The 230,686-nt window shown below is 63.3% G+C and carries 203 protein-coding genes and 5 tRNA genes (1 of these 208 running past the window's edge); 87 read left to right on the forward strand and 121 right to left on the reverse strand.

All coding sequences use genetic code 11. The features are described 5' to 3' along the window. The 18 genes from tuf (C8N35_RS09440) to C8N35_RS09525 form a co-directional block, all read right to left on the reverse strand. Positions 1-412, reverse strand: partial view of an elongation factor Tu gene (gene tuf, locus C8N35_RS09440; RefSeq protein ID WP_107989430.1) — the 5' portion only. 779 nt of this gene lie to the left of the window's left edge; only the first 412 of its 1,191 coding nucleotides appear in the window; the start codon lies at positions 410-412; its stop codon lies off the left edge, out of view. Between the two features lie 47 nt (positions 413-459). Then, positions 460-2,535, reverse strand: coding sequence for an elongation factor G (gene fusA, locus C8N35_RS09445; protein WP_107989431.1), 2,076 nt, complete (start codon positions 2,533-2,535; stop codon positions 460-462). Between the two features lie 23 nt (positions 2,536-2,558). Continuing rightward, positions 2,559-3,029: a 30S ribosomal protein S7 gene (gene rpsG, locus C8N35_RS09450; RefSeq protein WP_107989432.1), complete on the reverse strand. Its 471-nt coding sequence runs from the start codon at positions 3,027-3,029 to the stop codon at positions 2,559-2,561. Positions 3,030-3,062: 33 nt separating this feature from the next. Next, positions 3,063-3,434 carry a 30S ribosomal protein S12 gene (rpsL, locus tag C8N35_RS09455; protein ID WP_107989433.1) on the reverse strand — a complete coding sequence of 124 codons (372 nt, stop codon included), beginning with the start codon at positions 3,432-3,434 and terminating at the stop codon, positions 3,063-3,065. A gap of 674 nt (positions 3,435-4,108) precedes the next feature. Continuing rightward, entirely contained in the window at positions 4,109-4,525 is a 417-nt protein-coding gene (locus C8N35_RS09460) for a DoxX family protein (RefSeq protein WP_107989434.1), read from the reverse strand. Between the two features lie 435 nt (positions 4,526-4,960). Beyond that, positions 4,961-5,257, reverse strand: coding sequence for a regulator (locus C8N35_RS09465; protein ID WP_107989435.1), 297 nt, complete (start codon positions 5,255-5,257; stop codon positions 4,961-4,963). Positions 5,258-5,472: 215 nt separating this feature from the next. Beyond that, positions 5,473-9,675 (reverse strand): DNA-directed RNA polymerase subunit beta', encoded by a 4,203-nt coding sequence (gene rpoC, locus C8N35_RS09470; RefSeq protein ID WP_107989436.1) that lies wholly within the window; start codon positions 9,673-9,675, stop codon positions 5,473-5,475. 154 nt (positions 9,676-9,829) lie between these two features. After that, complete coding sequence (gene rpoB / locus C8N35_RS09475) at positions 9,830-13,969, reverse strand: DNA-directed RNA polymerase subunit beta (protein WP_107989437.1); 4,140 nt, start codon at positions 13,967-13,969, stop codon at positions 9,830-9,832. A gap of 457 nt (positions 13,970-14,426) precedes the next feature. After that, on the reverse strand, positions 14,427-14,801 hold the full coding sequence (gene rplL, locus C8N35_RS09480; RefSeq protein ID WP_107989438.1) for a 50S ribosomal protein L7/L12: 375 nt from the start codon (positions 14,799-14,801) through the stop codon (positions 14,427-14,429). A gap of 60 nt (positions 14,802-14,861) precedes the next feature. After that, positions 14,862-15,380 carry a 50S ribosomal protein L10 gene (gene rplJ, locus C8N35_RS09485; RefSeq protein WP_107989439.1) on the reverse strand — a complete coding sequence of 173 codons (519 nt, stop codon included), beginning with the start codon at positions 15,378-15,380 and terminating at the stop codon, positions 14,862-14,864. Between the two features lie 387 nt (positions 15,381-15,767). After that, a complete protein-coding gene (gene rplA, locus C8N35_RS09490; protein ID WP_107989440.1) occupies positions 15,768-16,466 on the reverse strand; it encodes a 50S ribosomal protein L1 in 699 nt (232 codons plus the stop codon). Positions 16,467-16,471: 5 nt separating this feature from the next. Further along, positions 16,472-16,900: a 50S ribosomal protein L11 gene (rplK, locus tag C8N35_RS09495; protein WP_107989441.1), complete on the reverse strand. Its 429-nt coding sequence runs from the start codon at positions 16,898-16,900 to the stop codon at positions 16,472-16,474. A 124-nt stretch (positions 16,901-17,024) separates the two neighbouring features. Then, positions 17,025-17,555: a transcription termination/antitermination protein NusG gene (nusG, locus tag C8N35_RS09500; protein ID WP_107989442.1), complete on the reverse strand. Its 531-nt coding sequence runs from the start codon at positions 17,553-17,555 to the stop codon at positions 17,025-17,027. 42 nt (positions 17,556-17,597) lie between these two features. Beyond that, positions 17,598-17,795, reverse strand: a complete 198-nt coding sequence (gene secE / locus C8N35_RS09505; RefSeq protein ID WP_107989443.1) for a preprotein translocase subunit SecE — start codon at positions 17,793-17,795, stop codon at positions 17,598-17,600. 278 nt (positions 17,796-18,073) lie between these two features. Next, positions 18,074-18,149, reverse strand: a tRNA-Trp gene (locus C8N35_RS09510). 154 nt (positions 18,150-18,303) lie between these two features. Then, a complete protein-coding gene (gene tuf, locus C8N35_RS09515) occupies positions 18,304-19,494 on the reverse strand; it encodes an elongation factor Tu (protein ID WP_107989444.1) in 1,191 nt (396 codons plus the stop codon). A gap of 178 nt (positions 19,495-19,672) precedes the next feature. Beyond that, a tRNA-Gly gene (locus tag C8N35_RS09520) sits at positions 19,673-19,746 on the reverse strand. A gap of 24 nt (positions 19,747-19,770) precedes the next feature. Continuing rightward, positions 19,771-19,855, reverse strand: a tRNA-Tyr gene (locus C8N35_RS09525). 524 nt (positions 19,856-20,379) lie between these two features. On the opposite strand from C8N35_RS09525, the gene C8N35_RS09530 reads away from it, so the two are divergent. Next, positions 20,380-21,207 carry a TrmH family RNA methyltransferase gene (locus C8N35_RS09530; RefSeq protein WP_107989445.1) on the forward strand — a complete coding sequence of 276 codons (828 nt, stop codon included), beginning with the start codon at positions 20,380-20,382 and terminating at the stop codon, positions 21,205-21,207. 22 nt (positions 21,208-21,229) lie between these two features. On the opposite strand, the gene C8N35_RS09535 is transcribed toward C8N35_RS09530, so the two are convergent. After that, the gene (locus C8N35_RS09535; protein WP_210203465.1) at positions 21,230-21,751 is read right to left on the reverse strand and encodes a BA14K family protein; all 522 of its coding nucleotides are present in this window, start codon (positions 21,749-21,751) and stop codon (positions 21,230-21,232) included. Positions 21,752-22,292: 541 nt separating this feature from the next. Here C8N35_RS09535 and C8N35_RS09540 point away from each other — a divergent pair. Both C8N35_RS09540 and C8N35_RS23615 read left to right on the forward strand, forming a co-directional pair. Next, positions 22,293-22,368, forward strand: a tRNA-Thr gene (locus C8N35_RS09540). 176 nt (positions 22,369-22,544) lie between these two features. Further along, positions 22,545-23,012, forward strand: coding sequence for a hypothetical protein (locus tag C8N35_RS23615; RefSeq protein ID WP_146177364.1), 468 nt, complete (start codon positions 22,545-22,547; stop codon positions 23,010-23,012). An 11-nt stretch (positions 23,013-23,023) separates the two neighbouring features. On the opposite strand, the gene C8N35_RS09550 is transcribed toward C8N35_RS23615, so the two are convergent. Then, positions 23,024-23,311, reverse strand: coding sequence for a hypothetical protein (locus C8N35_RS09550; protein ID WP_107989447.1), 288 nt, complete (start codon positions 23,309-23,311; stop codon positions 23,024-23,026). 18 nt (positions 23,312-23,329) lie between these two features. Continuing rightward, positions 23,330-23,683, reverse strand: a complete 354-nt coding sequence (locus C8N35_RS09555; protein WP_107989448.1) for a hypothetical protein — start codon at positions 23,681-23,683, stop codon at positions 23,330-23,332. 20 nt (positions 23,684-23,703) lie between these two features. Here C8N35_RS09555 and C8N35_RS09560 point away from each other — a divergent pair, with 20 nt between their 5' ends. After that, on the forward strand, positions 23,704-23,970 hold the full coding sequence (locus C8N35_RS09560; RefSeq protein ID WP_107989449.1) for a hypothetical protein: 267 nt from the start codon (positions 23,704-23,706) through the stop codon (positions 23,968-23,970). Positions 23,971-24,121: 151 nt separating this feature from the next. Here the strand turns inward: C8N35_RS09560 and C8N35_RS09565 are convergent, their stop codons facing one another. Beyond that, positions 24,122-25,153: a sodium:calcium antiporter gene (locus tag C8N35_RS09565; protein ID WP_107989450.1), complete on the reverse strand. Its 1,032-nt coding sequence runs from the start codon at positions 25,151-25,153 to the stop codon at positions 24,122-24,124. A gap of 172 nt (positions 25,154-25,325) precedes the next feature. On the opposite strand from C8N35_RS09565, the gene C8N35_RS09570 reads away from it, so the two are divergent. After that, positions 25,326-25,787, forward strand: coding sequence for a translation initiation factor 2 (locus C8N35_RS09570; RefSeq protein ID WP_107989451.1), 462 nt, complete (start codon positions 25,326-25,328; stop codon positions 25,785-25,787). Between the two features lie 244 nt (positions 25,788-26,031). Here the strand turns inward: C8N35_RS09570 and hmuQ are convergent, their stop codons facing one another. From hmuQ to C8N35_RS09605, 7 genes are all read right to left on the reverse strand, one after another. Continuing rightward, positions 26,032-26,361, reverse strand: a complete 330-nt coding sequence (gene hmuQ, locus C8N35_RS09575) for a heme-degrading protein HmuQ (protein WP_107989452.1) — start codon at positions 26,359-26,361, stop codon at positions 26,032-26,034. Positions 26,362-26,392: 31 nt separating this feature from the next. Continuing rightward, positions 26,393-27,349: a TonB family protein gene (locus C8N35_RS09580; RefSeq protein ID WP_107989453.1), complete on the reverse strand. Its 957-nt coding sequence runs from the start codon at positions 27,347-27,349 to the stop codon at positions 26,393-26,395. Continuing rightward, positions 27,346-27,828: an ExbD/TolR family protein gene (locus C8N35_RS09585; protein ID WP_107989454.1), complete on the reverse strand. Its 483-nt coding sequence runs from the start codon at positions 27,826-27,828 to the stop codon at positions 27,346-27,348. The genes C8N35_RS09580 and C8N35_RS09585 overlap by 4 nt, the downstream gene beginning before the upstream one ends. A gap of 2 nt (positions 27,829-27,830) precedes the next feature. After that, a complete protein-coding gene (locus C8N35_RS09590; RefSeq protein WP_210203466.1) occupies positions 27,831-28,223 on the reverse strand; it encodes an ExbD/TolR family protein in 393 nt (130 codons plus the stop codon). Further along, positions 28,213-28,929, reverse strand: a complete 717-nt coding sequence (locus C8N35_RS09595; RefSeq protein ID WP_107989455.1) for a MotA/TolQ/ExbB proton channel family protein — start codon at positions 28,927-28,929, stop codon at positions 28,213-28,215. The genes C8N35_RS09590 and C8N35_RS09595 overlap by 11 nt, the downstream gene beginning before the upstream one ends. 77 nt (positions 28,930-29,006) lie before the next feature. After that, positions 29,007-29,450 (reverse strand): hypothetical protein, encoded by a 444-nt coding sequence (locus C8N35_RS09600; RefSeq protein WP_146177365.1) that lies wholly within the window; start codon positions 29,448-29,450, stop codon positions 29,007-29,009. Between the two features lie 202 nt (positions 29,451-29,652). Continuing rightward, a complete protein-coding gene (locus C8N35_RS09605; RefSeq protein WP_170122060.1) occupies positions 29,653-31,662 on the reverse strand; it encodes a TonB-dependent hemoglobin/transferrin/lactoferrin family receptor in 2,010 nt (669 codons plus the stop codon). A gap of 344 nt (positions 31,663-32,006) precedes the next feature. Here C8N35_RS09605 and hemP point away from each other — a divergent pair, with 344 nt between their 5' ends. The 9 genes from hemP (at position 32,007) to C8N35_RS09650 (ending at position 40,451) form a co-directional block, all read left to right on the forward strand. Next, positions 32,007-32,195 (forward strand): hemin uptake protein HemP, encoded by a 189-nt coding sequence (hemP, locus tag C8N35_RS09610; protein WP_107989654.1) that lies wholly within the window; start codon positions 32,007-32,009, stop codon positions 32,193-32,195. Positions 32,196-32,289: 94 nt separating this feature from the next. Then, positions 32,290-33,177, forward strand: coding sequence for a heme/hemin ABC transporter substrate-binding protein (locus tag C8N35_RS09615; protein ID WP_107989458.1), 888 nt, complete (start codon positions 32,290-32,292; stop codon positions 33,175-33,177). A 22-nt stretch (positions 33,178-33,199) separates the two neighbouring features. Further along, positions 33,200-34,294 carry a FecCD family ABC transporter permease gene (locus tag C8N35_RS09620; RefSeq protein WP_107989459.1) on the forward strand — a complete coding sequence of 365 codons (1,095 nt, stop codon included), beginning with the start codon at positions 33,200-33,202 and terminating at the stop codon, positions 34,292-34,294. A gap of 11 nt (positions 34,295-34,305) precedes the next feature. Beyond that, positions 34,306-35,076 (forward strand): heme ABC transporter ATP-binding protein, encoded by a 771-nt coding sequence (locus C8N35_RS09625; RefSeq protein WP_107989460.1) that lies wholly within the window; start codon positions 34,306-34,308, stop codon positions 35,074-35,076. A gap of 129 nt (positions 35,077-35,205) precedes the next feature. After that, positions 35,206-36,192 carry an alpha/beta hydrolase family protein gene (locus C8N35_RS09630; RefSeq protein WP_107989461.1) on the forward strand — a complete coding sequence of 329 codons (987 nt, stop codon included), beginning with the start codon at positions 35,206-35,208 and terminating at the stop codon, positions 36,190-36,192. 411 nt (positions 36,193-36,603) lie between these two features. After that, positions 36,604-37,335, forward strand: a complete 732-nt coding sequence (locus C8N35_RS09635) for a TetR/AcrR family transcriptional regulator (RefSeq protein WP_245926741.1) — start codon at positions 36,604-36,606, stop codon at positions 37,333-37,335. Continuing rightward, positions 37,332-38,306, forward strand: a complete 975-nt coding sequence (locus tag C8N35_RS09640) for an HlyD family secretion protein (RefSeq protein WP_107989463.1) — start codon at positions 37,332-37,334, stop codon at positions 38,304-38,306. Before C8N35_RS09635 ends, C8N35_RS09640 begins: the two co-directional genes overlap by 4 nt. Before the next feature lie 46 nt (positions 38,307-38,352). Next, positions 38,353-39,285, forward strand: coding sequence for an ABC transporter ATP-binding protein (locus C8N35_RS09645; protein ID WP_107989464.1), 933 nt, complete (start codon positions 38,353-38,355; stop codon positions 39,283-39,285). A 74-nt stretch (positions 39,286-39,359) separates the two neighbouring features. Then, a complete protein-coding gene (locus tag C8N35_RS09650) occupies positions 39,360-40,451 on the forward strand; it encodes an ABC transporter permease (RefSeq protein ID WP_245926750.1) in 1,092 nt (363 codons plus the stop codon). Between the two features lie 102 nt (positions 40,452-40,553). On the opposite strand, the gene C8N35_RS09655 is transcribed toward C8N35_RS09650, so the two are convergent. Then, the gene (locus tag C8N35_RS09655) at positions 40,554-41,096 is read right to left on the reverse strand and encodes an Hpt domain-containing protein (protein ID WP_107989655.1); all 543 of its coding nucleotides are present in this window, start codon (positions 41,094-41,096) and stop codon (positions 40,554-40,556) included. 151 nt (positions 41,097-41,247) lie between these two features. Continuing rightward, entirely contained in the window at positions 41,248-42,033 is a 786-nt protein-coding gene (locus C8N35_RS09660; RefSeq protein WP_107989466.1) for an NAD kinase, read from the reverse strand. Positions 42,034-42,252: 219 nt separating this feature from the next. On the opposite strand from C8N35_RS09660, the gene cutA reads away from it, so the two are divergent. Then, positions 42,253-42,579 (forward strand): divalent-cation tolerance protein CutA, encoded by a 327-nt coding sequence (cutA, locus tag C8N35_RS09665; RefSeq protein WP_107989467.1) that lies wholly within the window; start codon positions 42,253-42,255, stop codon positions 42,577-42,579. Between the two features lie 133 nt (positions 42,580-42,712). Here the strand turns inward: cutA and C8N35_RS09670 are convergent, their stop codons facing one another. From C8N35_RS09670 to C8N35_RS09690, 5 genes are all read right to left on the reverse strand, one after another. Next, positions 42,713-43,633, reverse strand: coding sequence for a c-type cytochrome (locus tag C8N35_RS09670; protein ID WP_107989468.1), 921 nt, complete (start codon positions 43,631-43,633; stop codon positions 42,713-42,715). A 105-nt stretch (positions 43,634-43,738) separates the two neighbouring features. After that, positions 43,739-44,188 (reverse strand): c-type cytochrome, encoded by a 450-nt coding sequence (locus C8N35_RS09675; protein WP_107989469.1) that lies wholly within the window; start codon positions 44,186-44,188, stop codon positions 43,739-43,741. A 188-nt stretch (positions 44,189-44,376) separates the two neighbouring features. Continuing rightward, positions 44,377-45,888 (reverse strand): glycerol kinase GlpK, encoded by a 1,512-nt coding sequence (glpK, locus tag C8N35_RS09680; protein ID WP_107989470.1) that lies wholly within the window; start codon positions 45,886-45,888, stop codon positions 44,377-44,379. Positions 45,889-46,005: 117 nt separating this feature from the next. Continuing rightward, complete coding sequence (locus C8N35_RS09685) at positions 46,006-47,157, reverse strand: DUF2336 domain-containing protein (RefSeq protein ID WP_107989471.1); 1,152 nt, start codon at positions 47,155-47,157, stop codon at positions 46,006-46,008. Positions 47,158-47,294: 137 nt separating this feature from the next. Beyond that, positions 47,295-48,752, reverse strand: coding sequence for a hypothetical protein (locus C8N35_RS09690; RefSeq protein ID WP_107989472.1), 1,458 nt, complete (start codon positions 48,750-48,752; stop codon positions 47,295-47,297). A 171-nt stretch (positions 48,753-48,923) separates the two neighbouring features. On the opposite strand from C8N35_RS09690, the gene C8N35_RS09695 reads away from it, so the two are divergent. Beyond that, positions 48,924-49,397, forward strand: coding sequence for a MaoC family dehydratase (locus tag C8N35_RS09695; RefSeq protein WP_107989473.1), 474 nt, complete (start codon positions 48,924-48,926; stop codon positions 49,395-49,397). Positions 49,398-49,400: 3 nt separating this feature from the next. Beyond that, positions 49,401-50,282: an HpcH/HpaI aldolase/citrate lyase family protein gene (locus C8N35_RS09700; RefSeq protein ID WP_107989474.1), complete on the forward strand. Its 882-nt coding sequence runs from the start codon at positions 49,401-49,403 to the stop codon at positions 50,280-50,282. Between the two features lie 205 nt (positions 50,283-50,487). On the opposite strand, the gene C8N35_RS09705 is transcribed toward C8N35_RS09700, so the two are convergent. Together C8N35_RS09705 and C8N35_RS09710 are read right to left on the reverse strand one after the other, a co-directional pair. Next, positions 50,488-51,117 carry a flavin reductase family protein gene (locus tag C8N35_RS09705; RefSeq protein WP_107989475.1) on the reverse strand — a complete coding sequence of 210 codons (630 nt, stop codon included), beginning with the start codon at positions 51,115-51,117 and terminating at the stop codon, positions 50,488-50,490. Beyond that, the gene (locus tag C8N35_RS09710) at positions 51,114-51,707 is read right to left on the reverse strand and encodes a nitroreductase family protein (protein WP_107989476.1); all 594 of its coding nucleotides are present in this window, start codon (positions 51,705-51,707) and stop codon (positions 51,114-51,116) included. Before C8N35_RS09710 ends, C8N35_RS09705 begins: the two co-directional genes overlap by 4 nt. 338 nt (positions 51,708-52,045) lie before the next feature. Between C8N35_RS09710 and C8N35_RS09715 the strand changes: the two genes are divergently transcribed. Continuing rightward, positions 52,046-53,227 carry a hypothetical protein gene (locus C8N35_RS09715; protein ID WP_210203467.1) on the forward strand — a complete coding sequence of 394 codons (1,182 nt, stop codon included), beginning with the start codon at positions 52,046-52,048 and terminating at the stop codon, positions 53,225-53,227. Positions 53,228-53,769: 542 nt separating this feature from the next. Here C8N35_RS09715 and thrS read toward each other — a convergent pair. Then, entirely contained in the window at positions 53,770-55,749 is a 1,980-nt protein-coding gene (thrS, locus tag C8N35_RS09720; RefSeq protein WP_107989477.1) for a threonine--tRNA ligase, read from the reverse strand. A 251-nt stretch (positions 55,750-56,000) separates the two neighbouring features. On the opposite strand from thrS, the gene C8N35_RS09725 reads away from it, so the two are divergent. Next, positions 56,001-57,821 carry a monovalent cation:proton antiporter-2 (CPA2) family protein gene (locus C8N35_RS09725; RefSeq protein ID WP_170122061.1) on the forward strand — a complete coding sequence of 607 codons (1,821 nt, stop codon included), beginning with the start codon at positions 56,001-56,003 and terminating at the stop codon, positions 57,819-57,821. A 107-nt stretch (positions 57,822-57,928) separates the two neighbouring features. Here the strand turns inward: C8N35_RS09725 and C8N35_RS09730 are convergent, their stop codons facing one another. The 3 genes from C8N35_RS09730 to yidD form a co-directional block, all read right to left on the reverse strand. After that, a complete protein-coding gene (locus C8N35_RS09730; RefSeq protein WP_107989479.1) occupies positions 57,929-59,401 on the reverse strand; it encodes a RimK family ATP-grasp domain-containing protein in 1,473 nt (490 codons plus the stop codon). Beyond that, positions 59,401-60,516 carry a GNAT family N-acetyltransferase/peptidase C39 family protein gene (locus C8N35_RS09735; protein ID WP_107989480.1) on the reverse strand — a complete coding sequence of 372 codons (1,116 nt, stop codon included), beginning with the start codon at positions 60,514-60,516 and terminating at the stop codon, positions 59,401-59,403. Before C8N35_RS09735 ends, C8N35_RS09730 begins: the two co-directional genes overlap by 1 nt. Before the next feature lie 190 nt (positions 60,517-60,706). Continuing rightward, entirely contained in the window at positions 60,707-61,012 is a 306-nt protein-coding gene (gene yidD / locus C8N35_RS09740; protein ID WP_107989657.1) for a membrane protein insertion efficiency factor YidD, read from the reverse strand. A 365-nt stretch (positions 61,013-61,377) separates the two neighbouring features. On the opposite strand from yidD, the gene C8N35_RS09745 reads away from it, so the two are divergent. Both C8N35_RS09745 and C8N35_RS09750 read left to right on the forward strand, forming a co-directional pair. Next, on the forward strand, positions 61,378-61,794 hold the full coding sequence (locus tag C8N35_RS09745) for a universal stress protein (protein WP_107989481.1): 417 nt from the start codon (positions 61,378-61,380) through the stop codon (positions 61,792-61,794). 62 nt (positions 61,795-61,856) lie between these two features. After that, positions 61,857-63,506 carry a BCCT family transporter gene (locus C8N35_RS09750; protein WP_107989482.1) on the forward strand — a complete coding sequence of 550 codons (1,650 nt, stop codon included), beginning with the start codon at positions 61,857-61,859 and terminating at the stop codon, positions 63,504-63,506. Between the two features lie 39 nt (positions 63,507-63,545). Here C8N35_RS09750 and C8N35_RS09755 read toward each other — a convergent pair whose 3' ends face one another. Continuing rightward, positions 63,546-64,007, reverse strand: coding sequence for an iron-sulfur cluster assembly scaffold protein (locus C8N35_RS09755; RefSeq protein ID WP_107989483.1), 462 nt, complete (start codon positions 64,005-64,007; stop codon positions 63,546-63,548). A 191-nt stretch (positions 64,008-64,198) separates the two neighbouring features. Between C8N35_RS09755 and folE the strand changes: the two genes are divergently transcribed. Together folE and hisI are read left to right on the forward strand one after the other, a co-directional pair. Continuing rightward, entirely contained in the window at positions 64,199-64,834 is a 636-nt protein-coding gene (gene folE / locus C8N35_RS09760) for a GTP cyclohydrolase I FolE (RefSeq protein ID WP_107989484.1), read from the forward strand. A 52-nt stretch (positions 64,835-64,886) separates the two neighbouring features. Beyond that, the gene (gene hisI, locus C8N35_RS09765) at positions 64,887-65,345 is read left to right on the forward strand and encodes a phosphoribosyl-AMP cyclohydrolase (RefSeq protein ID WP_107989485.1); all 459 of its coding nucleotides are present in this window, start codon (positions 64,887-64,889) and stop codon (positions 65,343-65,345) included. A 149-nt stretch (positions 65,346-65,494) separates the two neighbouring features. On the opposite strand, the gene C8N35_RS09770 is transcribed toward hisI, so the two are convergent. Both C8N35_RS09770 and C8N35_RS09775 read right to left on the reverse strand, forming a co-directional pair. Beyond that, on the reverse strand, positions 65,495-65,926 hold the full coding sequence (locus C8N35_RS09770) for a CBS domain-containing protein (RefSeq protein WP_107989486.1): 432 nt from the start codon (positions 65,924-65,926) through the stop codon (positions 65,495-65,497). 271 nt (positions 65,927-66,197) lie between these two features. After that, positions 66,198-67,067 carry a rhomboid family intramembrane serine protease gene (locus tag C8N35_RS09775; RefSeq protein WP_107989487.1) on the reverse strand — a complete coding sequence of 290 codons (870 nt, stop codon included), beginning with the start codon at positions 67,065-67,067 and terminating at the stop codon, positions 66,198-66,200. 343 nt (positions 67,068-67,410) lie between these two features. Here C8N35_RS09775 and C8N35_RS09780 point away from each other — a divergent pair, with 343 nt between their 5' ends. After that, entirely contained in the window at positions 67,411-68,058 is a 648-nt protein-coding gene (locus C8N35_RS09780; RefSeq protein ID WP_107989488.1) for a PAS domain-containing protein, read from the forward strand. A gap of 306 nt (positions 68,059-68,364) precedes the next feature. Continuing rightward, on the forward strand, positions 68,365-68,961 hold the full coding sequence (locus tag C8N35_RS09785; RefSeq protein WP_107989658.1) for a PilZ domain-containing protein: 597 nt from the start codon (positions 68,365-68,367) through the stop codon (positions 68,959-68,961). Between the two features lie 267 nt (positions 68,962-69,228). Here the strand turns inward: C8N35_RS09785 and C8N35_RS24360 are convergent, their stop codons facing one another. After that, positions 69,229-70,920, reverse strand: coding sequence for a methyl-accepting chemotaxis protein (locus C8N35_RS24360; protein WP_107989489.1), 1,692 nt, complete (start codon positions 70,918-70,920; stop codon positions 69,229-69,231). A 423-nt stretch (positions 70,921-71,343) separates the two neighbouring features. On the opposite strand from C8N35_RS24360, the gene C8N35_RS09795 reads away from it, so the two are divergent. Next, complete coding sequence (locus C8N35_RS09795; protein WP_170122062.1) at positions 71,344-71,961, forward strand: transglutaminase-like cysteine peptidase; 618 nt, start codon at positions 71,344-71,346, stop codon at positions 71,959-71,961. 318 nt (positions 71,962-72,279) lie between these two features. Here C8N35_RS09795 and C8N35_RS09800 read toward each other — a convergent pair whose 3' ends face one another. Next, positions 72,280-72,600 (reverse strand): DUF6949 family protein, encoded by a 321-nt coding sequence (locus C8N35_RS09800; RefSeq protein ID WP_107989490.1) that lies wholly within the window; start codon positions 72,598-72,600, stop codon positions 72,280-72,282. A 130-nt stretch (positions 72,601-72,730) separates the two neighbouring features. Between C8N35_RS09800 and C8N35_RS09805 the strand changes: the two genes are divergently transcribed. Continuing rightward, positions 72,731-73,564 carry a hypothetical protein gene (locus C8N35_RS09805; protein WP_107989491.1) on the forward strand — a complete coding sequence of 278 codons (834 nt, stop codon included), beginning with the start codon at positions 72,731-72,733 and terminating at the stop codon, positions 73,562-73,564. A gap of 175 nt (positions 73,565-73,739) precedes the next feature. On the opposite strand, the gene C8N35_RS09810 is transcribed toward C8N35_RS09805, so the two are convergent. Both C8N35_RS09810 and cysE read right to left on the reverse strand, forming a co-directional pair. After that, entirely contained in the window at positions 73,740-73,949 is a 210-nt protein-coding gene (locus tag C8N35_RS09810) for a DUF3126 family protein (RefSeq protein WP_107989492.1), read from the reverse strand. A 90-nt stretch (positions 73,950-74,039) separates the two neighbouring features. After that, entirely contained in the window at positions 74,040-74,879 is an 840-nt protein-coding gene (gene cysE / locus C8N35_RS09815) for a serine O-acetyltransferase (protein WP_107989493.1), read from the reverse strand. Between the two features lie 383 nt (positions 74,880-75,262). Between cysE and C8N35_RS09820 the strand changes: the two genes are divergently transcribed. Continuing rightward, the gene (locus C8N35_RS09820; protein WP_107989494.1) at positions 75,263-76,102 is read left to right on the forward strand and encodes an enoyl-CoA hydratase; all 840 of its coding nucleotides are present in this window, start codon (positions 75,263-75,265) and stop codon (positions 76,100-76,102) included. A gap of 363 nt (positions 76,103-76,465) precedes the next feature. Here the strand turns inward: C8N35_RS09820 and C8N35_RS09825 are convergent, their stop codons facing one another. Beyond that, positions 76,466-77,374, reverse strand: coding sequence for an alpha/beta fold hydrolase (locus C8N35_RS09825; RefSeq protein WP_245926743.1), 909 nt, complete (start codon positions 77,372-77,374; stop codon positions 76,466-76,468). Beyond that, on the reverse strand, positions 77,371-78,123 hold the full coding sequence (locus C8N35_RS09830; protein WP_107989495.1) for an alpha/beta fold hydrolase: 753 nt from the start codon (positions 78,121-78,123) through the stop codon (positions 77,371-77,373). The genes C8N35_RS09825 and C8N35_RS09830 overlap by 4 nt, the downstream gene beginning before the upstream one ends. Positions 78,124-78,363: 240 nt before the next feature. Here C8N35_RS09830 and C8N35_RS09835 point away from each other — a divergent pair, with 240 nt between their 5' ends. From C8N35_RS09835 to C8N35_RS09865, 7 genes are all read left to right on the forward strand, one after another. Next, the gene (locus C8N35_RS09835; protein ID WP_107989496.1) at positions 78,364-78,615 is read left to right on the forward strand and encodes a zinc-finger domain-containing protein; all 252 of its coding nucleotides are present in this window, start codon (positions 78,364-78,366) and stop codon (positions 78,613-78,615) included. A gap of 12 nt (positions 78,616-78,627) precedes the next feature. After that, positions 78,628-79,875, forward strand: coding sequence for an FAD-dependent monooxygenase (locus C8N35_RS09840; RefSeq protein ID WP_107989497.1), 1,248 nt, complete (start codon positions 78,628-78,630; stop codon positions 79,873-79,875). 124 nt (positions 79,876-79,999) lie between these two features. Further along, the gene (locus tag C8N35_RS09845; protein WP_107989498.1) at positions 80,000-80,758 is read left to right on the forward strand and encodes a competence/damage-inducible protein A; all 759 of its coding nucleotides are present in this window, start codon (positions 80,000-80,002) and stop codon (positions 80,756-80,758) included. Positions 80,759-80,803: 45 nt separating this feature from the next. Further along, positions 80,804-81,310, forward strand: coding sequence for a xanthine phosphoribosyltransferase (gpt, locus tag C8N35_RS09850; RefSeq protein ID WP_107989499.1), 507 nt, complete (start codon positions 80,804-80,806; stop codon positions 81,308-81,310). A gap of 275 nt (positions 81,311-81,585) precedes the next feature. Then, positions 81,586-81,951 carry a hypothetical protein gene (locus C8N35_RS09855; RefSeq protein ID WP_146177366.1) on the forward strand — a complete coding sequence of 122 codons (366 nt, stop codon included), beginning with the start codon at positions 81,586-81,588 and terminating at the stop codon, positions 81,949-81,951. Between the two features lie 215 nt (positions 81,952-82,166). Further along, positions 82,167-82,838, forward strand: a complete 672-nt coding sequence (locus C8N35_RS09860) for a L,D-transpeptidase (protein WP_107989661.1) — start codon at positions 82,167-82,169, stop codon at positions 82,836-82,838. 201 nt (positions 82,839-83,039) lie between these two features. After that, positions 83,040-83,795 carry a DUF4396 domain-containing protein gene (locus tag C8N35_RS09865; protein WP_107989501.1) on the forward strand — a complete coding sequence of 252 codons (756 nt, stop codon included), beginning with the start codon at positions 83,040-83,042 and terminating at the stop codon, positions 83,793-83,795. 38 nt (positions 83,796-83,833) lie between these two features. Here C8N35_RS09865 and sfsA read toward each other — a convergent pair whose 3' ends face one another. From sfsA to C8N35_RS09885, 4 genes are all read right to left on the reverse strand, one after another. After that, positions 83,834-84,532 (reverse strand): DNA/RNA nuclease SfsA, encoded by a 699-nt coding sequence (gene sfsA, locus C8N35_RS09870; protein ID WP_107989502.1) that lies wholly within the window; start codon positions 84,530-84,532, stop codon positions 83,834-83,836. A gap of 163 nt (positions 84,533-84,695) precedes the next feature. Then, entirely contained in the window at positions 84,696-85,487 is a 792-nt protein-coding gene (locus C8N35_RS09875; RefSeq protein ID WP_107989503.1) for an ABC transporter ATP-binding protein, read from the reverse strand. Further along, the gene (locus tag C8N35_RS09880) at positions 85,484-86,365 is read right to left on the reverse strand and encodes an ABC transporter permease (protein ID WP_107989504.1); all 882 of its coding nucleotides are present in this window, start codon (positions 86,363-86,365) and stop codon (positions 85,484-85,486) included. Before C8N35_RS09880 ends, C8N35_RS09875 begins: the two co-directional genes overlap by 4 nt. 105 nt (positions 86,366-86,470) lie before the next feature. After that, complete coding sequence (locus tag C8N35_RS09885) at positions 86,471-87,448, reverse strand: ABC transporter substrate-binding protein (RefSeq protein WP_107989505.1); 978 nt, start codon at positions 87,446-87,448, stop codon at positions 86,471-86,473. A gap of 349 nt (positions 87,449-87,797) precedes the next feature. Between C8N35_RS09885 and C8N35_RS09890 the strand changes: the two genes are divergently transcribed. From C8N35_RS09890 to C8N35_RS09905, 4 genes are all read left to right on the forward strand, one after another. Next, a complete protein-coding gene (locus C8N35_RS09890) occupies positions 87,798-88,304 on the forward strand; it encodes an STM3941 family protein (RefSeq protein WP_107989506.1) in 507 nt (168 codons plus the stop codon). Between the two features lie 663 nt (positions 88,305-88,967). Beyond that, a complete protein-coding gene (locus C8N35_RS09895; RefSeq protein ID WP_107989507.1) occupies positions 88,968-89,321 on the forward strand; it encodes a DUF2513 domain-containing protein in 354 nt (117 codons plus the stop codon). Between the two features lie 30 nt (positions 89,322-89,351). After that, positions 89,352-89,753: a hypothetical protein gene (locus C8N35_RS09900; protein WP_245926744.1), complete on the forward strand. Its 402-nt coding sequence runs from the start codon at positions 89,352-89,354 to the stop codon at positions 89,751-89,753. Positions 89,754-89,773: 20 nt separating this feature from the next. Continuing rightward, entirely contained in the window at positions 89,774-90,220 is a 447-nt protein-coding gene (locus C8N35_RS09905; RefSeq protein WP_107989509.1) for a hypothetical protein, read from the forward strand. Positions 90,221-90,598: 378 nt separating this feature from the next. Here the strand turns inward: C8N35_RS09905 and C8N35_RS09910 are convergent, their stop codons facing one another. Continuing rightward, positions 90,599-90,958: a hypothetical protein gene (locus C8N35_RS09910; protein WP_107989510.1), complete on the reverse strand. Its 360-nt coding sequence runs from the start codon at positions 90,956-90,958 to the stop codon at positions 90,599-90,601. A 130-nt stretch (positions 90,959-91,088) separates the two neighbouring features. Here C8N35_RS09910 and C8N35_RS09915 point away from each other — a divergent pair, with 130 nt between their 5' ends. From C8N35_RS09915 to C8N35_RS09925, 4 genes are read left to right on the forward strand one after another with little or no spacing between them, the layout of a single operon-like run. Continuing rightward, positions 91,089-92,660: a recombinase family protein gene (locus C8N35_RS09915; protein ID WP_281261774.1), complete on the forward strand. Its 1,572-nt coding sequence runs from the start codon at positions 91,089-91,091 to the stop codon at positions 92,658-92,660. Then, positions 92,660-93,058 carry a ParB N-terminal domain-containing protein gene (locus C8N35_RS24425; RefSeq protein WP_342753493.1) on the forward strand — a complete coding sequence of 133 codons (399 nt, stop codon included), beginning with the start codon at positions 92,660-92,662 and terminating at the stop codon, positions 93,056-93,058. Before C8N35_RS09915 ends, C8N35_RS24425 begins: the two co-directional genes overlap by 1 nt. A 17-nt stretch (positions 93,059-93,075) precedes the next feature. Beyond that, on the forward strand, positions 93,076-93,555 hold the full coding sequence (locus C8N35_RS24430) for a plasmid partitioning protein RepB C-terminal domain-containing protein (RefSeq protein WP_342753494.1): 480 nt from the start codon (positions 93,076-93,078) through the stop codon (positions 93,553-93,555). Then, positions 93,552-94,457 carry a plasmid partitioning protein RepB C-terminal domain-containing protein gene (locus C8N35_RS09925; protein WP_107989512.1) on the forward strand — a complete coding sequence of 302 codons (906 nt, stop codon included), beginning with the start codon at positions 93,552-93,554 and terminating at the stop codon, positions 94,455-94,457. Before C8N35_RS24430 ends, C8N35_RS09925 begins: the two co-directional genes overlap by 4 nt. Here the strand turns inward: C8N35_RS09925 and C8N35_RS24500 are convergent. Further along, entirely contained in the window at positions 94,428-94,697 is a 270-nt protein-coding gene (locus tag C8N35_RS24500; protein WP_146177368.1) for a thermonuclease family protein, read from the reverse strand. The two genes, C8N35_RS09925 and C8N35_RS24500, sit on opposite strands and share 30 nt — an antisense overlap. 91 nt (positions 94,698-94,788) lie before the next feature. Then, positions 94,789-95,235: a hypothetical protein gene (locus C8N35_RS09935; protein WP_107989513.1), complete on the reverse strand. Its 447-nt coding sequence runs from the start codon at positions 95,233-95,235 to the stop codon at positions 94,789-94,791. Positions 95,236-95,572: 337 nt separating this feature from the next. On the opposite strand from C8N35_RS09935, the gene C8N35_RS09945 reads away from it, so the two are divergent. The 3 genes from C8N35_RS09945 (at position 95,573) to C8N35_RS09955 (ending at position 98,513) form a co-directional block, all read left to right on the forward strand. After that, entirely contained in the window at positions 95,573-95,884 is a 312-nt protein-coding gene (locus tag C8N35_RS09945) for a helix-turn-helix domain-containing protein (RefSeq protein WP_107989515.1), read from the forward strand. Continuing rightward, positions 95,881-97,110, forward strand: coding sequence for a type II toxin-antitoxin system HipA family toxin (locus C8N35_RS09950; RefSeq protein ID WP_107989516.1), 1,230 nt, complete (start codon positions 95,881-95,883; stop codon positions 97,108-97,110). Before C8N35_RS09945 ends, C8N35_RS09950 begins: the two co-directional genes overlap by 4 nt. Positions 97,111-97,889: 779 nt before the next feature. Next, on the forward strand, positions 97,890-98,513 hold the full coding sequence (locus C8N35_RS09955) for a recombinase family protein (RefSeq protein WP_245926745.1): 624 nt from the start codon (positions 97,890-97,892) through the stop codon (positions 98,511-98,513). A gap of 32 nt (positions 98,514-98,545) precedes the next feature. On the opposite strand, the gene C8N35_RS23625 is transcribed toward C8N35_RS09955, so the two are convergent. Next, a complete protein-coding gene (locus C8N35_RS23625) occupies positions 98,546-99,184 on the reverse strand; it encodes a hypothetical protein (protein ID WP_146177369.1) in 639 nt (212 codons plus the stop codon). Beyond that, on the reverse strand, positions 99,181-101,481 hold the full coding sequence (locus C8N35_RS09960; protein ID WP_146177370.1) for a UbiA family prenyltransferase: 2,301 nt from the start codon (positions 101,479-101,481) through the stop codon (positions 99,181-99,183). Before C8N35_RS09960 ends, C8N35_RS23625 begins: the two co-directional genes overlap by 4 nt. 1,049 nt (positions 101,482-102,530) lie before the next feature. Here C8N35_RS09960 and C8N35_RS09965 point away from each other — a divergent pair. Both C8N35_RS09965 and C8N35_RS09970 read left to right on the forward strand, forming a co-directional pair. Further along, positions 102,531-103,406 carry a phage integrase N-terminal domain-containing protein gene (locus C8N35_RS09965; protein ID WP_107989519.1) on the forward strand — a complete coding sequence of 292 codons (876 nt, stop codon included), beginning with the start codon at positions 102,531-102,533 and terminating at the stop codon, positions 103,404-103,406. Continuing rightward, the gene (locus C8N35_RS09970) at positions 103,403-103,705 is read left to right on the forward strand and encodes a hypothetical protein (RefSeq protein ID WP_107989520.1); all 303 of its coding nucleotides are present in this window, start codon (positions 103,403-103,405) and stop codon (positions 103,703-103,705) included. Before C8N35_RS09965 ends, C8N35_RS09970 begins: the two co-directional genes overlap by 4 nt. Before the next feature lie 93 nt (positions 103,706-103,798). On the opposite strand, the gene eruA is transcribed toward C8N35_RS09970, so the two are convergent. From eruA to C8N35_RS09995, 5 genes are all read right to left on the reverse strand, one after another. Further along, on the reverse strand, positions 103,799-107,851 hold the full coding sequence (gene eruA / locus C8N35_RS09975; RefSeq protein WP_146177371.1) for an NACHT domain-containing antiphage protein EruA: 4,053 nt from the start codon (positions 107,849-107,851) through the stop codon (positions 103,799-103,801). A gap of 85 nt (positions 107,852-107,936) precedes the next feature. Then, entirely contained in the window at positions 107,937-108,347 is a 411-nt protein-coding gene (locus C8N35_RS09980) for a hypothetical protein (protein WP_107989522.1), read from the reverse strand. A 4-nt stretch (positions 108,348-108,351) separates the two neighbouring features. After that, positions 108,352-108,867 (reverse strand): antirestriction protein ArdA, encoded by a 516-nt coding sequence (locus tag C8N35_RS09985; RefSeq protein ID WP_107989523.1) that lies wholly within the window; start codon positions 108,865-108,867, stop codon positions 108,352-108,354. Further along, entirely contained in the window at positions 108,864-109,067 is a 204-nt protein-coding gene (locus C8N35_RS09990; RefSeq protein ID WP_107989524.1) for a hypothetical protein, read from the reverse strand. The genes C8N35_RS09985 and C8N35_RS09990 overlap by 4 nt, the downstream gene beginning before the upstream one ends. A gap of 628 nt (positions 109,068-109,695) precedes the next feature. Next, complete coding sequence (locus C8N35_RS09995; RefSeq protein ID WP_107989525.1) at positions 109,696-111,078, reverse strand: MobA/MobL family protein; 1,383 nt, start codon at positions 111,076-111,078, stop codon at positions 109,696-109,698. 273 nt (positions 111,079-111,351) lie between these two features. Here C8N35_RS09995 and C8N35_RS10000 point away from each other — a divergent pair, with 273 nt between their 5' ends. The 5 genes from C8N35_RS10000 (at position 111,352) to C8N35_RS10020 (ending at position 118,721) form a co-directional block, all read left to right on the forward strand. Continuing rightward, positions 111,352-112,986 carry a type IV secretory system conjugative DNA transfer family protein gene (locus tag C8N35_RS10000; RefSeq protein ID WP_107989526.1) on the forward strand — a complete coding sequence of 545 codons (1,635 nt, stop codon included), beginning with the start codon at positions 111,352-111,354 and terminating at the stop codon, positions 112,984-112,986. Beyond that, positions 112,983-113,933 carry a M48 family metalloprotease gene (locus C8N35_RS10005; protein ID WP_107989527.1) on the forward strand — a complete coding sequence of 317 codons (951 nt, stop codon included), beginning with the start codon at positions 112,983-112,985 and terminating at the stop codon, positions 113,931-113,933. The genes C8N35_RS10000 and C8N35_RS10005 overlap by 4 nt, the downstream gene beginning before the upstream one ends. A gap of 721 nt (positions 113,934-114,654) precedes the next feature. Further along, positions 114,655-115,728, forward strand: coding sequence for a DUF4917 family protein (locus C8N35_RS10010; protein WP_107989528.1), 1,074 nt, complete (start codon positions 114,655-114,657; stop codon positions 115,726-115,728). Between the two features lie 225 nt (positions 115,729-115,953). Continuing rightward, positions 115,954-117,585 carry an ATP-dependent nuclease gene (locus tag C8N35_RS10015; protein WP_107989529.1) on the forward strand — a complete coding sequence of 544 codons (1,632 nt, stop codon included), beginning with the start codon at positions 115,954-115,956 and terminating at the stop codon, positions 117,583-117,585. Next, a complete protein-coding gene (locus C8N35_RS10020) occupies positions 117,582-118,721 on the forward strand; it encodes a UvrD-helicase domain-containing protein (RefSeq protein WP_107989530.1) in 1,140 nt (379 codons plus the stop codon). Before C8N35_RS10015 ends, C8N35_RS10020 begins: the two co-directional genes overlap by 4 nt. A gap of 207 nt (positions 118,722-118,928) precedes the next feature. On the opposite strand, the gene C8N35_RS10025 is transcribed toward C8N35_RS10020, so the two are convergent. From C8N35_RS10025 to C8N35_RS10035, 4 genes are all read right to left on the reverse strand, one after another. After that, positions 118,929-120,116, reverse strand: coding sequence for a tyrosine-type recombinase/integrase (locus tag C8N35_RS10025; RefSeq protein ID WP_107989531.1), 1,188 nt, complete (start codon positions 120,114-120,116; stop codon positions 118,929-118,931). A 114-nt stretch (positions 120,117-120,230) separates the two neighbouring features. Continuing rightward, positions 120,231-120,301, reverse strand: a tRNA-Leu gene (locus tag C8N35_RS23850). A 174-nt stretch (positions 120,302-120,475) separates the two neighbouring features. Beyond that, positions 120,476-120,703, reverse strand: coding sequence for a hypothetical protein (locus tag C8N35_RS10030; protein ID WP_107989532.1), 228 nt, complete (start codon positions 120,701-120,703; stop codon positions 120,476-120,478). 143 nt (positions 120,704-120,846) lie between these two features. Further along, on the reverse strand, positions 120,847-121,755 hold the full coding sequence (locus C8N35_RS10035; RefSeq protein WP_107989533.1) for an FkbM family methyltransferase: 909 nt from the start codon (positions 121,753-121,755) through the stop codon (positions 120,847-120,849). Positions 121,756-122,103: 348 nt separating this feature from the next. Here C8N35_RS10035 and map point away from each other — a divergent pair, with 348 nt between their 5' ends. The 3 genes from map to C8N35_RS10050 all read left to right on the forward strand — a co-directional run bounded on the left by map (position 122,104) and on the right by C8N35_RS10050 (position 126,527). After that, positions 122,104-122,934: a type I methionyl aminopeptidase gene (gene map / locus C8N35_RS10040; protein WP_107989534.1), complete on the forward strand. Its 831-nt coding sequence runs from the start codon at positions 122,104-122,106 to the stop codon at positions 122,932-122,934. A 156-nt stretch (positions 122,935-123,090) separates the two neighbouring features. After that, a complete protein-coding gene (gene radC / locus C8N35_RS10045) occupies positions 123,091-123,807 on the forward strand; it encodes a RadC family protein (RefSeq protein WP_107989535.1) in 717 nt (238 codons plus the stop codon). A gap of 464 nt (positions 123,808-124,271) precedes the next feature. Beyond that, positions 124,272-126,527, forward strand: a complete 2,256-nt coding sequence (locus tag C8N35_RS10050) for a putative bifunctional diguanylate cyclase/phosphodiesterase (RefSeq protein ID WP_170122064.1) — start codon at positions 124,272-124,274, stop codon at positions 126,525-126,527. A 50-nt stretch (positions 126,528-126,577) separates the two neighbouring features. Here the strand turns inward: C8N35_RS10050 and cueR are convergent, their stop codons facing one another. The 5 genes from cueR to ppdK form a co-directional block, all read right to left on the reverse strand. After that, positions 126,578-126,967, reverse strand: coding sequence for a Cu(I)-responsive transcriptional regulator (gene cueR, locus C8N35_RS10055; protein ID WP_107989537.1), 390 nt, complete (start codon positions 126,965-126,967; stop codon positions 126,578-126,580). Between the two features lie 47 nt (positions 126,968-127,014). Next, positions 127,015-127,902, reverse strand: coding sequence for an NAD(P)-dependent oxidoreductase (locus C8N35_RS10060; protein WP_107989538.1), 888 nt, complete (start codon positions 127,900-127,902; stop codon positions 127,015-127,017). Positions 127,903-128,073: 171 nt separating this feature from the next. Then, positions 128,074-130,131, reverse strand: a complete 2,058-nt coding sequence (locus tag C8N35_RS10065; RefSeq protein WP_107989539.1) for a methyl-accepting chemotaxis protein — start codon at positions 130,129-130,131, stop codon at positions 128,074-128,076. A 193-nt stretch (positions 130,132-130,324) separates the two neighbouring features. Next, positions 130,325-131,272: a methylmalonyl Co-A mutase-associated GTPase MeaB gene (meaB, locus tag C8N35_RS10070; protein ID WP_245926746.1), complete on the reverse strand. Its 948-nt coding sequence runs from the start codon at positions 131,270-131,272 to the stop codon at positions 130,325-130,327. A 162-nt stretch (positions 131,273-131,434) separates the two neighbouring features. Next, a complete protein-coding gene (gene ppdK, locus C8N35_RS10075; RefSeq protein WP_107989541.1) occupies positions 131,435-134,107 on the reverse strand; it encodes a pyruvate, phosphate dikinase in 2,673 nt (890 codons plus the stop codon). Between the two features lie 309 nt (positions 134,108-134,416). Between ppdK and C8N35_RS10080 the strand changes: the two genes are divergently transcribed. Together C8N35_RS10080 and C8N35_RS10085 are read left to right on the forward strand one after the other, a co-directional pair. Beyond that, positions 134,417-136,264: a tetratricopeptide repeat protein gene (locus C8N35_RS10080; protein WP_107989542.1), complete on the forward strand. Its 1,848-nt coding sequence runs from the start codon at positions 134,417-134,419 to the stop codon at positions 136,262-136,264. A gap of 72 nt (positions 136,265-136,336) precedes the next feature. After that, positions 136,337-137,245 carry a 4-(cytidine 5'-diphospho)-2-C-methyl-D-erythritol kinase gene (locus C8N35_RS10085; protein WP_107989543.1) on the forward strand — a complete coding sequence of 303 codons (909 nt, stop codon included), beginning with the start codon at positions 136,337-136,339 and terminating at the stop codon, positions 137,243-137,245. 114 nt (positions 137,246-137,359) lie between these two features. On the opposite strand, the gene C8N35_RS10090 is transcribed toward C8N35_RS10085, so the two are convergent. Next, positions 137,360-138,373 (reverse strand): polyprenyl synthetase family protein, encoded by a 1,014-nt coding sequence (locus C8N35_RS10090; RefSeq protein ID WP_428977104.1) that lies wholly within the window; start codon positions 138,371-138,373, stop codon positions 137,360-137,362. A 280-nt stretch (positions 138,374-138,653) separates the two neighbouring features. On the opposite strand from C8N35_RS10090, the gene C8N35_RS10095 reads away from it, so the two are divergent. Both C8N35_RS10095 and C8N35_RS10100 read left to right on the forward strand, forming a co-directional pair. Then, positions 138,654-138,893: a putative signal transducing protein gene (locus C8N35_RS10095; RefSeq protein WP_107989545.1), complete on the forward strand. Its 240-nt coding sequence runs from the start codon at positions 138,654-138,656 to the stop codon at positions 138,891-138,893. Further along, on the forward strand, positions 138,890-139,696 hold the full coding sequence (locus tag C8N35_RS10100) for a tRNA1(Val) (adenine(37)-N6)-methyltransferase (protein ID WP_107989546.1): 807 nt from the start codon (positions 138,890-138,892) through the stop codon (positions 139,694-139,696). Before C8N35_RS10095 ends, C8N35_RS10100 begins: the two co-directional genes overlap by 4 nt. A gap of 36 nt (positions 139,697-139,732) precedes the next feature. Here the strand turns inward: C8N35_RS10100 and C8N35_RS10105 are convergent, their stop codons facing one another. From C8N35_RS10105 to pcaB, 4 genes are all read right to left on the reverse strand, one after another. Next, entirely contained in the window at positions 139,733-140,002 is a 270-nt protein-coding gene (locus C8N35_RS10105; RefSeq protein ID WP_107989547.1) for an usg protein, read from the reverse strand. A 191-nt stretch (positions 140,003-140,193) separates the two neighbouring features. Further along, entirely contained in the window at positions 140,194-140,619 is a 426-nt protein-coding gene (locus C8N35_RS10110) for a c-type cytochrome (protein WP_107989548.1), read from the reverse strand. 48 nt (positions 140,620-140,667) lie between these two features. Continuing rightward, positions 140,668-141,453: a 3-oxoadipate enol-lactonase gene (gene pcaD, locus C8N35_RS10115; RefSeq protein WP_107989549.1), complete on the reverse strand. Its 786-nt coding sequence runs from the start codon at positions 141,451-141,453 to the stop codon at positions 140,668-140,670. A 44-nt stretch (positions 141,454-141,497) separates the two neighbouring features. Next, entirely contained in the window at positions 141,498-142,901 is a 1,404-nt protein-coding gene (pcaB, locus tag C8N35_RS10120) for a 3-carboxy-cis,cis-muconate cycloisomerase (RefSeq protein ID WP_245926747.1), read from the reverse strand. Between the two features lie 386 nt (positions 142,902-143,287). Here pcaB and C8N35_RS10125 point away from each other — a divergent pair, with 386 nt between their 5' ends. After that, complete coding sequence (locus C8N35_RS10125; RefSeq protein ID WP_107989551.1) at positions 143,288-144,229, forward strand: AAA family ATPase; 942 nt, start codon at positions 143,288-143,290, stop codon at positions 144,227-144,229. Positions 144,230-144,479: 250 nt separating this feature from the next. Beyond that, complete coding sequence (locus tag C8N35_RS10130; protein ID WP_107989552.1) at positions 144,480-145,700, forward strand: vWA domain-containing protein; 1,221 nt, start codon at positions 144,480-144,482, stop codon at positions 145,698-145,700. A gap of 253 nt (positions 145,701-145,953) precedes the next feature. Here the strand turns inward: C8N35_RS10130 and C8N35_RS10135 are convergent, their stop codons facing one another. The 6 genes from C8N35_RS10135 to C8N35_RS10160 all read right to left on the reverse strand — a co-directional run bounded on the left by C8N35_RS10135 (position 145,954) and on the right by C8N35_RS10160 (position 151,806). Next, entirely contained in the window at positions 145,954-147,060 is a 1,107-nt protein-coding gene (locus tag C8N35_RS10135) for a branched-chain amino acid ABC transporter substrate-binding protein (RefSeq protein WP_107989553.1), read from the reverse strand. Between the two features lie 184 nt (positions 147,061-147,244). Continuing rightward, positions 147,245-147,607 (reverse strand): DUF6867 family protein, encoded by a 363-nt coding sequence (locus C8N35_RS10140; protein WP_107989554.1) that lies wholly within the window; start codon positions 147,605-147,607, stop codon positions 147,245-147,247. 114 nt (positions 147,608-147,721) lie between these two features. Next, a complete protein-coding gene (locus C8N35_RS10145; RefSeq protein WP_107989555.1) occupies positions 147,722-148,486 on the reverse strand; it encodes an ABC transporter ATP-binding protein in 765 nt (254 codons plus the stop codon). Further along, the gene (locus C8N35_RS10150; RefSeq protein ID WP_107989556.1) at positions 148,483-149,328 is read right to left on the reverse strand and encodes an ABC transporter ATP-binding protein; all 846 of its coding nucleotides are present in this window, start codon (positions 149,326-149,328) and stop codon (positions 148,483-148,485) included. The genes C8N35_RS10145 and C8N35_RS10150 overlap by 4 nt, the downstream gene beginning before the upstream one ends. Beyond that, the gene (gene livM / locus C8N35_RS10155) at positions 149,325-150,866 is read right to left on the reverse strand and encodes a high-affinity branched-chain amino acid ABC transporter permease LivM (RefSeq protein WP_107989557.1); all 1,542 of its coding nucleotides are present in this window, start codon (positions 150,864-150,866) and stop codon (positions 149,325-149,327) included. The genes C8N35_RS10150 and livM overlap by 4 nt, the downstream gene beginning before the upstream one ends. A gap of 4 nt (positions 150,867-150,870) precedes the next feature. Then, on the reverse strand, positions 150,871-151,806 hold the full coding sequence (locus tag C8N35_RS10160; RefSeq protein ID WP_107989558.1) for an ABC transporter permease subunit: 936 nt from the start codon (positions 151,804-151,806) through the stop codon (positions 150,871-150,873). A gap of 384 nt (positions 151,807-152,190) precedes the next feature. Between C8N35_RS10160 and C8N35_RS10165 the strand changes: the two genes are divergently transcribed. From C8N35_RS10165 to C8N35_RS10175, 3 genes are all read left to right on the forward strand, one after another. Continuing rightward, positions 152,191-152,709, forward strand: coding sequence for a flavin reductase (locus C8N35_RS10165; RefSeq protein ID WP_107989559.1), 519 nt, complete (start codon positions 152,191-152,193; stop codon positions 152,707-152,709). A gap of 225 nt (positions 152,710-152,934) precedes the next feature. Then, positions 152,935-153,870: a helix-turn-helix domain-containing protein gene (locus C8N35_RS10170; protein WP_170122065.1), complete on the forward strand. Its 936-nt coding sequence runs from the start codon at positions 152,935-152,937 to the stop codon at positions 153,868-153,870. 22 nt (positions 153,871-153,892) lie between these two features. Further along, the gene (locus tag C8N35_RS10175) at positions 153,893-154,915 is read left to right on the forward strand and encodes a P1 family peptidase (protein WP_107989662.1); all 1,023 of its coding nucleotides are present in this window, start codon (positions 153,893-153,895) and stop codon (positions 154,913-154,915) included. A gap of 346 nt (positions 154,916-155,261) precedes the next feature. Here C8N35_RS10175 and C8N35_RS10180 read toward each other — a convergent pair whose 3' ends face one another. Next, complete coding sequence (locus C8N35_RS10180; RefSeq protein WP_107989561.1) at positions 155,262-158,777, reverse strand: indolepyruvate ferredoxin oxidoreductase family protein; 3,516 nt, start codon at positions 158,775-158,777, stop codon at positions 155,262-155,264. 273 nt (positions 158,778-159,050) lie between these two features. Here C8N35_RS10180 and C8N35_RS10185 point away from each other — a divergent pair, with 273 nt between their 5' ends. After that, positions 159,051-159,530 (forward strand): Lrp/AsnC family transcriptional regulator, encoded by a 480-nt coding sequence (locus tag C8N35_RS10185; RefSeq protein WP_107989562.1) that lies wholly within the window; start codon positions 159,051-159,053, stop codon positions 159,528-159,530. 335 nt (positions 159,531-159,865) lie between these two features. Here the strand turns inward: C8N35_RS10185 and C8N35_RS10190 are convergent, their stop codons facing one another. Next, positions 159,866-161,248: a methyl-accepting chemotaxis protein gene (locus C8N35_RS10190; RefSeq protein ID WP_107989563.1), complete on the reverse strand. Its 1,383-nt coding sequence runs from the start codon at positions 161,246-161,248 to the stop codon at positions 159,866-159,868. A 351-nt stretch (positions 161,249-161,599) separates the two neighbouring features. Here C8N35_RS10190 and purL point away from each other — a divergent pair, with 351 nt between their 5' ends. From purL to C8N35_RS10210, 4 genes are all read left to right on the forward strand, one after another. Beyond that, positions 161,600-163,828 (forward strand): phosphoribosylformylglycinamidine synthase subunit PurL, encoded by a 2,229-nt coding sequence (purL, locus tag C8N35_RS10195; RefSeq protein WP_107989564.1) that lies wholly within the window; start codon positions 161,600-161,602, stop codon positions 163,826-163,828. Between the two features lie 168 nt (positions 163,829-163,996). After that, positions 163,997-164,230, forward strand: coding sequence for a BolA family protein (locus tag C8N35_RS10200; protein ID WP_107989565.1), 234 nt, complete (start codon positions 163,997-163,999; stop codon positions 164,228-164,230). A gap of 139 nt (positions 164,231-164,369) precedes the next feature. Next, positions 164,370-164,708 (forward strand): Grx4 family monothiol glutaredoxin, encoded by a 339-nt coding sequence (grxD, locus tag C8N35_RS10205; protein WP_107989566.1) that lies wholly within the window; start codon positions 164,370-164,372, stop codon positions 164,706-164,708. Between the two features lie 599 nt (positions 164,709-165,307). After that, positions 165,308-165,592 (forward strand): hypothetical protein, encoded by a 285-nt coding sequence (locus C8N35_RS10210; RefSeq protein ID WP_107989567.1) that lies wholly within the window; start codon positions 165,308-165,310, stop codon positions 165,590-165,592. A 112-nt stretch (positions 165,593-165,704) separates the two neighbouring features. Here C8N35_RS10210 and ttcA read toward each other — a convergent pair whose 3' ends face one another. The 10 genes from ttcA to C8N35_RS10260 form a co-directional block, all read right to left on the reverse strand. Beyond that, the gene (gene ttcA / locus C8N35_RS10215) at positions 165,705-166,676 is read right to left on the reverse strand and encodes a tRNA 2-thiocytidine(32) synthetase TtcA (RefSeq protein WP_107989568.1); all 972 of its coding nucleotides are present in this window, start codon (positions 166,674-166,676) and stop codon (positions 165,705-165,707) included. A gap of 124 nt (positions 166,677-166,800) precedes the next feature. Further along, positions 166,801-168,927: a putative bifunctional diguanylate cyclase/phosphodiesterase gene (locus C8N35_RS10220; RefSeq protein ID WP_107989569.1), complete on the reverse strand. Its 2,127-nt coding sequence runs from the start codon at positions 168,925-168,927 to the stop codon at positions 166,801-166,803. After that, the gene (locus C8N35_RS10225; protein ID WP_170122066.1) at positions 168,903-170,156 is read right to left on the reverse strand and encodes an ABC transporter substrate-binding protein; all 1,254 of its coding nucleotides are present in this window, start codon (positions 170,154-170,156) and stop codon (positions 168,903-168,905) included. The genes C8N35_RS10220 and C8N35_RS10225 overlap by 25 nt, the downstream gene beginning before the upstream one ends. 470 nt (positions 170,157-170,626) lie before the next feature. Next, positions 170,627-172,075, reverse strand: coding sequence for a diguanylate cyclase (locus C8N35_RS10230; RefSeq protein WP_107989571.1), 1,449 nt, complete (start codon positions 172,073-172,075; stop codon positions 170,627-170,629). 693 nt (positions 172,076-172,768) lie between these two features. Next, positions 172,769-173,386, reverse strand: a complete 618-nt coding sequence (gene rpsD / locus C8N35_RS10235) for a 30S ribosomal protein S4 (protein ID WP_107989572.1) — start codon at positions 173,384-173,386, stop codon at positions 172,769-172,771. Between the two features lie 377 nt (positions 173,387-173,763). Continuing rightward, positions 173,764-175,284 (reverse strand): DEAD/DEAH box helicase, encoded by a 1,521-nt coding sequence (locus C8N35_RS10240; protein WP_107989573.1) that lies wholly within the window; start codon positions 175,282-175,284, stop codon positions 173,764-173,766. A 308-nt stretch (positions 175,285-175,592) separates the two neighbouring features. After that, positions 175,593-176,363 (reverse strand): glutamate racemase, encoded by a 771-nt coding sequence (gene murI, locus C8N35_RS10245; protein ID WP_107989574.1) that lies wholly within the window; start codon positions 176,361-176,363, stop codon positions 175,593-175,595. A gap of 13 nt (positions 176,364-176,376) precedes the next feature. After that, positions 176,377-177,264 carry an RNA methyltransferase gene (locus C8N35_RS10250; RefSeq protein WP_107989575.1) on the reverse strand — a complete coding sequence of 296 codons (888 nt, stop codon included), beginning with the start codon at positions 177,262-177,264 and terminating at the stop codon, positions 176,377-176,379. Between the two features lie 309 nt (positions 177,265-177,573). Continuing rightward, entirely contained in the window at positions 177,574-178,839 is a 1,266-nt protein-coding gene (fabF, locus tag C8N35_RS10255) for a beta-ketoacyl-ACP synthase II (RefSeq protein WP_107989576.1), read from the reverse strand. A 246-nt stretch (positions 178,840-179,085) separates the two neighbouring features. After that, positions 179,086-179,376 carry a hypothetical protein gene (locus tag C8N35_RS10260; RefSeq protein ID WP_210203470.1) on the reverse strand — a complete coding sequence of 97 codons (291 nt, stop codon included), beginning with the start codon at positions 179,374-179,376 and terminating at the stop codon, positions 179,086-179,088. A gap of 581 nt (positions 179,377-179,957) precedes the next feature. Here C8N35_RS10260 and C8N35_RS10265 point away from each other — a divergent pair. The 3 genes from C8N35_RS10265 to prfH all read left to right on the forward strand — a co-directional run bounded on the left by C8N35_RS10265 (position 179,958) and on the right by prfH (position 184,519). Then, positions 179,958-182,183 carry an NADP-dependent isocitrate dehydrogenase gene (locus tag C8N35_RS10265; RefSeq protein ID WP_107989577.1) on the forward strand — a complete coding sequence of 742 codons (2,226 nt, stop codon included), beginning with the start codon at positions 179,958-179,960 and terminating at the stop codon, positions 182,181-182,183. 495 nt (positions 182,184-182,678) lie between these two features. Beyond that, positions 182,679-183,869, forward strand: a complete 1,191-nt coding sequence (locus C8N35_RS10270) for an RNA ligase RtcB family protein (protein ID WP_107989578.1) — start codon at positions 182,679-182,681, stop codon at positions 183,867-183,869. Then, complete coding sequence (gene prfH / locus C8N35_RS10275; RefSeq protein WP_107989579.1) at positions 183,866-184,519, forward strand: peptide chain release factor H; 654 nt, start codon at positions 183,866-183,868, stop codon at positions 184,517-184,519. The genes C8N35_RS10270 and prfH overlap by 4 nt, the downstream gene beginning before the upstream one ends. A gap of 150 nt (positions 184,520-184,669) precedes the next feature. On the opposite strand, the gene C8N35_RS10280 is transcribed toward prfH, so the two are convergent. From C8N35_RS10280 to C8N35_RS10295, 4 genes are all read right to left on the reverse strand, one after another. Then, the gene (locus C8N35_RS10280) at positions 184,670-185,422 is read right to left on the reverse strand and encodes a DUF6969 family protein (protein ID WP_146177372.1); all 753 of its coding nucleotides are present in this window, start codon (positions 185,420-185,422) and stop codon (positions 184,670-184,672) included. Between the two features lie 127 nt (positions 185,423-185,549). Next, positions 185,550-186,260 carry a protein tyrosine phosphatase family protein gene (locus C8N35_RS23630; protein ID WP_146177373.1) on the reverse strand — a complete coding sequence of 237 codons (711 nt, stop codon included), beginning with the start codon at positions 186,258-186,260 and terminating at the stop codon, positions 185,550-185,552. 18 nt (positions 186,261-186,278) lie between these two features. Next, positions 186,279-186,926 carry a DUF6691 family protein gene (locus C8N35_RS10290; RefSeq protein ID WP_107989581.1) on the reverse strand — a complete coding sequence of 216 codons (648 nt, stop codon included), beginning with the start codon at positions 186,924-186,926 and terminating at the stop codon, positions 186,279-186,281. Beyond that, complete coding sequence (locus C8N35_RS10295) at positions 186,923-187,468, reverse strand: YeeE/YedE thiosulfate transporter family protein (RefSeq protein ID WP_107989582.1); 546 nt, start codon at positions 187,466-187,468, stop codon at positions 186,923-186,925. The genes C8N35_RS10290 and C8N35_RS10295 overlap by 4 nt, the downstream gene beginning before the upstream one ends. A gap of 727 nt (positions 187,469-188,195) precedes the next feature. Between C8N35_RS10295 and C8N35_RS10300 the strand changes: the two genes are divergently transcribed. Continuing rightward, positions 188,196-189,413, forward strand: coding sequence for an NADP-dependent isocitrate dehydrogenase (locus tag C8N35_RS10300; RefSeq protein WP_107989665.1), 1,218 nt, complete (start codon positions 188,196-188,198; stop codon positions 189,411-189,413). 264 nt (positions 189,414-189,677) lie between these two features. On the opposite strand, the gene C8N35_RS10305 is transcribed toward C8N35_RS10300, so the two are convergent. From C8N35_RS10305 to recA, 5 genes are all read right to left on the reverse strand, one after another. Continuing rightward, positions 189,678-189,950, reverse strand: coding sequence for a YMGG-like glycine zipper-containing protein (locus tag C8N35_RS10305; RefSeq protein ID WP_107989583.1), 273 nt, complete (start codon positions 189,948-189,950; stop codon positions 189,678-189,680). Positions 189,951-190,272: 322 nt separating this feature from the next. After that, entirely contained in the window at positions 190,273-191,481 is a 1,209-nt protein-coding gene (locus tag C8N35_RS10310; RefSeq protein WP_107989584.1) for a cyclic nucleotide-gated ion channel, read from the reverse strand. 213 nt (positions 191,482-191,694) lie between these two features. After that, positions 191,695-194,376 (reverse strand): alanine--tRNA ligase, encoded by a 2,682-nt coding sequence (alaS, locus tag C8N35_RS10315; RefSeq protein ID WP_107989585.1) that lies wholly within the window; start codon positions 194,374-194,376, stop codon positions 191,695-191,697. 293 nt (positions 194,377-194,669) lie between these two features. Then, positions 194,670-195,683 (reverse strand): purine-nucleoside phosphorylase, encoded by a 1,014-nt coding sequence (locus tag C8N35_RS10320; RefSeq protein WP_107989586.1) that lies wholly within the window; start codon positions 195,681-195,683, stop codon positions 194,670-194,672. Positions 195,684-196,220: 537 nt separating this feature from the next. After that, positions 196,221-197,309: a recombinase RecA gene (gene recA / locus C8N35_RS10325; protein WP_107989587.1), complete on the reverse strand. Its 1,089-nt coding sequence runs from the start codon at positions 197,307-197,309 to the stop codon at positions 196,221-196,223. A 373-nt stretch (positions 197,310-197,682) separates the two neighbouring features. Between recA and C8N35_RS10330 the strand changes: the two genes are divergently transcribed. Both C8N35_RS10330 and C8N35_RS10335 read left to right on the forward strand, forming a co-directional pair. Next, positions 197,683-198,708: a PfkB family carbohydrate kinase gene (locus C8N35_RS10330; protein ID WP_210203471.1), complete on the forward strand. Its 1,026-nt coding sequence runs from the start codon at positions 197,683-197,685 to the stop codon at positions 198,706-198,708. 37 nt (positions 198,709-198,745) lie between these two features. Next, positions 198,746-199,666 carry a pseudouridine-5'-phosphate glycosidase gene (locus C8N35_RS10335; RefSeq protein WP_107989589.1) on the forward strand — a complete coding sequence of 307 codons (921 nt, stop codon included), beginning with the start codon at positions 198,746-198,748 and terminating at the stop codon, positions 199,664-199,666. Positions 199,667-200,269: 603 nt separating this feature from the next. Here the strand turns inward: C8N35_RS10335 and bcmE are convergent. From bcmE to flgB, 8 genes are all read right to left on the reverse strand, one after another. Next, positions 200,270-201,724 (reverse strand): thiamine pyridinylase, encoded by a 1,455-nt coding sequence (bcmE, locus tag C8N35_RS10340; RefSeq protein ID WP_210203472.1) that lies wholly within the window; start codon positions 201,722-201,724, stop codon positions 200,270-200,272. 468 nt (positions 201,725-202,192) lie between these two features. Further along, positions 202,193-204,748, reverse strand: a complete 2,556-nt coding sequence (gene cckA, locus C8N35_RS10345; protein WP_107989591.1) for a cell cycle histidine kinase CckA — start codon at positions 204,746-204,748, stop codon at positions 202,193-202,195. 217 nt (positions 204,749-204,965) lie between these two features. Then, positions 204,966-206,042 carry a flagellar biosynthesis protein FlhB gene (flhB, locus tag C8N35_RS10350; protein WP_107989592.1) on the reverse strand — a complete coding sequence of 359 codons (1,077 nt, stop codon included), beginning with the start codon at positions 206,040-206,042 and terminating at the stop codon, positions 204,966-204,968. Positions 206,043-206,054: 12 nt separating this feature from the next. After that, positions 206,055-206,819 (reverse strand): flagellar biosynthetic protein FliR, encoded by a 765-nt coding sequence (gene fliR, locus C8N35_RS10355; protein ID WP_107989593.1) that lies wholly within the window; start codon positions 206,817-206,819, stop codon positions 206,055-206,057. Between the two features lie 11 nt (positions 206,820-206,830). Continuing rightward, positions 206,831-207,100, reverse strand: coding sequence for a flagellar biosynthesis protein FliQ (gene fliQ / locus C8N35_RS10360; RefSeq protein WP_107989594.1), 270 nt, complete (start codon positions 207,098-207,100; stop codon positions 206,831-206,833). Between the two features lie 278 nt (positions 207,101-207,378). Continuing rightward, positions 207,379-207,693 carry a flagellar hook-basal body complex protein FliE gene (gene fliE, locus C8N35_RS10365; protein WP_107989595.1) on the reverse strand — a complete coding sequence of 105 codons (315 nt, stop codon included), beginning with the start codon at positions 207,691-207,693 and terminating at the stop codon, positions 207,379-207,381. 80 nt (positions 207,694-207,773) lie between these two features. After that, the gene (gene flgC / locus C8N35_RS10370; protein WP_107989596.1) at positions 207,774-208,184 is read right to left on the reverse strand and encodes a flagellar basal body rod protein FlgC; all 411 of its coding nucleotides are present in this window, start codon (positions 208,182-208,184) and stop codon (positions 207,774-207,776) included. Positions 208,185-208,248: 64 nt separating this feature from the next. Next, the gene (flgB, locus tag C8N35_RS10375) at positions 208,249-208,650 is read right to left on the reverse strand and encodes a flagellar basal body rod protein FlgB (protein WP_107989597.1); all 402 of its coding nucleotides are present in this window, start codon (positions 208,648-208,650) and stop codon (positions 208,249-208,251) included. A gap of 526 nt (positions 208,651-209,176) precedes the next feature. Between flgB and C8N35_RS10380 the strand changes: the two genes are divergently transcribed. Together C8N35_RS10380 and fliP are read left to right on the forward strand one after the other, a co-directional pair. After that, a complete protein-coding gene (locus tag C8N35_RS10380) occupies positions 209,177-211,447 on the forward strand; it encodes a flagellar biosynthetic protein FliO (protein WP_170122067.1) in 2,271 nt (756 codons plus the stop codon). Beyond that, positions 211,444-212,208 carry a flagellar type III secretion system pore protein FliP gene (fliP, locus tag C8N35_RS10385; RefSeq protein ID WP_107989599.1) on the forward strand — a complete coding sequence of 255 codons (765 nt, stop codon included), beginning with the start codon at positions 211,444-211,446 and terminating at the stop codon, positions 212,206-212,208. Before C8N35_RS10380 ends, fliP begins: the two co-directional genes overlap by 4 nt. Positions 212,209-212,550: 342 nt before the next feature. On the opposite strand, the gene C8N35_RS10390 is transcribed toward fliP, so the two are convergent. From C8N35_RS10390 to C8N35_RS10410, 5 genes are all read right to left on the reverse strand, one after another. Further along, positions 212,551-216,609 carry a tetratricopeptide repeat protein gene (locus C8N35_RS10390; protein ID WP_210203473.1) on the reverse strand — a complete coding sequence of 1,353 codons (4,059 nt, stop codon included), beginning with the start codon at positions 216,607-216,609 and terminating at the stop codon, positions 212,551-212,553. 101 nt (positions 216,610-216,710) lie between these two features. Further along, complete coding sequence (locus C8N35_RS10395) at positions 216,711-217,517, reverse strand: MotE family protein (RefSeq protein ID WP_107989600.1); 807 nt, start codon at positions 217,515-217,517, stop codon at positions 216,711-216,713. Then, positions 217,514-218,062 carry a DUF6468 domain-containing protein gene (locus C8N35_RS10400; RefSeq protein ID WP_107989601.1) on the reverse strand — a complete coding sequence of 183 codons (549 nt, stop codon included), beginning with the start codon at positions 218,060-218,062 and terminating at the stop codon, positions 217,514-217,516. Before C8N35_RS10400 ends, C8N35_RS10395 begins: the two co-directional genes overlap by 4 nt. Then, positions 218,059-219,270, reverse strand: coding sequence for a flagellar motor switch protein FliM (gene fliM, locus C8N35_RS10405; protein WP_107989667.1), 1,212 nt, complete (start codon positions 219,268-219,270; stop codon positions 218,059-218,061). Before fliM ends, C8N35_RS10400 begins: the two co-directional genes overlap by 4 nt. A gap of 38 nt (positions 219,271-219,308) precedes the next feature. Continuing rightward, a complete protein-coding gene (locus C8N35_RS10410; protein WP_107989602.1) occupies positions 219,309-219,830 on the reverse strand; it encodes a flagellar basal body-associated FliL family protein in 522 nt (173 codons plus the stop codon). Positions 219,831-220,145: 315 nt separating this feature from the next. Here C8N35_RS10410 and flgF point away from each other — a divergent pair, with 315 nt between their 5' ends. Genes flgF through flgH form a run of 4 tightly spaced genes read left to right on the forward strand, consistent with a single transcriptional unit; the run spans position 220,146 to position 223,490 of the window. Continuing rightward, the gene (flgF, locus tag C8N35_RS10415) at positions 220,146-220,895 is read left to right on the forward strand and encodes a flagellar basal-body rod protein FlgF (protein WP_107989603.1); all 750 of its coding nucleotides are present in this window, start codon (positions 220,146-220,148) and stop codon (positions 220,893-220,895) included. 37 nt (positions 220,896-220,932) lie between these two features. Beyond that, positions 220,933-221,712 carry a flagellar basal-body rod protein FlgG gene (flgG, locus tag C8N35_RS10420; protein WP_107989604.1) on the forward strand — a complete coding sequence of 260 codons (780 nt, stop codon included), beginning with the start codon at positions 220,933-220,935 and terminating at the stop codon, positions 221,710-221,712. 18 nt (positions 221,713-221,730) lie between these two features. Continuing rightward, the gene (gene flgA, locus C8N35_RS10425) at positions 221,731-222,753 is read left to right on the forward strand and encodes a flagellar basal body P-ring formation chaperone FlgA (RefSeq protein ID WP_107989605.1); all 1,023 of its coding nucleotides are present in this window, start codon (positions 221,731-221,733) and stop codon (positions 222,751-222,753) included. Continuing rightward, entirely contained in the window at positions 222,750-223,490 is a 741-nt protein-coding gene (gene flgH / locus C8N35_RS10430) for a flagellar basal body L-ring protein FlgH (RefSeq protein ID WP_107989606.1), read from the forward strand. The genes flgA and flgH overlap by 4 nt, the downstream gene beginning before the upstream one ends. Positions 223,491-223,776: 286 nt before the next feature. On the opposite strand, the gene dksA is transcribed toward flgH, so the two are convergent. Together dksA and C8N35_RS10440 are read right to left on the reverse strand one after the other, a co-directional pair. Next, positions 223,777-224,193: an RNA polymerase-binding protein DksA gene (dksA, locus tag C8N35_RS10435; RefSeq protein WP_107989607.1), complete on the reverse strand. Its 417-nt coding sequence runs from the start codon at positions 224,191-224,193 to the stop codon at positions 223,777-223,779. 247 nt (positions 224,194-224,440) lie between these two features. After that, the gene (locus C8N35_RS10440) at positions 224,441-224,863 is read right to left on the reverse strand and encodes a flagellar assembly protein FliX (RefSeq protein ID WP_107989608.1); all 423 of its coding nucleotides are present in this window, start codon (positions 224,861-224,863) and stop codon (positions 224,441-224,443) included. 299 nt (positions 224,864-225,162) lie between these two features. Between C8N35_RS10440 and C8N35_RS10445 the strand changes: the two genes are divergently transcribed. The 5 genes from C8N35_RS10445 (at position 225,163) to C8N35_RS10465 (ending at position 230,304) form a co-directional block, all read left to right on the forward strand. After that, positions 225,163-226,275 carry a flagellar basal body P-ring protein FlgI gene (locus C8N35_RS10445; RefSeq protein ID WP_107989609.1) on the forward strand — a complete coding sequence of 371 codons (1,113 nt, stop codon included), beginning with the start codon at positions 225,163-225,165 and terminating at the stop codon, positions 226,273-226,275. Further along, the gene (locus tag C8N35_RS10450; RefSeq protein WP_107989610.1) at positions 226,275-226,610 is read left to right on the forward strand and encodes a rod-binding protein; all 336 of its coding nucleotides are present in this window, start codon (positions 226,275-226,277) and stop codon (positions 226,608-226,610) included. Before C8N35_RS10445 ends, C8N35_RS10450 begins: the two co-directional genes overlap by 1 nt. Next, complete coding sequence (locus C8N35_RS10455) at positions 226,607-227,098, forward strand: hypothetical protein (RefSeq protein WP_210203474.1); 492 nt, start codon at positions 226,607-226,609, stop codon at positions 227,096-227,098. Before C8N35_RS10450 ends, C8N35_RS10455 begins: the two co-directional genes overlap by 4 nt. A gap of 443 nt (positions 227,099-227,541) precedes the next feature. Then, on the forward strand, positions 227,542-227,949 hold the full coding sequence (locus tag C8N35_RS10460; protein ID WP_107989611.1) for a flagellar protein FlaG: 408 nt from the start codon (positions 227,542-227,544) through the stop codon (positions 227,947-227,949). An 801-nt stretch (positions 227,950-228,750) separates the two neighbouring features. Continuing rightward, positions 228,751-230,304 (forward strand): flagellin N-terminal helical domain-containing protein, encoded by a 1,554-nt coding sequence (locus C8N35_RS10465; protein WP_107989612.1) that lies wholly within the window; start codon positions 228,751-228,753, stop codon positions 230,302-230,304. The last annotated feature ends 382 nt before the right edge of the window (positions 230,305-230,686 follow it).

Genomic DNA, 230,686 nt, shown 5'->3' on the forward strand with positions numbered 1-230,686 from the left:
CCTTGTTCAGGAACACGACAAGCGCCGGAACGCCGACCTGACGGGCGAGCAGGATGTGCTCGCGGGTCTGCGGCATCGGGCCGTCGGCCGCCGAAACCACCAGGATCGCGCCGTCCATCTGCGCCGCACCGGTGATCATGTTCTTCACGTAGTCGGCGTGGCCCGGGCAATCCACGTGGGCGTAGTGACGGTTCTCCGTCTCGTACTCAACGTGCGCCGTCGAGATCGTGATGCCGCGCGCCTTTTCTTCCGGCGCAGCGTCGATCTCGTCATAGGCCTTCGCAACACCGCCACCCGTTTCCGCAAGCGTCATCGTGATCGCCGCAGTCAGGGTCGTCTTGCCGTGGTCAACGTGGCCAATCGTGCCAATGTTGACGTGCGGCTTGTTGCGCTCGAATTTTTCCTTCGCCATCGGATTTCTCCGCTCTCTCGATAATTGTTGTCAGGTCGGCCGGCTTATCAGGCGTATTTCGCCTGAACTTCCTCGGCGACCGCCTGAGGAACCTGCTCGTAGTGATCGAAAACCATGGAGTACTGCGCCCGTCCCTGCGACATCGAGCGCAGGTTGTTGACGTAGCCGAACATGTTTGCCAGCGGCACATTCGCGCTGACCACGGTGACGACACCCCGGTTCTCGGTGCCGGTGATCTGACCGCGACGTGAGTTCAGATCGCCGATGACGTCGCCCATGTAGTCTTCCGGCGTCACGACCTCGACTTTCATGATCGGCTCCAGCAGCTTCGGAGAAGCCTTCTGGATACCTTCACGGAAGCCTGCGCGACCCGCGATTTCGAACGCCAGGACGGAGGAGTCCACGTCGTGGTAGGCACCGTCGACGAGCGTCACCTTGACGTCCAGGATCGGGAAGCCCGCAAGCGGACCGGACGACATGACGCTGTCGACACCCTTCTGGACGCCGGGGATGTATTCCTTCGGCACCGAACCGCCGACGATCTTGGATTCGAACACGAAGCCCGTACCCTGCTCGCCCGGTTCCAGAACCAGCTTGATGCGGGCGAACTGGCCCGAACCGCCGGACTGCTTCTTGTGGGTGTAGTCGACTTCAGCCGTCTTCGTGATGGTTTCACGATAGGCAACCTGCGGTTGACCGATATTCGCCTCGACCTTGAACTCGCGCTTCATACGGTCGACGATGATGTCGAGATGAAGCTCGCCCATGCCGGCGATGATGGTCTGACCGGACTCTTCGTCGGTCTTGACGCGAAACGAGGGATCCTCGGCTGCCAGACGGTTGAGCGCGAGGCCCATCTTCTCCTGGTCGGCCTTAGTCTTCGGCTCCACCGCGATCTCGATGACCGGCTCGGGGAACTCCATGCGCTCCAGGATCACCGGCTTGAGCGGATCACACAGCGTGTCGCCCGTCGTGGTGTCCTTCAGGCCCGCGACCGCCACGATGTCGCCTGCATAGGCCACATCGATGTCTTCGCGAGAGTTGGAGTGCATCTGCATCATGCGGCCGATGCGTTCGCGTTTGTCCTTCACCGTGTTCTGCAGCGACGATCCCTTGTTGAGGACGCCGGAGTAGATGCGGCAGAAGGTGAGCGACCCGACGAAGGAGTCGTTCATGATCTTGAAGGCGAGCATCGAAAGCGGCTCGTCGTCGGTCGAATGACGAACGACTTCCTCTTCCGTCTTCGGGTCGATGCCGCGGATCGCCGGAACCTCGGTCGGGTTCGGCAAGTAGTCCACGACGCCATCCAGAAGCGGCTGCACGCCCTTGTTCTTGAAGGCCGAACCACAGAACACCGGAACGAACTCGGTGGAGATGGTGCCTTTGCGGATCAGAGCCTTCAGCTCTTCCTCGTTCGGCATCTCGCCTTCCAGGTAGCGCTCCATCGCGCCCTCGTCGACTTCGACGACGGTCTCGATGAGCTGCTCGCGGTACTCTTCCGCCTTCGCCTGCAGGTCGGCAGGGATCGCCTCGATGTCCCAGGCGGCGCCCAGGGTCTCTTCTTTCCAGACCAGACCCTTCATGGTGATCAGGTCGACGCAGCCCGTGAACTCGCTCTCGGCGCCGATCGGCAGCTGAAGAACGAGCGGCTTGGCACCGAGGCGCGTCTTGATCATGTCGACGCAGCGGTAGAAGTCCGCGCCGAGCTTGTCCATCTTGTTGACGAAGATCATCCGCGGGACGTGGTACTTGTCGGCCTGGCGCCAGACGGTCTCCGTCTGCGGCTCCACACCGGCATTCGCGTCCAGCAGCGCGACCGCGCCGTCGAGCACACGAAGCGAGCGCTCCACCTCGATGGTGAAGTCCACGTGGCCCGGCGTGTCGATGATGTTCAGCCGCTTCTCTTTCCAGAAAGCGGTGGTGGCAGCAGAGGTGATCGTGATGCCACGCTCCTGCTCCTGCTCCATCCAGTCCATCGTCGCAGCGCCGTCATGCACTTCGCCGATCTTGTGGCTCTTGCCGGTATAGTAGAGGATCCGCTCCGTGGTCGTGGTCTTGCCGGCATCGATGTGAGCCATGATGCCGAAGTTGCGGTAGTCCTCGATTTTATGCGTGCGCGCCATGGCGTCAGACCCTCGGGGTTTGCTTACCAGCGATAATGCGAGAACGCGCGGTTGGCTTCCGCCATGCGATGCGTGTCTTCACGCTTCTTCACAGCAGTACCGCGGTTGTTGGCAGCGTCGAGCAGCTCCCCGGAGAGCCGGTCGATCATCGTCTTTTCATTGCGAGCCCGCGACGCGGCGATCAGCCAGCGAATGGCCAGTGCCTGACGGCGCTCGTTACGAACTTCGACGGGCACCTGGTAGGTGGCACCGCCGACACGCCGCGAGCGAACCTCGACGGAGGGCATGACGTTCGCGAGAGCGTCATGGAACACCGCGATCGGGTCCTGCTTCGCACGCCCTTCGATGATATCGAAGGCACCGTAGACGATGCTCTCGGCGGCGGACTTCTTACCGTCGAGCATCACGTAGTTCATGAACTTCGTGACGACGACATCCCCGAATTTCGGGTCCGGATTGATCTCTCGCTTTTCAGCGCGATGACGGCGGGACATCTCTTGATCCTCAGCCCTTGTTCACGAAACGGATTACTTGGGACGCTTTGCGCCGTACTTCGAACGGCGTTGCTTGCGATCCTTGACGCCCTGGGTATCAAGCACACCGCGCAGGATATGGTAGCGCACGCCGGGCAAATCCTTGACGCGGCCGCCACGGATCATCACCACGGAGTGTTCCTGCAGGTTGTGACCTTCGCCAGGGATATAGCCGATGACCTCGAAGCCGTTGGTCAGACGCACCTTCGCGACCTTACGCAGAGCCGAGTTCGGCTTCTTCGGCGTGGTCGTGTAGACGCGCGTGCAAACACCGCGCTTCTGCGGGCAGGCCTCCATGGCCGGCACCTTGTTCCGCTTCGGCGGGTCCTTCCGCGGCTTGCGGATCAACTGGTTGATGGTCGGCATATTAGCGCTTCACCTTGTCCATCTGCTGCATGCCCCGTGCATGCGCGGAATCGCACCGTTCCCGCGCACAGCCGGCGCGAAAAGGGCGCTGCGAAAAACAGAGGATCACGGGAAACCCGCGATCATGTGCTCGACGATTTATCGCCAAATTTGAACCCGGCAGCGTTTAAGCCTGTTGTTCAGAGCGTGTCGCTCCGAAATACAAGAAAAGCTTACCGCCTGCCTTGGGAGTGCGCGGAACCTACTCACCCGACCGCCTTCCGTCAAGGCCTAAGCCGAGAATTCTTGCGGGTTGGCGCCGTGACGATGCCGCACGGGGGACGATCCGGGTTTTAAGTGATATCGCGCAACATAACGAAAGCCAACCCCGGTTCCGGCGCAATCTATTTGTGACCGCGCCGCACGCCGACAGGTCGCGCTCCCGCCTCGCGAAGATGTCGCCGGCGCCACGACACGATATTTCTTAGCAAATGGTGAATCACCGGTAGCGAATATCGCTCAAAGGATTCGGGATTCGCCCTCCCCCGTCGCGATGGCTGTGCTTCCACATCCCTCCGCATGGCGCGATCATGCGGCGATGCTTCTTCCGCACTCAAACGGAAAGGGGCCGCGCCTTGGTGGCGCGGCCCCTTTGCCGAGGCCCGCGGACGGGGCCGTCTTGTGCGACGTGGTGGTCAGGCGGGATAGGCCACGCCGGCCCTTGCGCGCAGACCGTCGAGCGACCAGGCCCCGGCGCCGTTCGCGGCCAGAAACAGAAAGCCGCCGGCGATCGACAGGTTCTTCATGAAGTTGATCATCTGCGCCTGATCTCCGGGGTGAAAGTGGAAGAACAGCGCGGTCAGCACCGCGAAGCCGGCCATGAGAAAGGCGATCAACCTGGTCTGGTAACCAAACGCGATGAGAAGGCCTCCGCCAAGTTCCGTAAGGATCACCAGCGGCAGCAGGATCGTTGGCACGCCGTGCGAGGCCATGTAGGCGGCGGTGCCCGAATAGGCCGTGAGCTTGCCCCAGCCCGAGAAGACGAAGATGAAGGCGATCAGCAGACGACCGGCAAGGTCGATCGGGTTCTTGAGCGCGTCGAAGAGTGACATCGGATAGCCCCTTCCATGAGGAGGATGTTGCGAAACCGGAAAGCCGGTTTCCCTTACCCGATACCTAATCCCCTCTCCTCCCGCGCAGAAGACGGCGAACCGACGACATAGTGTTCACTATTTTGTATATAATATCGGATCTTTACATCGATTGTTCATGACCATCGTCTGCATCCTCATGCTCCCCATATACCCGCGCCCGGGAAGCGATCACGATCCAATCACGGCGTGGATCGCCCGAAGACGTCCGGCCACTCCGTTGCCGGCCCCCAAATACCCGGAAGGACCAATGGGGCCCTGCCGGCCGAGGCCGGCATCTCCTTCACGAGGGCACGGCGCTTGCCGTTCGGGTTCCCGGGCCAGCGCCGCGACGGTTCACGTGGCAGCGCGCCCGCGATGACGCTGGAGAGATAGGGACGAGGACGGTGGTGCCGCCTATTCGCGGAAGGTGATCACCGCGACATTGCCTTCCAGCGCGTCCTGGTAGGCTTCCTCGAATGTCGGGTCTTCCGGCTCGCTGTCGAGTGTCCCGATCTGATCGAGCTCGGCCTCCACGTAGCCCTCGCCCGCGAGCGCCTCGAGCGCGCGACGCACGGCGCTGTCATCGTCGGGTGCGGTGAGGAAGATGTTGACGGTGATGGCGTCGTCCGGTCCGCCGTCTTCCACTTCCCACACCCGGCCAACGATGATGAAGACCATCGGCTCTTCACCGTTCACGTTTTTCAAATCCATGTCGTCTCTCCGCAGATCCCTGACGTTGGAAGCCTCGCATTGCGCCCCTGCCGACGTCCATCGAACGGCGGCGGATGTGACGAATGGCGCAGGCTCTCTTGACTTTCAATCCAAATGCCGGAGCCCCAACGCCGAATACCCAAACGCCGGGCCCCAAAAGGAAAGGCCGCCCGGGGGCGGCCTTTCTTCTAGATTTTCTGGCGCGGGCCGGTCTGTCAGACCGAACCCTGCCCGCTCATGTCGCTGAGCATCGGATCCGCCATCTCCACGCCGGAGCGCTTCTTGCGCTCATCCAGGATCAGCTCGTCGCGATGTGTGGCGACCTTGCGGATGCGGGTGATCGCACCGCCGGAGCCGGCCGGAATGAGACGGCCGACGATGACGTTCTCCTTGAGCCCGTCGAGCGTATCCGACTTGCCGTTGACAGCGGCATCGGTCAGCACGCGCGTCGTCTCCTGGAAGGAGGCGGCGGAGATGAACGAACGGGTCTGCAGGCTCGCCTTGGTGATACCCAGCAGAACCGGGTTGCCCGAGGCCGGCTTTTTGCCTTCCTCGATGCACTTGGCGTTCATCTCGTCGAGATCGACGCGATCAACCTGTTCGCCCGTGATCAGGTCCGTCTCGCCGGCATCGGTGATTTCGATCTTCTGCAGCATCTGGCGAACGATCACCTCGATGTGCTTGTCGTTGATGCCCACGCCCTGCAACCGGTAGACTTCCTGGATCTCGTTGACGAGGTAGTTGGCCAGAGCCTCCACGCCCTTGATCGCCAGGATGTCGTGCGGTGCCGGGTTGCCGTCGAGGATGTACTCGCCCTTCTCGATGGTGTCGCCTTCCTGCAGGTGGAAGTGCTTGCCCTTCGGGACCAGGTATTCGATCGGCTCGGCCGACTCGTCGAACGGCTCCACGATGATGCGGCGCTTGTTCTTGTAGTCACGACCGAACTTGATGGTGCCGTCGGCCTCCGCGATGATCGCGTGGTCCTTGGGACGACGCGCTTCGAAGAGTTCCGCCACGCGCGGCAGACCACCGGTGATGTCCTTGGTCTTGGCGCTTTCCAGCGGAATACGGGCCAGCACGTCACCGGCTCCGACCTTGTTGCCGCTATCGACCGAAAGCACGGCATCGGGTGACAGCAGGTAACGGGCCTCGCCGCCGCGCGGCAGCTTCAGGATCTCGCCCTTCGCGTCGCGGACGACGATGGCGGGCTTCAGATCCTGTGTACGCGGCGAGGAACGCCAGTCGATGACGACACGCTTGGTGATACCGGTCGCCTCGTCAGTGGATTCGGTTACCGTGGCACCGTCGATCATGTCTTCCAGACCAACCGTACCGCTGACTTCCGTCAGCATCGGGCGGGTGTAGGGATCCCACTCGGCGATACGCTGACCGCGCTTGACCCCATCGCCCTCGTCGACGTGCAGCTTGGAACCGTAGGTCACGCGGTGCGTGGCACGTTCAATCCCTTCCTGATCCACGACGATGATGGACATGTTACGCGCCATGGCGACGAGGTTGCCGTCGGTATCACGCGCGACATTGCGGTTGCGGATCTTGATCGTGCCGTCGAACGAGGACTCGATGAACGAGCTGTCGACCACCTGCGCCGTGCCGCCGATGTGGAACGTACGCATGGTGAGCTGGGTGCCCGGCTCGCCGATCGACTGGGCCGCGATGACGCCGACGGCCTCGCCGATATTGACCGGCGTACCGCGGGCCAGATCGCGTCCGTAGCACGCCCCGCAGCAACCGATCTGCGTCTCGCAGGTCAGCACCGAGCGAATACGGATCGACTGGACGTTCGCCGCCTCGATCTGGTCGACTTCCTTTTCCTCGATCATCTGGTTGGCCTTGACGATGACTTCGCCGGTGGCCGGGTTGATGATGTCGTCGCAGGTCGTGCGGCCAAGCGCACGCTGGCCCAGTGTCGCGATGACCTGGCCGGCGTCCACGATCGCCTGGATCGTGATGCCCTTGTCGGTGCCGCAGTCCGGCTCAAGGATGATGCAGTCCTGCGCCACGTCGACGAGACGACGGGTCAGGTAACCGGAGTTCGCGGTCTTCAAGGCGGTGTCGGCCAGACCCTTACGGGCACCGTGCGAGGAGTTGAAGTACTCCAGAACCGACAGGCCTTCCTTGAAGTTCGAGATGATCGGGCTTTCGATGATCTCGCCCGACGGCTTGGCCATCAGGCCACGCATGCCGGCAAGCTGCTTCATCTGGGCGGGCGAACCACGCGCACCGGAGTGGGACATCATGTAGACCGAGTTCATCGGCTTCTGACGCCCGGTCTCCTCGTCGAACTCGACCGCCTGGATGCGCTTCATCATCTCGTCGGCGACCTTGTCCGTGCACTTGGCCCAGGCGTCGACGACCTTGTTGTACTTCTCGCCCTGCGTGATCAGACCGTCATTGTACTGCTGCTCGTATTCGGTCACGAGCGCGGCGGTCTCGTCCACCAGCTTCACTTTGGTGTCCGGGATGACCATGTCGTCCTTGCCGAACGAGATGCCCGCCTTGCACGCGTTGGTAAAGCCGAGCTTCATGATCTGATCGCAGAAGATGACCGTCTCCTTCTGACCGCAGGCGCGGTAGACGGTGTCGATCATCTTGGAGATGTCCTTCTTCGTCATCAGCTTGTTGCAGACGTCGAAGGGGACCTCGAAGTGCTTGGGCAGCAGTTCGCCGATGAGCAGGCGCCCGGGGGTCGTCTCGTAGATCTTCGAGACAGGCTTGCCCTCGGCGTCCACGGTCTTGAAGCGGCCACGGATCTTGGTGTGCAGCGTGACCGTCTTGGTCTCCAGCGCGTGGTGCAGCTCACCCAGATTGCCGAAGACCATGCCTTCACCGGGCTCTCCTTCCGTCATCAGCGACAGATAGTAGAGGCCGAGAACGATATCCTGCGACGGCACGATGATCGGCTGACCGTTGGCCGGATGCAGGATGTTGTTGGTCGACATCATCAGGACGCGCGCTTCCAGCCGCGCCTCAAGCGAGAGAGGCACGTGAACGGCCATCTGGTCGCCGTCGAAGTCGGCGTTGAACGCGGCGCAGACGAGCGGATGGAGCTGAAGGGCCTTGCCCTCGATCAGCGTCGGCTCGAACGCCTGGATGCCCAGACGGTGCAGCGTCGGCGCGCGGTTCAGCATGATCGGATGTTCGCGGATCACCTCTTCGAGGATATCCCAGACTTCCGGACGCTCCTTCTCGACGAGCTTCTTCGCCTGCTTGACGGTCGACGAATAGCCCTTGGCGTCAAGCCGCGAGTAGATGAACGGCTTGAACAGCTCAAGCGCCATCTTCTTCGGCAGGCCGCACTGGTGCAGCTTCAGCTCCGGCCCCACGGTGATGACCGAACGGCCCGAGTAGTCGACGCGCTTGCCGAGCAGGTTCTGACGGAACCGGCCCTGCTTGCCCTTGAGCATGTCGGACAGCGACTTCAGCGGACGCTTGTTGGCACCCGTGATGACGCGTCCCCGGCGGCCGTTGTCGAACAGCGCATCCACCGATTCCTGCAGCATCCGCTTTTCGTTGCGGATGATGATATCGGGCGCGCGCAGCTCGATCAGCCGCTTCAGACGATTGTTGCGGTTGATGACGCGGCGATAGAGATCGTTCAGATCCGACGTCGCGAACCGGCCGCCGTCCAGCGGAACCAGCGGGCGCAGGTCCGGCGGAATGACCGGGACGACCGTCAGGATCATCCATTCCGGCCGATTGCCCGATTCCAGGAACGCCTCGATAACCTTCAGCCGCTTGGCGAGCTTCTTCGGCTTCAGCTCGGTCGTCGCTTCCGCGATCTCCACGCGCAGCTTCTCGCTCTCCTTTTCCAGGTCGAGCGACATCAGCATCTCGCGGATGGCTTCCGCGCCGATCATGGCGGTGAAGCTGTCATCGCCGTACTCGTCCTGAGCGGTGATGAACTCTTCCTCGGAGAGCAGCTGGTTCTGCTTGAGCGGCGTCAGGCCCGGCTCCAGAACGACGTAGTTCTCGAAATAGAGAACGCGCTCCAGATCCTTCAGCGTCATGTCGAGCAGAAGGCCGATGCGCGAGGGCAGTGACTTCAGGAACCAGATGTGGGCGACAGGCGCGGCCAGCTCGATGTGGCCCATGCGCTCGCGGCGCACGCGCGACAAGGTGACCTCGACGCCGCACTTCTCGCAGATGACGCCCTTGTACTTCATTCGCTTGTACTTGCCGCACAGGCACTCGTAGTCCTTGATCGGACCAAAGATGCGCGCGCAGAACAGACCGTCGCGTTCCGGCTTGAACGTACGGTAGTTGATCGTCTCCGGCTTCTTGATCTCACCGAAGGACCAGGAATGAATCTTCTCGGGGCTGGCGATCGTGATCCGGATCTGGTCGAACGTCGCCGGCTGAGCCTGCTGATTGAACAGGTTCATGACCTCTTGATTCATAGGGTATCTCCTTCAATGCTCGGGCGGGATGGCGCGCCGCTTCGCGCATCGGCCGTCCCGGCACTCAAACAGGAATCGCTTGCGGTCGGGCCCAGGACAGCGGGCCTGACGTTACGGGCGAAACTGTGACGTTCCGCCCGCTCGACGCCACGGATCATTCCGCAGCGTCCGCCTGTGTTTCATCGTCAGCCCCTGGGAGCTGAAGCTTGCTGTCCTTCAACTCGACATTGAGGCCCAGCGACCGCATTTCCTTGACCAGCACGTTGAAGCTTTCCGGAATACCGGCTTCGAACGTGTCGTCGCCGCGCACGATCGACTCGTAGACCTTGGTACGGCCCGCGACGTCGTCCGACTTGACGGTCAGCATTTCCTGCAAGGTGTAGGCGGCGCCATAGGCTTCGAGCGCCCACACCTCCATTTCGCCGAAACGCTGTCCGCCGAACTGCGCCTTGCCGCCCAGCGGCTGCTGGGTGACCAGCGAGTACGGGCCGATCGAACGGGCGTGGATCTTGTCGTCCACCAGGTGGTGCAGCTTGAGCATGTAGATGTAGCCCACGGTGACCGACCGGTCGAACTGCTCGCCCGTACGTCCGTCGTAGAGGGTGGACTGGCCGGACCCCTTGAGGCCGCCCTTTTCCAGCATGTCCACGATGTCCGCATCGACAGCGCCGTCAAAGACCGGTGTCGCGATGGACACGCCCTTCCTGAGCTGCTCGCCGAGGCGCACGATCGACTCGTCGTCGTACTCCTTCACCGGTTCGCCCTTGATATTGTCGCCGTAGATATCGACGATCGTCGTCTTGAGCGGCTCAAGCTGGCCCGACTTGCGATACTGGTCGTAAAGCTCGCCGATGCGCTTGCCCATGCCCGAACAGGCCCAGCCCAGATGCGTCTCCAGGATCTGGCCGACGTTCATGCGCGAGGGCACGCCCAGCGGGTTCAGCACGATATCGACCTGAGTGCCGTCTTCCAGATACGGCATGTCCTCGAGCGGGTTGATCTTCGACACGACGCCCTTGTTGCCGTGCCGGCCGGCCATCTTGTCGCCCGGCTGGATCTTGCGCTTCACCGCGACGAAGACCTTGACCATCTTCATCACGCCCGGCGGCAGCTCGTCACCGCGCTGCAGCTTCTCGACCTTGTCGATAAAGCGCTGTTCCAGACGCTTGCGGCTTTCGTCGTACTGGCCGCGCAGCGCCTCGATCTCGCCCATCAGCTTCTCGTTGTCGACGGCGAACTGCCACCACTGAGAGCGCGGGTACTCGTTGAGAAGGTCGCCGGTGATCGTGGCATCCTTCCTGAAGCTCTTCGGACCCGCGGACGCTTCCTTGTCGAGAAGCATCTCCGCCAGACGACCGTAGACGTTGCGATCCAGGATCGCCTGCTCGTCGTCGCGGTCCTTGGCCAGACGCTCGATCTCCTCGCGCTCGATCGCCATCGCGCGCTCGTCCTTCTCCACGCCATGGCGGTTGAAGACGCGCACTTCCACGACCGTGCCGGTGACACCGGGGGGCAGACGCAGCGAGGTGTCGCGGACGTCGGAGGCCTTCTCGCCGAAGATGGCGCGCAGAAGCTTCTCTTCCGGCGTCATCGGGCTTTCGCCCTTCGGCGTGATCTTGCCGACCAGGATGTCCGCCGGGTTCACCTCGGCGCCGATATAGACGATGCCGGCTTCGTCGAGGTTCTTCAGCGCCTCTTCCGACACGTTCGGAATATCGCGCGTGATTTCCTCCGGTCCGAGCTTCGTATCGCGCGCCATCACCTCGAATTCCTCAAGGTGGATGGACGTGAACACGTCGTCGCGCACGATGCGCTCCGACAGCAGGATGGAGTCCTCGAAGTTGTAGCCGTTCCAGGGCATGAACGCGACGAGCACGTTGCGGCCCAGGGCCAGATCGCCCAGATCCGTCGACGGACCGTCGGCGATGATGTCGCCCTTGCCGATCACGTCACCGACACGCACCAGCGGACGCTGGTTGATGCAGGTGTTCTGGTTCGAACGCTGGAACTTCATCAGCCGGTAGATGTCGACGCCCGACTTGGAGGGGTCGAGATCTCCCGTCGCCCGGATGACGATACGGGTCGCGTCGACCTGATCGACGACACCCGAACGCCTGGCCGCGATGGCCGCGCCGGAATCGTGCGCCACCACCGATTCCATGCCGGTGCCCACGAACGGGGCCTCGGCACGCACCAGCGGCACCGCCTGACGCATCATGTTCGAGCCCATCAGGGCGCGGTTGGCGTCATCGTTTTCCAGGAACGGAATGAGCGAGGCGGCCACGGAGACGAGCTGCTTGGCCGACACGTCCATGTAGTCCACACGCTCCGCCGGAACGAGCATCACGTCGCCGGCGTGCCGGCACAGGATCAGCTCTTCGGTGAAGCGGCCGTTCTCGTCCGTCGGCACGTCCGACTGGGCGACGTAGTGCTTGGACTCTTCCATCGCCGAAAGATAGTGGACGTCCGGCGTGGCATGGCCGTCCTTCACGCGCCGGTACGGGCTCTCGATAAAGCCGTACTTGTTGACGCGGGCAAAGGTGGCCAGCGAGTTGATGAGGCCGATGTTCGGGCCTTCCGGCGTCTCGATCGGGCAGATACGGCCGTAATGCGTCGGGTGCACGTCGCGCACCTCGAAGCCGGCTCGCTCGCGCGTCAGACCGCCCGGGCCAAGCGCCGAGAGGCGGCGCTTGTGGGTGACTTCCGACAACGGGTTCGTCTGATCCATGAACTGCGAGAGCTGCGAGGAACCGAAGAACTCGCGCACGGCAGCCGCCGCAGGCTTCGCGTTGATCAGGTCCTGCGGCATGACGGTGTCGATCTCGACAGACGACATGCGCTCCTTGATCGCGCGCTCCATACGCAGGAGGCCGATGCGGTACTGGTTCTCCATCAGCTCGCCGACCGAACGCACACGGCGGTTGCCGAGGTTGTCGATGTCGTCGATCTCGCCGCGGCCGTCACGCAGGCCGAGAAGCGTGCGGATGACCTCGATGATGTCGTCCTTGCGCAGGACGCGAACCGTGTCCTCGACATCGAGGTCGAGACGCATGTTCATCTTGACGCGGCCGACGGCCGACAGGTCGTAGCGCTCGCTGTCGAAGAACAGCGAGTGGAACATCGCTTCCGCCGTGTCCAGGGTGGGCGGTTCGCCCGGGCGCATCACCCGGTAGATATCGAACAGCGCGTCCTCGCGGGCTTCGTTCTTGTCCACCGCCAGCGTGTTGCGCATGTAGGCGCCCGTGGTGACGTGATCGATCGCCAGAACAGGGATCTCGTCGTAGCCCTGCTCGATCAGCGCCTCGAGCGTCTTTTCGGAAATCTCGTCGCCCGCCTCGGCGTAGATCTCGCCGGTCTGCGTGTTGACCATGTCCTCGGCCAAATACTGGCCAAAGAGGTCTTCCGCACCGACCTTGATCGACTTGACACCCTTTTCCAACAGCTGCTTGGCATGACGGGCGGTCATCTTCTTGCCCGCCTCGAGGATCACTTCGCCGCTGTCGGCGTCAATGAGATCCTCGGCCGACTTCATGCCGCGCATGTGAACCGGGTTGAAGGGCTTACGCCAGCCATCGCCCGCCTTGGTGTAGGCGAAGGAATCGTAGAAGGTCGACAGGATGTCGGACGGGTCGAGCCCGAGCGCCATCAGCAGCGAGGTAACCGGGATCTTGCGGCGACGATCGATACGCGCATAGACGATATCCTTGGCGTCGAACTCGATGTCGAGCCAGGAACCGCGATAGGGGATCACGCGCGCCGCGAACAGCAGCTTGCCCGAGGAGTGGGTCTTGCCCTTGTCGTGGTCGAAGAACACGCCCGGAGACCGGTGCATCTGGGAGACGATGACGCGCTCGGTGCCGTTGATGATGAAGGTGCCGTTTTCCGTCATGAAGGGCATGTCGCCCATGTAGACGTCCTGCTCCTTGATGTCCTTCACCGACTTGGCATCGGTTTCCTCGTCGACGTCGAACACGATGAGCCGGAGCGTCACCTTGAGCGGCGCGGAGAAGGTCATCCCGCGCTGGCGGCACTCATCCACATCATATTTCGGCTGTTCGAACTCGTACCGGACGAATTCGAGCAGCGACGTGCCGCTGAAATCGGAGATCGGAAAAACGGATTTGAAGACAGCCTCAAGGCCGTCGACCGCGCGGCCGCCCTCGGGTTCATCGACCTGCAGAAACTGATCATACGATGCCTTCTGCACCTCGATCAGGTTCGGCATTTTCGCGACATCGCGAATGTGACCGAAAAACTTACGGACCCGCTTGCGACCGTTGAACGTCTGCGCCATTGTCGCTCCTCGTATCGCCTCAAGCACGCTACGCCCCGCCGGACACGTGCTCTTGCTTTTCATTGTCGACCGCCGCATCTCCGGACGGGGTCCGGGACAGGTGCGGTCCTGGTGACGGCTAGCCGGATCGCCGGCATCTACCGGCTCCGGCACCATGCCCGCGACAAATGCCGCAGGAACGGGCCGCGATCTGGATAACCGTCCCTCGAAAACCCCGTCCCGGCCCCACGAGCCATCGACATCAAGGTCTTCGCTCTCGAAAGTCCCGGACCTCCGCGCCCGCGCCTCACGAAGGCACCGGCCGGCTCCAGGGGAACGTTCGCCCCGGTCACGGGATGAACCCGCCGGGGCATCAAACGCGTCTGGCGGATGCCGTTTTCGCCCGGCACCGCCGGCAGCACCCTGATTTGCGGTCCCGGGCGAACCCGGGACCGCGAAGTTTCAAGCAAGGAAGACCTTACTTCAGCTCGACGCTCGCGCCGGCTTCCTCGAGCTTCTTCTTCAGCTCGGCAGCCTCGTCCTTGGACACGGCTTCCTTGACGGTCTTCGGAGCACCCTCGACCAGGTCCTTGGCTTCCTTCAGGCCAAGACCGGTGATGGCGCGGACTTCCTTGATGACGTTGATCTTCTTGTCGCCGGCTGCGGTCAGCACGACGTCGAACTCCGTCTTCTCTTCCTCGACCGGTGCAGCGGCGGCACCGCCGGCGGCGGCAACCGCGACCGGAGCGGCAGCGGAAACGCCCCACTTCTCTTCGAGCATCTTGGAGAGCTCGGCGGCCTCCATGACAGTCAGGGCGGACAGGTCTTCAACGATCTTTTCGAGATCAGCCATTTTTCTAACCTTCGTATTCGAACCGTATCGGTTTCGGTGTGTTTCAAGCAGTCGCGTGTCTTACGCGGCTTCGTCCTTCTTGGCGTAAGCGCCGATGACGCGGGCAACCTGCCCGGCCGGAGCACTCAGAACCTGCGCGATGCGCGTTGCCGGCGTCTGGACCATGCCGACGATCTTGGCGCGCAGCTCATCGAGCGACGGCATCGTGGCAAGCGCCTTGACCCCATCCGCATCGAGGTTTGTGGAGCCGAGAGCTCCGCCCAGGACAACGAGCTTTTCGTTCCCCTTGACGAAGTCCATCACGGCCTTGGGGGCAGCGACCGGATCGCCCGAATAGGCGATGACGGTCGGACCCTGGAACAGGTCCGCGATGTGTTCGGCGTCCGTGCCTTGAAGGGCAAGCTTGGCAAGACGGTTTTTCGCGACCTTTACAGATCCGCCGGCCTCACGGACCTTCGCACGCAGCGAAGTCATGTCCGCGACCGAGAGACCCGCATAGTGGGCCACGACGACAACACCCGCGTCCGCGAACACGGTGTTGAGCGCCGCTACGGCTTCGCGCTTTTCCGCTCTATCCACTTGCCTTCTCCACTTGGCGAACGACAACGCGTCGTCCGCCGGTTGGCTTTGCCGCTCCAAAGGGTTTCCCCTTCTCGAGCGACGCTCAGGGTTCCTGCCCCCTCACGCACGCTCGCAAGGAGCGCGGCAAGGCCTACGGTTCGAACCGGGCGGCCATTCGGCCGGAATGTCGGTTCTAACCCGTCTATGCAGGCCCGGATGGCTTAGACCGGACCCTTTCGGGCCCGACACCTGCAGTCTCGGACAGGACCGGCCGGCAAGAGGCAGCAAGACCTCCTGACAGCCGCATCCCGCCGGGTCGCCCCGGCGGGAATTCTCTCGCCACCCGCAACGGGTGGATACGATGCCCGGCACCCTTCAGGGGCACCGCGCGATCAGGTTACCCGATCAGGCACCCGTGACCGTCGACGGGTCGAGCTTGATGCCCGGGCCCATGGTCGAGGTCAGCGCGATGCGCTTCAGGTAGTTGCCCTTGGCGCCCGACGGCTTGGCCTTGATCACCGCGTCGGTGAAGGCCTTGATGTTCTCTTTCAGCTTGGCCTCGTCAAACGACACCTTGCCGACGCCAGCGTGAACGATACCGGCCTTCTCGACACGGAACTGGACCGCACCGCCCTTGGCGTCGTTGACGGCCGAGGTCACGTCCGGGGTCACCGTGCCAACCTTCGGGTTCGGCATCAGGCCGCGGGGGCCGAGAACCTTGCCGAGACGGCCGACCAGCGGCATCATGTCGGGCGTCGCGATGCAGCGGTCGAAATCGATCGTCCCGCCCTGTACCTGCTCCACCAGATCCTCCGCACCGACGATGTCAGCGCCGGCCTTCTTGGCTTCTTCCGCCTTGTCGCCGCGCGCAAACACCGCGACGCGCACCGACTTGCCGGTGCCGTTGGGAAGGACGCACACGCCACGGACCATCTGGTCGGCATGGCGCGGGTCGACACCGAGGTTCATCGCGATTTCGACGGTCTCGTCGAACTTCGCCTTGGCCCGGTCCTTGATCAGCGTCACGGCCTCGTCGAGGGCGTAAAGCTTGTTGCGGTCGATACCGTCGCGGCTTGCGGCCGTGCGCTTTCCGATCTTCGCCATGGTCTTTACCCCTGAACCTCGAGGCCCATCGAACGGGCGGAACCCTCGACCATCCGCATGGCGGCGTCGATATCGGTGGCGTTCAGATCCTTCATCTTCGCTTCCGCGATTTCACGGACCTGGTCGCGGGAAACGGATCCTGCGACGCTCTGACCGGGCGTCTTGGAACCCTTCGCGAGCTTCGCGGCCTTCTTCAGGAAGAAGGACACCGGCGGCGTCTTGATCTCGAACGTGAAGGACTTGTCCGTGAAGAACGTGATCACGGTCGGGCACGGCGCGCCCTTTTCCAGGTCCTGCGTCTGAGCGTTGAACGCCTTGCAGAATTCCATGATGTTCAGGCCGCGCTGACCCAGCGCCGGACCGATCGGCGGGGACGGCGTCGCCGAACCCGCAGGCACCTGAAGCTTCAGGGACCCTTGAACTTTCTTCGCCATGTGGCTCTCCTAATCGTGTTGGCCGGACCATCCGGCACCAGAGAGGTGGTGGTAGGGCCGCTTGTGCGAGGCGTTCGCCTTCAAGCCGCCTTCCACCGACGTCCCTGTCGACAGGCTCAAACAGTCAGAGCTTGTCGACCTGGGCGTATTCGAGCTCGACCGGGGTCGCCCGGCCGAAAATGGACACCGCGACCTTGAGCCGCGCGCGCTCCTCGTCGACTTCCTCGACAAGACCGTTGAACGAGGCGAAGGGTCCGTCGGACACCCGCACCTGCTCGCCAACCTCGAACGAGATCGACGGCTTGGGCCGGTCGACACCTTCCTGCACCTGGTGCAGGATGCGGTGCGCCTCGGCCTCGGAAATCGGCATCGGGCGATTGTCGGCGCCGAGGAACCCGGTTACGCGCGGCGTGTTCTTGATGAGATGATACGCGTCGTCCGTCATCTCCATCTTCACCAGCACGTAGCCGGGAAAGAACTTGCGCTCCGCGTCGACCTTGCGGCCGCGACGCACTTCCACGACCTTTTCGGTCGGGACGAGAATTTCCTCAAAAAGATCGCCAAGCCCGTTCGACTCAGCCTTTTCCCGAATCGATTCGGCAACTTTCTTCTCGAAATTCGAATAGGCGTGGACGATGTACCAGCGCTTGGTCATGTGACCCCAGTCCGCATCATTTGATATCTTGAGAGGCTCGGATCAAAAGCCCAAACCGAGAAGGAGCTTCACGCCCTCGGCCATAAGCTGGTCCGTGAGCAGAAAGAAGATCGAGGCGATCGCAACCATGATGAACACCATCACGGTCGTTACCGCGGTCTCGCGCCGCGTAGGCCATGAGACCTTCGCAACCTCCTGACGCGTCTGCTGGAGGAAGGTAAAAGGATTGTTTTTTGCCATTCCGCCTGTGGCCGCCTGTGGCCTGCTTCAGCTCGACACCGCGTCAAGAACTCCGCGAGCGCCCGCCTCAATTCGTGTTTCAGATCGACCGCCCGCCCTTTGGGACATCGGCGCCGCATGGCGCCCGACCGGCAGATCCTGTTTGCGGCCGGCGCGAAGGCGAATCACACCTCCCGACGCGGCCGTATAAACGGCATATAGGCGCGCGGAAAGATCCGCACGCCATTGCCTGCTGCGCATTACTTATAGCCGACGAACCGATTCCACAAGAGCGAAACTGGCAGGGGCGGAGGGACTCGAACCCACGACCTGCGGTTTTGGAGACCGCTGCTCTACCAACTGAGCTACACCCCTACTGGCTTTGAACCCTTAAGGTCGCAGCCCATTATCACGTTTCTTGCGGCCGATCCAGCGACCCCGACATCACCGCCAGAAGCCGGATCGCGTCGGATGTAACCCCGTTTGCCGGGATTGGCAAGCGCGGCCCGAAAGCCGCGCCAACCGGAACTTACTCGATGATCGAGGCAACCACGCCGGCACCGACGGTGCGGCCACCTTCGCGGATAGCGAAGCGCAGACCGTCTTCCATCGCGATCGGCACGATCAGCGTGACGACGACCGTCACGTTGTCGCCCGGCATCACCATCTCGGTGCCTTCCGGAAGTTCCACAACACCCGTCACGTCCGTCGTGCGGAAGTAGAACTGCGGACGATAGTTGGTAAAGAACGGCGTGTGACGGCCACCCTCTTCCTTCGTCAGGATGTAGGCCTCGGCCTTGAACTTCGTGTGCGGGGTAACAGAACCCGGCTTGCAAAGAACCTGACCGCGCTCGACATCCTCACGGCCGATGCCGCGAAGCAGCGCACCGATGTTGTCGCCCGCCTGGCCCTGATCGAGCAGCTTGCGGAACATCTCGACGCCTGTGCAGGTCGTCTTCTTGGTGTCGCGGATACCGACGATCTCGATTTCCTCGCCAACCTTGATGATGCCGCGCTCGACACGACCCGTCACAACCGTACCGCGACCCGAGATCGAGAAAACGTCCTCGATCGGCATCAGGAACGGCTGGTCGATCGGACGCTCCGGCGTCGGGATGTAGGCGTCGACCTCGGCCATCAGCTCGCGAACCTTGTCGCGGCCGATTTCCGGGTTGCGGTTCTCGACCGCCGCAAGAGCGGAGCCCGCAACGATCGGAATGTCGTCGCCGGGGTAGTCGTAGGACGACAGAAGCTCACGAACTTCCATCTCCACGAGCTCCAGCAGCTCCGCGTCGTCGACCTGGTCGACCTTGTTCAGGAACACGACAAGCGCCGGAACGCCGACCTGACGGGCGAGCAGGATGTGCTCGCGGGTCTGCGGCATCGGGCCGTCGGCCGCCGAAACCACCAGGATCGCGCCGTCCATCTGCGCCGCACCGGTGATCATGTTCTTCACGTAGTCGGCGTGGCCCGGGCAATCCACGTGGGCGTAGTGACGGTTCTCCGTCTCGTACTCAACGTGCGCCGTCGAGATCGTGATGCCGCGCGCCTTTTCTTCCGGCGCAGCGTCGATCTCGTCATAGGCCTTCGCAACACCGCCACCCGTTTCCGCAAGCGTCATCGTGATCGCCGCAGTCAGGGTCGTCTTGCCGTGGTCAACGTGGCCAATCGTGCCAATGTTGACGTGCGGCTTGTTGCGCTCGAATTTTTCCTTCGCCATCGACGTCGCTCTCTGCTCGTTTGTTCGCGGCGCAAGCCCGCGGTCTTCAATTCCAGGCACGGCCGGAGGCGGCGACACCGCGCCACCCGGCGATGGATCAGAACACGGGACAGACCTCACCACATGGATCTCTCCATATGGGGTCGCCTGGCGGCTTGTAGAAGGTCTGCTCGAAGGTTGGAGCGGGTGAAGGGAATCGAACCCTCGTCATCAGCTTGGAAGGCTGTTGCTCTACCATTGAGCTACACCCGCGCTCTCGAGCCTAACGAGGTGCGATGGTGGAGGAGGTTGGATTCGAACCAACGTAGGCAAAGCCAACGGATTTACAGTCCGTCCCCTTTAACCACTCGGGCACTCCTCCGTTTTCGCACCCGGTAGCCATAAAGCCTACAGGATCGCCAAACAGAAACACCCCGCCGCCACGAGCTTCCCAAGGACCTAAGTCCGTAGAACCCGGGAGGCGGTGAATCCCGTGGCGCGTGTTATGGCGATGTCGTCCCGGAGTGTCAACGGGCGATTGGACAAGAATGTCGTTTCTATCCACGGCTTATCGCTCCGCCGCGACCCCAGCTGCGGGAAACGCCCGCACACACCGGCCCGCGAACAGCGAAAGCCTGCCGCCGCATGGCTTTTTCGCCCTCACCCGCCACAGCCCGACCGCTGGAAAATGCCCATGTGCGTACCGGAAGGGACGGTTTTCGTTTCTGGGGAAAAGACCCGCGCCGTGCGCGCCGCCGCTTTTTCCGCTCGACATCTCCGTCTCCGCGCGTCCGTCTCCGCGCGCGCCCGCGCCTTGTTTCGCGATCGTGCGGTCGGGCGCGCGCTTGCGCAAATGCGTTGCCAAGTCCCTTGCGCCATGGAGCGCCTCTGGCTAAGGCTTTCGCCATGACAAAGCCCCCCGAGAAACCGCCTGCAAAGCCCGGCGGCAAGCCGCCCGTCGCCCGCAAGTCGAACCGCCGCCCGCGCCCGGGCGCCCCGCGGCGCGGGCGCGATGAACCTTCGGGCGGACCGCTTTTCCTGTACGGGCTGCACACGGTGGAGGCGGCGTTCGCCAACCCAGACCGCAAGCGCCATCGCCTCGTCGCCACGCGCAACGCGCTGGCCCGGCTTCAGGAGCGCGGCGTGAATGTGGATGTTCCGGTCGATCTCGTCGACCCGCGCTCCATCGCCCGCCAGCTTCCCCGCGACGCGGTTCACCAGGGCGTGTTGCTGCAGGCCGATCCCCTGCCCGCCTATGACCTGAAGTCGCTGGGCGATGCGCGCCTTGTGCTGGCGCTCGACCAGGTGACCGATCCGCACAATGTGGGGGCCATTCTGCGTTCCGCCGTGGCGCTGGCCGCCGACGCGGTGGTGACGACGCATCGTCATGCGCCAGAGGAAGGCGCGGTACTGGCGAAATCGGCCTCCGGCGCGCTCGATCTCGTGCGGCATCTCAAGGTCGCGAACATGGCGCGCTTCATGGCGGAGGCCGGCGAGGCCGGGTTCACCCGCGTCGCGCTCGACAGCGACGGCCCGGCGAGGCTTGAAGATACGGACCTCGGCGAAAAGCTGATTCTGGTGCTGGGCGCGGAGGGCAAGGGCGTGCGCCAGGGTGTGCGCGAGGCCTGCGACACGCTTGCCCGTCTCGACATGCCGGGCAAGATCCGCTCGCTCAACGTTTCCAACGCCGCCGTGCTTTCTCTCTATATAGCGCGCGCCAAGCTCGGACTGTGACCCGAGCCGGCGCGCGCGACGCTCAGCGGCAGCGCCGATACTTGCCCGAATAGGCGAGATAGCGCCCGGTGCGGGGATTGAAGCTCTTGTACTTCGACGCGCAGTAGGCATACCAGTCCGGCGTGCCCGGCGCCGGACGGCCGCGATAATAATAACCGCGCGGCGGCACAGCAGGCCGGCCGTAATAGACGGGACCGCGATAATAGGGCCCCGGCCGATAGCCGTAATACCCGTAAGGCACGCCGACACCGCCGCTGCCGAACCAGAACGACAATCCCGGCCGATAGTGCCGCTGCCGCCAATACCTGTCGCGCCCGCGCCAATGCCTGTCGCGCCAGTGACGGTCGCGCCAATGACGGTGACGCCAGTTCCTGTAGTGGACGCTTGTGGGCGCCAGAACGCCGGTCCCGGCCAGCACGGCGGCCTGTGTCGCGGCGGGTGCCGCGGCATGCGTCGGCATGGCGGCGGCCGGCTCCGCGCTGAACCACATCAGCGCCAGCAGACAGGCAAGCGCCCCGAAAACGGCTTTGAACGTAAGAGCCATGGCCTTTTCCTCTGGTGAACCCGGGCGTGCCGAGCAGAGCGAACGCGGCACCGGCGCCGCTGGCGGACACCGCCGCGACAGCCAGAAACGACACATCCCGAAAAACCCGAGCCTGCCCACGAAAAACGGCGAAACCCGGGCATTTCAGCTTCGCGCATTCCAGCACTCCAACGCAAGACAAACGCCCTGCCCGCCCGAGCGTTCCCCCCTCCAATCGGTTCCCATTCCGGCCCCAATTTGGCATTGCCGTATGTTGCGCCGGCATTTGCGTGGCGCCCCCTGAAACGAATAAGCCCGCTTGGCACCGGCGCCCCACAGGTGCTCACGCCCGGCCATCACGCTTCGTCCTCGCACGATCTGGCCCGTGCGGGCGCCGCGCAGGACTTGGCGCCAACCACGACGAGAGGGCGCTCACACCCACGAGGGCGCGCTTGCCTGTGGCAAAGCGGATTTAGCGGGATGCAACGCGGCGCACCTTGTGCTAAGGGAGCGTCGAAATCGAAGAGCCGAAGGCCATTCCCCGCCTTTCGCACGCTCTCGGGCCGGTATAGCTCAGTTGGTAGAGCACCTGATTTGTAATCAGGGGGTCGCGGGTTCGAATCCTGCTGCCGGCACCAATCATTTCAATGACTTAGCCGAAATCCGATGCGAACGAAATGAGAACGTGAGACGGTCTCACGTCTCACGTGAGACATTTTGGTCTCACAATGTTCCAACCGGGTCAAACAACGCGAAATGAACTGAGCGCTGCCAGTCCCTATATTGGCTGAGAACACATCGGCGGAGCAATTTAGTGCGCAACCCAATTAATGCTTTTTTGGTACGGCGACGCGAGCAAAGATGCATAAGCAATGCTCGCGCGCAGATTGAAAAAATAGAGGCACATTATCGCCCCAAACTCGCTGAGCTTCGTCGCCCCCCATGGGACGAATATCACCAGTTGATGGCCGAGTATATGGATGAAATAGACATAAAGCAGGGTAAAATCGATAAAATTAAGACTACCAGAAGAATAATTCTTGCGGAAAAATTTGATATACCGATTCCCAAACAACCAAGTGAAATGGAAGATAATGAATATTGGGAGCATTCAAAATTTTATGGGCATGTTCTCTCATTGGAAGGACACAAAAAGCTGAGACACGAAATAATCCGCGAACGCGAAATTTTTTGGTGGCCTATCCTTGTATGGCTTCCAATCTCTGTAAGCCTCTTTAGCCTCGCATTGTCAATTATATCGCTTTTCTTCACCCGTTCATAATCTGTGATGCTTCACCGCCCTCGCTCGGCCTCGATCCGCTCCACCGCCGCGCGCAGATATTTCAGGTCCGACCGCAGCTCCGTGAGCAACTGCACCTGGCTCACCCGGTCCACCTGCCGCTCACGCTCCGCCGTCTCGAGCGCGGCCAGCCTTCGCGCGTGATCCTCCAGCGTCGAATCGAACTTCTGCCAGCCGAGCGCCAGGCCGACGATCAGTCCGCCGATCGTGATGAGGTTGCCGACCGAGATATCCGGCCAGAACCAACAAGATCCAGCGCCTCTGCTCGTCGGCCATGCCATGCCCCTTGAGACTGCCCGTCAGGCCCTACCGTTGCGCTTTTCCTGGCTGCGCTGCCAGATGGTGACGCCGAGCACAGACGCCCCGAAGCCGAGATAGGTGGACAGGTAGCCTCCGATCTGGCCGACCGCGTTGATCGGGCTTTCCGCAGAAGCGATCGCATAGACGAAAGCGGCGCCCAGAGCCGACCAGACCAGCCCGAACCAGCCCTGGCCCGATGCCGGAAAACGCTCCGCTGAGGCGCGGTGGCGGGTTTCCGGCCGGCTGGCCGCGGTGCTCTGGGGGATGACGGGAGGGCGCCGGCCCTTGCCCGGGGGATGGGGGCCGCGCGCATTGCGCTGACCATTCGTGAAATTTACGCTAGGATAACCCATCCGTCACGGGAGGGTGCGCGATGGACACGGGACCGGCCGACAAGCAGATCGCACTTTCGGATCTGACGCGCACGCAGCTGAACGTGCTGGCGTCCCTGCGCGAGCGGCCACTCTGGCGCGTGCGCAATGGCTGGCGGCATCAGGGCGAGAGCCACCATGTTTCGCTGGCAACGGGAACGAGCCTCCTGCGTTTGCGCCTCGTCGAACAGATCGCCGGCAGCCTGCGGCTCACCCCGCTTGGCCGGCTGCTCGCCGAGGAAGCGCAGCGAAACGGCGAAAGCGCGTGAAAAAGCTGCAACAGGCCGGCGCCCGAAGCAGCTTGCAACGGCAGACAGCGCAACGCCGCGCGAAGGCGGCCCGCACGCATGCGCCGGTCTCGCGCCCTGTCTCTCACGCGCCCTGGCTCTCACACGTCCTGGCCTTCACGCGCCCTGGCCTTCACACGAACAGCAACACCAGCGAGCCGGCATAAAGTGCCAGCACCAGCGCGCTTTCGAAGCCGATACTGGCAACGCCGTATTTCTCGCGCCTCAGCATGCCGAGCAGCAGGGCCCCGGTCATGATGATGGCGATCAGCGCGGTCGTGCGGTCGCGGTCGGTCATGGCGTCATAAATCGAGCCGGAATGCACCATGTCGGCGGCACACAGGAACATCACCTCGAACGCGTTGCCGCCGATGATGTCGCCGAGCGCCAGGCTCACCGCGCCGATGCGCACCGCGGCGATCGCCGTTACCAGTTCCGGCAGGGAATTGGCAACGCCGGCAAGCACGGTTCCCACCACCGATTCCGATAACGCGGTCTTCGCCACGATCACGAGGCTCGCCTCGCCGATAAGGTAGCCCGACAGGGCCGTCATCGTCGCGAAGAATGCAAAGCGCAGCCATAGCGAACGGTCGCTCGCCGCCCCCGGGCGCCTATCCGGCAGGGAAACCGCCTCGCGTGTCTTGTCGGTAATCACCGGCCGCCACATCGGCCGTGTCTCGATCTGCATCAGGAGCCGCAGCCCGAAGGCGTAGGTCACCGGAATGAGGATCGAAACCGGGTGGACGCCCCACAGCGTGACGGAGGGCGTGCTGGAAGCGGAGAGCGCCAAGGCGATGAGGACGACCAGCAACACGCCCTGCGCCAGCCCCGTGACGCTGGCCGCGGCGTGTTCCAGATTGGCCTGACGGTAGACCAGATCGGCGACGGCGATGAAGGCGGTCTGCGCCGTCAGCCCGCCAAGCGCGTTGCCCACCGCCAGCGATGGCGCCCCTTCCGCCGCCGCCGTCACCGATGTGAACGCACCGGGCAGCGACGTCGCCGCCCCCACGAACAGCGCGCCGGCCACCACCTCGCCCATGCCCGTGCGGTCGGCCAATTCGTCCGCGACCGAAGAAAGCCGCACGCCGGCAAGCGTAATGACGCCGGCGGCAACGGCAAAAAGCACGATGGCGAGCGAGAGCGGCATTCCGGAAAGGTCGATCATTCCCTCCTCGATGCGCGGGAGAAACGAAGGGATAAGATGCCGCATCGGGGCGACAGCCCCCAGTTATACGTTGATTTACGCAACGTACTACTCTCATATTCCCGCGCGGCGCCCCGGTTACCCCGGATGCGCCCTGAACGTATTTTGCTCATTTGCCTTGGGGGGCAACAGTTTGATCCGTATTTTCGCAAGCCTGCTTCTGGCGGGCGGGTTGGCCGCGTGCGGCACCGTCACCCGGGGGACCGAGGAACAGGTCTCCTTCCACAGCAGTCCCGATGGCGCCAAGGCGCAAACGACGATCGGCCTCGCCTGCGTCACGCCCTGCACGATGGATATTCCGCGCAAGAAGGCCTTTCAGGTCACCATGACCAAGGAGGGCTACGAGCCGCAGACGGTCGACGTCAAGACCAAGGTCTCGGGCGGCGGCGCGGCCGGTGTGGCTGGAAACGTGCTCCTCGGCGGCGTGATAGGCGTTGGTGTGGACATGGCTACGGGCGCGGCGCTGAACCATGAACCGAACCCGGTCTTCGTCGATTTCGAAGCCCCGCAGAACACGTCCAAGTCGCCGGAGCAGCCGGAAGTGAAGCCCTACCAGCCGAAGGGCCCGCAGCCGCTCCGGACGCCGGTTTCCTGAGGCGCGACCGGGAGAAAAAACCTCCCTCCGACACGTTTCGTCGGGCACCGGGCCATGGCGGCGATCACCTCCCGTTCCATCGTCATCCCCCGGCTTTGTCCGGGGGATCTATCGGCCTCTCCGCGCATGCGGTGGCCAGCAATGGATTGCCCGGACGAAGCCGGGCAATGACGGCGGAGGGCGCAGAGCGGTTTCGCGGGCCTGCAGGCTCATTCCGAAAGCCTCAGCCACACGCCATCCGGCCTCAGCGGACTTCCGTCAACAGAACCTCGAAGCCTTCGAAATGCGGCCCGCCGACATAGATCGGCTTGCGATCGCCCGCCCCCTTGTGCGCGGCGCGGAAGGCTTCCGACTTCGTCCAGTTGATGAAATCGTCGTAGCTCGCCCAAAGCGTGTGCGAGGCGAAGAGGGTGTGGGGTTCCTCGGTTTCTTCCGTCACTTCCGCCCCCTTCAGGAGCTTGAATTCCACGAAGCCGGGAACCTCGCTCAGATGGCGGTCGCGATTTTTCCAAACCGTCTCGAATTCCTCCTCGTGGCCCGATTTCACCCGAAAGCGGTTCATCGCGATATACATGCTGTGGTTTCCTTGTTTCTGTCAGGATCATTCACGGCGCCTGATAGCGGAATGGCACCGTAACCGTTTGCGACTTCTGGGTCATTTCGTCCGGAAAATCCGGGAACGGAGAGACCCGCGTCACGTTCTCCATGGCCGCGCTGTCGAGCTCGGCACTGCCCGAGGAGCGAACCACCCGCAGGCCGCTGACCGCGCCGGAGCGTGCTATGGTGAAGCTCACCCGCACGACACCTTCCGCGCCGCGCGCACGGCGCGGATAATGCTTGGCGCGCTGCAGGCGGGCATTGACGCTGCCAAGATAATTCGACGTCGCCTTGCGGCCCCCATCGCCACGTTCCGCGGTTCTGGCTCCCACCGACTGCCCGCGCGCCTGGTCGCGATCGGAATTGCCGCGCTTGACCGGCTTGCTCCTCTTCACGACACGTTTCTTCGTCACCTCGCGCTTCGGCCGCTCGACCTCCGGCTTCAGCGTGGGAACGGGCGCCGTGACGATATCGGCGACGACGCTTTCCGGCTCCACCGGCTGCGCCATCTCAGGCTCGATCTCGGTGATCTGCTCGTCCGGCAGGATCTCTTCCACCGGCACCTCCGGCCGCTTCGGCACAACCTCGGGGGCCGGCATGACCGGCTCCGCATCGTCGAGAAGGATGGGGCTCACCGTCGCGACCCGCTGCGGTTCTGCAATCTCCGCCTCCTCGACCGGTTTCGCCTCCTCTGTCAGCTCCTCGGTCACTTCCTCGACCGGCACCTCCTCCACCGGCGCCTCCTCGACCGGCTTGATCTCCTCGTCCGGCAGCGGCTCCACCGGTCTGGATACGTTCGTGCCCTCGAACAGGTCCTCCATATCGCCGACACGGGCATGCTCGCCGCCGGGCGAGACGGACCGCTCGATGAGGGGAGCACCACCGAAATCGTAATGCGCGCCGACCGCCAGATGAATGGCAAACGAGGCGGCGAAACAGCCGAGAAGCAGGGGACGCGTCCTCATTCGCCCGCTCCCGCACCGGGTTCGGGCGCAGACGCCGTCGCGGCGCCCTCTTGCGCAGTCGCCTCCGCACCCGCATCACCGGGTGCCTGGCGCGCGACGAGCACGATCCGCTCGCGCCCCGCCTCGCGGGCACTGACGAGGATCCCGTTCAAGGCGGAGGCGGGCAGCGACTTGTCGGCAACAATGCGCAAGGGCTGTGCTCGCTCTTCCTCGCCGCCGGCTGTAAGCGTTGCCACCAGCGCATCGGGCGCGATCGTCTTGCCGCGCAGCGTCATCGTGCCATCGCTCAAGATCACCAGCGCACCGCCCGTGTCGGTCTTCGCGCGTTCCACCGAAACGTCCGGCGGGTTGACGTCATGGGCGTCGTTGGGCTCCACCGATCCGGCGAAAAGAAAGAAGATCAGCATCAGGAAGACGACGTTGATCAGCGCGATGGTGTTGTCGGTCCGCGCCCGTTCCATGGGTTCGTGCATCCGCATCGCTATCTCCCCGCAACGAGAATGCTGGAAAGCTCGGCGGCCTCCACCGCATCCATGGCGCTTACCACGTCCTGCACGTTGGCCTTCTCACCCGACAGGATCGCCACCTTCGCGATGTCGTTTTCCTTCAGCTCCGCCAGACGCGAAGCAAGATCCTCAAGCGTCACCGGCCGGCCGTTGAGATCCATCCGGCCTTCGCCATGGATGCGCAGGAGGGCGGGACGCGGGGCGTTGGTAGCCGTTGTCGCCGTTCCGCCGCCGCCCGACAGGGGCAACGCCTGGTAGTGCGAGAACGTTGACGCCAGCATGAAGAACAACAGCAGCAGGAAGATGACGTCGATCAGCGACGTCAGTCCGATTGGTCGCCGTCTGGTTTTGGAATGACTAATGCGCATGCCTGCGTCCATGGCTGGCGAGATCGACGACACCCACGGGGGCGGCTTCGGTCGGCTTGCCGGTGAAGAATGCGGTGACGAGGTCTTCCATCGCTTGCTGCTCACGCTCGATGCGACCATCGCACCAGCCGACGAAGACAGAGGTCGGGATAGCGACGGCAAGCCCCACGGCGGTGGTCAGCAGCGCCACCCAGATGCCGCCTGCCAGCACAGAGGGATCGACATTCGCACCCGCCCCCTGCATGGACTGGAACGCCTGGATCATGCCCAGCACAGTGCCGAACAGGCCGATCAGCGGCGCGGTCTGGGCAATCATGTCGAGCGGACGCAGGAACGAGCGCAGGTGCGCGAGCTTGTTGAGGCAGACGCGTTCGATGTCCTCGCGCAGCTGGGCCTCGGTGCCCCGGCCGTTGCTGGCACCGCGCACCAGATGGACGAGCACGTCGCCCAGCACCGAACGTTCACCGCCTACATGCTGCATCGCCGTCTCGCGCTCGCCCGAGATCCAGACCCTGAGGACCTTGCGCGCGTTGACGTGACGCCCGGTGCCGGCGGCGTGGAACTGGATGAGCTTGGCGAGCGCCAGAGCGAGCGTGATCACCGACAGCGCTCCCAGAAGCACCACCACCGGGCCCCCGGTGCGCGCGAGCTCAAGGATCGGGGCGAACATGTCCGCCAGGAACGGCGGCAGACCAGACGAATTCATGGCGAACTCCTAATGGCTGAAGCCGGAGGTCCGGCTGCTGGCTTGCGGCAACCCGGGCCGGGGCCTTCGAACCGGTGTTAAAGACTGAGGCCGATGTCGATCCGGCTGCTTGTCTTCAGGTTGGCAAGACAGGAAGCCGGGTCCACCCCCTCTCCCTTGCAGGTGCGCACGTCGTTGACCAGAACGGCGGAAACCTTGTCGCACGCGCGCTTGGCGATGTTGAAACGCAGAACCCGGGTCTTGCCGGCCGGCATCGCACCAAGGCTCAGCGCGGACATGTCGGAGACGCCGCCGGCCGCGTCGAAGACCACGATATCAAGGCCGAAGTCGGACAGCGCCTTGTCGAAGCCGTTGCGTGCGACAAGCGTCGCCTGGCAGGCCGAGCCGACGGTGGAGGCCCCGTTGAGCTCCAGCGTGATCTGGCCATCCGCGGCAATGGCGGGGCCGATCGCGGCAAGCCCCGTCGCCAGAGCGGCGGCGGCGCAAAGGGAAGTAAGGCGGGCTCGGCTGCTGCCGCTCATGGGCTGGCCTTTCGGTTGGCGGAACGTCGCATCGCACTGGTGCATGGACAAGAACTCCTTCGTCGGCCGCGTGCGCCAGGCAGGGGCTTGCATCACCCCGTGTCCCTTCGCCTTTGCGCGGCGCGTGCCGGAACGGTCGAACCGCCCCGGCACTGGTTATCGTCATCGACGGCGCGCGGAAAAGCGCGCCTGCGATCGTCTGTCAGCCGCCCAGACGGGCGCGCAACGTGAACTTTACCGCCAGCCCCGCTCCCGCATCGGAGTCGAGATAGGGCTGGTACTGGTGGTCGAAGAGATTGTCGACGTTCAGACCGAGCTGCAGATCGTCACGCGGCTTGTAGGTGGCGAAAAGATTGACCAGGCCATAGCCCTTGGCCGGCGTGTCCGACCTTTTCTGCGAATCGACCGCATCGACCTGGAAGCCGACAGTCGCATCGACATCGGCGAGCGGGCGGAAGCCGACCGTGGTCAGCAGCCGGTTGGCGGGGATGGTCGTCAGATAGTCGCCCGTATCCACGTCCTCGCCGCGCTGGTGCTGACCGGAAAGACCGAGGAACATCCAGCCCAAGTCGTAGCTGGCTTCCAGTTCCCAGCCCTCGATGAGGGCGTTTGCGATGTTCTGGTACTGGTAGCACATGAAGGTCATGGTGTTGGTGCAGCCGCTCGACTGCAGCGCCGCGTCGATGTAGTCGTCCACGCGGTTGTGGAAATAGGCCGCCTTCAACCTGATCCGGTCGTTTGGCCGGATAAGGCCGTCACGCCGGTAGTTGATACCGATTTCCTTGTTGTGGGCGGTCTCCGGCTTGAGATCCGTATTCGGCAGGAAATCGAGGTAGCCACCGGGATGAGTGCCGGAAATCAGCGTCTCGGTGATCGACGGCGAGCGATAACCCTCCGCATAGGTGCCATAGAGCTGAAGCCCGTCGAGGAAGGTGCGCTCGAAGGGGGAGAAGCCCACGGTGATCTTGGGTGAGACGTGGTCGCCGGAGGATTCCGTGCCCATGCCCTGCAGCGAATAGGCGTCGTAGCGCAGCCCCGCGATCAGCTCCACCACGTTCTGGTAGTCGATGCGATGCTGCACGAAGGCGCCATAGACCTTGCGCTGGCCGTTCGGGGTGTAGAAATCGGCGCTGCCGCCGGAAACGTCCGTGACGTCGACATAGTCGAAGAAGCCATCGAAGCCGACCGTTGTCTCGTGCGCGAAGTTGCCGGTAGCGAAACGCGAGGTATTGTTGACGTCGAGACCGTAGGTGTCGATGCGGAAACTGCGGTCCCCGCCGGCGAGCGAGCCGGTGAGATAGGTCTGGTCGAGTTTGGTGTTCGTCCAGTAGCCGCTCGCGGCGATGTCAAACCAGTCGTTGTCGAGTGCGCGATAGCGGTATTTGGCGCTGATCGTGTTGTCGGAGACCTCGTTGTCGTAATTGGTCGTGGTCGGATCGCCGGAGGAATAGTCGGTGTAGTAGGTGATCGCGCCCAGTTCCAGTGAATGGCCGTTGCCCGGATCGATCTCCGCCTTGACCATGCCCGAGGCTATTTCGTTGGCGGAATTGTAGACCTCGCCGCCATTGCCGTTCTCGTAGCGCCAGTTCTTGCGGTAGACGACGCTGCCCAGCAGACCGAACGCCTCGCCGATGCGCGTGGCTCCCGTCGCCCCCTGCGCCCAGCCATTGTTCGTGGAAAAGCGCGAAAAGCTCTCCGCCGCCCACGTCTCGCCCGGCTTGAGGAAGGTGGAAGCCTTCTTGGTCTCGAAATTGACGACGCCGCCGATCGCACCCGACCCGTAGGCGTTGGCGACCGGACCGCGCGTCACCGTCGCCGTGTCGAGGAATTCCGGCTCGAAGAAGACGGATCCGCCGGCCAGGCTGTGGCCGCTCGCCTGGAAGTTCTGCCGCGCGCCATCGACATTGACCGCGACCCGGCCAAACCCGGATAGGCCGCGAATGTTGATGGCGACGCCGGGGGAATCGGCCACCTGCTCCACCTCGAGACCGGGAACCGAATTCAGCACGTCGCCGAGACTGTCGGCACCCGACAGGTCGACCGTCTCGGCGCTCACCACGCTTTCGGAAGCCAGCGCATTGATCGCCGCCTCTTCGGTTCGCGTGGCGCTCACCGTGATCGTGTCCAGCAGGATCGTTCCTGTTTCCTGCGCCATCACCGCGTGTTCCGTACCCAGACCGGCCAGTGCGGTCGCGGCCATAAACGAGGCCATTCGCCAATTCATCAGACGCATCGTCGCTCTTCTCTGGTTCGCGTAAATCGTGGACCAAAGGGCTTGGCTGGCGACTACGTCCGTCGTGTCCAGTGTTCGCTTGCTACCCCCGGATCAAGACGCCGGCCTCGTGAACCCCCTCCGTTTCCGGCGAATTTCAAAGACTCGACACCTCGGTCATTGCCTTCCTACATAAACATGAGTATTTGAGTCAAGAATACAGTGTTGAGAAACACTTACATTGGAATCCTTCAAATCCGACAGCTGGAGCACAGGAAGGCATGGAACGCCCTGATCGATATGTACCGGTGGGAGATTTCGCATCCAACTACGGAGACGCGGTCATGACACGTCACTCACTGCGCCCCAGCGGCGAAGCCCCGACCAAGCCTGCGCGGAAGATCGCGGAAGAGCCGAGAACCCTCGACAGCGAGACCCTCTTCAAGGGAGAGCGGGAACTTCGGATCATGCACGGCGGCGCCTGTTACCGGCTGACGATCACCCGGCTGAACAAGCTCATCCTGACCAAGTGAACCGTCCCGCCTGATGGCAACCCCGCCTGATGGCAACCCCGCCTGATGGCCCGCCCACCCGATAGCAAGCCCACCTGTTAGCAAGAGTGTGAACATGATCGCCTCTCGCCTGCGCCGCCCGTCCCGAGGCGCCGTTCTCGCCGTCCTCACCCTTGTCGGCCTCTCCCCCACGTCCTTCGCCGCCGATACGTCCGCTGCGGCCGGCGCCCCTTCCCGCATCGTCTCCATCGGCGGCTCGGTGACCGAAATCGTCTATGCGCTCGGCCAGCAGAAACGCCTCGTCGCGGTGGACACGACCAGCATCCACCCGCGCGAGGCGAGCGAACTGCCGAATGTCGGCTACATGCGCCAGCTCGCTGCCGAAGGCGTTCTCGCGCTCGATCCGGACCTGATTCTCGCGATCGAGGGATCCGGCCCGCCGCCGGCCGTTCAGGTCCTGAAGGCGAGTGCGGTGCCCTTCACAGAAGTGCCGGAAAGCCACAGCGCCGAAGGCGTACTGGAAAAGATCACCGTGGTCGGCAAGGCGCTTGGCGTGCCCGCCCGCGCCGACGCGCTGAAGGCGGAGGTTTCCGCCGACTTCGAGGCGACCGCCAAGGCCGTCGCCAAGGCGAAGACGAAACCGGGCGTGCTGTTTCTGCTGTCGGTTGGCAGCGGCCGCATGCTGGCCGCCGGTTCCCATTCCGCAGCAGACGCGGTCATCGACCTGGCCGGCGGTCACAACGTGCTGGCGTCCTTCGACGGCTACAAGCCGGTCAACGCGGAAGCGCTTGTGGCGGCATCACCCGACTACATCGTCGCCATGACGCGGCCGGGCGTCGATCCGAGCGACGACATCCGCGCGCTGCCCGGCATCGAGCTGACGCCGGCGGGCAAGAACGACCGCATTGTCACGGTGGACGGGCAGACCCTGCTCGGCTTCGGCCCCCACACGGCGGCCGCGATACGCGAGCTGGCGCGCCGTATCGGCACGCTCACCGAGTGACGGCTTGCGCAAGGACCGACCGATGGTGATCGCAATCCCCGATGAGAACGCTGGCACGGCATCGGTGGCCGAAAGGCGCGCGTGGCGGCGACGCATGTCGATACCGGTGCTGGTGGCGCTGCTTGCCGCGGCAATCGTGGCCTCGGCAACGATCGGCGCGACGGACGTCTCGTTCAACGGGGCGTTCAAGGCTGTCGGCCAGGCGCTCGGATGGGAAACGGGAGCGACCCTGCGCGATCGCGTCGTCCTGTTCGACATCCGCCTGCCGCGCACGGTGATGGGCATAATGGTCGGTGCCGGGCTCGCGATGGCGGGCGCGATGATGCAGGGGCTCTTCCGCAATCCACTGGCGGATCCGGCGCTGATCGGCATCTCGGCCGGCGCGGCGCTCGCCGCCGTTTCGGTGATCGTGCTCATCGCCGGGGCGGGACTGGCCCTGCCGGCATGGCTGGTGCCGCATCTGCTGCCCGTCTCCGCCTTTTTCGGCAGCCTTGTCGTGACGACGGCGCTCTATTCCGTCGCCACCCGCGCGGGCCGCACGTCAGTCGCCACCATGCTGCTGGCCGGCATCGCGTTCGCCGCGCTCGCCATGGCGCTGACGGGCCTCATCGTCTTCCACTCCGACGACACGCAGCTGCGTGACTTCACCTTCTGGAACATGGGATCGCTCGGCGGGGCGACATGGACGCGGGTTGCCGGCATCGCGCCTTTCGTGCTCATGACCGTCCTCGCCCTCCCCTTCATCGGCAACGGGCTCAACGCGCTGCTGCTGGGCGAGGCGGAAGCCTTTCACATGGGCTATTCCCCCGAACGGCTGAAACGCTGGATCGTGGTGCTTGCGGCTGCCGCCACCGGAGCCGCCGTCGCAGGCGCCGGGGTCATCGGCTTTGTCGGCATCGTCGTCCCGCACATCCTTCGACAGGTGTTGGGCGCCGACAACCGCCTGCTGCTGCCGGCCTCGGCCCTGCTCGGCGCCGCGCTGCTGATCTTCGCCGATATCCTCAGCCGCCTGCTGGTCGCGCCGGCCGAACTTCCCATCGGCATCATCACCGCCGTCATTGGCGCGCCGGTCTTCATCTCGATCCTGCTGCGCCGCCGCTCGGTCATCGACATATAGGAGCGGCGACCATGATCGAAGCACACCACCTCACCCTTCGTCTGGGCCGGGCGACCATCCTGGATAATGTCTCGCTTGCAGCGCCCGCGGGAAAGCTCACGGTGCTGATCGGCCCAAACGGGGCCGGCAAGTCCACCGCACTCAAATGCCTGACCGGCGAGCTGCGCCCCGATGGCGGCACGGTGATGCTTGCCGGGCGCGCGATCGACACGCTTTCCGCGGGCGAACTGGCGCGGCGGCGGGCGGTGCTTCCCCAGTCCTCCGTCCTGTCCTTTCCCTTCACCGTCGCGGAAGTCGTGGAACTCGGGCTCAGGGCCGGCCAGCGCCGCCCATCGGAACGCGCGATCGCGCAGGATGCGCTCGATCTCGTCGGCATGCGGGGCTTTTCCGACCGGCTTTACCAGACACTTTCGGGCGGCGAACAGCAGCGGGTGCATCTGGCCCGCGTGCTGACGCAGGTCTGGGAGCCGGTTGCCGAAGACGGCCCGCGCTATCTCTTCCTCGACGAACCCACATCCAGCCTCGACATCCGCCACCAGATCGACGTGCTGGAGATCGCGACGGGCTTTGCGCGACGCGGCGGCGGCGTTGTCGTGGTGCTCCACGATCTGGAACTCGCCGCCTCCTATGCGGATCGGCTGATCGTGCTGCAGCGCGGGCGGGTGGTGGCCACGGGAGACGACGCGCACGCGATCGTCGCCCCTGACCTGCTCCGCTCCGTCTACGGCCTCGACGACGCGATGATCGCAAAGCGCTGGCCCGCGATGGCGCAGGCCCGATAGCACCACGCGCCCGGGAGCGAGCCGGGAACCGGGGATCCTCCGAGAGAGCCTTGTCGCGGCTCTGACGCATCGTTATGAGATCATCGGAAACCGCATTGATCTCATTTCACGTGTCGAGAGAGACCCGAGATGGCAATCTGGAAATCGCTTTGTGTCTCCGGTCTGCTCCTTTGCGCAGGCACGGCTCATGCCGCCGGTCTGAAGAGCCTCGAGGTTCCGGCCAGAGCCGCAGGACCGGCGATGAAGGTGCTGCAATGGTCGCCCTGCGATCGCCCCCCTGGTGAGGTGAAGCTCGGCCCGTTCGTTCTCGATGCGGTCCGCGACTGTCCCGTGGCGGGCGGGAAGCATCCGCTGATCGTTCTGTCGCACGGGTACGGCGGGACCTATCTCAGCCACCGCGACACGGCGGCAGCCCTTGCCGATGCCGGCTTCATCGTCGCGGCACTCAACCATCCCGACGACAACGCCCTGACCTTCGATCCGGCGCGGGCGAACAGCCTGACCTCCCTCGTCGACCGTCCTGAGGATATCCGCCGCCTCATCGATTTCATGTTGGCCGAGGCGCCGGATGCGGCAATGATCGATCCCGAAGAAATCGGCTTTTTCGGCTTCTCGCGCGGCGGCTACACCGGACTTGTGCTCGCCGGCGCGGAGCCGGATTTCAAGGCGATGCGGACGCATTGCGACGACCCGACCGGCGAAAGCTGCGCTCTTGTCGACCCCGACCTGGCACCCACCGGACCATGGGTTCACGACGGACGGATCAAGGCCTTCGTGATCGCCGATCCGCTGGCCGGCGTCTTCCCCACCGCCCGCACCCTGAGCGGCATATCCGCCCCCGTGCAACTGTGGCGATCGCAAGACGGCGGCGACGGCGTCTCGCCGAAGGAAGTGGATGCCATTGCCGCCAACCTGCCGGCCGGCACCGAGTTCCGCGTCGTTCCGGGTTCCAGCCATTTCGCGTTTCTGGCCGTTTGCCCCGAAGCGATGCGGGCGTCTCTTGCGGAAATCTGCACGGATCCGGCCGGCTTCGATCGCGCAGGTTTCCATGACCGTTTGAATTTGGCGGTCTCCGCCTTCTTTCAAAAGCACCTCCAGCGCCCCGACGCGCGTTGAGCGTCGGGCATCGACCGGGGCGTCCGGGCCGGAATCGCCACGGGCAGGCATCCTCGCTCGGGCAATAGTGCATGCAGCCGGCGCGTCCGTGACCCTCGTGGCCGACGCAGCGCACTTTCCCCTTGGCCGACCCAACGCGCTTTCCCCACAGCCGACGCCGGGCGCCTTCTCCTTGCGCTCATTGCCCACCTGTTCACCTGTCGACCCCCGTCCATCAAAGCACTGACTGACCGGCCAGTCATTTTCATTGCATTGTGGCGAACGCGGCGTTATGGTCCGACTGACCCGTCAGTCAGTTGAATTGTCACCAGCAGACAGCCGATCGCCGGACCGCTCGCTTCTGCCCGACCTGATGGCCCGACTGGCCGGAACGCCAGACAGGCGGATGCATGCATGCCGGAAGGAAATCCGTTGGCCAAAACACCCTCCACGCCCGGCGACGGCGATATCGACAAGGCAGCCGGAAAGCCGACGGCGGCACGCTCCGGGACAGCGCGCCGGCAATCGGACAAGGAGCGCCGCGCGGAGGTCCGCAGGAGCGAAATCCTGCATGCGGCCTTCGACATCTTCGCCGAAAAGGGGTTCGCACAGACCCGGCTGGACGATGTCGCCAGACGCGCCGGCATCGCCAAGGGTACGATCTATCTCTACTTCCCGGACAAGGAGACCCTGTTCGTGGAGCTGCTGCGTGAGGCCGCCCAGCCGGTGCTTGGCGGCATGCAAGCGGCCGCATCCCTGCCCGAGCTGCCGGTGGAAGAGGTGTTGCGCCGTATTCACGCGCTCTTCGTGCGCGAAATCCTCAACACCCGCCGCAAACACCTGTTGCACCTATTGATGCAGGAAGGCCCGCGCTTTCCCGCAATCGCCGAATTCTACTACCGCGATATCGTCAGCAACGGGCTCGACGTCATGGCCAGGCTCGGCCGGCGCGGGTTCGAAACCGGCGAACTGAAAAGCGACGCGCTCGCCCGCTTTCCCCAGCTCGTCATGGCGCCGCTGCTGATGAGCATCACCTGGGACGCGCTCTTCGAAAACCACCAGCACCTCGATGTGAAGGGCATGCTTGCCGCCTTCCGCGACCTCCTCGTCAACCCGGACCGCCCCGACTGCCCACCTTCCCCAAAGAGCGGTGATCGGCCATGAAACGCGTCGTGCTCCTTCTGCTCGTGATCGCGGCCGCCATCGGCGCCGGCACGTGGTGGTTTCTTCTTCGCCCAGGCGATACTCCAGCCGCATGGCAGGGTTGGGTCGAGGCCGACAGCCTGTTCATCGCGCCGGAGACGACCGGTCGTCTCACCGCGCTCTCGGTCAGGCGCGGCGATCGCATCGAGGAAGGAAAGCCGCTCTTCGCCGTGGACAGCGATGTGGCGGACGCACAGGTGAGCGCGGCACAGGCCGAAGTCGCTCAGGCGCAAGCCCAGCTTGAAACGGCACGCGCGCCCCGTCAGCGCCCCGAGGAAATTGACGTTCTGATCGCGCAGAAAAAGGCGGCCGAAGCGGCGCTTGAGGAATCGCGGCTTGACTACGAGCGCGCAAAGACGCTCGTCGCCAAGGGCACGACGGCGACCTCGGTGCTCGATCAGGCGCGCGCCGCCTTCGACCGCGACACGGCCCAACTGGAGCAGATCCACCACCAGATCGCCGTGGCCCGCCTGCCCGCGCGACAGCCGGATCTCAACAAGGCCGAACAGGCGCTGACCCAAGCCAGGGCCAATCTGGAACAGATGCGCCTTCAGGCCGGCAAGCACTCGGTCCTTGCTCCCGCCACGGGAACCGTTCAGGAGGTCTATTACCGCAAGGGCGAGGTGGTGAGCGCCGGCAACCCGGTCGTCGCGCTGCTTCCCCCCTCTGCCCTCAAGATCCGCTTCTTCGTGCCCGAGGCCGTCTTGCCGAGCCTTCAGGTGGGCGACAAGGTCACCCTCACCTGCGACGGCTGCAAACCGACCATCGCGACCATCGACTTCCTGTCAGAGGAGGCCGAGTACACGCCGCCCGTCATCTATTCGCTGGAGGAACGCGCCAAGCTGGTCTTCCGCGTGGAGGCGGTGCCGGAGAAGCCGGACATGCTGCGCGTCGGCCAGCCTGTAAGCGTGGTGCGGGACACGCGATCATGAGAAACGGGAGGGATCGATACACGTTGCAAATCCCGGGGAGCGCATCATGACCGCCGCTCCCGAAATCGCCATCGAGGTGGAAGGCCTGACAAAATCCTTCGGCGACAAGACGGTCGTCAAGGATCTCTCCATGCATGTGGAGCGCGGCCAGATCTATGGCTTTCTGGGTCCCAACGGATCGGGCAAGACCACCACCATCCGCATGCTGTGCGGACTGCTCACCCCCGATGCCGGCCATGGCACGTGCCTGGGCTATGACATTCTGACCGAAAGCGACAAGATCAAGCCGCGCGTCGGCTACATGACACAGCGCTTCTCGCTTTATCAGGACCTCTCCATTCGCGAGAACCTGGAATTCGTGGCCCGTCTCTACGGCCTTGCCAACCCGAAACGGCAGGCGCGCGAGGCCATCGCGCGGCTCGGGCTTTCCGGCCGCGAGGAGCAGCTTGCGGGCGAGCTTTCGGGCGGATGGAAGCAGCGGCTGGCGCTGGGCGCCTGCATCCTCCCCTCTCCCGACCTGCTGCTGCTCGACGAGCCCACCGCCGGTGTCGATCCCAAGGCGCGGCGCGACTTCTGGAACGAGATCCACGGCCTTGCCGCCGACGGGCTGACGGTGCTCGTCTCCACCCACTACATGGACGAGGCCGAGCGCTGTCACGAGATCGCCTATATCGCCTACGGCACGCTGCTGGCGCGCGGCACAGTGGAGGAAGTGATCGCCTCGGCGAACCTTGAGACCTGGACCGTCTCCGGCCCCGACCTGCACGATCTGGCCGACAAGCTGCTGGCGGCGGACGGGATCGACATGGTTGCTCCCTTCGGCTCCTCGCTGCACGTCGCCGGGCGCGACCACGGTGCGCTGGAAGCCGCCATCGCCCCCTGGCGCGGCGATACCCGCTTCACATGGACCTCGTCAGGCGCGACGCTGGAGGACGTGTTCATCGATCTGATGAGCCGCTCGCAGGACAACTTCCAATGACCGGCGACCCCGTGCCCGTGCCACAAACCGCGAGACGCCACATCCGGCTGCCCGGCCTTGCCCGCTTATGGGCCATGTTCATCAAGGAATTCCTGCAGCTTCGCCGCGACCGGGTGACATTCGCGACGATGATCTTCATTCCGCTGATGCAGCTGCTGCTGTTCGGCTTCGCCATCAACACCCAGCCGAAAAACCTGCCGACGGCGGTGCTCTCGCAGGAGAACACCGACGTTTCGCGCGCCATCGTCGCCGCCTTGAAGAACACCTCCTATTTCTCCGTCACCCGGATTGCCGGAACCGAGCAGGAGGTGGATCACTGGTTGCGCGCGGGCACCGTGCAGTTCGTGGTGGAGATCCCCGCGGGCTTCGAGCGGGCCTTGCGCCGGGGCGAGACACCTTCGCTGCTGATCGCCGCCGACGCCACAGATCCGGTCGCTTCCGGCACCGCGCTGGGCTCGCTCTCCGGCGTCGTCTCCCATGCCCTTGCGGGGCTTCACGGCATCCCGAAGGCGCAGACATCCGCGCCCTTCGAAATCCGCCAGCACCGCCGCTACAATCCGGCCAGCGTGACGCGGCTCAACATCGTGCCGGGCATTCTCGGCACCATCCTGACCATGACCATGCTGATCTTCACCGCGCTCTCGGTCACCCGCGAGATCGAGCGCGGCACCATGGAGAACCTTCTCTCCATGCCGATCCGCCCGCTGGAGGTGATGCTCGGCAAGATCGCGCCCTACATCCTCGTCGGCTTCCTGCAGGCGGCGCTGATCTTCATCGCCGGCTACCTGATCTTCGACGTGCCGGTGGAGGGAAGCCTGCTGCTGCTCTCAGGCCTGTCGATGCTGTTCATCACGACGAACCTGTCGATCGGCTACACCTTCTCCACGCTCGCGCAGAACCAGCTTCAAGCGATCCAGATGAGCTTCATGTTCTTCCTGCCCAACATCCTGCTGTCGGGCTTCATGTTCCCCTTCGCAGGCATGCCGGTCTGGGCGCAATGGGTGGGCGAGGCGCTGCCGCTGACCCACTATCTGCGCATCGTGCGCGGCATCATGCTGAAGGGATCGGGGCTCACCGACATCGCCCACCCGGCCATGATGCTGACTGCCCTGACGCTTGTCGCGATGACCATCGCCGTCACCCGCTTCCGCCGGACGCTGGATTAGGGGCCGCTCCCTCGAGGAAAGGACAGCACCTAATGAGGGGGAAATGACGGGGAAAGGGGGCGACTTCGAAACCGAAGGGTATTCGAGAGCGGGCGGTCCGCCTCAGTCGTCTTCCAGGTCCGCGCGCGGCGGAAGGTCCGCCTCGATGCTGGAAATGTAATCGGCGGTAACGTCGGTGAGCTGCTTGACCAGTGCGTTGGCGATCAGGTCCGCCTCATCGCGCGCGTCTTCCGCCACAATGGCGCGGATCGCCTGGATATGCTGTTCGATCAGGCGCTCGGGCACAAGCGCAACGTCCTGCACTGTTTCCAGCAAATGGCACAGACTGTCGGCGATATGCCCCGCAAGCGGGTAGCCGAGCGTGGCGGCCTGGCCCTTGATGTCGTGCGAATGTCGGAAAAGCGTGTCGCGGCGTTCCTCGTCGAGACCGTTCTCTTCGATATCGACCCAGGTCACGCGCAGCGATTCCGTTTCCTGTTCCATCCAGGAATTGAAATTCGTGGAAAGCTTCGCAAGCGCGGCTTCCGCCGCCGCGACAGGGTCGAAATTCGCCTCTTCGCGCCGGCTGAGCTTGCGGACCTTGGAACGCAGATTGACCGGCGGCGTGATGATTTCGAAGTCACCGTCGGCAGCGCGGTCGTTCATATCCAATCCCTCGCGGCACCATGGTCTGCCCAGATCTGCCGTCGCGAACGCGCGATTATTGGCCATCTCCGGCATTCGATCGCGAAGTATGGGCCCGTTTCGTTAACGAAGGGTATTGCCGCGCGCCCCGCCGGCACCTCCGCACCATTCCTCAGTAGCGGAACATTTCCGTCAGGATGCGCTCGTCCCAGCCGTGGTCGGGATCGAACATGATCAGGCTTTCGGCGTCCCAGTCCTCCGCCACCGACACGCTGCGCACGTTGCGGATCTCGATATGGTCGGCCGCCGCGCTCACCGGGCGCTTGTCGGGTTCCAGAACATCGATGCGGACGTTCGAGCGGTTGGGCAGCAAGGCGCCGCGCCAGCGGCGGGGGCGGAACGGGCTGATCGGCGTCAGCGCCAGAAGCGGCGAATTGATGGGAAGCAACGGCCCGTGGGCGGACAGGTTGTAGGCGGTGGAACCGGCGGGCGTGGAAACCAGAATCCCGTCGCAGATCAGCTCCTCCAGCCGCACGCGGGTGTCGACCGTCACCTTGAGCTTCGCAGCCTGATAGGTCTGGCGCAGCATCGAGACCTCGTTGATCGCACGCGCGGTGTAGACCTCGCCGTCGATATCGACCGCCTCCATCAACAGCGGGTGGATGGTGGTCGTCACGGCCTTGCGAATCCGGTCAAGCAGACCTTCTTCGGCGTATTCGTTCATCAGGAAGCCGACTGAACCGCGATTCATTCCGTAGATCGGAACATGCGAGTTCATGAAGCGGTGCATGGTCTGCAGCATCAGCCCATCGCCACCCAGCGCCACGATCACGTCCGCGGCCTTCGCCGGCGTATCGCCGTAAAGGGTGGCGAGATGATCACGCGCAGCCTTCGCCTCCGCCGTGCGGCTGGAAACGAAGGCGAGCTTCTCGATGAATTTGCCCTGCGGGCTGGTCATGGGATGATCCTGTCTGGCCTTTGAAGCCGGCGCGAGTATGCCGCGCCCGCCCCACCTTTAGCCAGAAGGGGACCGACGAAGCAAAGGAATATCTGCCATGCGCCCTGTGGTTAAGTGAGCAATTGATCCTGCTGCCGCGAAAGCCGATGGTCGAAAGGAACGTCATTCCAACGGCTCCTTTTCCCGAAGGAGCCAGCCCCTGTCCTCCGGGAGACTCAAATGGCTGACGATACCCCCGTCCTCGTCTACTCCACCTTCCCCGATACGGCCTCGGCCCGTGCGGCGGCCGGCGTCCTCGTGCGTGAGCGGCTCGCGGCCTGCGTCAACATGATTCCCGGCATGAAGTCGGTCTATGTGTGGAAGGGCAACGTCGAGGAGAACACCGAGATCGTCTTCATCGCCAAGACTATGCAGACCCGCAGCGACGCGGTGATGGCGACGATCAGGAAGTACCACCCCTACGACGAACCGGCGCTCATCGTCCTGCCGACGGCCGGCGGCGCGCAGAGCTTCTGCGACTGGATCGAGGAACAGGTGGCCGGGTAGCGCAGAAGACTGACGCCAATCCTGTCATGCCGGAGCAAGCGGTTTCGGGCCGGGTCGCTTCCGGGATGACGCCGGAGAGATCCAATAATGAAGCGGAACCTCAAACCGGACGGGCGTGCCGTCGCGCCCGCCGCTACTTCCCGCTCTTCTCGCTCGGCAATGGCGGGATCGACTTCAGATACGCCGCGATCGCCGCGCGGTCTTCGCCCGGCAGATGGGCCATGTTCTCTTGCACCGATGTCATCGACCCGCCGAGCGTGTCGTAGTCGGGCGTGAACCCCGTTTCCAGCGCATAGGCGATATCGGCCTTGCTCCACGCGCCGAGCCCGCTGGGATCGGGCGTCAGGTTGGGCACGAAACCGTCGCCCTCCGGTGCCGGGCCGCCAGCAAGCCAGCGGTCCATCCTGAGGCCGCCGATAAAGTCGCGCGGCGTGTGGCATTCCCCGCAATGCCCCGGCCCGGTGACCAGATAGGCACCGCGATTGATCTCGTCGCTGACATCGGGATCGGGCTCGAAGGTCTTGCCGTCGAGATAGAGCAGCTTCCACAGGCCGAGCCCACGGCGGATAGTGTAGGGAAACGACAGATCGTGCGGCCCCACGACATTCGAAACGGCCGGCAGCCCGTCAAGAAAACCCTTCAGGTCGATGAGATCGGTCTCGCGCATGTGCTGGTAGGAAGTGTAGGGAAAAGCCGGATAGTAATGCCGCCCGTCCGGCGAGACGCCCTTCACCATAGCGGTCACGAAATCGGCCTTCGACCAGCCGCCGATGCCGGTGCGGGTATCGGGCGAGATGTTGGGAACGCGGAACGTGCCGAACGGCGTCACCAGTTCCTGTCCGCCGCCGAGCTTCAGCTTTTCCTCGCCCGTCGCCTTGGCCTTGGCATGGCAGGAGCCGCACCCACCGGCCCAGAAGAGACGCGCGCCGTTGGCGAGATCTGCCTCGTGTTCGGGCAGCGTCGAGGGATAGATGCGCTCGGGAATGGTCAGCCAGTAAAAGCCGGCCGCGCCAATAACGGCCAGAACGATCACCAGCCTGATGAACGAGCGCATGGCTTAACTCCCCCTTGACGTCATGTCATTTCGCGTGAAGATGGCGGCGGGCCGGATGCCGTCGCAAGACAGCGATCCGGCCCGCATGTGCGGTTGGCGTCGTCGCTATTCCTTCTTGAGACGGAAATCCTCGTGGCAGTCCTTGCAGGCCCCGCCGAGCTTGCCCAGCGAGCCGCGCAGGGAATCGATCCCCTCGCCGACCACCGGCGTCAGCTCCGCCGAAACCATCTTCAGGGCCTCCGCATCCTCTTCGAATTCGGCCATGTTCTCCCAGATCTTCGGCGATGCCGCCGTATCGCCGCCGGTTTCGCTGCCCTTGGGGAAGAGAGCGGTGAAGCCGTCGATGCTTTCGTTGATCTTGGTCATGGCAGCCTTGGCCGCGTCCGCGTCATAGGGTTTTTCGCCCTTGGCCATCTCGCCCAGAACCTTCATCGAGCCACCGATGGCCTTCATCGTCTCCTGACGTTGCTTGATCGGATCACCCTGGGCGACCGCCGCTGCGGCAAAGGCGACGACCCCAAGACCGGCCAGCAGGAAAGCTGCACGAATTCGCATTGATCTTCTCCCTTACTCAATGATTTTGAACCATCTCTTGCCGCGCAGGCGACGACAAGCGGCATCCCTTCACTTATCGGTGACGGCACGCGGCGAAAATACCCCGCTGTTCGCAAAAGAACATCCGGTCGCCGCATGTCGACTACGTAAACATACGACTATCGGAATATCAATTCCGGCAGGTCTGGTCAGTTTTTCGAAAGGGTGCGCGACACCGCATCGCGCCATCCCGCGACCATGCGTTCGCGCACCGGCGCATCCATTGTCGGCGTGAACCGGCGCTCAAGCGCCCAGCCCTTCGAAAAGGCGGTCGGATCGGGATAGAGCCCTGCCCCGTAACCGGCGAGATAGGCGGCTCCCTGCACCGTCGTTTCCCGCATGCGCGGCCTGTCGACCGGCGCGTCGAGCACGTCCGCGAGGCGCTGCATGGTCCAGTCCGAGGCGACCATGCCGCCGTCGACGCGCAGCACGGGCGCGCCGGCGCCCGCGCCTTCGTGACCGGCCGCCCGCCAGTCGCCGTGCATCGCGTCGATCAGGTCGTTGGTCTGGAAGCAGACCGCCTCAAGCGCGGCGCGCGCCAGTTCCGCCCGCCCCGTGCCCCGCGTCAGGCCGAAGATGGCGCCCCGGCATTCCGCATCCCAGTAGGGCGCGCCGAGGCCGACGAAGGCGGGCACCATGTAGACCTCCTGAGCGGCATCCGCGATCGCCGCCAGATCGCCCGATTGCGCTGCATCCTCCAGAATGTGCAATCCGTCGCGCAGCCACTGCACCGCGGCGCCCGCCACAAAGATCGCGCCTTCCAGCGCATAGGTCGGCTGACCATCGAACTGGTAGGCGATGGTGGTCAGCAACCGGCTTTTCGAGATCACCGGCGCATTGCCGGTGTTGAGCACCGCGAAACAGCCCGTGCCGTAGGTCGACTTGACCATTCCCGGCTCGAAACACGCCTGGCCGACGGTCGCCGCCTGCTGGTCGCCGGCCATGCCGCGGATCGCGATGGGCCCGCCGAGAAGATCGGGATCGGACGTTCCGAAATCGGCCGCGCAATCGCGCACCTCGGGCAGCATGCAGGCAGGCACGCGGAAGAGATCGAGCAGCGCCTCGTCCCAGCGCCCTTCATGAATGTTGTAGAGCGCGGTGCGGCTGGCGTTGGTGGCATCGGTTGCATGCACCGCGCCATCGGTGAGCCGCCACAACAGGAAGCTGTCGACCGTGCCGAAGGCGAGCCTGCCCGCCTCCGCCGCAGATCGCGCTCCGTCCGTGTTGTCGAGAATCCAGGCGATCTTGGACGCGGAGAAATAGGGATCGAGCAACAGGCCGGTGCGCGAACTCACCAGCGTTTCCCTGCCCGCCTCGCGCAACGCCTGGCAGGTCGCGGCGGTGCGGCGGTCCTGCCACACGATCGCCGGAGCCACGGCACGCCCGGTGCGACGATCCCAGACCACGGTCGTCTCGCGCTGGTTGGTGATACCGATCGAGGCGATATCGCCGGCCTCGACACCTGCGGACGTCATCGCCCGGCGGCAGGTGGAAACCACCGTCGCCCACAAGTCCTCCGGCTCATGCTCGACCCAGCCGGGATGCGGATAATGTTGCTCGAACTCCATCTGAGCGACGCCCTTTACCCGCATCGCCTCATCGAACACCATTGCCCGCGTGGACGTGGTTCCCTGGTCGATCGCCAACACATGACCGGTCATTGCGCGTTCCTCCCGCATATCGTGCTTGTCGCGTTGTCGGGCGCGAGAATGCCCGCCCTCCGCGATTTCGACAAGGTGGGCACGTCGCCGCTGCAAAGGTGGGGAGGGATCGGCCGCTCAGGCGGCGGGAAGGCTGGCCTGGCGGACAAACAGACGGGCGGATTCGCGCGCGGACTCGCTTTCCAGCCGCCGCAACAGACGGCGCAGGGTATCGAGGCCGTCGTCGAATCCCTCCTCCGGCGCGTGATCGTCGAGCACGGTCTCGATCATCCGGCGGGTGAAGGAAAAGCCCGACAACGGCTCGCCGGCCGCCGCGATTTCCCGATAACTCAGGACCGCGGTCTCGAACGCGGAATGAAGCTTTGGCGGCAGCCCCGCCCGCTTGAACAGAGCCCTGAGGCTCGACGCCCAGCCATTGATCACGATGGTCTCCACGCGCGGACCCGGCATCTCTCCCAGATCGCTCATCGCGGCAATGAAAAGGCTCATGTTGCCTGTGCAAAGGGCGCGCAGCAGCAGCGTCGGCGTGAGCTGGGCGCTTTCGCGCAGGTGAACCACCAGACCGCAGATATCCGCGCGATCGGCGTCGCGCGCCATGGCCACCGTGATCCGGTCGCGCGCCTCGCCCAGCATCGTGCGGGCCCGTTCCGCCTTGAGCCCGGTTCCCACGGCAGGAACCCGGCAAAGCTGCTCGGCCAGTTGCGCCACCAGCTTCTGCTTCACCGCCAGCGGAACGCCGGCGCGCGTCATCAACACCCGGCGCAGCTCCGCATCGCTGTCGAAACGCTCCACGAGCCGTTCCAGCGCGCCCCGCCTCAGATCCGCGGCCGGGTTTGCGAGCAGTTCCAGACAGGCATCGAGCACGCCCGTCTCGGCCAGAGAGGCGGCCACGGCGGCGGAAACCGACGGCCGCCGTGCGACCGCCATCTGCATGTCTGCATCGCCGAGCGCGGCGAAATCGATCAGCTCCGCATCGAGAAACAGCGGCGAACGCATCAGCACCAGCGAAGCAATGGGAGGAATGTCGTTGGCCAGCGAGAGAATGACGTGACGCGGCGCATCGGCGCTGTCGGCCAGCGTATCGGCGAGCGCGGCGCGCACGCATGGCGAGACGTCGTCGAGCAGCCACGTCATCGCCGCTTCCGCGTCCGCGCGGTCTTCCCTGTCGAGATCGGATGTCAGATAGGCACGCGCCAGCGCCTGCGCCGCATCCGCGCGCGGCGCATCCGGGGCCGTCTCCATCCAACAGAGAAGATTGCGGATAAACATCGATAAGTCCCGGACGGGATGAACCTGGACACCCACTGTGCCAGCCAAGACTTAAGATTGGGTTCACCATGTTGCGCACGGGCGATGCCCCCGCGCGAAAGGCGATCCGGGTGGGTCGCCGTCATCGCGCCTCACCATCATGCGGGAGGGACGAGATCCTCCGGCTCCTTGAAGATCTGGTACTTCAGGAACCCGGTGAGATCGAAGGGCCTGCCGTCGGAGATGGAGCCGGTCTGATTGGAGGCGACCTGCATGGTCCCCTGCGCATCCCTTGAAGCCGTATGCGCCTCGACCGCCTCCTGCAGCTCCTGCGGGCTAGCACGGAAGGCACTCACGAACGTATCGTCGAAGCGGGCGTCGGCGGGCGTCTCCTGCGTGCGAAACAGAGCCTGAAACGGTGTCGAGGCCTGGGACGCGCGCCAGGCGGCGGAAATGCGCGCCGAGGCACTGCCGCTGGTAAACAGGTCTTCGCCTTCGCCGGAGACGGAGGACGTGGCGGCGTCCGCAACGGCGCGCGGAGCGGCAGGCGTATCCGCCACCTCCGCTTCGGCCAGAGCCACGGCGACGGCAGGATCGGGCACGGGCAATTCGGCTTCGGCTGCGGTCTCACGGACCGGTTTGACTGCCGGCGGCATCGGCGCGAAGGCGGTCAGCGTGCCGCCCTGCGCGTTGTCTTCGCCCGCACTCTCCGCAGCGCCCTCCGCCATGGCGAGGGTCTGTCTCTGCGCCTCACCGCCTTGTGCCGCATCCGCTTGCGCAACGGCCGGCGCATCCGTTTCGCTCGTCTTGGCAGACGAGGCCAGCGCCCGGGAAAGCTCCCGCGTCTCATCGGGGCGGTAGTAGCGGCTGGCGATCACCGTCTGCGCATCGAGGCTGCCCGCACCGGGAACGCCGGCGGCGGCCGCGATCGCCTGCGCCTTGGCGACCGGCGTCGGGACCGGCTTGGAGGCGGCGACAACGGTCGCATATTCGATGCGCGAGGGGCTGTCATGCTGGGAAACGAGGTTGTCGAGCACCTCGGACACGGAGCGCGAAGACCCGTTATCGTTGTAGAAGATCGACTTGTTCGCCCGCGCCTGACGCGGGAAGACGCCGTCGGCCGCGCGATCGGGATCGTTCTGCGCCAGCCGTATCAGCTTGGAGGCGCCCCCCGCGCCCAGGAAGTGGGCGGCATAGAGTTCGCCATCGGAGGGCTCGCGGCCGAGCTTGCTTTCCAGATAGGTGGCGTTCTTGCGCGTGAACTCGCCCGCCATCGCGGCAGAGATTTCCGGATCCTTGCGCAGGTCAAGGATCTCGCGCCGGCGCGCCGGATCGCTCACCGTGTAGCTGCCGTCGGAGCGCTGGGTGATATCCTCCGCGTAGGCGCCAAGACCGTGCTTGTCGCCCGAGGTTTTCACCGTCTCCAGCCATGTCGACTCGATGAACTGGAACAGTCCGGTTGCGCTGGAACCACTCGCCTTTGCGCTCGCATCGAAATTCGACTCGCGCGATGCCGTCTTGACCAGATAGCGGAAATCGGTTCCGGTCGTGGAACTGGCCGACTGGAAGGCCAGAGCGATGCGAGACGCAATCGAGGGCGTTGCGGCCACTTCCATGACACCCGCCTCCTAGCGGTCTTTTGGCCTGATTGCCGACAGCCTCTTGGTTAATCCGGGCTTAACCATCGCTCGAAATTCGTTAATACAGCGTTAACCATCGCCTAAAGCAGAATGCTTATCCGATGAAAAAACAGCGGAAAACCGCCCTTGGGAAGGAGACACGGCGCAATGCCAGGACTGCATTTCGAAGAATTCGAGGTTGGCCGGATCATCGATCACGAGCTGAGGCGCACCGTGACCGAGATGGACAACATGCTCTTTTCCAACATGACTTTGAACCCGCAACCGCTGCATATCGACCGGCATTTCTGCGAAACCCAGACGGAATGGGGCCAGCCGCTGGTCAATTCGCTGTTCACGCTGGGTCTGATGATCGGCATTTCGGTCAATGACACGACGATCGGCACCACCATCGCCAATCTCGGCATGAGCGACGTGAAATTCCCGCACCCGCTCTTTCACGGCGACACGGTCAACGTGAAGACGCAAGTGCTCTCCAAGCGCGAGTCGCGCTCGCGACCCGATGCCGGGATCGTCGAGTTCGAGCACAAGGCCTTCAATCAGAAGGGCGATCTGGTCGCCGTCTGCCGACGGCAGGCCTTCATGAAGAAGAAGACCGCCGACCTCAAGATGGAGGCGTGAGCCATGCGTTCCCTTCTGTTCGTTCCCGGCGACGACAAGCCGAAGCTCACCAAGGCGCTGGCCAGCGGCGCCGACGTGATGCTGCTTGATCTGGAAGATTCGGTGGCGCAGGACGCCAAGCAGGCGGCTCGCGAGACGACGCGCTACTTCCTGCGCGATACCATAGCAAAGCACGAGCGCCCGCGCCTTTATGTGCGGATCAACGCGCTCGACACCGGCATGAGCGAAACGGACCTCGACGCCGTCATGGCCGCGGCGCCCGAAGGCATCATCCTGCCGAAATCGACCAGCGGGCGCGACGTGGAGCGGCTCGACGCCATGCTCTCCGTCCACGAGGCCGATCGCGGCATCGCCGACGGGCGCACCCGCATCATCGCGATCGCGACCGAGACGGCTGCCTCGCTCTTCACCCTCGGCACCTATCAGGGCGTGAGCGCGCGGCTTGTCGGCATGGCCTGGGGTGGCGAGGATCTGTCCGCCGACATCGGCTCGTCCGTCAACCGCGCCAACGGCGAGTTCACCGAACCCTATCGCTTCGCCCGCAACCTGTGTCTGTTCGGCGCGGTGGCCGCCCATGTCGCGCCTATCGACACCGTCTACACCAACTTCCGCGATCTCGACGGATTGCGGGCGGAGTGCGAGGAGGCGGTGCGCGACGGCTTTACCGCCAAGCTCGCGATCCACCCCGCCCAGGTGCCGGTGATCAACGAGGTCTTCACACCCAACGCCAACGAGATCGAACGCGCCGCACGCATCGTGGGCGCGTTCGAGACAGCGGGCGATGCCGGCGTCATCGGCCTCGATGGCGAAATGCTCGACCGCCCTCACCTGACACGGGCCAGGAAACTGCTGGAACGGGCACGGCTCGCCGGGGTCCATGCCTGAGAGCATGCGGACGGCGGGCGGATGGGCCGCCTGCAAGGAGTTCGTGCCGCGCTGCCCATACGACACACCCTGCTGCCGTCATCACCCGGCGAAGTCCGGGTGATCCATGCCGGATCCGGGGACTACGGCGACCGACAATGGACTGCCCGGACAAAGCCGGGCAGTGACGGCGGAAGGGGTCGTCGCGTCCTTCGCAATTACGCTCTCACGCGGCGCCGGAAGCCTCCCCGCCGCCTCCCCTGGGTCGTGTCATCTGAAAAACATGGTCGACCACCGAGTAATCGTGGTAGCCGAGCCGGGCGAGAGGCCGCAATTCCGTGACGTCGATCACCCCGTCGCGAATTACCGCATCGTCGATATAGATCGAAACCACCTGGCCCAGCACCATCCAGCGGTCGGCCGGCGTCCCTTCAAGATCCCGCAGCTGGAGGGTCTGCAGGTGCCGGCATTCGAGCGCGACCGGAACCTCGCCAACGCGCGGAACCTTGACGGCGGAAGAGGCCACGGCCGTCAGCCCGGTTTCACCGAACTCCGAAACCCCCGACGCATAGGGCGCGGAGGACTGGTTCATCTGTTCGCGCAGCGCGAAAGTGGCGAGGTTGCAGACGAACTCGCCCGTCGTCTCGATGTTCGCGACGGAATCCTTCCAGCCCGCGGACGAGAACATCACGATGTGCGGGTTGTCGCTGACCGCGTTGAAGAAGCTGTAAGGCGCGAGATTGGCATTGCCCTGCGCATCCAGCGAAGAGATCCAGCCGATCGGCCGGGGCGCCACGATGGCCTTGAAGGGATCGTGGCGAAGTCCGTGCTCATTCTTTATCGCGTCGTAGTTCACGTATCGGTTCCTTCCGCCCCCTCGGGGCTCCAGCGGGTCATGACGGTTTCGACATCCGGGCGCGGCCGGTCGACCGGCTCCTCCTGCGGCGTGCCGATATGGACGAAGCCGACGACCCGTTCGTTTTCCTCAATTGCGAAAAGCGCCTTGGCCTTGTCGTCATAGGCGTACCATTCGGTCAGCCATTGCGCGGCAAAGCCCATCGCATGGGCGCCCAGCACGAGGTTCATGCAGGCGGCGGCCGCCGACATCTGCTGCTCCCATTCCGGGATCTTGAAATGCGGCGCGGCGGTGGAGACGACGGCGATCACCAGCGGCGCGCGGGTGAAACGGGTGCGCTCCTGGTTCTGGCGCGCCTCATCCAGATCTCCGGCTTCGGCAAGCTTCAGCGCCAGCAGTTTTTCCCCCGCCGCCTCGCGCGCATCGCCTTCAAACAGCACGAAGCGCCAGGGCTTCAGCTTGCCGTGGTCGGGCACTCGAACGGCGATGGAAAGAAGCGTGCGGATCTGCTCCTCGTCGGGACCGGGAGCGCCCAGCGCAATCGCCGGAATTGTGCGTCGGGTGGTGAGCAGGGAGAGAGCTTCGGGCATGGTACGTTGCAGCCTTTCCTGGTCGCGTCCCCATCAACGGGAACTGCGTCTTTGTGTCGACCGATCCCCGGTTCCTCGCGCGAAGAACCGTGCCGGCAATAGATTCGGTGATTGAAAACAATATTTTAGGAAAATCATCGCGCGGCCATGTGAGCGCAACAGCCCCGTATCTGTCAATGCTTCGCACGACCGGACCGCATCCGGCGGACTTGAAATCGCCAACCTTTTGCGGCTGAGAGAGGTATCGGCCCGCTGGCCAATCGCGGCGCGACAAGGCATAACCGGGCGAACGAACAAGAAGGGCAGCCCCGGCGCGCCCGAAAACGCGGAAGATGCTGATGGCTTTCCGGCCGACCACGACACATCCCAATCCGGCCATTGCGGCGCGATCGGCGCTGTTCGCGATTTCCATACCGCTAAGGCGTGCCCTCGCGTCGCTCGCAGGCGCCTTTCTTGTGGTCGCGCTCGCCGTCACCACGTCCGCCACCGCCCAGGAGACGGCGCCGGTCCCCCCGCTGCCGATCCCCTCGCCCGAGGACTCGTTCTCGCAAGCCCCCGCGCCCGCCGGAGCGCCTGGAGTGCCCCCTGCGCCGCAGCCGGAAGACGCACCGGAACCCTCTCTCGACTTTCTGCTCAACTCCCCGACGATGACACCGTTGCCGAGGGACGCGTTGCCCTACGCGCCCGCAGCGACACCCCAGACCGGCAAGCCCGGAGATCCGTCTGAAACCACGCTCTACATGATGGCGCGGCTGACCGACAATGGCCCGCTGATCGACAACGGGCTGGTATGGCGCGTCTATTCGCAGACGATCAACGACGAGGGGCATCTCGACCTGATCGCCAAGTCCAAGGGCGGCGACGCGGAGTTCCAGCTCGATCCGGGAACCTACCTCGTCTACACCGCCTACGGTCATGCAGGCGTGACCACCAAGGTCACGGTGGCGCGCGGCCAGACCTCCAAAACGGTGGTTTTCAATGCCGGCGGCATCAAGCTCAACGGGGTCGTTTCCAAGACCGTTCCGCTCGATATCGCCAAGGTCCGCTTCGATATCTACGAGATGGACTTCAACACCCGAGGCGAGCGCAAGCTGGTGGCGCGCAACGTCCTGCCCGGCAAGATCGTGCCGCTCAACGCCGGCACCTATCATGTCGTCAGCCGCTATGGCCGGGTCAACGCGACGGTGCGGGCCGACATCAAGGTCGAGGCCGGCAAGCTGACCGAGGCGACGATCTACCACAACGCGGCGGAAGTAACGCTGAAGCTCGTCAACGAGTTCGGCGGCGAGGCGATCGCCAACACCGCCTGGTCGGTGCTGACCGCCAGCGGCGATTCCGTCGTGGAAGGCAACGGCGCCTTCCCCTCCTATGTGCTGACCGCCGGCAAGTACACGGTCGTCGCCCGCAATCAGGGTCGGCTCTTCTCGCGCGAATTCGAGGTGAAGCCCGGCCGCAACGCCGAGGTGGAAGTCCGCACCAAGGATGGCAACGCCGCCGGCCTCGCGCTCGATACTGACTGAGGGCTCGGCCGCTGCGACGTGATGTTGGGATGCCAACCCTGTGGTGGGATCATCCGGCGTCATCCCGGGCGCGTCGGGCTCCTGGCTTTTGCTTGTGCCTCTCGTTCAAGGACTCTCTTTCAGTCATCACTCGGCGCAGTCCGGGCAATCCACCTCCGGTTGCGGCATGCGCGGAGAACGCTGGATCACCCGGACTTCGCCGGGTGATGACGTTGGAGGGATTGGTGTGAGCGGCGAAAGGTACCACTCGCGCGCCTCGTGTCCGGCGGGCCGCCGAGCCGGCCCCAGAGCCGGGATCGTCCCGCAAGATCCACCTCTTCCCGCCTGTCGACATCACGGCATGAATTGCCGGTCGGAGCCGACAATGACGGATGGGAGAGCAGGAAAAACAACCGGGGACTTCGGTAACACCGGCCCCGTCAGCCGTTGCGGGAAGCGTCACCTCGACCGACAGGCAAACAACGCGTCGCGTCTCCGAAAAACGAAAAAAGCGGGCACCTGGCCCGCTTTCCTCTCGATCTTGTCCGGTTCAGCGGTGAGCGTTACTGCACCCGCTTCAGGTCCGGCGCCATCGCCTCATCGGTGAGCGACGCGATCGCCTCGTCGAGCGTCATCGACGTCTGGTCCTTTGAGCCGAGGCGGCGGATGTTCACCGTCCCCTCCTCCGCCTCGCGCTTGCCGCACACGAGGATGACCGGAACCTTCGCCAGCGAATGCTCGCGGACCTTGTAGTTGATCTTCTCGTTGCGAAGATCCAGCTCCACCTTCAGCCCCGCGCGTTTCAGCCTGGCGTGAACCTCGCTGGCGTAGTCGTCCGCATCCGAGGTGATGGTAGTCACCACCACCTGTTTCGGCGCGATCCAGAGCGGGAAATGCCCGGCGAAGTTCTCGATCAGAATGCCGAGGAAACGCTCCATCGAGCCGCAGATGGCGCGGTGGATCATCACCGGGGTCTTCTTCTCGCCGTCTGAATCGACGTAGAAGGCGCCGAAGCGCTCCGGCAGGTTGAAGTCGACCTGGGTCGTGCCGCACTGCCATTCGCGGCCGATGGCGTCACGCAGGGTGTATTCGAACTTCGGGCCGTAGAAGGCGCCCTCGCCCGGCAGGATGTCGGTCTTGATGCGGCCGCCGGCCTGCGCCTCGATCTGCTTCAGAACCGCGCCCATGACCTCTTCGGCATGATCCCACGCCTCATCGGTCCCGACGCGCTTTTCCGGACGGGTGGAGAGCTTCACGACGATCTCTTCGAAGCCGAAATCCTCGTAGACCGAGAGGATCAGGTCGTTGATCTTCAGGCACTCGGCCGCCAGCTGTTCCTCGGTGCAGAAGACGTGGGCATCGTCCTGGGTGAAGCCGCGCACGCGCATCAGCCCGTGCATGGCGCCCGAGGGCTCGTAGCGGTGCACCATGCCGAATTCGGCGAGGCGCAGCGGCAGGTCGCGGTAGCTCTTCAGCCCATGCTTGAAGATCTGCACATGGCCCGGGCAGTTCATCGGCTTCAGCGCGTAGACGCGGTCGTCCTCGCTCTCGGGATCGGCGCACTGCACGGAGAACATGTTCTCCTTGTACCAGGTCCAGTGGCCCGAGGTCTCCCACAGCGAGGTGTGCAACACCTGCGGCGCATTCACCTCGTCGTAGTCGCCGGCAAGACGACGGCGCATGTAGGAAACGAGGGTCTGGAACAGCGTCCAGCCCTTGGCATGCCAGAAGACGACGCCCGGCCCCTCCTCCTGGAAGTGGAAGAGATCCATCTCGCGGCCCAGCCGCCGGTGGTCGCGCTTTTCCGCTTCCTCCAGCATGGTGATATAGGCCTTGAGATCCTTCTCGTCCGCCCAGGCGGTGCCGTAGATACGCGTCAGCATCGGGTTGTTGCTGTCGCCGCGCCAATAGGCGCCGGCCACCTTCATCAGCTTGAAGGCGTTGCCGATGCGGCCCGTGGAATCCATGTGCGGCCCGCGGCACAGGTCGAACCAGTCGCCCTGGTGGTAGATCTTGACGTCCTGATCTTCCGGGATCGCGTCGACCAGCTCCACCTTGTAGGCCTCGCCCATGTCGGCGAAGACCGTCTTGGCCTTCTGGCGCGACCAGACGTCCTTGGTGAAGGGCGCGTTCTTCTGGATGATCTCGCGCATCTTCTTCTCGATCACCGGCAGGTCTTCCGGCGTGAACGGCCAGTCTTCCTGGGTGTCGGGATGGACGCGCTTGAAATCGTAGTAGAAGCCGTTCTCGATGACGGGGCCGATGGTGACCTGGGTGCCCGGCCACAGCGCCTGTACGGCCTCGGCCATCACGTGGGCGGCATCGTGGCGGATCAGCTCCAGCGCGCGCGGATCGTCCCGCGTCACGATCTCGATCTTCGCATCGTGCTGGATCGGATCGGCGAGATCGCACAGCTCGCCATCGAGCGCGACGGCGACGGCCTTCTTGGAAAGCGACTTGGAAATGCCTTCCGCGACAGCCTTGCCGGTCACGCCGGGCTCGAAATCACGTACGGAATTGTCTGGGAAAGTCAGATGTATCATGTCTGTCTCCTGGCTCACTCCTGCAAACGAGGCAGGTAAGCGGGGTTGTCATATAGGCACGGGGAATAAGTGTTTCGAGCGCGCGCGTAAAGGGGGGAGGGACGCGCTGCACCTGGTTCGCGCAAGAACAGCGCATGACACCCGCCGCCTTTTCTCGACAAAATTCTGCGATGCAAACTTGCGCCGGGCCGGCTACTTTCCATTTCCCGACCCGTTCGCCCGGTCCTGCCCGATCTGGAGATGAGCCCCTCGTGCCCTGGTATCAACCCGACCATGTCGAGATCTTCTTCTGGGAAGCGCTGGCGCTGCTCGTCGTTTCCTGCGTGCTGGTACCGCTGTTCCGGCGCCTGGGGCTCGGCACGGTTCTGGGCTACCTGACAGCCGGCGTCTGCGTCGGCTCCGGCCTGTCGCTGAATTTCGACGTGCCCGCCGAGGAACTCCTGCACTTCGCCGAGTTCGGCGTGGTGCTGTTCCTGTTCGTCATCGGGCTGGAGCTGAAACCCTCCCAGCTGTGGACCATGCGGCGCAAGATCTTCGGGCTGGGGCTCGCGCAGGTTGTGCTCTGCGGCGCGGTGATGACCCTGCCGCCCTATCTCTACGGCCTCGGCTGGAGCGCGAGCATCGTCATCGGCGCCGGCCTTGCGCTTTCCTCCACCGCGCTCGTCATGCAGATGCTGGACGAACATGGCGACCGCGCCGAGCCCTATGGCCGCGTCGCCTTCTACATCCTGCTGTTTCAGGATCTCGCCATCGTGCCGTTGTTGCTGCTCGTCAGGATGCTGTCGCCGCACGGCGAGGAACCGAGCCTGACGGATGCGCTGACGAACGGCGCCATCGCCGCCTGCGCCATTGCGCTTCTCGTCATCGTCGGCCGCTACATGCTGGAGCCGATCTTCCGGCTGCTGTCGCGCACCCGGCTGCCGGAGATCATGACGGCGAGCGCGCTTGCCGTCGTCATCGCCGCCGCCCTCGTCATGGACATGGCCGGCATGTCCTACGCCATGGGCGCCTTCATCGCCGGCGTGCTCTTGTCGGAATCGCCCTTCCGCCATGAAGTCGAAGCGAATATCGAACCGTTCCGCGGGCTTTTCCTCGGGCTGTTCTTCATCGCCGTCGGCATTTCGCTCGACCTGCGGGTGGTGGCCGCGAACTGGCTGCTCATCGCGCTGGCTGTACCGCTGTTCATGACGCTGAAGGGCCTTGCCACGCATCTCGTGCTGCGTGCCGGCGGGCTGCCGCCCCATTGCTCAAGGCTCGCCGCCCTGTCGCTCTGCCAGCACGGCGAATTCGGTTTCGTGCTGTTCTCCACGGCTGCCGGCGCCGGGGTCCTGCCGCACGACATCGCCTCCATTCTGGTCGCGGTGATTTCCTTCTCCATGGCCGCCGCCCCCTTCGCCGACAGGTTGCGCCCGCTCATCGACGGCCGCGCGGTGCCGGAAACCATCGATGAGGATTTTTCCGACGCAGGCGGCAACGTGCTCGTCATCGGCTTCGGCCGTATCGGCCAGGTCGTGACGCAGTCGCTCTTGGCCGCCGGCGCGTCGGTGACGCTGCTCGACAACGATCCCGACCGTATCCGCGAGGCCCGCAGGTTCGGAACGCGCGTCCACTTCGGCGATGGAACGCGCCGCGACGTGCTGCGCGTGGCGGGCGCCGAAGACGCGGATCTCATCGCCATCTGCTCCGACCGGCCGGAACAGACCGTCGGCATGATCGAGATGATCCGCCGCGAATTCCCGAAGCCGAAACTGATCGCGCGAACCTACGACCGCATTCATTCGATCCAGGTCGCCAATCTGGGCCTTGATGCGGAGGTGCGCGAAACGTTCGAATCCGCCGTGCGCCTCGGCGGTCACGCGCTGGAGGCGCTGGGCCTGACAGAGGCACGCATCGAGGAACTCATCGCCGACGTGCGCCACCGCGACCTTGAACGCCTGCGCGAGCAGATCCGTGCCGCCTCGGGCGCATCGGGCCGCAAGGAGGCGATCAGGAAGGTCCGCCCCGAGCCGTTGGCCCGGCTCAGACGGAAGGCGGCGGAAATCAGGGACGGCAAAAAGATGCCATCGGCGTGAGAGCGGCGGGATGGGGCCTCTCCGACATTGAACGGGTGTCCCATCTCGAAGGATGCGCTACACGAAAGACCGGCGCCACGAAGCACCAACACCCGCCTCCCGCGCGCCTACCCCGAATAATGCGCGTCGAGCCGGCGGACGAACCACTGCACCAGCCGGTCCCAGACGAATTCCTTCTCCGCGGCATCTTCCACGCCGTGTTCCAGGTTCGGATTGTCGTTGACCTCGATGACCACGCAGCGCCCATCGGTCTCCTTGATGTCGACGCCGTAGAGCCCCTGCCCGATGAGACGGGCCGCGCGCACCGCGTTGTCGATCACCTCCGGCGGCGCCTCGTTGAGCGCGCAGGGCTTGAAGTCGCCCTCCACCGCCGGCTTGCCCTTTTCGTGGTGGATGATCTGCCAGTGCTTCTTTGCCATCATGTACTGGCACACGAACAGCGGCTCGCCGTCGAGAACCCCGACGCGCCAGTCGAATTCGGTTGGACAGAATTCCTGGGCGAGCACCAGATCGGAATCCTCGAACAGCTCCTTCAGCCTCGCCTCGGCATCCGTCCGGTTCTCCACCTTGAACACGCCGCGCGAGAACGAGCCGTCCGGAATCTTCAGCACGACCGGATAGCCGAGCTTCTCCTCCATCCTGGGCGTATCCTTGAGCGAGCTCATGATCACCGTCTTCGGAGTCGGAATGCCGTGCGCTTCCAGAAGTTCGGCGAGATAGACCTTGTTGGTGCAGCGGATCATCGAGACCGGATCGTCGATGACCGGCATGCCCTCCTGTACCGCGCGCTTGGCGAAGCGGTAGGTGTGGTTGTCGATCGAGGTCGTTTCGCGGATGAACAGGGCGTCGTACTGGGCGAGCTGATGGAAATTGTCCTTGCCGATCTCCACCACTTCCACGCCATGACGTTGGGCGAGCTTGGCCAGATAGCGCAGCGAGGCGGGCGAGGTGGGCGGCAGCACCTCTTTCGGATTCCGCAGCACGGCAAGCGAGTATTTCAGCTGCGCCCGCGTCTTCGGCGCCCGCCACGAGCGCCGCGAATAAACCTCCAGCGCCTCGTGGAAGAAGTCCCGGTCCTCGTCGGAAATGTCGTGGATGGAGACGGTGCGGATGCGGTCGATGGTCGACCACTCGCCGTATTTGATGGTCACCTGGATGAGCGGCGCGCGGAACCAGTCGAACAGCAGCCGGGCAAAGCGCAGGAAACGCGCCTCGCGCACGGCGCCGAAGCAGATGGTGAGGCGCAGGTTGCCCTCAGTCGGCTCCGCCGCCCCGCGCAATTCGCGGTTGAGGCTGTCCTCCAGTTCCGGCAGCGCGATGCGGTAGAGCGTCTTGCGCGAAAGATCGACCATCGTCTCCACGTTCGGGATGACGCGATGGCCGCGCGCCGCCGCCAGCAGCGAGGCGTAATAACCCGCCCCCTGGTAGGCATAGGAGCGCGAGAGATTGACGATGGTGGGGTGCGCGCCCCGAAAGAGCCTGGGGCTCGTGATGTATTCGCGCACCGTCATGACCTTGTGCGGGGTTTCCGCGTTCGAAAAGTCCTTGGCGTGATCGACAAGGATGACCCATGCGGCCATCAGGCAGCCTTTCTGAGGAGAATCTGCGCCCGTACGCCCGCGCGGCCCCAACGGGCCATGCGGTCGAATGCGGCGTCGGGAATAGGCAGGGAGGAGGAATCCGTGGCGCTTTCGAAACCTTCGTATTCGAGCCAGGGATCGTGAATGACGAGATGGCCCGGATCGGCCGCATGGACAATGACCCAATGCGGCTCGCGCCGGCCGAACATCTGGTAGCCGGAGATCAGCACGATCGCGACGGCGCCCGAAGCGATCGCCGCCGCCAACTCCCGCGGGGAGAGCGGTTCGGCGGAAACGGGAATGCCCATCACCTCGGCCTGGTTGCGATAGTCCTGCTGGACGATGGTCATCACGCGCTGCTTCTCCGGATCGCGGACCGAATTGAGAAACAGGAAATCGTCCGTATTAAGACGCACTTCGACATCGATCCCGCGCCGCGCCGCCGCGACAGCCAGACCATAGGGACCGCAGCCGCCGAGGCCGGAAGCGAGGTAAATCGTTGTGGTCTCGCGCCATAGCCGCAGTTCCAGCGCCTCGCCGAGTTCGGTCTCCGCGTTGAAATGCTTCAGCGCCATGGCAAGGCAGGCAGGGCCGCAGGTGAATTCCGTCGACTGGTTGTAATAGGGAACCGAGGAGCGCGTGATGGCAGCGTCGTGCAGCAGCTTTTCAAAGCGCAGCGCCGTTTCCCCGTCCTCGTAATAATCGGGCACGCTGCCGCAACGGCGATAGCCCTGCGCCACATAGAGCCGGCAGGCCGCCTCGTTGTCGCGGCGCACCTCCAGCCGCAGCACGATGCGTCCGTTCGCCAACGTCGCCTCCTCGCAGGCCGACAACAGACGACGTGCGATGCCCCGCCCGCGCATGGCCGGATCGACGGCAAGCGAATAAAGCCGCGTCAGCCCGGTGCCGGACCGGTTCAGCAGGACAGCGGAACCGGCGAGCGCCCCCTCCGCCTCGGCGACCAGAATTTCCGCGCTGTCGACCTTGAGCATATGACGGAAGCTGCGCCGGCTGATGCGGTCGCCCTCAAAACAGCGCTCCTCCAGCGCGACAAGCGCTTCGAGATCGTTCGAACAGGCGGGCCGGATCGTGGCCGGAGACGGCGAATTGAGCATGGGGCTCGAAACGGATTGCAATACCAGCGGGTGCACGCCGAGACGTACGGAGGACCGGCACCCGGCGCAGCAAATCGATCTGCGAACGGCGTGCCGCCTATGATCGCCCCAATATACCGCACTTTGCGCAAGCGTAGAGAATAAAGCGGATCCGCAAGGCCGCTTATGCACCGATGCCGGCGCAGCAGCCTCACGGCAGGTCGATACGCGTCTTCGGATCGATGTGCCGGCCCGTCCAGCGGCCGTAGCGCCAGGGCATGTACCAGTGCGCGTTGTCGGGCACGTCTTCAGGCACGGGATCGTAACCGCTCGCCCCGAAGGGATTGCAGCGCAAAATGCGCGCCAGCCCCATCCAGCCGCCCGACCACAGGCCGAACCGGACGATCGCCTCCTCCGTATAGGACGAACATGTCGGCTGATACCGGCAGGACCGCCCGAAAAGAGCGGAGAACGTGTAGCGGTACAACCGGATCAACAGGATCGCGATGGTCTTCATGAACCCTCCCGCAGGAACCTGCGGCCCATCGATCACGCCTCTCGTGCCCGGTCAAGTGCTGACATGACGCGTCGTCGCACTACCCGAGAAGCACAGGCACGAATTGTGGCGAATACATGTCAAAAACAAGCCAGAACTTCACATTTCAACATCTTCATTACGCAAAGTTATATCAATAAAATTTTGAACATCGCAATATACATAATTTTATATTTGCGATTCACAGCACGCACTCGCCACGTTGAAAAATATATCAAAACCGACTATAAATATTTTTTCGTATCCGTTTGGAACTCTGTTCGCATTCAATGCGTTTTATCGAGCCGGGAGAGGCGTCTACATGTCCGAAACCGGAGGGGGATTGTATGTATAGCAAGATCATGGTTCCGGTTGACCTGGCCCATGCAGATAAACTGGAGAAGGCATTGCGCGTCGCCGCGGATCTGTCGCGCCATTACGAGGCTCCGATCCTGTACGTCGGCATCTCTTCCTCATTGCCGGGCCCCGTCGCCCGGACACCGGAAGACTTTGCGAAAAAGCTCAAGGCTTTCGCGCAGGCGCAGGCCGGCGAGCGCGGGATCGAGGCCGAGGCGCGCACTTACACGAGCCACGACCCGGCCCGCGATCTCGACACCACGCTCGCACGTGCGATCAAGGAAAACGGCGTCGACCTTGTGGTCATGGCCACCCATGCGCCGGGGGCGCCGGAATATCTGTTCGCCTCAAACGCCGGCTACCTCGCGCAACACGCGCCCGTATCGGTGTTCGTGATCCGCGACTGACCTCCCTGACCGCCTGCATCTGAACCGGCCCGAATCGCCGGCAAGAATTGAGAGAGACGCCCATGAGCGACGACCAGTCAGCCCTGATTCCCGACGGGGAAGCCGACGTCATCGATACCGAATACGAGATCGGCCAGGACAACATCCAACCTCAGATCGGGCCCTTCGGCCTCGATATCCACAACCCCGTCTTCCTGATTTCGGGGCTCGCCATCGTCGCCTTCGTGTTGGTGACGCTCGCCTTCCAGAACAGTCTCGGCCCGGCCTTCAGCGACCTCAGGAACTGGCTGACGGGCACGCTGGACTGGTTCTTCCTCTCGGCCGCCAACGTCTTCGTCGTCTTGTGCCTGGTGCTCGTCGTCTCACCTCTGGGCAAGGTGCGCCTTGGCGGCACGGAGGCGGAACCCGAATATTCCTATTCGGGCTGGTTCGCGATGCTGTTCGCAGCCGGCATGGGCATCGGGCTGATGTTCTACGGCGTGTCCGAACCCATCACCCATTACGGCACATCGGTGGCCGCGAACGCCGGATCGCCGGAAAGCTGGGCGCCGCTGGGCGGTGCGCCGGGCAATATCGCCGAGGCCGGGAAACTCGGCATGGCCGCGACGATCTTCCACTGGGGCCTGCACCCCTGGGCAATCTATGCCATCGTCGCGCTGGCGCTGGCGCTGTTTGCCTACAACAAGGGCCTGCCGCTGACCATGCGCTCGGTCTTCTATCCGATTTTCGGCGAGCGCGTGTGGGGCTGGACCGGTCACGTCATCGACATTCTGGCGGTTCTCGCCACCCTGTTCGGCCTGGCCACATCGCTTGGCTTCGGCGCCTCGCAGGCCGCCGCCGGTCTCCACTTCCTGTTCGGCCTGCCCGACAACACCACCATGCAGGTGGTGCTGATTATCATCATCACCGGCATGGCGCTGACCTCAGTGGTCGCGGGGCTTGATGCGGGCGTGAAGCGGCTTTCGGAAATCAACATGGTGCTGGCGGCCCTGCTGCTGCTGTTCGTGCTCTTCACCGGCCCGACCATGGCGCTCCTGCGCGGCTTCTTCGACAACCTGATCGCCTATGCGGAATACCTGCCGGCGCTGTCGAACCCGATCGGACGTGCGGACGACAATTTCCGTCAGGGCTGGACGGCCTTCTACTGGGCCTGGTGGATCTCCTGGTCGCCCTTCGTCGGCATGTTCATCGCCCGGGTTTCGCGCGGGCGCACGGTGCGCGAGTTCATCACATGCGTGTTGCTGATCCCCTCGCTGGTCTCCGTCTTCTGGATGACGGTGTTCGGCGGAACGGCGATCCACGAGGTCGTCAACCAGGGGTATCAGGCGGTCACCGACGCCGACTTGCCGCTGAAGCTCTTCGTGATGCTGGAACAGCTGCCGCTGCACCAGATCTCGTCCTTCATCGGCATCATTCTGGTGATCGTGTTCTTCGTGACCTCGTCCGACTCCGGCTCGCTGGTGATCGACACCATCACGGCAGGCGGCAAGGTGGAAGCCCCGACGCCGCAGCGCGTCTTCTGGGCGAGCTTTGAGGGACTGGTCGCCATCGCGCTGCTGCTCGGCGGCGGACTGACCGCCCTTCAGGCCATGGCGGTCTCCACAGGCTTCCCGTTCACCATCGTACTGCTGCTCGCCTGCTATTCCATCGTTCAGGGTCTGCGAAGCGAACGGCAGGTGGTCAAGGAAGCGGAAGCGCAAGCGGCCGAGTAGGATCGCCGCGCATCGAAAGGCAGGCGGGCGGAGGACGCGTTACGCGTCCGATCCCGCCGCCGCACCGGCGCCGGCCTTCGCCAGCGCCTGATCGACGGCATCGACCGTGGCCTCGAAGGTCAGCATGGTGGAGGCGTGGCGGGCCTTGTAGTCGCGCACCGGCTCCAGCACCGCGCATTCGGCGAACCGGCCTTCCGGCGGCGCGCCGTTTTCCTTCAGCATCGCGCGCATGGCATCGCGAACCTCGTGCAACTCCTGCGCCGTCGCGCCGATCACATGGCTCGCCATGATGGAGGAGGACGCCTGGCCCAACGCACAGGCCTTCACGTCATGGGCGAAGTCGGTAACGACCCCGTTCTCCACCTTCACGTCCACGACCACCGTCGAGCCGCACAGCTTGGAATGGGCCTTGGCGCTGCCGTCGGCATCGTCCAGCCGGCCAAGCCGCGGGATGTTGCCCGCCAGTTCCAGGATCCGGCTGTTATAGATATCGTCAATCATGCTCGCCTCGAAAACGGCCCCCGCCTTCACTTGCGGGCGCGACAGTCTATATAGGGAAACCGAGCGGGCCTGTCGCACGTCGCTTCGACGCAAGGCCCGCCGCTTCGCCTTGTCCGCTCCATCTTCTATATATGGATGCGGCCGGTCCCGGCCAGCGCCGGATGTGACAAACCCAGATGGAGAGGTCCGAAATGGACGCCGTCGTGAAAGCCGCCAACAACAAGGACAAGGACATGGCCGCACAGCGACCGGATATGGACGCGCGTCCAACCCGCGCGCAGGCCGAGGACGCCGTACGCACCCTTCTGGCCTATATCGGCGAGGACGTGACCCGCGAGGGTCTGATCGAGACACCGCAGCGCGTGATCCGTGCCTATGACGAATTCTTCAAGGGCTACGACGAGGCAGCGACCGATTATCTCGGCACGATCTTCGATGAGGTCAACGGCTACGACGACATCGTGCTGCTGCGCGACATTCCCTTCTATTCCCACTGCGAGCACCACATGGTGCCCTTCATCGGTCACGCCCACATCGCCTACTACCCCAAGGGCGGAGTGGTCGGCCTGTCGAAGCTCGCCCGGGTGATCGACGTTTACGCCCGTCGGCTGCAGACACAGGAAAACCTGAGCGCGGAGATCGCCACCGCGATCGAGACAGCGCTCCAGCCCCGCGGTCTGGCCGTGATGATCGAGGCCGAACATCAGTGCATGTCGCTGCGCGGCGTTCAGAAGGCCGGCGTCACCACCGTGACCACCCGTTTCACCGGCGTTTTCCGCGACAACCCGGCGGAACAGGCGCGCTTCATGACGCTGCTGCGCCGCTAGAAAACAGCGCCCGGACCGCCCCGCCCCTCCCCCTTTGGACAGAAACGACCGCATGACCGAAACGCCCTTCGCCCCGCAGACGGACAAGACCGAAACTGAAAAAGGCACCACCCTGCGCCCGAAATTCGGCGCGGACGGGCTGATGCCCGCCATCGTCACCGACGCGGACAGTGGCGAGGTGCTGATGCTCGGCTACATGAACGAGGGCGCGCTGGCGCGCACCATAGAGGAAGGCGAGGCCTGGTACTGGAGCCGTTCGCGCCAGGAATACTGGAAAAAGGGAGCCACCTCGGGCCAGATCCAGCAGGTTGTGGAAATGCGCACCGACTGTGACCAGGACGCGATCCTGCTGAAGGTCAGGGTGGCCGGCAACGGCGCCACCTGCCACGTCGGCTACCGCTCGTGCTTCTACCGCGCGGTGGAACTGGGAAGTCCGGCCTCGGCCGAAACGAAACTCTCGATCACGCAAGACCGCGTTTACGACCCCAAGGAGGTCTATGGCAAGGATTGAGCGGCGCGCGGCAGCGCCGCTTTTCTTTTCTTTTCGTCGCCTACGACTGTCATCCCCGCCCTTGCCGGGATGACAGCGCCGGGATGACAGCCGTTCACGCGGCGAAGGACGCCAATGACGGGCGTTCGTGCGGCGGTTGGACCGCCGCCTTACGCCATGGCGATGTAGGAGCGCATCTCCTCCGCCTCGCGCTCGACCTGCTCGATCCGCCATTTCACGACGTCGCCAATGGAGATCACGCCGATGATCCGGCCCGACCGTGTCACCGGCAGGTGACGGAACCGGCCCTTGGTCATGCGGGCCATGGCCTGGTTGATGGTGTCGTCCTCGATGCAGGTCTCCACCTTGGTGGTCATGACATCGCTGGCCGCACGCTTCAGCGCCGCGTCGCCCTCGCGACCAACAGCTCGCACCACGTCGCGTTCCGACAGGATCCCGGCGATGTCGTCATTCTTGTCCAGCACCATCGCCGCACCGATGCGGTGCTCCAGCAGCAGCTTGCAGACATCCTCGAGTGTCGCATCCGGCCGTATCGAAACGACCGTGTTGCCCTTCTCGTTCAAGATTGCACCGACAGTCATAGCTTCCTCCACTCCTGCTCCGTTGCAGATCAACTCGCAGGAACGGCCGACGACCCGAGGACGCGGACTTTTTGAAAACGCCCACACCCGTTCCTGCCGGTGCGGCCACCTCGGCGCCCGCCGCGGCAGACCGGGCGAAGCCGCTCCCGTATGCTTCACCCACCGGCGGGGCAGTGCTTCAATCCGCCGTTACGTAAGGATTGTCGCAAAAAAGGGCGCCTTCGTGAACAGGGTTGTCACAGATACGCGACAATTGGGGACCGCCGCCTGTTCAGGTGCGACGCGGAACCGGGTCAAACAGGGAGAAAAGTGCCAGTCCGGCAAGGAAACCACCGATATGCGCCTCCCAGGCGATCGTCGGTGAATTGCCGCCAAACGATAGCGACCCCATGCCGAAGATCAGGTTCACCGCGAACCAGACGCCGAGGAAGGCAAGCACCTGCCGGTTGGAGAGAGACTTGGCGAGCGAAGTCGCGGGCTGGCGATAGGCCGACGGGTGTTGACCACGCATCATGCCCAGCGGACCGCCATGGTCGAAGGCGAAGCGGGCAACCGCCGCCATGTGGCCGGAGATCGCAGCCGAGGCACCGACCACCGGCATCGCCTCGCCGAAATGGGTGGCGAGGTGCGCCGCCGCTCCCGCAACAGCGGTGACAGCGGAAAAGGCGAGAAACCGCCACGCGCCGAAACGACGGGCGAGCGCGGAGCCGAAAACCGCCAGCCACAGCGCGTTGAAGGCGAGATGGGTGAACGACCCATGCAGGAAGGCGTAGGTGAGGAAGGTCCAGACCTGCGCCCCTTCTCCGCCGGGAAGGCTCGCCCCGCCCAGCGCCTGGCTCAACACCTCGGGCGAGGCGTAGCGAAGCGGCAGGAACGAGAACTCCAGCAGGAACCTGAAATCCGTATCCGGCGAGAAAACCAGCACCCGCAGCAGGTGGATGCCGGTCAGCACCGCGATCAGCCCCACGACAACGCCCGGCAGATTGAACAGCGGCTCGTTTCCCCGCGGGCGCCGGTAACCCGGCCCCGTCGGATGCCCCGTCCATTGGCCGTACTCGTTTTCGCCGCCCCCGCCCTGATCGGATTGGGAACCGATATCTGGGCCGGTGTCGGGGTCTCTCGGGTCCTGCGGATCCTGCATGGATGGCGGCTCCAGGCTGTGCGGGCCCCAGGGGAGCCGCGACTATCTGTTTTGAAAGCGCTCTTCCTGCCCACATAGGCGCGCTTGTTCGGCGAAACAATCGCGAAAGCACATCGAGGGTTCCACACTGTCCACAGACTGTCCCCGAAAGTTAACCATAATAACAGGTAAACTCGAGGCTTCTGATGTCCAAAACGGTGCTGGCATGTAACCTGCTCTTAACCATTTCGGACCGCCACCGAGTCCCACGATGAACGCTTACCCGGCTCAGACCGGGACAGCCTAGCGGGACACCGGACGAAAAGTGGCGAAATGAAATGGATACCGGGTGAGGCATCGAGCAATGAAACACGCCACGACGCAGGCGCTTTATGACTACTGGAACCAGCTTCGCGGGTCCAAGCCGGCGCCGGAACGCAGCGCGATAGAGCCGGGCGACATCCGCACGGTTCTCGGCGACACGTTCATTCTGGAAGCCGCGGAAGACGAATCGTATCGCTTCCGGCTCGCGGGAACGCGCATGTGCGCCGCCTATTGCCGCGAACTGAAGGGACGCGACTTCCTGCGCTTGTGGGCAGGCAAGGACCGCGAGGCGATGGACACCATGCTGCAGGCCATCACCAGCGATGCGGCCGCCGCCGTGCTCGGGGTTGAAGGCCGCACCGATCGCGGCCAGACGGTCGACATGGAGATCCTGCTTCTGCCGCTGCGCATGCGCGACCAAGGCTACACCCGCATCCTGGGCAGCTGCACGACGATGACGAAGCCGTACTGGATCGGCATTCATCCCGTCGTCAAGCAGACGATCTCCAGTCTGCGCCTGATCTGGCCGGACGAACAGCCGTTCTTCCTGCGCAAGGTGAACGCCGGCAGCGAGGCCCACTCCATCATCACCGCGCCGTCCCAGCGTCTCGCCTATCGTCGTGTCGGTCATCTGACCGTCTACGAAGGCGGCAAGAGCCAACCCGAAGCCCGCCACACGGCGGAGTGAGGCACAGGCGCGACGGGAAGAACGCCAGGCCCGACCCGGCGCGCAATATTGACAATGGCACAACGCCGTAACCCCGTTACAGCCGACGCCCCGGCGCCGGCCCGCGGGCAAGCGCGCCAAATTGCCAATTATTGACGATATTCAGCCACGATCTAACCGGTTGTTAACGTCGCTGCTTCTAGGCTAGCGAACGCGAACGCCCATACGCGCACACGGAGCGGCGGTCGAACAGGAGAGTTTTCCCAGATGGCGCCCGCTCAAGCCACTCTCGCCCAAGAGGCGGCAGGAACGCAGACCAGCAACCGCATGGCGCAGTTCGTTGCCGGCAAGAAGCCGGACAAGCGTCGGTTCCAGCGCGTGACGGTGAGTTTGCTCGGGCGCTTCATGCTGGAAAACAAGCGCGAATATCCCTGTCAGGTGATCAACATGTCGCCGGGCGGCGCTGCTGTCGTCGCGCCAGTGATCGCTCAGGTGGGCGAGCGGATCATCGCCTATATCGACCATATCGGCCGCATCGAGGGCAAGGTCGTGCGCACGTTCGACGGCGGCTTCGCCATGACCGTCAATGCGACCCCGCGCAAGCGCGACAAGCTCGCCAACCAGCTCACCTGGCTCGCCAACCGCCACGAGCTGAACCTGCCGGAAGATCGCCGGCACGACCGCTTCACGCCGGACAATTCCGTTTCGCGCATCGAGCTTGCCGACGGTCGCGACTACACCTGCCGCGTCATCGACGTGTCGCTTTCGGGCGCCGCACTGGCCACCACAGTCAAGCCGGCCATCGGCACGCCGATCATCCTGGGCAAGATGCGCGCGCGCGTCGTGCGCCACACCGAGGAAGGCATCGCGGTGGAATTCGCCGCCGTTCAGGACATCAACATCGTCAAGGACCAGATTTCCTGAACCGGGTTCTGCCCGAAACATAATCGTCCTGAGACCGGGCTCGCGCGCCGTTTCGCGAACACACCCGACAACCGCGACCCGCTCAGCTCACGCGCCAATTGACCGGGCACCCGGTCGGCCGACAATCCTCCCAACGCCCGCCTGGCCAATTCGACTGGCCAACCCGACTGGCCAACACGTCCGACACCGCGCCTCAACGCGTATCGGCCGGCACCCTTGCGCGATGCCGGCCGATATGCGTCTTGGGGAACGTCGTGTGCGGCCGGGTCAGGCCGCGTCGTTCAGGCGGACCCTTTCCAGAAACTGTGAGACCTCCGAACGCAGCTTGCGGGCATTCTCCTCAAGCTGACGGGCAGAGGTATCGACGGCCTGGGCCGTGTGCCGGGTCATCTCGGCGGCGCTGGACACCGACCCGATATTTTCCGTCACCTCTGTCGTACCGCTCGACGCATCGACCGCGCTGGTGGCGATCTCGGACGTCGCCGCCCCCTGCTCCTCGACGGAAGCGGAGATAGAGGCCGATATCTCGTTCATATTGTCGATGACGCCCGACACAGACGAGATCGCCTCCACCGCCATCGTCGTCTCGCTCTGGATCGCGCTGATCTGGCTGGAGATCTCTTCCGTCGCCCTGGAGGTCTGGCTGGCCAGCTCCTTCACCTCCGCCGCCACGACGGCGAATCCCCTGCCCGCTTCGCCGGCTCTGGCCGCCTCGATGGTGGCGTTGAGCGCCAGCAGGTTCGTCTGCTCTGCGATCGCCTGGATGAGCGTCACGACCTCACCGATACGCGTGGCCGCGTCGTTCAACCCGTCCATGCGCTGGCGCGTGCTACCGGCTTCGCGCGCCGCCTGCGAAGCGATGTCGGAGGAGTTCTGCGCCTGCCGGCGGATTTCGCTGATGGAGGCCGACAGTTCTTCTGCCGCCGCAGCCACGGTGCGCACGTTGCCCGCCGCCTGCTCCGAAGCCGTGGCGACACGTTCGCTCTGCTCGGTCGTACGCTGCGCACCGGCTGTCATTTCGTTGGACGCATCGCGCAGCTGGGAAACCGATGCCTCGATGACCTGCATCATCTCCGTGATCTGGCTGTCGAAGGCCGCCGACAGCCGTTGCATCTCCGCGCCGCGCTGGGCAAGACGTTCGCGTTGCTCGTGCTGCTCGGCTTCCAGTTGCTTGCGCGTCTGCTCGTTGTGCACGAAGACCTGCATGGCCTTGGCCATCTTGCCGATTTCATCGGGGCGCTCGGTCCCGCCGATCCGGATATCGCTGTTGCCTCCCGCCAGCGTATCCATGCTCGACGTCAGCGCCGCGATCGGCCGGGTGATGCTGCGCAGCATCGAGAAGGCGACGCCCAGCGCGATCGCCGCACCGGAAATGGCAATGCCCATGATGAGCGCCGCCTGCCGCCAGAAGGCCGCGGTCAGATCGTCGATATAGACGCCCGTGCCGATCGCCCATTGCCATGGCGCGAAAGGCGACGCCCAGCCGAATTTCGGAACCGGGTTTTCTTCGCCCGCCCTGGGCCAGAGGTAGCTGAGCAGACCGCCGCCATTCCTGGCGAGCCCGATCAGGTCCGCGACAACCTTCACGCCATTCTTGTCGACGAGCCCCAGCATGTTCTTGCCGATGAGCTTGGGTGAAGCGTGAATGATGGTGTTGCCATCGTAGTCGAACGCGAAGACGTAATTGTCTCCGTCATAACGCATGCTGGAAATGGCGCGCTTGGCCCGTTCCTGCGCCTCCTCAACCGTCATCTCGCCTTTTTGCGCGAGCCTGTTGTACTCCGCCGCAATGCCGACGGCCGTATTGGTGATGTTCTGAATGCTCCGGTTGCGTTCATTCAGCATCTCCTCGTAGAGCGTGCTGATGCTGAGCGTGGCGATACCGATAGAGAAGGCGAAAATCAGCAAGACCGGGATGATGATTTTCCATGCGAGTGGCAGGCGCGCGATCCGGGGCATGTCGATGGCTCCAATTCCAGATAAATTAAAGAAACACATCAAGATAAATAAAGTGTAGTATTAAGTTACCGCGTATTATACGTAATATAATTCAATGTCATTTCTATCAATTCAGAATTTAAACTACGTATTTCTACACCATCTCCACCGTCAACAGCACCTGACCGGCGTTTCTGCCAGAAACGCCCTTTTTTCCCGCGCCCACACTTGCGTTCCCCGCACGGGTTGGCGTCCGCTTCCGCCCGCCGCACAAATGCCTTTCGCTGTCCTCCGGTCGTTAAAATTTGAATCAATATCGAATAAAATTCGAATACAAGTCACATTTTATTCTCATAAAACTCTCATCTACTTCTAGCTTCAAGCTTAGCGTGACATAAAAACAAGACTGTTAGTGTCAAACCAATCAAACGGGGATGGTTTGACATGAAGTATGGGGAATATATATTTGCGGCCGTTATTGTGGCTGCGTTGAGTGTCGGTTTGACATTGAATGGCAAGGCCGCCGAGGGGGCCGCGCTTTTCATGCCGATCACCGGCGCGACGTCCGCGCCGCTGGGACACATCGAATTCTGCAGACATTGGCGCAACGAATGTGGGGTGACGGCCAAACGGCCTCAGCTCATGCCGCTCAGCCGTGCGCGCTGGGACGAGTTGCTGAAAGTCAACGCCGAGGTCAACCGCAGGATCAAGCCGGTATCCGACGAAGAGCTCTATCACCAGGCCGAGGTCTGGACCTATCCCAAGAACGCCGGTGACTGCGAGGATTACGCGCTTCTGAAGCGGCGGATCCTGATCGGTCTCGGCTGGTCGCCCTCGTCGCTTCTGATCACGGTGGCGCGCGGAACAGACGGTGACGGACATGCGGTGCTGACTGTGCGCACCGATCGCGGAGATCTGGTCCTGGACAACCAGATCGAGGCGGTTCTGCCCTGGTACAACACGCCCTATCGCTACATCAAGCGTCAGTCGGAGACCAATGCGGGGCGGTGGACATCCATCAATGACGATCGCGTCGGCGCGGTCGCGAGTATCCCTCGCTAGAGCACATTCGTGTCGCCCCGGCGCCTGCGGAGCGACGACACGGGCTTTGATTGACGCAAACAAGACGGCGATGCGGTGCCTGGGACGGGCCGCCGGACGCCGGGTACATACGAAACCGGAAGATCACGGAACCGCATAACCAGGTCGCTTCCCCCGTCCCGTCCCCAGACCGGTTATGCGTAGGCCGGCCCGCCTCCCCCAAGGCGGGCCGGCCCCCCTGCGGGAGACCATGCGCTCCCGCCCACTGTTCATCGAGATCCGTTATTGCCCGCCAGCACATTTCAAACGCACGGCCGGCTTGCGCGCCCCCGGCTGAGGTCAGGTCAGCGCGACAAAGATCAGGTTGAGAATCAGTATCCCGGAAAAAAGGCTCCACATGCCTGCGATGGTGGAACTCGCCACCAGCCAGCCAATCGGTCGCCGCTCGATCCGGCGCCCGCGAATCGCCTGGCGCATGATGATGAACGGGCCAGCCAGGATGCACATGACCATGCCCCAGACGAAGGCCAGGCTCGACCGCGCCCCGAAATCGAAATTGGGCGGACGATCGGTCACGAGCTGAAAGAAACTTCCGATCAGGCCGGCCAGCACGAAACCGATACAGACCGCATAGGTCGCGATGAGCGCTTGCGTGAGCACGGCGTTTACCTCTTGTTAACGCTGAACAGCCAAAGTCGACTCGGACAAACTCGACGTTTACGACTCGTTAAGCAAGAGCCATGCCTGCCCAAAAGGCAAAAAACAGGCGAAAAACAGTGGCCAACGCGGCATGAACAGATTGCTCGCGCGTCTCGAAACGGGACTGACGCACCGGATCGGGACGCAATCCATTGCGCCGGTCGGCGGCAGTCGCACGCCTTTGGTCATCCCCGACGAGATTCCCGTCAGCCGCTGGAAGTTGCCCGCACTGACGGTTTTGCTGGCCCTCGCCGGCGCGGCGATGATCGCGGACAGGGTCGCCACCCTGTCGCACGTTCCACCAACGCCCCCGCGCTGGACGGCCGAAACCCGCCCCGTTCACCTTTCCCTCGCCGGCCACCGGCTGCGCGTGCCGGCCAATATGGTCGCCGATGCCGATCAACGTGCCGGCGGCGAACAGGAGCGGCTCGACCTCACCCTGCGCTGGCCGACCCTGTCGGGATACGATGAAAGCTCCGCCGCGCTCTTCTACGAGGGCGACAAGTCGCTGATCCGGATCTGGCTGGAAGAGGGCAGTTCGACGGTGACAAATGCTGGAAATGCGGCGCTTGCCGGAGAAAGCGAGGGGAACGGCGATGCCTTGCGCGCCGAGATCTATCCCGTCGCCGGAGGACTTTTCGCCCGCGCTTTCACCACATCCAGCGCGTTCGCGAGCGAGGAGATCGTCTACGAGGCGACGGCGCTACGCACCGGGTCGCAGACACCCTTTGCCGCGCGCTGCCAGAAATGGAACGTGGCCGAGGCCACCTGCCTGCGCCGGGTGCCCCTCGTTCCCGGCCTGACGCTGACCTACCGTTTCCCGCGCGCCCGGCTGGCGGACTGGGGACGCCTCGATCGCTCCGTCATGCAATTGGCAAAGGGCTTCCTGGTGGCCGGCGACCGCGCGCGCGGCGCGAGCCGCTAGAGCGCTTTCCGGTCAAACGGACCCGTCTGATCGACAAGAAACCGCTCCAGACGCGTCGCGGAGCACCGGAAACAGGCAAAGCCCATCCTGCGGCGGACGCGAGGCAACCTGACGGCCCGGACAGCCCCGGTACCGCCACGCCACAGGGCACGCGGGGAACCCCCGCGAGCGGGCTTCATTCCAGATCGATCTCCAGGATCGCCATCTGGAAATTATAGCTTAGATCCTCGTCCTCATCGTCGCGATAGAGCACGCCGATGAATTCCTCGCCGATATAGACCTCGGCCGAGTCATCCTTTCGCGGCCGTGCTCGCACCTGCAGCGCCGGCACGTTGAACGTCTTCTTCAGATAGGCTTCGAGCTTGCGAATCTCGTCTGGCTTCAAGGTGCCTCTCCTTAAGGGTCTTGCGGCGCCAACATCGCGCCGGCGCGCCTACCCCGGGTCTACATCATGACACAGGCCCCTTGCCAACCCTCAGGACTCGTCTTTTTCAGGCTTTTCACCGAAGAGCTGGTCCATGGAGCGCGCAGGCTCCGCGCAACCAGACGTTCCGACAATGCGCGCCGGCACGCCGGCAACCGTGGTATTGGGCGGGACAGGCGCCAGAACCACCGAGCCGGCAGCGATGCGCGAGCAGTGCCCCAACTCGAAATTGCCGAGGATTTCCGCCCCCGCGCCGATCAACACGCCACGACGCACCTTGGGATGACGATCGCCGTCTGTCTTGCCGGTACCGCCCAGCGTCACGCCCTGCAGGATGGAGACATCATCCTCGATCACCGCGGTGGAGCCGACGACGACACCGGTCGCGTGGTCGATGAAGATGCCGCGCCCCACCGGCACCTGCGGATGGATGTCGACCTGGAACACTTCCGAGGTGCGCGACTGCAGGTAGAGGGCGAAGTCTTGCCGCCCCTGCCGCCACAGCCAGTTGGCCAGACGGTGCGCCTGCAGCGCGTGAAACCCCTTGAAATAGAGCACAGGCTCGATAACACGATCGCAGGCGGGATCGCGGTCGACGACCGCCATGATATCGACCCGGAAGATCTCCCCCAGCACCGGTTCGTCTCCGAGCGCCTGACGATAGGTCTGCCGGATCAGCGCGCCCGACAGCGCCGGGTGGTCGAGCCTGTCGGCCAGACGGTGGACGACGGCATCCTCGAGCGTGGCGTGGTTGAGCACGTTTTCCAGCAGGAAGCCGGAAAGCTCCGGCTCGCGCTCGACGATATCCTGCGCTTCTGCCCGCATGCGGTCCCAGACCGGGTCGTGGCTCGCAAGCTCAGGCGTGGCGGCAAAACGGGTGGACTGGCTCATGCCCTGTTCCTCATACCCAGTCTGGTTGACCAGATGCGGCTTGTCCGACACCTGCTCGTGCGATCGCGAAATTCGGCACCATTACATCCGGCCGCGCTGTCAGGCGGCTTGGCGGCCGATACCATGGCCCGCGAAACGATCCCTTCGCGCCCTCCCCGGCGGGAACGGATCATTTCCCTAACATAGGGCCGGTATCGCGAAAACCAGCCTGCCGGCGAAATAGGAAAATCGTTACCACCCCCTCATGGTGAGATTGTGCTCTGCCACCTGCGCCGTAAATCGTCCGAAGGTACGGGGCGGCACGGTGCTGTTTTGCCTTTTCCCCTGCGTCGCTGCCGCCTTATGAAGACAAGGCGACACGTTGAAGAGTATATGGCGGCGATATGAAGACTTCCCAAACCACGTTTTCCGGTTCCCGGACCGAACCGGACCAGGCCACAGCGGGCCGCATCGCCATCATGGTGGAGCCGCCCATCGGCTGGCTGATCATCGACAACGAACCCCGGCGCAACGCGGTCAATCTCGCCATGTGGCGCGCGCTGCCGCAATCCGTGGCCGATCTTGCCGCCGACGAGCGGGTGCGCGTCATCGTCCTGCGCGGGGCCGGAGAGGCGACCTTCGTCGCCGGCGCCGACATTTCGGAGTTCGCTGAAGTGCGCAAGGACGCGGCGAGCGCCCGCGCTTACGAGGACACCAACTCGGCCGCCTTCGATGCGCTGCGCGCCTGCCCCAAGCCCACCATCGCGATGATCCGCGGCTTCTGCATGGGCGGCGGCATCGGCCTGTCGGTCGCCTGCGACCTGCGCTTTGCGAGCGCCGATGCGCGCTTCGCGATCCCCGCCGCCCGGCTTGGCGTCGGCTATCCCGCAAGCGCCGTGCGCGACGTCGTCAAGCTGATCGGCCCGGCCCGCGCCAAGGACCTGTTCTTCTCCGCGCGCCGCATCGAGGCAGGCGAAGCGATGTCCCTCGGCCTGATCGAGCGATTGAGCGAGCCGGATGATCTGGAGGCGGTGACGCGCGCCTATGTGCGAACGCTCGCCGCCAACGCCCCCCTCTCCCAGCACGCCGCCAAGGCCGCTATCGACGGGGTGACAGGCGATCCTTCACACGCAGACTGGTCGGCCATCGAAGCGCTCACCGACGCCTGTTTCGACAGCGCCGATTTCGCCGAAGGCCGGAGCGCCTTTCTGGAGCGCCGCGACCCGGTGTTCACCGGACGCTAACCACTTCGGCATAGAATTTAGTGGCTGATTATCCGGCGGACATGAACCTGATTCAGAGCTTCAATCGCTTGAATCAGTCTGCGAAGTTCTGACCCTGAAGAAATCGCATCAGCAAATCCGCATAAGCGATTCCCAAGACTCAGGTTTCTCCGACAAGTGCGATCCGCGCTCGTCGCGCAACCGCCGCGAGCGGCCGGAAAGCATGGTAAACTGGACGTTAAGTTCGTGAGCCAACCGATTCCGCGGACTCGCGTTTTTCGCCTCCCGAGAGCACGCTCACGCCATCCTGAATCATTTTGCAGGGGCCTGTCGGCGGCATGAGAGGAACCGCTTAAGCGACTCTCCCGCTGGCACTTTTCGCGATCAGCTCGCGCCGAGCGAGCGGATGAAATCGATCGCGGCATCGGCGAAGATATCGTTGCGATCGCCCGCCACCATGTGGCCCGCACCGGTCACGTCGCAGTAGCGCGCATGCGGAACAAGTTCCATAAAATGGCGCGCGCTCTCCTCCGGGACGAGTTCCGAACTGCCGCCCCGCACCAGCAGGAGGGGAATAGTCAAACCACGTGCCACCTCCTCCATCCGCCTCATGTCCTCGAGCGCGGTGGAGTTGACGCTGAACGCTCCCATCAGGAAACGCGGATCCCAGTGCCAGCGATAGCGGCCGTCCTCGTGCAGCCGAAGATTCTTGCGAAGCCCCTCCGTGGACCGTGGCCGCTTGCGGTTGGGCAGATAGGCGGCGACCGCATCGGCCGCCTCGTCGACGGAACCGAAGCCCTCGTGCATGCGCTCGGCCATGAAGCCGGTGATACGGCCGACGCCTTCGGGGTCCATGCGCGGCACCACATCAACCAGCACCAGAGCCCGCAGCACACCCTGCGCGCGCTCCCCTTGCGCCAGCGTGGAGGCGATGCCGCCGAGCGAGGCACCGATCGCGACAGGCGCGGCGCCGAAGTCGCGCCCGATCGCCTCCGCCACGGCAACGATATCGGCGGCATAGTCGCGGAACCGGTAGTGGCCGCCCTCCACCCAGTCGCTTTCGCCATGGCCGCGCTGGTCGATGACGATGGCACTCATGCCATCGCGCGCCAGCCGCTCCGCCGTTCCCGCCCACGAATAGCGCGTCTGTCCCCCACCATGGACGAGCAGCACCGGCGCGCCTTGCTTGCCGGTATCATAGACGTCGCCCGCGAGCCGGTTGCCTTCCGCTCCTTCCAGATCGAGCGTCCTCTGACGCACATCCCTCACCTGTTCTCCTCCCGCGAAATTCACGCCGTCTCCTCCAGAAAATCGAGCACGCCCTGCTTGTAGACCTTGTCGCCCACCGCCAGCATGTGATCGCGCCGGGGAATATCGAGGACGCGGGCATCGCGCATCAGATCGGCGAGCTTCTGCGCGGAGCCCGAAATCTCGTCGCGCGTGCCCACAGCCACCATCACGGGCACCGAAATGCGGCCCACATCCTGCTCGCTGATCTTCTGGCGCGAGGAGCGCATGCAGGCGGCAAGCGAGCCACGGTCGGAACCGGTCTGATCCGCGAACTTTCGAAACGACCGCCCCACCGGATCAGCCACGTCCTCGATTGACACCGCCTCCAGGGCCTGCGCGATCGGCTCGGGATCCCCCACCCCTGTGACCATGCCATAGCCAAGCCCGCCGAAAATCGCGCGCCGCACCCGCTCGGGATGATTAAGCGCCAGAAAGGCGGTGATGCGAGCCCCCATGGAATAGCCCATCACGTCCGCGACCGGGATTGCCAGATGGTCCAGCAGACGGCGGGCGTCCTCCGCCATGATCGGCGCGCCGTAGGCTTCTGGATCATGGATCTTGGCGCTTTTGCCGTGGCCGCGATTGTCGATCGCAATAACGCGCCGGCCCGCCTGAACGAGCAGACCGACCCAGCCCGTATGGACCCAGTTGACGTCCTTGTTGGAGGCGAAGCCGTGGATGAGCAGGATCGGTTCGCCCTCCCCTTCGTCGAGATAGGCGATGTCGATTTCGTCGGAATTGAATAAGGGCATGATGATCTGACGTTTACGTAAAGGACACAATGTGCGGAACACGACACTAGGGCCTCGAACCCGCCGGGGAAAGAGGGAGAACGCAACGAGAAGAGACGCAAGTGTAAGCCGAGGCAAGCGCCAGGGAACCGGAACGGCAATGCAGCGGCATTGCGTCTTGACGCGAAATACCTCTACCAATCGGACAATCGGCTCGTTATTGTCGCGCCGACAACCAGCAGATGAGATTGGATCGACACCATGGCGGATCAGGTCATTCCCCATTTCCAGAATGACGGCGGTGTAGAAACCATCAGGATCGGCGCACGGGAATTCATGTGCATCGGCGCGACGCCGCCGTTCGATCATCCGCATGTTTTCCTCGACATGGGCGCCGACGCGTCCATCGTCTGTCCCTATTGCTCCACGCACTACGTTCACGACGCCGAACTTGCCCCCGGCGTCTCGGACCCGGCAGGCTGCCTGTGGGCGCCGGCGGAGGCCGCGGAATAGTCGCGGAATGCCATGACAAGCCCCAGCACACGGGGCCCCGGGCCTGACGGTTCTCCCGACGAGGAGAATGACGCGTCCGCGGCCAGCAACCCCACACGGCGCATTGTCGTTGCCGGCGGCGGCATCGGTGGCTTGACAGCCGCGCTGGCGCTCGAGCGTGTCGGCTTTTCGGTCCTGGTTCTGGAACGTTCGGACAAGCTTGGCGAAGTCGGCGCCGGCATCCAGATCTCGCCCAATGCCTGGCGTGTGCTGGACGAACTTGGCGCCATACCCGCGACGGAAGCCGCGATGGTCTACCCGGAAGCGACCCGCATCGGCTCGGCACGCGCCGGCGGCATCGTCGGCCGCGTGCCCTTCGGCGAAACGGCCAGGCATCGCTATGGCGCACCCTACGCGGTGATTCACCGCGGCGATCTGCACGCCGGCCTTGCGGAGACCGCGCGCTCACGTCCCGGCATCGAGATCCATCTCGGCATGGCCGTGGCCGACGCGCAGGAGGACGAGGACGGGATCACCGTCGAGATCCAGGGCAGCGAAGGCGTCTCCAGCTATCGTGCCGAAGCTTTGATCGCGGCCGATGGCGTCTGGTCCACCGTACGCCGCCGCCTGCTGCGGCTGCCGTCCGCCGATTATTCCGGTCGCGTCGCCTTCCGCGCCACCGTGCCCGTGGAAGCGGCGCCGGACCTGGCCAGCTTCACCGGATTATGGATGGGCGAGAAATCCCATCTCGTTCACTATCCCATCAGCGCCGGACGCGAGATCAACCTGGTCGCCATCGTGGAAAGCGACTGGCACGAGGAAACGTGGTCGGCCCCGGCCGAACGCGACGAGGTTCTGGGCTATTTCAAGGACTGGCCGCAGGAGCCCCGGCGGTTACTGGAGCACCCGCACAACTGGCTCAAGTGGGCGCTGTGCGATATCGGCCCCGGCGCGATCTGGGCGGAGGGACGCATCGCGCTGCTTGGCGACGCCGCCCATGCGATGTTGCCTTTCATGGCCCAGGGCGGGGCGATGGCGATCGAGGACGCTTACGTCGTCGCGCGTTGCCTGGCCAACGACCCCGATGTCGACGAGGCGCTGCTGGCTTACGAGCGCGCCCGCAAGGACCGGGTGGAGCGCGTCATGCGCACGGCCCGCGACAATGCCCGTACCTATCACATGAAGGGCATGATGGCCTTCCTGCGCGACACCGGCATTCGCTACCTTAGCGGCACGCGGCTGCTATCGCGCTTCGACTGGATCTACGACTGGCGCCCGTGAACGGTTCCCGCCACGGAGCCTGTGCGACGGCTTTTCCCGCCGCGAGCAACTTTTTGTCCGCGCCTATTTCCCACGGCGGTCAAGTTGTTCTAAGACATCCGGCCTGACGATCAGGAGACGGAAAATGGGCGAGGCCGCGAATTCGGCTGACGACGACATCGTGACGGCGGGTTTCGTCGTCATCGGCGACGAAATCCTGTCCGGGCGTACGAAGGACAAGAACATCGGCTATCTCGCCGATTTCCTGACCGCGCACGGCATTGATCTGGCCGAGGTACGCATCGTACCCGACGAGACCGGCCGCATCGTGGAGGCGGTCAGGGCACTGAGCGCGCGCTACACCCACGTCTTCACATCCGGCGGCATCGGCCCCACCCACGATGACATCACCGCCGATGCGATCGCTGCCGCCTTCGGTGTTGGCATCGACTTTCATCCCGAAGCGGTGGCGCTGCTGTCGGCGCGCTACGGCAATGCCGACCTGACCCAGGCGCGCATGCGCATGGCCCGCATTCCCGACGGCGCGAGCCTGATCCCCAATTCCGTTTCCCAGGCCCCCGGCTTCAAGATCGGCAACGTGCATGTCATGGCGGGCGTGCCCGCCGTCTTCGAGGCGATGCTGGAGGCGCTCGGCCCCACGCTCGCGCATGGCAGGCTGGTCCTTTCGCGCGCAATCGAGGCGCACATGGCCGAAGGCCGCGTCGCCGACGACCTGCGCCGCATCCAGGACGCCCATACGGGTGTCGCGATCGGCTCCTATCCGCAATATGACGGCAAGACCTACTCCACCCAACTGGTGGTCCGTTCACGTGACGAGGCGCTCCTGGAGCGTGTCGTTGGCGAAATCGAGGAAGCGCTCGCGCGCCTTCGCGCCGAAGCCTGATACAAACAACCAAGACAAGACAGATCACAGGAAGGTTCAAGACCGATGGAACAGGGGCAGCCAAAGGCCTTTCCCGTTCACTGGGAGCAGTTTCACCGCGACGCACGCGCACTTGCGTGGCGGCTCGCCAGCCAGGGCGAATGGAAGGCGATCGTGTGCATCACACGTGGCGGCCTCGTGCCGGCTGCGATCGTGGCGCGCGAGCTCGGCATCCGCAATATCGAGACGGTGTGCATCGCCTCCTACCACGACTACAAGGACCAGGGCTCGCTTGAGGTGATCAAGCCGATCGACCCCGAGGTCATCGGGCTCGATGGCGGCGAGGGTGCCGGCGTTCTGGTGATCGACGATCTGGTCGATTCCGGCAACACCGCCGCCGTCGTGCGCAAGATGCTGCCCAAGGCCCATTTCGCCACCGTCTACGCCAAGCCCAAGGGCCGCCCCCAGATCGACACCTTCATCACCGAGGTTTCGCAGGATACGTGGATCTATTTCCCGTGGGACATGGGCTTCACCTTCCAGCCGCCGCTGACCAAGGATACCCAGGGCTAGAGCGCTTTCCGACCAAGCGAAATCGTTTGGTCGATAAGAAACCGCTTCAGATCAGTATCTTGAGCATATTCCGATCAGATTGAGTAAATCTGATCGGAATATGCTCTAGGTGTGGCCCCATAAATTCGATTGGATTGGTTTGGCTGAGCGGGTCGGGAGCGCCGGCGGAACACCCGCGCGCCCGGCTCCGGCCCAGCGCACTCGACATCCCCAGTGACGCAAACGTGATCACGCTCCGTTTTCGTCTTTCGCCGCCCGTTGGTATCACCACCTCCATGAAATCCCGATCCATCCGCCTTGCGCTGCATGTCTTCGCCACCCTGTTGCTGGTGGCCGCCGTTGTCACGGGCACATGGCAGCAAAGCCACGTTCTGCGTCAGCAGACCAACGAATTGCCCTCCGCGCCGCAGGAACGGATCGTCGCGCGCGTCGAAACCACGGCACGCAGCGTTCAGACCGGCCAGACGGGGGGAACGGGAACGGATCGCCCCTGCCCGCGGCTTCTCCACCTGGATGCAACGCTTTCCCCCGCCCCGTCGGGCGCCGCGCGCGCAAATCGCGTGATCGCGCTGGAAATGGCGGCTCTGCTCGCCCCCGAGGAATACACCCTCGGCGTCGCCACGCCCCCGCCGCGCGCCTGACCGCGTTTCCCGGCCAAACACGCAGATCCGCGCATTGCCCCCGTCAGGGATCCCATTCTATTGGCCACTCTGTGAGCCAATTCATGGGGAATAAGCGCCGCGTGCGTGCCGGAATAAAGACTCCGTTAACCATAAACGGTTGAAATCCCAACGGCCCAGGAAACCGGCGCAGTGGCGCACGGCCGGGTCGAATTCAGGAAATTTCCGTCATGTCCATGACCCGACGCAGCTTCATCGTCTCGGCTTCCGCATTCGCGCTCGCCGGCTGCCAGACCACAGGTAACGGCTCGGGGCTCAATCTCGCCGCCAATCCGCCGATCGAAACCAATCCGAAGACGATCTATGCCGCCAAGCCCGATGAGCAGTTTCCGCTTCCCGCGGTCAATCTCAACAAGCTCGACCCGAAGTTCTACCGTCAGGTGGTGAACTACACCTCCCCCGAGCCGGCGGGCACGATCATCGTCGACACGCCCAACCGCTTCCTCTATCTGACGATGAAGGACGACAAGGCCGTGCGCTACGGCGTCGGCATCGGCCGGGCCGGCTTTTCCTGGGGCGGACGCGCCGAGATCGCCTGGAAGCGCCCCTGGCCAACCTGGACGCCGCCCAAGGAGATGATCAAGCGCCAGCCGGAGCTAAAGAAATACGCCGACGGCATGGAACCCGGCCTGCACAATCCGCTAGGCGCGCGCGCTCTCTATATCTACGAAAACGGCAAGGATACGCTCTACCGTCTGCACGGAACGCCCGAGGTCGCGTCCATCGGCAAGGCCGTCTCGTCGGGCTGCGTGCGGCTGATCAACCAGGACATCTGCGATCTCTACGAACGCGTCCCGCCGCACACCCGCATCGTCGTCCTGCAGAAGAAGGGCAGCCTGATCGGGTAAAGGCGAACGTTTCGCCTCGGGGAACCGATTACACGCGGAGCCGTTGGGTAAGGGTCACGATCTTCGAACGGAAGGACCCTGCCCGATGGTTTACGACTGGCTTTCAACCCTGTGTTTTGCCTCCGCCGTTCTCGGCTTCGTTTCCTTCCTGGTCATCGCTCACGACCGTCCCGAAAAGGCTGGATGGGACGGTTGAGCCCAATGACCTTGGACACGTCTATCGTCCCGCTCTGGCTTCACGCCCTGTCCCTGATCTCCCTCGCGCTCGGCCTGGTGTGCTGCGTGATCATCGCCGTGGACGAGGTTCGCGACCCGCAGCACATGTGGATCATGAACCTCGTCTGGCCCGTGGTCGCGCTGTTCGCATCGCTCATGGCGCTGTGGGGCTATTATCGCTACGGAAAGTCGGCCACGCAAAGCCGTATGGCGGCGCACCGGCACGGCGGCCATGACCATCACCAGCATGGTTCCGATACCCCCTTCGCGGTTGCAGTGGGCAAGGGCGCCAGCCATTGCGGCGCCGGCTGCACCATTGGCGACATTATCGCGGAACCGCTCGTCGCCCTGTTTCCCGCCGTCGCCGTCTGGTTCGGCTATCACACCCTGTTTTCGGAAAAGATCTTCGCCGTCTGGGTGCTGGATTTCATCCTCGCCTTCGCCATCGGCATCGCCTTCCAGTATTTCGCGATCAAGCCAATGCGCGGGCTCTCGGTCGGCGAGGGACTGAAGGAGGCAGTGAAGGCCGATGCCCTGTCGCTGACCTCATGGCAGATCGGCATGTACGGCTTCATGGCGATCGCCCATTTCTGGCTTTTCGCGCATGTGCTCGGCGTGACGCTCTCGTCCGGCATGGTCGAGTTCTGGTTCATGATGCAGATCGCCATGCTGTGCGGCTTCGCCACCGCCTATCCGGTCAACTGGTGGCTGATCAGGGCGGGCATCAAGGAAGCGATGTGAGGTGAGGCGAGACGCTGCGATAAGCGCCGCCGTGCCGCCTAACCCAGAACCGGGATCGGCCTTGCCGCGCGGATCTCGTCCTGCGTGATCTCGCACACGATCGCCACCGCTTCCACGCCGCGCGAACGGGCGATATCGAACGCCTCGCCATAGGCCGGGTCGATGTCACGGGCGAGCGCGAAGCGTTCCGCGCCCGGATACTGCACCAGATAGACCATCACCGCGCGATGCCCGGCCGCCACCATGTCGCCGAGTTCGACAAGATGCTTGGCGCCGCGCGCGGTCACCGCGTCGGGGAATTCGGCAAGGCCCGGTTCGCGCATCAGGTTGACGTTCTTGACCTCGACATAGGCCGTTGGCCGTTCCGGGTCTTCCAGCAGGATGTCGACCCGGGAGTTCTTGCCATATTTGACCTCGCGCCGGAGCGTCGCATAGCCGGAAAGCTCCGCGATCGCGCCGACGAGGATCGCCTCTTCCACCAGGGCATTGGGCCTCGCGGTGGAAACCCCCACCAGCACGCCGCCCACCTCCACCAGTTCCCACGAATGGGAGAGCTTGCGCTTGGGATTGTCGGAAACGGACAGCCAGACCCTGCTGCCCGGCATCGCGAGCCCCATCATCGAGCCGGGGTTGGCGCAATGGGCCGTGATCATCGAGCCGTCGGAGAACTCGATGTCGGCGAGGAAGCGCTTGTAGCGTTTGATCAGACGTCCAGGGACGAGAGGAGGGAGTTTCATGAGCTTTCCGATAGCGCGTCGCACCGTCACACGCAACGGCGCGCATAACGCTTGAGCATATTCCGATCAGATTTATTCAATCGGATCGGAATATGCTCAAGGTATTGATCTGGAGCGGTTTCTTGTCGACCAAATGATTCCGCTTGGTCGGAAAGCGCTCTCGTCACAGCAACAGCGCGTCGTCCTCGATTTCCTGTCCACGCACCTTGCGGAACATGTCGACGAGATCGTCGACACCGAGGCCCTTGCGCTCATCGCCCTTCACGTCGAGCACGATCCTGCCTTCATGCAGCATTACCGTGCGCGTACCGGCATCGAGCGCCTGGCGCATCGAATGGGTAACCATCAGCGTGGTGAGCCCCAGTTCCGCCTGAAAGCGGCAGGTGAGTTCCAGAACGAAAGCCGCCATGTGCGGATCGAGCGCGGCGGTATGCTCATCGAGCAGCAAGACCTCGCAGCCCGCAAGCGTTGCCATGACAAGCGAGACCGCCTGCCGCTGGCCGCCGGACAGAAGGCCCATCTGGTCTTCCAGCCGGTTTTCAAGCCCGAGGCCCAGTTCCGCGATGCGCTCCCTGAACAGCGTGCGGCGCGATCTGGAAAGCGCGCTGGCGAGCCCCCGGCTGCGCCCACGCGCCGCCGCCAGCGCCAGGTTCTCCTCGATCGACAGCGTGCCGCACGAGCCCGCCAGCGGGTCCTGGAAGACGCGGGCGACGAGACCGGCGCGCCGTGCCGCCGCCCGGCGGGTGACGTCCGTCTCGCCGATCACGATCGATCCCTCGCTTGCCATCACGTCGCCGGCCACAGCGCCCAGAAGCGTCGACTTGCCAGCCCCGTTGGAGCCGATCAGCGTCACGAATTCTCCCGGTTCGACGGTGAAGTCGACGCCGTTCAGCGCGCGCTTTTCCAAAGGCGTACCGGGATTGAAGGTGACGCCCAGATGCGAGACGCGGATCATGCCGCCCTCCCCTTCTTGCGAAGCCGCGGCAGAATCAGCGCGATCGCCACGAGGACGGCGGTGACGAGATTGAGATCGGAGGCCTTGAGGCCGATCACGTCGGCCGAAAGCGCGAGCTGCACCGCGATGCGATAGACCACCGAGCCGATCACTGCGCCGATCAGCGCGATCGTCACCAGCCGGCTGGGCAGCAGGGTCTCGCCGATGATCACCGCCGCCAGCCCGACGACGATCGTGCCGACACCCGATGTCACGTCCGCGAAACCGTTGGTCTGGGCGAACAGTGCGCCAGCCAGCCCGACAAGCGCGTTGGAAAGCGCCATGCCGACATAGATTTGCAGGTCGGTGCGCACCCCTTGCGCCCGTGCCATGCGCGCATTTGCGCCAGTGGCGCGCATCGCAAGGCCGAACTCGGAGCGCAGGAACCACGCGACCAGCGCCACCGCGATCACCACCAGCACGAAGCAGAAGGCCGGACGCACGTAATAGTCCGGCATGCCCAGCCCGTAGAACGGCGTGAGCACCGTGTCTTCGGTCAGCAGCGCCACGTTCGGTCGGCCCATCACCCTGAGGTCGATCGAGAACAGCGCGGTCATGGTGAGGATCGAGGCCAGCAGGTGCAGGATCTTGAAGCGCACGTTGAGTGTCGCTGTGACGATGCCCGCCACCGCGCCTGCCCCCATCGCGGCCAGCGTCGCCAGCCAGGGGTTCACACCGTGAATGAGCAGGACCGCGGACGTGGCCGCGCCCAGCGGCATCGAGCCGTCGACGGTGAGATCGGGAAAATCGAGCACGCGGAAGGCGAGATAGACCCCAAGCGCGACGAAGGCGTAGACGAGGCCGAGTTCGACGGCCCCCCAGAAGGCGATTTCAGTCACGGTCTTTTCCGCGATTTGAGGTGAAGTGGAGCAATCCTGCCCGAAAAAGAAAACCGCCGCGCCCCAATGGCGCGACGGTTTCCCGGTTTAAGCGGCCAAAGCCGGCTATTCAACCACCTTGGAGGCGCGTTCGATCACCGCATCGGGAATAGTCACGCCCATCTTTTTGGCAGACGCCGGATTGACGACGAGGTTCGTGCCCTTGGCGACCTCGACATCGATATCGCCGGCGGGGGTGCCCTTGAGGATCTGGACGACCTTCGCGCCCGTCTGTTTGCCGACGTCGAAATAGTTGAAGCCGAGCGCTGCCAGCGCGCCGCGCGGAACCGAATCCGTGTCGGCGGCGTAGAGCGGGAGCTTGTTTTCCTGCGCCACCTTCACCGCCGCCTCGAACGCGGAAACGATGGTGTTGTCGGTCGGCACGTAGACCGCATCCGCCTTGCCGACGAGCGCGCGCATGGCCTGCTGCACTTCCGCCGTCTTGGTCGCGGTCGATTCGACGACCTTCAGTCCCGCCTTGCCGGCGACGTCCGTCAGCACCTTCAAGGTGGAGACGGAATTCGCCTCGCCCGGATTGTAGAGGTAGCCGATGGTCTTGATGTCCGGCGTGATCTCCTGCATCAGCGCGATCTGGTCGGCGATGGGAGACGCATCGGAAACGCCGGTGATGTTGCCGCCGGGCTTTTCCATCTGCTTGATGAGCTGCGCGCCGACCGGATCGGTGATCGCGGAAAAGACGATCGGGATCGACTTGGTGGCCGCCGCCACCGCCTGGGCCGAGGGCGTGGAGATCGGGACGATCACATCCGGGCTTTCGCCGACAAACTGGCGCGCGATCTGGGTCGCGGTCGCCGGATTGCCCTGGGCGCTTTCATAAATGAACTTGAGGTTCTCGCCTTCCTTGTAGCCGGCCGCCTCCAGCGCCGCCTTCACGCCGTCGCGGCAGGCATCGAGAGCCGGATGCTCGACGATGGCGGTCACGGCGACAGTGACGGTGTCGGCGGCCAGGGCCGGCTGGCCGGACAGCGCGGCCGGCACGGCAAGGCCGGCGGCAAGGCTGAGCGGCAAAATGAATTTGCGCATGAAATGAACTCCCGTTTAGAGCAACCCGCTTTCCAAGTGCCAGGGCATGGCACGCTCTCACGAACCCGCCATTGTCAGGCGGCGCCCTTCCATCGCTGCGCAGGCGCGTGAGGGTCCTGAGAGACGACGAATTGATCTTTGTGTCAATGTCGCACACCCCGCAGCGGTGTCTGGCGCGTACAACCCTTCCGTGCGCCGATCCGCCGCTATTGCGATGACGCAACAGCATCAGGCATTTGTTCGGAATGCTCGGCGAAACCGCCCGAAGAAAGGCGAATTCGTTTCATTTCCAGTACGCGTGCCGCTAGGGTGTGGCACTGAAACCACACACCTTGAGATCGAACCCGTCATGACCCTCTCCGCCCGATACGACCGCAAGAAACTGACAGTCCTGCTGATCGTCAGTCTCGTCTTCACGGGCGTCAGCTATGCTCTTGCGATGACGAGCGATCCCTTCGTCTTCGGCGTGGCGCAGGTCGCCTTTCTCTTCTTCGTCGGTTTGACGTTTCTCAACCTGATCCGCCTCATGGACGATCGCGAAGTCCTGCGCATCGACGAGGCGGGGGTTTTCGACCGGCGCCTCGCGGACGAGACGATTCCCTGGCGGGTGGTGGAGGACGTGAAGGAAATCCGAATGCTCGGCCTGCGCTTCTTCGCGGTCGTCTCCCGCGAGCCGATCACCTCGTTCATCAAGACACGCTTCAAACGGATGATGGCGTGGCTGAACAGCAAACTCGGCTTCCATCCCGTCGGCATCACCACGCACGGGTTGAACATCAGCTACGCCGATCTGCACGAGGCCTTCGCCGCCTATGCGCCCAAGCCGCAGGAAGAGAGCGAAGAACCGACGAATTAGGTGGGAAAGCGCGGCACGCAAACAGACGGGCCGCATCATCGCGAACGAACGGCACCGGAGACGAAAACGGCCCGCCGTTTCCGGCGGGCCGCGTATCGCGCAAACACCTGCTTGTCTGCTTTGATATGGAAGCTTCGTCGCCGCCTCAGTGCAGGAAACCCAGCACCCAGAGCAGCAGGATGACGGGCAAGGGGATGCCCACCAGCCACAGTATAAGTCCTCGACCCATATTCTCCTCCTGAGGCGGTTCAATGACGCAGGAAGAGAATGCGCGGGACGCCGTTTGGTTCCCCCAGACAGGGAGCGGAGCACAGGGAGCGGCAAGAGGTTCAGGGCAGGCAACGTCGCGAAATCGGGCTGGTGCGGGCGGCGGGACTCGAACCCGCATGACTTACAGCCGAGGGATTTTAAGTCCTTGATTTTATTCAGTAAAATATTGATTTCACATACGTAATTTTCGTTTTTTCTGTGTATGTGCAAGAAACTGTGCAAGAGATAGGCACGAGAACCGGTCAGAATCGCGACCAATCGACTCTCTTCCGTTGCTGCGCGGTGCCCTCCGTCGCATCTTTATCCCGAGATTACAATTTTAGACGAATGAGGATTGGGACGAAGCACTCGGCTGGCATATAATCGATGTAGTTCAACTACGAGCCCTAAGCAATGAAACGCGACGATGACTACATACGGCAAATGCTCTTCGACATTGAATCTTCGGATGAACCCTATTTTCTCGCGCCGGCATACATCAGCATGTCACCGGAAGACGAGAAGAAGCACCAACACGCCGAACTGCTTTGTGATGCAGGCTTTTTGCATCAGGTTGGCGATGGGGTCTATCGCATGACGAACCAAGGTCACGATTATCTCGCTGTCATCCGGAGCAACCAAGTCTGGGAGAAGACCAAAGAGGGTGCCGCCGCAATCGGAGGCGCGTCCCTGGGGATCATTCGCGATCTAGCCGTGGCGTATGTGAAAAAAGAAGCAGCAACGAAGCTGGGCATTGATTTAGGGTAATTAGATAGGCTGAACGCGACGGGAAGGCTTATGCCGTCTGCTAAGACGATGCCAGATACATCTCGTATTTATTCAAAAGTACTTGAAATATTCGCAAGCCCACCCAATCATCACGACATGATCAAATTACACTCCGGCTCTGCATTTTGTATCCAAGAATTATTGGAAGACGAGCGTGTGGAAACTCGTTCAGAACTGGAATGGCTCGAAAAGGATCTGGTGCAGCGCCGCGCCAGACTAGCCTACTGGGCACGGCGGAAACAGGATGCCGAAACCCTCCCCGACGTACCGGAGGACCTGAAACAGGATACGCTCTATTTTTATCGGCGGGCGGTCAGGTATCTCCAGACCGGGGAACGCCTTCGCGCCTTTCTGGTGGCGGAAATTGCCGGCCAACCGGAGCATACGTCAGCCTATCATATGGAACAGTAGTCCCCGCCTTGGGAGGCACAATGGACGACGACGAGCACCTGAAGGCACTGAACGAGAAACGAGCCGTTATCGAAGATGAGATCGGCTCGATCGACCTCGAAATCGAGCACGCTGAGCACGGTGCAATCCACACCACAGAGATCGGACGCCGGGTCGACTACCTCGGCGAACGGTATCGCAAGCTCCAGGAGCTATCGTTTGATCTCGGGAAAGTGACCGCCCGTATCGAGGATCTTCAAGAGCGCATTCAGATCAGGTGTGATTTGTCGCACGAGGCAGAAGCCGTCGACCGCTGGCAGCGCCGCCCGCCCTCCAAGGAAGACAACATCGACTGGGTGACTGCCGCCCTCGAAAACGCCAGAGCCCAACGAAGAGCGGAGCAAGGACCCGCCACACCGACACGCGAGCCCCGCGACGAGCGCGAACGGCAAGACGATGATCGCAAAGAACCGGAGCGGGACCGCTGAACTTCCTCTGACGGCACCGCGGCGTGCCCGCCGCCACCTCTCCATTTGCCCTTCCCAGCCCCTCACAGGCCTCGGCCGGCAGGGTCAAGGCCTTGGCCGCGCAGCGGGGCCGAACGGCCGCCTTGACGCGGACGCAGGGCCTGTCACCAATATGATCAGGCAAATGTTCGTAAGAGACGGTACTGGTTTTCTCCATCTATTGTGTTCTCCATCCTCCTAACTCCCTTTCGACCTCTCAATCTATGATGACAGTCCTGAGCGGCATTTGCGTTATCCGGGTATGCCCGTGGTCATCTCATCCGAATTCAACCGTGAATATGGCGAAGGCTCTTTGGAAGGCGCGGTGAGGCTGGCGTTGTTGGAGGGATAGGCCGACCATCACAGCGGATTGGACACATCGGTTGCGCGAAGCAGGTCTACGAGGATGGGACGTATATGAGCCCATTGAAGACCGACCGAGAAGTGCGGTCGATCTGCCGCCTGGAGAAAACACAGCAACACTTCATCGGAGTGGCGAGCAATGGACACCAGGTGACCGCCGTTAGGCCCATAACTTCCTGCAAACCAATGTTTTACAGTCCTTTCACTTGCACCAGTCCACCGCATAACCGTTTTGACCGCCTGATGCGTTGCGCCGAGTTCGTTCTTCAAGGCAGCCGCGACGGCCTGCCTGAATTCCCTGTCTTTGTCAGGCATTGGCTGTTTGTCGTGTAATTCCTTGCCCTTTTTGGGAAACATGTTTCCGCTCCTCAACAGCTAAACTGATGAACGCGGGGGCGACAGGCGCGACCCTGCCCGCCCCATGTTGGTGAAGTCGAGGTGTCGCCTAGCGTTTCCTCGTAACCGAAGCCGGTGGGGACGGGACGTCGTGGCGGAACAGGAAAAACATCACTCAGGCAACAACACCCCGCCTCAGAACCGCATTCGCGCGGCTGAATACGTCCGAATGTCAACCGATCACCAAGAATACTCAACCCAGAACCAAGCGGATGCGATCCGTCAATACGCCGCGGCTCGCGCGATTGATATCGTCAGAACATACGCAGATGAGGGCAAAAGTGGGCTACGGGTTGATGGCCGCGACGCGTTCAAACGCCTGATCGCCGATGTCGAGAGTGGCCGGGCTGATTTTGAGGCAATACTCGTTTATGACGTCAGCCGTTGGGGACGGTTTCAAGACACCGACGAGAGCGCGTACTACGAATACATATGCAAACGCTCTGGTATCGTCGTCCACTATTGCGCCGAGCAATTTGAAAATGATGGAAGCCCGATTGCTGCCATCATCAAGGGCGTCAAAAGTGCGATGGCGGGGGAATACAGTCGCGAGCTCTCGGTGAAGGTGTTCGCCGGCCAGGGTCGACAGATCGAATTGGGCCATCGCCAGGGCGGTCCTGCTGGTTATGGTTTTCGCCGCGCACTCATTGATCAAAGCGGTTCTTTTAAGGCTGAGCTTGCACGTGGCGAGCACAAAAGTCTGCAAACCGATCGCGTCGTGCTGGTCCACGGGCCAGCCGACGAAGTGGCTATCGTGCAAGAAATCTACCGACGCTTCGTCGAAGACCTTGTCCCGGAGAGACAGATAGCAGACGACCTCAATGCGCGAGGCATCCTCTCGGATCAGGGGCGCGCCTGGACGAAAGGTAGCATTCACCAAATCCTGATCAACGAGAAATACATCGGACATAACGTATGGAACCGAGTTTCATTCAAGCTGAAGAAAAAACGGGTCCACAACAATCCCGATATGTGGATTCGCGCTGACAACGCCTTTCCGCCCATTGTTGATCAACGCATCTTCGTCGCCGCTCGGACCATCATTCGCGAACGTTCATTCCGCCTGTCGGACGAGGAGATGTTGGACGCACTGCGAAAGCTGCGTCAGGACGCCGGCATCCTTTCCGGATTGATTATTGATGAAGCTGAAGGGCTGCCATCAAGCAGCGCCTACAGCTCGCGGTTCGGAAGCCTGCTTCAGGCCTATAAGCTGGTCGGCTACACACCAAAGAGGGACTATGAGTACGTCGAGATAAATCGCCATCTGCGGGCACTTTACCCTCAAGTACGAGCTGACATCGTTGGTGGTCTTAATGCGGTCGGATGCCAACTCCTTTCGTCACCGGAAACTCAGCTCATTTCCGTGAATGACGAACTCACGATCTCATTCATTGTCGCACGCTGCCATCGCACACGCGCCAACTCCTATCGATGGCACCTACGCTTTGACACAGGTCTTCAACCCGACATTACCATTGCGGTCAGGATGGATACGACCAACAGAAGTCCGCTCGATTATTATCTTCTACCGCGTATTGATATAGCCTCAGAGAATTTGAGGCTCGCTGAAGAAAACGGCCTCGCGATTGACGGTTATCGATTTGATTCTCTCGACCTTTTCTACGATTTATTGAGCCCACAACTCGTCACGGAGGCTGCCTGATGCCCTCGTCAGTCAATCAGCATATCGAGATGATCCCCATTGCACAGATCAATGTGCTCAATCCTCGAGCTCGCAATAAGAAAGTTCATCGGGAGATCGTTGCCAACATCGAGGCAATTGGCCTGAAGAGACCCATTACCGTTAGTTCTCGGTCCGATGCGGGAGCACAGCGCTATGATCTTGTCTGCGGAGAAGGCCGGCTTGAAGCCTTCCGTATGCTTGGCGAAACAGAGATACCTGCCATCATTGTCGACGCCTCGGAAGCTGAGTGTTTCGTCATGAGCCTGGTTGAGAACATAGCGCGGCGGCAGCACAGACCTATCGATCTGATGCACGAAATCGGCAGTCTACATAAACGCGGCTATACTGATACGCTATTGCGGAAAAAATCGGCGTGACCACGAGTTGGGTCAACATGATCGTGGTTCTCCTGAGAAACGGCGAGGAGCGGTTGTTATCAGCGGTCGAAACCGGTCTCATCCCCATCAGCTTGGCAATCAACATCGCTAGAGCCGATCACAGCGAAGTCCAGAACCTGCTGATGGATGCATACGCTGCAGGCAAAATAAAAGGTAAAAAGCTCGCTACAGTGCGCCGCATGCTCGACCAACGCATGCATCGCCACAAGGGCATTTCAGACAACGGTCTCGGCAGAACCTCACCGCGTCGAAAGATTACGGCAGCCGATCTGATGCGGCTATATCAAACCGAGGCTGAGAAGCAGCGAATCCTCGTCAAGAAGGCGAACTATGCGCAGGCCAAGCTCCTCTTCATCGTCGAGGCGCTCAAGGAACTGCTTGCCGACGATGGCTTCACGACACTTCTTCGTGCCGAACGGCTGGAAACTATGCCGCGCGCGCTCAAAATGCGAATTGACGGAAACAGCCTTTCATGAGCGACGACAAGAAAAAGGGAGTCGGAGTGCGGCTCGGGTTCGAACGCGATATCGTTTTGTTGAAGCTTGATCAAATAATTCCACTTAAATCGTTGCGTTCTGGCGCAAAAGACAGCAGGAAATATGCTCAGATCCTAAGCTCCGTACGCGCGATCGGCTTGGTAGAACCTCCGGTAGTAACCCACGACACAAAAAATAAAGGCATGTACTTTCTTCTCGACGGCCTTCTACGCGTCGAATCCTTACGAGATATGGGCCTCGATAAAGTAGAATGCCTCATTTCTACTGACGACGAGGCCTATACTTATAACAAACGCATCAACCGCCTCTCTGCTGTGCAAGAGCACCGCATGATTGTACGCGCGATGGATCGGGGCGTGCCTGCCGAGAAAATCGCCGAAGCACTCGAACTAGATGTCAGCACAATCAGGCGCCGGTTTCGTATGCTCGACGGCATCTGCGCAGAGGCTGTCCAGTTGCTCAAGGAAACCAATTGTCCCATGAAGACCTTTGAGCTTATGCGCCAGATGGCACCGATACGCCAAGTTGAGGCCGCCGATCTGATGGTTGGGCAAAATAATTATTCGACCATGTTCGCCCAAGCTCTTCTGGCAGCCACGCCCGAAAGCCAGTTGATAGACCCGCGAAAGAAGAAGCCGACACGTGGTAACCCGGTAACATCTGAGCAGATGGCCCGAATGGAGCGTGAACTGGCGAGTCTGCAAAGCCAGGTTAAGTCGGTCGAAGAAAGCTACGGGATCGACAATCTCCATCTAACCGTTGCGAAGGGCTACATCGCAAAGATGCTTTCGAATCCGCATATTGTTCATTGGCTCAAGCAGAACCGTCATGAATATCTGAGCGAGTTTCAATCAGTCGCCGAGATTGACAGCATTGCATAACGCAATTCCAACGCCAACCGTACGACCGTAGAGGTCCTGGTCCCGGCGATCGCATGCGACCTCTTTCCTAACGACCAAGTCTTCCATCGCCTTGATCGCAGCCTGGCCGCACCGCCGCGTTCCGCCGTTCAGTTTCTTGCAGGTCTGCCCGGCTTCGGGCGCATCGATCCCATTGCAAGCGGTACATCGTGCCAGCGAGCTCCAGCGTATCGCCGTCGACAACGCGCACGGTCCCGGCATAGGCGGGTAGCTGCATTGGCAAAGCTGTCAAAATCAGAATGGACGCAACTCTAAAGGATTTCTGAAAGACCGCCTCCTCTCTTGGCCAAACTCACCTGTCGCGCTCCCGATCCGGTTCCAACCGTTCGAGTTTGGCCGCCCGAATGTGCTGCCTCCCCTCCCGTTCGCGAGCAGCCTCGTAGGCGCGTTCAAGGTCCTTCTCGCGCACGAACAGGCTGTGGTGCTCCCGAACCGCCTCCGGCAGCTCCCGCAAGGATGCCAACGCCTCCTCGCGATTGCCCTGCGCCAGCATACCCCCGCGCATCCAGCCGAAATGCCACGAGCGCCCGAATAGGCCGTCATCTTGTTCAAGAATGCGGATTGTTGCGTCCACACCACGCTCTGCGATCAATTTGCCGTGGGTGCGTATCGCCCGATCGCCATCTTCGAAGGCATCCCGATAAAGCCGGCAAAGGCGTGCAGTCGCAATTTCCCGTTCGGCTCGGGCTACCTCAAGGGCCTTTTCAAGATGGGACGAAGACAAAGTATTTGCCGGCATACGCATTCTCCCCCAGAATAATGCCATGCTCCGCTTACTCGCTAGACTGAAGTCCCTTCTTGGTTTCAAGAGGGTTGGCGAACGTTGCCCAGACTATCTATCCGATGCCGAACTTATCAACCAAGCGACCCAGCAGGCAATGGAGCGCTTCCCCAACGACCGCGTTCACCTGGAAGCCGAAGCCGAGAGCCAGTTATATCTGCGTCGCCTCCTGGGACGCCGCAGCCATGACGCTTAGCCGCGCGAAGCCATCGGCAGGTTGGGCACGGATGTTGCCAATTCAAACAACTAACCCTATAATGTCAGTTATCTTGGAATAAGGTGCTATATTAACATAATGGTATTAGTTGTTACCCCATCCCACGCTCAGCGGCAGCTTGCGGACCACGTTCGCGCGCGCCGGCTTGCGATGGAACTCACACAGGAAGGCCTTGCTTCCCGCTCGGGCGTTCCGCTCTCCACCCTGCGCAAATTCGAGCAGAAGAGCGAGATCTCGCTCGAAGCGTTCTTGAAACTTCTCCTCGTGGTCGGTGGGATGGAAGAGATTGTGAAAGCCCTCGAACCGCAGGATGCACCGTTCCGCACCATTGACGACGTCCTCAAAGCCGAACAAGGCAAACAAGCCCGCAAACGGGGTCGCCGCGGATGAACAGGCACCTCTCTGCCGCGGAAATCCGCATCGGCCTCGACTTCGAAGGTACCACCATTCCCGTCGGCCGGCTGGCAACGCGCGATCGCAAAATCTACTTCGAGTACGACGCGAGCTTCCTCAAGCGGGGACTGGATATCTCCCCTCTGCGATTGCCGCTGAAGCCAGGCCTCTCCACCTTTGAAGCCCCCCTTTTCGACGGGCTGCCGGGGGTGTTCAACGATAGCCTGCCGGACGGCTGGGGGCGACTTCTGTTCGACCGTTTCGCGCGCTCCCAAGGCATCGCCCCGGAAAGCCTCACACCTCTTGACCGGCTGGCCCATGTGGGCCGCACCGGCATGGGCGCGCTGGTCTATGAGCCCGACTACAGTTTGGAGGACGCCGCAGGCGCGCTCAACCTCGACGAACTCGCTCGACAAGCGCAAGAGGTGCTCGCGGGCGAGGCCGAAGGCGTCCTGAAAGAGCTTCTGACCCTCAACGGCTCGTCAGCCGGGGCACGCCCCAAAGCTCTGATCGGTCTCGACTCCGAGCGCCGCACCATCTCCCACGGCATTAGCAACCTGCCGGAAGGCTACGAGCCCTGGCTCGTCAAATTCGGCACGAGCCAGGACGGCAGTGATGCCGGCGCTGTCGAATACGTCTACGCCCTCATGGCCCGGGAAGCCGGCATCGACATACCCGACGTCCATCTGTTCCCGGCCACAACAGGCGCTGGCTACTTCGCCACACGACGATTTGACCGCAACGGCACCAACCGCCTGCATATGCACACCGCCTGCGGCCTGCTGCATGCGGATTTCCGCACGCCCGCGCTCGACTATGAAGACCTGCTCGCCCTCACCGGCCTGCTGACCAAAGATGTGCGCGAGGTCGAGAAGATGTACCGCCTCGCCGTGTTCAACGTGCTCGCCCACAACCGCGACGACCACAGCAAGAATTTCAGCTTCCTGATGGATGCGTCCGGAACGTGGAAGCTCGCCCCCGCCTACGATCTGACATTCTCCAACGGCCCCCGCGGCGAACAGAGCACCATGGTCATGGGCGAAGGCAAAAACCCCACGGTCGACCATCTAACGAAGCTCGGAAAGACCGCCAAGTTGCCTAAAGCCACGATCACCGATGCCCTTGAACGGACCCGTGACGCACTGGCCAACTGGGAGCCGCTGGCCCGGCAATGTGGGGTTTCAGTGACAACGATTGAACTGGTTGGGAAAGCACTGACCTGATCACCCTGGTGCGTATTGCCGAGCGTGCAGCACGAATGCCTTAGGGCGCGGCACTTGTTAAGGCGCACGGTGGCATTCTTGTCGCCAATCTTGACACTCATGCCATGATTCCATCATGGCCGAACGAACCAAAGCCCTCGTTGAAAAAGAGCTCTTGATCTGGGCTCGCACGACCGCGTCTCTCCCTCTGGAGGACGCGGCCAGGGCTGCGTGCCTTTGGAGAACCTTGAAGCCTGGGAGCGCGGCGAGGACAATCCGTCCACGAGCGTAAACACCGGGTCACATAGGAAGTGAGCAGGAAAAGGCCGAACCGTTACCGAACAGCTCGCCATTTTCCATCAACCTGCTGAAAGCGGGCTACAGAGTTCATAAGGGACCCACTCTCCCGGAACGAGCAGACGTACACTCCGCGCCTACCGGACACCGAATTGCATGAGACATTGTCGACCTTGTAGCTACCGATCGCATCGGCAATGTTCTTGGCAGACGGTGCTCTTCCGCAGCCAGCCAATATCAGAAGAGGGATAATGACGACGGCTGCTTTCCAGCCGTAGCGAGAGACACTGAGCATTGTAGGCCCTTCCTATCAGGAACATCGGGCCTCGGTGATAGTCAAAAATCACGAATTTTGACCGCCTCCGCAGCCGGCAGGTTTCAAGCACCAAGCCAGCTTTCGCAGCCAAGAAGTTGTTTTGATTCAAGAACACATAAACAGATTTTGAAGTGTTGCAAAAGTCGTAACTTTTTAATATTTATCTATCGCAATAGAAAGAAGCCAATTGGCGAGCACCTCGACCCAAGAAAATCAATATGCTGGTGTACACTCATCGAGAGTGTTGGGATACGCTCGTGTAAGCACCAGGACCCAGGACTTAACTTATCAACTCAACAAATTGAAAGCTGCCGGTTGCTCTCGGATTTTCCAAGAGAAAGCCAGCGGCAAGAGCCGCGAGAGCCGAACCGAACTCGCTAGACTGCTGAACGGTCTGTGCGAAGGTGACCTTCTGCTGGCAACGGCCACTGACCGGATCGCCCGAGACCCTCTCGACCTGTTAAATGTCCTTCAGACGGTAAGGCAGGCGGGCGCCGCGTTGAAACTCCTCGATGAACCCTTCATCGACACTACATCTGAAATGTCCGATCTCATTGTCTTTCTTGTCGGCTGGGCTGCACGGTGGCAGCGTCGACGCATCTTGGAGAACACCGCTCACGGTCGCGAGCTCGCACGAAAGCGGGGCGTTAAATTCGGCAGGAAGCCGAAGCTTTCAGAAGCTGAAAAGAGGCAGATTCGCAAAGATAGATTGAAGGGCAAACCGACTTCAAAAATCGCCCGTGAGTTTGGCGTTAGCCGAAGCACAATTCAGAGAGTTCTATATATTATAGGCCAACATCACCTTTTATGAAACGAATTTTACTCTTAAAATACACCCTAAATCTACACTTTTTTGCCACTTCGGCGAAGTGATCTTAGCTCCAAAGCGAGCCACAAAAATGCAAAAATACCACTTATGTAGTCCCATCCGATTTCATATACTACCGAACCCACTCCAAAATACATAACAATCGCCCAAAAAACACTCCAAATGAGTGAAGCAAGCGTACAAATTAAGAACCTGCACGGAAAACGTTTTTCACCAAGCGCGAACGCCGTTGCGGAAGCAGTGTGTGGGTGCCAGAAAAGTAAAAAAAGAACAAGCATACGCGCTTTTTCTGCAGTTCTTGCCTTACCACGAAATCCATAGATCTGACCGCTCAAACAGCTAAAGATCAACCCTATTAATTGGCCGACCCAAATCAATAGGAATACATATATGGCCCTTTCCAACTGCCCATGAGTTGAAGCCATAATCCCCAAAATAACAACCGACCCGGGAAAGTATACGTTTAATATAATTATGTTTTCGACGGCAGCGACAATCAAAATAAGGCCCGCGCCATAGCTAAATATCAAACTTGTCAACTTCTCCAACAAAGTGTTTGAATCTTCTAGAATACCGACGGATTGTGCAATCCAAACCGCGAAAACCGCGATAAGTAGCACAATCGGCGGCAACAGAGGCTGGTAACGCTTCATGCCCAGAAGAGAGCTACGACTGATAGAGCCATAGGAATTCGGCTCCAGCCAATCGCCCTAGAGTCACTTTTTCGGAAAAAGATAGCTACCGTCAACAAAGCCAATAGAGACGCGGCCATAACTACTCTACTAATATTACTCTCGACTATAAAAATCCCCGACCCAATCGCAAAGATCATAAGCGCCCAACTAAGAAATCTTGACTCTCTACGCCCTATAATTACCGGGATGGTTCTAAGCGACGCTCGCATGTCTGCTTCTTGATCATTTAAATCAATTAGTATTTCGCGCCCTGTTATAAACACAAGTAAAATTAGAATAAAATCGAACGGGACCTGTGAGTCAGCAAGAGAGTACCCAATGATAAATGGAATACATGTTAGTAGCGCAGTATACAATCCCTTTATGGACGGCTTGGAACGCGCAATCGGCGAGTAACCCAGCAAAGCTAAAATACCAATAATAGACAATACAAATATATGCGAATCGAGAACTGATCCAACAACCAAAATTGCGAAAAATAGTCCAAATGTAATTCTTAACGCTGCAGGCTTCGAGAGAAGTCCACTTACCAACGGCTTATCATATCGGCGCCCAACCAGATCTTTATCTTGATCAAAAATATCGTTAACTGCAAACCCAAACATACATATTAAAGTTGACAACAAAAAGGCCCCAAAAATCTGAACTGGCGAACTACCGCCACCTGAAACGAATGATGCGACCGACAGGGCTCCAGCAAGAGACGATGTCGCCGGCCGTACAAAAGCGCTTACGCCGCGAGATGAGGGGGACAGTGGATTTTTATTCATATTATTTGCGTTGCCTTGGCCGGGCGTCGGACCGGAATCCGATCCTAGGTTCCCCGAGCCGTCGCTATCGTCGTTCATTCCTCTGAGCCACAAACTAAGAGCAAAGACAACTCCCATTTCAATGAGAAAAATTGTCAGAATGGCGTCAGCATTCCAAACCACGCGAATGGGCGCATCCCCATATAGCAGATGCGAAATACCCAAGGCTGAAAAGATAAACACCATCAGGACAATCAATACTACAGGAATCAACATTACGCAATAATTTCTCTGAGAGAACAGCGCGTTACTCTCGTATAATTTCGAAAACTTTGCGTAATTTTCGGCGTAAACGACAAAGAAAACCGTAATTAACAACCCTATTACAGTAGCCAGATTCCCTGTGTTGGGGACATATGAAAAACTTTCCTCTTTTGGATACGATATCCCCTGAACATAAATTATAAACAAAAGAATAGTAGGGACTAGAAAACCGGAAATTAGCATCAAATTTTGTAATCTTGATTCTAATTTATCCTCATAAAACGTCCAAACTAGAGCTAAAGATATGCAAACAACGACGTACACCAAAATAATTTCGCTTTTAAAAGTAAAGAGATAGATAGCCGTCGAATGTAAAAATAAAAGAACTGACCAATTTGCTCCAGAAACGTAATAAGCCTGAAAAGAGTTACTTTCAGGATGATTTTTTACATCGCGGAAAATTTTAGGTTGTTTAATAATTTCAAATACACCAACATTCAAGGTCCAAATCATAGCCAGAAAAAACTCGGGCCTCCCTAGAGATAAGTTCTCACAAAAGTTAAAAAAATATGCTACGAACAGAAGAGATGGCAATAGTAAGTTTATCGCGATAAGTTTAGGTACGATAGTGTAAGAAATTTTTCTTACATAAACAAATATTAAAGTAAAAAGAAATAAATATATAATTAGTATTGATAACTGCGATCCAGAAACCCCAGCCGCGCCCCAGCCAATTAAAAAATAACCGGTGCATATTGAAAGAGCTGGAAAGAAAATTTTCCAAACAAAATGCTGCTCTGGCGTTGATTTTTTCTCCTCTATAGAGGTTTTTGCCCAGATAAAAATTACAGATGCGAGAACTGCTAATGCATAAACCCCAGTGTATAAATCAATCGAGGCATAAAAAACAAATCCGCACGCTATAACAATAGGAATATACAGAAATAAAGAAGAATATCCGACATATTTATTTTCTTTTAGATCTTCTAATCCATCTAAATCCTTCGGATCTAGTATTATTGCTCGCATAAAGAACAAAATTAAAGCTATTCCGAAAAGCATTCCAATGTATAATTTATTTTCGGTAACGACTTCAATTTCTAATTTTGCGTCTTTAAAAATAGCGGCTCTTGAGCAATATCCGCTGAATAAGGCGGTCATCATTACAATGCTGTAGCCGAGTGCCTCCCTTGCAGATAAAATCAATTCTCCCCGAGAAATTTTTTCTCTCTGCTGTTCCAAACCTACTCCCCCCAAAAGATCTAAGTTTCTGAAGATTCATCTTCCTATTTTTAATTTAACTTTTGTGAAATGCAACATATGAAAATTTGCATTTATTGAACAAATTACAACGCTGATTTTGAATTGTGCGTTCTACATACGACCACCATCGTCAACGAGTTACGGGGTCTCTCCTAGAAGAGAGGCTCAAACCCGCCCACTAGGTGGACGGCGGGGGATACGTTCCCTTCCAAATCCATCGAGACCTCACGAAATCGGCTCCAGGCCACCGCCCGCTCTTCTCCCGCTGAGCCGAGCGCAGCCCGCGCCCCTTCCGCCCGTATGGCGTGAGCTTTCCCTTGGCGGTCGGCGCCAAACGGCCTGCCCTACCCGGCGTTCCGCAAGTCTGTGCTCGGGAGACCGCGCAAGCGGCGGCACACGACTTGCGGGTTGGCGGGGCAGGTCACCGTGCCGATATTCCGCCGTGAAGCTCACGAATGCAGGCGTGACACAGCCGTGACGCGCGCAGCACCGGCGGGACGACGTCTGACATACCATGTCCGACGTTGCGGGCGGCAGGCGGGCCGTCACTCGCCGACCCGTCGGGGAGTGACGGACCCGCGCATCCCCACGGAATCCGCCCCCTTTCAGCAAATGTTGCCACACGACGCCTAAATGACGCGGCCCGACAGGGCCACGTCACCCCATCATTTTCTTCAAAACACGCTGGCACTTAAAAGCCAGCACCGTTCACAATCCCCCCAGATCACGCAAACGCCTGATCCATCTCACCCACCGTTTCACCATTGATAGAGGAGAGCAGCCATGCGCGCTCACAACGTACGCGCGCCGCCGCGGCGGCGCCCCCTTCCCCGACACCCCACTGGGTGCCGGATGCCCAACAGGGCACACCATAACGACCGGCTCCCCGCCGGTTCGGGAGGCTCTTGCCGCAGAAAAGGAGACTAACGCATTCCGGCCCCCGGCCGCGAATGACCTTCGCGGGATGACCTGATCTACGGACAGGCATCGGCCATCAACACTCACCCTTTAACGAGGAAACGAGCACGATGGACGACCTGACCATGGACCTGGTGCGGCTGTGCCACCGCAACCGGGACGGCTCATACGGCACCCAAACCAACAGACGGCGCGGCCTGACCGCAATGGCAAAGGAACTGAGCGATTTCGGCTACCGCCTCCCCGCCGCCGCCTCCCTCAAACCCAAACACGTCGACGCCCTGGTCGAGCGCTGGCTCGATGAGGACAAGTCGGACGCCAGCATCCGCAATCGCCTGACCTGGCTGCGCTGGTGGGCCGAGAAGATCAACAAGCCGAACGTAGTTCACCGCGAGAACAGCCACTACGGAGTCGCCGAACACGGCGAAGTCCAGCGCAACCGCGCGAAAACCTTCGATCCCCGCAAATTCCAAAGCCTCGAATGCCCCTATGTGAAAGCCTCGGTCCTGCTCCAGGTCGCCTTCGGCCTCCGGCGCGAGGAGGCGATGAAGTTCCAGCCGCAGAAGGCCATGCGCGGCGACCACATCGCCTTACAGGCGAGTTGGACGAAGGGCGGCCGCGCCCGCACCGTCCCCATCACCACGTCACACCAGCGCGAAGTGCTCTACCGGATCACCACCTTCATCAAGGGCCGCGGCTCACTTATCCCCCCGAGCCTGTCCTACGTCGAGCAGATGAAACGCTACGAGTACCAGACCCACAAGGCGGGCTACCGCAACATTCACGGCTTCCGACACACCTACGCCCAACAGCGCTACCTGACGCTGACCGGTTTCCCCTGCCCGCTTGCCGGCGGCAAGGCCTGGAAGGACATGACGGAGCAAGAGCGCGCCGCCGATCGCGCCGCCCGGCGGCAGGTGTCGGCCGAGCTCGGCCACGCGCGCCTCAAGATCACGGATACCTATCTTGGGAGTGCCTTCCGATGAAACGCGCCGAGAGCCACTATGTCATGGCGATGAGTGCCCGCCGAAGCCTGTCGAAGGTGCTGTTCGAACCGGCTAACGTCGCCAACGCGATTCATGAAGCGGCTTCCCTCGGCTATCGCTACTATCGTATCGTCCAGGGCTACCCGTTTGACTTGTCGGGCACCGACTCCGCAAAGGCACTGGAGCAGTGGCTGGACCAGGAACAGTTTCGCTACATATGGCGGCCGGCCTACCTCGAGCAGGACCCGTTCCGCCCCTCCATCGTCACCGAATACCCCGAGCTGGTGATTATGTGGTGATGCCCGGCTTTTTACTGCTATGGATCCTCGTCGAGCAGGCGCTCACCGCCAGAAGCCGCCTGGCTGGGCGGATTTGGCTTTCGGCTGCGCTCGTTATGCTGTGCTTGCTGACCGGCTGCCTTTGACTTTTGCCGTCCTTTTATCCGCCTTCTTTTGATCGCCGGGCGACGTTGACACGTCCAACACGAAGAGTTTGGTTCGCTCCGAAATCGGCTTTGGCGAACGCTCGGGCAGAGCTTCGAGTACGGCGGTTGCGCTCGCAAGCCGCCCGCGTGCGCGAATGCCGGGAGGGTTGGAACCAGCAACGTTGCCAAACCAGAGCACAAGGTAGATCCCTCGGCCGCTGGCCCGGTAATGACGCGAGTAGTTGCCTTCGAGCTGCTCGCTCGCGGCCGTCCATATCTCGGGATTCCATTGCCCTTTTATTTCAATTGGAAGATCCATTTCCCCGATAGTACAGAGGAGATCGCAGCGGGTATCCGACGGCATTGTCCCTTCTGTATGAACTCTCACTCCGAGTTTGCCGAGATACGGTTCTAGTTGGGTGGCGATAAGGTCGCGGCAGTCGTTCTCAAGATGCGGTCTGTCCTCGTTCCAGAACGGACGTACCGCGTTGAAACTGCCGTTCCGCACCCGGTCCTGCATGGCTTCGAGTTGGTCCATCACGAGCCCTTGAAGGTCTTCGATGTTTTGCGGCGAGCCCCCCAAAAGCACATGGCGGACATCTTCAAAAGTGTGAGTGGCCCAGTCGGCTTCGGCCATGGTACGTGTATGCTCCGCGAGAACGTGACGCGCATGGTCGATATGGTTAGACAATTCCACCCCGGCCACCAGGCGTTCCAGTGCGCTCTGCGCTTCCGGTGTCTGAATATTTCCCAGGCTTGTGATGCAGGAGTCGACGAAACGAGCGCTTTCGTAGGGGGCATTTTCACCCCACCCGGCGCCAGGAAGGTCAACATGAGGAAAGCTGTCCGCATAACTTTCAATCAAAAAAGCCAATTGAGGGACAGATAAAGAATCTGGCAAATTTTCATTCTTTTGTGAGCACACAGATCTAATATCAGAAATCATTTTATAGTTATTCTGAAATTCGCAATCGAAATATTCTTTAAATTTATCAAATCCTGCAAGAAACGCTACAGAACACCACAGTGTCTGATGTTCGGCAGAAGGCCAAACGCCCGCCTGTAACTTTGCCGCAATCATGTCCGACAAGGCGACCCGGTCTGATAGAGCAAGGGCTGCCTGCAGGATCTGTCGCAATGCCTGCACGGACATTTCCCCGCTCCGGGCAAGCCATTCGACAGCGAGTTTGGCCGCCAGTCCTGCATATGATTCCATCCCCATAACATCGGACAGCCCCATGACATGATTCTTCCCTGCGAAAAGAAAGGGCTCGATGGTGTCACGAATGAAAGGCTCCATTTCCTCCACATCGTCGAACAGAAGTTCGATCAGCGTCTTATCAAGGCTGCTAGGCAGCATTTTGTCATTCGCATAGAGCCCCCATTGAGAGGCAGTGAGCGCGGTGAGCAAGGTCTCGCGAGGAAGCGTTTTCAAATCACCGCCTTGCGCTTGCTGCAAAGCGCAACCTACCAATGCGATCTTCGCAAGGTGATAGACCTTATTTTCGGTCGCTTCGAGCGTCGCGATGGCGCGAGGCGTCGGAAGATCCGTTCGACAGCAGGCTGCAATAAGCCCCTGAAGGGCGGCCTCTGCGTTTTCCGGTCCAACCAACCATTCAACTCGGCTGACGGGATCGTCAATTTCGTTAATGTCGATGAAGAGCCCCATGTAAGCGGTGGAAATATCGTTCAGGGCACTAAGATGCCGTCCTTCGCGCATCACGTCCCGAATGGCGGCGAAATTGCGATAACGAACCTTATTCTTCCGCCTTTGCTCCGCCTCCCAGCGTCGCTGTCTCTTTTCTTCCTCACGTTCCCAGCTCGGAGGCGGTCGATTGGTGATTTCGTCAATGAGGGCTTGCAGCTCGGGCCGTGTTCGGGCCTGCCGACGGGCAACCGCTTCAGCCAGGCCAGTAAAACTCTGATTGATGAAAATCCATTCCGAAAATACACCCCACCGCTCAATAAAATCATTTAATTGATATTCCTTCGCGACAAGTGCCTCAAGATGAAAGGCGAGATCGCTTTCCTGAAGCGTCAGACCCGAACTCATATCGCCTAGATAGATATTCATCATCCTGCCGACGTCGGGGAAGGAATCTGCCAGTGCCAGGGATTGAAGCTCGCGCCGAAGACCCGGCCGTTCGTTGAAATACTGAACGCTGAATGCCTGCCAACCCTGAGAGCGGTATTGGTAGCGAGTTACGCGCCGCAACCACTGCCAAAGCTCCCGCGCGCTTGGCTGGCCGCCTTGTTCCAAATAGGCCTTCAGCGTGTCGAGAAGCCGTTCTTCAATCTTCCGAACGTAGGGCGTGCGGTTATAGCGCTCATTCGGCAAAGCCGACGCGTAAACGGCAAGCGCAGCGTTGCGCTGTTCCTGAGACATTTTCGGCAATAGCCGATATGCGATCCCGAGGGAGAGATTCCGTGAGCTGTTTTCGTTCACGTCGTCATACGCATTTGTTATCTCGGCAATTCCTTCGCCGGTGAACCGCGCGCATTCGTCAGTGGCGATCCCCACAGCCATCCGCGCGGAGCCATGATCTCCATCTCGGATAAGCAACTGGGCCAGACCTCGCCAATCCTCGTCCGGACTGGCTACACGTAGTGCAGCGAGCGCGCGATCACGGCTCACGTAAGCCATCTTTGTATTGAGAACGACCGCCCGCAGCTCCTCCCGCATCGAGGCGGCTAAATCCGTTCCCTTGAGGGATTCCAGAATGACCATCGAGAGCTGGTAGGGAACATCGGAATTTCGGATGAGAGTCACGATGTCGTCGCGAAGCTCGGGTCGCGCAAGTCCGCCTCCGACTTGGCCTTCCCAATCCTCACTCCGAAAATGCGGATCTATCGCGGCCAGATTCTGAAGCTCTCCGAAGAGGTGCCGTGCCTGTTCGACGGAATACTGTTCAATATCGCCATAGCGAAAACAGCCATAAGGATCGTGAGGGACGAGACGCGTCGTAACGCCACGATCGAGCGTCGCCAACCAAGCATGCACACCACGGAGCGGCCTCGGTACATGACCGTTCTTGTACAGGAGGGTTTCCAGCCTGCGAATGGACAAGGCTCCTGAGCGCAGGCGCTCGGACAACCATACCGCCGCTAGGTATTCGGCGACGGTCCTGTGATACGGCTCCGCATGGCTCGCCCCCGAAGATTTGAACAGCAGGGAGGAAACGGCGGCGTTAATCTCCTCATAGCCCGTCGTAGCGTCCGCAAGGTCGGCCAGCCTAACAAAGAGCGCGTCCTCGCGGCCGTCGACATTCACGCCGCGTTTGCCTGACAGCAGCAGTTGCGCACAAACGAAACCGGCGATTGAGAGAATCTCGTTGATACTCGGGCGGTTCGCATTCAGCGACCTATGGATCGCGTTCTCCTCGGCCGCAAAGCTTCTACAGGCACTCTGATAAAGTTCGGTCTTCGTGCGAGGCCAACCATTTTTCTTGATCGCGGTCAGCAACAGTTTCAATGCTTGGGGGTTTCGGGCCAGGTCCGTTGCACTTTTGCTTTCGGCGGCTCGGAGGAAAGCCTCCCCGCCCTCGGGGTACGTGGCGAAAGCACCGACCATTGCCACGATTTCGGCATCGTCGAGAGGTTGCAGGCGGCCAACGACCGGCTTCTTGCCGAACCAGTTTTGGACCGTGCGGTCATTTTGGACATCGGCCCAGTCCGCCGCGCGGCAGGTCAGGACGAAGGATGGGATCTGGAGCTGTTCGAGGCGCCGGAGAATGCTGAGCAGGGGGGATTCCAAGCCAATGCCTTGCGTTTCATCAAGGCCATCAATGACAGGAATGCTGTTTTCGAGGCTCGGAGCCGGTGCGCCCGTCGCGAGGCGATCGGCCGTAAAAAATGCGCGGTCCGGCAATTTCGCAAGTGCCAATGCAGCTTCGGACTTTCCAGCGCCAGGTTCTCCAAGCAAGATAAGCGGCGCATCAAGTGACGCGAAAGTCTCTTCGGAAACGATCTCCGGCTTGCCATCTGGTTTCGTTATTTCAATGCGGCGCGAAACGTGGGTCATGTGCCCATGATGCACGCAATGCGGGAAGTCGACAATTATTACGTAATGCCATCAACGGCAAAGTTGTATTTCTGCTGAGCACGCATCACAGCAAGGACATTTGGTGCGAACCCAACTGTTCAAGCACCGCAACGTGGGCATATCCGTTGTAAACATGCGCGAACTTAAGGCTCAAAGCGACATCCATATCCTCGCACTGAGACGGGTTGCCGGAAACGCCTTCAAACCCCTTGCGAATACGCAGGTAATGCGCCAGTTCCCTGTAGCGCGCAAGATCGGTTCGAAGCTTCAGCAAGACCTGTCGCTCGATAGCCTCGCGTTTCCGCGTGCGTTTCGGTTCAAGCAGGCGGTCCACCGCAACGATCTCATCGGCGCGGTAGCCTCGGTAGCCCGAGGCAGTCGCCAGCGCCTTGATGGCGCGCGGCTTCAGGATCGGGTCACCGAGAAGGTAATACCAGGGACGGGAGGCGTGATAGCCATGGAAGGTCGCATCCATGGCCTCACCCTCCAAGGAGGATGAGGCCATACTCGATCTCGGTAATGTCGCCACCGAGCACCATATCCCGGCCAAGCCGCTCGTAGTCGATATAGGCTTCGAGATTGCCGGGGATCTCGTAGCATTCAGCCACGATCTCAGCCGCATAATCCGCAGCAGTTCCGCGATAGAGCCGGTAGTCGTCCCACCGCTCGGCGAGCTCGCCGATCGCGTAGCCCTCGCCGGCCAGATGGCAGGCGATCAGATAGCGATCCTCGTCATCGTCAAGCTCGTCCAGCAGATCAAACCAGTCTGCCAAACTCGCCTGCGAGATGCGCAGTGCCTCGAAGAGTCGGGCGTGATCCCCATCGATGTACTGAAGCTCGAACTCCTCAACCGGATAGCCGAACTCATCGGTGAGGCCCTTGACCTTCGCCTGATAATCCTCAAGGTCCGTGAAATAGAACCCGACGGCGCTGAGATTGTAGGGCTGGGCGAAGTACATCGACTTCGCCCCGTTGCCCTGGAGGATGGTGCTCACGCGCGGTCCTCCTTGTCCTTGATCTTGCGGACTACGGTGCGGCCTTCGATCAGCGGCGAGTAGTTGATGACGAGGTTGAGCCCGTCGTTGTCGCCGTGGCTCCAGCCAATCCCGATCTTGGTCCAGCGGGCTTTGTCTTTCTCGCCCACGACATGGAAGACTTCGTGGGATGGAGCTTTGGGTGCGTTGGTTTTCGCCATTGGTGTATCCTTTCCTTGGTTGAACCGGCCACCCTCTGCGGCCGGTCGCCAACGCTCCGGGCCGGGCTCCACGGGACGGGGGCAAGGGTCTTCTCGGGAGACCGCTTGCGGCGGAAGATCCCTTGCCCACGGCACGGCACGGCCCAGTCTGGCGACAGATCCGGCCAGCGGGAGGCCTGGGCTTCGAACTGGAAAGGAAAACGGCGGAAATGCTCGCACTCGCCGCCCCACGAGATGGATCCAAGAGGGCTAACAAACCCAACGAACAAATATGAGGGTGCCCCTACGGCTGGGACACGTGCCTACGACGACACAGGTTGCCGATCGAAGGGTGTGGTGGGCTTAAACAGGGCAATGAGAACCGCGCCGGCACGCCCTCCGGCAAACGAGAAAATCGTTACCAGCCCCACCGCCCCAAAAGGGCTACCGAGCTCGCGGAAGAGTTGGCCTCTGAGCACGAAAACCGGCCAAGGCACTGACAAAAAGGATCTCGGCAATAGGCCTGAGAAGCGACGCCCCCAAAGTGGGGTCAGGCTCATCAAGAACGGCGCGGGGCTCGACGATTACACCAGAGTGCGGCTCAACTGGTAGCTGGCGTTCGAGCACCCCCGAGGACCTGATGGCGTCTTCAGCGCTCCTGCTCCCGGTCAGGTTCCTCGCGCAGGTACTCGTCGAGCATCCGCTCATAGGCGATATCCAATTCGCGCGGAGAGCGAAGCTCGCCATCGGGACCTGGCACCGGATAGTCCTCTTCACGATCGGCAACATCGGGCCGGATCGCTTCGAGTTTCTGACGAAGCTCGGAGGGAAGACGCCGCAGCTTTTCGGCCCGGTCTCGCTCGCGAACGACACGCAGGCGTTCGTCGAGAATGAGTTCACTTGCAAGACGGTGAAGCTCAGGTGACGCCTCGCGCGCCGCATCCAGAGCGGCCTGTTCTTCGCGGGAGACAGGAAGCCTCTCGGCTCGTTCCAACAGGAAGCTCTCGTAGACGGCAAGCCGCGTGGGTTCATTCGCCGAACGAAGTCGCTCGGCCTTTTGCCTGTGAGCGTTGTCGAGCGCCTGCTCAAACCAAGGCGTCGATGAGGGCTCTTGTAGGGGCGCTCGCGTATCGTGTTCACGATGCGCTTCTCTGTCGCCTTTGGGCTCCGCGAGAGACACGGCTTCCAGCCGGTCGAGTTTCTTGTCCTCCCAGTAGCGATGAAGTTCTTCCCGCTCCTGGGGGCTCATGTCGGGAGACGCCGCCGGTTCCGGCGGCCAGGTCTCCCTTTGGGTCAGCAAGGGATAGTGATGACGGTCCTGGGTATCTGGTCCTGCCATGATTTTCTCCTGTCGAACGCGCCGCGCGTGTTCACGCTTGATGCGGCGCTCTGCGGTATTCGGGCCGCGATGCTGGGTCGGTTCCGCCCCAATGCCCCGGGCCTTGTAACTGCGGTGGTCGACCCGCAGGGTCGACCCGGCCTTTTCCAAGAAGCTGTTGGTCAGGTCCGCCCAACGCTTCCGCACCTGCTTGACGAACGCGCGCTGTTCCAGCGCGGTGAGTTTCGGGCCGAAGCCCTCCAGCTCCAGCACGCGCGTGGTTAGCAGGATATGGACGTGGGGGTTGTTCTCCGTGCCATCCTCATGGATGGCAACGTCGGCGATACAACCGAGCGCCACGAAAGGCGCGACGAAGGCTTCAAGAAGTGCGGGACGCATTGTTGCCGGCACGTCCCGGGTGATGGCCGCTTCGATCGACTTCGCGAGCCGGGCGTCCCGACGCTTGGCCGCGAGATCGACGCGGTTCCACAAGTCGCTCCGGCGCCCCGCCCAAGGAGGCGCCCCCTTGGGCAGAATGATCTTCTCGAAGATCACGTCCTCACGGTTCCCAAAATCAACGAAACGCTGCTGCCGTTCGGACCATAGCCGCTCGCCTGCGTTGTAGGCGGCGGTTGCAATGGCAATCCGCTCTCCGCCCTTCCCATTCTGCCGGGACAGATTATCAACGTGACAATGGACGTTGCCGTCCTGCATCCCTCCCGCCTCCGCAGTCAGCTATCGCACAACCGCCCCGTCACGCACGGCGCGGGGGTGCAGGGGGCCTTAGCCCCTTGCCGCACTTCGGCGTTTGGAGCGCGGGCTTAAGCCCTTGCCGCGCTCTGAACGCCGCAATGTTGCTCGACCTGTAATTACAGGTCGAGCAACATGTAAGTGCGCTGTACACTTAGATACGCGGAGTTGTTGACTCTTTTCAAGTTCTACAAATAATCGTTCGAACTTATTTGATTTCTTTCGCAGGGGCATGCATTGAGCAAAGGACCGTTTGATCTTGAAGGCATTCTCGGGGGACATGGAAAGAGCCTCGCGACCGGCGCCCGCATCGGCACCCAGATCGGCAGGACTCTGACCGGATGGTCTCTCAGACGTCGCCTGGAGCAAGAAGGCTTCGACCCCATCACGATCGGCGCGGCGACTGAAGCGGTCGCCGCCGGCCGCAAACCGGACGCCATCCTCGAACAGGCGCGCCAAGCCTATGCCCTGCGCGACAAACAGGAGGCCATTCGCCGCGACCCGCCGCCTGTCCACGGCTCGGCCCGCTGGGCGACGGCTGAGGAGGTCGAGGCTGCCGGGCTCTTGCGCGCTGTCGGCAAGAGCACCCTGAACCTGGGCACCGCACACGGGCGCCCGGTCAACTGGGACGGCGAGAGCCATCTCCTGACCGTCGCCCCCACGCGCACGGGCAAGAGCGCTATGCAGGTCATCCCGAACCTTCGCACCTATGGCGGCTCGGCGGTCGTTCTCGACCCGAAGGGCGAGATCTACGAGCACACCGCCGCGTGGCGCAAAAAGCTGGGTCCTGTCTACGTCCTGAACCCCTTCGACGTAGAGGGCATGCCGGCTACGAACGCCTTTAACCCTCTCGACGGAGTGACCGACAGCCAATCCGCCTTGGAGTTGGCCGAGATCCTCTACCCACGAACCCTCGATGACCGGCAGCAGTTCTTCGAAAACGAGGCGATTGGATTTCTGGCCGCGGTGGTGGAATTCACGGCTCGGTACGCGCCTCAAGGCTTTCGTAGCCTCGGGACCATCAGGGACACGGTATCGACGCTGGACGGTCAGCTCCATGGCCTTCTGAAGGCGATGAGCGACGACGTTATGCCGGACTCAGTCCGCAATGCCGCACGGAACTTCCAAACCAAGTCCCGTGAAACCGGCCAACCTCGCGTCCTCGACAGCCTGAACACACATCTACGGATCTGGGATACACCGGGACTGCGCCGGGCCACGGCCCGTTCCGAGTTCGACTTCGAGCGGCTGAAGAACGCACCCGCCACCGTCTATCTCGTCCTGCCGTTCGCCAAGATCACGCCGTTTTCGACCTACGTCCGGATCGTGTTCGCTTCGGCGCTCGACGCGATGATCCGTACCGCCCGCAAGCCCGACATTCCGGTCCTGTTCGTGCTCGACGAGTTCCTGTCGCTGGCGCCTGACGACCGCTTCGTTTCGGCACTGCGAACCCATGCCAGTGCCGGCGTCCGTCTCTGGTTCTTCCTTCAAGATCTGCCGACCCTGGAGCAGAAATACCCGACCAACTGGAAATCCTTCCTCCAGGTCGAGACCAAGACGTTTTTCGGCACGGACGATCCCTACACCGCGGATCTGATCTCCCGCTATCTGGGCGATCGCACCGTGACCTACGACGTGCCGAACGTGTCGGGGTCAATGAGCGGCGGCGCCTCTCCGTCTACCGGATACTCGATCTCTGACAACCTGCACTTAGCGGCGCGCCGGCTGATGACGCCTGACGAAGTGATCGCCTTCCTTCGCGGCTCGGCCCGTGGCCGCAAGGCTATCCATTTCCTGCGTGACCTGCCCCATCCGCTTCAGACCGATTTGACCCCCTGGTTCTTAGAGACATTGCCGGAGACCAACCCATGACAGATGCCGCCTACTCTGTGCCTCAGCATCCCATTGCACCGACCGTCCTACTTCTCACCGCTGGCGCGGCCCTCGGCGCGGTTTGGGGGCTATTTCTCGCGTTCGTAGGCAGCACAGTAATGGCGGCGGCCGGCGGGCCACTGGCCTTGCTTATCGCGGCTCCCTTGCTCTTTGCGGTCTACGGCCTCGGGATGATGTATGTGATCATCGGCGTTCCTTTGTGGGGGCTGCTTGGCGGGTTCATGTTCGGAGCACTGGCCTCGGGCAAAGAGGGCTCTGCCGCGCGAGATCTGGGACTAACGTTTTTTCCCGAGAGCCACCCAATCGCCCAAACCACGCAACGGATGGCAAAGCAGCTCGGGCTGCCGCCGGTGGCGTTCATCGGCTGGTACAATGCCGATGATGTCAACGCGTTCGCAATGGGCGTCACACAGGACGACGCGCTCATTGCGGTGAGCCAGGGCGCGGTCGAGCAGCTCTCGAAAGATCAACTGGACGCCGTTCTCGCCCACGAACTCGGCCACGTCGCAAGCAACGACATGGCCCGGATGACCTACGCTCGCGGTGTCCGTGAGGCGCTCACATTCTTCCTACTCTTCCGTGGCCTGAAGAAGCTCGCGCGGTGGATCTTCACGCCGCTCTCGGAACTCGAGCTGCTGCGCTTCTCCCGCGCGCGGGAGTTCACGGCTGATGCGATCTCGGCGCACCTCACGTCGCCTTATGCCATGATTTCGGTGCTAGAAGCCCTCAAGGATGGCAAGGAAGAGCCGCGCAGCGATGATCGGGCGATGATCATGTTCGCCGCCCTCGGCCGCGACAGCTGGCTTTCCACGCATCCGCCGCTGGAGGCGCGGATCGAAGCATTAAGGGCCTCACCGAGTACACCCATCACCAGAAAGCCGGATCTTATGGACCCAACTGAAGCCGCTGAGCCACTTCCAGGTTGAGCGATGACCATCACTTTGCTAGCAGAGAAGACGAAGCGGACGTGGTGGAATCGGTAGACACAAGGGACTTAAGGCAAACTTGAGTGCGCCGGCGGAAATGCCGGACGTAGAACTGCTCAAATTCGGGGAACCCTGTCAGATGGCGATCCCGAGCCAAGCCCGAGCGATCGGGAAGGTGTAGAGACTAGACGGGCAGCACCTAAGGCGTTTGCTAGGGTGAAGGTATAGTCCAGACCACAAACGCCGAAGGGCGGCGGCGAAAGCCGTAGCTGGTAAGAAAATCCCTCGGCCTTCGGCTATGCGGGTTCGAGTCCCGCCGTCCGCACCAGCCTTCATACTACTTTAATTCGGTGTTAGCCTGAAAGCTGAGAGTCGCGGCATTTCCGACGAACGACCGAAATGGAGTCGGGAGCGGACTGTCGGCTCCCGGGCGGCGGATGCGCATAAGCTACTATAAGTGAGACAGTCTCGCTGGCTGCCTCCGACCCCATTTTGGTCGCTCAGTATGGTTTGAAGGTAACCTCCAGCCGGCCGTTCTAAGGGCATCCAGATTTCCAGCCCGAGTAGGGCCGATGCAGGCGGGCAGCGTCAAGCCGAAACCGTCCCTATCCACCAATCGATGCCGACGACTGCACCGCCACAATCGACATCACTAATCTTGCATGCAGCAGCTAGGAGTATAGGATCGGGTTCCTAGGGGCGCCCGGGGGGGAGATCTTACATGGTCGATCTAATTAGTTTTTCTGAGGCGATCAACGATTCCAGGCAATTCTCAAAGCGCCATCTTTTGATCGGAAACGGGTTTAGCATCGCGTGCTGCCCTGATATATTCCATTATGGATCGCTCTTCAGCGCCGCGGATTTTTCCAACAACCCAGATCTGGTAAAAGTCTTTGAAGTTCTCGGAACGCAGGATTTCGAGATCGCCATTAAGAACCTTGAAGCTGGCGCGCTGCTCGCGGGCATATATGCGCCTGGACATACCGATGCAGCCGCCAAGATGCTGGCCGATGCCAACGCTTTGAAGGAAATCCTTCTAACCGCCATCGCTGGAAACCACCCGGACGTTCCCGGCGATATTCCGCACGACAAGTTTTGGGCCTGTCGGAGATTTCTTAGCCTGTTCCTGGGGACGCAAAACGACGGTCAGGTTTTCACCCTGAACTACGATCTGCTGTTGTATTGGACTCTAATGCATGAGGACAATCCGTTCACGCAGGCCATAGACCTTACCACGAACGACGGCTTTGGGAATGACGAAGACGATCCCATGGCCGACTACGTCGTCTGGCAGGGTGAAGTAGCAGCCCACAGCGCCAAGGTCCATTTCCTTCATGGAGCGTTGCATCTCTTCGATGCTGGCACGGAGCTACAGAAGTTCACCTGGGTCAGGACAAACGATCGCCTGATCGACCAAGCACGACGCGCGATCAACGACAACAAATACCCCTTGTTTGTCACCGAGGGGTCGAGTGCGCAAAAAAAGGCGAAGATCCGGCACAACGCCTATCTCTACCAAGGGTTCAAGCAGCTAACTGCGAACGCGCAGCAAGGGCGACACTGCTTTTTTGTCCTCGGGCATTCGTTGGCCGAGAATGACGACCATATCTTGCGGCGGTTCGGAACGGGTAGGTTCAAGAAGCTCTACGTCAGTCTGTTCGGCGATCCCGGTTCACCAAGCAACCAGCAGATCATTGCCAAGGCGAACGCCTTGACGGCCATGCGTCACGACAGATTTCCGCTCGAAGTCGCTTTCTATGATGCGGCGACAGCCAATCCGTGGACTTACCCCTAAGGGTGGACAAGCGTGTCATTGGATCGAAAACCAAGCCAATCTAAACTATGCCTGCACCGGCTTCTGTGATCCCGGGGTCGCGCTTCAATCCCTCTTTGGCGCGCTAGACGCAACGACAGGTTCTGACGTCAGTCCGGTCGCTTTCAATGCACAACAAACGCTCAGTCTCGCTCGCCGATCTTTTTAGAACAAGCTATGGTTGCTTCATAGGATGTGGAGTGAGCGATGTATATCGAGAAGGTCAAAATCAAGAATTTCAAATGCTTTGAAGGTTGGTTCGAGGTCTATTTCAATCAGAGCGTCAACATCATCGTCGGCAACAACGAGGCTGGAAAATCCACGCTTCTCGAAGCTATCCACCTATGCCTGACGGGTATACTGAACGGGAAATACCTACGCAACGATCTATCTTCCTATCTTTTTAACAGGGAGGTCGAGCGAGCCTATCTGGACAGCATCGCCGCGAAAGAACCGCTTGATCCGCCGGAGATCCAGATCGAGCTATTTTTCGGCGGTGATGACGATGCGTTGGAAGACCTGCGCGGGAATGGAAATTCCGAAAAGAACGACAAGGCTCGCGGCCTCCTCTTCTCGATCGAGTTCGACAAGAAATATGACGGTCCTTATACAGAGTTGCTGAAGAGTAATGAGATAAACTCGATACCCTTGGAATTCTATCAAGTTCAATGGTTGGAGTTCTCTCGCCAGCCGGCGATGACTCGCACTATTCCCGTCAAATCGGCCCTCATCGATTCAACCAGCACGCGGGTGCAAAGTGGCTCGGATATGTATATCTCCCGTATCGTCAGGGAGTTTTTGGACGACACGGAACGTGTCGCGATTTCCCAAGCCCATCGCAAACTGAAAGATGCTTTCAAGGCTGACGACAATGTCGGCGCTATCAACGAGAGATTGGCGGAAGCGGCGAAGATCAGTCGGAAAAAGGTCAGCGTTTCGGTCGATATGTCGTCTCATAATGCCTGGGAAAACAGCCTCATGACTTACATCGACGATGTCCCCTTCCACTATATCGGCAAAGGCGAGCAGTGCATTGTCAAGACGCGCCTCGCGTTGAGCAGCAAGAAGAACAGCGAGGCGCCCGTACTGCTGATCGAGGAGCCTGAAAATCACCTGTCGCACTCAAAGCTCAACCAGCTGATCAGCGATATCAGTACCGGCAATACCGGCAAGCAGGTCATCATCACCACGCATAGCAGCTTCGTCGCGAACAAACTCGGACTGGACCATTTAATACTGTTGCGGGAAGCGAAAGTCACTCGGATTAAGGATCTGGATGCGAGCGCCTTCTTCCATAAGCTGCCTGGTTATGACACCCTGCGTCTCGTGCTTTCGCAAAAGTCGATCCTTGTCGAGGGCGATGCGGACGAACTGATCGTCCAGCGGGCCTACATGGATGCCAACGCGGGAAAGTTGCCGATCGACGACGAAATCGATGTTATCTCAGTTGGGCTTTCATTCCTGCGTTTTCTCGAATTGGCGACGGCACTGAAGATCCCCGTCGTAGTTGTGACCGACAATGACGGTGATGTTGCTGCGCTTAAAAAGAAGTATGCCAAATACGAGGATGTCGGTCATATTAAAATTTGCTATGATCCCGTAGTGGATAAGGGTGATCTGGTGATCGGCAGCAAGCCCTTCAACTACAACACCCTCGAGCCGAAGCTGGTCAAATCGAATAATGTAGAGACATTCAACAAGCTGTTCGGCAAAAGCTATGATCTCGATGACCTTCATCGTCACATGAAGAACAACAAGACCGAGTGTGCGCTTGCCGTTTTTTCGGCAGCGACCAAAATCGACTACCCGCAATATATTCTGGACGCGATCGCTAAATGATGGGGCCGAACAAGCTCGTCATAGCTGCGGCAGGCTCAGGCAAGACCACCTATCTCGTTAGGCAGGCGCTTGCTGTCGAGAATAGTCGCGTCCTCATCACCACCTATACTGAATCGAATGAAGAAGAGATCCGGCGCAAATTCTTCGAAATCCACGGATCCGTTCCAGGCAACGTGCATATACAGACCTGGTTCAGTCTGCTGATCGAGCACGGCATCAAACCCTTTCAGGGCAAGCTGTTCGATTGGGATGTCGCTGGCATGATTCTGGTCTCGCAGAGATCAGGTCTTCGCGGTCGCGACCGGCAAGGACGTCCCATGTACTGGGGTGAGGAAGATTTCAGGCGCTGCTACTTCGACCGCCGAGATCGCGTCTATTCAGACAAATTGTCGAGGCTTGTGATACGGTGCAACGAGGCATCGGACGGCGCTGTCATCGAGCGGCTTTCCCATATATATCCCTTTATTCTCGTGGATGAGGTGCAGGATCTGGCGGGCCACGACCTCGACATTTTGACGGCGCTCTTCAAGAGCCCTGCCAACGTCGTCATGGTGGGGGATCCCCGACAGGTCACCTATGTCACCCATCTGGAGGCCCGTCTTAAGAAATACAGGGACGGCGGCATTGCCGACTTTATTCGGGAAAAACTTCCCCGAAAAGTCGCATGCGATATCGATGTGACCAGCCTCGTGACATCGCACCGCAATAGCAACGCTATCTGCGAATTGTCGTCGAAGCTATATCCAAAATTGACTGCTGCGACTGCTTGCAAATGCACCGGTTGCAGGCAACCGGTGCCTGTTTATGCGGGCCTCTTCATCGTCCGACGAAAGGATCTTCCCCGCTATCTCAAGACGAGACGACCGGTACAGCTCCGATGGAGTTCGAACGTCAAGATCGCATCTACCGATCTACCAGCGCTAACATTTGGACGGTCCAAGGGCCTCGGTTTCGACCGCGTCATTATCTATCCCACCAAGGAGATGATGGCCTGGCTGAAGAATACCCAATCGGCCTTGAAGGCAGAAACCCGCGCAAAACTTTATGTCGGTCTCACCCGGGCTAGGCATGAGGTGGCCGTGGTCTACGACCCCGCCGATGGTGAGGTCGTTGCGGGATTTACTATTTTCGAGTAAGGAAATCACCGGAACAAGTTTCGGGACCCTTGTCTATGCTAAAAGCACAATCCGTGAACCGCCCTGATCGTGAATGATGTCTGCTCTCAAGCGATTGAAATTAAGGGCTCAAAAGCCGGAATGAGGGCACGAAGCCGCCATCAATTCGAGAACAACTTTAGACGGCTCAAAATTAATTAATCCATATGTCTGCGCACTTCTTACTATTCAGAGCCGATGCGCATTCCGCTTCGCATGCTCAACAATCTGCCTCTTAGACTTCGCCTTGCGCCGCACGTTTACGGCCGCCGCGCTGATGCTCGTGGAAATGTGCGAGGCATAATATTTCTCGATCATCTCCACACTGGTGCGACAGTTTTTGGCGATCTGGTAAATATCGGCACCCTCCATCAGACGTAGGCAGATGTAGGTGTGTCGCAGGCTGTACGCGGTGCGGCGGTTGCCTTCCCGATCGAACTTTAGCCCTTCTTCGTCCAGGATCGCGTTAAACATGATCACGTGATTGCCCGGAAAGACCGGATCGTCCGGCTTGGGCAGGTTGCGTTTGAGCAACCGCTCGAAGGGATGAACAGCGTTCGCCGTGCTCTTGCAGTAGCCGACGCCGCGTTTGCCCCGGACCTGAATGAGGAGGATAACCTCGTTCGTTTCCTCATCTTCGACAATTTCGACGTCCCGATACTGAAGCCGTTTGGCTTCGTCGGGTCGCAGGCCTGTATTGGCCATAAACAGGACGTAGTCGTGCAGCTGTTCAGCATGCCACTGATACCGCCCATCGCGGTGCCGTTCGGCACGTTTTCGCGTGGCGGTGTAAAGCTGTTTGTATTCATCTGGAGAGAACCAGGCACGGTGCGAGATCTTCTCCGCTGAGCGATACGGCATTGACAGATCCGGCAGATGGGTGAGCCAGCCGTGCCGGATAGCGGTTTTGAGGACCTGCCGAAGCGTGACGGTCTCCTGGTGGAGGGTGTTTTTGGCGGGCCGCTTTCCTTCGGGCGACATATGGTACCGCGCAACGCGGTACTCCTGCACCTTGCCAGCGGTGACCTCCGACAAGCCGAGCTCTCCAAAGAATGGCAGCAGGTAGAGCCGCAATCGGCGCTCATTCCCGGCGACGTAGACCCGGTTCCGTGTCCCGCCTGTTATGACATCGTACTCCTCCAGGTAGCGGGTCGCCGCCTCCTTGAAAGTCCGCTCGTCCTTCAGGCCGCCGCCCTTCTCTTTCGCTTTCATGCGGAAGAACCAGTCCTCCGCGAACTCCTTCGCCAGCGAGAGGCTCTCTTCGCCCGTGCTGACCCTCCAGTTCTTCTGCTTGAGATAGGTAGAGCACTGCCATTTCCGGCTGTTTTCCCGCCGGTAGACGCTCACTTTTCCGCCCAAGATGGTGTGCTTTTCCATGTTCTGACTCTCATCCTCACGTTCCGGCACTTATTCTACCAGACTGTGTAACAGATGTGTAAGTCAGAAACGGCGAAAAATGATCGGCGAAATCTATCTAACTTATTGATATTATGGTGCCCATGACCAGATTCGAACTGGTACTGGAAGGATTTTAAGTCCCTTGCGTCTACCAGTTCCGCCACGCCCGCGAAAAGCGCTGCGACAGCTACCGAGTAGCTTGCCGCGCGGGCGGGTTCAAGTCGCAGTTGGCGAATTTGAGGGGGAATGCCCTGCCCCCTGGCAAGGCACAGACATATTCCGTAAACGCGTCATCGCGCGAGCCCCTTGCCGAGCCACGCATGCAGAAGAGCACCCCCCTAACGGTTCCAGTAGATCGGGTGCATCTCCGGATCATCCTGCGTGCCGATATATCCCGCCGGCTTGCCCTCTCCGGTGCGCGACAGGCCTTCAAGCCCCAGGCGGCTTTTCATTTCCTCCACGAATTCCGGAACGTCGCGCGCGCGCAGCGGCTGCATGTAGTAGCGCAAGGTGTGGGCCAGGAAAAAGCGGGCCAGATCAGGGTCTTTGGGAGTGAAACGCAACATCGTATACGTCCTGGAATCTGAAGCAGTCTTGCGACGAGACATATGGCGGCGACAGGCGAGGTTCAACCGGTAGTAGGAATGGTGCGGCGTCTCGCGTCGCGGCAATTCCGCCGCTCCGGCTCCCGTCCTCCCTCGCCTCCCCCTCAGGCTTTCATCATCTCGGGCTCCGACTCCGGCTCGATCTCCATCACCGGCACTCCGTCCTCGCGTTCCATGAAGACGTTCATCCGCGTTTCCTGAACCACCCGCCAGCCGTGCGCCTTCAGCATCGCGACGCAGTCCTCCTGCCAGCGTTGCGGCGTGTTCTCCATGATGATCACACGCGGCCACAGCGCTTGCGGCGCCTCGTCCAGGAACCGGCCCAGAATGATGTCCTCCGCACCGGTCACGTCGAGCTTCATAGCATCGACGCGGGAAAGCCCGTGAGCGCGCAGAAGCGACAACAGCGAGCGCGAGGGGACGTTGATCTGTATCGTCTCCATCTCGCTTGTCATGATGAAGCGGATGCTCGCCTGTCCCTCGTTGTGCGGATCGAGAAACAGCCGCACCGCACCGTCCCGGTCGGTCACCGCGACCGGGACCGCCTCGATGGGGATGCGCGGATTGAAGGCGATGTTGTGCATCAGACGGTCGTACAGCGCGGGCTGTGGCTCCACCGCCACGATACGGGCCTCGGGCCCGACGAGACCGGCGACGAAAAGCGAATAGATGCCGACATTCGCCCCGATATCGACGAAGACCATGTCGGAGCGAATATGGGCGGCGAGCAGCGCGCGCTCCTCCGCGTCAAAGAACTGCGGCGTGAACAGCACCCGGCGTTCGCACACGTTGGCGAAGGGATGAAGCCGCATCGCCGCGCCAAAGACCGTGACGTCGAGCGGATGGTTCAGAAAGGCGAGCCCGAACCGCCTGAGCAGCAATGCCAGCCGTCGCCCGGCCCAGCCTTCCGGCAAGCGCCTCGTCGCGCCAATGACAAGGCGGCGAAAGGGGCCGGGGCGCAACGTGCCGAAGGCGTCGTTGCGGAAGGCGGTATCACGTGTGCTTGCTGGCATGGCCGAAAACCGGGCTCTTTCTTCGCATGGCTAACTTTTTCCAACACAACCACTGAAATCCGCGCAAAGACGGGATATATGAAAGGGAACGTCGATGACGTATCGATGACGACTGACTGCGCACGGCAACCGTTGATCAAGGTTGAGACGGTCATAATTGCCAGTCTGGTCGATTCGACGCGATCGGAATATGCCAGGGGAAACATCCGCGCAATGCGCAAGGACACGCCCCCGGGCGGTACGGCAAGGGAACGGATCCGAAGCGGGGCGCGCGCACTCAGGCTCGGTCGGTGCCCGGCACGGCCCGCCTCCAGGGACAGACCGCCTTCGGGCGGAACGGGATTTGCAATGGTAAGCTATGTCGAGGCGTCCTCCGCGCCGCTCAAGAACACGGGCCAGATCAGGCTCTACGAAAAGGCCGATTTCGAGGCCATGCACGCCGCCGGACAGGTGACTGCGCGCTGTCTCGACGGGCTGGTCGACCTGATCAGGCCGGGCACGAAGACAAACGAGATCGACGATTTCGTCTTCACCTTCGCCCGGGACAATGGTGTCCTGCCCGCCACGCTCGGCTACCGCGGCTACACCAAGTCGACATGCACGTCGATCAACCATGTGGTGTGTCACGGCATCCCCAACGAGAAGCCGCTGAAGGAAGGCGACATCGTCAATGTCGACGTGACGCTGATTCTCGACGGCTGGTACGGCGATTCCAGCCGCATGTACGCGGTCGGCAACATCAAGCGCGCGGCCGAACGGTTGATCGACGTTACCTACGAGTCGCTCCAGCGCGGCATGGCCGCCGTGAAGCCCGGGGCCACCACCGGCGACATCGGCGCCGCGATTCAGGAATATGTGGAAGGCGAACGCTGTTCCGTCGTGCGCGATTTCTGCGGTCATGGCGTCGGCAGGATCTTCCACGACATGCCGAACATCCTGCATTATGGTCGCCCGGGGGAAGGCCCGGAGCTGAAGCCTGGAATGATCTTCACCATCGAGCCGATGGTCAATCTGGGCCGCCCGCCGGTGAAGGTGCTTTCCGACGGCTGGACGGCGGTCACGCGCGATCGTTCGCTGTCGGCCCAGTTCGAACATTCCATCGGTGTGACCGAGGACGGGTACGAGATCTTCACACTCTCCCCCAAGGGCCTCGACAAGCCGCCGCTGCAGGTGAGTTGACGCGAGGTCCCCTCCTCCCGCTCAATCCCTGTATGCGGAAGGGCACGGAAGCGTGGTCATTCGCTTCCGTGCCCTTCTTGCTTCTGGACGTCTGCGCACGACCGGCTACCATGCGGAAAATGACGCATGGGAAAATGCGGTTGAAGCGGGCGGGCAATGACGGACGAAGCGGACGGATTTTCGGAAATGGATGCCGCGGCACGGCCCCACTATCTTGGCCATCGCCAGCGGCTGAAGGCGCGCTTTCGCGAACGCGGCGCGAGCGCGCTGGAAGACTACGAGCTTCTGGAACTGCTGCTCTTCCGCCCTCTGCCGCGCCAGGACACCAAGCCCATCGCCAAGGCGCTGCTGACCCGCTTCGGCTCGTTTGCCGAAGTCCTCGCCGCCCCGCGCTCCCGACTGAAGGAGGTGAGCGGCATCGGCGATGCGGCGATCGACGATCTGAAGGCGGTGCACGCCGCCGCCCTGCGCTTTGCCCGGGGCCAGATCTCCGAGCGCAAGCTGCTGACCTCTTGGAGTTCGGTCCTCGACTATTGCCGCTCGGCGATGGCCTATTCCGAGCGCGAGGAATTCCGCATCCTGTTTCTCGACAAGAAGAACGGACTGATTGCCGACGAGGTGCAGCAGACCGGAACGGTGGACCATACCCCCGTCTATCCGCGTGAGGTGGTGAAGCGGGCGCTGGAGCTTTCCTCCTCCGCCATCATCCTCGTCCATAACCATCCTTCCGGCGACCCGACGCCCTCACGCGCGGACATCCAGATGACCCGCCAGATCGCCGAGGTCGCCAAGCCGCTGGGGATCGAGCTGCACGATCACATCATCGTCGGCCGCGCCGGTCACGTCAGCTTCCGTGGTCTCCAGCTCATCTGAACACGAGCGACGATAGCGCGCACGCCGCCGGGTTCATTGAAACCGCCACGTCCAGGCATGCGCCTGGTGCCGCGCTCGAAAGCCGATCGCACGCCCGGCCCTTCCCCTTGAAGCTTCGCCGGACCGGCTGTCGTGGCGAGGAGAAATCTCATGGCCACGGACAGTTGCATTGCGGAACCGGCCGCTCGGTCTATCCCCCGTATCAAATTCAAGATTTTTGAAATCACGCAATAGCGAAGTATCTCAACTACTCGTAACGAAACCTGGAAAAATCTCTCATGCTCAGAAATGCTTAATACTTTCAATTATAAATTTCGAACATGGGGAAGACGAACCAGTATCACCGGATTCTTCGCAAAGAAGAAAATCTCGAAAATCGAGATCGCGGACCGCGGGGGCCTGACGAAACGGTGCGAGAATTTCCAGAACAGACAGAAATCAAGCCGCCGCGCGAGCAGCTCAGAATGCACCGCGGGCAGAGCCTTCGCATCACCTGTTCCATCGCCGGATTGATGATCGCCGCCCTGTTGATCGCGCTTGGCGGACTGTACTGGGCCGCCAGCAAGACCGACCAGTCGATGATCCGCTACGAACGCGGGCTGCTGCGCAACGCGCTGGAGGTCGAGCGGGAGCGCGTCGCAAAGGAAATAGAGACGTTCGCCGTCAACGATGCCGCGTATCTCCACGCCCATGCGAACTTCGACCGCTTCTGGGTCGAACACCGCATCTCCCAGCGTCTGGCCACCGCCACGAATGACACCCTCGTGGCGATCATGGCGCCCGATCATAGCCTTCGCTACATCGCCGGCACCGGTACCTATTCGGCTGAAACCATAGTCAGCCCCGGTCTTGCGCACAGCCTTCGGCGGATGATGGACAACGTGCAGGGCGAGTATGAGAGGACCGTCGCATCCGACGGCGCGGGCGGCACCACTTTCGCCCCCGATTATCGCAAGCACATCCAGGCGATCTACGATTCCGCCTTCGAGATCATCGACACGAGGCTCGCCTTCGTCACCGTCATGGCGATCGTGCCCGTCAACGACACGACACGCCTGATCGCTGGTCCGCCCAGTGTGGTCATCAATGCCCGCCGCATCGATATGGCGAGCCTGCACCGGATCGGCAATCTCAATCGGCTTTCCAACCTGACCTTCGAGGGTGCCGCCACGGGCGATACGATGCCCCCCAGCACACTGCCGCTCTACAACGGTTCCAGCCGGCCCATCGGCTGGCTCTCCTGGACACCGAGCCGGCACGGCACCTCCATGCTGGACGAGGCCAGCCCGATGATGGTGCTGGCCATGCTGGTGCTGCTGATCCTCGCGGTCGGCGTGCTGCGACATACCCATGTCTCGACCGTCCGCCTCGCCTTCTCCGAAGCGCTCGCGCGCCACCGCGCGCTGCATGACGATCTCAGCCAGCTCCCCAACCGCCAGCTCTTCTCCCGCCGCTTGTCCGAGGCGCTGGAAACGGTGGGGGTGGAGGGCGAACTGGTCGGGCTGATCTACGTCGATCTCGACTACTTCAAGGAAGTGAACGACACGCTCGGCCACCAGGCGGGCGACGAGTTGATCAAGGCGGTCGCGCGCCGGCTCCAGTCCGCCATCGGCCCGGGTGATCTTGTATCGCGCATCTCGGGCGACGAATTCGCCCTGCTCGTCACTGGACGCACGGACCCTGCCACGATCATCGATGTCTGCCGCACGATCGAGGCGACCATCGCAAAGCCTTTCTCGATCGATGAACAATGGCTTCATTCTTCCTGTTCCATGGGTCTCGTCATCGCGGACAGCGACACCCACGCGCCGGCGGAACTGTTGCGCCGGGCCGATATCGCGCTCTACCGGGCCAAGGCGGAAGGGCGCAGCCGCTACGTCCTGTTTCAGGAGAGCATGGGCGACGAGATCCGCCTGTCCCAGCAGATGGAACGCGAGTTGCGCCAGGCGCTGGAGGAGGACCAGTTCGAGCTTCTCTACCAGCCGCAGGTCAGCGCGGATGGCCGCACCACGCTCGGCGTGGAGGCGTTGATCCGCTGGCGGCACCCGGAAAAGGGCCTCCTGACGCCCTATCATTTCATGTCGATCGTGGAGCGCAGCGACCTGATCTGGCAGGTGGGCGCCTGGGTGATCCGGACCGCCTGCCGCGATGGCCATGCCTGGCCGGACCTGTCGGTCGCCGTCAACGTCTCGCCCGCGCAGATCCGCCACCCCGAGTTCGCCCGCGTCCTGCACCTGATCCTGCAGGAGGAGGCGTTCGACCCGCGTCGTTTCGAGGTGGAGGTGACGGAGAGCGTGGTCATGGACCACATCGAGTCTGCCGCGCGCATCTTCGAGAGCCTTCGCCATATCGGCGTGCGCATCGCGCTCGACGATTTCGGCACGGGCTATTCCTCGCTCAGCTACCTGCGCCGCTTCGCCTTCGACAAATTCAAGATCGACCGCTCCTTCATCACCGCGGTGGAGAGCGAGCCGGAAGCCGCCGCCATCGTCCACACGCTGGTGGCCCTCGCCGATGCGCTCGGCATGAAGGTTACCGCCGAGGGCATCGAGACCGAAGGCCAGCACCGCTTCGTGCAGGCGTCGGGCTGCGACCAGCTCCAGGGCTATCTGTTTTCAAGGCCTGTCACGGCCGAGGAGATCACCGCACGCCTGGACGTGGAACGCAGCCATGCCGATCTGACAGCGAGCGACACCGCGATGGCCCGCTCGTACGGATAAGATCGGCATTGCGATTTCGGCAAGCGGGATCTCGGCAAGCGGGATCGCCTTCACGCGTCGCCGGCGATCTCGTTCAGGATCGGACAATCCGGCCTTTCGTCTCCGTGGCAGGCATGAATCAGGCGGGCGAGCGTGTCGCGCAAGGAGGTCAACTCCTCCAGCTTGGCGTCGATTTCCGTGATCCGTTGCTGAGCCAGAAGCTTGACATCGGAACTCGCACGGCCGCGATCCTCGTAGAGCGACAGCAGCTGGCGACAATCCTCGATGCCGAACCCGAGCGAGCGGGCGCGGCGCAGAAAGCGCAGCTTGTGGACATGTTCGTCACCATAGTCGCGATAACCGTTTGCCTGGCGCTCGGGAGCGATCAGGCCGATTTCCTCGTAATAGCGGATGGTCTTGGCCGGCAGACCGGTCTGCCGGGCGGCGGTGCCGATATTCATCTTTCTCACTGCCTCTTCGCGTGGACGGCCAGGGCATGTTGCTGCAATCAGGTGGAAGCGAGATTGCGCGCCTCAAGTTCCAGATAGAGCGCGCTGTGGTCGAGGTCAGCCCCTCCCAGTTCATGCACCAGTGAGTGATAGCGCTCCCGCATCTGCCGCGACAGCGGCAGATCGACGCCGGCCTCCTGCGCCGCCGCCAGCACGTTGTCGAGATCCTTCAGTTGCAATGTCGACGGCCCGCCCGGCCGCCAGTCACGCGCCACGATCCGCGCTCCGTGCAGATCGAGAATCCGGCTTTCGGCGAACCCGCCGCGGATCGCCTCGCGCACCGCGGCCGGATCGGCGCCTCCCTTCTCCGCCAGATAGAGCGCTTCGCTAACGGCGCCGATGGAGATCGCGACGATCGCCTGATTGCAGAGCTTGGCAAGCTGGCCGGCGCCATGCGGCCCCACGCGGGTCACCTGGCCCATCGCCTCAAGAACCGGCCGCGCCTGTTCGATATCGTCTTCACCCCCGCCGGCCATGATCGCGAGACTTCCCGCCTCCGCCCCCGGCGTCCCGCCGGAAACCGGCGCATCGATCGCTCTCCGCCCCGCATCCGCGAGCCTTGCCGCCAGATCGCGCGCGACCGATGGCTGGATGGAACTCATGTCGATGAAAAGCGCACCCCCCCGCGCCGCCTGGACCGCACCTTGTGTGAAATAGAGATCCGTCACGGCGGCCGCATCACTGACGATGGTGATGACGATAGCGGCATCCGCCACGGCATCCGCCGGGTTCGGTGCCACCCGCGCACCGTCGCCGGCCAGCGCCTCGGCCTTGGCGGGCGTGCGGTTCCACACCGTGACCCGGTGCCCCGCCGCCAGAAGCCTCCGCGCCATCGGCGCGCCCATCAGCCCCGTTCCCAGAAATGCGATATCGGCCATCTGCGCCATGAGCTTTCCTCCGCCAGGTTTGCGCAGGACCTTATCGCGGACAGACGTCTTGTCCAGCAGCGGCACGACCGAAAACACCGCCAGTGGGATTGGACAATCGGGGAAGCTCGCAAGCTCGGCAAGGTGGATCACCCGGACAGAGCCGGGTGATGACGGTGGAGGGATCGCTCCCTATCCGGCGCGCACGCGCTCGAGGAAGCTGTGTGTCCTCTCGCGCAGCTCCCGGGTATGAGTGGCAACCGTGTCGGCGAGGTTGAGAACCTTGAGCGATGCGGTGCTGGATTCGCTGGCCGCCTCTCCAACACCCGCGATATTGCCCGCCACCTGTTCGCTGCCTTGAGCCGCCTGCTGAATATTTGCCGAGATCTCGCGCGTCGCCGCCCCCTGCTCCTCGACCGCGGCAGCGATCGACGTCGCAAGGCTGTTCAAATCGTCGATAAGCGTCGTGACCGTCTCGATCGCCGCGGCCGAGGATTGCGTCTCGCTCTGGATTTCCGCGATCTGGGAACTGATCTCCTCCGTCGCCTTGGAGGTTTGCGTCGCCAGGTCCTTGACCTCGGCGGCGACGATGGCGAAACCCTTGCCGGCTTCGCCCGCGCGCGCCGCCTCGATCGTGGCGTTGAGCGCCAGCAGGTTCGTCTGTTCCGCGATCGCCTGGATCAGCCCGACGATATCGCCGATCTTCTGCACCGAGCCGGAGAGCGCCTGAACCTGACCGACGGATGCCTGAGCCGCCTGAGCCGCCGTCTCCGCCTTGTCGGAAGACACCTGCGCCTGACGTCCGATCTCCTCGACAGAACTGCCCATTTCTTCCGTGGCACTGGCAACCGTCTGCACGTTGCCGGCCATCTGTTCGGATGCCGAGGCGACCGCTGTGGACTGGTTGGAGGTTTCCTCCGCCATGGCCGACATGCTTTGCGAGGCTTCGCGCAGGTCGCGGGTGTTTTCGCTCACCGCGACGATGATCTCGCCGATCACCGACTCGAACTCGTTGGCGAGGCTCAGCATCATTTCCTTCTTGTGCTCCGCGTCGCGTTCGGCCTTCTTCTCCGCTTCGGTTTCCAGCGCCTTCTTTGCGACGGCGTTTTCCCGAAACACCTCGACCGCGCGCGCCATGTGGCCGATCGCATCGTGAAGATCCCGATCCACCACTTCAATTTCGGCATCGCCTTCAGCCAGCCGTTCCATGTCATCGGAGAGCCGGCCAAGCGGCTTCGAAATCGAACGGACGACGAGGAAGCACAGGACGGCGACCACGATCAGAATGAGCGACATCACGCTCAAAAGTGTCGTGAATTTCGCGTTGGCCCGCACCACAACGGCATGGGCGTCGGCGATGACATCGTTGGCAAGCGTATCCTCCACCTGCTTCAGTCCGTCGATGCGCCGGGTCGCGGCTTCGAACCATTGCGGCCCGCTCACTGAAGAAAGGTCACCCTTTCCAAGAGTGGCATAGGCAAGGGCACGCATGTCCTGCACGACCTTGTTCTCTTCGCTTGCCAGAACCTTCTTCAATTCCGCCACGCCGTCACCGGGAGAATAGTTGAAGAAGGAATCGAAATAGGCCTTCTGCTGGTCTGCCAGTCCAACGAAGTTACGGAAGATCTCGGGTGAAAACGCGCCCGCACCAAATCCGTTGGCCCCCATTGCACGTTCGATACCGGCGCGCTCTTTGCCTTGCAGGATCGACGAAAACGCGACCAGATCGCTCACCAGATGTCCGTCATCCGCAATCTCGGAAACGCTCTCGATGGTCGCCAGAAGATTGGCGATGAGCGGCGTGTAGTAACCCGCCATCTTGCCCACCGACAAGCCGAGGCCATCGACCTGGGCGCGCGTCTGGCCAAGCTGCTCCAGCTCCGTCTTCGCGCGGTTGAAGGGCTCCGCGAACCCCGCATAGGCGAGACTGCCTGTGGCCGCCGGGATGGCCTCATTGAAGCTTTTCAACGCGGCGTCGGTATCGGCGCGCCTCTTCTCCAGATCCTGTTTGAACTTGGCCCCCTTCGCGCCGATGAAGCCGGCGGACGTCCCCCGTTCCTTCTGCAGCTCGTGGACGAGCCCGGAAATGAACGGCGTGAGTTTCGCGACGCGCGAGATCACCTCTTCCTGTTCGGCCGCATGGCGCAAGCCGTATAGTTGCTGCACGCCCAAGAAGACAAGACCGAGCATCGGTACAATGCACAAGAGCGCCATACGCAGGGAAATGGGAATTCGTGAAAGCATCGACATAACAGCCCCTTCTACGGCAATCCTCCGAGAACTTGGGGCTTTATTCTTAATAATGCATTGATTCACACATACGTATTGGCAATGATATATACGTTTATTACAATGTCTGTATTATATATATAAATAGCATAGACGAACCGATGCCCACACCTTGCACACGGGCAAGGAAATCACCCCCGAGCGCGAGACGGCATCACGGCTGGTGCCAGCAAGCCTGCAACCTCAGGTCCTGCTGGCGGATCGCGTTGAACGGCCGCGTTGCATCGAGGGTCGCCTCCCCGAGCAATGCAAGTCCCTTGCGCCCCCAACGCTGGCGCAGGGCATCCTCGATCCAGTCATGCGCCTGACGCCTGCGATGAGCCGCCAGGCGCGCCCCGTCCGTCAGCCAGTTGCGATGAGCGTCGATCGCGCGCGCCAGATCGCCAAGCCCGGTTCCCGCCGTCGCCGAAACCAGCACCACAGGTGCTTTCCAGCCGCCCGGGCGAGCGCCGGTCAGTGACAACGCACCCTCCACGTCGGCCAGCGCGCGCCGCGCCTTTTCGCCCATGTCGGCCTTGGTCACGGCGACCACGTCCGGCAGTTCCATCACGCCGGCTTTCATGAATTGCAGACTGTCGCCCGACCCCGGCTGGATGCACAGCACCACGGTATCGGCGACGCTCGCGACGTCCGCCTCCGACTGGCCGATGCCGACCGTCTCCACGATGACGAGATCGGCCACGGCCCGCATCAGCACGGCGGCGGCCACCGCATGGTCGGAAAGCCCGCCCAGCCTGTCGCGCGCGGCCATGGAGCGTACGAAGAGCTTGTCGTCTTCCGGATCTGTCGCGAGCCGCGTGCGGTCGCCCAGAAGCGCGCCGCCGGTTCGTTGCGAGGAAGGATCGACGGCGAGGACGGCGACCGTCCGCCCCTCGGCGCGCGCCTGCGCGATCAGTGCGCGCATCAGCGTCGACTTGCCGACACCCGGCGGGCCGGTCAGGCCAAGCACATGCGCCCTGGCGCTGGCGGTGGCCTCATCGAGCAGTTTTGCGAGCGTATCGCTGCCCTCGGCGGTCTCGATTGCCGCGAGCGCGCGGGCGAGCGCCGGCTTTCCACCGGCCCTCACCGCTTCTATCGTGGCGATCCGCTCAGGCAGCGTCACGCAGTCCCCCCGGGTTCGACCATAGTCAGATGCACGGCTCGGGCGACCCGAGCCGCCGCGTCCCAAGTCCGCCGGCGTCATCCCGGATCCGCGAGGCAGCGTTCGGGCTGCACCGCGTCCGGGGCGACGTTGCCGAATGACGGCTTCCGCAGAAAACGCTCCTCAGCCCTTGTTCTTCGCCTTCAGCGCGGCCTGGGCGGCAGCGAGACGGGCGATCGGCACGCGGTAGGGCGAGCAGGACACGTAATCGAGGCCGACCGTCTCGCAAAAGCCGATGGAGGACGGGTCGCCGCCATGCTCGCCGCAGATGCCCATCTTGATGCCGGGCCGGGTCTTGCGGCCACGCTCGGCACCGATCCGGACCAGCTCGCCGACGCCTTCCTGATCGAGCGAGACGAACGGATCCTGCTCGATGATCGACTGCTGCTGATAGTCGCCCAGGAACGATCCCGCGTCGTCACGCGAGATACCGAAGGTGGTCTGGGTGAGATCGTTGGTGCCGAAGGAGAAGAACTCGGCCGACTGGGCGATGTCGTCCGCCTTGAGCGCCGCGCGCGGCAGCTCGATCATCGTACCGACCTGGTAGACGATCGTCGTGCCGCTTTCCTCCATCACTTCCTGGGCGACCGCGTCGATGCGCGCCTTGACCACATCGAGCTCGGCCTTGATGCCGACCAGCGGCACCATGACCTCAGGCTCGATCGGCGCCCCGGTCGACTTGCCGGCCGCAATCGCCGCCTCGAAGATGGCGCGGGCCTGCATTTCCGCGATTTCCGGGTAGGAAATGAGCAGACGGCAGCCGCGATGGCCGAGCATCGGATTGAATTCCGACAGCGTGTGCGCGCGCCGGCGCAACCGCTCGGCATCCACGCCCATCGCATTGGCGACGTCGGCGATCTCCTCGTCCGTGTGCGGCAGGAACTCGTGCAGCGGCGGATCGAGCAGGCGGATAGTGACCGGCAGCCCGTGCATGATCTCGAACAGCTCGGTGAAGTCCTGACGCTGCATCGGCAGAAGCTTGGCGAGAGCCGTGCGGCGGCCCTCGGAGGTCTCCGCCAGGATCATTTCGCGCATGGCGAGAATGCGGTCCTCATCGAAGAACATGTGCTCGGTACGGCACAGCCCGATGCCCTCGGCGCCGAATTCGCGCGCGGTACGCGCATCGTTCGGCGTCTCGGCGTTGGCACGCACCTCCATCCGCCGCGCCCCGTCGGCCCACTCCATCAGCGTGCCGAAATCGCCGGTCAGTTCCGGCTTCAGCATCGCCACCTCGCCCGCCAGCACCTGGCCGGTGGAGCCGTCGATGGTGATGATGTCACCCTTGTTGAAGGTGCGCCCGGCCACTGTCAGCGTGCCCGCGCGATAGTCGATACGGATCGAGCCGACACCGGAGACGCAGGGCTTGCCCATGCCGCGCGCGACCACCGCCGCGTGGCTCGTCATGCCGCCGCGCGTCGTCAGGATGCCTTGCGCGGCATGCATCCCGTGAATGTCCTCCGGGCTCGTTTCCACGCGCGCCAGAATGACATTGCGTTCGGCCGCCGCCGCTTCCACCGCCTCTTCGGAGGTGAAGACGAGCTGGCCGGACGCCGCACCTGGCGAGGCCGGCAGGCCGGTCGCCACGATATCGCGCTTGGCGGCGGGATCGATGGTCGGGTGGAGCAGCTGGTCGAGCGCGCCCGCCCCCACCCGCATCACCGCCTCTTCCCGCGTGATCAGCCCGTCATTCGCCATGTCCACGGCGATCTTGAGTGCGGCGCGCGCCGTGCGCTTGCCCGAGCGCGTCTGCAGCATCCACAGCTTGCCGCGCTCGATGGTGAATTCCATGTCCTGCATGTCGCGATAGTGGGATTCAAGCGCCTGGCAGATCTTGGAGAACTCGGCGAAGGCTGCCGGCATCACCGTCTCCAGCGACGGCTTGTCGGACCTGGCCTTGAGCCGCGCGGCTTCCGTGATGTTTTGCGGTGTGCGGATACCCGCGACCACATCCTCGCCCTGCGCGTTGACCAGAAACTCGCCATAGAGCGCGCTCTCGCCGGTCCCCGGATCGCGGGTGAACGCAACACCCGTGGCCGATGTATCGCCCATGTTGCCGAAGACCATCGCCTGAACGTTGACGGCGGTGCCCCAGGAGGCGGGAATGTCGTGCAGGCGGCGATAGGTCTTGGCCCGCGCATTCATCCACGAGCCGAACACCGCACCGATCGCGCCCCACAACTGGGCCTTGGGGTCCTGCGGGAACGGATCGTCGAGTTCCTCAGCCACGAGTGCCTTGAAGCGCTCGATGATCGTCTTCCAGTCGTCGGCGGAAAGCTCGGTGTCGAGCGAGTAGCCGTTGTTTTCCTTGAAGATCTCCAGGATCTCTTCGAACGACTGATGCTCGACGCCCAGAACCACGTCGGAATACATCTGGATGAAGCGGCGGTAGCTGTCATAGGCGAAGCGCGCATCGCCCGATTCGGCTTCCAGCGCCTTCACCGTCTCGTCGTTGAGGCCGAGGTTGAGGACCGTGTCCATCATGCCCGGCATGGAGGTGCGCGCGCCCGAGCGCACCGAGACGAGCAGCGGGTTTGCCGGATCGCCGAACGTGCGCCCGGTCAGCTTGCCGATCTCCGCCAGCGCCGCATCGACCTGACCCACCAGTTCGTCCGGATAGGCGTGATCGTTCTCGTAATAGGCGGTGCAAACCTCGGTGGTGATGGTAAAGCCGGGGGGGACGGGAAGCCCGAGATTGGACATCTCGGCCAGGTTCGCCCCCTTGCCACCGAGAAGATTGCGCATGTCGGCGGCGCCTTCCGCCTTGCCGTCACCGAAACTGTAGACCCACTTGGCCATCGTCCGCCCTTCCTGAAACGCCACGATTATCTGCACCCATGCGACGCTGCGGCCCGCATTCGGGCAGGCCCGCACAACGGCCGCACGATCACCGCTGCCGGCACTCCATGCAATGTCGCTCCGCACAAAACAAGGGTTTTCTGAAACCCCACGTCAGGCTGTCAATGCGTCAGGGGCGATTTGGATCCCTGATTCATCGGGGATATACCCTACCCTGCCCTTTCCTTGCGACAAGGCCACAAAAGGGCCATCCTGACACGCCATCGAAGATGGGCGAAAAAGCGCGATTCGCGCGTCGAGCGAGGTATCATGGTAAGTAAGCACCCGATCCGGCCCGCCATCCTGCGGCGCAACACGGCGCGCCGCAACATCTGTGTCAGTGGCGCAACGACGCAATCGGGGTCGTGGACCAGAACGGCGCTGCGGTTTACTCGCATTCTGGCCTTGGCCGGGCTTCCGCTCCTTGCGGTGCCGGGCCTCGCCAGTGCCGAACTGAAGGCGGGCGAAACCAGCACGGATTACCCGCAGACGCTTTCCGGCAACTATCTCGCCGCCCTCGTCGCCCACGGCAATCATGACATTTCCGGCGCTTCCGATTTCTTCGCCCGTGCGCTCGCCAAGGATCCCGACAACCAGTTCCTGCTGGGGCGCAGCTTCACGCTGAAGCTTGCCAATGGCGACACCGAAGAGGCGCTGAAACTCGCTGACCGCGTGGTCGCCGTCGACCGCGACAACCTGCTCGGCCGCCTCACCCTCGGCATCTCCGCGCTGAAGGAACGCTCCTACGCCGGCGCGCGCAAGAACTTCTCCCAGGCCGGCGGCGGGCCGCTGGCGCAACTCTCCGACAAGCTTCTGTCCGCCTGGGCACTGGCGGGCGCCGGCAAGACCGACGAAGCCCTCAAGGTTCTGGATGGACTTGAAGGCCCGGACTGGTTCGACACGTTCCGCACCTATCATGCAGGCCTGATCCTGGACCTTGCCAACCGGCGTGACGAAGCCGCCGCCAAGTTCGCCGCCGCCTACAAGGACGACGACAGCTCGGTGCGCATCGTGGAGGCTCAGGCCCGCGCCCTGGCGCGTGCGGGCAAGAAGGACGAAGCCCTCGCGGTTCTCGACGCGTTCGACAAGTCCGCGGAAGGCAATCCCGTTCTCGCCACCACCCGGACCTTGATCGAGGAGGGCCGCACCCCGCCGCCGCTGGCAACCTCCGCGCAGGCCGGCGCGGCCGAAGTGCTCTACGGTATCGGCGCGGCGCTGGGGCGTGACGGCGGCGACGAGTTCCCCGCCGCCTACCTGCAGCTGGCGCTCTATCTCGATCCCAAGGCGACGCTGGCAATGATACCGCTGGCGCAGCTCTTCCAGCAGATCGGCGATCACGCCCGCGCAATCGCGGCGCTGGAGCGCGTGCCCGAGGATTCACCGCTGCGCAAGGGCGTGGAGATCGATATCGCGCTCAACTACAACGCGCTCGACAAGGTCGACGAGGCGCGCGCTCATCTGATGAAGCTGATCGACGCCGACCCTTCGGATCTCGACGCGGTTGTGGCGCTGGGCAATGTTTTGCGCGGACACAAGCTCTTCGCCGATGCCGCCAAGGTCTACACCCTCGGTATCGACACGCTCGGCAAGGATCCCGGCAAGGCCTACTGGACGCTATTCTACTTCCGAGGCATCACGCTGGAGCGTACCGAGCGCTGGCCCGAGGCGGAGGCCGACTTCCAGAAGGCGCTGGAGCTTTACCCCGATCAACCCATGGTCCTGAACTATCTGGGCTATTCCTGGATCGACAAGGGAATGCACCTCGACAAGGCACTGGACATGATCAAGAAGGCCGTGGAGTTGCGCCCCTCCGACGGCTACATCGTCGACAGCCTCGGCTGGGCTTATTTCAGGCTCGGCCGCTACGACGATGCGGTGAAGGAACTGGAGCGTGCGGTCGAACTGCGCCCGGAAGATTCCACCATCAACGACCATCTGGGCGACGCCTACTGGAAGGTTGGACGCAAGCTGGAAGCGACGTTCCAGTGGAATCATGCCCGCGATCTCGACCCGGACGCGGAGGCACTCGCCACCATCCAGCGCAAGCTGAAGCTCGGGCTCGAAAAGAGCGGCATCGACGACAAGGACGCTCCCAAGCGCACCGCGAACGAGAAGTGACAAGCGCGCCGAAACATGGGAAACGAAGCAATGGCGGCCACCGGCCGCCATTTTCTTTCGTGAGACCGCACCATGCCTGCTGCCATAGATCCCCCCGCTTCCCGCGAGCCGGCGCCCGATAGCGCCGCCCCCATCCGCGAGGAAGGCCGCGCCAAGGTCAATCTCGCCCTTCATGTCACGGGGCGGCGGGCCGACGGCTATCATGAACTGGACACGCTGGTCGTCTTCCCGCCCTTCGGGGATCTGTTGGAAGTCCGCCCCGGCGCCGGGCTGTCGCTGAGCGTGAGCGGACCGTTCGCCGCCGATCTCGGCCCGGCTGACGACAATCTGGTGATGCGGGCGGCGACGGCGTTGCAAGCGGCCTTCCAGGTACAGCACGGCGCGGCACTCTCCCTGGAAAAGCGCCTGCCGGTCGCCTCGGGCATCGGCGGCGGTTCGGCCGATGCCGCAGCCGCCCTGAGGGCGCTTTCCCGGCTGTGGCGGCTCGATGCCCGCGATCCGCGCATTGCGGAAATTGCGGCCCGTCTCGGCGCCGACGTTCCCATGTGCCTCGCCTCACGCCCCTTGCGCGCAAGCGGCATCGGCGACGTTCTGAGCCCTGTCGCCAACCTTCCCGCAGCCGGTCTGGTGCTCGTCAATCCGCGTGTGGCCGTGGCGACGCCGGCCATCTTCAAAACATTGAAAACCCGCGAGAACCCGCCGCTTGGCGATCTTCCTGGTTTTGCCAACACGTCGGCACTGACGGACTGGCTCGCCACGACCCGCAACGACCTTCAGTCCCCCGCTTTGGAGACCTCGCCGGTCATCGCGGATGTGCTGGAGGCGCTGGAAGCGTTGCCTGGCTCGTTGCTCGCCCGCATGTCCGGCTCGGGCGCCTCCTGTTTTGCGCTCTTCGCCGATACGACAATGGCAAAAGCCGCCGCCGGCGCGCTTGCCGCCGCGCGGCCGGACTGGTGGATCTGCCAGACAGAGGTGAGATAACGGCACACCGCTGAACCCGGCATATCCGCCCCCTCTCCCATGGGGAGAGGGCCGGGGTCGAGAGCCGGGGTCAGGGGATGCGATGCCGCGTGGAACCGGAAAAACCGGCCCCGCTCAGTGCACGCGTTCGATGCAGAAGTTCACGACTTCCAGAAGCGCCTGCTTGTGCTCGCCGACAGGCAGCGGCGCCAGCGCATCACGGGCAACCGCGCCGTAGTGGCGGGCCCGTTCAACCGTGTCGGCGATGGCGCCCTGATGGCGCATCATCTCGATCGCCTTTTCCAGATCACCGTCTTCGATCTGGCCTTCTTCCAGGCAACGCTTCCAGAAGGCGCGATCCTCGTCGGAGCCGCGACGATAGCTCAACACCACCGGCAGCGTGATCTTGCCTTCGCGGAAATCGTCGCCGGTGCGCTTGCCGAGTGCTTCGGCGGACCCGCCGTAATCCAGAGCATCATCGACAAGCTGGAATGCGAGCCCGAGATTGACACCGTAGGAACGACAGGCCGCGCGCTGGGCGGCGCTGGCCTCGGCGATGATTGGCCCGACTTCGGCGGCGGCGGAAAACAGCGCGGCGGTCTTGGCACGGATGACGGCGAGATAGTCGTCTTCCGTCGTCTCGGTGTTCTTGGCGGCGCCAAGCTGCATCACCTCGCCCTCGGCGATGACGGCGGCGGCGTCCGACAGCACGGCGAGCGCGTCCATCGAGCCGACCTCGACCATCATCCGGAAGGCCTGGCCGAGCAGGAAATCGCCCACCAGCACACTCGCCTGATTGCCCCAGACCTTGCGCGCGGCGAGCTTGCCGCGGCGCATGTCGCTTTCGTCGACGACGTCGTCATGCAACAGGGTGGCGGTGTGCATGAACTCCACGCAAGCCGCGAGCTGGGTATGCCCGGCGCCTTCGTAGCCGAACATCTGCGCGGTCGCGATGGTCAGCATCGGCCTCAGCCGCTTGCCGCCGGACGAAATCAGGTGGTTGGCGACCTCCGGGATCATCTCCACATCGGAGCCCGCCTTGGACAGGATGATCCGGTTGACATCCTCCATGCCCTGCTGGACGAGCCCGCTCAGCCGGGAAATCCCTGCCGAATCTTCTTTTTCCTCAAATGGCACGACCACGCCCACGCCTGCTCTCCGCTTATCCTGGATTTCCGCGCGGACAATAGGTCCCAAAGCACGCCTCGGCAAGACGCGCCTGAGAAAACGGGCCGTTTGAGCGGGCTGCCCCGATCCGCCAATCGTCATAACTGGCAAGGGTGTGCGAGGGAGAGCACCGATGGCGGTGCCGTATCGTCGCCTTCGATTCGCGCAAGGTTCGTCTGGGTGACGTCGCATTCACGGTGCCACGTCCCATCGCATTCGCTACACAATGCACTAGATTCGTCGCGAAACGGGGATCAGGAACTTGGAAGAGCTGCTCAAGACGAACAATCCCGTCACCATCTCCTATGTCGAGGCGCTGCTCGGCGAGGCGGGTATCCATTTCCTCGTGCTGGATCAGCACATGAGCGTGATGGAAGGCTCGCTTGGCCTGTTGCCGCGGCGAATTCTCGTGGAAACGGAAGCGCTTGAGGAAGCCCGCGATTTGCTGGACGAAGCGGGGCTCGGTGCCGAACTGGCGCCCGCGAAGGGACAGGGCCGGTGAGCGACGAGGAACCGGAAGCCGCGTGCGGCGATGCGGACGGGCCTCTGGAGCGGACATGCGACACCTTTCTGGGCGGATTGGTGGAGCTGTTCCAGCCAAAGGCGCGCCACCACCGTTCCGGGCTCGATGCGGTGTTGCTGGCCGCCAGTCTTGCCTCCGACACGACGGGCCGGGTGGTCGATCTCGGGGCTGGAGCGGGGGCTGCGGGACTGTGCGCCGCCGCGCGGTTGCAGGAGGCGGAAGTTACCCTGGTCGAGCGCGAAGACGCGCTGATCGCGCTTGCCCGCGAAAGTCTGACGCTGCCTGCAAACGCCGCATTTTCCAAGCGCGTTCAAATACTTGCCGCCGACATTACGGCCAAGGGGCGGGCCCGCAAGGCGCAAGGGCTCGTGCCCGGCATGGCGGATCATGTGATCATGAACCCGCCCTTTTACGACACCCGCCACCGCCCCTCCCCGCATGCGGGCAAGGCGGGCGCCCATGTGCTGGCTGCGGACGGGATCGATCCGTGGCTCCGGACAGCCTCCGACCTGCTCGTCTCCGGCGGGTCGATGACGCTGATCTTCCGCGCCGACGGCCTTGACGACGTGCTCGCAGCCACGGCCGGTCGGTTCGGGCAAATCACTGTTTTCCCTGTATTTCCGCGCGCCGGCGACGATGCGACCCGCATCCTCGTGCGCGGCATTCGCGGGTCGCGCGCGCCCATGCGGCTGAGACCGGGACTGGTGCTGCACGGCGATGGATCCGGCTTCGCGCCGCAAGTGGAGGCGATCCTGCGCGAGGGGACGGCGCTGACGCTGTGAGAGGGCAGGAAGGCGGCGCAGCGCCGTCGTTTCACCTCAGTTCAGCAGCATCGACACATCGACATGGCGCCAACGGGCGGGACCGATCACGCCCTTGTGGGCGAAGCGGACGGAATGCAGCGATCCGTCCAACTCCTTGCTCCAGAAGTCCAAAAAGCGACGAAGCTCGGGAAACCGGGGGGCGAGATCCCAAGTCTGCCACAGGAAGGTCTGCAGCAATCCCGGATGGTCCGGCAGGTGGTAGAGGATTTCCGCCGTCGTCAGTCCGTAGCCGCGCATCTGCGCACTCAATTGCGAACATGCCATGTGCTTTCTCCGCCCAAAGCTGGATGGAGACAAGTGTTCGGCCCAAATGGCATGACGACAAGTCGTATTTTATCGAATATCTTTTCAAATCAACGTGTTATCAGCACGCTTGCGAGAGTGCTGCCACGCTTTTGCATTCGATTAGAATTTCTGTCGAATAGCGTTCGAATTTCCTCGTATTTCCCGCAAATTCAAAAACTCTTCAAATAGGCGATGAACGCCGTGCTCTGTTCCGGCTCCCAGGTGATTTCCGGCATGTCGGCATGCCCGGTGACAATGCCCTCCGCCAGCGCCTCCTCCAGTTGCTCGACCGGATAGCGTGCGGAGAGATCGCGGAAGGCCGGCGCCTCGGCAACGGGGCTTTCGTCGCCCGCCCCCACCGCATGGCAGGAGGCGCATTCGGCCTCGGCCAGCGCCCGCCCCTCTTCCACCTGCGCGGCGGCTCCGCCCTCCGTCTCTTCCACCACCTGCGCGGCGGGTTCCCCGCCCGTCTCTTCCACTTGCGCGGCAGGCCCACCTGCCGCCTTTTCCGCCGAATCGGCGACAACCGTCAGCGCCACCGCCCAGGCCAGTGCTGTCAGCGCGCCAACCAGCGCCCCCTTCCAACCGTTGGTCATTCACTCCCTCTCCCCGATGGTTCCCCGCAAGATATTCCCCCTCATTCCTCAATCGGCCAGAAAATTCGCCACCGCCTCGTTGAACAGGTCGCGCTGCTCGATGTTCGACAAATGCGCCGCATCGGGCAGGACGACGAGGCCGGCCCCGGCGATGGCCTCCGCGATCTGGTGGGCATGGTCGGGCGGCGTTGCCGCGTCCTCCGCCCCGGCGATGACCAGCACCGGGTTCCCGATCGCCTTGATGGCCTCGCGCTGGTCCATCGCCGCGATCGCCTCGCAGCAGCCCGCATAGCCTTCCGGACTGGTGGCCAGGATCATCTCCCGGATGCGGGCGACGCGTTCCGGCTCGCGCGTCTGGAAGCCTTCGGTGAACCAGCGGTTGACCACGGCGGCGACGATAGACTGCATGCCGTTGGCCCGCACGGTCGCGGCCCGGTGATGCCACATCTCTTCCGTCGGCATGTGCGCGGCGGTATTGGCGTAGACCATTTTGCCGAACCGGTCGCCCGCGTTGATGCCGAGCCACATGCCGACCATGCCGCCCTTGGAAAGGCCGCAATAATCGACCTTCTCCAGCCCCAGCATATCCATCAGGCAGAGCACGTCGCGGCCCAGCCGCTCGATCGAATACGGCCCCTTCGGCGCGCCCGAGCGGCCATGACCGCGGCTGTCGTAACGCAGGATCCGGCGGGTGGCCGAGAATGCCTCGAGCTGGTCCTCCCACATGCCGAGATCGGTGCCGAGCGAATTGGAAAACAGCAGCACGGGGGCATCGGCGGCGCCCTCGAATTCGTAAGTCAGCTCAATGCCGTCGTCGGTCGTGATCGTTGGCATGGGGTCCTCTCCGTTTTCCAGCCGCTATGCCGCAGGGCTTATAGTCATATGCCTTGAACGGCCTCTCCATGGTCATCCGGCCGCTCATCCTCTCGCGCCTCGCGCCAGGCGCCAAGCGCGCGGTCGATGAAAACGTCCGCAGAGCCGACATAGCCGAGCGGATCGAACACGGCGTCGATCTCTTTCGCGCCAAGATGCGCGGCGACCGCCTCACTCTCCTTCAGGACGTCCCTCAGGTGACGGTTCTCGGCCACGGCCTGTTTCGAGGCGGCTTCGAGGATGTGATGGGCAACGCCGCGTCCCGTCTTCGGCGCCAGCTTCATCATCACGGCTTCCGCGAACACGAGGCCCCTGGTGATCTCCAGGTTCTCGCGCATGCGCTCGGCGCGCACCTCCAGCCCCTCCAGCACCGTGACGAGCGGCTGAACCGCGGCGGCGGTGAGGACGAACAGCTCCGGCACCAGCCCCCACTCCGCCTGCCAGCCGCCGGTGGCGCGCTCGTGCGGCTGGTCCATGGTGGAAGAGAGCGCGGCGGCGCGGGCCTGGGCCTGAAGTGCGGCTCCGCGCGCAGTCGCGGCCCCCACGGGATTGCGCTTGTGCGGCATGGTGGAAGACCCGCCCTTGCCCGGGGCCGCCGGCTCGAACACCTCGCCCACCTCCGTCTGCATCATCAGGACGATATCGCCGGCGACCTTCATCATGATGCCGGCGACCGCGCCCACCGCCTCGCCGATTTCGGCAATGCGCTCGCGGGTGGTGAACCAGGGAACGGCGGGAGCATGGAGCTTCAGCTCCACCGCAAGCTCGTCGCGCACCTGCGCGCCGTGGGGCCCGAGCGAGGCGAGCGTGCCGACCGCCCCGCCAAATTGCAGTGCAAGGGAATGCTCCATCACCCCATCGATGCGCGAAACAAGCCGCTGGACGGATTCCAGCCATGAGGCCGCCTTCAGCCCGAAAACGGTGGGAAGCCCCTGCTGGAGGAAGGTGCGCCCGGCCATCGGCGTGGCGCGGTGCGCATCGGCGAGCATCGCGCAGGCATTGCCGAGGCGCACCAGATCGGCACGCAGCAGCCTCAGCCCTTCGCGCGCCTGCAACATCAGCCCGGTATCGATGACATCCTGGCTGGTGGCGCCCCAATGGACGAAGCCGGCGGCCTCCCCCTTCACCCGCTCCGTCAACGCCTTGACGAGGGGGATGGCGACATTGCCGCCAAGCGGCACCTTCGCGCCGATTTCCGCGGGGTCATAGAGGTGCGCGCGCGCCGCCCGGGCAACCGCCTCGCCCACCGCATGGGGCACAACGCCGAGGCGCGACTGCACGCGGGCAAGTGCGGCCTCGAAATCGAGCATGGCCTGAAGACGCGCCGCATCGTTCCAGATGGCGCGCATGGGCGCGGTGGCGAAAAGCCCGCCCAGCAATTCGGAATCGATCGCGCCAACGCCACCCACGGCAACTTCCTCCCCTTGTCCGTCCCCACCGTTTAAACGGCCATCCCTGATTAGAACAACCGGCGTCGAGAGGAAATCGTCACGCATGGAAAAAGTTGCGATGGCCCCGGCGGAACCCGGATAGGCTTGAGGAACGCCAGATAGCCTTGAGGAACGATTGCACATGACCTTGGGGAGCGTTAGCAAGGATGGAGCGAAACGAAACCGGGAATAGTCCCCTCTCCCTTGGGGAGAGGGTTAGGGTGAGGGGTATCGGGCTCTCGTGGATACGGAGGATTCGCATCCCCTCACCCGGGCCGACGGCCCGACCTTTCCCCATGGGAGAGGCACTCGCGACGCGAACGGGGCTTGGACTTGAAGCGGAACGACAAGAGCGGACGGAACGCATGAACGATGAAACGGCCCTGAAGGGCGCGGCACTGCCGCAATCGATCGACGAGACGCTGGGACTGCTGTCCTCCGCCGGCTACGTGGCCGACCGCGCGCTGGCGACCGTGCTCTATCTGGCGTTGAAGATGAAGCGGCCGCTGTTTCTGGAAGGCGAGGCCGGCGTCGGCAAGACCGAGATCGCCAAGGTGTTGTCGGCAACGCTGGGGCGCGACCTCATCCGTCTGCAATGCTACGAGGGCCTCGACGTTTCCACCGCCGTCTACGAGTGGAACTACGCCGCCCAGATGGTCGAGATCCGCATGGCGGAGGCCGCCGGCGAGACGGACCGTGGCGAGCTTGCCCAGGACATCTTCTCCGAGCGCTTCCTGATCGAGCGGCCCGTGCTGAAGGCCATGCGGCCGCACCTTTCCGGCCCGCCGGTGTTCCTGATCGACGAACTGGACCGCGCGGACGAAGCCTTCGAGGCATTTCTGCTGGAGGTTCTTTCCGACAGCCAGGTGACCATTCCGGAAATCGGCACCATCCGCGCGCCGGAGCCGCCGATCGTCATCATCACGACGAACCGCACCCGCGAGATCCACGACGCGCTGAAGCGGCGCTGCCTCTATCACTGGGTGGACTACCCGGATGCCGAGCGCGAGCTGACCATCGTGCGCACCAAGGTGCCGGGCGTGAACGAGCGGCTGTCGGGCGAGGTCGTCGCCTTCGTGCAGCGGCTGCGCAAGGAATACGAACTGTTCAAGCAGCCCGGCGTGGCGGAGACCATCGACTGGGCGACGGCGCTGACCGAGCTCGACCAGCTGGCGCTCAACCCGGAAATGGTGAGCGACACGCTGGGCACGCTGCTGAAATACCAGGACGACATCGAGCGCATCCAGGGATCGGAAGCGAAGAAGATCGTCGACGAGCTGAAGAAGGAGATCGTGGCGGGGATGTGAGGGGAATTTCGGCGTTTCGGGTGGCCGACGGAAGAACGTTGGCCTCGGCTGTCATCCCGGCCGCGGCGAAGCGGAGAGCCGGGACCCAGTAATCGGGGTGTTTTCGAACATGCCAGGATGGCGGACCACGCCACAGGCCTGTTCCCCGCAGGAACCTCAAACCGCAACGGTTACTGGATCCCCGCCTGCGCGGGGATGACAACCTTTTGGAAGCACGGCCGAAGCGTACACGGAGACCGCGAACCACACGATGACCGACACCCCAGCCACCGAACCCGGCGCGCTCGCCGACAACATCGTGCATTTCGCGCGCGCGCTTCGTGCCGCCGGGCTGCCGGTGGGGCCGGCCGCCGTGATCGACGCCATCCGTGCGGTGGAGGTGGCCGGCATCGCCAGCCGCGACGACTTCTACTGGACCCTGCATTCGATCTTCGTGAAGAAGCGCGACCAGCATGCCGTCTTCGAGGAGGCGTTCCGCATCTTCTGGCGCTCGCGCGGGCTCGTTGAGAAGATGCTGGCCCTGCTCTCCCCCGTCGCCCCGCCCAGAGGCGAGCCGCAAAAGCCCAAGGCCGCCCAGGCCCGCGTCGCCAACGCGCTGCAGCAGGACACGCTGCGCCAGGCGAAGGAGACGAAGCCGGAAATCGAGATCGACGCGAGCTTCACCGTGTCGGGCGCGGAGGTACTGCAGACGAAGGACTTCGCGCAGATGTCGGCGGCCGAGATCGCCGCGGCGAAGACCGCGCTTGCCCGTCTCATCCTGCCGGTCGACACCGTGCGCCAGCGCCGGCTGGTGGCCTCGACAGCCCGCGCCCGCATCGATCCGCGCCGATCGCTGCGCGCCTCCATGCGCGCCGGCGGCGACATGATCGCGCTGAAATACAGGAAGCCCGCCGAAATCCACCCGCCCATCGTGGCGCTGTGCGACATCTCCGGCTCGATGAGCCAGTACACCCGCGTCTTCCTGCATTTCCTGCATGCGTTGACGGAGAACCGGCGCAAGGTACACACGTTCCTGTTCGGCACGAGGCTTTCCAACGTCACCCGCCAGCTTGCCATGAAGGACCCGGACGAGGCGCTGGATGCCTGCACGGGAACGGTCGAGGACTGGTCGGGCGGCACGCGGATCGCGACCGCGCTTCACGAATTCAACCGCAAATGGTCGCGCCGGGTGATGCATGGCGGCGCGATCGTGCTGCTGATCACCGACGGGTTGGAGCGCGACAGCGAGGAGGATCTGGCGGTCGAGATGGACCGGCTGCACCGCTCGTGCCGCAAACTCGTGTGGCTGAACCCGCTCCTGCGCTTCGATCGCTTCGAGGCGAAGGCGCGCGGCATCCGCGCGATGCTGCCGCATGTGGACGAATTCCGCCCCGTTCATTCGCTGGAGGCGGTGGAGGACCTGTGCAACGCGCTCGCCGGCGACGGAAAGGGCGCCGGGAACCCGCGCGACTGGCTGAGGAAGGTGGGGTGAACGGTTCGTAACGCGCGTGCGTCAGGATATGCGGTGCGCGCGAGGGGGGGTACGAGGGGTCGGGCGTGGCCCATCCTTCGAGACGGCCGCTTGCGCGGCCTCCTCAGGATGACGTTGTATCTGTTGTTGGCTTCACTCTCGAAGGACGGGCCCCGCCTGCCATGCCCGCCCCACGAGCGCCCTTCGCCAACGAAAAAGCCTCCGGCGCGCTGGCGCCGGAGGCCTGATCGGAGGAGAAAGCCGAAACGGCCGACTACTTCATGTAGTCGTACTTGCCGTCGTGCCACTCGTAGAAGACATAGCCCGGCAGGGTCACGTCGCCCTTGTCGTTGAACGACATGTTTTCGCCAAGCACCGTGTTGAAGGTGCCGTCGTCGAGCGCCTTGACCACGGCGTCGTAGTCGGTCGAACCGGCCGCCTTGACCGCATCCACGTAGGTCTGGATGGCGGCGTAGGTGTACATCACGTAGCCTTCCGGCTCGATGCCCTTCTTGCGGAACTCGGCCACGATCGGAGCCGCGGCCTCGTTCTTGCGCGGATCGGGCGAGAAGGTCATCAGCGTGCCCTCGCCGGCATCGCCCGTGATCGCCCAGTACTCGTCGGTAACCAGCGCATCGCCGGAAACGAGGAGCGTCTTCATGCCCTGGTCGCGCATCTGGCGGGCCATCAGGCCGGCCTCGGTGTGGTAGCCGCCAACATAGAGAACGTCGATGTTGTTCTGCTTCAGCTTGGAGACGAGCGCGGTGTAGTCCTTTTCACCGGCGGTGTAGGATTCCACCATCGTCGGCTTCTTGCCGGCCTCTTCCATGTACTTCTGCGTTTCGTCGGCAAGACCCTTTCCGTAGGCGGTCTTGTCGTTGATGATGGCGATGTTCTTGTCCTTGAACTTGGTCGCCAGGAACTTGCCCGCAACCGCGCCCTGCTGGTCGTCACGACCGCAGACGCGGAAGATGCCGGGGCCGGGACGCTCGTCGGTGAACTTCGGGTTGGTGGAGGCCGGCGTGATCTGGATGATGCCCTCTTCGGCATAGACCGCGGAGGCCGGGATCGACGAGCCGGAGCAGAAGTGGCCGGCCACGAAGACCACGCCCTTGCCGACGAACTGGTTGGCGACGGCGACCGCCTGCTTCGGATCGCAGGCATCATCGCCCACTTCCAGAACCAGCTTCTCCCCGTTGACACCGCCGGCCGCGTTGATGTCGGCCACCGCCTGCTCGGCGCCCGCCTTCATCTGCTGACCGAAGGCGGCGTATTGACCGGTCATCGGACCGGCCGTTGCGATGACGATATCCGCGAAGGCGGCCGTGGACATGGCCATGCCGAAGGACATCGCGACGCCGGCCAATAGAATCTTCTTCATGCAAAACTCCCTGGTTCAGATTGCCAAGTGAACCTCTCTGGACGGGGATTTTCTCCCCAAGGTGCAGGTTATTTTCCCCTGCAATTCGCGCAAGCGGCGGCCATCCGGCACGACCATCCTGCGCAACCGGAGGAAGCGGCCGATCAGGCCACGCCCCCGGAATACCGTATGACGGAAAGCCCCCTCAGGCCCGCCCGCCCGACGATTTCGACCGTTCCCGCCACGAAAACGGGCTCGATTTCTCGTAAAGCCAGCTGTACTGCGTCGCCATCTGCCCGGTGCGCGTATAGCGCCAGCCCGCAAAACCCAGAACCGCCAGCACCACCAGATCGATCAGCCAGTAGTGCACGCTCAGCAGGCTGCCGTGGAACAGCGCGTAGTGCAGAAACCGCACCGCGAAGGACAACAGCACCAGGAACCAGGCCAGCAGCCATGTCGGCCGCCAGGTCAGCGCCGAGGCGCGTCCCGTGAGCCAGGCCGCGCCACCGCCCAGAAAGACGGTGACGAGCAGGAAATCGCCGAGCGAGACTTCGAAGATGATACCCATTTTTCCCGCCTTCTGGAGCAGATCCGCTTCTTGCAGAACCGGATCTTGGCTCCAACCCCTTGTTTCAACGCAAATCCGGACGGATAACCGGTGACCACTTATCCTGGATTTGCTCTAGTGCGCGCCGCCTTCGAGATAGGCCGCCTTGACGTCGTCGCGCGCGAGAAGTTCGCGCCCCGTGCCCGACATGGTGATGAGACCGTTGACCATGACGTAGCCGCGATGGGCGAGCTTCAGCGCATGATAGGCGTTCTGCTCCACCAGGAACACGGTCAGCCCCTCGTTGGTGTTGAGTTCGTGAATGATCTCGAAGATCTGCTTCACCACCAGCGGCGCCAGCCCCAGCGACGGCTCGTCGAGCAGAAGCAGCTTCGGCCGGCTCATCAGCGCCCGGGCGATCGCCAGCATCTGCTGCTCGCCGCCCGACAGCGTGCCGCCGCGCTGGCCCTTGCGCTTGGCCAGGATCGGAAACAGCTCGAAGACCCGCTTCAGATCTTTGTCGAAATGCGTCATGTCGGTGATGGAGGCCCCCATCTGCAGGTTTTCCATCACCGTCATGCGCGGGAAGATGCGCCGGCCTTCCGGCGACTGGGCGATCGACATCCGCGTGATCTCGTGCGTCGGCATCTGGGTGATGTCGAGGCCGTCATAGGTGATCGTGCCCTCGCGCGCCTGGGGAGAGCCGCAAATCGTCATCATCAGGGTCGACTTGCCCGCCCCGTTGGCGCCGATCAGCGTGACGATCTCGCCGGGATGAACCTCCATGTCGACGCCGCGCAAGGCGACGATCTTGCCGTAATAGGTCTTGACGCCGGACACCCTCAGGAGGGGCTCCCCGGCCGGAGCCGCGGCGGCCGCCGCTGCGCTTCCCTCGCTCATAGGCCCACCTCCTCTTCGACCAGTTCGACTTCCTCGTCGGCGACGCCCAGATAGGCGGCGATCACCTTGGGATCGCTCTTCACCGCGTCGGGCGTTCCGTCCGCGATCTTCTCGCCGTAATCGAGCACGATCACGTGGTCGGAGATTTCCATCACCACCGACATGTCATGCTCGATGAGGACGACGGAGGTGTCGTGCTCCTTGCGGATGTACATCAACAACGCGTTGAGCTCCGCGCTCTCGCGCGGATTGAGGCCGGCGGCCGGCTCGTCCAGACACAGCACCTGCGGCCCCGTGCACATGGCGCGCGCGATCTCCAGCCGGCGCTGATCGCCATAGGGCAGATCGGCGGCCGGGTCGTCCGCCCGCTCGACGAGATCAATCTTGTCGAGCCAGTAGCTTGCGTGTTCCACCGCCCGCCGCTCCGCCCGGCGGAAACGGCCGAGACCGAAAATGCCGGCGAACGACATCGCCGACGCGCTCATCAGCGGATTGTGCTGGGCGACCATCAGGTTTTCCAGAACGGTCATGCCGCCAAAAAGGCGGATGTTCTGGAACGTGCGCGCCACCCGCGCATCGCGCGAGATCTCGAAATCGGGCATCCGCTCCAGAAGATACGAATCGCCCGAGGAATGGCGCACCGTGAGGCGCCCTTCCGTCGGCTTGTAGAAGCCGGTGACACAGTTGAAGACGGTCGTCTTGCCAGCGCCGTTCGGCCCGATCAGCGCGGTGATGTCGCCGCGCCCGATATCGAAGGAGAGGTCGTCGACGGCGACCAGACCGCCAAAGCGCATGGTCAGGTGCTCGACGGTGAGTACGGGGTTTTCCTTCCAGCGGGTCATCCCTGCCCCTCCTGCACCATGTCCGCGGATATGCCCGTTCGTCGCTTGAGCCCGATGGTCGGCTTTCTGGTGGAAATCAGGCCGCGCGGCTTCCACACCATGATGATGACCATCAACAGACCGAAGACAAGCATCCGGTATTCCTGAAGGTCACGGAAGAACTCGAAGCCGCCGATCATCACCACCGCCGCGATGACGACACCGATCTGCGAGCCCAGCCCGCCGAGCACGACGATGGCCAGGATCACCGCGCTTTCGATGAAGGTGAAGCTTTCCGGCGAGATGAAGCCCTGACGGGTGGCGAAGAACGAGCCGGCGAAGCCGCCGAACATCGCGCCCGTGGCAAAGGCGGAGAGCTTGGTGTTGGTGGTGTTGATGCCGAGAGAACGACAGGCGATCTCATCCTCGCGCAGCGCCTCCCAGGCGCGCCCCACCGGCAGCCGGCGCAATCGCATGGTCACGAAATTCGTCACCAGAGCCATCGCCAGAATGACGTAGTAGAGGAAGATGATGCGGTGGATGGACGAGTATTGAAGCCCGAACAGGGCGGCGAAACCATCGTCCCCGCGATCGAACTCGATACCGAACAGCGTCGGCCGCGGAATGCCGGAAATGCCGTCCGGTCCGCCGGTGAAGTCGTACCAGTTGAGCAGGATCACGCGGATGATCTCGCCGAAGGCCAGTGTCACGATGGCCAGATAGTCCCCGCGAAGCCGCAGCACCGGATAGCCGAGGATCATGCCCCAGCAGGCCGCCAGGATGCCGGCAAGCGGCAGGCACATCCAGAAGCCGAGCCCGAAATACTGCGACAGCAGCGCGAAGGAATAGGCGCCCACCGCATAGAAGGCGACGTAGCCCAGATCAAGCAGGCCGGCGAGGCCCACCACGATGTTCAGCCCCCAGCCCAGCATGATGTAGGTGAGCACGAGGATCGCCAGATCGAGATATTGCCGCGACCCGCGCGAGCCGAGCCACTCGATCAGGATGAAGGGAACGGCCACGGCCAGAAGGCCGAGCGCCAGCGGCAGCCACTTGCCCAGCGGCGCGAGCCCCGCCTTGATCGAGGCGGCTGCGCCGGGACCGGTGGGCGCGGCACGTTTCTCGGCAAGCCCCAGAAGTGCTGTCGCGACGATGGCGGCGACGACGGCGAGCGCCAGCAGCAGCAGGATCCACAGCCAGTCGTTGCTTTCGATCGCGCGGGCCGGCGACAGGCCGGCAACGGCCCCCAGGAAGCGGTCCACCAGATAGAAGATGACCAGTGCCGCCAGGATCGACAGCCCCAGCAGAACCGTCCGGAAAGTGACGGTGCGCGGCGTTTCAGGCCGCCACACATACATGTTGAGCAGCATGCGTCCGGCGAAGACGACCACCACCGTGATCGCCACCGCCGCCCAGCGATAGTCGACCGCCAGGCCACCGATGGAAATCTCGGTGCGCATGCCGATCAGCATGAAGGACAATGCAAGCGTGATGAGCGCCGCGATGCCGGAATCCTTGAAGGACGCCTTCAGCCGGCTTTCGGATACGAGATCGGACATGATTTCAGACCTTCTCCACTTCCGGCTTTCCGAGCAGACCCTCAGGCAGGAAGATCAGCACGATCGCAAGGATGGAGAAGGCGGCGACGTCCTTGTACTCGACCGAGAAATAACCGGACCAGAATGTCTCGATCAGACCGATCAGCAGACCGCCGAGCATCGCGCCGGGCAGAGACCCGATACCGCCGAGCACGGCGGCGGTGAACGCCTTAACACCGGCCAGGAAGCCGATGTAGAAATCGATCACGCCGTAGTAGAGCAGGAACATCAGCCCCGCCACGGCGGCGAGTGCCGCGCCCATGACGAAGGTCAGCGAGATGGTGCGGTCGACATTGACGCCGATCAGCGATGCCATCTTGCGGTCCTGCTCGCACGCCCTTTGCGCGCGCCCCAGCGAGGTCTTGTTGATCAGCATGGTGAAGCCGATCATCAGCACCGTGGTGACCACGATGATGAGGATCTGGAGATAGGACAGCTGTACGACGAAGCTGCCGTCGGAACCGTCGCCCCCCATCAGTGTGAACCCGCCGGAAATGAGCGGCTGCACCGGCTTGTTGCGAGCCCCTTGGGAAAGCTGCACGAAGTTCTGCAGCGTGATCGACATGCCGATGGCGGTGATCAGCGGCGCGAGCCGGAACGAACCGCGCAAGGGGCGGTAGGCGAGCCGCTCGACCGTCCAGCCCCAGACCGAGGTCAGCACCATGGCGACCACCAGAATGCCGAGCAGGACAAGGATGAGAAGCGTCAGCGGCATCGCCGCTGTGACGCCGAACGCGACGACCATGATGAGCGCAAGGAACGACCCTACCATGAAGATGTCGCCGTGGGCGAAGTTGATCATGCCGATGATCCCGTAGACCATCGTATAGCCAATGGCGATGAGTCCGTAGATCGAACCGAGCGTCACGCCATTGATCAGCTGTTGCAGGAAATAATCCATCTCAGTCTGCTAGCCCCCGCGGAAAGGTGTAGCCGTCTCAACCAAAGAACGGTGGCGGCTTTTCATAGTTGTCAAATTCTTAGCAAGCCCCAACTCAGCATACAATTGCGTCTGTGATGGAGAATGCTGAAAAGAAGGGCGTTTCCAATTTTTGAACGATCAGGAAAATTATTCCCACAACCGATTGAGCTTACAAGCCCCGAAAATCGTTTTTTTCACTCTAAGGCAGGTCCCTCCCGGACACCAGCGCCTATGCGACACTTGAAAGCCGCTGCGCCCTTGCGGCTTTCGCCGCTCGACGGTAGACGGGAAGTTCGCCGCCCTGTCCACCACCCCGGCCGGACCGGCCACGAAGACGCCGCAGGTCCGGCGGAAAGGAAGACAATGGCAGAGCAGGAAGCCGGAGAGACCGGCGTTTCGGGTGCCGATGGCGCTACATTCCGGCAGGCGATGAGCCGGCTTTCCCAGCAGGTTCATGTCATCACCGGTATCGGTGCGAAGGGGCGCTGCGGCGTGACGGTGACCGCCGTCGCCTCGGTGAGCGACGATCCGCCGACCGTGCTTTTCTGCCTCAACCGCTCAAGCCGCACCTTCCCGCTGTTTGAGGATGCGAAGGTGTTCTGCATCAACACGCTTGCCGGCGAGCATGTTCCGGTGGCCGATGCGTTCGCCGGGCGCGGCAATCTCGACACCGATGCGCGCTTCGCGCTGGCCGACTGGACCACGATGGAGACCGGCGCCCCGGTGCTGAAGGCGGCGCTCGCGAGCTTCGACTGCCGCGTGAGCCAGGTCATCGACATGGCCACGCACCGGATCTTCTTCGGCGTGGTGGAGGCGACGACGAACGGCGCGGACACAGCCCGCGCGCTGACCTACTACAATCGAGGGTATGTGGTGTGCTGAGAAGGCGCCGGTAGCGCCTGGGCGGAAGACAAGAACCGTGACTACCCCGCTTGCTCCCCTCTCCCCCCTTGCGGGGGAGATGTCGGCCAAAGGCCGACAGAGGGGGGTATGCGGCCAGCTCGGAGCAAGCGGCTTCCCCCCCTCTGTCACCCTGCGGGTGACATCTCCCCCTCAAGGGGGGAAAGGGGCGCAAGCCGCGCGCCTCCCGCCATCACCCACGCGATCATGCCCATACCGTTTGCCGGCGATATCGACTACGATCACCCCATGACGCACATTCAGGCGATCCCGCAATTCCACCTCTTCGGCGAGGCGCCGGACGACACCGCCTTCGACTTCATCCATGTCGAGACGCTGGCCGCCCGGTCCGCGCGCCACGGCTGGACCATCTCGCTGCACAATCACCGTCACCTGAACCACATCCTGGTCATCCGCTCCGGCGGCGGCGTGATCCGGGTGGAGGACGAGGAGACGGCGTTTCGCGGGCCGGCGGTGCTGTGCGTGGCGGCCACCGTCGTCCACGGCTTCGCCTTCGAGGAAAACATCGACGGCCACATCGCGACCTTCACCGAGGACGTGGTGTCGGGCGCGCGCGATGCGGCAGGTTCCGTGCGCGACCGGCTGCGCGCGCTGTTTGCCGATCCGGTGCTGCCGCTGGAGCCCGGCGGGGTGGCCGAGGGCATCGCCCGGCACATGGCGGCCTTGGCCGAGGAACTGGATCTCGCCCGCGACGGCCACCAGATCGCCATGCGCGCCCACCTCATGCTGATGATCCTGGAGATCGGCCGGGCGCGAACCTCAAGGACGCGCTATGCCCAGGTGACCCTGCGCGGCATGGATGAAACCGTGTCGGCATTGCGCGATCTGATCGAGGACAATTTTCGCACAACCCGGCGCATCGGCGACTATGCCGACCGGCTCGGCATGACATCGGAACGGCTGAACGAGCACTGCAAGCGGGTGACCGGGGTCACCGTCGGCCACATGATCCGCCAGCGCCTGATCACGGAAGCCAAGCGCCAGCTTCTCTTCACCGACCTCGCGGCCTCCGAGATCGCCTATGACCTGGCCTTCGCCGACCCGTCCCATTTCTCCCGCTTCTTCCGCAATCACACCGGCATGTCGCCGCAAGAATTCCGAAAAGGGAACGAGCAACGATGAGCAGTTTCAAATGATCACGGCCATGCGGCCCGGGCCGCGCAACCTGATCACCGACGTCGAGGGCCTCACCGTCGGCAACGCCTCCGATCCGCGACTGAAATCGGGGGTGAGCGTCGTTCTGCCCGACGAACCCGTCGTCGCCTCCGTCGCCATTCACGGCGGGGCGCCCGGCACCCGCGAGATCGCGCTGCTGGAGCCGGAACAGACGGTGAGCCACGTCGATGCGCTGGTGCTGTCGGGCGGCTCGGCCTTCGGGCTCGATGCGGCCGCGGGCGTGCAGTCGCGGCTGGCGGAGATGGGACGCGGCTATGCGGTGGGGCCGGTGCGGGTGCCGATCGTGCCGGCGGCGATATTGTTCGATCTCCTGAACGGCTCGGCGGTGGAAACGGAACCGGATGCGAGCTGGAACGCCAGCGCGCCCTACCGCGATCTCGGCCGCGCGGCCTGCGAGCTCGCAGCACCCGATTTCGCGATTGGAACGGAGGGCGCCGGCACCGGCGCCACGACGGCGAACCTGAAGGGCGGGCTCGGCTCGGCCTCCGCCGTGCTGGCCAATGGCGCGACGGTGGGCGCGCTCGTCGCCGTCAACGCATTGGGCCGCGTCACCATCGGCGACGGCCCGCATTTCTGGGCCGCGCCGTTTGAGCAGGATGGCGAGTTCGGCGCCCTCGGCATGCCCGCGCCGTTTCCCGCCGATGCCATGGCCGTGCGCACCAAGGCCGACACGCTGAAATCGGGCGCCAACACGACGATCGCGGTTATCGCAACGGACGTCAGCTTGACCAAATCGGAGGCCAAGCGGCTGGCTGTGATGGCGCATGACGGCATGGCGCGTGCCATCTGGCCGGCGCACACGCCGTTCGACGGGGATCTGGTCTTCGCGCTGTCGACGGGAAAGCGGCCGCTGGAAAGCCCGGCGGACCTGCTGGCGCTGGGTGCGGCGGCGGCCGCAACACTCGCCCGCGCCATCGCCCGCGGGGTTTTCGAGGCACAGAAGGCGGAAGGCGACCGCGTGCCGACGTGGACGGAGCGGTTCGGGGGGTAAGGCGCTCGCCGAACAAAACGTGTGTCGCCCCGCTCGCCTGCTCCCCCTCCCCTTCGATGTCATCCCGGCCGCAGCGAAGCGGAGAGCCGGGACCCAGTAATCGGGGGCCGCTGAGCAAGGCGGAATGGCGGACCAAGGGGGTCGCGACGCTCCCGGCAAGAACCTCAAGCCTCAACGGTTACTGGGTCCCCGCTTTCGCGGGGATGACATCGCGTTTGGGGAAAGGCAGTTCTCCCTTCCGCCCCCGGCTTCCGTCGCATGCGCCGCGCGCGCCGGATCCCCCGGACTGCGCCGGGGGATGACGATGGAGGGAGGACGCGAAACGGCAGGCGGGACAGACGCCCCCCTACTCGGCCGCCTCCAGATAGGCCGCCTGCGATCCCTCGCCGCGTGCCATCGGGCCCTTGCCGTCCAGACGCTTCAGCAAAAGCGCACGCTTTTCCGCGGCCTTCGCCATAGTGTCGTCCTTCACCGGGCCGTAGCCGCGGATCTGGTCGGGCACACGGGCAAGCTCCACCAGAAGGCCGTAATTGCCGCTCTCGATGCGCTTCAGGATCAGCTCCACGTCGCCCACGTACTCCTCGCGCAACGCGAACTCCGCCTTGCGTTCAAAAGTGCGGGCGAAGGGATCGAGGAACGTGCCGCGCAGCCGCTTAAGCCCCGCGAGCAGCTCGAACGCCTTGAAGATCCACGGGCCGTAGGCGGTCTTCCTCGCGCGGCCCGTCGCCGGATCGAGACGCGAGAACAGCGGCGGGGCGAGCACCACCTTCAGCTTCTTCGGATCGGCGAAGGTGTTGCGGAGCTTTTCCTCAAACGCCGGCTCGGCGTAAAGCCTTGCGACCTCGTACTCGTCCTTGATCGCCATGACCTTGTAGAGGTTCTCCGCGATGGTGCGCGACAGCCGCATGGCGCCGATGCCGCGCGCGGTATCGGCCGCCACGACCCGCTCCATCAACTGCGTGAAGCGATCCGCGTAGGCCCGATCCTGATAGCGCTCCAGCTCGCCGCCAAGGAAGGCGATGCGCGTCTCAAGATCCATCTCTTCCGGCACGTCTTCCTTCGGCAGGCCCGCAAGGATCGCCTCGGCGTCGTGCGCCAGCACGCGGCCGGCCTGGAAGGCGCGCAGGTTCTGCTTTACCGCCGCCCCGTTCAGCCGGATCGCCGTGTCGATGGCCGCAAACGACAGCGGCAGCGTGCCCGACTGCCAGGCCATGCCGACCAGCATCATGTTGGTGTAGATCGCATCGCCCAGGAGCTTTTCGGCGATGCCGGCGACGTCGCGCGCGGTTACATCGCGCGAGGCTTTCTTGAGGGTCGCCATCATGCGCGCCTCGTCGAAGGAGAGCGTCTGCTTCATGACGAACTCGGCCGTCGGCGCCACGCGCCCGTTGGCGAAGACGCGGGCTTTGCCCGGGTTCATCAGCGTCAGCACTTCCGAACCGCAGGAGACCACCATGTCGGAGGCGAGCAGAACGTCGAGCGTCGCGGTCGGCACGCGCGGGCCCTCCACCGGACGATCCCGGCCGGAGAAGCGCACATGCGAGGTCACCGGGCCGCCCTTCTGGGCAAGGCCGGTCATGTCGAGCGTGGAGGCGTTGATGCCGTCCACATGCGCCGCCATGGCGAGCACGGCGGCCACCGTCGTCACGCCCATGCCGCCGATGCCGGCGATCAGCAGATTGACCGTCTCGTCGAGCCCGGCGGGCTGAACCTCGGGTAGCTTCGCCACCAGCGCATCGAGATCGACGCTGCCGCCGTCGCTCTTTTTCAGCTCCGCGCCCTCGACCCACACGAAGGACGGGCAGAAGCCCTTCACGCAGGAGAAGTCCTTGTTGCAGCTCGACTGGTTGATGCGGCGCTTTTCGCCGAAATCGGTCGCCACCGGCTCCACCGACAGGCAGTTCGACTGCACCGAGCAATCGCCGCAGCCCTCGCACACCCGGTCGTTGATGAAGAGCCGCTTGTCCGGATCCTCGTAAAGACCCTTCTTGCGGCGACGGCGCTTTTCGGCAGCACACGTCTGGTCGTAGATTATCGCGGAAACGCCGGGATACGCCGCCAGATCCTCCTGCACGCCCATCAGCTCGGCGCGGTCGTGCACCGGCACGCCGGCGGCGAGGTCGCCGCGGCCCTCATAAAGCTCGGGCCGTTCGGAAACGACGACGATGCGCCCCACGCCTTCGGCCGCCAGCTGGCGGGTGATGGTGGGAACGTCGAGCGGACCGTCATGCGTCTGCCCGCCGGTCATCGCCACCGCGTCGTTGAAGAGGATCTTGTAGGTCGCCGACACCTTGGCCGCGACCGCCTGACGGATCGCCAGAATGCCGGAATGGAAATAGGTGCCGTCGCCCAGATTGACGAAGACGTGCTTGTCCTTGGCGAACGGCGCCTGGCCGACCCAGGGCACGCCCTCGCCGCCCATGGCGATCTGGCCTTCGGTGGTGCGCTCGTTGATCTCGGTCATCGCATGACAGCCGATGCCCGGCATGACGCGCGCGCCCTCCGGCGCCTTGGTGGAGGTGGAATGCGGGCAGCCGGAACAGAAATAGGGCGAACGCACCGCGCCTTCCGCATTCTCCGCCGCCCATTGCGCCTGGCGCGCCATCGAAGCCGCCACATCGCGCATCTCGTCGGTGACATGGGACTGCGGCAGGAAGGCCAGCAGGCCGACGACGAGATCGGCGGCGGAAAGCTCCAGCACGTCGGGCAGGAAGGGGTCGCCGTCCGGCGTCTTCTTGCCCCAAACCGGCGGGCGACGGTCGGCCGGCCAGTTGTAGAAGAGATCCTTGATCTGCGGCTCGATGAAGGCGCGCTTGTGCTCCACAACCAGAAGCCGGTCGATGCCGCGCGCGAATTTCGCAAGGCCCACCGGCTCCAGCGGCCACGGCATGGCGACCTTGTAGATCGCAAGCCCCATGGCCTTGGCGCGCGCCTCGTCGATGCCGAGGAGCTGCAGCGCCTGACGCAGGTCGCGATAGGCCTTGCCGGTGGCGACCAACCCGATGCGCGGGTATTCCGCACCGAAGCGGATACCGTCGAGCCCGTTCGCCCGCACATAGGCCTGCGCTGCGGGAACGCGCGCGTCGCGCATCACGCGTTCGATCTCGAGGCGGTATTTCAGAAGAAGCGGTTTGTGCCGGTCGCCCAGATCGTGGCCTTCGAGGATCGCCGGATGGATGAATCGCAGCCGGTCGTCATTGACGGAGACGACGCCTGAGGCGTCCATCGTGTCGGCAAGGCAGATCATGCCGGACCACAGGCCGCAGTAGCGCGACATTTCCAGCCCGTGCAGGCCGTAGTCGAGCACGTCCTGGATATCGGCCGGGTTGAGGAGCGGGATTTCCGCGTGCTGGAAGAAGAATTCGCTCTGCGCGGGAATGATGGAGGACTTGGCCAGATGATCGTCGCCGGCCAGCGCCAGCACGCCGCCCTTGGGATCGGTGCCCGAGGCGCTTGCCTGCCTGAGCGCGTCGCCGGCGCGGTCGACGCCCGGGGCCTTGCCGTACCAGATGCCGAAGACGCCGTCCTTGGTCGAGCCCTGGCCGTGCATCGTGACCTTCTGCGAGCCCCACACGGCGGTGGCGCCCAGTTCCTCGTTGACGCCGGGCTGGAAGACCACGTCGTAGTCCTTCAGAAGGCGTCCGGCGCGCTCGACCTCGCTGTCGAAGCCGGCCAGCGGCGAGCCGCGATAACCGGAAATGAAGCCGCCCGTATTGAGACCGGCCGCCCGGTCGAGGCGGCCCCGGTCGAGCGCGACGCGCACAAGCGCCTGGATGCCGCTCAGGTAGACCCTGCCGTCAGACGACACATACTTGTCGTCGAGGCTCACGGGTCCGAAGACAGAACCAGTCAAGGCATTCATGTAGTATCCCTCCCGAGAGAGCCCCGGAACGGCACGCGGCCATCAGGCCGCACGGCGCTCCGTCTCTTTCAAAATGAGCGACGTCTTGGCTGTTCAACGTTTCAACCTGCAAACAGGTTTCCGTTACGGAGCGGCCTCCCGTATCCCGACCGCCCGTACACCGCGAAGACGTGGCAAACTCAGGGTGAAGATTAGTCCTTTAGACTTACAATTTCTGTGCTATTCTGACCGGAATAACACCATTCCAGGCAAGACTGTTTCGGCAACAACGGCATGAGCGAAAAAAAGCTTCTCGATCCATCGGACATCCGCGTCCTGCAGATTCTCCAGCGGGACGCCTCCCAATCCATCGCAGATATCGCGCGTGAGGCGGGCATGAGCCAGACGCCCTGCTGGCGCCGCATCAAGAAACTCAAGGACAGCGGCATCATCCGCCAGATCGCGGCCGTCGTCGACCGCGAAGCGGTGGGGCTGAACTTCGTCTCCTACGCCTTCGTCAAGCTGGCGCTTCCCAGCCGCGACAACATGGAGGAGTTCGACCGGCTGGTGAACCACTGGCCGGAGGTGGTGACCTGCGAGCGCATCACCGGCGCGGTGGACTATCTGATCAAGGTCGTCACCGACGACATCAAGACCTACGACGACTTTCTCAGGCTCAAGCTTCTGGACAACACGCTGGTTTCCGACGTGCAGTCGCGCATCGTGGTCGCCACCGTGAAGGACACGGTGGCGTTGCCGTTGCGCGAAAGCTGAAGCGGCCTACCGCCGCAACGGTTACCGCGTCCCCGCTTACGCGGGAATGACGTCGAGAGCGGGGTCGGATTCTCGAGGATTTCGCGTGCGGTTATCCCCGCGATGCGATCTCTCACGTATCGACGTGTAATCCCCGCGCGCTGCACTCTCTCCGCCGTCATCCACCGGCTTCGTCCGGGGGATCCACCTTTCTGCTCATCGTGTGCCGGGACCGGCACTGGATTGCCCGGACTGCGTCGGGCAATAATGACGGTGGAGAGGTCGCGGCGAGGAGGCGCGGGCGCCTCCACGCCGCGAGGGCGTACGCCGCTCCCCTCCATTTGCATCCGCTGTTTTCAATGCTCGCTCGCCCCGATGAGGAGATCGAGCTGGCGCAGGACCTCCGTTGAGGCGGCGGCCATTTCGTCGGCGGCCTTCTGTGCGCCGGCGCGATCGCCCGCGGCATGGAGACGTGCCGCCTCCCGGCCGCATTTGTGCACCGCTTCGTGCACCGGCAGCAACGCGGCGAAGGCCGGATGACGGCGCACGCGGTCATCCTCCACCGCATCGTACCACTCGCCGAGATGACAATGGTGATGGTCGCTCAGTTCGCTGCTGCGCAGCGACTTGAGCCCCACCAGCATCTCCGCCAGCCGTTTCTTCCACATGAGGTGATCCGATTTCGCCTTGTGCAGGACGAAGTTCGGAATGCTGCGCACCTCAAGCTCGGCAAACTGTTCGCCGATGATCTTCTCGGACATGCCGACCGCCGAAATGACCTCTTCGGAAAAGCCCGACGAACGCCCCGCATGCGCGGCGATCGACTGCGCCCCTTCGGAGATCTCCTGCACGGCCTCGCTCTGCTGGGACAGCACCGAGGCGATCTCACCCATGCGCGCGCCGTTTTCCGCGACATCGTCGAGAACCCGTGCGATCTGGCCCGCCGCATCCTCCGACTGTTCGACGCTGCGTGCGACGAGCCCCTGGACCTCGTTGACCGTTCCCATCATCTCCTCCACGTGCTCGGAAAGCCGGTCGATGCGGGCGCGGATGTCGTCGGTCGCCTTCTGGGTCTGGCCGGAAAGCACTTTCACTTCCGCCGCCACCACCGCGAAGCCCTTGCCGGCTTCCCCGGCCCGCGCCGCCTCGATGGTCGCGTTGAGGGCCAGAAGATTGGTCTGCTGCGCCAGACCGTCGATCGTCGCCACGAAGGTGCCGATCTGCTCCGCCGCACTGGCCAGATGGCCGGCGGACGTGCTCATGCGCCCGAAGGCCTCGCCGATCCCCCGGCTGGCCTCGGCGGTGCTCCGCGTCGCGTCCGCGCCGCCGCGCATGCCGACGGAAACCACTTCCATGGACCCTGCCACGCTCTTGGCCGTGGAGGCGATCTGGTCGATCGAGGCGGTCAGTTCCTCCACCGCCGCGGCCATGCTCTGGGCGCGAATGTCGGTCTCGCGGATCTCGCCGGTGATCCGCGCCGTCGCGGCCATCGCCTCGCTGGCCTGGATGGAATACTGGACGGTCTGCGCCAGAATCTGCTCGTCGCGGCGCGCGATCGCGCGCGCGAGATCTTCCACCGGCCCGGCAATGCCGGTGGGCAAGGCGTCCGCATTGTCCACCCGATGCCCATTCGCCAGCGCCGCGAGCGCGGAGCGAAGCGCTGCCGCTTCCTGTGCCCGCCCCTCGTCACAGCGCGCCTCGCTTGCCTTTTCCGTGTCTTCGCGATGATGTTTGAACACGTTGCTTTCTCCCGCAACTTATTGAAAGTCAGGAAGAATTTGAGTCCCAGAAATGCCCACTGTGAAATGTGACAAATCGCGCCGGGACCATGCGGAACAGCGAAACTTCACACCGTGGTTAGCAATCGGCACGAGAGAATTAGCGATTTGCGTAAGGTGGTCGGCAATTCGCAAATGAGGAAGGCGTGAAGACCGGCCGGGCGTTCGACGCTCCGCCCCGCCGGCGTGTTCCATTTTGGCGATACGCTTTCTCTCTTGTTCCTTTCCCCTCCCCATCGCGCGTGCAATCTGCTATTGGGCAGCCACGTACTCGGCCTGATCCGACAGCCCCCAGACGAACCCCCGGACGCCATGATTTCCAACGACATCGCCATCACCCCGGACCTCATCGCCGCACACGGCCTGAAGCCGGACGAATACGAACGGATTCTGGAGCTGATCGGCCGGGAGCCGAGCTTCACCGAACTCGGCATCTTTTCCGCCATGTGGAACGAGCACTGCTCGTACAAATCCTCCAAGAAATGGCTGAAGACGTTGCCGACCAAGGGTCCGCGCGTCCTTCAGGGCCCCGGCGAGAATGCCGGCGTGGTCGATATCGGCGACGGCCAGACCGTGGTCTTCAAGATGGAGAGCCACAACCACCCCTCCTATATCGAGCCCTACCAGGGGGCCGCGACCGGCGTCGGCGGGATCCTGCGCGATGTCTTCACCATGGGCGCGCGTCCCGTGGCGGCGATGAACGCGCTGCGCTTCGGCGCCCCCGATCATGCGCGCACGAAGCATCTGGTCTCCGGCGTGGTCGCCGGTGTCGGCGGCTACGGCAACTCCTTCGGCGTGCCGACGGTCGGCGGCGAGGTCGAGTTCGACGCGGCCTACAACGGCAATTGCCTGGTCAACGCGTTCGCGGCGGGCCTTGCCGATGCCGACAAGATCTTCCTGTCGGAGGCCAAGGGCGTCGGGCTGCCGGTCGTCTATCTCGGCGCCAAGACCGGGCGCGACGGCGTCGGCGGCGCGACCATGGCGTCGGCCGAATTCGACGAGACCATCGAGGAGAAGCGCCCGACCGTACAGGTCGGCGATCCCTTCACCGAGAAGTGCCTGCTGGAAGCCTGCCTCGAGCTGATGGCTTCGGGCGCGGTCATCGCCATCCAGGACATGGGCGCGGCGGGGCTGACCTGTTCGGCAGTGGAGATGGGCGCCAAGGGCGATCTCGGCATCGATCTCGATCTCGATCTCGTGCCGGTGCGCGAGGAACGCATGACGGCGTATGAAATGATGCTGTCGGAAAGCCAGGAGCGCATGCTCATGGTGCTTGCGCCGGAAAAGAAGACGGAAGCGGAAGCCATCTTCAGGAAGTGGGGCCTTGACTTCGCGGTCGTCGGCAAGACCACCGACACGCTGCGCTTCATCGTCAAGCATCAGGGCGAGGTGGTCGCCGATCTGCCGATCAAGGAGCTGGGCGACGAGGCGCCGGAATACGACCGGCCGTGGAATGAGCCGGTGCCGGAGCCGATGCTGGCCGCCGCAGATGTCGCCGAGCCCGCGGACTATGCGGCCGCGCTCACCGCGCTGGTCGGATCGGCCAACGGCTCCTCGCGCCGCTGGGTGTATGAGCAGTACGACACGCTGGTGCAGGGCAATTCGCTGGCAACGCCGGGCGGCGATGCCGGCGTCATCCGGGTGATGGATGCACAAGGCAATCCGACGACCAAGGGCCTCGCCTTCGCCGTCGACGTCAGCCCGCACTACTGCAAGGCCGACCCCGTGCAGGGCGGACGCCAGGCGGTGGCGGAATGCTGGCGGAATCTCTCGGCGGTCGGCGCCGAACCGTTGGCGGCGACCGACAACCTCAATTTCGGCAATCCGGAAAAGCCGGAGATCATGGGCCAGCTGGTCGCCTGCATCCGCGGCATCGGCGAGGCCTGCGTGGCGCTTGAGATGCCGATCGTCTCCGGCAACGTCTCGCTCTACAACGAGACCTTCGGCGAGGCGATCCTGCCGACGCCGGCGATCGGCGGCGTCGGTCTTCTGCCGGACGTGGAAAAGCGCGTCGGTGCGGCCTTCGTCAATGATGGCGACGTCGTCGCGGTGATCGGCGGCGAAGGGACCCATCTCGGCCAGTCGGCCTACCTGCGCGACGTTGTCGGCAAGGTGGAGGGCGCCGCCCCGCCGGTCGATCTGGCGCTTGAAAAGAAGAATGGCGACTTCGTGCGCGGCCTCATCCGCTCCGGCGCGGTGAACGCCTGCCACGATCTGTCCTCCGGCGGCCTTGCCGTGGCGCTCGCCGAAATGGCGATTTCCGGCGGCAAGGGTGCCGCGATCGAGCTGACGAAGGGGGACGGCGCAACGCACGCGCGTCTCTTCGGCGAGGATCAGGCCCGTTACCTCGTCACCTTCCCCGCCGCCGATGCGGATGCGCTTGGCGGCAAGGCTTCCGAGGCCGGTATCCGGTTCGCGCGACTTGGAGCCGTGGGCGGTGACGATTTGACAGTGAAGGATATCCTCTCCATATCCGTTGCAAATCTGCGTAAAGCCCACGAGAATTGGTTCCCGCGTTACATGGATGACCGCGACGCCTGACCCGACGGGTCAACGCGGTGGCCGGATTTGGGCCGCAGCGGTGGATGGCCGCAGCGGCGGATGAAACGACAGATCGAATGGGAGGGCCCGGCCGGTGACTTCGCCCCCGGACCCGACAAGCCGGTTCGCCTTGACGGAACCGGGCAACCAGTGAGGAGACGAGTGCCGATGGCGATGGATGCGCGCGAAATCGAATCGATGATCAAGGCTGCGCTTCCCGATGCCAGGATCGAGATCCGGGATCTGGCCGGCGACGGCGAGCACTATGCGGCCACCGTCGTCTCCGAGAGCTTCCGCGGCAAGAGCCGCGTCCAGCAGCACCAGCTCGTTTACAAGGCCCTGCAGGGCAACATGGGCGGTCAGCTGCACGCCCTGGCGCTGCAGACATCCGCACCCGATTGAACGACAGACGGCCGGGTCGAGAATATCCGGCCCAAGAGCGGAGCCGAACCCAAAGGGCGGCCTCCGGAGATCAGGCGATCAAACACGAATCGAGATTCACCGGACCTTTACTCCGGCAGAACGGAAGGACAGAACGAAGATGAGCGGTATCCAGGACTGGATTGCGAACGAGGTGAAGACCAACGACGTGGTGCTCTTCATGAAGGGCACCCCGGCCTTCCCGCAGTGCGGGTTTTCCGGCCAGGTGGTGCAGATCCTCGATTATCTCGGCGTGAGCTACAAGGGCGTCAACGTGCTCGAGGATGCCGACCTGCGCCAGGGCATCAAGGACTATTCGAGCTGGCCGACCATTCCGCAGCTCTACGTCAAGGGCGAGTTCGTCGGCGGCTGCGATATCGTGCGCGAGATGTTCCAGGCGCAGGAGCTGCAGCAGGTCTTTACCGAAAAGGGTGTCGCCACCGGCCAGACCGCCGAATAGGCGCCCGGCTCGCAGGCAACGCGAGAATTTTAGGCGGCATTGCCGCCATACGACCTTCGTTTCAAGGCCGGTCCACAGGACCGGCCTTTCCTGTTTCCGGAACGCAAACCGCTTGGGGCGGACAGGATGACGCGATTGTGACCGCACCTCGACAGAATTGCGATCGCAGGTTTCCCTCACTGTTTCGCAGGATGAATGTGCGTTAATCTTTCATTAAACACGCCTGAAAATGCGAATATCCGACGCTCCTTGCCAATCACGGAAGGAATTGGCTGTTTTCCTGAAAGAAATGACATTAAAGTACTGGTGCTTGCGGCGCCTTTACGTGCGCCGCGGGGTACAGGAGTGAATCGGAAGGCTTGCCGCGCGAACCGGGAATCGCCAAGCATGAACGCACAATGAATGGCGGTTTCATGCTTCGTGCAAGGTTACGGGGGCAAGGTCTTCAGAGAACGCCGCGCAACTGGCGTGGCACCTGACGAAATTGGGCTGCATGCCCGTCTCGCACGCATACGGGGCGTGCGAATATCGGATGGCACGCGTCCACCGCGATACCAGCCTGGCCATCCCGGCCGGACAAAGCTCGGGGGAGCTTGAAGATGAAACGCATAACCGCGGGTCTTTTCTGCATGATGGCCTTTGCCGTCTACGCGATCGCTCAGCCGGGCGAGGTGGAGATGCGCCGCGTGGAATGCGCCAAGCTGATCGTCTATACGCCGATCAAGGACACCTCCGACGACCAGGTCTGCGCGGGTTTCGGCGGCGTCGTCGCCGACAGGGCGAACGACCGCGAGAGCATGACGATCCTCGTCAAGGGCCTGAAGGTCGGCTCCGACGACGGTCTCAAGATGGCCGCCCTGCCGAGCGCCCACCAGAAGCAGTAGCGCCTTTTCCAGGAGCGAGCCGTCACCAGGAGCGACCCGCGCGCACCACTGGCATTGTGGAGCCTTTCGCGTCTGACCGCTCTCCGACACCCCTCCCTGGCGCCCCCACACCTCACCCCAGAAGCAGCTTCGCCGTCATCGCGAGGGCGGCACCGCAGTCGCCGTCCGCGCCTTCGTTGCCACGCTCTCTTTCGCTCTCGGCGGCACCCGGCGTCAGCGCCGCGAAGTCATAGAGCCCCGTGTCGAGCAGATGGCTCGGCCGGGTATTGGCGAGCGCGCGGAACATCACCTGCGTGCGGCCGGGTTGCTCGCGCTCCCATCCCGCCACCATCTCCTTGATCTTCTGACGCTGAAGGCCGTCCTGCGATCCGCACAGGTCGCAAGGGATGATGGGAAATTCCAGGGCATTGGAAAAGCGCGCGAGATCTGCTTCCGCGCATGCCGCAAGCGGGCGCAGCAGGGTGAGGTCGCCATCTTCATTTAGAAGTTTGGGCGGCATGGCGGCGAGCCGTCCGCCGTAGAAGAGATTGAGCAGGAACGTCTCGATGATATCCTCGCGGTGATGGCCGAGCACGACGGCCTCGCACCCGTTCTCGCGCGCGATGCGATAGAGGTGGCCGCGCCTCAGCCGTGAACACAGCGAGCAGTAGGTCTGCCCGGCAGCGACCTTGTCGGTCACGATCGAGTATGTGTCGCGCCGCTCGATGACATGCGCGATCCCGTGGCGGTCCAGAAACTCCGGCAGGATATGGGCGGGAAAGCCCGGCTGGGCCTGATCGAGATTGCAGGCCAGCAAGTCGACCGGCAGCAGCCCGCGCCACCTGAGGTCGCTCAACACCGCCAGCAGCGCATAGGAATCCTTGCCACCCGACAGACAGACGAGCCATCGCCCCCCCGGCCTTACCATGGCGTATTCGGTCAATGTCTGACGCACCTCGCGCATGAGGCGCTTGCGCAGCTTGCGGAAGTTCGTGCTTCGCGGCGCTGCGGCGAACAGCGGGTGATCGCCGCCCTGAAAGGCGTCGCTGTCACGATCGGTGTCGGTGTCGCCGATTGCGGCGTCGATGGGTTCGGGAGCGTCCATCCGCGGCTTATACCGTGCTTCGCGAAGCGACGGAAGCAAAGGCCGACGGGCCCCGCCGGCATGCCTGCTTTCGCGCTCGAAGCGGACAGGGTCTGGCTGAGCGGAAGGCAGCCGCCGTTCACGCTCAACCAGCCCTTTCCTCCGCCGCCAGCCGCGCGCCGCCAACGCCGCCGACGCCAGACGCCACCCGCGCGCCCGTCCACATGATGAATTCCTCCAGCGGCATGGGCCGGGCGAACAGGTAGCCCTGGCCGTATCGGATACCGGCGCGCAGGCAATAGTCGATATCGCGTTCGCTCTCGATCCCCTCCCCCACCATCGGAAGGTCGAGATCGCCGCAAACGCGCGCGACCGCATCGCCCAGCGCCTCCAGTCGATGGAGAATGCCCACGCCCGCGCCCTGCTCGATGGCACTGCCCCCGGCCTGGACGAAACTGCGGTCGATCTTGATGATGTCGGGTCGAAGCGTCTTCAGATAGGTGAAGGAGGAGTAGCCGGTGCCGAAATCATCGAGCGCGACCCGGATCCCCAGATCCTGGATGCGCCGGATGATGTCGCCGCGCCCGTCATCCGCCTTCAGCACCATGCTTTCCGTCAGCTCGATCACGACCCGGCGCGGATCGACGTCGTGTGCGCTCAGGAGCGTTTCCAGACGCGCGAGGAAGCCTTGCGAAATCTGTATGCTGGAAACGTTGATGGAGAGATAGAGCTCAGCCGTCGCCGGCTCGCCCTGCAACGCGCTCAGCGCCTCCACGCCGCGCGCGAGTACATGGTGGCCGATTTCCGGCATCAGCCCGCAATCCTCCGCCACCGGAATGAAGGAGGCGGGTGAAAGCGCGCCCTGAACCGGGTGGTTGAGCCTCAGCAACACCTCGCCGCCAACCGGCGCGCGCGTCTTCAGATCGACAATCGGCTGAACGGCGATGTCGAAGTGATCGCCCAAGAGCCCGTCGGACAATGCCCGCTCGGTGCTGATGCGGGTCTGGCTGCGCCGGCCCACATGGGCGGTGTAGGCCGCGGGTTGGTTTTCGAGCGACTTCTTCATCTCGTACATGGCCGCATCGGCCTTGATCATCAGCGAGGCAAGCGAATAGTCGTCGTTGGTGGCGACGAAACCGATGGAGCCGACCGGCCGCAGCCGATGGCCGTCAACGACAAGATCGCCGCCGATCTCGCGCCCGAGCTGGCCGGCCAGTGCGTCGGCGCGTTCAATGACGTCGTCGCCCGTGAGCATGACAACAAACTCGTCGCCGGAAAGCCGCGCGGTGATCGCGCCGGGCGGTGCGAAGGCGGCGATGCGCTGACCGACCGTACGCAACACCTCATCGCCCGCCGCATGGCCGAACGTATCGTTGATCGTCTTGAAACGGTTGAGATCGATGAACAGCATGACCACGCCGGCGCGCGCCGCACGCGCTTGCAACAGCACGGCGCAAGCCCCTTCCTCGAACCCGGCGCGGTTGCGCAGGCCGGTGAGGCTGTCCTCGCTCGCCGCCCGCCGGAGCCGGGAATTGATCTCCAGCAGTGCCTGCTCGTCGCGGTCGAGACGGGCCTGCATGGCGTTGAACCCCTCGATGACGGTGCCGAATTCGCCATCGGTGTGCAGGTCGACCCGGTGACGCGTGCCGTCGCGTCGGGTCCGGGTGATGGCGCCGGCCAGATGCTGAAGCGGCGCGATCACGCGCTTTTGCGCCAGCCGCCCGGTGATGACGAGCGAGACGACCGTGGTCGCCAGCGTCAGAAACAGGCTGTGCAGCCCGATCCAGAGCGCCACCGCCCACAGGGCGCGGTTGGAATAGGCGACATGCAGCGTCCCCACCCTGACGACGGAATTGGCCTTGCGGTGGACGATCGGCACCTCCATGACGCCGGCGATCGCCGCCTTGTAGGGCCGGCCCGCCTGCGCCACGACGAAGCCCGTATCGTCCGTTACCCAGGTCGCCTCGATGGACCCGCCGCGCGGAAAGTCGTCGAGCAGCGACCCCACATGGTCGAACTCGAAATCATGCACCGGCTTGGCGATGGCGAAGACCAGCGACTGGATCGCGTCGTCGCGCACGGACTCCACCGTGCGTTCCGCCTCGCGGACCCCCCACACAGACGCGGCCACGGCCACCATCAGATTGACCGCGACGATCCAGGGAATGAGCGTGGTGTAGAAGCGGAACGCGAAGCTCGCATGCCGGCGCGCGCGAAACCACGTCCAGGGGCGCATCGCCAGCGCGCTCAGTGAGCGGATGTGAGGGCGCATCGACCGGAACAATCCTTCTGGGCCTGTTGGGCCTGTTGGGCCTGTTGAACGGGTTCGACGGCCGCAGCCAGCGCATCGAGTGTGAAATCGTAGGCGGACGGATCGCCGTGGGGGCCGATGAGGAAGCGGGAGAAGTCGATCTCGTCAAAGGCTTCGCGCTCGATCACATCGCCGATGGCTGCGCGGAACGCATCGATATTGCCGGCATCGACGGGTGACATCGAAAAGGCGATGGTCGGCGGGGATGCGGGCAGGTCGAGGCCGCTGAAATAGTCCTTCAAGACCACCATGGCCCAGGCGCCGGCAAAGAAATGGCCGCCGTCGCTCGTCACCAATGTTCCGCTGGAAATCGCCGCTAGCGCCGCCGGGGACCAGTTGAGCCCCGCGACACCGACATCTGTTCCCGCAAGCAAGCCGTTCTCGCGCAAGGCGCGGATGGCGCCGAGCGCCATCGCATCGTTCGCCGCCCAAACCCCGACGGGCCGGCGCGCGCCCTGGCGCGCATAGTGCTTGAGCACCCTGTCGACGAGGTCGTGCGCCTTGTCCTCATCCCAGTCGGCGATGAGCGCGTGATCGAGAGTGAGCCTGTCGCCCCCTTCCCCAAGCACCTCGGCGAGCCCGCCATTGCGATCGATGGAAGCGGGCGTGACGGTATCGCCGTAAAGCGCGATGATCGGCCGCTCGCCGCTATCGCCGGGCGCTTCAAGCCCGCGATCCTCGGCGAAACGGCCAAGCGCCTCGGCCATGCGCCGCCCGGCGCCGCGATTGTCGGGCACGATGGCGCCCAGCCAGTTGCGGTAGCGCTGTCCGGGCTCCCCGGTCTGCTTGCGATCGTCACCGACAATGTCATTGAGCAGCATCAGGACCTTGATGCCGTGGGCGTCCGCCTGTTTCATCAGTTCGACGCTCGCCTGCTCCTCGTTGACGAGCACCAGCACATCCGGCTTGTTTGCACCGTGGATGGTGGCCAGAGCGAGTTGTTTCATACGCACGCGGTTGCGTTCGGCCACGTCGATGGTGAGATCGATACCGAACTGGTCGGCCGCCTCCTGCATGGTCCTGGAAACGAGCGTCCAGAAAACCTCGCCCGTGACGCCCGGATTGACGAACACCACCCGCGGACGCTCCCTCTCCGCGGCTCCCGCCGCGCGCACCGGCCCCACGGCGGACACCACAAGGGCGACCACCGCCACAAAAGGGGTCAGTACTCGTTTACCGGGAAACGCCATTACTCCCTTCCCATCGGGACACACCGGCCGCCTGTCGTTCATCACACCGGCCGAAACCGCAAGACTCCGTTACGTAAGTTACTCCCTAATGACTTAAACCTTCGTCAATTGGACCACTGACAGCTTTCAGCAGCCCTCCCCGGGCAGTGTGCCGTTGCAATCTGCGCTTGCAGGAATTGTGCCGTAGCGGAGCGAAGGGAGTTTCCCTCTCCATTTCAACGACAAGACGCGGGAACGGGCTCGACCGCCCAAATGAAACGGTGACGGGAACGGAGAGAATTGCCCGGCCACGCGGCACACTCTGCCTTCGGGAAGACCACGTAGGGCCCCAACTTTCAAGAAAGCTCATCTGAAGACGCAAGCGCCGGCTGATTTTGAAAGGGGCGCGCGTCGCGTGGCGTTTCGCTTGAACGCCGGATGTTGCAAACCGCGCAGCCAACCCAATCAGATCCCATTCATGGGTCCACACCCTAGCCCGCGATACCCAGCGCCGTGCCCCACACATCGCCCTTGCAATCGCATTCGACGCGATTGCGACCGCCAGCCTTCGCCTGATAGAGGCAATTGTCGGCACGCGCATAGAGATCGTCGGCACTTTCGCCGATGCGGAATTCCGCCACCCCGATGGAGACGGTGACGCGGGCCGGTGCGTCCACCGCCCCCGGAACACGCCCCGCCCGCACGGGGATTGAAATCGTTTCGATGCCGAGGCGCAGCCGTTCCGCCGTCCGCATCGCGCCGCCGAGATCCGTATCGGCCAGCAGCACGATGAATTCCTCCCCGCCCAGCCGTCCGACCCGGTCGGACTCGCGGATGGTGGAGGCGATGCGCGCCGCGATCGACGTCAGCACCTCGTCGCCGACCTGATGGCCGCACTTGTCGTTGACCTGCTTGAAGTGGTCGGCATCGACGACCAGCACCGAGCACGCATGGCCATAGCGCGCCGCGCGGGCAAGCTCATGCTCGAGTTCGTCGAGGATCGAGCGCCGGGTGAGCACCCCGGTCAGCGCATCGCGGGTGGCAAGTTCGAACAGTTCCTGCTCGCGGCGTTTCAGTTCGGTGATATCGACCCGGAAACCGACCGTCGCCCCGGTCCTCGTCTTGGTCTCGGATATGCGCAGCCAGCCGCCGTTGATGATCGGCTGCTCCATCGAACCCACGGGGTTGCGGTGATAGGCGAGCGCCGCGGCGAGGAATGCGTCCTCGTTGCCCATGGACTCGGGAAACCAGCCAAGCAAAATCGCCTTGCGAAACATCTCCTCGTAGGTGATGCCAAGGCGGAAAACGTCATCGGCGGGAGGAAACATTTCACCCATGCGCCGGTTGAACAGCACCAGCCGGTCGGTTTCATCAAACAGCATGAAACCGTCGGGCAACACCTCTATCGCAGCATGAAGCTGATGACGGGCCTGCTCCGCCTCTCTCCTGGCGCGGCGCAGGCTCAGTTCGTCCTCGGCCACATGTGCGAGCTCGATGAGCATTTCCATCTCAGCCGCAGCGAACGTGCGCGCCTTCGTATCACACACGGCGATGGTTCCGATGCACACGCCCGGCGCGACGATCAGCGGCGCGCCGGCGCAGGCGCGCACATGCGGCGCCCCCTCCACCAACGCGCATCCCGCGAACCGGGGATCCAGACTGGCATCATCGACCAGAAACGGCTGTCCATCCGCAATGGCGAGGTGAGCGAACCCGGCCCCGCACGCGACCGTGCTCCGTCCCAGCCCGATCTCGGACTTGAACCATTCGCGTTCGCCGTCGACAAAGGAGAGCAGCGCGATCGGCGCATCGAAGGTCGCACGCGCCATGCGCACCAGCCGATCGAACCCGCTTTCAGCGGCAGTGTCGAGAAGGTCATAAGAGGCGAGAAAAGCGAGTCGCACGTCTTCCGACGCGGCCTTCCAGCCGCGTTCGTCCATACGACATTCCGTCCCGGCCGGATGAAACACTCTCGACCTCCTGATCTTCTGTAGTATTTTCAATATTATAATATTTGAATATCCCTACATGTCCGTACGTTAAGATGCTACTAAAAGAATAAGTAAAATGCGAAATTTACTAACAACCGTAATTGCTGCAGGACACTTGGATCTTATACGACAAAAGTTCAAAATGTATTCATAATTTTTCAATTAGTAATTCTAAGTTTTATACCGGAATTTTTAGAAGCAAAAACAGTCCAACGCGACGCTGTCGGCCAAAATAGACGATCGTATTTACGTAACGGCAAATCACGCACCGTCATGATTACTTTTCGGCACGCTTAAATCACGATGCTCCGCCCATCTCGCCGTACCTTCAGGAGCGCCATACCTCACAATCGGGCAGGCCGGGCGCGTCAGATCCTGAAAGTTCGTCACCTTTGACAGGCGGCGCACCACGGCCATCCGGCCCCCCGCCTCTTCCCCTGCGTCGACCGGCGCGCCCCGTCACGCTGCCGGGACGCGATGAAAGATCCACTTATCCGCAAAAAAGATTCATTCCTGCCGCGTGTCCGCGGGACTGCCGATCCGGATGGTCAGCCTCCGCACAGCCAGAAGGCTTTGCCAAAACGACAAAGGCCGCCCGGAGGCGGCCTTTGCGTGATCGGCATCGAAAGATGCGAAGAAGAATTAGCGCGAGTAGAACTCGACCACCAGATTCGGCTCCATCAGAACCGGGTAGGGAACCTCGGAGAAGGACGGCGCACGGGTGAAGGTGGCGGACATCTTGGAGTGATCCGCGATGATGTATTCCGGCACGTCGCGCTCGGCCGACTGCACGGCCTCCAGCACCAGCGCGAGCTGCTTGGACTTGTCGCGGATCTCGATCACGTCACCCTCGCGGCAGCGGTAGGACGGGATGGTGACCCGGCGACCGTTGACCTTGACGTGGCCGTGGTTGATGAACTGGCGCGAGGCGAAAACCGTCTGCACGAACTTCGCGCGGTAGACGATCGCATCGAGACGGCGCTCCAGCAGGCCGATCAGGTTCTCGGAGGTATCGCCCTTGAGCCGCGACGCCTCGACGTAGATCTTGTGGAACTGCTTCTCGGAAATGTTGCCGTAGTAGCCCTTGAGCTTCTGCTTGGCGCGCAGCTGCACGCCGAAATCCGACAGCTTGCCCTTGCGGCGCTGGCCGTGCTGGCCGGGGCCGTATTCGCGACGGTTCGCGGGGCTCTTCGGGCGGCCCCAGATGTTCTCGCCCATACGGCGATCAAGTTTGTACTTCGAGCTCTGACGCTTCGACATTCGCGTGGTCCTTGAGTTTGCTTCTTGTCTTAAAGGACACGCGCCCTCCTCTGTGCCGACATCCCCCCGCCCCGAGAGGCGAAGAAGGCTGCGACACTGACAGGAACGACGGCAAAGCGTTTGCCGGGTCCCGCGGGTGCGTGAAATGCCATGCGGGCCCCGAGGGACCCGCATGGGTGGGCGTTGATCTAGTCGAATGTGACCGGCCTGTCAAACGCGCACGGGGTTTTTGGCATCCCCCAGGCCAAGAGCCGGCCGTTTTCCCAATTGTGGTGCCCGCCAGCCTGGCGAGCCGGCGCGACACGACACAAGCGGATCCCCTCTCCCGTGAAGAGAGGGGAATCAGGCCCACCGGCCTGCGTTTTCCCAATCGGGAATCACACGCCGAACTGAACCGGACCGTCGTTTGAGCGGCCGCCATTGGAGCGCGAGGCATTGGTGTTCGCGCCCTGGCCCTTGCGGTGCGGCTTGCGGCTGGCGCCGTCGCCCTTTCCGGCCCAGGACTTGGCGCCGCTCTTCTCGCCGTTACGGCCGAAACGCGGCTTGCGCGCCTCGCCCTCGGCAACCCGGCGCTCGCCACCTTCGCGACGTTCGCCTCGCTCGGCACTTTCGCCGCGCTCGGGACGCGGACCGCGTGCGGCCGCGCCGCGTGACTCGCCGTTGCCGTTCGGGCGGCCCCTGCCGGCACTGGACCGACCCGGACCCGAGCGGCCCTTCTTGTTCGTTCCGCCCTCGCGGCCAAAACCCGGCTCGCCGCGCGGATCGGAAGCGGCATCCTCACCCGGCATCAGGTCGAGCGCACGCTTGGTCAGGCGTTCGATATCGCGCAGGTACGGGCGTTCTTCCGGGATACACAGCGAGATCGCGATACCCGCGGCCCCGGCGCGCGCCGTGCGGCCGATGCGGTGGACATAGGTTTCCGGCACGTTCGGCAGGTCGTAGTTGACGACATGCGAGATGCCGTCGACATCGATGCCGCGCGCGGCGATATCGGTGGCGACCAGGACACGCAGCGACCCGTTCTTGAAGTCGCCGAGCGCGCGCTGGCGCTGGCCCTGGCTCTTGTTGCCGTGAATGGCCGCCGCATCAAGACCGGAACGCTCCAGATCGCGCACGACCTTGTCCGCGCCGTGCTTGGTGCGGGCGAAGACGATGGCACGCTCCACATCCTTGCCGGCCAGAAGATCGCGCAGCCGCGAGACCTTGTCGGACTTGTCCAGGAAGATGACGCGCTGGTCGACCTTTTCCGCCGTGGTGGCGACGGGGGCAACCGAGACCTGCACCGGATCGGTGAGGTAGGCGGAGGCGAGCTCGGCGATCTGCTTGGGCATGGTCGCGGAGAAGAACAGCGTCTGCCGCTTGGCCGGCACCAGCTTGGTAATGCGGCGCAGGTCGTGGATGAAGCCCAGATCGAGCATCTGGTCGGCTTCGTCCAGAATGAGCGTGTGGAGATCGGAGATCGTCACGGCCTTCTGGTCGATCAGATCGAGCAGACGGCCGGGCGTCGCGACCAGCACATCCGTGCCGGTGGACAGGCGCCGGATCTGGCCGCGGATCGACACGCCGCCAACGACGACGGAAGTGCGCACGCGCAGGTACTTGCCGTAGGTGGTGATGCTGTCGGCAACCTGCTGGGCGAGTTCGCGCGTCGGCACGAGGATGAGACAACGGGTGGAGCGCGGCATCAGCCGTGCCTTGTCCATCGACAGCTTCTGCAGCAGCGGCAGCGCGAAGGCGGCGGTCTTGCCGGTGCCCGTCTGGGCAATGCCAAGCAGATCCTTGCCGTCCAGCACATAAGGGATGGCCTGGGCCTGGATGGGCGTCGGCGCGGTATAGTTCTCGTCGGCAAGCGCCTTCAGAAGGGGCGCGCCGAGGGCGAGATCGGTAAATGTGGTCAAAGAGGTACTTTCGGTTTTGGGCCGTGCCCGCAATGCCACGCACCAATAGGCGCAGGCCCGCAGTACGGCGGGATAATCGCAGTTCGTCAATCGGGAGGAACCGCTCGCGTCGATCGCTGGACACCGCGCCTAAATGCGCGGTCCGCGACTTTCCCTCTATCTCGAGCAGCATCGTGCTGCCGGGGGCGACGCGGTAACGATTGCGCCTTATGTGGCGTGTGCGGATTGAAAGTCAAGGGAAATCGGCGAGCCATGGCACCCCGGGCCAGACGAGACACCCCCAAAACGTCGAACGACCGGGCTCCGGCTCAGACCCGCTCCCAGCGCCCGGAAGCATCGAAACCGGCAGGAAAGGCCTCGGGTGGCTTCGTCGAGAGATAGCGCGTTGTGCCCTCCCCCCCTGGCGCGTCCATGATCAGCGTGGAGAGCCTGCGGGCAATCGCCGGCGCCGGGTCGATCCAGGTGACGGACCACGGCGCGATGCGCTCGAACACGCCCTGCAGGAACGGATAATGCGTGCAGGCGAGCACCACCGTGTCGGTGCGAACACCGTCGCGTTCCACGAAGACCGGCGCGATTTCCGCGCGGATCGCCTCCTCCGGCACGTCCTCGCCGGCAAGCACGCGCTCGGCCAGATGCGACAGCCCTCGGGCGCCCACCAGCGTGATGGCGATGTCGGGCGCGAACTGGCGGATGAGATCGAACGTGTAGTCGCGCTTGACGGTGCCGGGCGTCGCCAGCACCGAAACGAGGCCGGAGCGCGTTTCGCGCGCAGCCGGCTTGATAGCGGGAACCGTGCCGACGAAGGGCACGCGGAACTGCTCGCGCAGCGCCGGCAGCACCAGCGTGGAGGCCGTGTTGCAGGCGATCACCACCGCGCGCGGATCATGCGCTTCGATCAACCCACCCATCAGCTCGACCACATGGGCGACGAGATCCGCCTCCACCCAGTCGGAATAGGAAAAGCCGTCGTGATCGGCCACATAGACCAGATCGAGATCGGGCTGCTGGGCGCGCACATGGCGCAGCACGGAAAGCCCGCCGATGCCGGAATCGAAGATGAGGACCGGCCGGGTCATTTCCGGACGTCGCTCATTCTTCGTCAAGGGTGACGGGTGCCGGCTCCTCGCCTTCCGGCTTGACGCCGCCCAGGACCGACCCCTTGGGCGTCAGCGGCGGGCCCTTGAGCCTGGCGGCGCGGGGCTTGCGGCCCTCCAGAGCGGCGACGACGCCGCGCAGCGTCTTCACGTCCTGCCCCGTCAGCTGCGCCTTGTGCAGGATGTTGCGGAGCGCGCGCACCATGACGGGCTTCTTGTCCTCGGTGCGGAAATAGTTGGCGGTATCCAGCGCGCCTTCCAGATGATCGAAGAGCCGGATCAGCTCATCGCGCGTGGCGGGTGCGACTTCGGTTTCGCGGAAGGGCAGCACGCCGCCGGTGGCGAGCTTGCGCCATTCATAGGCGATCACCAGCACGGCCTGCGCGATGTTGAGCGAGGCGTAGGTGGGATCGACCGGCAGGGTGACGATCTCGTCGGAAAGCGCGATTTCCTCGTTGTTGAGGCCCCAGCGCTCGCGCCCGAACAATACGCCGGTGGCAAGCCCCCGCCCGCCATGCGAGACAAGCGTCACGGCCGCCTCGTCGGGTCCGCGCACGGTCTTCGGGATCTCGCGCGCGCGCGCGGTGGTGGCGAAGACGAAATGCAGATCGGCGACCGCATCCTCCACCCGGTCGAACACCTTCACCGCCTCAATGACATGATCGGCCCGGCTGGCGGCCGCATTGGCGCGGGCGTTGGGCCAGCCGTCGCGCGGATTGACGATGCGCAGATCGCGCAGGCCGAAATTCGCCATGGCGCGCGCCGCCGTGCCGATATTCTCGCCAAGCTGCGGCTCGCACAGGATGACGGCCGGCGGCAGGATCGGCGAAGACGGCGCGGGCGCGTCGCCATTTTCAATGGGATTTTCAGGTGTGTCGGACATGGCCGAGGGGTTTAGCTCAAGCCGCCGCGCATGGGAAGTGGGGGGATGAGTTTCAGGGAAACGGGATGGAAAGGGTGGAGAACCAGAAGACAGCGTTCGGCACGGCCTCGCCGCCCATCTTGCGCTGGATTCCGGATCAGCGCTCGGCTTCGCCTCACTTGTCCGGAATGAGGGAGTATGTGAGAAGCTTCAAGCCAACCCCAGGCGCCTCATTCCGGGCGGTCTGCACCGTAGGTGCATGGCCAGACCCGGAATCCAGACATAAGTTGCGCCGCAGGCGCTCCTTGAAATCGACCCCTTCCGTCCCCCTCAGATCTTCGAGAACACGACCGACGCGTTGACGCCGCCGAAACCGAAGCCGTTGGAGAGCACGTGGGCGAGCTTCTTCTCCTTCGCGCCCTCGTTCAGCATGTCGTAGGCGCGGGCCGCCTCGTCCGGCTGGCCGAGGTTCAGCGAGGGCGGCATGATGCCGGTGACCAGCGCCTTAACCGCCGCGATCGCCTCGACAGCCCCCGCCGCGCCCAGCAGGTGGCCGATGGCCGATTTCGTCGAGGAGATCGACAGATCCTTGCCGCGATTGGCGAAGATCGAGGAAATCGCCGTCAGCTCCGCCGCATCGCCCAGCGGCGTGGAGGTGGAGTGCGCGTTGATGTAGCCGATATCGGACTGCGACAGGCCTGCCACTTCCAGCGCCTTGCGCATGGCGCCCTTCTGGCCGCGCGCGTCCTCCGGCGAAGCGGTGACATGGTGGGCATCGGCGGTCGTGCCGTAGCCGGTGATCTCGGCGATCGGCTCCGCGCCGCGCGCTTGCGCGTGTTCCAGCGTTTCCAGCACAAGAATGCCGGCGCCCTCGCCCATCACGAAACCGTCGCGTTCCGCATCGAAGGGACGCGAGGCGGCTTGCGGATCGTCGTTGCGCTTGGTGGAAAGCGCGCGCGCGGCGGAAAACCCGGCAAAGGAGACAGGATCGATGCAGGCTTCCGCGCCGCCGGCAACCGCTATTTCGGCCTCGCCGGTGCGCAGCATGCGGAAGGCATCGCCCAACGCCTGGACGCCGGCCGCGCATGCCGTGACGGGCGTTCCCAGCGGCCCGCGCAGGCCGTGGCGGATGGAAACCTGCCCGGCCGCCAGATTGGCCAGGAACGAGGGCACCAGGAAGGGAGAGACGCGGCGCGGCCCCTTTTCGGAAACAAGCTTGGCCGCAGCCGTCATCGCCGGAAAGCCGCCGATACCGGTGGCGATGATGGTCGCGGTCTTTTCGCGGTCCTCATCGGTTTCCGGCTTCCAGCGCGCCTGGGCGAGCGCTTCGTGCGCAGCAGCGAGAGCGAAATGAATAAAGCGCTCCATGCGCTTCTGCTCGCGCGGCTCGATGAAATCGTTGGGATCGAACCCGCCCTCGGGATCTTCCTCGCGGCTGGGCACCTCTGCGGCCACCTTGCAGACATGATCGCTGGCATCGAAACGGGTGAGCGCACGCACGCCGCTCATGCCGGACACGAGGCGCTTCCAATAGGTATCCACGCCGACGCCGAGAGGCGTCACCGCGCCCATACCGGTGATGACGATGCGCTTCATGGTGGTGTCCAATCCTTCGTGCTGGGTAAGGGTATTGAGGGGGAAAGTGGAGAGGTTCGCCCCAAAGGGCAAGGGGGGTGGGGCGTTTGTCGCAGGCGCGGCATCGTTTTCGCGCAGGTGTTCAGGAACCTCCGGTCCGCGGCATCGCTAGTGGTACGGGCTCCGCCCCCGCGCACGAAAACGGCCGGCACCACTGAGGCTTGCGCCGACCGTCTGCGGCCATGGTTGGAGCCCGGCAGGCCCAGGTCAGTTGCCGATGGCGATGAAGGAGAACTGACGGTCTTCCTTGCTGCCTTGATTGTCGCCCGTCACCGCCGTGGCGGTGCCTCCGGTGAGGAAGGGAAAGGCGACGTTGTCGAGCGGGCTCTGGCCCTGCGACCCGAACCCGGTCTGCGATCCGACGAGGGCGGGGACACCGGAAAAACTGGTCGTGAAATCGATGACGTAAATTCCCGTGCCCTGCTTGCTGATCGTGCAACCGGCGCCGGCCAACAGATCGCCGTTCCCGGAGACGGTTCCCCAGACTGTCTTGGTCATCTGTATTCCTCCATGAATATTAATTTGTTAAATCATGGCATCCGGTCCGACACTTCGGATTTCGGTTTCATGAAATAAATAATTCATATATTTAAAGTCGAAATCTGATCGAATACCAATAATTGATCCTGTTTAAACTTGCCGCCGCTGTCAATATTGCGATGTATACGGAGGGACAGCCCGGCTGTGGCGTGCATTAGGCGACGGCGCGCCGGGGAATGCTGATCGAAGGCGAAGGCTTCACCGGCAAGACTGCGGCTCAGGTCGCCCGCTTGATGTCATTCCCGTGCCACCCGGTTTCCATCGAAGGGTCCCCCGCCCGACTGTTCCCTCCTCCCCCTGTTGCACCCGCCCCCGCCAGTGAATAAAACAGCGACGGTTCATTTTCGGCCGCCGCCTTCGATCGAAACGGTGGAGCGGCCGTGGCGGTGGGAGGTCAGCGCAAGAACGTCCGCCAATTGCCGACACACCGTCAGGTCACCGTGAGCGGTTCCTACCCCGCCCGCGACCCCACCTCATTCCCGATCAGAACACCTTCAAACCCGGACACCTTCAAACCAAGCCTCAGGAACGAACAAGACATGGCCGCACGCCCCGACATCATCTACACCAAGGTCGACGAAGCCCCGCAGCTTGCGAGCGCGTCCCTGCTGCCGATCATCCGCGCCTTCACGGGCGAGGCCGGCATCACCATCGGGACGAAGGACATCTCGCTGGCCGGCCGCATCCTGGCCGCGTTTCCGGAATATCTGACCGAGGAACAGAAGCAGTCGGACGATCTGGCTGAACTGGGCAAGCTGGTGAAGGAGCCGGACGCCAACGTCATCAAGCTGCCGAACGTTTCCGCCTCCGTTTCCCAGCTCAACGCCTGCGTGAAGGAGCTGAACGCGCAAGGCTACAAGATCCCCTCCTATCCCGACGATCCGAAAACGGATGAGGAAAAGGCCATCCGCGCGAAGTTCGACGCGGTCAAGGGCTCGGCCGTGAACCCGGTGCTGCGCGAGGGCAATTCCGACCGCCGCGCGCCCAACGCGGTGAAGGAATACGCCCGCAAGCACCCGCACTCGATGGGGGCGTGGGCAAAGGATTCCAAGACCCACGTCGCCACCATGAGCAAGGACGACTTCTTCGCCAACGAGAAGTCCGTGACGGTCGCGGCCGCCTCCGCCGGCAAGGCGAAGATCGAGTTCGTGGCCAAGGACGGCACTGTCACCGTGCTCAAGAGCGATTTCGCGTTGCAGGAAGGCGACGTCGTCGATGGCACCTTCATGAGCGTGAAGGCGCTGTCGAAGTTCCTGAAAGAACAGATCGCCGACGCCAGGGAAAAGGGCGTGCTGTTCTCCGTCCACCTCAAGGCCACGATGATGAAGGTCTCCGACCCCATCCTCTTCGGCCATGTGGTCAAGGCGTTCCTGGAGCCGGTCTTCGAAAAGCACGGGCAGACGCTGAAGGAAGCCGGCGTCGATCCCGATTACGGCCTCGCCGACCTCTACGCCAAGATCGAGACGCTTCCCGCCGATGCGAAGGCGGCGATGGAGGCCGATATCAAGGCCGCTCTCGATGCCGGGCCGGACATGTACATGGTGAACTCCGACAAGGGCATCACCAACCTGCACGTCTCCTCCGACGTGATCGTCGACGCCTCCATGCCGGCGCTGATCCGTGCGGGCGGCAAGGGCTGGGGCCCGGACGGCAAGGAACACGACACCAAGTGCGTGATCCCGGACTCATCCTATGCCGGCGTCTACCAGGCGGTGATCGACTATTGCCGCGAGAACGGCGCGCTCGATCCGGCCAAGATGGGCACGGTGCCGAATGTCGGCCTGATGGCGCAGAAGGCGGAGGAGTACGGCTCCCATCCGCAGACCTTCAAGGTGCCCGCCGACGGCACGGTGCGCATGGTGGATGCGGCCGGCACCACGCTGATGGAGCATGAAGTGGAGGAAGGCGACGTGTGGCGCGCCTGCCGCGCCACCGATGCCGCCATCCGCGACTGGGTGAAGCTGGGCGTGACCCGCATGCGGCTTTCCGGTATGCCGGGCATCTTCTGGCTCGACAGGAAGCGCGCGCATGATGCCGAGCTCATCAAGAAGGTGGACCATTACCTGCCCGAGCATGATCTGACGGGCCTCGATCTCAAGATCATGGCCCCGCAGGACGCGGCGAAGCGTTCGGTGGAGCGCATCGCCAAGGGCGAGGACACGATCTCGATCACCGGCAACGTGCTGCGCGATTATCTCACCGACCTGTTCCCGATCCTGGAGGTCGGCACGTCTGCGAAGATGCTCTCCATCGTGCCGCTGATGGCCGGCGGCGGGCTGTTCGAGACGGGGGCCGGCGGCTCCGCGCCCAAGCACGTGCAGCAGCTTGTCGAGGAAGGCCACCTGCGCTGGGATTCGCTGGGCGAATTCTGCGCGCTCGGCGCCTCGCTGGAACATCTCGCCCAGAAGACCGGCAACGACAAGGCGCAGGTTCTGGCCGACACGCTGGACGCGGCGATCGCCAAGCTTCTCGACGAGGACAAGTCCCCGCGCCGCAAGGTGGGTGAACTCGACAATCGCGGCAGCCACTTCTACCTGGCGAAGTTCTGGGCCGAGGCCCTGAGCCAGCAGGACAAGGACGGCGATCTGGCCGCGCACTTCGCCCCCATCGCCAAGGCGCTTGCGGAGAACGCGGACAAGATCCTGGGCGAGCTGAACAGCGCGCAAGGTTCGTCGGTCGATCTCGGCGGCTACTATCACGGCTCGCACGAGAAGACCGCCGCCGCCATGCGCCCCAGCGCCACGCTGAACGCCATCATCGGCTGAGGCCGGATTGGCCGGAACGAGACCGAAAGGGGCGGCCGATCTGGCCGCCCTTTTTCATGTGATACGCACGCGGCCGCCTTTCGTGCGCGGACAGCCTGCCGGTTTCTTGCGTTGCGCATGAGCAACACTCCCGATCTTGCATGATCGGAGCGGCAAGGCGGGGGTTGCGATCCGTGGCGCGCGGGCGCATCTAGAGCGCCGGTTGTTCGGGCGAAACCGTCCGAACGCCGACAAGCCGCTCCGGGTCAACATGCCGGGCCTGTTCCCCTCGATCAGATTGGTTCAATCCGATCGGAACACGCTCCGGACACCGGCCGCGAGACGGCGTTCGCTTTTACTTTGAATACGGGAAGCCGCAACACATGCAGTTCGCGAGCCGCTTGCCCAAGAGGGCAGCAACCCTGCGCTAGACCGCGTTAGCGGCCGGGCCGGGATGTGCGGGACAGGGCAAGGCCCCTCGTCCCGACGTGTTCCTGTATTCAAAGGTATCCCAACATGGGCAATCCTTTTGCGGATGGCTCTCCGGCTTTTGCCGGCGAGGCGTCCATCCATACGTTCTATTCCGAAGCCTCCTGGATCGAGGGGGCCGCAATCGATCAGTTGCGGCAGGTGTCGCAACGCGTCGGCGTGCGGCGGATCGCGGCGTTTCCCGATCTTCATCCCGGCAAGTACGGCCCGGTCGGCAGCGCGATCCTGGCAACCCGGCTCTATCCGCACCTCATCGGCAACGACATCGGGTGCGGCATGTCGCTTTTCGTGCTCGATATCCCGGCGCGAAAACTGAGGCTCGACAAGGTCGCCGAAAGGCTCAAGGCGCTTGAAGGCGGCTTTGAAGGCGATGCGGCCGCGCGTCTTACGGCCGCGGGCCTTGCCCCGGATCTCTATCCCGAGGCGCTCGGCACCATCGGCGGCGGCAACCACTTCTGCGAGGTGCAGGGCGTGGAGAGCGTGGCCGACACGCAGGCTTTCGCCGCATTGGGGCTGTCTCGCGAGAGCACCCTGCTGCTGGTTCACTCCGGCTCCCGCGCGCTGGGTTCCGCCGTCTTCGACACGATCCGCGACGCCACGGATGGCCTCGATGGCACGCACGAGCGGGCAACCCGCTACCTGCGGGCACATGACGCGGCCGTCGCCTGGGCCCGGCTCAACCGTGCGGTCATTGCCGAGCGGGCCGCCGATGCGTTGCGCACCGGTTGTCGGCTCATCGCGGATGTGCCGCACAATCTGATCGAGCTGCATGAAGGCGCGTTCCTCCACCGCAAAGGCGCGGCAAAGGCCGATATCCCTGTCGTCCCGATCGCCGGCTCGCGCGATAGCGCGAGTTTCCTCGTGCGGCCCACGGCGGCACGCGAGGACGCGCTTTTCTCGCTCGCGCATGGGGCGGGCCGCAAATACGACCGTCGCTCGATGACGGGCCGCGTCGGACAGACACGTTCCGAGCGCGAGAAGCTCGCCCGCAACGGCTCCGGCGGTCTCGTGATCTGCGACGACCGCGCTCTGCTGATCGAGGAGGCCCCCGCCGCCTACAAGAACCCGCTCCAGGTGATCCGGGATCTGGAACAGAGCGGCCTCGTCACCACGCTTGCGACCTTGAAGCCGCTCGTGACCTTCAAGAAGTCCTCGCCGCCGGACAAGCGGGCCGAAGGGACGAAACGCGGACACGAAAAGAGGAGGTCGCGGCGATGAGCGCTTCGCAAAAGCGACGTCTTCTGGTGACGAGTGGCGACGGCCCGCGCGAATGCCGCCTGGCGGTGGCGCTGGTGGTGCGGCGGATGGAACGCGAAGCGGCGGCGGTGGGGCTTTCCGTCTCCATCGCCCTGCCCAACGACATGCGGATGGAGGACGCACCGGCGAAAGATCTCGCCTCCGCGCTGGTGACCATCGATGGCGAACGGGTGGACGGATTTGCGCAACGCTGGCGAGGGACGGTGCGATGGACCGCCCCGAGCCCCTTCCGTCCCCATCACAAGCGCCAGAACTGGTTCGTCGGCGTCTTCGCGGTGAAAACCGGAGACGACCTCCTTTGCCGGATCGACCGCAACGATCTCAGGTTCGAGACGTTCCGGGCGGGCGGACCCGGCGGACAGCACCAGAACACCACGGACAGTGCCGTCCGTCTGACGCACCTGCCGAGCGGCATTTCGGTCATCGCGAAGGACGAACGTTCCCAGCACCGCAACAAGCAGATGGCGCTGGAACGACTGGAAGCCCGCCTCTACTTCGCGCAACAGGCGGAGGCGATGCGGCAACGATCCGCCGAAAACCTGCTGCACAAGCGGGTGGAACGCGGCAACCCGGTGCGCTGCTTCAAGGGTCCGGGCTTCCTGGAGACCTGATCCGCGTGCAGCAGCGGCTTTCGGGCGCTGCCTTTCGCCACGACCCACCAACCAGGAAAGGGCGGCCGATCCGGCCGCCCTTTCTTGTGATACGCGCGCTGTCGCGTTTCGTGCGAGGCATGTCTCCGCGTTCCAGAGCCCGCGCCGCCCTCAAAGCCCCAAAGCGGCCTCGATCGCGGCGATCTGGGCATTCGTGTCGACCCGCACCTCGCTGGTATTCTGCAACCGCCGGTCTTCCAGCACCTCGCAATCCGGATGGCGTTCCGCCCAGGCTTCAAGCGCCGCGTCGCGTTGCGCGAGCAGCGCCTCGAATTGCGGACGATAAAGCGTCACCATCGCATTGAGCCACTGGTTCACCGCCCAGTTGGGATGGGCAAGCTCGATCTCGAAATGATCCAGCAACCCGATCACGTCCTGCGCCCGGTAGAGCGTCTCGTTGGTCACCCAGCGGTTGGTGGTGAAGAGGCGCAAGGGCCGGCCGGCCGCATCCACCGAGATGGCGCCGATATGGACGAAGCGGTCGGCCTCGTTGTCGGGCACGAAAGCGCAGGAGAGTTGCCACGGCCTGAGCCCCGGCGCGACGCGCGCAGGGCGCACGAAGAGATGGAAATGGCCGTTCTCTCCGTCCATCATCTCGTGCGGGGTATGGGAATGGTAGAAATAGTGACTGGCGCCATCCTGCACATCGCCGCGCGGATAGCGCTCCCAGATCAGGAAATCGCCCTGGTTGCGCAGCACCTCGGCGACGACCGAGCTGCCGGATTTCGCCAGCACCCGCTCACAGGTGAGCACGGTGGCGGCCGCATCGTGCATGGCTTCCAATTGTTCGCCCGCAATGCCGGAAAGATCCGGCATGACGTGTGATGCCTCGTCCGCGCATGCGGCCGCTTGAGGATGCCCCATCGTTTCCCTCGTCGATTTGTCGCCCCGGTGCCGCAGGCGCACCGGGAGCACATTGAGACTTTCGCGCGCGGTTGCCTCACTCCGGTCCGCGTCGTCGCTCAAGCTGCCGCAGACCGCCATCCCCGGTTCAAAGCGGTGGCAGGCCGAGCTGTTCGCGCACGGCCGGCTCGCGGCTGGTCTTCAGTCCGATGGTGCGCCCTTCCTCCACCGCGATTTCCGCCGGAACGCCCGAGGCCGCCCGGTAGAGCGCCCACATGGCGCCGACGCGGTTGGCCGACTCGCAATGAACCAGGATCGGGTAGTTGCCGGGATCGTTGAGGACCTTCGACAGCTCCGCGATCTGCTCCGCCGTCGGCGCCTTGGTCGGTACCGGAACGTTGATGTAGGCCATGCCGGCCTTTTCCACGAGCGGGCCCTCGGTGGTCGCGCCCTCCTCGGCGGTGTTGAGGTTGACGATGGTCTTGAAGCCGAGGCCGGCGAGCATGCCCATGCCGGCCGGATCGATCAGCCCGCCGGTGCCGATATAGGGCGTGGCGCGCAGGTAGTTCTTGACGATACCGGGCATCTTGTCGCCGAACGCCGCCTGCGTGTACTTCGTGGTCGTGTCATAGGGCCCGGCGGGAAACGCCGCATCCTGCGCGGGCTTTGCCGGTGCGGCGGCAGCCGGGGCGCACGGATTGGCGGGCCTTGCCGCGGCCGGGGCGCACGGGTTCACCAGCGCGGGCGCGCAAGGGTTGGTGGCTTGCGCGAAGGCGGCGGGCCCTGCGGCCCCCACCATCACGACCGCCACCGGCATGAAGGCTGCGGAAAGCAGGCTCTTGCGGGTTTTTCTGGTCATGGAACGTTCCTCCTCGGTTCAGGCTTCCAGGGCCTGTCCATGTCGTTGAACTTTTTCGGTGTCCTCGGCCTGCGGGGTGCAGACATCCTCGGCTGTGAAGGGGCCGCCGCGCGCCCGCTCCAGCTTGCCGCCAAGCACGAAACCGCCGGCCGCCACCACGACGAGCACGGCGAGGATCAGCCATTCCGGCAGACCGGTGAGATCGGTCAGGCGCTGGGCGTCGGGCCCCTTGGCGGCGAGATAGAAGCCGGTGAGCGGCTCGAACACGGCGGCAAAGACGATGGTGCCCGCCACCATGCCGGCGAAGAACACCAGCGCATCGATCCGGCCCGACCCGAGGCCGGCAAGCGATGTGCCCGGACAATAGCCGCCGAGCGCAAAGCCCGCCCCGATCAGCACGCCGCCGCCCGCCATCGCCCAGAAGAACAGTGTCGGGATGTAGACCGAATTATCCGCGATGACGCCGGAAAGCCGGAGTGCGTAAAGCCCGATGGCCGCCACCAGCACGGCAGTGAACATCACCTTGAAGACGGCGAAGTCCTTCAGCGTGAACTGGCCGGTGAGCTTGCGCGGGGAGCCGAAGCCCGCCGCCTCCAGCGCGAAGCCGAACAGGACGCCGGAGAGAAGCCCGCTGGCGAGCCCCGAATCGTAGAACGGAATGCTCATTGCCAGACCCTCCGCATGGCCATGGAGACGACGAAGCCGGCGATGAAGAATCCGGCGAGAAACACGAAACCGGCCACCGCCAGCGTCGCCCCGCCGGAAAGCCCGAGGCCGGAGGTGCAGCCGCGCGCAAGCCTGGCGCCGAAGCCCGTCAGCGCACCGCCGATGAAGGCGTAGACAAAACGCTGGGAGCGGGAGACGTTCGGCCCGCGCTCCACCTGAACCGAGATGCGCCCGGCCGAGCGCGCACCGAGATAGGCGCCGATCAGCACGCCGACGGCCTCCCAGGTGATCCACGCAGCAAGCGGGCTGCCGGCCTGTACGAAGGGCCCGAAATAGGCATTGGCGGCGGTGGCGGCGGGCGCGACCCTGTCGCTGACATCGGCCGCCAGCCGGGTGACGAAGCCGGAGGCGCCGAGCCCATGGCCGGAGATGAGGAACGTCACCAGCAGCGCAAGGCCAAGCGCAATGCCTGCGGCAAGCGGCGGCCAGAACGGCCGCGGCCCGGCCCGCCCCCGCGCCTGGGAATGTGAATGTGCGGTCATCGGACTTCCCCTCCAAATCACATATTTATATTCGTATGTGATGATATACGAAGGTAGGGGAAGGGATCAATCGGCGATTGCGGGGGGAGGTGGTGGGGCGGCAGCCGGGAGAGGATCCAGGCACGCGCATCTTTCCGCCGGCATCACGTCTTCGCCATCATCCCCTGCCCTCTCCACCGTCATCCCCTCGCCCCCTTCCTCCGTCATCACCCGGCACCCGCTTTCGCGGGCACAGGCTCCGCCCGGGTGATCCAACGCCCTCCCCATCCACCGTAGCCCGCCGGATTGCCCGGACTGCGCCTTCGGGTGTCCCGTTTGAATCTTTCCGCTCGATCAGACCTCTCCAGCGTCATCCCGGGCGCACAGCGGCACGTCAGTGCAGCTGTGCAGACCCGGGATCCCGGGCGGCAGCAACTGAGGTGAGATCCCGGTTCTGCGCAGCAACGTTTCACCTCGCAGCGCGCCCGGGATGACACTGGAGAGATTTGAAGTCACGGAGAGATGGGGTGAGCCGCCCCCATCGCTCCGTATTCCCCCGCAAAGCCCCGCTCTTTCGTTGCGTCACGCGGCTCTGCTATAGCGGGCTTTCAGAAAGGGCTCGCGTTTGGGTGCGCGCAATCGTATACAACGGCACACGATTTGACGGAGGTCCGCGATCCGGCGTGCCGGGAAGGCCGGCCGGAAGCCCCCACCAAGCCCATCACCGATGAAGCGAGGACTGCAGGAAATGGCGAAGATCAAGGTTGATAATCCCGTCGTCGAGCTCGACGGGGACGAGATGACCCGGATCATCTGGCAGTTCATCAAGGACAAGCTCATCCACCCCTATCTCGACATCGACCTGGAATATTACGACCTGTCGATGGAAAAGCGCGACGAGACCGACGACCAGATCACGGTGGACGCGGCCAACGCCATCAAGAAGCACGGCGTCGGCGTGAAATGCGCCACCATCACGCCGGACGAGGCGCGGGTGGAGGAGTTCGGGCTGAAGAAGATGTGGCGCTCGCCCAACGGCACGATCCGCAACATTCTGGGCGGCGTCATCTTCCGCGAGCCGATCATCTGCAAGAATGTGCCCCGGCTGGTGCCCGGCTGGACGCAGCCGATCATCGTCGGCCGTCATGCCTTCGGCGACCAGTACCGCGCCACCGATTTCCATTTTCCCGGCAAGGGCAAGCTGACGATCAAGTTCGTCGGCGAGGATGGCGAGACCATCGAGCGCGAGGTCTATGACGCGCCGGGGGCCGGCGTCGCCATGGCGATGTACAATCTGGACGCATCCATCCGCGACTTCGCCCAGGCCTCTTTCAACTACGCCCTGCAGCGCCGCGTGCCGTGTTATCTTTCGACCAAGAACACCATCCTCAAGGCCTATGACGGGCGCTTCAAGGATCTCTTCCAGGAGATCTACGAGGCCGAGTTCAAGCAGAAGTTCGCCGAGGCCGGGATCTGGTACGAGCACCGGCTGATCGACGACATGGTGGCTTCGAGCCTGAAATGGTCGGGCGGCTATGTCTGGGCCTGCAAGAACTACGACGGCGACGTGCAGTCCGACATCGTGGCGCAAGGGTTCGGGTCGCTGGGGCTGATGACCTCGGTGCTGATGACGCCGGACGGCAAGACGGTGGAGGCGGAAGCCGCCCACGGCACGGTGACGCGCCACTACCGCCAGCACCAGAAGGGCGAGGCGACATCGACCAATTCCATCGCCTCGATCTTCGCCTGGACCCGCGGTCTCGCCCACCGCGCCAAGCTCGACGGCAACGACCAGCTCGCCCGCTTCGCCGCCACTCTGGAGCATGTCTGCGTGGATACGGTGGAAGCCGGGTACATGACCAAGGATCTGGCGCTGCTGGTGGGCCCCGACCAGGGCTGGCTGTCGACGACGGGCTTCCTCGACAAGATCGACGAGAACCTCGCCAAGGCGATGGCCGAGCACTGAGAAGCATTTCCCCGCTTCACTGCCACTTGGGCCCTCCCTCCAGCGTCATCCCGGACGCGATGCGGCGCGCAGTGCCGCTTCGTAGAACCGGGAACTACGCTCGAAGCCTGCCGCTCGAGATCCCGGTTCTGCGCAACAACGTTTCACGTTGCAGCGCGCCCGGGATGACGCTGGAGAGATCAACGCCTCGACGGAAGCTTCATCGACACACAAAAAAGGCGGGCCCGGTGCCCGCCTTTCCCGTATCGAAAACCTGTCTGCCGCTTACGGGCAGGCGACCCGGTAGGGGTTGCCGTAGGCGTCGCGCGCCCAGCAGTTCTTCGGGGTGGTGGCCGCGCCGATCATCGCGCCGGCCGCACCGCCCGCAACAGCGCCAACGGCGGCACCGCCGCCCGTGCCCGTGGTCACGCCGCCGATGACGGCACCGGTCGCGGCACCCAGGCCCGCGCCGCCAAGGGCACGATCGGACTGACTGTCTGTCTGGCAACCCGCGAGCATCAAGGCCGCGGCGCCGGCGATCAGGAGTTTGGTGTACATGCTTTATCCTCCGTACGTCGAAAGGTCGGCCAAGCCATTTGGAAACATCCGGGCCGGGCGAAGACGAGAGCGGGAAGGCACGCGGACGTGCTTCCTGCAGGCGTAGAGACATGGGAGGGTCGCCCCCGCCGTCATGCTCCCTGGAAAGCCACCCGCATCCTTTCCGGACACTGACGGACCGCCTCCAGGCGCCGAAACCGATCAACCAGGGTTCATCGGCCGCAACCGACTGAAAGGTCGTTGATCTGAGGGGAGAACGCACCACACGCCCTCAGGTTCCATCCCCTTAGGGAAGCGCCCCTTCGTGTTCATATTGGGGCCGTCAGTCGTCCCGCGCGGGATCCCCCCCCTGTTCGACGAATTCCTCGCGGGCCATATCGCCGTTCTGGGTCTCTGCCAGCCGTTCGCGCGCCGCCTCGCGCACCCGGCGTGCGATGGCCGGATTGCGCCGCATCAGGCGGTGCAGATCATCGCCATCGAGCACCAGAAGCCGGCAGCGCGAGGTGGCCACCACCGTGGCCGAGCGGCGCGTGCGGTGGAGAACCGCCATTTCGCCGAAGAAGTTGCCCTCATGCATGGTGACGGTGCGATCCGCGAGGTTGATCTCCACCGTGCCCGAGGCGATGAAGAACATGCTGGTTCCCGCATCGCCTTCGCGCGCGATGATCTCTCCGCGTTCCACCGTCTGCGAATGGAGAAGCCCCGTCACCTCCGCGATATCGGCGGCGTTCAGGTCCTCGAACAACGGCACGCGGGCGACCATGCCCCAGGTTATGACGAATTCGCGGCTGTGGATCTCGCGCGCGAAGGCGGTGGCGACGACGCCGATGGGCAGCGCCAGCAGACCGTAGCCCAGCAGCATGACAATGCCGCCGACGATCTTGCCCGCCACGGAGACGGGCACCACATCGCCGTAGCCGACTGTCGTGACGGTGGCGATCGCCCACCAGATGGCGGCGGGAATGGAGCCGAAGACCTCCGGCTGGTCATCGCCCTCGATCAGGTGCAAAGCGGTGGCCGCCACAAGCACGATGCCGCAGATGATGACGAAGCTCGCGATGAGCGCCCGGCGTTCCGAGGCGAGCGCGGAAACGAGAGAGCGCAGCGCCGGCGAATAGCGCGCGAGCTTGAGGAACCGGAGCAGCCGAAACACCACGAGGGCGCGGAGATCGCCGCCCAGCAACGGCAGCCAGAACGGCGCCACGGCCAGCAGATCGATCACCGCGAAGGGTTGCATCGCATACCGGATACGCGCCTTAAGCGGGCCGAGCCCGCGCAACGGCGGATGCATGTCCGCCACCCACAGCCGCGCGAAATACTCGGCCGAAAAGACGATACCCGACAGGACTTCGACAAGCAGGAAGGCGCCGCCCCACTCGCGCTCGACACTGTCGACGGTCGACAGGATGACCGACGCGACATTGACCAGAATGAGGGCGATGAGCGAGCGATCGAGGATGACGCTGCCGATATCGCCGGCCGCGCCTTTTTCCAGAAGTTCGTAGATCCGGCGTTTCAAAGAAACGCGCATGACCGCTGCTCCCCCATGTCGTGACGATCCTCCCGCCTGCGCGCCTCCGGGGCGCCCGTGCTTGCCGCTTCCTGTCCTCCTCACAAGCACGGTATGCGGCGGCCCCGCAAGACCCATGCTCGCGGCACCGGCATCATGTTTGCGGCCGCCTCGAAGAATGGGCCACAAGGAGATGCGCGAACCGGTCCGGAACCGGTCCCAGGCGCGCCCGCCTCAGCCGGCCGCCGCCAGGGCGTCTTCGATCGCCTTCAGCGCCTCATCGGCCTTCGTTCCGTCCGGCCCGCCCGCCTGCGCCATGTCGGGACGGCCGCCGCCGCCCTTGCCGCCGAGCGCCGCGGAGCCGACGCGCACGAGATCGACGGCGGAGAAGCGATCGGTCAGATCGTCGGTGACGCCCACCACGATGCCGGCCTTGCCGTCCTCGGTGACGCCGACGATGGCGGCGATGCCGGAGCCGAGCGACTTTTTCGCATCGTCCACCAGGCCCTTCAGGTCCTTCGGCGAGATGCCTTCCACCGCGCGCGCCATCAGCTTGACGGAGCCGACCTCCCGCACGCTTGCATCGGCGCCACCGTTGCCGCCGCCGCCGAGTGCCAGCTTCTTGCGGGCATCGGCCAGTTCCCGTTCCAGCTTGCGCCGTTCCTCAATCAGGCTCGCGACGCGCTGGGAAACTTCCGTTTGCGAGACTTTCAAAAGCCCCGCGACATCGCGCAGGCGCTGGTCCTGCTCTTCCAGATGGCGGCGCGCGCCCTCGCCGGTGAACGCCTCGATACGGCGCACGCCGGCGGCGACAGCGCCCTCATGCACAAGATTGACGAGGCCGATATCGCCGGTGCGACGCACATGCGTGCCGCCGCAAAGCTCCACCGAATAGGTCTTGCCGGCCTTCTCGCCATCGATCGCGGTACCCATGGAGACGACGCGGACCTCGTCGCCGTACTTCTCGCCAAACAGAGCCATCGCACCGGACTCGATGGCATCGTCGACCGCCATCAGGCGGGTCTCGACGGGCGCATTCTGCAGGATGATCGCGTTGGCGATGTCCTCCACCCGCGTGATCTCTGTGGGATCGAGCGGCTTGGGGTGGGAGAAGTCGAAGCGCAGACGGTCGGGCGAAACCATCGAGCCCTTCTGCGCAACGTGACCGCCCAGCACCTCGCGCAGCGCCTCGTGCAGCAGGTGGGTCGCGGAGTGGTTGGCGCGGATCGCCGCGCGCCGTGCGACATCGACAATCAGCTCGACCGGATCATCAAGGCGCAATGAGCCGTGTTCCACCGTGACGAGATGGACGAAGACACCGTCGGCCTTCTTCTGCACGTCCGTGACGGTCGCCTTCAGTTCCGACTTGGCGCCGCTGGCAACGATCATGCCCGTGTCGCCGACCTGGCCACCCGATTCGCCGTAGAACGGCGTCTGGTTGACGATCACCGCCCCGCTCTCGCCAGCGGCAAGTTCGCGCACCTCTTCCCCGTCGCGCACGAGCCCGGTGACCACGCCCTCCGCGCGCTCGGTCTCGTAGCCGAGGAATTCGGTTGCCCCGACGCGTTCCTTCAGCGCGAACCAGACGTTTTCGGTCGCCGCCTCGCCGGAACCGGCCCAGGCCGCGCGGGCTTCCTTCTTCTGCCGCTCCATGGCGTCACCAAACCCGGTGAGATCGACCCCGACGCCGCGTGCGCGCAGCGCGTCCTGCGTGAGATCGACCGGGAAGCCGTAGGTATCATAAAGCTTGAACGCGGTTTCGCCGTCGAGGATGTCGCCCTTCTCAAGCCCCTGGGAGGCCTCGTCGAGCAGCGACAGGCCGCGCGTCAGCGTGCGGCCGAAGCGCTTTTCTTCCAGCTCGATCGTCTCGGTGATCAGGCTTTCCGCCCGCATCAGCTCCGGATAGGCGCGGCCCATCTCCGCCAGAAGTGCCGGCACCAGCTTGAAGATCACCGGCTCTTCGCAGCCGAGCAGCCGGGCATGGCGCATGGCGCGGCGCATGATGCGGCGCAGGACGTAGCCACGGCCCTCGTTCGACGGCAGCACGCCATCGGCAATCAGAAAGGAGGTCGCGCGCAGGTGATCGGCGATCACCCGGTGCGAATTGCGCTGCTCGCCCTCGGCCCTGGTGCCGGTGACGGACTCCGACGCCGCGATCAGCGCCTTGAAGAGATCGATGTCATAATTGTCGTGGACGCCCTGCAGGACCGCGGCGATGCGCTCCAGCCCCATGCCGGTGTCGATGGAGGGGTGCGGCAGGTCGACCCGCTCCTCCTTCGTCTTCTGCTCGTACTGCATGAAGACGAGGTTCCAGATCTCGATGAAACGGTCGCCGTCTTCCTCCGGCGAACCCGGAGGGCCGCCCCAGATGTGATCGCCGTGGTCGAAGAAGATTTCCGAGCACGGGCCGCACGGGCCGGTGTCGCCCATGGTCCAGAAATTGTCCGAGGTCGGGATGCGGATGATCCTGTCGTCGGTCAGCCCGGCGATCTTCTTCCACAGATCGAAGGCCTGGTCGTCCTCGGAATAGACGGTGACCAGCAGCTTGTCCTTCGGCAGGCCGAATTCCTTGGTGATCAGCGTCCAGGCATGCTCGATGGCGACATCCTTGAAGTAGTCGCCGAAGGAGAAGTTTCCGAGCATCTCGAAGAACGTGTGGTGGCGCGCGGTGTAGCCGACATTGTCGAGATCGTTGTGCTTGCCGCCGGCGCGCACGCATTTCTGCGCCGTGGTGGCGCGCTTGTAGTCGCGCTTCTCCAGCCCGGTGAACACGTTCTTGAACTGGTTCATGCCCGCGTTGGCGAACATCAGCGTCGGATCGTTGCGCGGCACCAGCGGGCCGGAAGACACGATCTCGTGGCCATTACGGCGAAAGAAGTCCAGGAATGTCGATCGGATTTCGTTGACGCCGCTCATCAGGGGTTCGACCTCGTCATTTCGTGAAAGAAGAGCCGGCAAAAGGCATCGGCCCCGCGGGCCCCGGCGGCGGATTTTCCAATGCGCCGCCAAAGACCCGTCATGTAATTCCTCGCGCGGGTTTTAATGCCTTCGCAAGGCAAAGGGAAGCGGTGTGCGCACGCCCTGTCGCACAAGGCGAAAGAGAACGCGCCGCCATCGCTCCACCGCGCGGCCGGAGCGCCGAGCGTTCTTATGGAATCAGAAGCGCCGGGCGTTCTTATGGAATCACAACGGCGCTCGGGTCCGATGCTCTACTTCGCCGAAATTCCGCCTTCCCAGGCGCTCCAGTCGGCCAGCACCGCATCCGTGAAGGCCTTGCCGACACGATAGGCGTTGGTGAGCGAAGGCCCGAAACCGCCGGAATTGGCATTGAGCGAATCCTGCGGCGCCTGCCCCGGATAGGGCTGATCGAAATTGGAAGCCGTGCGCAGAATGGCGACGCGGTCCATGTCGATGCGGCCGAGCGCGGACCCACGCGCGAGCGCGGTCAGCGTGGCGTTGTCTTCCTGCTGGGTGGTGCAGTAATCGGCCGCCCCGTCGGTGAGCACCTTCGCCCAGTCGTTCATGGCCCTGGAAAGCGCAACCCCGTGCCACCACTGGTCGGCGGAGACCGTGTCGCAGATGCCGACGGCAGGTGCGGCCTTCGCCGCTTCCTGCGGGTAATGCGCGCGGTACGCCTGGGCCCCGTCGCTGTCGGCGAGCTCGACGCCCTTCGACAGTTCATAGGCGCGTTCCGCGAGCGCCTCGTTGAGATGATAGACCTCGCTGCCATAACGCGAGCCGGGCTTTTCGCCCTGTGCCTTCGAGAACATGCCGAACTGACCGGACGTCCAGCCCTCGGGCGCCTTGCGATCATCGATCCGCCACTGCAACCCGCCATCGATGGCGTAGCGCGCCCAGAAGGCGGAGCCGAGCGTACCGTTTTGCGGATCGACACCGGCAATCCCGGCGATCAGCACATAGGTCTTCGTGAGATCGAGCTTGTCGGACAGGACCAGCGCCATCATGGAACTCGCCGCATTGGCGTAGCCCATGGAGGTGGTGACGAGGCACAGGCCCTTGTCGTTGCACGAGACGTCGGGAAAGTCCTTCGACAGGCCGTCTATGGCGATCTTGTCGCTCAGCCCCTCGTTCTCCAGCCAGTTGGCGGCTTCGTGCTTGAACATCGAAATGACGAGCACCTTCGGGGCGACAGGCGCGGCAGCAACGGGAGCGGACACCGCGCCCACAAGAGCAGCGGCAAGGAGGGTGGAAACAAGGCGCATTCGGAGAAACCTCTCGGGATCGGGAGCCACCGTTCCTAAGGGGTCGCAACCGGGGGCTGCAAGGTCAAACATCGGGCAAAGAGACCGATCAGTGAACGAAACGCCGTCAGGTCGTGCGGCGCAGGCTGAAAGCGAGACGGCGGCGGCGGCAAGGGGGAGACGGCGGGAGGGCGGGAGATCGCAGGCGTGGGATTAGCGACCCGGCCCGTTGGCTCCGGCATGAGCGGCCTCGATCCCCGCGCCGTCATCAACTCTCTTTTGGCAGGCATGGAAACGGGATCACCGCCACACTCGATGTCATTCCCGCGAAGGCGGAAATCCAGCATTCCAGGGGCGTGCGCCACTCGCGCGCTGCGGCCGGATCCTGTGGTTACTGGATCCCCGCCTGCGCGGGGATGACAAACGGAGAGAAGCGCGTGGCCCGAACGCGAAACGGCCGCGCGATGGGCGCGGCCGTGCGAAATATTGCCGGTCGGGACGCGGCGGACGCCGATCGCCAACCGGGTTGCAGCCGGTCCTTGCGGCCCGTTTTCCCGATCAATCGTCCACGGAACCGCTCGGCTCGTCTTCGTCGCTGCCGGCGCTCGGATCCGTGATCTTCTCGGCGATGAGGCCGGCGTTCTGGCGGATGGCCAGCTCGATCTCCTCGGCAACTTCCTTGTTCTCGCGCAGGAAATTCTTGGCGTTCTCGCGCCCCTGACCCAGCCGCTGGCTGTTGTAGGAGAACCACGCACCCGACTTCTCGACAATGCCGCCCTTGACGCCCAGGTCGACGAGCTCGCCCATCTTGGAGACGCCCTCGCCGTACATGATGTCGAACTCGATCTGCTTGAACGGCGGCGCGAGCTTGTTCTTGACGACCTTGACCTTGGTCTGGTTGCCGACGATCTCGTCCTTGTCCTTGATCGAGCCGATACGGCGGATGTCGAGACGGATGGAAGCGTAAAACTTCAGCGCATTGCCGCCTGTCGTCGTTTCCGGCGAGCCGAACATGACGCCGATCTTCATGCGGATCTGGTTGATGAAGATCACCATCGTCTTCGACTTGGAGATCGAAGCGGTGAGCTTGCGGAGCGCCTGGCTCATCAGACGGGCCTGAAGACCGGGCAGGCTGTCGCCCATCTCGCCCTCAAGTTCGGCGCGCGGCGTGAGCGCCGCCACCGAATCGATCACCAGCACGTCGATCGCGCCCGAGCGCACCAGCGTGTCGGCGATCTCCAGCGCCTGCTCGCCGGCATCCGGCTGGGAGATCAGCATGTCATCGATGGTGACGCCGAGCTTCCTCGCATAGATCGGATCGAGCGCATGTTCCGCATCGATGAAGGCGCAGACGCCACCCTTCTTCTGGGCTTCGGCGATGACATGCAGCGCCAGCGTCGTCTTGCCCGAGGATTCCGGCCCGTAGATTTCCACGATGCGGCCGCGCGGCAGACCGCCTATGCCCAGCGCAATGTCGAGGCCGATGGAGCCGGTGGAAATCGATTCCACCTCCACGACCTGTCCTTCGCCGAGTCGCATGATCGAACCCTTGCCGAAGGCACGCTCGATCTGCGCCAGTGCTGCATCCAGTGCTTTGGTCTTGTCCATTCCGGTGCCCTCGACGAGGCGTAGTGAGGCCTGTGACATCTTGCGGTCCTTATTTCACGCCCGTCTGGCGGTTTCAAACTGCATTCTTGTGCCTGTTTTGTTCTCCATATTTATCCCCATGTCAAGCACCTGAAAATTATGGTTTATTTTCAGTATGTTCCATCTATGTTCCGTATGTCGACACATCACGGCCGGGCGCCCTTCCGCAGCGAGATCTGCGGGAATCGGCAAGGAACATGACTTGGCCGGCCGTCTTGCCCGCTGCAATGATCGGCGCCACACTCGCGACATGAGGCCGGCATCGCGACGGCCGGATGGCCCGATTTCGGGCCGGATGCCGCGCAACGGGACGCAAAATCGAATGACAGGGCCAGGCCCAGCGCCGGCGGGCGAACGAAGCGGCTCCGCACACGTGCAGAGCATCGATGCGGCGCACGAAGGTGCAGGCTCGCGTGCCGGCGCCCCCCATGTCAGCGAGAATGGCGTCAGCCGCGCAGGCGGCGGGGCCGCGCTCTGTGTCGCCCTTTGCGGCGGTATCCACCTCGATCGCCTGGCCCATGCCGACCGGCGCATCCTGCCCGACACCTCCACCCCCGGCCGGATCCTGACACGCCCCGGCGGGGTCGCGACCAACGTCGCCATGGTGCTGGCCCGGCTCGCCATTCCGGCAAGGCTATTCGGCCGGATCGGACGCGATGGCGACGGCGACACGCTTTCCGCCGTGCTCGCCCGCCGTGGCATCGACATGTCCGGCGTGCGCGAAGGCAAGGGCGCGACCGCCAGCTATCTCGCGTTGCACGATCCCGGCGGCCGGCTCGCGGCCGCGGTCGTCGACGACGCCATCACCTTCGAATTCGCCCCCGACGACCTTCCCCCGGCAGCGCTTGCGCAAGCCGCGATCTGGTTTGCCGACGCCAATCTGCGCGCCGACACGCTGGAGCGACTGGCCAAGCTTGCCGGAGCGCGCGGCACGGGAGTGCTGCTCGTCGCCGATGCCGTCTCCATCGCCAAGGCGCGGCGGCTGGAACCGGTTCTCGGCCGGCTCGACCTGCTTTTCGCAAACCGCGCGGAAGCGGCCGCTCTTGTCGGAACCCCGGGCACGGCGGAAACGCTGGCACGGGCGCTGGTCGACATGGAAGACGGTCCGCGTGCCGCCATCGTCACCGACGGCGAAAGCGGCGCGGCGCTCGCGCAAACCGGCAATAAGACATGCCTGCATCGCACCGCCCTGCCCGCTCGCGTCGTGGACGTGACCGGCGCCGGCGATGCGCTGACCGGGGGAACGCTCGCCGGCCTTGCCTGGGGGCTCGACCTCGCGCAAGCACTGGACTACGGTCGCGCCGCGGCCGCCCTCACCGTGGAGGCGACGGGTGCCGCACCGGAAAGCCTGACACTCGCGGCCCTCCACCTGCGTCTCGACGCCGTCGAGGCGGACTGACCGAACAACGAAACAAAGGAACGGGGGATAACAACCCGTGATAGACAGAATCGTCCCCTCGCGCGAAATCGAGGAAGCCCGCGCCGAGCGCTCACCGCTCGTTGCGCTGGAATCGACCATCATCACCCACGGAATGCCCTGGCCGCAGAATGTGGAAACCGCACGCGCGGTGGAAGCCGCCATCCGCACCGAAGGGGCCATTCCCGCCACCATCGCCGTCATCGACGGCACGCTCCGCATCGGGCTCGGCGATGATGAACTGGAAGCACTGGCGAAAAGCGAGGAGGTGATGAAGCTCTCGCGCGCCGATCTCGCCTTCGCGCTCTCCGAGGGACGCACCGGATCGACGACGGTCGCCGCCACCATGATGGCCGCCCATGAGGTCGGGATCTCGGTCTTCGCCACCGGCGGTATCGGCGGCGTGCATCGCGGTGCCGAGACCAGCCTCGACATTTCCGCCGATCTCGAGGAGTTGAGCCGCACGCCGGTCTGCGTGGTCGCCGCCGGCCCCAAGGCGCTGCTCGACATTCCCAAGACGCTGGAAGTTCTGGAAACGCGCGGCGTGCCGGTGATCGGCTTTGGCTGCGACGAGTTGCCGGGCTTCTGGTCGCGACATTCCGGCCTGGAGGCGCCCTACCGGCTCGATACGGCCGAGGATATCGCCCGGCTGATGAAGGTCCGCAGCGGCTTTGGCGGCCATGGCGGCGTTCTGGTGGCCAATCCGGTGCCGGAGGAGGCCGAGATCCCTGCCGACGAGATGGAAGGCCACATCACGGCGGCGCTCGAGGCGGCGGATGCGCAAGGCATCCACGGCAAGGAGGTCACGCCTTTCGTGCTGGCGAAGATCTTCGAGCTGACGGCCGGCCGCAGTCTGAAGACGAACATCGCGCTGATGCTGAACAACGCCCGCCTCGCCGCCCGCATCGCGATCGCCCTGCGCAAACCGGTCGCGTACTGACGGGGCGTTGATGGCCCGCGCTGATGGCCTCCGCAGATGGCCTGTCCGCGCGACAGAGGCCTGAGCCTTGTTTGTGCCGCCCGCTCAGGTCTCTCCATCGTCATTGCCCGGCTTCGTCCGGGCAATCCAATTTCGGCTGACGGCTCCGCGGCACGTGCTGGATCACCCGGACAAAGCCGGGTGATGACGGCGGAAAGATCGGGGTCATGTTTTCAAGATGACCGGGCGACCACGCGCGGGCAGAGCGCTTCGCGCGCGTCCCCGCCCCCGGCACTGGACATTTTCCGGAAACGCCGGGGACATCGACCTCACACGCGATGCCATTCCCGCGACGGCGGCACCGCTGTCCGGAACCCCGCTTCACGAACCCGACCGGGGACCTCGAGCGGCAGGTACCGCGGGGAGATCCCGGATCTGCGAAGCGATCCTTCGCACCGCACCGCTCACCTGATGACATCGCACGGCAAGCCGATGCGAGGTGAGAAAGAGCGCCGGAACGATCGTCCCGGCGCTCCAGGATAGGCGTCTTCCCGGTGCCCTTCGGGCTGGGCGGTCTCTCACACACCCTTGGGGGTCCTTCTCGCTCACCCCCTCGCGCCGAGCTCAGTCGTTCTTGCCCTTCGGACCGCCGACGGCCTTTGAGGCCGGTGCGGCTTCCGCGAGAGAGGCGGCCGGCAGCGGACAGGCGTTGCAGCCGCACACGGACCCGTCCTGCGCGGCCGGATAGGCGTTGGTCCACTGGCCGTTCCAGCCGCCATGGGGCTGGCAGGTCGAACTGCAGATCGCGGGCGCGGCGTTGTTGTTGGCGATCGTCTGGCTCGCCTTGAAGTCGCAGCCGCACTGGTAGTTGGAGCGCACGTCCGTCTTGATGACGTTCTTCATGGCGTCGAGCCAGGACCGTGCGTCGCCGGCAAGCGCGAACATCAGCGGATTGGCATTGTTCACCATGTTCCACATGTCCTGATAGAGCGGGAACTGCTGCGAGAGCTGCTGGAACACGCTGGCGCGCGTCGCCATCAGGTATTGCGGGACGGGCTCCGTCGCGGTCGCGCCGATGCTGTCGACCACCACGTCGGTCGAGGCCATCAGGTTGGCGAGCTTGACGGCAAGCGTGCGCGTGTTGCGCTGGCTGGTGGTGGTGTTGACCGAGATGACGTCGGCATAGAACAGCGGCTGCTCGGTGCCGTCGCCGAACGGCATCACCTTGAAGGCGATATTGGCCCGTGTGGCATCGCTCATCTGGCTCATGGATTCGGTATAGCCAACGACGGCGCGGCCGAAGCCTTCAGAGAACCAGATACTCTGCTGGTAGGAATTGTCGTTGGCGACGGTCGCGTTGAAGTAGCTGGCGGTGGCCAGCATGGTCTTCTGTTCGGCGATGGCGTTGGTATTCAGGTCCTGCGGTGTCGGCGGCAGCGGCAGCGGATAGGTGCCGGTCATCGCATGGGCGATATCGAGATAGAGCGCCGCATTCGTGGTGCCGCCGGACATGTCGGTCATCAGGCCGCGCCGGTCGGGCGGGATCTGGCTGGTGTAGGTGCACTGATTGAGCGCGTTCGAAACCTCGTTGAAGGTCGTCGCGGCGGCAAGCTGCTGGTCCCCCTTCTGGTAGAACAGCACGTTGGAGCAGCCGAGCAACGGAATGGCGTAATAATTGCCGTTGCTCTGCACGCCGTCGCGCGCATAGGGGATGAGGTCGTTCGCGTTCTGGATTTCCGCCGGCGTCATCGCCTCCAGATAGTTCCCGCCCAGAAAGTCCTGGAAGAACATCGCATCGAAGACGAAGACATCCGCATTGGCCGGCGGGTTCATGTCATAGCCGCCGTCCCACTGGTCGGCGGTGAGGAAAACGAGCTGCACGTTCGGCTCCACCTGCGCCCAGGCGGCGGTGATCGCCTGCTCGAACTGCGCGAGCCGTGGAACCCACGGATAGAGCCCGACGGTGAGCGACTGCTGTGCAAGCGCCGGCAGCGCGACGACGAGCGAAAGAAGGACAGCAGCGGCGGCCGAGACCCCCGTGCGACGAAGGCGCATGGAAAAACAACTTAAAATACTCATCACTTTCACCCCCATGATTTGTTAAATAAAAACCGAATAAATCAAAGAACAACAAACGTATAATAACAGAACCAGGGAGAGTATCAACTTGCGATGCACGCGGGAGCGTGGCGCATCATGCGCGATGCACGCCCGACTGTCTCTACGGCAGATCGAGGGCTGCCGGACGCAGCATCGGACCGTCGCGCCGATGCCCAGCCCTCTCCATCGTCATCACCCGGCGAAGTCCGGGTGATCCATCGCGCTCCGCATATGCCGTTGCCTGCCGGATTGCCCGGACGAAGCCGGGCAATGACGGGAGGAGGCGAGAAAAAGCGACCTGTTTGGGACGTCCACTGTCTAACGTCGGCATCCCGGATCAGCGAAGCGTCACTGACGTGCCACATCGCTCACCTGATGACGCTCGTGAGATTAGACAGGATCGCGGTCCGGGATCGGCCAGCAAGCCCGGCATACCCCTGTGCCCGCCTACTCCGCCGAAAGCGCTTCCTTCACTGCGGTGGCCAGTTCCTTCAGCGAGAACGGTTTGGGCAGGAAGGAGAACTTCTCGTTTTCGGGAAGGTTCTTCTCGAACGCGCCCTCGGCGTAGCCGGAAATGAAGATGATCTTCAGGTCCGGCCGCGTCTTGCGCAACTCGCGCAAGAGGCTCGGGCCGTCCATTTCCGGCATCACCACGTCGGAGACGACGAGATCGACCGCACCGTCCGTCTCCTCCATCACGGCCAGCGCCTCGGTGCCGGAGCCGGCCTCGTGCACGGTGTAGCCGCGCGAGGCGAGCGCGCGCGCGGCAAAGGCGCGCACCGCCTCCTCGTCCTCAACCAGCAGGATGGTGGCCGACCCGGTCAGGTCCGTCATGGTGGGCTCGGGGACGATCTCCTTCGGCACCACCTTTTCCTCCGACACATGTCGCGGCAGGAAGATGCGGAAGGTCGTGCCCTCGCCGACGATGGAGGAAGGATAGATGTAGCCGCCCGTCTGCTTGATGATGCCGTAGACGGTGGAAAGCCCGAGCCCGGTGCCCTTGCCGACCTCCTTGGTGGAGAAGAACGGATCGAAGATCTTCTCCATGATTTCCGGCGGAATGCCCGTGCCGGTGTCGGTCACCTCGATCAGCACGTATTCGCCCACCGGCATGCCGCGCGTGTCGTCCAGCGTCGCCGACTGGGCCGCGTCCACATTAGCCGTGCGGATCGTCAGCCCGCCCCCCTCCGGCATGGCGTCGCGCGCGTTGACCGCGAGGTTCACCACAACCTGCTCGAGCTGGTTCTGATCGGCCATGATCGGCCACAGATCGCGCCCGTGAATGACTTTCAGCTCCACCTTCTCGCCGAGCAGCCGGTCGAGCAGGATGGAGAGGTCGGCCAACACGTCGTTGAGCGCCAGTTCCTTGGGGCGCAGCGTCTGGCGGCGCGAGAAGGCCAGCAGCTGGCGCACCAGGCCGGCGGCCCGGTTGGCGTTCTGCTTGATGTTCATGATGTCCTGGAAGGACGGATCGGTCGGCCGGTGGTTGGCGAGCAAGAGGTCCGAAAAGCCGATGATGGCGGTCAGCACGTTGTTGAAGTCATGCGCCACGCCGCCGGCCAGATGGCCGATCGCCTGCATCTTCTGGCTCTGCGCGAACTGGAGCTCCAGCGCGCGCTGCTTGGTCGTCTCCAGCGCGTAGACGATCGCGGCCTCGCCATCGGCGTCCCCGTCTTCCACCGCGGAGATGTAGAAGGTCGCCGAGCGCTCCCCGTCATGGGAAAGCTCGATATCCATCGGGTGGATCTCGCCGCGTCCTTCGGCGGCCGCCTCCAGCGCCGCGCTCAGCGCCTCCCGGCCGTTGGCGGCGACGAAATCGGTCAGCACCCGCGTCCCGCTCTCCTCCCCGGTTTCCGGTCTGCCCAGAAGCCTCAGGAACGGCGCATTGGAGCGCACAAGCCGGCCTTCGCGATCGACCGAGGCGATGGCGATCGGCGTGTTGTTGAAGAAGCGCGCGAACCGCACCTCCGCCGCCCTCAGCGCCTCCTGCGCCTCCTCGCCCGGCGAGCGATTGAGCACCAGCGTGCGGCTTTCCCCGGCATGCCCGTCCGCCCCGAAGGGCACCCGGTGCAGCAGCCGCACGGGCACGGTCTTGCCCTGGCGGGTGACGAGATCGAGATCGATCGTCTCGGATTTCACGTCGCCCGGCTGGCCGGTGATGGAGTTGATGAGCTCCGCCCCGTCGCCGCGCACGATGTCGGACAGCGACAGCGCACCGGCCTCGAACTGGGCGAGGTCATGGCCAAGCCAGTCGGCGAGCGTGGCGTTCAGGTAGACGATATGACCCTGGCCATCGGCGGAGAAGAAGCCGGCCGGCGCATGATCGAGGAAATTGATGACGCGCTGCAATTCCTGGAACGAGGATTCCTGCTCCACCCGGTCGCGGGTGATATCGGCGACAAGCCAGGTGGTGCAGGTGCGCACGCCGCCGCCATCGTTCACCTCCAGCGGCCGCACGCGGATGCGATACCAGCGCGCGGTGCCGTCCGGCTGACCGATCGGGTGCGGCAGGCGCACTTCCTCCTGCGCGCGCACAACGCTCTTGGTCGCCTGCGACAGGCGGAAGATCGCATCCGCCGCATCCGGGTCGCTGGCAAAGACACGCTCCACGGTGCGCACGTCGCCGGGCCCGGCGGTGCCGGTGATTTCCGCGTAGGCCTCGTTGGCGTAGATGATCCGGCCCGACGCATCGGTGATGACGGTGCCGATGTCATTGGTATCGAGGAACGCCTGGGCGAGCGGATTGGCCCGCGCACGCGAGGAAAAGCGTAATAGCCCGATGGCTCCGGCGAAAAGGCAGAAGACGCCGACCACGGCAAGCAGGCCCAGAAGCCCCAGCACATAGGGCTCCGCCTGTTCCCGGCTCATGACCGCGATCGCGCCCGCGGCGACCACCAGCCCCAGCGCCAGCAACACGAGAAGTCCGATGCTGCCGGTGCGCTCGGAACGGTCGACAACAGGTCCGCTCACCGGCCCGGACGGTCGCAAGGAGGGTTCGCTCATGGCCGCTCGTTCTCCTGAAGCCCGCCTTCCGGCTGCCGGCGGGCTCGATCGTTCAAAGACACGTTTCCCCGCCCATGACGATCAAGCCGGGAGCACGCCTCGTGCATTGGTTGCATTGATAGGCCGGCGCGAAGCTGACGGATACCACGATTCCCACGCAATTCACGCGCCTTCCCCAAAAACCGGCGCGTCAAGTTGATGCCGCGTTCGCCGCGCCTCACCTGTCGCGCCACGATTTCGTGTTGCGCTGGCGCAGGACATAGCCGATGACCTCCGCGACCGCGCGGTAGTGCTCTTCCGGGATCTCCTGATCGACCTCGATCTGGGCATGCAGCGTTCGCGCCAACGGCGGGTTCTCGATGATCGGAATATCGTTGGCCTTGGCGATCTCGCGGATCTTCAGCGCGACCTGATCAGAGCCCTTGGCCACGCACAGCGGCGCCTGCATGCCATCCTCGTACTTGAGGGCGACAGCATAGTGCGTCGGGTTGGTGACGACCACGGTCGCGCTCGGCACCGCCGCCATCATCCTCTTCCTGGAGCGTTCCATCCGGATCTGGCGGATGCGCCCCTTGACCATCGGGTCGCCTTCCGACTGCTTGTACTCGTCCTTGACCTCCTGCACGGTCATCTTCTGGCGCTCGTACCACTTGTGGCGCTGCCACAGGAAGTCCCCCGCCGCCACGGCCGCCATCAACGCGATGATCGCGCCCAGAAGCTGCAGCGAGATCTCGCGCGTTTCCGGCAGGATCATGACGACGTCGCGCATGACCATGGTGTCCAGCTCGTCGCGCATCGGCCACAGCACCGCGAACATCAGCGTGCCTACGGCGGCGATCTTGATCAGCCCCTTGGTGAAGTTGACGAGACTGTCCTTGGAAAAGATCCTCTTGGCGCCCGATAGCGGCGAAACCTTCGACAGTTTCGGCTTCATGTTCTCGCCCGACCACACGAAGCGGTGCTGCACCAGGTTGCCCGCCAGCGCCAGGATCACCAGGCACAGGAACGGCAGACCGACGGCGGCGAAGATCATCATGCCGGAGGAAAGGAACAGCTTGCGCATCCCGCCGGTATCGACCGGGATCTCCCAGGAATTGGCCAGTATCCCCGCCATGCCGCGGCCGAGCGTGCCCGCGATGGAGGGCGCGAAGATGGCCACGATCAGCGCCGCGCCGACAAGCGAGAACCAGGTGGAGACTTCCTGGCTCTTGGCGACGTCGCCGCGCTTCAGGGCATCGTCGAGCTTCTTTTGTGTCGGGTCTTCCGTTTTTTCGGATTGATCCGCGTCGGACATGGCACCCTCCCCCTAGCGCACCACAAACCGGCCGAGCACTTGCTCGATATGGCTCATGTACCAGGTCATAAGGGTGCCCAGCAGCAGCATGAGCAAACCGATGCCGAGAAAGATGTTCGCCGGCATGGCGATGAAGAAGATCTGCATCTGCGGCATCAGCCGATTGAGCAGCCCCAGCCCGAAATAGAAGACCAGGCCAAAGACGATGAAGGGCGCGGAGATCCGCATGCCGATGGAGAATGCGGCCGCCACCGTTTCCACCGCGCTTTCCGCCAGATCGCCCACCGGCATCCAGTGGCCCGGCGGAAACAGCGTGAAGCTGTCGTTGAGCGCGGCGATGACCAGGTAGTGCAGGTTGGTGGCGAAGATCAGCGTCACCGCCAGCAGCGTCAGGAAGTTGGCGAACAGCACACCCTGCTGCGATTGCGTCGGGTCGAATGCCATCGCCATGGCAAGGCTCGACTGCTGCGCCATGATGGTGCCGGCGATCTGGATACCCGCCATGATCAGGCGCACCGACAGGCCGATGAACAGACCGACGACGAATTCGCTGGCGAACATCACGATCAACGCGCCGAAATTGCCCGGAACCGCGCCCGGATAGCGCCCGGCAAGCGAGGGATAGAGCAACATGGCGAGAAGCAGCGCCAGCGACAGCCGGATGCGCGGCGGAATGTTGGATTCTCCCAGCGCCGGCAGCAGCATCAGCATCGTGCCGAGCCGCGCGAAGATCAGCATGAAGAGAAGCGCGATCTGGGGCAGGAAGGAGACAGTCACCCGCCGCTCCTTCAGCCCTGGCCCTGTATGACCAGAGCCATGATCTGGTTCATGTAGGTCGCCAGCGCCTGCCCCATGAACGGCAGGACGAGCATCAAGGTGATGAAGATCGCGAGGATCTTCGGCACGAAGACGAGGGTCATTTCCTGGATCTGGGTCAACGCCTGAAAGAGCGCCACGATAAGCCCGACACCAAGCCCCACCACCATGACGGGCGTCAGCATCTTGATCAGGACAAAAAAGCCCTCACGGCCGATATCGAGCACTTCCGGTCCGTTCACGGTCGGATCTTCCCGTTCTACTGTTGGCCTTCGCCGGATGCGGATGGTTAAAAACCACTTACCACCTTAGGCAGAGTCGGCAAAGTGCGCAGAATTATCGGTCATCCCGGCCAGTGGACAAGCACGGCCCAAAACGGCGCCAGTGTCATCTCGAACAGCGCATGGTCATCGCGAACGGCGTCAGCGTCATCTCGAAAGGACGGGCGGCGCGCTGCCCATCGGGCAAACCATGCCGAACCGCCGGCTCAGCGGTCCGCCACCGCGATCGATCTGATCGATCAGATCGACATCCGCATGATCTCTTCGTAGGCGGAGATCACCTTGTCGCGAACGGACACCATCGTCTGCAGGGCGACTTCCGTTTCCGAAACGGCGGTCACCACATCGACGACATTGGCCTTGCCGTTCATCATGTCGACGGTCTTGTTGTCCGCCTCGCGGCCCTGTTCGACCACCCCTTCCACAGCCGACTTGACCATGTCGCCGAAGTTCGGCGTCGTGGGGTCCTTGATCTCGGTCTTGAGCGAGGTGCCCTGCCCCGCGAGACGGGCGGCGTTCTGGTAGGCGTTGGCGGCGATAGACGGAAGGGTCATGGCCTAAGTGTCCGGTTTCGCGTGGGCTGTCTTGCGAAGCTCGCGCCTCGCGTGGGTCTCTGGAATTCATGCGCCGCCGGTCAGGCGCGCAGGATATCTATGGTTCGCTGTAGCATTCGCCGCGTCGACTGAATGACATTCAGGTTGGCCTCGTAGGAGCGCTGGGCCTCGCGCATGTCGACCGTCTCGATCAGCGTGTCGACATTGGGAAGCCGCACGTTGCCGTCGGCATCGGCGGCCGGATTGCCCGGCTCATAGCGCGTCTTGAAGTCGGAGCGATCTTCCTGGATGCGGCCGAGCTGCACCGTCTTGGCGTCGAGTTCGCGATCCAGCCGGGACTGGAAGGTCGCGATCTTGCGCCGATAGGGATCCTCGTCCGGCGTGCGACCTATGGAATCAGCGTTGGCGATGTTTTCCGCGATGACGCGCATGCGCCCGCTCTGGGCCTTGAGGCCGGAGGCGGCGATCATCAGCGACTTGAGAAAGTCCATTCAAGATCTCCCGCGGATCTCGTCCGCACGTCCGTTTTCGGGCGTCAGGCCTTGCTTTCAGGCGTCAGGCCTTACCGATGGCGGTCTTGAGCATGCCGAGCCCACGCGAATAGAGGGTCGTGGCCGCCTGATAATCCATCTGGTTGGCCGTAACCTTCATCATCTGCTCCTCCAGCACGACGGAGTTGTCGTCCGGCGTGACCTCGAAAGAGCCGACCTTGCGCGGATCGCCCAGCCCCCTGCTGCTGGATGCGTGCATGTGACCGGGCTCCGTCACCGCCATCGTCACCGGCCTCACACCGCTGCGATTGAGCGAATCGCTGAATTTCGGTGCCTTGAGATCGCGGCCGATGTAACCGGGCGTATCGGCATTGGCGACGTTCTCCGACAGCACCTGCTGGCGCTCCTGATGCCACTGCATCTTCGTCTTCAGCGCCTTGAAGACGGAAAGGTCTGAAATGCCCATGAGGCCGCTCCTGGGACGTTCGGGACGCCGTTAACATCTGGAACATCCTGCCGCCTATAAGGTTAACGAGGTGTTAACACCGTTAAGTTTTTGCTAACCACGGATTGGCGCGAACGCACGCCTTTTCCCTTACCGCGATGTATCGTGCCTGCCATCCGCAATGTTTCTGACCGGCAAATTTTTCCCATATCTGTTAACCTTACCCGCGACCCTTCAGGGAGTACGACAGGAAGCGGACGTAACCCGAACATGAACATCGACGCGCACGTGCCCGCGAGCCGGCCCGAGCCTGCGGACCGGCCCTGGCCCCGCTCCACCGCCCGGCGGCCGGGATCTGCGGCATCGCGCCGGGCCCGGCAGGCCAAATCCCTTTGGATGAACGGGGCGCGCATCGCGCGAATTTGCTCAAAAACGGGACAAAGCGACGCCAAGATTGTAAGAGAAACTCCGAATAGGATGCGGTGGCGACTCAATGCCCCGCGTACTGGCGAACAACGGGCAGCGTAAAAACGACAGTGAGGACTTTATGAACAACTGGCTGGAGGAGGCATTCAACCTCGACCCCGGTTTTGCCCGCGGGCTGCAATTCGTCATCGCCCTCATGATCGTTCTGGGGCTGATCGCCATCTTCATATGGATCATGCGGCGCATTTCCGGCGGCGGCATCGGACGCGCGCCGCGCAATCGCCAGCCGCGCATCGCCGTGATGGACCACGCCGCACTCGACGCCCGCCGCCGGCTGATATTGATCCGGCGCGACAATATCGAGCATCTGCTGCTGGTCGGAGGCCCTTCCGACGTGGTGGTGGAGCAGAACATCATGCGCGGCCAGCCGGCCGCAGGCTTCCAGCGTGCCGGACAGGGCCATCATCAGCAACCGCAGATGCAGCCGCAGCCCCAGCAGACCGTTCAGCAGCGCCAGAACCCGCAGCACCCCAATCAACAGCACCCCGGTCAGCAGCATCCTGGCCAACAGCCCGTGCGCCAGCAGCCGCAGATGCAGCCCGCGCAACACCCGCAGCAGCCCCATGCGCCGCAGCAGGTGCCCGGCGCATATGCGCAAACCTCCGCCGCCCAGCCGCAGGTTTCGCCAACGGCTCCGGCTCCTTCCTCGGCCACAGAGACGCAACGTCACGCGCAACAGCGCCCGCCGCAGCCGCAGGTGATGCCGCTGCATCCCGCCGACCAGCAGCCCGCCCGCGCGCGGCCCCAGCCCGCAGCGGCCGAGACGACCCGCGACGCGCAGCGGCGCGAAACCGGCGCTCTCGATAACAACCATCGCGAACAGGCCGGCCCGGCCGCACAACAGCCCGAGGCCCAGGAACCGCGCAAGCGCCTGTGGCCGTTCGACAGCCAGCAGCGCACCACGCCGCACCCGAGCGACGGCAAACAGGCCACGGGATCGGAACAGGACGCCGCCAAACCTGCGGCGAGCGGCGAGGATGATGCCTCCACCGCGCGCCGCCCTGCCGCCGGCATGATGCGCGCCGGCTCCGCCGTTGCCGGTGCCGCGCAGGCCGTCGCCCGGTTCCGCACCAGCTTTGGCGACAAGCGCACGGACCAGGCCCCGGCCGAGACATCCCAGACCGGGCGCGGCGCGCCCGAAACGCCGGCGCGTCCCGATGCCCCGGCGCCCGTTCAGACGCAGGCGCCCTCTCAGCCGCACGCCCAGCAGCCACCGCAGTCCCAGCAGACGCCGCAGTCCCAGCAGCCGCAGGCCCCGGCATCCGCGCAGGTTCCGGGCCGCGACCCGGTTCATCCTCCGCGTATCCAGCCCCGTGCGGACCAGCGCGCCGAGAACCATCGGCCTGCCCCCTCCTTCGGCAGCCTGAACCAGCCGTATCGCGCGCCGACGCAAGGCAATGGCGGCGCGAACGGAAATGGCAACGGCAACGGTAACGGCGCCCCGGCGAGAACCGAGCAACGCCAGGAGCCGCGTTTCGAGATGTCGCGCAGCACGCCGCGCGCGGTTCCCGCGGAGCAGACACCGGCAGAGGCGACGAAAGAGACGCCGACGGCCGCCACCCCCGCGGCCGAACGCCCAGCCCCCGCCGAGGCGGCTCGAAACGCCGCAGAGCCCGAGGCGACGCCTAAGGCCGCGCAACAGACCGCCGCCCAGGCGGCAACCGCGCCGGTTCCCCAACCGACACCCCCGGAAGCGCCGGCAAAGCCGACGGCCACCGGTGGCGAGCTGGATCTGACCGCGAGCCTCGAAGAAGCGCTGCTTGGGCCGGAGCCGGCAAAGCCTGCGCCCGCGAAAGCTCCCGCACCCGCGAAGGCCGAAGAGGCGAGGCCCGAAACGGCAGCACCGCAGGCTGTGGCCAAGCCGGCCGAAGAACCCGGGACGCCCGCGTCCGCCGGCAAGCCGGAAGCCGCCCCCTCGACGCAGATACCGGTTGCGGCAAAGGCCCACGAAGCGGCCGAAGAGGCGTCATCCGGCGAGGCAAGGCGCGCCGCCGAAGCGGAGGCGAAGCCTGCACCCGCCGCCCCCGCGCAACCCGCGCCGCGCCCCGCTGCCCCGCCCGCTCAGGCTGCGCGTGAGGAAAAGGCGGCACCGACGCCGCCGGCCGGTGCGGGAATGCGCGCGGACACCACGCCCGTACCCTCTCCCGCACAAGCTGCGCCCAAGCCCGACGCCGAGACGAAAGCGGCCGGAAAGACGCCTGATCCCGTCTCCCACGCCGCGAAGGACGACGCGGAAGACACATCGGCTCCGAGCGAAGACGTCACCATCGACACGATCGAGGAAGAGATGGCGAAGCTCCTCAAGGAGATCGGCGGAAACACCAAGTCATGACCAGGCTGCGACCCGGCCGCATCGGCCGTCCGGCCGCTATCGCGATCGCGGCGGCAGCCGTTGTCGCGATCACGGCCGGCGCCGCGTGGGCGCAAGGGGTCACGATCAACTTCGACGACAACACGACGCTGACCGAACGCGCGGTCCAGCTCGTCGCCCTGATCACGGTGCTGAGCCTCGCGCCGTCGATCCTCATCATGGTGACGAGCTTCACGCGCATCATCGTGGTGTTGTCGCTGTTGCGCTCGGCCATCGGCCTGCAGACCGCGCCGCCGAACTCGGTGATGATCAGCCTCGCGCTGTTCCTCACGGCCTTCATCATGGCCCCCACATTCCAGACCGCCTACGATACCGGCGTGCAGCCGCTGGTGGCCGGCGAGATCGATTTCGAGCAGGCCTTCGAACGCTCCGCCGTGCCCTTCCACGCGTTCATGCGGGCGAACGTGCGCGAGAACGATCTGGCCCTGTTCCTCGAAATGGCGAACCAGGAGCCGCCGGCAGACCCCGAGAACCTGTCTCTGCGCGTGCTCATCCCGGCCTTCATGATCGGTGAGCTGCGCCGTGCCTTCGAAATCGGCTTCCTGCTCTACCTGCCGTTCCTGATCATCGACCTCGTCATCGCCTCGGTGCTGATGTCGATGGGCATGATGATGCTTCCGCCGGTGGTGATCTCGCTGCCGTTCAAGCTCATCTTCTTCGTGCTTGTCGACGGCTGGAACCTGATCGCGGGAAGCCTTGTGAGATCGTTCGCGGGGGGGTGAGGCCCGGCGAAGGGCAGGAACCGTTAACGCGAACCTGAGAGGGCCGGAGATTGGCCAGGGTCTTCTGAAGGAGGTCGCGCCGTCATCCGCAGCAGCAGTGCTGTCCGGTTACGCGGCTCCGCTTCCTGCTCTGGTCCCCATGCGCCCCATTCCAACAACCGTCATTGCCCGGCTCCGTCCAGGCAATCCATTGCCGGCACCCGCAAGCGATGAGCCTGAGGGTAATACCCCCTGACTTTCACCGTGTATGACGGACAAGGAAACCGCGAACGGAAACGCGCGGCCGCGAGGCCATGCGCGTCGATCTATCCGGTCGATGCGCGCGGATACCGCAAACAAGCCCTACGACGCGTTGGAACCCGACTGGGCCATGCCGACGGGCGTCTCGTTGGTACGGTCGGAATTCATATAGTGACGGCGGTACTCGGTCAGGAAACTCTCCATCGTGTCCACCGCCGCGATGTTCTTCACCACGCTCATGAACTCCACGCCCTTGCTGGCGATCGGCCGGGTCACGACCTCGAAGGCCGCGCCGCTGGGGCTGTTGGCCATTTTCGCCACGTATTTGGAGCGCAGCCGGTTGAGGCCGAGCTGGTCGCCGGCGAACGAATAGGCGATCGCCGCGCGCAGGATATCCAGGCGCTCCTGATCCTCCAGCGGAAGATCGTCGGACCACCGCACGCCGTGCATGCGCTCAAGCTGCTCGCCCGCCTCCTGCCAGCGCTTGGCCTGCCACAACGTGTCGGCCCTCAGCCGGTCGACCTCCGGTCCGCGCAGGTTGGAGACGAGCTCGATGGCGAGATCGGCCCGGTCGGTATCGGCCAGCGCGCGCGCCTCCACCAGACGACGCTGCCGGTCGAGCGTCTTGGGCAATTGCGCCTGACGTGTGCGGTTGAGGACGGACAGCGCGCGCTCGGGCTGGCGGTCGAGCAGATAGACCAGCGCCAGGTCGGCCGCGATCTGCGCTCGCGCCACACCCTTCAGCCGGTGGTCCACCTGATATTGCAGAAGCTCGGCCGCCTGATCGAGCAGATCGACGGAGATCAGCCGGTCGGCGAGGCGGCGCACCATCTCGTCGCCATCGGCCCCGATCGGCGTCAGCGCCCGGAAATCGTAGTAGAGCGCCAGCGCGTCGATCGGCTCCATCTCGTCCGCCTTGCCGTCAAGAAACAGCGAGGAAAAGACCGCGTTCATCTCCTCCTGCAGGAGCCGGGTCGTCTGCGCCGAGGGATTGGCCTCCACCGCCGCGCGCATCGCCTCGAAGGCCTCGCGATAGTCGCCATTCTCCGCCGCGAGCTGAGCCAGGAAGCGCAAGGACTTCAGTTCCGTCTCGTCGCCGCGCCAGATGGTGGTCAGCCCTTCCAGCCGTTTCTTGGCCTCCTCCGCATCGATGCCGCCGTCGCGGTAGCGGATGCGCAGCATCCGGTAGGTCGCCTCGGCCGCGCGCGGGCGGTCGGAGGACCGGGCCACGATGTCAAAGGCGCGCAACGCCTCTTCCGAGCGCCCCGCCGCATCCGCCACCCGGCCGCGCAACACATCGTAGCGTGCCGCCTGCGACTTCGTGAGCGTGTTGGGGTCAAGCTCGGACAGAAAGCCCGAGGCCGCACCGAAATCGTTCAGCTCCACCAGAGCCTTGGCGCCGGAAAGATTGAATTCCGCCTGAAAATTCGCCGGATAGTTGCCAATCACCGTCTGGGCGCGCGGCAGGGCGACACGCGCATCGGCCCACTTGTTCAGCGCGACATCCGCCATCATCCGCCACACCGCCGCATCGGGGCTGTCTTCCAGCACGGGCTGCTCGAGATAGGAGAGCGCTTCCTTCGCCCGCGCCGCAATCACGTTGGCCGCACCGCTGGTCAGGTTGAAGACGGGATCGTTGACGATCGCAGGATCGTCGGCCTTCAGCAGATCCAGCATGCCAAGCGCCTCGGCGGCAAAGCTGTTGGCGACCTGGAATTGCGCGAGATCGAGCCGCGCCGGTCCGCGCTCCGCTTCCGGCAGCGCGGCCAGCGCCTGTTCGCGGCGGCGCAGTTCATGGACATATTCCGTCGTGCTGTTGGTGACGAGCCGCGTCAGGTCGCCGTAACTCGGCGTGGTGTTCTGATCGCCATTGCCGAGATAGGCGCCTCCGCGCGCATTGGCGCCCGAAAGCGACAGGCCTCCCTCCTTGCGCTGGACGAGCACATCGTCGCCGGAAAAGACAACGTCGAGATCGTCCACATGGGGCACAAGGGCGATACCGTGGGCGGAGGCGAGGGTCGCCAGATCCACGAAGGACTGCCCCTTGATGAGACCGCGCGCCGGGCCGAAGCCGGTGACGACCTCGATCTTGTCGCCGATCACCGGATCGGTGAACGTGTGGTGGGCAATCGGCTTGCCAAAGGGGATGCGAAGGATCGAGCCACCATTGCCGCGCATGTTGCGGTTGACTTCCACCGGCTTCGTCGGCTCAAGGATCATCTCGCCGATGGTCAGGATCCAGCCGGGCCCATCCGTCCCCACCGTCGTCAGGACGCGGTCTGAAAGCCTGACGCGCACCGCCTGCCAGTCGCCGTGCTCGACGATCTCCATCGACGTGGCCATGCCCTTCAGCGCCGTGCGTGCGGCGCCCAGATCGATTGGCACATCGGTGTCGAAGATCAGCCACAAGGTATCGCCGCGCCGGAACACTGCCGAAGAGACCGGATCGAGGAAGGGAAAGACGACGCGAACCGTGTCCCCGATGCGCCGAGCCTCGACGCTGACGAAATTGCGGATCGCGGCGAACTGGTCATCGTTGACGAGTTCCGGATTTGGCCGGGCGTCCGGCAGGCTCGCGGGCGGCGGGGCCACCCGGCCATCCGGCTGGAACGTGTTTTCGGTGATCAGTTTGGAAATGTCGTCGCCCGCCGGCGGCGCGGACCTGGCGGGTGCGGGCGCGGATGCCGCCTGCTCGCTTGAGGGCGCGGGCTCGGCCTGTGCCGCAACAGGTGCGGGCGCGGGCTCCGCCGGTGCGGGCGCGGGCGCTTCGGCCATCTTCGGGGCGGCTGGTTCGGGCTGCGGCGCGGCGGGTGTGTCCTGCGCCACGGCGGGCTTTTCCGGCGCGCTCACGGGCTTGGAAACCGGGGTCGGCTCCGGCCCGCGTTGCGCAGCGGCTGCCTGGGCGGGAGACGGCACCGCCTGTGCGGCGGGTGCAGGAACATCGTTCGCAGCGGGCGCGGCACTTGCGGCGCTCGGAGCGGCTTTCGTCTCGGCCGGCGCCGGGGCAACGGCAGGCGTCGGTGCCGGCTCCGCGGCGGGGGACGCGGGCGCCTGCGGTTGTGCGGACGGCGTATTGTTCTGCGCGGCCACCAGAGCATCGGCCGCGACGATTTCGGCCGGCTGCGCCTCCGGATCCTCTGCCCGGTCATCGGCGGGCGACGGTGTATCGTCCACGCCGGACGCGGTGACGACCTCGCTCGCGCCGCGTGGCGTGCCGTTGGTCAGCACATCGGCCACCTTGGCGTTGACCGGATCGGAGGGACCGACCTGGCCGTTCACCACATCGATCACATAGTTGTCGCCTTCACGGAAGGCGCGGATATCGACGGATGGATTGACGCGCAACAGGAAGTTCAGCCGATCCTCGGCCTTGAAGGAGGTCGCGTCCACCACGCCCGGCGGCAGATGTACCTTGAGATCGGAAATATCGAGATCGACGGCGTGATTGAACAGCACCTTGACCACATCGCCTTCGCGCACGAACTGCGAGTCGAACGGTACGGTCCATTCAAAGACGAGACGCGTGAAGGTCGGATGCTCGCCAACGCGCAGCACGACGCCGGGAAGCTTCCGGTTGCCAAGCGCGGCCTGCTCCATCTCGCGAAGCTTCTTAATCGCGGCTTCCGCGCGCTTGGCCAGATCCTTGACCACATCGTCCGGCAGGCTCGGCGGCATACCGGACCAGTTCGCCGGCAGCACGTCGACAAACAGCTTTTCCCCCGCCTCCATCGTGTTGATGCGCGCATCGCCCGAAAGTGCCAGCCGCAGCCCCGACCCGTCCGGATCGAGCCTCGCCACGGAGACATAATCGGAAAGTGCGTTCGTGATCGAACCCTGCAACTCAAGATCGACCGGCTCGGGGAAGGTGACGCTCAAGACGCCGCTGGAGATGCGGGCATCGTAGGCCGGCAGCAGCGTGCGGTCGCGAAAGGTGATGACGATGCGGCCGAAGCCGTCCTCCTTCAGCGCCTCGACATCCGCCACGGGCCGATCGGCCGCCTGCGCCGCCGACAATCCGCCGGAAACGGGTGCGATCAACGCAACAATGAGGAGAAGCAGGAAAGCGGCGGCATGGCATGCGAGTGCGCACGCGCGCGCGAAAGCCCGGCGCGCACAGGGCACGCCGACATGGCTTTGCAACGCGGGAGACCGATCCGTCATGCACACACAATCCATTGCCCGGAAACCCGCCCAGAACATACACAGTACACGGGCGGACTTAACGCGCTGTTACATTGATTCTCCAAAGTCGCGGTAACCGGTTAATTGCCGCGGATCTTGGGCAGGTCTCCCATCGAGCCGGCCATGCCGTCATTCTGTCCCGTCGCCAGTTCGATCGTCAGCCGTTCCGCCACCTCGGGCTTCATCTTGGCCATGACATCGGCGACCTTGGCGGGCTTCATGGCGCGTGCAACCCTGACGAGAACATTGAGGTCGAGCCGGTCGAAGATGCGGGCGGCATCCTTGGCGCGCATGGATTCATACATCCGGGCGAGGTTCTTGAATTCCTCTTCTTCCTTTTTCTTCTTTTCGTCGACCGCCGTTCCGATGCGCGCCTCAAGCTGTTTCAGCTCGCCCACGCGCTTCTCGATACGCGCCTCCGCCGCCTTCAGGAGATCCTCGCGAAGCTGCTGGCGCGCCTCGCGTTCATCCAGCTCCTTGCGCCGGGCACGCAGCCGCTCCAGCACGACGCGCTCGGAACGCGAACGGCCGAGATCGTTGCCCTGGATCACGGTGCCGTCCGCCGGCAACTTTCCATTGCCCATGCCGTTTTCGCCGGGAAGCGGCAGGCTGCCGGCATCCGCCCCCTGACCCTGATCGCCCGCCGGCGCGGGTGATGGCGCGGCTGACGGCGCTCCGGGTTGAGGACCGTCGCCGGGGACACTTGCATCGGGCTGCGTCTGCGCTCCGTCTCCGGCCGCCGGCGCCGCGGCGTCCGCACCCTGCGCCGATGCCTCAAGCACCGGGCTCAGCGCGAAGCCGGACATGGTGACGATGCCGATGCTCTTGAACACCAGCAGCGCACCCGTCGCCAGGAAGACCAGATGAAGGAGACGCAGTTTGTTCAAGCCGCCCGCTCCCCGCTACGCTGACGGAACCGCTCCAGCCGGGCGGCGGCTTCTGCCGCGGCCGCCCGCAGGTCCTGCGCGGACAGAGACTTTGCCGCCTGGGGTGCGGGCTCGGGCTGTACCTCCGCGCGGCCCTGGGCCGGATGAGGCTGGTAGGGCTGGGCCGGATGAGCGGCACCACGATGCGCGGGCGCCGCGCCGCCGGCCTGCCCGCGCCCGGCCGCTTCCGCGATCTGGGTGATGCGCGTCAGCACGGTTTCGCCGGTGTCGAGCTGGCGGGCGAGTTCACCCGACAGATGCTCTGCCTGGATCAGACGCTGGGCGATCGTCTGGTCGCATTCGGCCGCCGTCGTCTTGAGGCCGAGAATGGCGCGCTCGGCGATCTCCGTCGTGGTGATCAGTTCCGAGATGGTGGCACGCAGCGCCTGCTCGTCGGACCGCAGGCGCTTCAGCCTGGAGTTGAGGATCGCGCAATAGGTGATTGTCAGCACCAGCAGGATGGCAACCAGGCCTTCGATGATGAGGCCGAGGGGAAGGTGACTCACGACGAGGACTCCATCTCTTTTTGCATTGCCTTCTCGAAAGCGGAAAGCGTCATTTTTGATTTGCGCAGGCTGCGGCTGACGGCGATTGCGATATTGTCTTCCACCCGGCCGAGATGCCCCTCGGTGAGATGGACTTCACCGGCCTTTATGGAAACCGGATCGTGGGGGCCGATATCGAACATCAGCGTGTCGCCGAGTTCGAGCTTCATGATCCGGCTGATCGGCACCTCTGTTTCGTAGAGCACCGCGGCGACTTCCATCTCCGCGGCGTGGATCTCCGTCGCCAGGTGCCCTTCCCACGTGGTGTCGCGGCCGAACTTCTCGCCCATGAACTGCTGCAGCAGCAGATCGCGGATCGGCTCCAGCGTCGCGTAGGGCATCATGATTTCGATCTTGCCGCCGCGATCCTCCATGTCGATGCGAAGCTCGACGAGGATGGCCGCGTTGGCAGAGCGCGAAATGGCGGCGAAGCGGGGATTGGTCTCCAGCCGCTCCAGATTGAAATGCACCGGCGACAGCGGCGCGAAGGCCAGCTCGGCGTCCGCCAGGATGATCTCGACCATCCGGCGTACGAGGTTGATTTCGATGGTGGTGTAGGGACGCCCCTCGACGCGTACCGGCGCGCCACCGCGCCCGCCGCCGAGCAGCACATCGATGATCGAGTAGATCAGGCTCGATTCCACCGTCGCCATGCAGAAGCCGTCCCACTCCTCCGCCTTGAAGACGGTGAGGATGGCGGGCAGCGGAATGGAATTGAGGTAGTCGCCGAAACGCACCGAGGTGATCGAGTCGAGCGAGACTTCCACGTTGTCGGAGGTGAAGTTGCGCAAGCTGGTCGTGGTCAGCCGCACCAGGCGGTCGAACACGATCTCCAGCATCGGCAGGCGCTCGTAGGAGACCATCGAGGAATTGATCAGCGCGCGGATGCCGCTGGTCTCGCCCGATATGGTGTCCTCGATGTTGAAGCCGAGAAGGTTGTCGATTTCCTCCTGGTTCAAGATCCGGTCGGCGCCGCGCGTCGCGGTCTCGAGCTCCGGCTCGCTCGCATCGACCATCGACGCCCAGTGGGCGGCCATGTCGTCGGCGCTGCCGGCACCCTGCTCCTCGAGCGCAGCTCCCCAGGCGGCGGCCAGGTCGTCGTCTTCCGACTCTCCGCCCCCCTGTTCGGCGAGCGCATCGCCCCAGGCTGCGTCCAGGTCATCGACCATCAGGTCATCGTCGTCTTCGTCGGCCATGATCGTCGCACCTACTGGATCAGGATTTCCTTGAAGAGGACGCCATCCACGCGCGCCGGATAGACCGCCACGTTGATCCGCCTCAGGAGTTCTTCCTTGAGCCGGAACAGGCCGGCCGAGCCTTCGAGGTCCACCGGCCTCAGCTCGCGCAGATAGACCTGAAAGGCATCCATCACGCGCGGCAGGAACGGCTCGATCTGGTCGGCGACACCCCGGTCCGCGACCTCCAGCGAGATCCGAACCTTCAGGTACGTCGCCTGACCCTGGGTGGCGAGGTTAACCGTCACCTCCGGCAGGTCGTAGAAATAGACTTCCTTTTGCGGAACGAATTCGGCTTCGCCGGCCGCACCAGTCTGCGGCGCACCGGAATTGCTCCCGCCACCGCCGAACAGGCCGAGGAAGTATGCCGCACCACCGGCGACCAGCAGCAACACCACCACGGCGGCAGCGATGACGATGATCTTCTTCTTTTTGGACGGCGCCTCGCCGTCGACGCCAGCCTCTTCGGCCTCGCCCTGTTCTGCATCAGACATTTACGGCTCCCCGCCGTGTGTTTTGGACGCAGAATGCTCCCCGTGCGCCCGCGTTCCTTATTTAGGGCCACAATGGTTAACGAATGGTTTCCAAATCGTTGCCGTACTGTCCCGTATATGGCCTGCAAAAGCCCAGGCAGCCTTTGCCCGCAGGCAGGAAAAAGCGGCAACTATTGCCGGGTATTAACCAACCTTCCAGAATTTTCCCTTTATTTTCAATGCCATTTCAGTTGGCACGGCTCGTGCTGATGAAGAGCCGTGCCACGCTGTCTGGGGAGATTGGCGTGGCGTTGGGGAGCATAAGGAAAGTTAACGATGGAGAATGCGGAGCTCATCGGCCTGACCCGTCAGACCGCGCTCAAGCGCCAGCTGGCCGTCATCGCCAACAATCTCGCGAATCTGAATACGAGCGGCTTCAAGAACGAGAAGCTGCTGTATGAGGAATACAAGATGCCGGTCGCCAAGATGAGCGAGTTTCCCCGGCGCATGGACCGTCCGCTGTCCTATGTTCAGGACTTCAGCTCCTTCCGCGACATGCGCGGCGGCGAGATCCGCATGACCGGCAATCCGCTCGACGTCGCCATCAACGGCGACGGCTTCTTCGTGGTCGACACCCCCGAGGGGGAGCGGTTCACCCGCGCCGGCAATTTCCAGATCAACGGCAACGGCGAACTCGTCACCATGGACGGCAACACCGTGCAGGGCGACGGCGGACCGATCACCTTTGCGCCCGACGAGACGGACATCTCCATCGCCCGCGACGGTTCGATCTCCACCAATCAGGGTCAGCGCGGACGGTTGCGCATCGTCGGCTTCGAGAACGAGAGCGCGCTCAACCCCGTCGGCAGCAACCTGTTTGCGACCAACGACGCGCTGCCCCCCGTCGATGTGGTCAGCCCGCGCGTGCAGCAAGGCGCGCTGGAAGGCTCCAACGTGGAAGGCGTGACGGAGATGACCCGGATGATCGAGGTCACCCGCGCCTATCGGACCGTGGCCCAGTTGATGAAGGACCAGAACGATCTGATGACCAACGCCATCCAGAAGCTCGGCACCACCGACAGCTGACCCCTGCCCGACGCACAGATTTTCAGGAGACGAGCCCATGAGAGCTCTCCATATCGCCGCCACGGGCATGAAGGCCCAGGAACTCAACGTCGAAGTCATCTCCAACAACCTCGCGAACATGCGCACCACCGGCTACAAGCGCCAGCGTGCGGAGTTCCAGGACCTGCTCTACCAGAACCTGCGCCGCGCCGGCACGGACACATCCGACGCCGGCACGCAGGTGCCGACAGGTGTCCAGCTCGGCTCCGGCGTGCGCACCGCCGCCACCAGCCGCATCATGTCCCAGGGCACGCCGGAATTGACGGAAAAGGAAACCGACGTCGCCATCAAGGGCGAGGGCTTTTTCCAGATCGACCTGCCCGACGGCACCACCGCCTACACCCGCGACGGCTCGTTCGAGCGCGACTCCACCGGTCAGCTCGTCACCGTCGACGGCTACGCGGTGCAACCGGGCATCACCATTCCCGACAACGCGCTCGACATCACCATCAACTCGGAAGGCTCCGTCCAGGGCACCGTGAACGGCGCCAACCAGACTTTCGGCCAGATCCAGCTCGCCCGTTTCACCAACAAGGGCGGCCTGCAGGCGATCGGCGACAACCTGTTCCTGGAAACGGAAGCCTCCGGCGCGCCGATCGTGAACGATCCCGGCGACAACAGCACCGGCACCCTGCTGCAGAACTACCTGGAAGCCGCGAACGTGGAGGCGGTCACCGAGATCTCCGACCTGATCTCCGCCCAGCGCGCCTACGAGATGAACTCGAAGGTGATCCAGGCCGCTGACGAAATGATGCAGACGAGCTCGCAGCTGCGCTAACGCCCGGGAACCAGCCCCATGACGCGTCATCTCATCCTCTTCGCCTTCGCCGCGGCGCTGCCGCTGGCCGGCATGGTGCCCGGCGGCCTGCCGGGCATGGAAGGCAGCGCCCAGGCAAGCCCCCTGGCTGCGGAACGCCCGGTTCTGCGCGGTAAGGTTACCGCCACCCGCGCGCTCCTCACCATCGCCGACTTCTTCGAAAACCCCGGCCCCAACGCCGACCAGCCCCTGTTCCGCGCGCCCGATCTGGGCCGCACCGGCACCGTACCCGCGCTCGACGTGTTGCGCCGGGCCCGCGCCGCCGGTCTCACCGATGCCGACACCTCCGGCGTGCGCGACGTCATCGTGCACCGCGCCGCGCTGACCATCGGCCCCGACCAGCTGCGCCGGATGATCCGCGAGGCGTTGCAGGAGCGCACCGGCATCGATGCCTCAGAGGATCTCGAAATCGAATATTCGGGCGACCTGCCGACACTGACCGCCGATCCGGCGGCGCTGGAGCCGGTCAAGCTCGCCCGCCTCTCCTACTCGCCGCACAGCGGCCGGTTCGACGCCGTCTTCTCCGTGGATCTCGATAAGAGCCAGACCGCGTTCGCCGTCGCCGGGCTCGCGATCGAGACCGCAAGTATCGTCACCTTTTCCCGCCGCCTTTCGCGCGGCGACATGGTCACGGCGCACGATCTGGAAACCACCCGCGTTCCCCGCACAGCTCTGCGCGAGGGCACGGTCACCGATCCCGACGACATCATCGGCATGGCCGTTCGCCGCGCCCAGATGCCCGGCCGCGTGCTGGTGAAGCGCGACTTCGAGGAGCCGATTGCGGTTGAACGGCGCTCCCGCGTGATCATCACCTACGAGATCTCCGGCCTGAAGCTGACCGTCCAGGGCGAAGCCATGGCCGATGCCGTGAAGGGCGACGTCATCGACGTGCTCAACATCCAGTCCCGCCGGACCATCCAGGCGGTCGTGACCGGCCCCGGCCGGGTATCCGTCCAGCCGCGCACCGCGCGCGTGGCGAGCCTCGAGGAGCACGTGAAATGACTCCCTTCCGTATCCTCCTCGTGTCCTCCGCATGCCTGCTCGCAGCGGGCTGCGGCACCGCCGACAAGCTGAAGAACATCGGCAAGGCCCCGGCGCTCAGCGCCATCAACGATCCGACCGCGACGCCGGGCTACCGGCCGGTGAAAATGCCGATGCCGCATCCCGAGCCGGTGCATTACGCGGCAAACTCGCTGTGGCAGTCGGGCTCGCGCTCCTTCTTCAAGGATCAGCGCGCCCGTCAGGTCGGCGACATCCTGACGGTGGTCGTGACGATCACCGACAAGGCCGAGATCGATAACGCCACCGAGCGCAAGCGTTCCGGCTCCGATTCCATGGGCGCGGGCGGCGCGGTCGGCACGGCCATCGACAAGTTCCTGCTGCCGGCCGGCTCCAGCGCCTCCGACCTTGCCGACGTCTCCTCCACCTCCAGCCAGTCCGGGTCCGGCACGGTGGACCGCTCCGAAACCCTTGAAACCAAGGTCGCCGCCGTCGTCACCCAGGTGCTGCCCAACGGCAACCTGGTCATCGAGGGCCGGCAGGAAGTCCGCGTCAATTTCGAAGTCCGCGAACTGATCGTCGCCGGCGTGATCCGGCCGGAGGACATCGGCGCGGAAAACACCATCGACAGCGCCAAGATCGCCGAGGCCCGCATCGCCTATGGCGGCCGTGGCCAGATCACCGACGTTCAGCAACCGCGCTACGGATCCCAGGCGCTCGACATCCTGCTGCCCTTCTGACGCCTCCCTTGCGGTGTCGCCGGGATTTCTTCCGGCGGCGCCTTCCCCTCTCCCCGGAGAGCTCACTCCCCAGAGCTCTCTTCCAAGCCGCTCTCCCCGCTCCCCGGGCAGGACGGCTGATTGAGGGCGCGGTGCAATGCTCCCCAAGCGCACCGCGCCCCGACCTCTTGACGGGCGGACACGCCACCCTCACGCTCCCCCCTTGCGCACTCAAAGAAAAAGCCGCCCGAAGGCGGCTTTTGATTCAGTCTCAACGGTTCTGCCTTCCTGAAGAAGGCGTCCCGGATCAATCGTCCCGGTAAACTCGCTCGCGCCGTTCGTGGCGTTCCTGGGCTTCGAGTGACAGGGTCGCGATCGGGCGGGCGTCGAGACGCTTCACCGAGATCGGTTCTCCCGTTTCCTCGCAATAGCCGTAGGAACCGTCTTCGATCCGCTGCAATGCAGCATCGATCTTGGAGATGAGTTTACGCTGCCGGTCGCGCGCACGCAGCTCTATAGAACGATCGGATTCCGAAGATGCGCGATCCGCGAGATCAGGATGATTTTGGCTCTCCTCCTGCAGATGGGCCAGAGTTTCTCTGCTCTCACGCAGGATATCTTCTCTCCAGGCGAGCAGCTTCGAGCGGAAATACTCGCGCTGCCTCTCATTCATGAACGGTTCGCCCTCGTGAGGACGATAATCAACTTCGACTTCAACCGTCATGGATCACTCCGAAAACCTAACGAGGCCGCGCGGAATATAGCGATCACGCCTACAACCCGCAACGACGATGTCGGGAAAAACTAACCCATGCGTGATTTTAGGCAGTTATGACCCGGAACGACTACGTACTGGGCACACAAGCGGGCCCGCAACGTCTCCCGTGAAGGCCGCAGGCACCGGCCCGGAGAGGGAAAACGATTCTCCGCGCCCGAAGGTTCCGCCAGCCTCCCGCTCCCGCGCCGCGATCTCAGTCGGGAAAGCGGCCGAGCTTTGCCAGCTCCACGCGCGCGCGCAGGTCGATTTCGTCAATCACCGCCTCAAGCCGGGGATCGCCGGATGGAAGCCGGGTCTGCACGAGTTGAAGGATCCGGTCGAGGCGCGCTTCCGGCATGACGCCGGCCAGAAGGTCGGCCTTCATCTCTTCCAGCGCATCGAGAAGATCGTGGCCGCGTTTTGTCGCCCCCCGGCGTTTGCCGGTAAGCGGATCCTCGACTTCCTGAAGCGACAGGAGCGCATCGACCGCATACGTCGAACTGACGCCGCCGGACACGCTTGAGCGATCCGCCTCCTCGCCGGAGGTCGGCGCGAAGGTCGAGCCGGACTTCGATGTCCCCTTCGCACCCGACCGCTTCTGGATGCCGGAGCCTGAGGTCGGTCCGCCGATCCGCATGACGCTTGTCCCGCTTGTGTCTCGCCCGTCGGTCGCCGGATGGAGCGTCCGCCATCAGAAGGCGGACCGGCCATGACCGATACAACGGGCAGAAATTTCCGAAATCCCGGGGCTTTCCGGGGCACTAGGCAGATTTTGCCGGGTCACCACAGCCAGCCTGAGTCTAGCAGCCCGCACAGAACACTCCAAATCATTATCGTTTTCAATCCGTTAAAGACGGGACACGAACAGCCGACCGACTGGCACGCTCCTCGCATTCAAAAGCACGCAAATCAAACACGTTGCGCGGATCGCCCTAAATGTTCCTGGTTTCCCGTCTTCGCCTCATCGTCCTCGTCACCGTGACGCTTGCCGCCACCGCCGCGTGGCCGGCCTCGCGCATCAAGGACATCGCCGATTTCGAGGGTATCCGCGAAAACCAGCTCATCGGCTACGGCCTGGTGGTTGGCCTGCAGGGCACCGGCGACACGTTGAACAACGCCCCCTTCACCAAGCAGAGCCTTCAGGCGATGCTGGAACGGCTCGGCGTCAACATTCGCGGCGCAGACCTCAAGACCCAGAACGTCGCCGCCGTGATGGTCACCGCCAACCTGCCGGCCTTCACCACCCAGGGCTCGCGCATCGACGTGACGGTGAGCGCCATGGGCGACGCCGACAGCCTTCAGGGCGGCACCTTGCTGGTAACCCCGCTGATCGGCGCCGACGGTGAGGTTTACGCCATCGCGCAAGGCCCGCTCGCCATCGGCGGTTTCTCCGCACAGGGTGCGGCCGCCTCCATCACGCAAGGCGTGCCGACCTCCGGGCGCATCTCCAACGGGGCGGTGGTGGAGCGCGAGCTGAACTTCAAGCTCGCCTCCATGACGTCGCTGCGGCTGCAGCTGCGCAATCCGGACCTGACCACCTCGCGCCGCATCGCGCTTGCCATCAACGAGTTGATCGGCCTGCCGACCGCCGAACCGATGGACCCGGCCACCGTGCGCCTGACCCTGCCGCGCGACTTCGACGGCAACATCGTCGACCTGATGACCGACATCGAACAGTTGCGGATCGAGCCGGACCTGCCCGCCAAGATCGTCATCGACGAGAAGTCCGGCATCATCGTCATGGGGCAGAACGTCAAGGTCTCCACCGTCGCCGTCGCCCAGGGCAACCTGACGGTAACGATCGCGGAGAGCCCGGTCGTCTCCCAGCCGCAGCCTTTCGCCAATGGCCAGACCGCCGTGGTGCCGCGCACCGACGTGACGGTTACCGACGGCGCGGAACGCAAGGTCGCGGTGGTCAACGAGAGCGTGACCCTGCAGCAGCTCGTCGACGGGCTCAACGCGCTGGGCATCGGACCGCGCGACCTGATCACGATCCTGCAGGCGATCAAGGCGGCAGGCGCGCTGCAAGCCGAAATCGAGGTGATCTGATGGAAGCGAACACCACCAGCCTCCTGAGCCAGCCGACGCTGACCAGCCTGAAAGCCGCGCAGGCGGCGACCCTGAACGGCCATGGAGTTTCCAAAGACTCCAAGGTCAACAAGGTTTCCAAGGAATTCGAGTCCCAGTTCCTCCACCAGATGATCGACTCCATGTTCGAGACCATCGAGGGCGGCGGAACCTTCGGAGACTCCAACGCCTCGCAGATCTGGCGGGGCATGCTCTCGCAGCAATACGCCAATTCCATCGTCGACGCCGGCGGCATCGGTATCGCCGACAGCGTTCAGCGCGAACTCATCGCCATGCAGGAAGGCACGTCTCAATGACCGCGACTTTTGACCAGAACACCGCGATGCGGGACAACGCGCGCGAGCCGATCCACACGCGCACGGAAGCGGAAGAGGAATGCGCCAGGCTGCGCGGCACGATGGACGACCTGCTGGCCGCCATCGAGCAGGAAACGGCGCTGCTGCGCGCAGGCAAGTTGCGCGAGGCAGGCGAGATGCAGCCGCGCAAGGCCGAACTCATGCAGAACTACATCCAGCAGCTCAACCGCACCCGCGACAATTCCGTGGCGCTCGGCAATCTCGCCCCCACCGCCGTGGCGGAACTGCGGCGTGGGCATTCCGAGTTCCAGGCGGTGCTGAAGATCAACCTCGCGGTGCTTTCGACCGCGCGCGAGGTGACCGAGAAGCTGGTGCGGTCCGTCGCCCAGAGTGTCGGCGTCGCGGAAAGCCCCAAGACCTATGGCCGTGGCGCCGTCCCCCCCAGGGGCGAGTCCATGCGCGGCCTCGCGGTCAACCGGAACCTGTGACAGACACCACGCAGCCATGCCGCGCGACCTGCCGCAGAGACGATACCCGTCGCCGCAAGGTCCGCGCCGCAAGAAAAGACGTTGGCCGCGCCCGTGCGCGGCCGCTTCACCACGGCAAGACGGGCTGCGAATGGGCAATTTTCGCAAAAGACGAAATGATCCGCAGAACCGTCAAGAGAGCCGTACACCTCTTGACGGCAACCCGCAGCGCTTTCATCATGCGCACCGGAACAGGTGGAAGGTGCTGATTTGAAAACATTTTTTTCAATGTCATTTCTTTCGATGGCAAAATGCCGAATCAGCGCATGCCGCAGCGCACGCTGAAACCTTTTAAATTTTGTTAAAATTTTACCTCTTTCCTTTCCATTCCGGTCAGATGCGGGCTATATACTTTGCTACCGCAAGATGGGCTCATTGAATATTGGAGCCCGAAGGAGATCGCCATGGATTCGGGAGTGATCAAACCCGTTTCGGCATTGGCTCAGGCCGTAACGTCGCAAGCCCAATACGCAATGCGTTCGGCAGCGGCAAACGAAACGGAATTGCCGGCCGAACAGGTCGTAACGCCCGCCACCGAAAGTGACGGCAGCGCGAGGTCGCGTGCGGAGGCGGAACGCCGGGACGACCGGCCGCTCAAACGCGAGAACTACTTCGACCAGGAAACCGATACGCTGATCTTCCGCGCGACAGACCCCTCAACGGGCGAGGTTGTGCGCCAGATCCCGGAAGAGGCGCTGCTGCGCCTGCGTCAGGCCCTGGCCAGTCAGACGGCCACCAATATTCCCGCAGCCGGCGCACAGGCAAGCATCGGAACCGGATCGAGCGAACCGACCGTCAGCCGCACCTTGTAAGGGCGCACGCGACCAAACGCGAAAGGCCGCATCCTCGGCCCTCCCCTTACTGTGCCCGCCGTACGCCCCCCCCGCATTTTCATTTGTTGCCATTTTCTCCGCCAGTTTCCTCTCCGACCGTTTCGTGCCCCCTCCTTCATTCCAGTCGCCCCCTCCTCCCGACCGATACTATTTCCCCTCAAGTCGATCGCCCGGGCTCCGCTTCATTGTTGAGACCGGATTGGCGCCGCAGACCCCGGACCACCCAAACGGAGGGAACCGGACTTGACGGCCCGCGCCGACCTTTGGATGAGCGTCATCGAGAAATCCCCGCGAAAGCCGTGGGGCCGGCGTGCAGCCCCACGGCTTTCGCGCGCGCACGCAAACCGGATAATCGAGCGACAACACCTTCGCCCGCACGGCGCCGCTTACAGCGCGCGCAAGAAGGCCGGCGAACCACATCTCCGCCCCTGCCTCGCGCGGCCTTAAAGCCCCATCCGGCCCGCCACCCCGCATCGCTTTCCGCCATTTCGGAGGGTCCGCATGCCAGACAATGGTATTTTTGACGTTCAGTAATATACTTATTATTTCCCTAAAGTACTTTGGCTTTTACGAAAATGTAATATAAACCCCCTCCCAAACATTGCTATATATAACAATAATTCAGACCATAACAGGCCGAAACTATCGTCATAAATCTCATTAGTGTCACTATTTACTTCGAGTTCACTTTCGTTTTTACCATCAGTTAAGACCTTAGACTTAGCGTCACCTGCGTTCACCCAGAACGGGTGCTCTGTTCCCAGAACGAGGAAAACTGTAATGGCTGATATCACTCTCTCCGCCGGCGTCCGTCAGAACCTGCTCTCTCTGCAGTCCACCGCGGACCTGATGGCGACGACACAGAACCGTCTCGCCACCGGCAAGAAGGTCAACTCGGCGCTCGACAACCCGACCAACTTCTTCACCTCCTCCTCGCTTCAGTCGCGGGCAAGCGATCTGGATTCGCTGATGGACTCCATGTCCAACGGCATCAAGACGCTGGAGGCCGCGGATAACGGTCTGACGTCGATCACCAACACGCTGGAATCGATGCAGTCCACGTTGCGTCAGGCGCGTCAGGACAAGTCCTTCGAGACCACGTCCTACTCGGTTGACGTGGGCTCCACCCCGGCCGGCACCGAGCAGCTGTCGCTGTCGGGCGGTTCGGTCGGCACCACGGCCGTCGATATCGACCTCACCCAGTCGCAGGGCGTCGCCACCGGTTCCGGCTTCGCTGCCCTCGACTTCGACAGCGCCGCCGACGACTCCTATGCCGGCACGATGAGCTTCGATGTCGCCATCGACGGCGGCACCGCGCAGACCGTGGCCATCTCCGCGACCGATGCCGACACGCTGTCGATCTCCATCGATGGCGGCACCGCGACCACGTTCGACGTCGCCGACGTCGAGGCGGTCACCGCTGACGAACTGGCTTCCGTGATCAACGCCGGCTTCGACGCCAACAGCGTTGCCATCACCGCCAGCACCGACGGCGGCGAGCTCGTGCTCACCTCCGACACAGCCTCCGACAGCTCCACCGCCGCTGTCACCGTGTCGGCCGTCGCGGAAACCCTGGCAGGCTCCTCCGACTCCGGCCTCGGCGCCGCTGTCAGCAGCCTGGGCAGCACCACCGCGAAGACTGTCGATACGCTGGTCTCCGAGATCAATGCCAACAGCTCGCTCGACGAGAAGGTTCGCGCGTCGAACGACAACGGCAAGCTGCGCCTGGAAAACCAGTCCACGCAGGATCTCACCGTAACCGGTGTGACCGCGTCGACGGGCACCGTTGACGGTGGCACAGGCACGGGCACGATCGGCGGCAACACGGTGCGCGCCGATCTGGCCGACCAGTTCAACGAACTGCGCGACCAGCTCGACAAGCTGTCGGATGATGCCTCCTTCAACGGTATCAACCTGCTGCGTGGCGACAAGCTGACGATCACCTTCAACGAGACCGGCACTTCGACGATCGACATCCAGACCAAGAACGGCGAGACCGTCAACGCCGGCACCCTGGGTATCTCCGATATCGCGGAAGCCGATCTGGACAGCGACACCAACATCGACACGTTGCTGACCGGTGTGAAGGACGCGATCAATACGGTTCGTTCGCAGTCTTCGGCCTTCGGCTCGAACCTTTCGATCGTGGAAAACCGTCAGGAATTCACGACCGCGATGATCAACACGCTGGAAACCGGCGCCGACAATCTGGTGCTGGCCGACGGCAACGAGGAAGCGGCGAACATGCTGGCCCTGCAGACGCGCCAGCAGCTCTCCTCAACAGCCCTGTCCCTGGCATCCCAGGCCGATCAGGCGCCGCTGCGTCTCTTCTAAGCCGAAGAGACATCGCGAGACGACATCGAACGGCGGGGCCTCAGGCTCCGCCGTTTTCTTTTGCCCCTCCCGCTTTTGTCCGCTCGCGAGCGAGCGAGCTACGCGCGGCCCGTCGCACACCGACAAATTGTCGCAGCTCGGACCAAGAAAACACCGCCTGGCAGGTAGAGACGGGCCGTGTCGAGGGCGCATTGGCGAAAACGCGCGGTTTTTCCCATTCCCCGCAAAACGCGACTGCACGCAAGGCGACATTTTTGGCGCGCGTAGCACAACCAACGACACTTCTTTCATGGGATTACTACGCTCGTAGGAACTGACGTGTCCGTAAGTATTAAACCCTTGTTAATATTTGCAAGTCAGTTTCTACCAGTCCCCAGAACGG

Origin of the sequence: Breoghania corrubedonensis (assembly GCF_003053845.1) — a bacterium.
GTDB classification, from domain to species: domain Bacteria; phylum Pseudomonadota; class Alphaproteobacteria; order Rhizobiales; family Stappiaceae; genus Breoghania; species Breoghania corrubedonensis.

Coding starts and splice junctions, on each gene's coding strand:
- purL (WP_107989564.1), top strand. CDS start 161,600: ATGATTTCCAACGACATCGCCATCACCCCGGACCTCATCGCCGCACAC.
- C8N35_RS09465 (WP_107989435.1), bottom strand. CDS start 5,257: ATGGATTTGAAAAACGTGAACGGTGAAGAGCCGATGGTCTTCATCATC.
- flgB (WP_107989597.1), bottom strand. CDS start 208,650: ATGGGCATTTCAGACCTTTCCGTCTTCAAGGCGCTGAAGACGAAGATG.
- C8N35_RS10265 (WP_107989577.1), top strand. CDS start 179,958: ATGGCCGCACGCCCCGACATCATCTACACCAAGGTCGACGAAGCCCCG.
- C8N35_RS10230 (WP_107989571.1), bottom strand. CDS start 172,075: ATGGACGAACGCGGCTGGAAGGCCGCGTCGGAAGACGTGCGACTCGCT.
- C8N35_RS09695 (WP_107989473.1), top strand. CDS start 48,924: ATGCCAGGACTGCATTTCGAAGAATTCGAGGTTGGCCGGATCATCGAT.
- C8N35_RS09460 (WP_107989434.1), bottom strand. CDS start 4,525: ATGTCACTCTTCGACGCGCTCAAGAACCCGATCGACCTTGCCGGTCGT.
- dksA (WP_107989607.1), bottom strand. CDS start 224,193: ATGACGGTTGAAGTCGAAGTTGATTATCGTCCTCACGAGGGCGAACCG.
- flgF (WP_107989603.1), top strand. CDS start 220,146: ATGGAGAATGCGGAGCTCATCGGCCTGACCCGTCAGACCGCGCTCAAG.
- C8N35_RS09805 (WP_107989491.1), top strand. CDS start 72,731: ATGAACAGATTGCTCGCGCGTCTCGAAACGGGACTGACGCACCGGATC.
- pcaD (WP_107989549.1), bottom strand. CDS start 141,453: ATGCCAACGATCACGACCGACGACGGCATTGAGCTGACTTACGAATTC.
- C8N35_RS10460 (WP_107989611.1), top strand. CDS start 227,542: ATGGATTCGGGAGTGATCAAACCCGTTTCGGCATTGGCTCAGGCCGTA.
- C8N35_RS09560 (WP_107989449.1), top strand. CDS start 23,704: ATGGACACGGGACCGGCCGACAAGCAGATCGCACTTTCGGATCTGACG.
- C8N35_RS10440 (WP_107989608.1), bottom strand. CDS start 224,863: ATGCGGATCGGCGGACCGACCTCAGGCTCCGGCATCCAGAAGCGGTCG.
- C8N35_RS24425 (WP_342753493.1), top strand. CDS start 92,660: ATGCCCTCGTCAGTCAATCAGCATATCGAGATGATCCCCATTGCACAG.
- C8N35_RS10210 (WP_107989567.1), top strand. CDS start 165,308: ATGAAACGCATAACCGCGGGTCTTTTCTGCATGATGGCCTTTGCCGTC.
- C8N35_RS09565 (WP_107989450.1), bottom strand. CDS start 25,153: ATGATCGACCTTTCCGGAATGCCGCTCTCGCTCGCCATCGTGCTTTTT.
- C8N35_RS09995 (WP_107989525.1), bottom strand. CDS start 111,078: ATGCAGGACGGCAACGTCCATTGTCACGTTGATAATCTGTCCCGGCAG.
- grxD (WP_107989566.1), top strand. CDS start 164,370: ATGAGCGGTATCCAGGACTGGATTGCGAACGAGGTGAAGACCAACGAC.
- C8N35_RS10015 (WP_107989529.1), top strand. CDS start 115,954: ATGTATATCGAGAAGGTCAAAATCAAGAATTTCAAATGCTTTGAAGGT.
- fliE (WP_107989595.1), bottom strand. CDS start 207,693: ATGACCCTTCCGTCTATCGCCGCCAACGCCTACCAGAACGCCGCCCGT.
- C8N35_RS09730 (WP_107989479.1), bottom strand. CDS start 59,401: ATGGCCGCATGGGTCATCCTTGTCGATCACGCCAAGGACTTTTCGAAC.
- C8N35_RS10160 (WP_107989558.1), bottom strand. CDS start 151,806: ATGGATTATTTCCTGCAACAGCTGATCAATGGCGTGACGCTCGGTTCG.
- C8N35_RS10020 (WP_107989530.1), top strand. CDS start 117,582: ATGATGGGGCCGAACAAGCTCGTCATAGCTGCGGCAGGCTCAGGCAAG.
- C8N35_RS09700 (WP_107989474.1), top strand. CDS start 49,401: ATGCGTTCCCTTCTGTTCGTTCCCGGCGACGACAAGCCGAAGCTCACC.
- nusG (WP_107989442.1), bottom strand. CDS start 17,555: ATGACCAAGCGCTGGTACATCGTCCACGCCTATTCGAATTTCGAGAAG.
- C8N35_RS09835 (WP_107989496.1), top strand. CDS start 78,364: ATGGCGGATCAGGTCATTCCCCATTTCCAGAATGACGGCGGTGTAGAA.
- C8N35_RS10180 (WP_107989561.1), bottom strand. CDS start 158,777: ATGAATGCCTTGACTGGTTCTGTCTTCGGACCCGTGAGCCTCGACGAC.
- C8N35_RS10465 (WP_107989612.1), top strand. CDS start 228,751: ATGGCTGATATCACTCTCTCCGCCGGCGTCCGTCAGAACCTGCTCTCT.
- C8N35_RS10005 (WP_107989527.1), top strand. CDS start 112,983: ATGACAGATGCCGCCTACTCTGTGCCTCAGCATCCCATTGCACCGACC.
- C8N35_RS10080 (WP_107989542.1), top strand. CDS start 134,417: ATGGTAAGTAAGCACCCGATCCGGCCCGCCATCCTGCGGCGCAACACG.
- glpK (WP_107989470.1), bottom strand. CDS start 45,888: ATGACCGGTCATGTGTTGGCGATCGACCAGGGAACCACGTCCACGCGG.
- C8N35_RS10145 (WP_107989555.1), bottom strand. CDS start 148,486: ATGAGCGAGGGAAGCGCAGCGGCGGCCGCCGCGGCTCCGGCCGGGGAG.
- C8N35_RS10175 (WP_107989662.1), top strand. CDS start 153,893: ATGCGGCCCGGGCCGCGCAACCTGATCACCGACGTCGAGGGCCTCACC.
- C8N35_RS10320 (WP_107989586.1), bottom strand. CDS start 195,683: ATGCGCCTTGTTTCCACCCTCCTTGCCGCTGCTCTTGTGGGCGCGGTG.
- C8N35_RS10200 (WP_107989565.1), top strand. CDS start 163,997: ATGGCGATGGATGCGCGCGAAATCGAATCGATGATCAAGGCTGCGCTT.
- C8N35_RS09935 (WP_107989513.1), bottom strand. CDS start 95,235: ATGCCGGCAAATACTTTGTCTTCGTCCCATCTTGAAAAGGCCCTTGAG.
- cysE (WP_107989493.1), bottom strand. CDS start 74,879: ATGAGCCAGTCCACCCGTTTTGCCGCCACGCCTGAGCTTGCGAGCCAC.
- rpoB (WP_107989437.1), bottom strand. CDS start 13,969: ATGGCGCAGACGTTCAACGGTCGCAAGCGGGTCCGTAAGTTTTTCGGT.
- C8N35_RS10130 (WP_107989552.1), top strand. CDS start 144,480: ATGACCGACACCCCAGCCACCGAACCCGGCGCGCTCGCCGACAACATC.
- fusA (WP_107989431.1), bottom strand. CDS start 2,535: ATGGCGCGCACGCATAAAATCGAGGACTACCGCAACTTCGGCATCATG.
- C8N35_RS09785 (WP_107989658.1), top strand. CDS start 68,365: ATGGCGCAGTTCGTTGCCGGCAAGAAGCCGGACAAGCGTCGGTTCCAG.
- C8N35_RS09615 (WP_107989458.1), top strand. CDS start 32,290: ATGATCGCCTCTCGCCTGCGCCGCCCGTCCCGAGGCGCCGTTCTCGCC.
- C8N35_RS09845 (WP_107989498.1), top strand. CDS start 80,000: ATGGGCGAGGCCGCGAATTCGGCTGACGACGACATCGTGACGGCGGGT.
- C8N35_RS09970 (WP_107989520.1), top strand. CDS start 103,403: ATGAAACGCGCCGAGAGCCACTATGTCATGGCGATGAGTGCCCGCCGA.
- yidD (WP_107989657.1), bottom strand. CDS start 61,012: ATGAAGACCATCGCGATCCTGTTGATCCGGTTGTACCGCTACACGTTC.
- C8N35_RS10445 (WP_107989609.1), top strand. CDS start 225,163: ATGTTCCTGGTTTCCCGTCTTCGCCTCATCGTCCTCGTCACCGTGACG.
- C8N35_RS10300 (WP_107989665.1), top strand. CDS start 188,196: ATGGCGAAGATCAAGGTTGATAATCCCGTCGTCGAGCTCGACGGGGAC.
- rplK (WP_107989441.1), bottom strand. CDS start 16,900: ATGGCGAAGAAAGTTCAAGGGTCCCTGAAGCTTCAGGTGCCTGCGGGT.
- bcmE (WP_210203472.1), bottom strand. CDS start 201,724: ATGAGTATTTTAAGTTGTTTTTCCATGCGCCTTCGTCGCACGGGGGTC.
- C8N35_RS10450 (WP_107989610.1), top strand. CDS start 226,275: ATGGAAGCGAACACCACCAGCCTCCTGAGCCAGCCGACGCTGACCAGC.
- C8N35_RS10305 (WP_107989583.1), bottom strand. CDS start 189,950: ATGTACACCAAACTCCTGATCGCCGGCGCCGCGGCCTTGATGCTCGCG.
- C8N35_RS09660 (WP_107989466.1), bottom strand. CDS start 42,033: ATGACCAGCCCGCAGGGCAAATTCATCGAGAAGCTCGCCTTCGTTTCC.
- C8N35_RS09590 (WP_210203466.1), bottom strand. CDS start 28,223: ATGCGCATTAGTCATTCCAAAACCAGACGGCGACCAATCGGACTGACG.
- C8N35_RS09735 (WP_107989480.1), bottom strand. CDS start 60,516: ATGCTCAATTCGCCGTCTCCGGCCACGATCCGGCCCGCCTGTTCGAAC.
- C8N35_RS09900 (WP_245926744.1), top strand. CDS start 89,352: ATGCCGTCTGCTAAGACGATGCCAGATACATCTCGTATTTATTCAAAA.
- secE (WP_107989443.1), bottom strand. CDS start 17,795: ATGGCAAAAAACAATCCTTTTACCTTCCTCCAGCAGACGCGTCAGGAG.
- flgH (WP_107989606.1), top strand. CDS start 222,750: ATGACTCCCTTCCGTATCCTCCTCGTGTCCTCCGCATGCCTGCTCGCA.
- C8N35_RS09670 (WP_107989468.1), bottom strand. CDS start 43,633: ATGCGCTCGTTCATCAGGCTGGTGATCGTTCTGGCCGTTATTGGCGCG.
- C8N35_RS09650 (WP_245926750.1), top strand. CDS start 39,360: ATGTTCATCAAGGAATTCCTGCAGCTTCGCCGCGACCGGGTGACATTC.
- C8N35_RS24430 (WP_342753494.1), top strand. CDS start 93,076: ATGATCGTGGTTCTCCTGAGAAACGGCGAGGAGCGGTTGTTATCAGCG.
- C8N35_RS10010 (WP_107989528.1), top strand. CDS start 114,655: ATGGTCGATCTAATTAGTTTTTCTGAGGCGATCAACGATTCCAGGCAA.
- C8N35_RS10050 (WP_170122064.1), top strand. CDS start 124,272: ATGCACCGCGGGCAGAGCCTTCGCATCACCTGTTCCATCGCCGGATTG.
- fabF (WP_107989576.1), bottom strand. CDS start 178,839: ATGAAGCGCATCGTCATCACCGGTATGGGCGCGGTGACGCCTCTCGGC.
- ppdK (WP_107989541.1), bottom strand. CDS start 134,107: ATGGCCAAGTGGGTCTACAGTTTCGGTGACGGCAAGGCGGAAGGCGCC.
- cueR (WP_107989537.1), bottom strand. CDS start 126,967: ATGAATATCGGCACCGCCGCCCGGCAGACCGGTCTGCCGGCCAAGACC.
- eruA (WP_146177371.1), bottom strand. CDS start 107,851: ATGACCCACGTTTCGCGCCGCATTGAAATAACGAAACCAGATGGCAAG.
- C8N35_RS10280 (WP_146177372.1), bottom strand. CDS start 185,422: ATGGGGCATCCTCAAGCGGCCGCATGCGCGGACGAGGCATCACACGTC.
- recA (WP_107989587.1), bottom strand. CDS start 197,309: ATGTCACAGGCCTCACTACGCCTCGTCGAGGGCACCGGAATGGACAAG.
- C8N35_RS09605 (WP_170122060.1), bottom strand. CDS start 31,662: ATGGCCTCGTTTATGGCCGCGACCGCACTGGCCGGTCTGGGTACGGAA.
- C8N35_RS09860 (WP_107989661.1), top strand. CDS start 82,167: ATGACCCGACGCAGCTTCATCGTCTCGGCTTCCGCATTCGCGCTCGCC.
- map (WP_107989534.1), top strand. CDS start 122,104: ATGGTAAGCTATGTCGAGGCGTCCTCCGCGCCGCTCAAGAACACGGGC.
- C8N35_RS10380 (WP_170122067.1), top strand. CDS start 209,177: ATGAACAACTGGCTGGAGGAGGCATTCAACCTCGACCCCGGTTTTGCC.
- C8N35_RS10060 (WP_107989538.1), bottom strand. CDS start 127,902: ATGGCGCAGATGGCCGATATCGCATTTCTGGGAACGGGGCTGATGGGC.
- C8N35_RS09675 (WP_107989469.1), bottom strand. CDS start 44,188: ATGCGAATTCGTGCAGCTTTCCTGCTGGCCGGTCTTGGGGTCGTCGCC.
- C8N35_RS10220 (WP_107989569.1), bottom strand. CDS start 168,927: ATGCGCCCTCACATCCGCTCACTGAGCGCGCTGGCGATGCGCCCCTGG.
- C8N35_RS09755 (WP_107989483.1), bottom strand. CDS start 64,007: ATGATTGACGATATCTATAACAGCCGGATCCTGGAACTGGCGGGCAAC.
- hmuQ (WP_107989452.1), bottom strand. CDS start 26,361: ATGTATATCGCGATGAACCGCTTTCGGGTGAAATCGGGCCACGAGGAG.
- C8N35_RS10260 (WP_210203470.1), bottom strand. CDS start 179,376: ATGACCAAGACAGTCTGGGGAACCGTCTCCGGGAACGGCGATCTGTTG.
- C8N35_RS09630 (WP_107989461.1), top strand. CDS start 35,206: ATGGCAATCTGGAAATCGCTTTGTGTCTCCGGTCTGCTCCTTTGCGCA.
- C8N35_RS09885 (WP_107989505.1), bottom strand. CDS start 87,448: ATGCGCAAATTCATTTTGCCGCTCAGCCTTGCCGCCGGCCTTGCCGTG.
- C8N35_RS10295 (WP_107989582.1), bottom strand. CDS start 187,468: ATGACCGCACATTCACATTCCCAGGCGCGGGGGCGGGCCGGGCCGCGG.
- C8N35_RS10290 (WP_107989581.1), bottom strand. CDS start 186,926: ATGAGCATTCCGTTCTACGATTCGGGGCTCGCCAGCGGGCTTCTCTCC.
- C8N35_RS09685 (WP_107989471.1), bottom strand. CDS start 47,157: ATGTTTATCCGCAATCTTCTCTGTTGGATGGAGACGGCCCCGGATGCG.
- C8N35_RS10170 (WP_170122065.1), top strand. CDS start 152,935: ATGCCCATACCGTTTGCCGGCGATATCGACTACGATCACCCCATGACG.
- C8N35_RS09855 (WP_146177366.1), top strand. CDS start 81,586: ATGAAATCCCGATCCATCCGCCTTGCGCTGCATGTCTTCGCCACCCTG.
- C8N35_RS24500 (WP_146177368.1), bottom strand. CDS start 94,697: ATGCCGGGACCGTGCGCGTTGTCGACGGCGATACGCTGGAGCTCGCTG.
- C8N35_RS09950 (WP_107989516.1), top strand. CDS start 95,881: ATGAACAGGCACCTCTCTGCCGCGGAAATCCGCATCGGCCTCGACTTC.
- C8N35_RS09580 (WP_107989453.1), bottom strand. CDS start 27,349: ATGAGGACGCGTCCCCTGCTTCTCGGCTGTTTCGCCGCCTCGTTTGCC.
- C8N35_RS09600 (WP_146177365.1), bottom strand. CDS start 29,450: ATGAGCGGCAGCAGCCGAGCCCGCCTTACTTCCCTTTGCGCCGCCGCC.
- C8N35_RS09595 (WP_107989455.1), bottom strand. CDS start 28,929: ATGAATTCGTCTGGTCTGCCGCCGTTCCTGGCGGACATGTTCGCCCCG.
- C8N35_RS09830 (WP_107989495.1), bottom strand. CDS start 78,123: ATGCCCTTATTCAATTCCGACGAAATCGACATCGCCTATCTCGACGAA.
- murI (WP_107989574.1), bottom strand. CDS start 176,363: ATGACCCGGCCGGTCCTCATCTTCGATTCCGGCATCGGCGGGCTTTCC.
- C8N35_RS10165 (WP_107989559.1), top strand. CDS start 152,191: ATGGCAGAGCAGGAAGCCGGAGAGACCGGCGTTTCGGGTGCCGATGGC.
- C8N35_RS24360 (WP_107989489.1), bottom strand. CDS start 70,920: ATGCCCCGGATCGCGCGCCTGCCACTCGCATGGAAAATCATCATCCCG.
- C8N35_RS10455 (WP_210203474.1), top strand. CDS start 226,607: ATGACCGCGACTTTTGACCAGAACACCGCGATGCGGGACAACGCGCGC.
- livM (WP_107989557.1), bottom strand. CDS start 150,866: ATGTCCGATCTCGTATCCGAAAGCCGGCTGAAGGCGTCCTTCAAGGAT.
- rplA (WP_107989440.1), bottom strand. CDS start 16,466: ATGGCGAAGATCGGAAAGCGCACGGCCGCAAGCCGCGACGGTATCGAC.
- ttcA (WP_107989568.1), bottom strand. CDS start 166,676: ATGGACGCTCCCGAACCCATCGACGCCGCAATCGGCGACACCGACACC.
- C8N35_RS09550 (WP_107989447.1), bottom strand. CDS start 23,311: ATGGCATGGCCGACGAGCAGAGGCGCTGGATCTTGTTGGTTCTGGCCG.
- C8N35_RS10110 (WP_107989548.1), bottom strand. CDS start 140,619: ATGACCAACGGTTGGAAGGGGGCGCTGGTTGGCGCGCTGACAGCACTG.
- C8N35_RS10250 (WP_107989575.1), bottom strand. CDS start 177,264: ATGTCCGACACACCTGAAAATCCCATTGAAAATGGCGACGCGCCCGCG.
- hisI (WP_107989485.1), top strand. CDS start 64,887: ATGACCGAAACGCCCTTCGCCCCGCAGACGGACAAGACCGAAACTGAA.
- cckA (WP_107989591.1), bottom strand. CDS start 204,748: ATGAGCGAACCCTCCTTGCGACCGTCCGGGCCGGTGAGCGGACCTGTT.
- C8N35_RS09625 (WP_107989460.1), top strand. CDS start 34,306: ATGATCGAAGCACACCACCTCACCCTTCGTCTGGGCCGGGCGACCATC.
- C8N35_RS09980 (WP_107989522.1), bottom strand. CDS start 108,347: ATGGATGCGACCTTCCATGGCTATCACGCCTCCCGTCCCTGGTATTAC.
- alaS (WP_107989585.1), bottom strand. CDS start 194,376: ATGAGCGGCGTCAACGAAATCCGATCGACATTCCTGGACTTCTTTCGC.
- C8N35_RS09875 (WP_107989503.1), bottom strand. CDS start 85,487: ATGATCCGCGTCTCGCATCTGGGCGTCACCTTCAATCCCGGTACGCCT.
- C8N35_RS10105 (WP_107989547.1), bottom strand. CDS start 140,002: ATGGCATGTTCGCAATTGAGTGCGCAGATGCGCGGCTACGGACTGACG.
- C8N35_RS09535 (WP_210203465.1), bottom strand. CDS start 21,751: ATGGCTCTTACGTTCAAAGCCGTTTTCGGGGCGCTTGCCTGTCTGCTG.
- C8N35_RS09710 (WP_107989476.1), bottom strand. CDS start 51,707: ATGCCCGAAGCTCTCTCCCTGCTCACCACCCGACGCACAATTCCGGCG.
- folE (WP_107989484.1), top strand. CDS start 64,199: ATGGACGCCGTCGTGAAAGCCGCCAACAACAAGGACAAGGACATGGCC.
- rpoC (WP_107989436.1), bottom strand. CDS start 9,675: ATGAATCAAGAGGTCATGAACCTGTTCAATCAGCAGGCTCAGCCGGCG.
- C8N35_RS10125 (WP_107989551.1), top strand. CDS start 143,288: ATGAACGATGAAACGGCCCTGAAGGGCGCGGCACTGCCGCAATCGATC.
- C8N35_RS10025 (WP_107989531.1), bottom strand. CDS start 120,116: ATGGAAAAGCACACCATCTTGGGCGGAAAAGTGAGCGTCTACCGGCGG.
- C8N35_RS09925 (WP_107989512.1), top strand. CDS start 93,552: ATGAGCGACGACAAGAAAAAGGGAGTCGGAGTGCGGCTCGGGTTCGAA.
- C8N35_RS09655 (WP_107989655.1), bottom strand. CDS start 41,096: ATGAACGACCGCGCTGCCGACGGTGACTTCGAAATCATCACGCCGCCG.
- C8N35_RS09820 (WP_107989494.1), top strand. CDS start 75,263: ATGAAGACTTCCCAAACCACGTTTTCCGGTTCCCGGACCGAACCGGAC.
- C8N35_RS09585 (WP_107989454.1), bottom strand. CDS start 27,828: ATGCGGATGCACGAACCCATGGAACGGGCGCGGACCGACAACACCATC.
- C8N35_RS10390 (WP_210203473.1), bottom strand. CDS start 216,609: ATGACGGATCGGTCTCCCGCGTTGCAAAGCCATGTCGGCGTGCCCTGT.
- C8N35_RS10140 (WP_107989554.1), bottom strand. CDS start 147,607: ATGGGTATCATCTTCGAAGTCTCGCTCGGCGATTTCCTGCTCGTCACC.
- C8N35_RS09645 (WP_107989464.1), top strand. CDS start 38,353: ATGACCGCCGCTCCCGAAATCGCCATCGAGGTGGAAGGCCTGACAAAA.
- rpsG (WP_107989432.1), bottom strand. CDS start 3,029: ATGTCCCGCCGTCATCGCGCTGAAAAGCGAGAGATCAATCCGGACCCG.
- tuf (WP_107989444.1), bottom strand. CDS start 19,494: ATGGCGAAGGAAAAATTCGAGCGCAACAAGCCGCACGTCAACATTGGC.
- gpt (WP_107989499.1), top strand. CDS start 80,804: ATGGAACAGGGGCAGCCAAAGGCCTTTCCCGTTCACTGGGAGCAGTTT.
- C8N35_RS23625 (WP_146177369.1), bottom strand. CDS start 99,184: ATGAAGCGTTACCAGCCTCTGTTGCCGCCGATTGTGCTACTTATCGCG.
- C8N35_RS10185 (WP_107989562.1), top strand. CDS start 159,051: ATGAGCGAAAAAAAGCTTCTCGATCCATCGGACATCCGCGTCCTGCAG.
- hemP (WP_107989654.1), top strand. CDS start 32,007: ATGACACGTCACTCACTGCGCCCCAGCGGCGAAGCCCCGACCAAGCCT.
- C8N35_RS09865 (WP_107989501.1), top strand. CDS start 83,040: ATGACCTTGGACACGTCTATCGTCCCGCTCTGGCTTCACGCCCTGTCC.
- flgA (WP_107989605.1), top strand. CDS start 221,731: ATGACGCGTCATCTCATCCTCTTCGCCTTCGCCGCGGCGCTGCCGCTG.
- C8N35_RS09945 (WP_107989515.1), top strand. CDS start 95,573: ATGGTATTAGTTGTTACCCCATCCCACGCTCAGCGGCAGCTTGCGGAC.
- C8N35_RS09795 (WP_170122062.1), top strand. CDS start 71,344: ATGAAGTATGGGGAATATATATTTGCGGCCGTTATTGTGGCTGCGTTG.
- C8N35_RS10225 (WP_170122066.1), bottom strand. CDS start 170,156: ATGGCGTTTCCCGGTAAACGAGTACTGACCCCTTTTGTGGCGGTGGTC.
- C8N35_RS10065 (WP_107989539.1), bottom strand. CDS start 130,131: ATGTCGATGCTTTCACGAATTCCCATTTCCCTGCGTATGGCGCTCTTG.
- radC (WP_107989535.1), top strand. CDS start 123,091: ATGACGGACGAAGCGGACGGATTTTCGGAAATGGATGCCGCGGCACGG.
- C8N35_RS09840 (WP_107989497.1), top strand. CDS start 78,628: ATGACAAGCCCCAGCACACGGGGCCCCGGGCCTGACGGTTCTCCCGAC.
- C8N35_RS09910 (WP_107989510.1), bottom strand. CDS start 90,958: ATGTTTCCCAAAAAGGGCAAGGAATTACACGACAAACAGCCAATGCCT.
- flgC (WP_107989596.1), bottom strand. CDS start 208,184: ATGGACTTTCTCAAGTCGCTGATGATCGCCGCCTCCGGCCTCAAGGCC.
- C8N35_RS10135 (WP_107989553.1), bottom strand. CDS start 147,060: ATGAAGAAGATTCTATTGGCCGGCGTCGCGATGTCCTTCGGCATGGCC.
- C8N35_RS09750 (WP_107989482.1), top strand. CDS start 61,857: ATGAGCGACGACCAGTCAGCCCTGATTCCCGACGGGGAAGCCGACGTC.
- fliP (WP_107989599.1), top strand. CDS start 211,444: ATGACCAGGCTGCGACCCGGCCGCATCGGCCGTCCGGCCGCTATCGCG.
- C8N35_RS10035 (WP_107989533.1), bottom strand. CDS start 121,755: ATGCCAGCAAGCACACGTGATACCGCCTTCCGCAACGACGCCTTCGGC.
- C8N35_RS09620 (WP_107989459.1), top strand. CDS start 33,200: ATGGTGATCGCAATCCCCGATGAGAACGCTGGCACGGCATCGGTGGCC.
- cutA (WP_107989467.1), top strand. CDS start 42,253: ATGGCTGACGATACCCCCGTCCTCGTCTACTCCACCTTCCCCGATACG.
- C8N35_RS09555 (WP_107989448.1), bottom strand. CDS start 23,683: ATGGGTTATCCTAGCGTAAATTTCACGAATGGTCAGCGCAATGCGCGC.
- C8N35_RS09640 (WP_107989463.1), top strand. CDS start 37,332: ATGAAACGCGTCGTGCTCCTTCTGCTCGTGATCGCGGCCGCCATCGGC.
- flhB (WP_107989592.1), bottom strand. CDS start 206,042: ATGTCCGACGCGGATCAATCCGAAAAAACGGAAGACCCGACACAAAAG.
- C8N35_RS10030 (WP_107989532.1), bottom strand. CDS start 120,703: ATGTTGCGTTTCACTCCCAAAGACCCTGATCTGGCCCGCTTTTTCCTG.
- C8N35_RS10270 (WP_107989578.1), top strand. CDS start 182,679: ATGGGCAATCCTTTTGCGGATGGCTCTCCGGCTTTTGCCGGCGAGGCG.
- C8N35_RS09690 (WP_107989472.1), bottom strand. CDS start 48,752: ATGGAAGTGGCCGCAACGCCCTCGATTGCGTCTCGCATCGCTCTGGCC.
- C8N35_RS23630 (WP_146177373.1), bottom strand. CDS start 186,260: ATGACCAGAAAAACCCGCAAGAGCCTGCTTTCCGCAGCCTTCATGCCG.
- sfsA (WP_107989502.1), bottom strand. CDS start 84,532: ATGAAACTCCCTCCTCTCGTCCCTGGACGTCTGATCAAACGCTACAAG.
- C8N35_RS09775 (WP_107989487.1), bottom strand. CDS start 67,067: ATGCAGGATCCGCAGGACCCGAGAGACCCCGACACCGGCCCAGATATC.
- C8N35_RS09990 (WP_107989524.1), bottom strand. CDS start 109,067: ATGGCGAAAACCAACGCACCCAAAGCTCCATCCCACGAAGTCTTCCAT.
- C8N35_RS10310 (WP_107989584.1), bottom strand. CDS start 191,481: ATGCGCGTTTCTTTGAAACGCCGGATCTACGAACTTCTGGAAAAAGGC.
- rplL (WP_107989438.1), bottom strand. CDS start 14,801: ATGGCTGATCTCGAAAAGATCGTTGAAGACCTGTCCGCCCTGACTGTC.
- C8N35_RS09780 (WP_107989488.1), top strand. CDS start 67,411: ATGAAACACGCCACGACGCAGGCGCTTTATGACTACTGGAACCAGCTT.
- C8N35_RS09770 (WP_107989486.1), bottom strand. CDS start 65,926: ATGACTGTCGGTGCAATCTTGAACGAGAAGGGCAACACGGTCGTTTCG.
- C8N35_RS10085 (WP_107989543.1), top strand. CDS start 136,337: ATGCCTGCTGCCATAGATCCCCCCGCTTCCCGCGAGCCGGCGCCCGAT.
- fliM (WP_107989667.1), bottom strand. CDS start 219,270: ATGGTCGATGACCTGGACGCAGCCTGGGGCGATGCGCTCGCCGAACAG.
- C8N35_RS10150 (WP_107989556.1), bottom strand. CDS start 149,328: ATGACCCGCTGGAAGGAAAACCCCGTACTCACCGTCGAGCACCTGACC.
- C8N35_RS09715 (WP_210203467.1), top strand. CDS start 52,046: ATGGCTTTCCGGCCGACCACGACACATCCCAATCCGGCCATTGCGGCG.
- flgG (WP_107989604.1), top strand. CDS start 220,933: ATGAGAGCTCTCCATATCGCCGCCACGGGCATGAAGGCCCAGGAACTC.
- C8N35_RS09965 (WP_107989519.1), top strand. CDS start 102,531: ATGGACGACCTGACCATGGACCTGGTGCGGCTGTGCCACCGCAACCGG.
- C8N35_RS09905 (WP_107989509.1), top strand. CDS start 89,774: ATGGACGACGACGAGCACCTGAAGGCACTGAACGAGAAACGAGCCGTT.
- thrS (WP_107989477.1), bottom strand. CDS start 55,749: ATGATACATCTGACTTTCCCAGACAATTCCGTACGTGATTTCGAGCCC.
- C8N35_RS09890 (WP_107989506.1), top strand. CDS start 87,798: ATGACCCTCTCCGCCCGATACGACCGCAAGAAACTGACAGTCCTGCTG.
- C8N35_RS09895 (WP_107989507.1), top strand. CDS start 88,968: ATGAAACGCGACGATGACTACATACGGCAAATGCTCTTCGACATTGAA.
- rpsD (WP_107989572.1), bottom strand. CDS start 173,386: ATGTCGAAGCGTCAGAGCTCGAAGTACAAACTTGATCGCCGTATGGGC.
- C8N35_RS10410 (WP_107989602.1), bottom strand. CDS start 219,830: ATGTCTGATGCAGAACAGGGCGAGGCCGAAGAGGCTGGCGTCGACGGC.
- C8N35_RS09745 (WP_107989481.1), top strand. CDS start 61,378: ATGTATAGCAAGATCATGGTTCCGGTTGACCTGGCCCATGCAGATAAA.
- C8N35_RS09530 (WP_107989445.1), top strand. CDS start 20,380: ATGACAAAGCCCCCCGAGAAACCGCCTGCAAAGCCCGGCGGCAAGCCG.
- prfH (WP_107989579.1), top strand. CDS start 183,866: ATGAGCGCTTCGCAAAAGCGACGTCTTCTGGTGACGAGTGGCGACGGC.
- rpsL (WP_107989433.1), bottom strand. CDS start 3,434: ATGCCGACCATCAACCAGTTGATCCGCAAGCCGCGGAAGGACCCGCCG.